The 229,091-nt window shown below is 56.0% G+C and carries 230 protein-coding genes, 2 tRNA genes and 1 riboswitch (2 of these 233 running past the window's edge); of the genes, 102 read left to right on the plus strand and 130 right to left on the minus strand.

Features of this window, described 5'->3' with window-relative positions; translation table 11 throughout:
* The 3 genes from GOX61_RS05780 to GOX61_RS05790 form a co-directional block, all read right to left on the minus strand.
* Positions 1-216, minus strand: partial view of a 4-oxalomesaconate tautomerase gene (locus tag GOX61_RS05780; protein WP_170332004.1) — the 5' end (the start) only. The gene continues 873 nt to the left of window position 1, outside the view; the window shows 216 of its 1,089 coding nt (coding positions 1-216); its start codon is at positions 214-216; the stop codon falls past the left edge of the window.
* A gap of 66 nt (positions 217-282) precedes the next feature.
* Complete coding sequence (locus tag GOX61_RS05785; protein ID WP_170332006.1) at positions 283-2,313, minus strand: tripartite tricarboxylate transporter permease; 2,031 nt, start codon at positions 2,311-2,313, stop codon at positions 283-285.
* Positions 2,314-2,390: 77 nt separating this feature from the next.
* Positions 2,391-3,479 carry a tricarboxylate transporter gene (locus tag GOX61_RS05790; RefSeq protein WP_170332008.1) on the minus strand — a complete coding sequence of 363 codons (1,089 nt, stop codon included), beginning with the start codon at positions 3,477-3,479 and terminating at the stop codon, positions 2,391-2,393.
* A gap of 139 nt (positions 3,480-3,618) precedes the next feature.
* Between GOX61_RS05790 and GOX61_RS05795 the strand changes: the two genes are divergently transcribed.
* Both GOX61_RS05795 and GOX61_RS05800 read left to right on the plus strand, forming a co-directional pair.
* Positions 3,619-4,287, plus strand: coding sequence for a response regulator transcription factor (locus tag GOX61_RS05795; RefSeq protein ID WP_170332010.1), 669 nt, complete (start codon positions 3,619-3,621; stop codon positions 4,285-4,287).
* A gap of 53 nt (positions 4,288-4,340) precedes the next feature.
* Positions 4,341-5,651, plus strand: a complete 1,311-nt coding sequence (locus GOX61_RS05800) for a sensor histidine kinase (RefSeq protein WP_367646949.1) — start codon at positions 4,341-4,343, stop codon at positions 5,649-5,651.
* Between the two features lie 527 nt (positions 5,652-6,178).
* Here the strand turns inward: GOX61_RS05800 and GOX61_RS05805 are convergent.
* From GOX61_RS05805 to GOX61_RS05855, 11 genes are all read right to left on the minus strand, one after another.
* Positions 6,179-7,123 (minus strand): YHYH protein, encoded by a 945-nt coding sequence (locus tag GOX61_RS05805; protein ID WP_170332012.1) that lies wholly within the window; start codon positions 7,121-7,123, stop codon positions 6,179-6,181.
* A gap of 77 nt (positions 7,124-7,200) precedes the next feature.
* A complete protein-coding gene (locus GOX61_RS05810) occupies positions 7,201-8,139 on the minus strand; it encodes a 3-keto-5-aminohexanoate cleavage protein (RefSeq protein WP_170332014.1) in 939 nt (312 codons plus the stop codon).
* Positions 8,140-8,143: 4 nt separating this feature from the next.
* Entirely contained in the window at positions 8,144-9,172 is a 1,029-nt protein-coding gene (locus GOX61_RS05815; RefSeq protein WP_170332016.1) for a branched-chain amino acid ABC transporter permease, read from the minus strand.
* Positions 9,169-10,032: a branched-chain amino acid ABC transporter permease gene (locus GOX61_RS05820; RefSeq protein ID WP_170332018.1), complete on the minus strand. Its 864-nt coding sequence runs from the start codon at positions 10,030-10,032 to the stop codon at positions 9,169-9,171. The genes GOX61_RS05815 and GOX61_RS05820 overlap by 4 nt, the downstream gene beginning before the upstream one ends.
* Before the next feature lies 1 nt (position 10,033).
* Complete coding sequence (locus tag GOX61_RS05825) at positions 10,034-10,741, minus strand: ABC transporter ATP-binding protein (RefSeq protein ID WP_170332020.1); 708 nt, start codon at positions 10,739-10,741, stop codon at positions 10,034-10,036.
* Positions 10,734-11,462 carry an ABC transporter ATP-binding protein gene (locus GOX61_RS05830; protein WP_170332022.1) on the minus strand — a complete coding sequence of 243 codons (729 nt, stop codon included), beginning with the start codon at positions 11,460-11,462 and terminating at the stop codon, positions 10,734-10,736. The genes GOX61_RS05825 and GOX61_RS05830 overlap by 8 nt, the downstream gene beginning before the upstream one ends.
* Before the next feature lie 50 nt (positions 11,463-11,512).
* Positions 11,513-12,793: an ABC transporter substrate-binding protein gene (locus GOX61_RS05835; protein ID WP_170332025.1), complete on the minus strand. Its 1,281-nt coding sequence runs from the start codon at positions 12,791-12,793 to the stop codon at positions 11,513-11,515.
* 43 nt (positions 12,794-12,836) lie between these two features.
* Positions 12,837-13,760, minus strand: a complete 924-nt coding sequence (locus GOX61_RS05840) for a 3-hydroxyacyl-CoA dehydrogenase family protein (protein ID WP_170332027.1) — start codon at positions 13,758-13,760, stop codon at positions 12,837-12,839.
* 3 nt (positions 13,761-13,763) lie between these two features.
* Positions 13,764-14,549, minus strand: coding sequence for an SDR family NAD(P)-dependent oxidoreductase (locus tag GOX61_RS05845; protein WP_170332029.1), 786 nt, complete (start codon positions 14,547-14,549; stop codon positions 13,764-13,766).
* Positions 14,550-14,560: 11 nt separating this feature from the next.
* Positions 14,561-14,905 (minus strand): cupin domain-containing protein, encoded by a 345-nt coding sequence (locus GOX61_RS05850; protein WP_170332031.1) that lies wholly within the window; start codon positions 14,903-14,905, stop codon positions 14,561-14,563.
* 61 nt (positions 14,906-14,966) lie between these two features.
* Positions 14,967-15,803 carry a cyclase family protein gene (locus GOX61_RS05855; RefSeq protein WP_217353780.1) on the minus strand — a complete coding sequence of 279 codons (837 nt, stop codon included), beginning with the start codon at positions 15,801-15,803 and terminating at the stop codon, positions 14,967-14,969.
* Positions 15,804-16,019: 216 nt separating this feature from the next.
* On the opposite strand from GOX61_RS05855, the gene GOX61_RS05860 reads away from it, so the two are divergent.
* Positions 16,020-16,766, plus strand: a complete 747-nt coding sequence (locus GOX61_RS05860; protein WP_170332033.1) for an IclR family transcriptional regulator — start codon at positions 16,020-16,022, stop codon at positions 16,764-16,766.
* A gap of 8 nt (positions 16,767-16,774) precedes the next feature.
* On the opposite strand, the gene GOX61_RS05865 is transcribed toward GOX61_RS05860, so the two are convergent.
* The 10 genes from GOX61_RS05865 to GOX61_RS05910 are packed head-to-tail and all read right to left on the minus strand — an operon-like array spanning position 16,775 to position 24,987.
* The gene (locus GOX61_RS05865; RefSeq protein WP_170332035.1) at positions 16,775-17,899 is read right to left on the minus strand and encodes a cytochrome-c peroxidase; all 1,125 of its coding nucleotides are present in this window, start codon (positions 17,897-17,899) and stop codon (positions 16,775-16,777) included.
* The gene (locus tag GOX61_RS05870; protein WP_170332037.1) at positions 17,896-18,273 is read right to left on the minus strand and encodes a FixH family protein; all 378 of its coding nucleotides are present in this window, start codon (positions 18,271-18,273) and stop codon (positions 17,896-17,898) included. Before GOX61_RS05870 ends, GOX61_RS05865 begins: the two co-directional genes overlap by 4 nt.
* Positions 18,270-19,076 carry an amidohydrolase family protein gene (locus GOX61_RS05875; protein WP_170332038.1) on the minus strand — a complete coding sequence of 269 codons (807 nt, stop codon included), beginning with the start codon at positions 19,074-19,076 and terminating at the stop codon, positions 18,270-18,272. The genes GOX61_RS05870 and GOX61_RS05875 overlap by 4 nt, the downstream gene beginning before the upstream one ends.
* A gap of 21 nt (positions 19,077-19,097) precedes the next feature.
* On the minus strand, positions 19,098-19,964 hold the full coding sequence (locus tag GOX61_RS05880) for a dioxygenase (protein WP_170332041.1): 867 nt from the start codon (positions 19,962-19,964) through the stop codon (positions 19,098-19,100).
* A 10-nt stretch (positions 19,965-19,974) separates the two neighbouring features.
* On the minus strand, positions 19,975-21,279 hold the full coding sequence (locus GOX61_RS05885) for a TRAP transporter large permease (protein WP_010437378.1): 1,305 nt from the start codon (positions 21,277-21,279) through the stop codon (positions 19,975-19,977).
* Positions 21,276-21,827, minus strand: a complete 552-nt coding sequence (locus GOX61_RS05890) for a TRAP transporter small permease subunit (RefSeq protein WP_170332042.1) — start codon at positions 21,825-21,827, stop codon at positions 21,276-21,278. Before GOX61_RS05890 ends, GOX61_RS05885 begins: the two co-directional genes overlap by 4 nt.
* Positions 21,828-21,857: 30 nt before the next feature.
* Positions 21,858-22,931: a C4-dicarboxylate TRAP transporter substrate-binding protein gene (locus GOX61_RS05895; RefSeq protein WP_170332044.1), complete on the minus strand. Its 1,074-nt coding sequence runs from the start codon at positions 22,929-22,931 to the stop codon at positions 21,858-21,860.
* A gap of 35 nt (positions 22,932-22,966) precedes the next feature.
* A complete protein-coding gene (locus GOX61_RS05900; protein WP_170332046.1) occupies positions 22,967-23,422 on the minus strand; it encodes an OsmC family protein in 456 nt (151 codons plus the stop codon).
* A gap of 18 nt (positions 23,423-23,440) precedes the next feature.
* The gene (locus tag GOX61_RS05905; RefSeq protein WP_170332049.1) at positions 23,441-24,106 is read right to left on the minus strand and encodes a malonic semialdehyde reductase; all 666 of its coding nucleotides are present in this window, start codon (positions 24,104-24,106) and stop codon (positions 23,441-23,443) included.
* Entirely contained in the window at positions 24,103-24,987 is an 885-nt protein-coding gene (locus tag GOX61_RS05910) for a fumarylacetoacetate hydrolase family protein (RefSeq protein ID WP_170332050.1), read from the minus strand. The genes GOX61_RS05905 and GOX61_RS05910 overlap by 4 nt, the downstream gene beginning before the upstream one ends.
* Positions 24,988-25,071: 84 nt before the next feature.
* Here GOX61_RS05910 and GOX61_RS05915 point away from each other — a divergent pair, with 84 nt between their 5' ends.
* The 6 genes from GOX61_RS05915 to GOX61_RS22340 all read left to right on the plus strand — a co-directional run bounded on the left by GOX61_RS05915 (position 25,072) and on the right by GOX61_RS22340 (position 30,153).
* Positions 25,072-25,458: a YciI family protein gene (locus tag GOX61_RS05915; protein WP_170332052.1), complete on the plus strand. Its 387-nt coding sequence runs from the start codon at positions 25,072-25,074 to the stop codon at positions 25,456-25,458.
* Between the two features lie 51 nt (positions 25,459-25,509).
* Positions 25,510-26,166: a GntR family transcriptional regulator gene (locus tag GOX61_RS05920; protein ID WP_254436772.1), complete on the plus strand. Its 657-nt coding sequence runs from the start codon at positions 25,510-25,512 to the stop codon at positions 26,164-26,166.
* A 470-nt stretch (positions 26,167-26,636) separates the two neighbouring features.
* Complete coding sequence (locus tag GOX61_RS05925) at positions 26,637-27,812, plus strand: peptidase S41 (protein ID WP_170332056.1); 1,176 nt, start codon at positions 26,637-26,639, stop codon at positions 27,810-27,812.
* 291 nt (positions 27,813-28,103) lie between these two features.
* Positions 28,104-28,433 carry a hypothetical protein gene (locus GOX61_RS05930; RefSeq protein ID WP_170332058.1) on the plus strand — a complete coding sequence of 110 codons (330 nt, stop codon included), beginning with the start codon at positions 28,104-28,106 and terminating at the stop codon, positions 28,431-28,433.
* A 314-nt stretch (positions 28,434-28,747) separates the two neighbouring features.
* Entirely contained in the window at positions 28,748-29,749 is a 1,002-nt protein-coding gene (locus GOX61_RS05935) for an autotransporter domain-containing protein (RefSeq protein ID WP_254436773.1), read from the plus strand.
* A gap of 80 nt (positions 29,750-29,829) precedes the next feature.
* On the plus strand, positions 29,830-30,153 hold the full coding sequence (locus tag GOX61_RS22340; RefSeq protein WP_217353782.1) for a hypothetical protein: 324 nt from the start codon (positions 29,830-29,832) through the stop codon (positions 30,151-30,153).
* A 289-nt stretch (positions 30,154-30,442) separates the two neighbouring features.
* On the opposite strand, the gene GOX61_RS05940 is transcribed toward GOX61_RS22340, so the two are convergent.
* The 20 genes from GOX61_RS05940 to GOX61_RS06035 form a co-directional block, all read right to left on the minus strand.
* Positions 30,443-31,525, minus strand: coding sequence for a hybrid-cluster NAD(P)-dependent oxidoreductase (locus tag GOX61_RS05940; protein WP_170332062.1), 1,083 nt, complete (start codon positions 31,523-31,525; stop codon positions 30,443-30,445).
* A 5-nt stretch (positions 31,526-31,530) separates the two neighbouring features.
* Positions 31,531-32,784, minus strand: a complete 1,254-nt coding sequence (locus GOX61_RS05945) for an aromatic ring-hydroxylating oxygenase subunit alpha (protein ID WP_170332065.1) — start codon at positions 32,782-32,784, stop codon at positions 31,531-31,533.
* An 82-nt stretch (positions 32,785-32,866) separates the two neighbouring features.
* Positions 32,867-33,070, minus strand: a riboswitch (cobalamin riboswitch).
* A gap of 318 nt (positions 33,071-33,388) precedes the next feature.
* A complete protein-coding gene (locus GOX61_RS05950) occupies positions 33,389-34,891 on the minus strand; it encodes an AMP-binding protein (RefSeq protein WP_170332067.1) in 1,503 nt (500 codons plus the stop codon).
* Positions 34,803-35,648, minus strand: coding sequence for a hypothetical protein (locus GOX61_RS05955; protein ID WP_170332069.1), 846 nt, complete (start codon positions 35,646-35,648; stop codon positions 34,803-34,805). Before GOX61_RS05955 ends, GOX61_RS05950 begins: the two co-directional genes overlap by 89 nt.
* On the minus strand, positions 35,645-36,976 hold the full coding sequence (locus tag GOX61_RS05960) for a hypothetical protein (RefSeq protein WP_170332071.1): 1,332 nt from the start codon (positions 36,974-36,976) through the stop codon (positions 35,645-35,647). Before GOX61_RS05960 ends, GOX61_RS05955 begins: the two co-directional genes overlap by 4 nt.
* The gene (locus GOX61_RS05965) at positions 36,973-38,073 is read right to left on the minus strand and encodes a DUF3419 family protein (RefSeq protein ID WP_170332072.1); all 1,101 of its coding nucleotides are present in this window, start codon (positions 38,071-38,073) and stop codon (positions 36,973-36,975) included. Before GOX61_RS05965 ends, GOX61_RS05960 begins: the two co-directional genes overlap by 4 nt.
* Positions 38,063-40,522, minus strand: coding sequence for a PEP/pyruvate-binding domain-containing protein (locus tag GOX61_RS05970; RefSeq protein WP_170332074.1), 2,460 nt, complete (start codon positions 40,520-40,522; stop codon positions 38,063-38,065). Before GOX61_RS05970 ends, GOX61_RS05965 begins: the two co-directional genes overlap by 11 nt.
* A complete protein-coding gene (locus GOX61_RS05975) occupies positions 40,519-41,430 on the minus strand; it encodes a UbiA family prenyltransferase (protein WP_170332076.1) in 912 nt (303 codons plus the stop codon). Before GOX61_RS05975 ends, GOX61_RS05970 begins: the two co-directional genes overlap by 4 nt.
* Complete coding sequence (locus GOX61_RS05980) at positions 41,427-42,665, minus strand: hydroxymethylglutaryl-CoA reductase (protein WP_254436774.1); 1,239 nt, start codon at positions 42,663-42,665, stop codon at positions 41,427-41,429. The genes GOX61_RS05975 and GOX61_RS05980 overlap by 4 nt, the downstream gene beginning before the upstream one ends.
* An 822-nt stretch (positions 42,666-43,487) precedes the next feature.
* Positions 43,488-44,621, minus strand: coding sequence for an alpha-hydroxy acid oxidase (locus tag GOX61_RS05985; RefSeq protein WP_170332080.1), 1,134 nt, complete (start codon positions 44,619-44,621; stop codon positions 43,488-43,490).
* Positions 44,621-45,175 (minus strand): sulfopyruvate decarboxylase subunit beta, encoded by a 555-nt coding sequence (gene comE, locus GOX61_RS05990; RefSeq protein WP_170332082.1) that lies wholly within the window; start codon positions 45,173-45,175, stop codon positions 44,621-44,623. Before comE ends, GOX61_RS05985 begins: the two co-directional genes overlap by 1 nt.
* Positions 45,172-45,678, minus strand: coding sequence for a sulfopyruvate decarboxylase subunit alpha (comD, locus tag GOX61_RS05995; protein ID WP_155150217.1), 507 nt, complete (start codon positions 45,676-45,678; stop codon positions 45,172-45,174). Before comD ends, comE begins: the two co-directional genes overlap by 4 nt.
* Before the next feature lie 38 nt (positions 45,679-45,716).
* The gene (locus tag GOX61_RS06000) at positions 45,717-46,127 is read right to left on the minus strand and encodes a universal stress protein (protein WP_170332085.1); all 411 of its coding nucleotides are present in this window, start codon (positions 46,125-46,127) and stop codon (positions 45,717-45,719) included.
* A 30-nt stretch (positions 46,128-46,157) separates the two neighbouring features.
* Complete coding sequence (locus GOX61_RS06005) at positions 46,158-47,138, minus strand: alcohol dehydrogenase catalytic domain-containing protein (RefSeq protein WP_170332087.1); 981 nt, start codon at positions 47,136-47,138, stop codon at positions 46,158-46,160.
* Positions 47,135-47,896 (minus strand): SDR family NAD(P)-dependent oxidoreductase, encoded by a 762-nt coding sequence (locus tag GOX61_RS06010; RefSeq protein WP_170332090.1) that lies wholly within the window; start codon positions 47,894-47,896, stop codon positions 47,135-47,137. The genes GOX61_RS06005 and GOX61_RS06010 overlap by 4 nt, the downstream gene beginning before the upstream one ends.
* Positions 47,889-49,196 (minus strand): histidinol dehydrogenase, encoded by a 1,308-nt coding sequence (gene hisD / locus GOX61_RS06015; protein ID WP_155150209.1) that lies wholly within the window; start codon positions 49,194-49,196, stop codon positions 47,889-47,891. Before hisD ends, GOX61_RS06010 begins: the two co-directional genes overlap by 8 nt.
* 12 nt (positions 49,197-49,208) lie before the next feature.
* Positions 49,209-50,537 carry a TRAP transporter large permease gene (locus tag GOX61_RS06020; protein ID WP_170332092.1) on the minus strand — a complete coding sequence of 443 codons (1,329 nt, stop codon included), beginning with the start codon at positions 50,535-50,537 and terminating at the stop codon, positions 49,209-49,211.
* 12 nt (positions 50,538-50,549) lie between these two features.
* Positions 50,550-51,062: a TRAP transporter small permease gene (locus tag GOX61_RS06025; protein WP_170332094.1), complete on the minus strand. Its 513-nt coding sequence runs from the start codon at positions 51,060-51,062 to the stop codon at positions 50,550-50,552.
* Between the two features lie 110 nt (positions 51,063-51,172).
* A complete protein-coding gene (locus GOX61_RS06030; protein WP_170332096.1) occupies positions 51,173-52,318 on the minus strand; it encodes a TRAP transporter substrate-binding protein in 1,146 nt (381 codons plus the stop codon).
* 22 nt (positions 52,319-52,340) lie between these two features.
* Positions 52,341-52,526 carry a hypothetical protein gene (locus tag GOX61_RS06035; protein WP_155150201.1) on the minus strand — a complete coding sequence of 62 codons (186 nt, stop codon included), beginning with the start codon at positions 52,524-52,526 and terminating at the stop codon, positions 52,341-52,343.
* Between the two features lie 131 nt (positions 52,527-52,657).
* Between GOX61_RS06035 and GOX61_RS06040 the strand changes: the two genes are divergently transcribed.
* Positions 52,658-53,686 (plus strand): LacI family DNA-binding transcriptional regulator, encoded by a 1,029-nt coding sequence (locus GOX61_RS06040; protein WP_170332098.1) that lies wholly within the window; start codon positions 52,658-52,660, stop codon positions 53,684-53,686.
* A gap of 341 nt (positions 53,687-54,027) precedes the next feature.
* Here GOX61_RS06040 and urtE read toward each other — a convergent pair whose 3' ends face one another.
* The 5 genes from urtE to urtA all read right to left on the minus strand — a co-directional run bounded on the left by urtE (position 54,028) and on the right by urtA (position 59,992).
* A complete protein-coding gene (urtE, locus tag GOX61_RS06045) occupies positions 54,028-54,723 on the minus strand; it encodes an urea ABC transporter ATP-binding subunit UrtE (protein ID WP_170332100.1) in 696 nt (231 codons plus the stop codon).
* Positions 54,724-54,726: 3 nt separating this feature from the next.
* Complete coding sequence (urtD, locus tag GOX61_RS06050) at positions 54,727-55,467, minus strand: urea ABC transporter ATP-binding protein UrtD (RefSeq protein ID WP_170332102.1); 741 nt, start codon at positions 55,465-55,467, stop codon at positions 54,727-54,729.
* The gene (gene urtC, locus GOX61_RS06055) at positions 55,464-56,693 is read right to left on the minus strand and encodes an urea ABC transporter permease subunit UrtC (protein ID WP_170332104.1); all 1,230 of its coding nucleotides are present in this window, start codon (positions 56,691-56,693) and stop codon (positions 55,464-55,466) included. The genes urtD and urtC overlap by 4 nt, the downstream gene beginning before the upstream one ends.
* 3 nt (positions 56,694-56,696) lie before the next feature.
* Positions 56,697-58,649 carry an urea ABC transporter permease subunit UrtB gene (gene urtB / locus GOX61_RS06060; protein WP_170332106.1) on the minus strand — a complete coding sequence of 651 codons (1,953 nt, stop codon included), beginning with the start codon at positions 58,647-58,649 and terminating at the stop codon, positions 56,697-56,699.
* Positions 58,650-58,711: 62 nt separating this feature from the next.
* Positions 58,712-59,992: an urea ABC transporter substrate-binding protein gene (gene urtA / locus GOX61_RS06065; protein ID WP_170332108.1), complete on the minus strand. Its 1,281-nt coding sequence runs from the start codon at positions 59,990-59,992 to the stop codon at positions 58,712-58,714.
* A gap of 443 nt (positions 59,993-60,435) precedes the next feature.
* Between urtA and GOX61_RS06070 the strand changes: the two genes are divergently transcribed.
* The 15 genes from GOX61_RS06070 to GOX61_RS06140 all read left to right on the plus strand — a co-directional run bounded on the left by GOX61_RS06070 (position 60,436) and on the right by GOX61_RS06140 (position 71,914).
* Complete coding sequence (locus GOX61_RS06070) at positions 60,436-61,203, plus strand: urease accessory protein UreD (RefSeq protein WP_254436775.1); 768 nt, start codon at positions 60,436-60,438, stop codon at positions 61,201-61,203.
* Position 61,204: 1 nt separating this feature from the next.
* The gene (locus GOX61_RS06075) at positions 61,205-61,507 is read left to right on the plus strand and encodes an urease subunit gamma (RefSeq protein WP_170332112.1); all 303 of its coding nucleotides are present in this window, start codon (positions 61,205-61,207) and stop codon (positions 61,505-61,507) included.
* Positions 61,508-61,520: 13 nt separating this feature from the next.
* Positions 61,521-61,682, plus strand: a complete 162-nt coding sequence (locus GOX61_RS06080; protein ID WP_170332115.1) for a peptidase M23 — start codon at positions 61,521-61,523, stop codon at positions 61,680-61,682.
* A complete protein-coding gene (locus tag GOX61_RS06085; protein ID WP_170332117.1) occupies positions 61,679-61,984 on the plus strand; it encodes an urease subunit beta in 306 nt (101 codons plus the stop codon). The genes GOX61_RS06080 and GOX61_RS06085 overlap by 4 nt, the downstream gene beginning before the upstream one ends.
* On the plus strand, positions 61,984-63,693 hold the full coding sequence (ureC, locus tag GOX61_RS06090; protein WP_170332119.1) for an urease subunit alpha: 1,710 nt from the start codon (positions 61,984-61,986) through the stop codon (positions 63,691-63,693). The genes GOX61_RS06085 and ureC overlap by 1 nt, the downstream gene beginning before the upstream one ends.
* Positions 63,694-63,814: 121 nt before the next feature.
* Positions 63,815-64,039, plus strand: a complete 225-nt coding sequence (locus GOX61_RS06095; protein ID WP_155150179.1) for a DUF1127 domain-containing protein — start codon at positions 63,815-63,817, stop codon at positions 64,037-64,039.
* Positions 64,040-64,067: 28 nt separating this feature from the next.
* A complete protein-coding gene (ureE, locus tag GOX61_RS06100) occupies positions 64,068-64,520 on the plus strand; it encodes an urease accessory protein UreE (RefSeq protein ID WP_170332121.1) in 453 nt (150 codons plus the stop codon).
* Positions 64,504-65,157, plus strand: coding sequence for an urease accessory protein UreF (locus GOX61_RS06105; protein ID WP_170332124.1), 654 nt, complete (start codon positions 64,504-64,506; stop codon positions 65,155-65,157). Before ureE ends, GOX61_RS06105 begins: the two co-directional genes overlap by 17 nt.
* Entirely contained in the window at positions 65,154-65,783 is a 630-nt protein-coding gene (ureG, locus tag GOX61_RS06110) for an urease accessory protein UreG (RefSeq protein ID WP_170332126.1), read from the plus strand. Before GOX61_RS06105 ends, ureG begins: the two co-directional genes overlap by 4 nt.
* 277 nt (positions 65,784-66,060) lie before the next feature.
* Entirely contained in the window at positions 66,061-67,575 is a 1,515-nt protein-coding gene (locus GOX61_RS06115; protein WP_170332128.1) for an FAD-binding domain-containing protein, read from the plus strand.
* 2 nt (positions 67,576-67,577) lie between these two features.
* Positions 67,578-67,709, plus strand: coding sequence for a DUF2256 domain-containing protein (locus tag GOX61_RS06120; RefSeq protein WP_170332597.1), 132 nt, complete (start codon positions 67,578-67,580; stop codon positions 67,707-67,709).
* On the plus strand, positions 67,706-68,938 hold the full coding sequence (locus GOX61_RS06125) for an FAD-binding domain-containing protein (protein WP_367646942.1): 1,233 nt from the start codon (positions 67,706-67,708) through the stop codon (positions 68,936-68,938). The genes GOX61_RS06120 and GOX61_RS06125 overlap by 4 nt, the downstream gene beginning before the upstream one ends.
* Before the next feature lie 19 nt (positions 68,939-68,957).
* Positions 68,958-70,457, plus strand: a complete 1,500-nt coding sequence (locus tag GOX61_RS06130; protein WP_170332132.1) for a cryptochrome/photolyase family protein — start codon at positions 68,958-68,960, stop codon at positions 70,455-70,457.
* A gap of 372 nt (positions 70,458-70,829) precedes the next feature.
* Complete coding sequence (locus GOX61_RS06135) at positions 70,830-71,330, plus strand: twin-arginine translocation pathway signal (protein ID WP_170332134.1); 501 nt, start codon at positions 70,830-70,832, stop codon at positions 71,328-71,330.
* Entirely contained in the window at positions 71,330-71,914 is a 585-nt protein-coding gene (locus tag GOX61_RS06140) for a ferric reductase-like transmembrane domain-containing protein (protein ID WP_170332136.1), read from the plus strand. Before GOX61_RS06135 ends, GOX61_RS06140 begins: the two co-directional genes overlap by 1 nt.
* Before the next feature lie 635 nt (positions 71,915-72,549).
* Here the strand turns inward: GOX61_RS06140 and xylA are convergent.
* The 4 genes from xylA to xylF form a co-directional block, all read right to left on the minus strand.
* Positions 72,550-73,857 (minus strand): xylose isomerase, encoded by a 1,308-nt coding sequence (gene xylA, locus GOX61_RS06145; protein WP_170332139.1) that lies wholly within the window; start codon positions 73,855-73,857, stop codon positions 72,550-72,552.
* Positions 73,858-73,866: 9 nt separating this feature from the next.
* Positions 73,867-74,670 carry an ATP-binding cassette domain-containing protein gene (locus tag GOX61_RS06150; RefSeq protein WP_155150142.1) on the minus strand — a complete coding sequence of 268 codons (804 nt, stop codon included), beginning with the start codon at positions 74,668-74,670 and terminating at the stop codon, positions 73,867-73,869.
* Entirely contained in the window at positions 74,670-75,968 is a 1,299-nt protein-coding gene (locus GOX61_RS06155; protein WP_170332141.1) for a sugar ABC transporter permease, read from the minus strand. The genes GOX61_RS06150 and GOX61_RS06155 overlap by 1 nt, the downstream gene beginning before the upstream one ends.
* 63 nt (positions 75,969-76,031) lie before the next feature.
* Entirely contained in the window at positions 76,032-77,051 is a 1,020-nt protein-coding gene (gene xylF, locus GOX61_RS06160) for a D-xylose ABC transporter substrate-binding protein (RefSeq protein ID WP_155150139.1), read from the minus strand.
* A gap of 151 nt (positions 77,052-77,202) precedes the next feature.
* Between xylF and GOX61_RS06165 the strand changes: the two genes are divergently transcribed.
* Positions 77,203-78,420: an ROK family transcriptional regulator gene (locus GOX61_RS06165; protein ID WP_170332143.1), complete on the plus strand. Its 1,218-nt coding sequence runs from the start codon at positions 77,203-77,205 to the stop codon at positions 78,418-78,420.
* On the plus strand, positions 78,410-79,921 hold the full coding sequence (locus tag GOX61_RS06170; protein WP_170332146.1) for a CRTAC1 family protein: 1,512 nt from the start codon (positions 78,410-78,412) through the stop codon (positions 79,919-79,921). The genes GOX61_RS06165 and GOX61_RS06170 overlap by 11 nt, the downstream gene beginning before the upstream one ends.
* Here GOX61_RS06170 and GOX61_RS06175 read toward each other — a convergent pair whose 3' ends face one another.
* The 4 genes from GOX61_RS06175 to GOX61_RS06190 form a co-directional block, all read right to left on the minus strand.
* On the minus strand, positions 79,922-81,223 hold the full coding sequence (locus GOX61_RS06175) for a cytochrome-c peroxidase (RefSeq protein ID WP_170332148.1): 1,302 nt from the start codon (positions 81,221-81,223) through the stop codon (positions 79,922-79,924). It lies immediately after the preceding gene.
* Between the two features lies 1 nt (position 81,224).
* On the minus strand, positions 81,225-82,172 hold the full coding sequence (locus tag GOX61_RS06180; RefSeq protein WP_170332150.1) for an aldose epimerase family protein: 948 nt from the start codon (positions 82,170-82,172) through the stop codon (positions 81,225-81,227).
* A complete protein-coding gene (gene xylB, locus GOX61_RS06185) occupies positions 82,169-83,626 on the minus strand; it encodes a xylulokinase (RefSeq protein ID WP_170332152.1) in 1,458 nt (485 codons plus the stop codon). Before xylB ends, GOX61_RS06180 begins: the two co-directional genes overlap by 4 nt.
* A gap of 230 nt (positions 83,627-83,856) precedes the next feature.
* Positions 83,857-84,792, minus strand: a complete 936-nt coding sequence (locus tag GOX61_RS06190) for an MOSC domain-containing protein (RefSeq protein WP_254436776.1) — start codon at positions 84,790-84,792, stop codon at positions 83,857-83,859.
* A 232-nt stretch (positions 84,793-85,024) separates the two neighbouring features.
* On the opposite strand from GOX61_RS06190, the gene GOX61_RS06195 reads away from it, so the two are divergent.
* The 10 genes from GOX61_RS06195 (at position 85,025) to GOX61_RS06240 (ending at position 95,512) form a co-directional block, all read left to right on the plus strand.
* Complete coding sequence (locus GOX61_RS06195) at positions 85,025-86,344, plus strand: ABC transporter substrate-binding protein (protein WP_170332154.1); 1,320 nt, start codon at positions 85,025-85,027, stop codon at positions 86,342-86,344.
* Between the two features lie 78 nt (positions 86,345-86,422).
* Complete coding sequence (locus tag GOX61_RS06200) at positions 86,423-87,370, plus strand: carbohydrate ABC transporter permease (RefSeq protein ID WP_170332156.1); 948 nt, start codon at positions 86,423-86,425, stop codon at positions 87,368-87,370.
* A complete protein-coding gene (locus GOX61_RS06205; RefSeq protein ID WP_010442361.1) occupies positions 87,367-88,305 on the plus strand; it encodes a carbohydrate ABC transporter permease in 939 nt (312 codons plus the stop codon). Before GOX61_RS06200 ends, GOX61_RS06205 begins: the two co-directional genes overlap by 4 nt.
* Positions 88,302-88,490, plus strand: coding sequence for a hypothetical protein (locus GOX61_RS06210; protein ID WP_010442360.1), 189 nt, complete (start codon positions 88,302-88,304; stop codon positions 88,488-88,490). Before GOX61_RS06205 ends, GOX61_RS06210 begins: the two co-directional genes overlap by 4 nt.
* A 2-nt stretch (positions 88,491-88,492) precedes the next feature.
* Positions 88,493-89,590: an ABC transporter ATP-binding protein gene (locus GOX61_RS06215; RefSeq protein ID WP_170332158.1), complete on the plus strand. Its 1,098-nt coding sequence runs from the start codon at positions 88,493-88,495 to the stop codon at positions 89,588-89,590.
* Positions 89,583-90,575, plus strand: coding sequence for an ABC transporter ATP-binding protein (locus GOX61_RS06220; RefSeq protein ID WP_170332160.1), 993 nt, complete (start codon positions 89,583-89,585; stop codon positions 90,573-90,575). Before GOX61_RS06215 ends, GOX61_RS06220 begins: the two co-directional genes overlap by 8 nt.
* 11 nt (positions 90,576-90,586) lie before the next feature.
* Positions 90,587-92,209, plus strand: a complete 1,623-nt coding sequence (locus GOX61_RS06225; protein ID WP_170332162.1) for a dihydroxyacetone kinase subunit DhaK — start codon at positions 90,587-90,589, stop codon at positions 92,207-92,209.
* 7 nt (positions 92,210-92,216) lie between these two features.
* On the plus strand, positions 92,217-93,275 hold the full coding sequence (locus tag GOX61_RS06230; RefSeq protein WP_170332164.1) for a LacI family DNA-binding transcriptional regulator: 1,059 nt from the start codon (positions 92,217-92,219) through the stop codon (positions 93,273-93,275).
* A gap of 27 nt (positions 93,276-93,302) precedes the next feature.
* Positions 93,303-94,358, plus strand: coding sequence for a sugar phosphate isomerase/epimerase family protein (locus GOX61_RS06235; protein WP_170332165.1), 1,056 nt, complete (start codon positions 93,303-93,305; stop codon positions 94,356-94,358).
* Positions 94,358-95,512 carry a Gfo/Idh/MocA family protein gene (locus tag GOX61_RS06240; RefSeq protein WP_217353785.1) on the plus strand — a complete coding sequence of 385 codons (1,155 nt, stop codon included), beginning with the start codon at positions 94,358-94,360 and terminating at the stop codon, positions 95,510-95,512. Before GOX61_RS06235 ends, GOX61_RS06240 begins: the two co-directional genes overlap by 1 nt.
* Positions 95,513-96,145: 633 nt before the next feature.
* Here the strand turns inward: GOX61_RS06240 and GOX61_RS06245 are convergent.
* The 4 genes from GOX61_RS06245 to GOX61_RS06260 all read right to left on the minus strand — a co-directional run bounded on the left by GOX61_RS06245 (position 96,146) and on the right by GOX61_RS06260 (position 99,841).
* Positions 96,146-96,222: transfer RNA gene (locus GOX61_RS06245), tRNA-Arg, on the minus strand.
* A 64-nt stretch (positions 96,223-96,286) separates the two neighbouring features.
* The gene (locus GOX61_RS06250) at positions 96,287-97,669 is read right to left on the minus strand and encodes an ATP-binding protein (protein ID WP_254436777.1); all 1,383 of its coding nucleotides are present in this window, start codon (positions 97,667-97,669) and stop codon (positions 96,287-96,289) included.
* 18 nt (positions 97,670-97,687) lie between these two features.
* Positions 97,688-99,106, minus strand: coding sequence for a dihydrolipoyl dehydrogenase family protein (locus GOX61_RS06255; protein ID WP_170332169.1), 1,419 nt, complete (start codon positions 99,104-99,106; stop codon positions 97,688-97,690).
* Between the two features lie 3 nt (positions 99,107-99,109).
* On the minus strand, positions 99,110-99,841 hold the full coding sequence (locus GOX61_RS06260) for a TVP38/TMEM64 family protein (RefSeq protein ID WP_170332171.1): 732 nt from the start codon (positions 99,839-99,841) through the stop codon (positions 99,110-99,112).
* A gap of 296 nt (positions 99,842-100,137) precedes the next feature.
* Between GOX61_RS06260 and rpmH the strand changes: the two genes are divergently transcribed.
* A complete protein-coding gene (rpmH, locus tag GOX61_RS06265; protein ID WP_005980833.1) occupies positions 100,138-100,272 on the plus strand; it encodes a 50S ribosomal protein L34 in 135 nt (44 codons plus the stop codon).
* A gap of 28 nt (positions 100,273-100,300) precedes the next feature.
* Positions 100,301-100,723: a ribonuclease P protein component gene (rnpA, locus tag GOX61_RS06270; protein ID WP_170332173.1), complete on the plus strand. Its 423-nt coding sequence runs from the start codon at positions 100,301-100,303 to the stop codon at positions 100,721-100,723.
* 2 nt (positions 100,724-100,725) lie between these two features.
* Here rnpA and GOX61_RS06275 read toward each other — a convergent pair whose 3' ends face one another.
* Positions 100,726-101,619 (minus strand): YwqG family protein, encoded by an 894-nt coding sequence (locus GOX61_RS06275; protein WP_170332175.1) that lies wholly within the window; start codon positions 101,617-101,619, stop codon positions 100,726-100,728.
* Between the two features lie 113 nt (positions 101,620-101,732).
* Here GOX61_RS06275 and yidD point away from each other — a divergent pair, with 113 nt between their 5' ends.
* The 13 genes from yidD to GOX61_RS06340 all read left to right on the plus strand — a co-directional run bounded on the left by yidD (position 101,733) and on the right by GOX61_RS06340 (position 114,437).
* Positions 101,733-101,981: a membrane protein insertion efficiency factor YidD gene (yidD, locus tag GOX61_RS06280; protein ID WP_155150084.1), complete on the plus strand. Its 249-nt coding sequence runs from the start codon at positions 101,733-101,735 to the stop codon at positions 101,979-101,981.
* A 77-nt stretch (positions 101,982-102,058) separates the two neighbouring features.
* Entirely contained in the window at positions 102,059-103,681 is a 1,623-nt protein-coding gene (locus GOX61_RS06285) for an acyl-CoA dehydrogenase family protein (protein WP_170332603.1), read from the plus strand.
* Positions 103,682-103,740: 59 nt separating this feature from the next.
* Entirely contained in the window at positions 103,741-104,634 is an 894-nt protein-coding gene (gene ttcA / locus GOX61_RS06290; protein WP_170332177.1) for a tRNA 2-thiocytidine(32) synthetase TtcA, read from the plus strand.
* A gap of 71 nt (positions 104,635-104,705) precedes the next feature.
* On the plus strand, positions 104,706-106,247 hold the full coding sequence (locus tag GOX61_RS06295) for a putative bifunctional diguanylate cyclase/phosphodiesterase (RefSeq protein ID WP_170332179.1): 1,542 nt from the start codon (positions 104,706-104,708) through the stop codon (positions 106,245-106,247).
* A 125-nt stretch (positions 106,248-106,372) separates the two neighbouring features.
* Positions 106,373-108,202 carry a membrane protein insertase YidC gene (gene yidC / locus GOX61_RS06300; protein WP_170332181.1) on the plus strand — a complete coding sequence of 610 codons (1,830 nt, stop codon included), beginning with the start codon at positions 106,373-106,375 and terminating at the stop codon, positions 108,200-108,202.
* Positions 108,199-108,936 carry an MOSC domain-containing protein gene (locus tag GOX61_RS06305; protein ID WP_170332183.1) on the plus strand — a complete coding sequence of 246 codons (738 nt, stop codon included), beginning with the start codon at positions 108,199-108,201 and terminating at the stop codon, positions 108,934-108,936. The genes yidC and GOX61_RS06305 overlap by 4 nt, the downstream gene beginning before the upstream one ends.
* Positions 108,933-109,586, plus strand: a complete 654-nt coding sequence (gene yihA / locus GOX61_RS06310) for a ribosome biogenesis GTP-binding protein YihA/YsxC (protein ID WP_170332185.1) — start codon at positions 108,933-108,935, stop codon at positions 109,584-109,586. Before GOX61_RS06305 ends, yihA begins: the two co-directional genes overlap by 4 nt.
* Positions 109,583-109,951, plus strand: a complete 369-nt coding sequence (locus tag GOX61_RS06315; RefSeq protein ID WP_170332187.1) for a DUF2946 domain-containing protein — start codon at positions 109,583-109,585, stop codon at positions 109,949-109,951. The genes yihA and GOX61_RS06315 overlap by 4 nt, the downstream gene beginning before the upstream one ends.
* Before the next feature lie 69 nt (positions 109,952-110,020).
* A complete protein-coding gene (locus GOX61_RS06320; RefSeq protein WP_155150070.1) occupies positions 110,021-111,424 on the plus strand; it encodes a PepSY-associated TM helix domain-containing protein in 1,404 nt (467 codons plus the stop codon).
* 153 nt (positions 111,425-111,577) lie between these two features.
* The gene (gene argB, locus GOX61_RS06325) at positions 111,578-112,441 is read left to right on the plus strand and encodes an acetylglutamate kinase (RefSeq protein ID WP_170332188.1); all 864 of its coding nucleotides are present in this window, start codon (positions 111,578-111,580) and stop codon (positions 112,439-112,441) included.
* Positions 112,442-112,498: 57 nt separating this feature from the next.
* Positions 112,499-113,293 carry a sterol desaturase family protein gene (locus GOX61_RS06330; RefSeq protein WP_170332190.1) on the plus strand — a complete coding sequence of 265 codons (795 nt, stop codon included), beginning with the start codon at positions 112,499-112,501 and terminating at the stop codon, positions 113,291-113,293.
* Positions 113,230-113,943: a ferredoxin gene (locus GOX61_RS06335; RefSeq protein ID WP_254436778.1), complete on the plus strand. Its 714-nt coding sequence runs from the start codon at positions 113,230-113,232 to the stop codon at positions 113,941-113,943. Before GOX61_RS06330 ends, GOX61_RS06335 begins: the two co-directional genes overlap by 64 nt.
* Positions 113,940-114,437 carry a SixA phosphatase family protein gene (locus GOX61_RS06340; RefSeq protein WP_170332194.1) on the plus strand — a complete coding sequence of 166 codons (498 nt, stop codon included), beginning with the start codon at positions 113,940-113,942 and terminating at the stop codon, positions 114,435-114,437. Before GOX61_RS06335 ends, GOX61_RS06340 begins: the two co-directional genes overlap by 4 nt.
* Positions 114,438-114,489: 52 nt before the next feature.
* Here GOX61_RS06340 and GOX61_RS06345 read toward each other — a convergent pair whose 3' ends face one another.
* The 10 genes from GOX61_RS06345 to GOX61_RS06390 form a co-directional block, all read right to left on the minus strand.
* Complete coding sequence (locus GOX61_RS06345; RefSeq protein ID WP_155150062.1) at positions 114,490-115,281, minus strand: amino acid ABC transporter ATP-binding protein; 792 nt, start codon at positions 115,279-115,281, stop codon at positions 114,490-114,492.
* 10 nt (positions 115,282-115,291) lie between these two features.
* Complete coding sequence (locus GOX61_RS06350; protein ID WP_170332196.1) at positions 115,292-116,599, minus strand: amino acid ABC transporter permease; 1,308 nt, start codon at positions 116,597-116,599, stop codon at positions 115,292-115,294.
* A 1-nt stretch (position 116,600) separates the two neighbouring features.
* Positions 116,601-117,869 carry an amino acid ABC transporter permease gene (locus tag GOX61_RS06355; protein WP_155150058.1) on the minus strand — a complete coding sequence of 423 codons (1,269 nt, stop codon included), beginning with the start codon at positions 117,867-117,869 and terminating at the stop codon, positions 116,601-116,603.
* 131 nt (positions 117,870-118,000) lie between these two features.
* Entirely contained in the window at positions 118,001-119,017 is a 1,017-nt protein-coding gene (locus GOX61_RS06360) for an amino acid ABC transporter substrate-binding protein (protein WP_155150056.1), read from the minus strand.
* A 205-nt stretch (positions 119,018-119,222) separates the two neighbouring features.
* Entirely contained in the window at positions 119,223-119,930 is a 708-nt protein-coding gene (locus GOX61_RS06365; protein ID WP_170332198.1) for an ATP12 family chaperone protein, read from the minus strand.
* A 4-nt stretch (positions 119,931-119,934) separates the two neighbouring features.
* Positions 119,935-120,606, minus strand: a complete 672-nt coding sequence (locus GOX61_RS06370; RefSeq protein ID WP_170332200.1) for an HAD-IA family hydrolase — start codon at positions 120,604-120,606, stop codon at positions 119,935-119,937.
* Complete coding sequence (locus tag GOX61_RS06375) at positions 120,603-121,646, minus strand: RluA family pseudouridine synthase (protein ID WP_170332202.1); 1,044 nt, start codon at positions 121,644-121,646, stop codon at positions 120,603-120,605. The genes GOX61_RS06370 and GOX61_RS06375 overlap by 4 nt, the downstream gene beginning before the upstream one ends.
* A gap of 132 nt (positions 121,647-121,778) precedes the next feature.
* Positions 121,779-122,585: a crotonase/enoyl-CoA hydratase family protein gene (locus GOX61_RS06380; protein ID WP_170332204.1), complete on the minus strand. Its 807-nt coding sequence runs from the start codon at positions 122,583-122,585 to the stop codon at positions 121,779-121,781.
* A 97-nt stretch (positions 122,586-122,682) separates the two neighbouring features.
* A complete protein-coding gene (locus GOX61_RS06385) occupies positions 122,683-123,993 on the minus strand; it encodes a replication-associated recombination protein A (RefSeq protein ID WP_170332206.1) in 1,311 nt (436 codons plus the stop codon).
* Positions 123,994-123,997: 4 nt separating this feature from the next.
* Positions 123,998-125,386, minus strand: coding sequence for a trypsin-like peptidase domain-containing protein (locus GOX61_RS06390; RefSeq protein WP_170332607.1), 1,389 nt, complete (start codon positions 125,384-125,386; stop codon positions 123,998-124,000).
* A gap of 141 nt (positions 125,387-125,527) precedes the next feature.
* On the opposite strand from GOX61_RS06390, the gene budA reads away from it, so the two are divergent.
* Entirely contained in the window at positions 125,528-126,316 is a 789-nt protein-coding gene (gene budA, locus GOX61_RS06395) for an acetolactate decarboxylase (protein ID WP_170332208.1), read from the plus strand.
* Positions 126,317-126,415: 99 nt separating this feature from the next.
* Here budA and rplQ read toward each other — a convergent pair whose 3' ends face one another.
* From rplQ to GOX61_RS06445, 10 genes are all read right to left on the minus strand, one after another.
* Positions 126,416-126,838, minus strand: coding sequence for a 50S ribosomal protein L17 (rplQ, locus tag GOX61_RS06400; protein WP_155150040.1), 423 nt, complete (start codon positions 126,836-126,838; stop codon positions 126,416-126,418).
* A gap of 118 nt (positions 126,839-126,956) precedes the next feature.
* Complete coding sequence (locus tag GOX61_RS06405; RefSeq protein ID WP_058276312.1) at positions 126,957-127,973, minus strand: DNA-directed RNA polymerase subunit alpha; 1,017 nt, start codon at positions 127,971-127,973, stop codon at positions 126,957-126,959.
* Positions 127,974-128,087: 114 nt separating this feature from the next.
* Complete coding sequence (rpsK, locus tag GOX61_RS06410; RefSeq protein WP_170332210.1) at positions 128,088-128,477, minus strand: 30S ribosomal protein S11; 390 nt, start codon at positions 128,475-128,477, stop codon at positions 128,088-128,090.
* 15 nt (positions 128,478-128,492) lie between these two features.
* Complete coding sequence (rpsM, locus tag GOX61_RS06415; protein WP_170332212.1) at positions 128,493-128,861, minus strand: 30S ribosomal protein S13; 369 nt, start codon at positions 128,859-128,861, stop codon at positions 128,493-128,495.
* Positions 128,862-129,062: 201 nt separating this feature from the next.
* Complete coding sequence (locus GOX61_RS06420) at positions 129,063-129,638, minus strand: adenylate kinase (RefSeq protein WP_155150038.1); 576 nt, start codon at positions 129,636-129,638, stop codon at positions 129,063-129,065.
* Positions 129,635-130,999, minus strand: a complete 1,365-nt coding sequence (secY, locus tag GOX61_RS06425; protein ID WP_155150036.1) for a preprotein translocase subunit SecY — start codon at positions 130,997-130,999, stop codon at positions 129,635-129,637. Before secY ends, GOX61_RS06420 begins: the two co-directional genes overlap by 4 nt.
* 109 nt (positions 131,000-131,108) lie before the next feature.
* The gene (rplO, locus tag GOX61_RS06430; protein ID WP_155150034.1) at positions 131,109-131,582 is read right to left on the minus strand and encodes a 50S ribosomal protein L15; all 474 of its coding nucleotides are present in this window, start codon (positions 131,580-131,582) and stop codon (positions 131,109-131,111) included.
* 223 nt (positions 131,583-131,805) lie between these two features.
* Positions 131,806-131,882, minus strand: a tRNA-Arg gene (locus tag GOX61_RS06435).
* 21 nt (positions 131,883-131,903) lie between these two features.
* On the minus strand, positions 131,904-132,398 hold the full coding sequence (locus GOX61_RS06440) for a GNAT family N-acetyltransferase (protein WP_367646943.1): 495 nt from the start codon (positions 132,396-132,398) through the stop codon (positions 131,904-131,906).
* The gene (locus GOX61_RS06445) at positions 132,395-132,706 is read right to left on the minus strand and encodes an ETC complex I subunit (protein ID WP_155150030.1); all 312 of its coding nucleotides are present in this window, start codon (positions 132,704-132,706) and stop codon (positions 132,395-132,397) included. Before GOX61_RS06445 ends, GOX61_RS06440 begins: the two co-directional genes overlap by 4 nt.
* Positions 132,707-132,884: 178 nt before the next feature.
* Between GOX61_RS06445 and GOX61_RS06450 the strand changes: the two genes are divergently transcribed.
* On the plus strand, positions 132,885-133,364 hold the full coding sequence (locus GOX61_RS06450; RefSeq protein WP_170332217.1) for an SRPBCC family protein: 480 nt from the start codon (positions 132,885-132,887) through the stop codon (positions 133,362-133,364).
* A gap of 81 nt (positions 133,365-133,445) precedes the next feature.
* Positions 133,446-135,632: an excinuclease ABC subunit UvrB gene (uvrB, locus tag GOX61_RS06455; protein ID WP_170332219.1), complete on the plus strand. Its 2,187-nt coding sequence runs from the start codon at positions 133,446-133,448 to the stop codon at positions 135,630-135,632.
* A gap of 3 nt (positions 135,633-135,635) precedes the next feature.
* Here uvrB and GOX61_RS06460 read toward each other — a convergent pair whose 3' ends face one another.
* The gene (locus GOX61_RS06460) at positions 135,636-136,433 is read right to left on the minus strand and encodes a DUF3800 domain-containing protein (RefSeq protein WP_170332221.1); all 798 of its coding nucleotides are present in this window, start codon (positions 136,431-136,433) and stop codon (positions 135,636-135,638) included.
* A 194-nt stretch (positions 136,434-136,627) separates the two neighbouring features.
* Here GOX61_RS06460 and GOX61_RS06465 point away from each other — a divergent pair, with 194 nt between their 5' ends.
* Positions 136,628-137,335, plus strand: coding sequence for an ORF6N domain-containing protein (locus GOX61_RS06465; RefSeq protein ID WP_170332223.1), 708 nt, complete (start codon positions 136,628-136,630; stop codon positions 137,333-137,335).
* Here GOX61_RS06465 and GOX61_RS06470 read toward each other — a convergent pair.
* Positions 137,332-137,685, minus strand: a complete 354-nt coding sequence (locus GOX61_RS06470; RefSeq protein WP_170332225.1) for an MmcQ/YjbR family DNA-binding protein — start codon at positions 137,683-137,685, stop codon at positions 137,332-137,334. The two genes, GOX61_RS06465 and GOX61_RS06470, sit on opposite strands and share 4 nt — an antisense overlap.
* A gap of 69 nt (positions 137,686-137,754) precedes the next feature.
* On the opposite strand from GOX61_RS06470, the gene GOX61_RS22345 reads away from it, so the two are divergent.
* The gene (locus GOX61_RS22345; protein ID WP_217353787.1) at positions 137,755-137,958 is read left to right on the plus strand and encodes a hypothetical protein; all 204 of its coding nucleotides are present in this window, start codon (positions 137,755-137,757) and stop codon (positions 137,956-137,958) included.
* A 55-nt stretch (positions 137,959-138,013) separates the two neighbouring features.
* Here the strand turns inward: GOX61_RS22345 and GOX61_RS06475 are convergent, their stop codons facing one another.
* Both GOX61_RS06475 and GOX61_RS06480 read right to left on the minus strand, forming a co-directional pair.
* A complete protein-coding gene (locus tag GOX61_RS06475) occupies positions 138,014-138,349 on the minus strand; it encodes an excalibur calcium-binding domain-containing protein (RefSeq protein WP_254436779.1) in 336 nt (111 codons plus the stop codon).
* A gap of 174 nt (positions 138,350-138,523) precedes the next feature.
* Positions 138,524-139,177 carry an NADPH-dependent FMN reductase gene (locus tag GOX61_RS06480; RefSeq protein WP_217353788.1) on the minus strand — a complete coding sequence of 218 codons (654 nt, stop codon included), beginning with the start codon at positions 139,175-139,177 and terminating at the stop codon, positions 138,524-138,526.
* Positions 139,178-139,266: 89 nt separating this feature from the next.
* On the opposite strand from GOX61_RS06480, the gene GOX61_RS06485 reads away from it, so the two are divergent.
* The gene (locus tag GOX61_RS06485) at positions 139,267-139,746 is read left to right on the plus strand and encodes a HugZ family protein (protein ID WP_367646944.1); all 480 of its coding nucleotides are present in this window, start codon (positions 139,267-139,269) and stop codon (positions 139,744-139,746) included.
* Between the two features lie 2 nt (positions 139,747-139,748).
* Here GOX61_RS06485 and GOX61_RS06490 read toward each other — a convergent pair whose 3' ends face one another.
* Positions 139,749-140,156 (minus strand): universal stress protein, encoded by a 408-nt coding sequence (locus tag GOX61_RS06490; RefSeq protein ID WP_170332231.1) that lies wholly within the window; start codon positions 140,154-140,156, stop codon positions 139,749-139,751.
* A gap of 72 nt (positions 140,157-140,228) precedes the next feature.
* Positions 140,229-140,549, minus strand: a complete 321-nt coding sequence (locus tag GOX61_RS06495; protein ID WP_155150015.1) for an antibiotic biosynthesis monooxygenase family protein — start codon at positions 140,547-140,549, stop codon at positions 140,229-140,231.
* Between the two features lie 148 nt (positions 140,550-140,697).
* Between GOX61_RS06495 and GOX61_RS06500 the strand changes: the two genes are divergently transcribed.
* A complete protein-coding gene (locus GOX61_RS06500; protein ID WP_170332232.1) occupies positions 140,698-141,363 on the plus strand; it encodes a hypothetical protein in 666 nt (221 codons plus the stop codon).
* A gap of 41 nt (positions 141,364-141,404) precedes the next feature.
* Here the strand turns inward: GOX61_RS06500 and GOX61_RS06505 are convergent, their stop codons facing one another.
* The 4 genes from GOX61_RS06505 to GOX61_RS06520 all read right to left on the minus strand — a co-directional run bounded on the left by GOX61_RS06505 (position 141,405) and on the right by GOX61_RS06520 (position 146,851).
* Positions 141,405-143,693, minus strand: a complete 2,289-nt coding sequence (locus GOX61_RS06505; RefSeq protein ID WP_170332235.1) for a glycosyl hydrolase family 28-related protein — start codon at positions 143,691-143,693, stop codon at positions 141,405-141,407.
* A 141-nt stretch (positions 143,694-143,834) separates the two neighbouring features.
* Positions 143,835-144,236 (minus strand): DUF4864 domain-containing protein, encoded by a 402-nt coding sequence (locus GOX61_RS06510; RefSeq protein ID WP_170332236.1) that lies wholly within the window; start codon positions 144,234-144,236, stop codon positions 143,835-143,837.
* 48 nt (positions 144,237-144,284) lie between these two features.
* Positions 144,285-145,859, minus strand: coding sequence for a lysine--tRNA ligase (locus GOX61_RS06515; RefSeq protein WP_170332238.1), 1,575 nt, complete (start codon positions 145,857-145,859; stop codon positions 144,285-144,287).
* Positions 145,860-145,969: 110 nt separating this feature from the next.
* A complete protein-coding gene (locus tag GOX61_RS06520) occupies positions 145,970-146,851 on the minus strand; it encodes a LysR family transcriptional regulator (RefSeq protein WP_155150007.1) in 882 nt (293 codons plus the stop codon).
* Between the two features lie 92 nt (positions 146,852-146,943).
* Between GOX61_RS06520 and GOX61_RS06525 the strand changes: the two genes are divergently transcribed.
* Both GOX61_RS06525 and GOX61_RS06530 read left to right on the plus strand, forming a co-directional pair.
* Positions 146,944-147,402: a cupin domain-containing protein gene (locus tag GOX61_RS06525; RefSeq protein ID WP_155150005.1), complete on the plus strand. Its 459-nt coding sequence runs from the start codon at positions 146,944-146,946 to the stop codon at positions 147,400-147,402.
* Positions 147,403-147,537: 135 nt separating this feature from the next.
* Complete coding sequence (locus GOX61_RS06530; RefSeq protein WP_155150003.1) at positions 147,538-147,960, plus strand: tellurite resistance TerB family protein; 423 nt, start codon at positions 147,538-147,540, stop codon at positions 147,958-147,960.
* A gap of 10 nt (positions 147,961-147,970) precedes the next feature.
* Here GOX61_RS06530 and dacB read toward each other — a convergent pair whose 3' ends face one another.
* The 3 genes from dacB to GOX61_RS06545 are packed head-to-tail and all read right to left on the minus strand — an operon-like array spanning position 147,971 to position 150,636.
* Complete coding sequence (dacB, locus tag GOX61_RS06535) at positions 147,971-149,449, minus strand: D-alanyl-D-alanine carboxypeptidase/D-alanyl-D-alanine endopeptidase (RefSeq protein WP_170332240.1); 1,479 nt, start codon at positions 149,447-149,449, stop codon at positions 147,971-147,973.
* A gap of 36 nt (positions 149,450-149,485) precedes the next feature.
* A complete protein-coding gene (locus GOX61_RS06540; RefSeq protein ID WP_170332242.1) occupies positions 149,486-150,136 on the minus strand; it encodes a nicotinate-nucleotide adenylyltransferase in 651 nt (216 codons plus the stop codon).
* 32 nt (positions 150,137-150,168) lie between these two features.
* Entirely contained in the window at positions 150,169-150,636 is a 468-nt protein-coding gene (locus tag GOX61_RS06545; RefSeq protein ID WP_170332244.1) for an MOSC domain-containing protein, read from the minus strand.
* A 474-nt stretch (positions 150,637-151,110) separates the two neighbouring features.
* Here GOX61_RS06545 and ettA point away from each other — a divergent pair, with 474 nt between their 5' ends.
* Both ettA and GOX61_RS06555 read left to right on the plus strand, forming a co-directional pair.
* Positions 151,111-152,778 (plus strand): energy-dependent translational throttle protein EttA, encoded by a 1,668-nt coding sequence (ettA, locus tag GOX61_RS06550; RefSeq protein WP_170332247.1) that lies wholly within the window; start codon positions 151,111-151,113, stop codon positions 152,776-152,778.
* A 48-nt stretch (positions 152,779-152,826) separates the two neighbouring features.
* On the plus strand, positions 152,827-153,522 hold the full coding sequence (locus tag GOX61_RS06555; protein ID WP_170332249.1) for a hypothetical protein: 696 nt from the start codon (positions 152,827-152,829) through the stop codon (positions 153,520-153,522).
* Between the two features lie 390 nt (positions 153,523-153,912).
* Here GOX61_RS06555 and GOX61_RS06560 read toward each other — a convergent pair whose 3' ends face one another.
* Positions 153,913-154,626: a DUF1353 domain-containing protein gene (locus GOX61_RS06560; protein ID WP_170332251.1), complete on the minus strand. Its 714-nt coding sequence runs from the start codon at positions 154,624-154,626 to the stop codon at positions 153,913-153,915.
* A 286-nt stretch (positions 154,627-154,912) separates the two neighbouring features.
* Here GOX61_RS06560 and GOX61_RS06565 point away from each other — a divergent pair, with 286 nt between their 5' ends.
* Together GOX61_RS06565 and GOX61_RS06570 are read left to right on the plus strand one after the other, a co-directional pair.
* Positions 154,913-155,119 (plus strand): cold-shock protein, encoded by a 207-nt coding sequence (locus GOX61_RS06565; RefSeq protein ID WP_155149991.1) that lies wholly within the window; start codon positions 154,913-154,915, stop codon positions 155,117-155,119.
* Between the two features lie 179 nt (positions 155,120-155,298).
* Positions 155,299-155,856, plus strand: a complete 558-nt coding sequence (locus tag GOX61_RS06570) for a L,D-transpeptidase (protein ID WP_155149989.1) — start codon at positions 155,299-155,301, stop codon at positions 155,854-155,856.
* A 7-nt stretch (positions 155,857-155,863) separates the two neighbouring features.
* Here GOX61_RS06570 and GOX61_RS06575 read toward each other — a convergent pair whose 3' ends face one another.
* Both GOX61_RS06575 and GOX61_RS06580 read right to left on the minus strand, forming a co-directional pair.
* Entirely contained in the window at positions 155,864-156,478 is a 615-nt protein-coding gene (locus GOX61_RS06575) for an SOS response-associated peptidase (protein WP_170332253.1), read from the minus strand.
* A 9-nt stretch (positions 156,479-156,487) separates the two neighbouring features.
* On the minus strand, positions 156,488-157,108 hold the full coding sequence (locus tag GOX61_RS06580; protein ID WP_170332611.1) for an arylesterase: 621 nt from the start codon (positions 157,106-157,108) through the stop codon (positions 156,488-156,490).
* 65 nt (positions 157,109-157,173) lie between these two features.
* Between GOX61_RS06580 and GOX61_RS06585 the strand changes: the two genes are divergently transcribed.
* Both GOX61_RS06585 and GOX61_RS06590 read left to right on the plus strand, forming a co-directional pair.
* On the plus strand, positions 157,174-157,869 hold the full coding sequence (locus GOX61_RS06585; protein ID WP_170332255.1) for an ABC transporter ATP-binding protein: 696 nt from the start codon (positions 157,174-157,176) through the stop codon (positions 157,867-157,869).
* Entirely contained in the window at positions 157,866-160,394 is a 2,529-nt protein-coding gene (locus tag GOX61_RS06590; RefSeq protein WP_170332257.1) for an ABC transporter permease, read from the plus strand. Before GOX61_RS06585 ends, GOX61_RS06590 begins: the two co-directional genes overlap by 4 nt.
* 2 nt (positions 160,395-160,396) lie before the next feature.
* Here GOX61_RS06590 and GOX61_RS06595 read toward each other — a convergent pair whose 3' ends face one another.
* Positions 160,397-160,843 (minus strand): RrF2 family transcriptional regulator, encoded by a 447-nt coding sequence (locus GOX61_RS06595; protein ID WP_155149981.1) that lies wholly within the window; start codon positions 160,841-160,843, stop codon positions 160,397-160,399.
* A 94-nt stretch (positions 160,844-160,937) separates the two neighbouring features.
* On the opposite strand from GOX61_RS06595, the gene GOX61_RS06600 reads away from it, so the two are divergent.
* A complete protein-coding gene (locus GOX61_RS06600) occupies positions 160,938-161,507 on the plus strand; it encodes a gamma-glutamylcyclotransferase family protein (protein WP_170332259.1) in 570 nt (189 codons plus the stop codon).
* A gap of 53 nt (positions 161,508-161,560) precedes the next feature.
* On the opposite strand, the gene gltX is transcribed toward GOX61_RS06600, so the two are convergent.
* Positions 161,561-162,886: a glutamate--tRNA ligase gene (gltX, locus tag GOX61_RS06605; RefSeq protein WP_170332261.1), complete on the minus strand. Its 1,326-nt coding sequence runs from the start codon at positions 162,884-162,886 to the stop codon at positions 161,561-161,563.
* Positions 162,887-162,971: 85 nt separating this feature from the next.
* Entirely contained in the window at positions 162,972-163,406 is a 435-nt protein-coding gene (locus tag GOX61_RS06610) for a DUF1801 domain-containing protein (protein ID WP_170332263.1), read from the minus strand.
* Positions 163,407-163,522: 116 nt separating this feature from the next.
* Between GOX61_RS06610 and GOX61_RS06615 the strand changes: the two genes are divergently transcribed.
* Positions 163,523-164,455 carry an MBL fold metallo-hydrolase gene (locus GOX61_RS06615; protein ID WP_170332265.1) on the plus strand — a complete coding sequence of 311 codons (933 nt, stop codon included), beginning with the start codon at positions 163,523-163,525 and terminating at the stop codon, positions 164,453-164,455.
* A gap of 6 nt (positions 164,456-164,461) precedes the next feature.
* Here the strand turns inward: GOX61_RS06615 and GOX61_RS06620 are convergent, their stop codons facing one another.
* The 3 genes from GOX61_RS06620 to GOX61_RS06630 form a co-directional block, all read right to left on the minus strand.
* Positions 164,462-165,793, minus strand: coding sequence for an NAD(P)/FAD-dependent oxidoreductase (locus GOX61_RS06620; RefSeq protein ID WP_170332267.1), 1,332 nt, complete (start codon positions 165,791-165,793; stop codon positions 164,462-164,464).
* 163 nt (positions 165,794-165,956) lie between these two features.
* Positions 165,957-166,190 (minus strand): hypothetical protein, encoded by a 234-nt coding sequence (locus GOX61_RS06625; RefSeq protein WP_254436780.1) that lies wholly within the window; start codon positions 166,188-166,190, stop codon positions 165,957-165,959.
* A 372-nt stretch (positions 166,191-166,562) separates the two neighbouring features.
* Complete coding sequence (locus GOX61_RS06630; RefSeq protein ID WP_170332271.1) at positions 166,563-168,221, minus strand: NAD+ synthase; 1,659 nt, start codon at positions 168,219-168,221, stop codon at positions 166,563-166,565.
* A gap of 155 nt (positions 168,222-168,376) precedes the next feature.
* Between GOX61_RS06630 and GOX61_RS06635 the strand changes: the two genes are divergently transcribed.
* On the plus strand, positions 168,377-169,870 hold the full coding sequence (locus GOX61_RS06635; RefSeq protein WP_170332613.1) for an MORN repeat-containing protein: 1,494 nt from the start codon (positions 168,377-168,379) through the stop codon (positions 169,868-169,870).
* Between the two features lie 21 nt (positions 169,871-169,891).
* Here GOX61_RS06635 and GOX61_RS06640 read toward each other — a convergent pair whose 3' ends face one another.
* Positions 169,892-170,557, minus strand: a complete 666-nt coding sequence (locus GOX61_RS06640; protein WP_170332273.1) for an SDR family NAD(P)-dependent oxidoreductase — start codon at positions 170,555-170,557, stop codon at positions 169,892-169,894.
* Positions 170,558-170,843: 286 nt separating this feature from the next.
* Between GOX61_RS06640 and GOX61_RS06645 the strand changes: the two genes are divergently transcribed.
* Positions 170,844-172,418 (plus strand): 2-isopropylmalate synthase, encoded by a 1,575-nt coding sequence (locus GOX61_RS06645; protein WP_170332275.1) that lies wholly within the window; start codon positions 170,844-170,846, stop codon positions 172,416-172,418.
* A gap of 58 nt (positions 172,419-172,476) precedes the next feature.
* Here GOX61_RS06645 and GOX61_RS06650 read toward each other — a convergent pair whose 3' ends face one another.
* The 3 genes from GOX61_RS06650 to GOX61_RS06660 form a co-directional block, all read right to left on the minus strand.
* A complete protein-coding gene (locus tag GOX61_RS06650) occupies positions 172,477-172,974 on the minus strand; it encodes a DUF2141 domain-containing protein (RefSeq protein WP_170332277.1) in 498 nt (165 codons plus the stop codon).
* Positions 172,975-172,992: 18 nt separating this feature from the next.
* On the minus strand, positions 172,993-173,886 hold the full coding sequence (locus GOX61_RS06655) for a sterol desaturase family protein (RefSeq protein ID WP_170332279.1): 894 nt from the start codon (positions 173,884-173,886) through the stop codon (positions 172,993-172,995).
* Positions 173,887-174,106: 220 nt separating this feature from the next.
* Positions 174,107-174,898: a 23S rRNA (adenine(2030)-N(6))-methyltransferase RlmJ gene (locus tag GOX61_RS06660; protein ID WP_170332281.1), complete on the minus strand. Its 792-nt coding sequence runs from the start codon at positions 174,896-174,898 to the stop codon at positions 174,107-174,109.
* 157 nt (positions 174,899-175,055) lie between these two features.
* Between GOX61_RS06660 and GOX61_RS06665 the strand changes: the two genes are divergently transcribed.
* From GOX61_RS06665 to GOX61_RS06690, 6 genes are all read left to right on the plus strand, one after another.
* A complete protein-coding gene (locus GOX61_RS06665; protein WP_005978801.1) occupies positions 175,056-176,102 on the plus strand; it encodes a rod shape-determining protein in 1,047 nt (348 codons plus the stop codon).
* A 61-nt stretch (positions 176,103-176,163) separates the two neighbouring features.
* The gene (gene mreC, locus GOX61_RS06670; protein WP_170332283.1) at positions 176,164-177,066 is read left to right on the plus strand and encodes a rod shape-determining protein MreC; all 903 of its coding nucleotides are present in this window, start codon (positions 176,164-176,166) and stop codon (positions 177,064-177,066) included.
* Entirely contained in the window at positions 177,059-177,595 is a 537-nt protein-coding gene (locus GOX61_RS06675) for a rod shape-determining protein MreD (protein WP_170332285.1), read from the plus strand. The genes mreC and GOX61_RS06675 overlap by 8 nt, the downstream gene beginning before the upstream one ends.
* Positions 177,592-179,541, plus strand: a complete 1,950-nt coding sequence (gene mrdA, locus GOX61_RS06680) for a penicillin-binding protein 2 (RefSeq protein ID WP_170332287.1) — start codon at positions 177,592-177,594, stop codon at positions 179,539-179,541. The genes GOX61_RS06675 and mrdA overlap by 4 nt, the downstream gene beginning before the upstream one ends.
* On the plus strand, positions 179,538-180,677 hold the full coding sequence (rodA, locus tag GOX61_RS06685) for a rod shape-determining protein RodA (RefSeq protein WP_170332289.1): 1,140 nt from the start codon (positions 179,538-179,540) through the stop codon (positions 180,675-180,677). The genes mrdA and rodA overlap by 4 nt, the downstream gene beginning before the upstream one ends.
* A gap of 15 nt (positions 180,678-180,692) precedes the next feature.
* The gene (locus GOX61_RS06690) at positions 180,693-181,625 is read left to right on the plus strand and encodes a 2-hydroxyacid dehydrogenase (protein WP_170332292.1); all 933 of its coding nucleotides are present in this window, start codon (positions 180,693-180,695) and stop codon (positions 181,623-181,625) included.
* A gap of 13 nt (positions 181,626-181,638) precedes the next feature.
* Here the strand turns inward: GOX61_RS06690 and GOX61_RS06695 are convergent, their stop codons facing one another.
* Entirely contained in the window at positions 181,639-183,654 is a 2,016-nt protein-coding gene (locus GOX61_RS06695; RefSeq protein ID WP_170332294.1) for a M3 family metallopeptidase, read from the minus strand.
* 142 nt (positions 183,655-183,796) lie between these two features.
* Between GOX61_RS06695 and GOX61_RS06700 the strand changes: the two genes are divergently transcribed.
* Complete coding sequence (locus tag GOX61_RS06700) at positions 183,797-185,008, plus strand: trans-sulfuration enzyme family protein (RefSeq protein WP_170332296.1); 1,212 nt, start codon at positions 183,797-183,799, stop codon at positions 185,006-185,008.
* Between the two features lie 63 nt (positions 185,009-185,071).
* Here GOX61_RS06700 and GOX61_RS06705 read toward each other — a convergent pair whose 3' ends face one another.
* The 5 genes from GOX61_RS06705 to GOX61_RS06725 all read right to left on the minus strand — a co-directional run bounded on the left by GOX61_RS06705 (position 185,072) and on the right by GOX61_RS06725 (position 189,580).
* On the minus strand, positions 185,072-186,121 hold the full coding sequence (locus GOX61_RS06705) for a HesA/MoeB/ThiF family protein (RefSeq protein ID WP_170332298.1): 1,050 nt from the start codon (positions 186,119-186,121) through the stop codon (positions 185,072-185,074).
* Entirely contained in the window at positions 186,121-186,576 is a 456-nt protein-coding gene (gene dut, locus GOX61_RS06710) for a dUTP diphosphatase (protein WP_170332300.1), read from the minus strand. The genes GOX61_RS06705 and dut overlap by 1 nt, the downstream gene beginning before the upstream one ends.
* 30 nt (positions 186,577-186,606) lie before the next feature.
* A complete protein-coding gene (coaBC, locus tag GOX61_RS06715) occupies positions 186,607-187,803 on the minus strand; it encodes a bifunctional phosphopantothenoylcysteine decarboxylase/phosphopantothenate--cysteine ligase CoaBC (RefSeq protein ID WP_170332615.1) in 1,197 nt (398 codons plus the stop codon).
* A 77-nt stretch (positions 187,804-187,880) separates the two neighbouring features.
* Complete coding sequence (locus GOX61_RS06720) at positions 187,881-188,705, minus strand: ChaN family lipoprotein (protein WP_170332302.1); 825 nt, start codon at positions 188,703-188,705, stop codon at positions 187,881-187,883.
* Positions 188,702-189,580: an RNA polymerase factor sigma-32 gene (locus GOX61_RS06725; RefSeq protein WP_155149932.1), complete on the minus strand. Its 879-nt coding sequence runs from the start codon at positions 189,578-189,580 to the stop codon at positions 188,702-188,704. Before GOX61_RS06725 ends, GOX61_RS06720 begins: the two co-directional genes overlap by 4 nt.
* Positions 189,581-189,680: 100 nt before the next feature.
* Between GOX61_RS06725 and cobU the strand changes: the two genes are divergently transcribed.
* The 4 genes from cobU to GOX61_RS06745 all read left to right on the plus strand — a co-directional run bounded on the left by cobU (position 189,681) and on the right by GOX61_RS06745 (position 193,287).
* Positions 189,681-190,202 carry a bifunctional adenosylcobinamide kinase/adenosylcobinamide-phosphate guanylyltransferase gene (gene cobU / locus GOX61_RS06730; RefSeq protein ID WP_170332304.1) on the plus strand — a complete coding sequence of 174 codons (522 nt, stop codon included), beginning with the start codon at positions 189,681-189,683 and terminating at the stop codon, positions 190,200-190,202.
* A complete protein-coding gene (locus GOX61_RS06735) occupies positions 190,199-190,777 on the plus strand; it encodes a histidine phosphatase family protein (RefSeq protein ID WP_170332306.1) in 579 nt (192 codons plus the stop codon). The genes cobU and GOX61_RS06735 overlap by 4 nt, the downstream gene beginning before the upstream one ends.
* A 58-nt stretch (positions 190,778-190,835) precedes the next feature.
* Positions 190,836-191,705 carry a glutathione S-transferase gene (locus tag GOX61_RS06740; protein WP_170332308.1) on the plus strand — a complete coding sequence of 290 codons (870 nt, stop codon included), beginning with the start codon at positions 190,836-190,838 and terminating at the stop codon, positions 191,703-191,705.
* Positions 191,706-191,775: 70 nt separating this feature from the next.
* Positions 191,776-193,287: a YifB family Mg chelatase-like AAA ATPase gene (locus tag GOX61_RS06745; protein ID WP_170332309.1), complete on the plus strand. Its 1,512-nt coding sequence runs from the start codon at positions 191,776-191,778 to the stop codon at positions 193,285-193,287.
* On the opposite strand, the gene gshB is transcribed toward GOX61_RS06745, so the two are convergent.
* From gshB to rsmI, 3 genes are all read right to left on the minus strand, one after another.
* Positions 193,284-194,216 carry a glutathione synthase gene (gene gshB, locus GOX61_RS06750; protein WP_170332311.1) on the minus strand — a complete coding sequence of 311 codons (933 nt, stop codon included), beginning with the start codon at positions 194,214-194,216 and terminating at the stop codon, positions 193,284-193,286. The two genes, GOX61_RS06745 and gshB, sit on opposite strands and share 4 nt — an antisense overlap.
* Positions 194,217-194,277: 61 nt before the next feature.
* Positions 194,278-194,646 carry a YraN family protein gene (locus GOX61_RS06755; protein ID WP_170332313.1) on the minus strand — a complete coding sequence of 123 codons (369 nt, stop codon included), beginning with the start codon at positions 194,644-194,646 and terminating at the stop codon, positions 194,278-194,280.
* Positions 194,647-194,650: 4 nt separating this feature from the next.
* The gene (rsmI, locus tag GOX61_RS06760; protein ID WP_170332315.1) at positions 194,651-195,508 is read right to left on the minus strand and encodes a 16S rRNA (cytidine(1402)-2'-O)-methyltransferase; all 858 of its coding nucleotides are present in this window, start codon (positions 195,506-195,508) and stop codon (positions 194,651-194,653) included.
* Between the two features lie 88 nt (positions 195,509-195,596).
* Here rsmI and GOX61_RS06765 point away from each other — a divergent pair, with 88 nt between their 5' ends.
* The 3 genes from GOX61_RS06765 to murJ are packed head-to-tail and all read left to right on the plus strand — an operon-like array spanning position 195,597 to position 201,086.
* Positions 195,597-196,769, plus strand: coding sequence for a penicillin-binding protein activator (locus GOX61_RS06765; protein ID WP_170332317.1), 1,173 nt, complete (start codon positions 195,597-195,599; stop codon positions 196,767-196,769).
* Positions 196,729-199,548: a [protein-PII] uridylyltransferase gene (locus tag GOX61_RS06770; protein WP_170332319.1), complete on the plus strand. Its 2,820-nt coding sequence runs from the start codon at positions 196,729-196,731 to the stop codon at positions 199,546-199,548. Before GOX61_RS06765 ends, GOX61_RS06770 begins: the two co-directional genes overlap by 41 nt.
* On the plus strand, positions 199,545-201,086 hold the full coding sequence (gene murJ, locus GOX61_RS06775; RefSeq protein WP_170332321.1) for a murein biosynthesis integral membrane protein MurJ: 1,542 nt from the start codon (positions 199,545-199,547) through the stop codon (positions 201,084-201,086). Before GOX61_RS06770 ends, murJ begins: the two co-directional genes overlap by 4 nt.
* A 4-nt stretch (positions 201,087-201,090) precedes the next feature.
* Here murJ and GOX61_RS06780 read toward each other — a convergent pair whose 3' ends face one another.
* Positions 201,091-201,777, minus strand: a complete 687-nt coding sequence (locus GOX61_RS06780) for a rhomboid family intramembrane serine protease (protein ID WP_170332323.1) — start codon at positions 201,775-201,777, stop codon at positions 201,091-201,093.
* Positions 201,778-201,863: 86 nt separating this feature from the next.
* Here GOX61_RS06780 and trpS point away from each other — a divergent pair, with 86 nt between their 5' ends.
* Positions 201,864-202,892, plus strand: a complete 1,029-nt coding sequence (gene trpS, locus GOX61_RS06785) for a tryptophan--tRNA ligase (RefSeq protein WP_170332325.1) — start codon at positions 201,864-201,866, stop codon at positions 202,890-202,892.
* Positions 202,893-202,954: 62 nt separating this feature from the next.
* On the opposite strand, the gene GOX61_RS06790 is transcribed toward trpS, so the two are convergent.
* Positions 202,955-204,004: a Glu/Leu/Phe/Val family dehydrogenase gene (locus GOX61_RS06790; RefSeq protein WP_170332327.1), complete on the minus strand. Its 1,050-nt coding sequence runs from the start codon at positions 204,002-204,004 to the stop codon at positions 202,955-202,957.
* Between the two features lie 129 nt (positions 204,005-204,133).
* Between GOX61_RS06790 and GOX61_RS06795 the strand changes: the two genes are divergently transcribed.
* The 13 genes from GOX61_RS06795 (at position 204,134) to GOX61_RS06855 (ending at position 215,182) form a co-directional block, all read left to right on the plus strand.
* On the plus strand, positions 204,134-204,595 hold the full coding sequence (locus tag GOX61_RS06795; protein WP_170332328.1) for an Lrp/AsnC family transcriptional regulator: 462 nt from the start codon (positions 204,134-204,136) through the stop codon (positions 204,593-204,595).
* Between the two features lie 58 nt (positions 204,596-204,653).
* A complete protein-coding gene (locus GOX61_RS06800) occupies positions 204,654-205,517 on the plus strand; it encodes a branched-chain amino acid aminotransferase (RefSeq protein WP_170332330.1) in 864 nt (287 codons plus the stop codon).
* A gap of 75 nt (positions 205,518-205,592) precedes the next feature.
* Positions 205,593-206,048, plus strand: a complete 456-nt coding sequence (locus GOX61_RS06805) for a universal stress protein (RefSeq protein ID WP_170332332.1) — start codon at positions 205,593-205,595, stop codon at positions 206,046-206,048.
* A gap of 9 nt (positions 206,049-206,057) precedes the next feature.
* Entirely contained in the window at positions 206,058-206,651 is a 594-nt protein-coding gene (locus GOX61_RS06810) for a 2-hydroxychromene-2-carboxylate isomerase (RefSeq protein ID WP_170332334.1), read from the plus strand.
* 69 nt (positions 206,652-206,720) lie between these two features.
* Entirely contained in the window at positions 206,721-207,284 is a 564-nt protein-coding gene (locus GOX61_RS06815; protein ID WP_155149901.1) for a NifU family protein, read from the plus strand.
* Positions 207,274-207,864, plus strand: a complete 591-nt coding sequence (gene tsaB / locus GOX61_RS06820; RefSeq protein ID WP_170332336.1) for a tRNA (adenosine(37)-N6)-threonylcarbamoyltransferase complex dimerization subunit type 1 TsaB — start codon at positions 207,274-207,276, stop codon at positions 207,862-207,864. Before GOX61_RS06815 ends, tsaB begins: the two co-directional genes overlap by 11 nt.
* Positions 207,861-208,274, plus strand: a complete 414-nt coding sequence (locus tag GOX61_RS06825; RefSeq protein WP_170332338.1) for a GNAT family N-acetyltransferase — start codon at positions 207,861-207,863, stop codon at positions 208,272-208,274. The genes tsaB and GOX61_RS06825 overlap by 4 nt, the downstream gene beginning before the upstream one ends.
* 158 nt (positions 208,275-208,432) lie before the next feature.
* Positions 208,433-209,431, plus strand: a complete 999-nt coding sequence (locus GOX61_RS06830) for a BMP family lipoprotein (RefSeq protein WP_170332340.1) — start codon at positions 208,433-208,435, stop codon at positions 209,429-209,431.
* 104 nt (positions 209,432-209,535) lie between these two features.
* Complete coding sequence (locus GOX61_RS06835; RefSeq protein ID WP_170332342.1) at positions 209,536-211,065, plus strand: ABC transporter ATP-binding protein; 1,530 nt, start codon at positions 209,536-209,538, stop codon at positions 211,063-211,065.
* Between the two features lies 1 nt (position 211,066).
* The gene (locus GOX61_RS06840) at positions 211,067-212,161 is read left to right on the plus strand and encodes an ABC transporter permease (protein WP_155149893.1); all 1,095 of its coding nucleotides are present in this window, start codon (positions 211,067-211,069) and stop codon (positions 212,159-212,161) included.
* Complete coding sequence (locus tag GOX61_RS06845; protein WP_155149891.1) at positions 212,161-213,129, plus strand: ABC transporter permease; 969 nt, start codon at positions 212,161-212,163, stop codon at positions 213,127-213,129. Before GOX61_RS06840 ends, GOX61_RS06845 begins: the two co-directional genes overlap by 1 nt.
* A 366-nt stretch (positions 213,130-213,495) precedes the next feature.
* A complete protein-coding gene (locus GOX61_RS06850; protein WP_170332344.1) occupies positions 213,496-214,416 on the plus strand; it encodes a sulfite exporter TauE/SafE family protein in 921 nt (306 codons plus the stop codon).
* Position 214,417: 1 nt separating this feature from the next.
* Positions 214,418-215,182, plus strand: coding sequence for a TIGR02186 family protein (locus tag GOX61_RS06855; protein WP_209016362.1), 765 nt, complete (start codon positions 214,418-214,420; stop codon positions 215,180-215,182).
* 3 nt (positions 215,183-215,185) lie between these two features.
* Here the strand turns inward: GOX61_RS06855 and GOX61_RS06860 are convergent, their stop codons facing one another.
* The 7 genes from GOX61_RS06860 to GOX61_RS06890 form a co-directional block, all read right to left on the minus strand.
* Complete coding sequence (locus GOX61_RS06860) at positions 215,186-215,914, minus strand: SDR family oxidoreductase (protein WP_170332346.1); 729 nt, start codon at positions 215,912-215,914, stop codon at positions 215,186-215,188.
* Entirely contained in the window at positions 215,911-217,443 is a 1,533-nt protein-coding gene (locus GOX61_RS06865) for an ATP-dependent DNA helicase (protein ID WP_170332348.1), read from the minus strand. The genes GOX61_RS06860 and GOX61_RS06865 overlap by 4 nt, the downstream gene beginning before the upstream one ends.
* 60 nt (positions 217,444-217,503) lie before the next feature.
* Positions 217,504-218,142 carry an acyl-homoserine-lactone synthase gene (locus GOX61_RS06870; protein WP_170332350.1) on the minus strand — a complete coding sequence of 213 codons (639 nt, stop codon included), beginning with the start codon at positions 218,140-218,142 and terminating at the stop codon, positions 217,504-217,506.
* Positions 218,143-218,225: 83 nt separating this feature from the next.
* Complete coding sequence (locus GOX61_RS06875) at positions 218,226-218,945, minus strand: helix-turn-helix transcriptional regulator (RefSeq protein WP_170332352.1); 720 nt, start codon at positions 218,943-218,945, stop codon at positions 218,226-218,228.
* A complete protein-coding gene (locus tag GOX61_RS06880; protein ID WP_155149877.1) occupies positions 218,884-219,102 on the minus strand; it encodes a hypothetical protein in 219 nt (72 codons plus the stop codon). Before GOX61_RS06880 ends, GOX61_RS06875 begins: the two co-directional genes overlap by 62 nt.
* 205 nt (positions 219,103-219,307) lie before the next feature.
* Positions 219,308-220,594, minus strand: coding sequence for a crotonyl-CoA carboxylase/reductase (ccrA, locus tag GOX61_RS06885; protein ID WP_155149875.1), 1,287 nt, complete (start codon positions 220,592-220,594; stop codon positions 219,308-219,310).
* A gap of 111 nt (positions 220,595-220,705) precedes the next feature.
* On the minus strand, positions 220,706-222,094 hold the full coding sequence (locus GOX61_RS06890) for a 1-acyl-sn-glycerol-3-phosphate acyltransferase (RefSeq protein ID WP_170332354.1): 1,389 nt from the start codon (positions 222,092-222,094) through the stop codon (positions 220,706-220,708).
* 147 nt (positions 222,095-222,241) lie between these two features.
* Between GOX61_RS06890 and GOX61_RS06895 the strand changes: the two genes are divergently transcribed.
* The 3 genes from GOX61_RS06895 to deoD all read left to right on the plus strand — a co-directional run bounded on the left by GOX61_RS06895 (position 222,242) and on the right by deoD (position 225,386).
* Positions 222,242-224,209, plus strand: a complete 1,968-nt coding sequence (locus tag GOX61_RS06895; RefSeq protein WP_170332356.1) for a protein meaA — start codon at positions 222,242-222,244, stop codon at positions 224,207-224,209.
* Positions 224,210-224,335: 126 nt separating this feature from the next.
* On the plus strand, positions 224,336-224,653 hold the full coding sequence (locus GOX61_RS06900) for an H-NS histone family protein (protein WP_170332358.1): 318 nt from the start codon (positions 224,336-224,338) through the stop codon (positions 224,651-224,653).
* Between the two features lie 19 nt (positions 224,654-224,672).
* Entirely contained in the window at positions 224,673-225,386 is a 714-nt protein-coding gene (gene deoD / locus GOX61_RS06905; RefSeq protein WP_170332360.1) for a purine-nucleoside phosphorylase, read from the plus strand.
* A gap of 54 nt (positions 225,387-225,440) precedes the next feature.
* Here the strand turns inward: deoD and GOX61_RS06910 are convergent, their stop codons facing one another.
* The 4 genes from GOX61_RS06910 to sdhA all read right to left on the minus strand — a co-directional run.
* A complete protein-coding gene (locus GOX61_RS06910) occupies positions 225,441-226,286 on the minus strand; it encodes an urea carboxylase-associated family protein (protein WP_170332363.1) in 846 nt (281 codons plus the stop codon).
* 340 nt (positions 226,287-226,626) lie between these two features.
* Positions 226,627-226,773 (minus strand): hypothetical protein, encoded by a 147-nt coding sequence (locus GOX61_RS06915; RefSeq protein ID WP_170332365.1) that lies wholly within the window; start codon positions 226,771-226,773, stop codon positions 226,627-226,629.
* A 137-nt stretch (positions 226,774-226,910) separates the two neighbouring features.
* A complete protein-coding gene (locus tag GOX61_RS06920; RefSeq protein WP_155149866.1) occupies positions 226,911-227,690 on the minus strand; it encodes a succinate dehydrogenase iron-sulfur subunit in 780 nt (259 codons plus the stop codon).
* A 12-nt stretch (positions 227,691-227,702) separates the two neighbouring features.
* Positions 227,703-229,091: the 3' portion of a succinate dehydrogenase flavoprotein subunit gene (sdhA, locus tag GOX61_RS06925; protein ID WP_155149864.1), read on the minus strand. It continues 417 nt past the right edge of the window; the window shows 1,389 of its 1,806 coding nt (coding positions 418-1,806); its start codon lies beyond the right edge, outside the window; its stop codon occupies positions 227,703-227,705.

Raw genomic sequence — 229,091 nt, forward strand, 5'->3', positions numbered from 1 at the left:
CCAGTCATCCTCGCTGACTGACAGCATCGCAACCTTGGTCGTCACCGCTGTACCGCCTCCGATTCCGTCGATGTTAATCGCTTGCCCGGCCCCAAGGGCGGCGACCAGCACGTCTGCCAACGTCTCTAAATCCTCAGGCAGATCAGAGCGACGAAAGTATGGCCCACGAGAAGTGCCGCCGCGCATGAAAATATACGGGATTGCTGTCTGGGTCATCTCGAACCCTCCTTTACAAACCGTGTCAGATTTTTTGTGAATTCAAGCCGGGCATTGGTGGACCACCTATTTCAGCGGCCATGGCAAGCTGACCATGTCCTGCAACAGACCCGGCGGGAAATCGCGGTTCAGCGCACCGGCCATCAGGCACATGAACCCGATGCCGCAGGCTGTCAGGAGCAGCGTCATCTGCCAGCTTGCCCCGGCCCGGATGCGGAAAAACGCGATCAGGAAACCCAGCAGCGCGAGGATGAACCCCACCACCCAAGTCGCGGCGATCAGACTGGCGAACCACGCGAGTGTGGACCACAGACCATGCGGTGCGCTGGCGTCTTCTCCGGCGATTTCCTTGTCGGCGAAGATCGCATCACCCTCGGGTCGCCGCATCATCTGGATCAACAGGATCACGCAGCAGAACAGCGAGACGCTGCCGATCACCAGAGGGATGATCTTGTCGGTCATATTGTAGTCGGGGATCATATTGGCGTTGACCAAGGCGACGATCAGATAGGCCATGATCACCAGCAGGAAGATCAATGGCGCGCGCTTCGTACCTGCCTTTACGTCACCTTCGGCCATGATCATCCTGGCCTGCCGGATGCCCAGAATGACCGAAACAACGGTGACGACGATCAGCACGATAACGATCGGGCTGAAAACATACTCCATGCCCTCCCCAAAGCTCTTGCGGAACCGGAACGAGGCGATCTGGAACGCCTGGTTGGTGAATTTCTCAACCGGGTTCGATAGAACGAAACCGATCAGGAAGGCCGGGCGCGACCAGTCGAAACGGCGCAAGAAGATGCCGATCAAGCCGATCACGAACAGGGCGAGCAGGTCTTCGAAGTTTTGCCCCGACTGGAAGGCCGCAAAGCTGATCAGCATGAACAGGAACGGTGCCAGATAGGTAAAGCGGATCGTCGTCAGCTTGGCTATACCACCCGAGGCTGCGATGCACAGGATCGTGCCCACCACGTTGGCCAGCGCCAGCAGCCAGACGATGGAATAGGTGATGTCGAGATTGTCCTTGAGCATGCTCGGCCCGACCTCGATATCACCGGATCCCAACAGTGCAACAGCGCCGATGAAGATTGCCATCGAACCTGAGCCGGGGATGCCAAACAGCAGGGTCGGCACCAGCCCACCACCCTCTTTGGCGTTGTTTGAGCTTTCAGGGCCGATAACCCCGCGCACTTCGCCTTTGCCGAAGTTGCTTTTGTCTTTTGTGGATTGAACCGAATGACCATAGGCGATCCAGTCGACAACTGAGCCCCCGAGGCCCGGAATGACGCCGACAACCACGCCAATGATTGAACAACGGACCGAGAGCCAGATGTTGGCGAACCAGTCTTTGACACCGTCAAGCCAACCAGCCCCCAGAGATGCCCCTTTCGCGATCGAACGATCTTGCCGCAGCAGTGAGACGATCTCGGGAACGGCAAAGATACCCAGCCCGACGATGACCAATTTCAGACCATCAGTCAGATAGGGAATGTCATAGGTCGCCATACGAAGTGAGCCGCCTGCGTCGGCCTCACCAATTGTACCGACCATCAAGCCCAGCCCGGCGGCGGCGACCCCTTTCAGAGGGATACGCCCTGCTAAAATAGCGACCATCGAAAGGCCAAGAATTGTGATCATCAGCATCTCGGGCAGGCCGAACGCCAGAACGATGGGACGCGCGACAAGGATGAACATGGTCAGGAAAGTGGCGCCGACCAGCCCACCGAACAGGGATGAGGAGAAGGCCGCCGAAAGCGCCCGCGCAGCCTCGCCCTTTTTGGCCATCGGGAAGCCGTCCAGCACCGTGGCTTGCGAAGCAGAACTGCCGGGGATGCCCATCAAGACGGAAGCGAAGGTGTCCGAGGTCGGCACCACCGCGACCATCCCGATCATCAGCGCCAGACCAAGGATCGGGTCCATGCCGAACATGAAAGGCAGCAGTAGCGACAGGCCAGCGATGCCTCCGAGGCCCGGAAAGACCCCCACAGCCAAGCCCATGACCACGCCAAGCACAAGATAGCCCAGAACGATGGGTTGCAGGATCAAACCCCACGCGTCACCAAGCGCAGGTAAAGCGGTGGCGAAAACCTCCATAGCGGCCGCCTTTCATAAATTGTCTTGTATTTAGTAAAAGCGCGCGCCCTTCATTGGGCGCGCGACGACGTGTGGGCTTAGTTTAGCTCGACGCCATAGGCCTCTTTCAGCCAGTTCAGGACATATTGCTTGGCATTGTCGTCAACGTTGGTCGCTGTTTGCAGCGCAGCTTTCGAGCCATCGCCAACGAACACCGGATATTTGCCCACGCGCTTGGACGAAATGTCCGCAAAGTCACCACGCTCGGTTACAGCTTGGAACGCGGCGGTGTAGGCTTCGACGACCTCTTGTGGCGTGTCGCCGGGCAGGAAGGCCAGTTTCTGAACCGGGAAGCCCGCCACGAAGAAGGCCTTCCATGCGTCCCATGCTTCACCGCTGGTTTCGCAACCATCGGTGGCCTCGCAGACCTCTTTGAAAGTCGGAATGTCCGGGAAAGTCGGGTCGCGCACGATGTTACCGTCCGCGTCCAGCGCGCCCCATGTCATCATCGGCACAGCCTGGCCCGCCTCGACCAGCGGGGCCGACCCGCCCAGATAGCCGGAGGATGTCTGATAGTCGATATTGGCTTCGCCACGTTCGAACATCAGGCGGCCATCACCACGGCCCTTAATCCCAAAGACCGGTTCCACATTCATACCCAGCATCTGCCAGGCCAGCAGCGGCACCAAGTCCAAACGGGTTGCGCCCTGCGATCCGTAGATGAAGTTGGTGTCTTTCAATGCATTGGCAGAGCCATCAAACTTTGCACCGTCTTCAGCGTTCAGATAAGCAACACCGCCGGTGCCCGATGCCATGACCGGAATCCAGTCATTATATTCATAGCGCACGCGGGGGTCGCTCAGCAGATACGGGAACTGAGTGGACCCTGATGTGCCAAACAGCAGGGTGCCATCGTCGTGCTCCTGCTCCTGAAACCAGTTCGCGCCTTTGGTCGAGCCGGCACCGGGCATGAATTTCACGACAACAGTCGGTTGACCCGGCAGTGCTTCGGACAGAAGCGGCGCAAAGAAGTTGGCCCATTTGGCCGACCCGCCAGTTTCCGAGAACGGAATGACCCATTCGACGGTCTTGCCCGAGAAATCGACCTCAGCGGCGGCAGGTGCCGCGATACCGGCGGCGGCGATCAGCCCCACGACAGCGCGACGGGTGAAGTTGGAAATGGCCATTGGTTCCTCCCTGTTGACCAGACAACCACGTCAGCGCCCTCCGCACCACCGTGATTGCAAATAGAACTGCGGGGTTGATTCCCCCTCCCATCTGGCAATCATGGAGCGCCAACCTTGCGCGAAACTTGCAGGAGACCCGATGCGGATCGTCATCGTCGAAGACAACGAGACCCTCGCCAAAGCTATTGCCTATCGCCTACGTGACCGGGGTCATGCACCAGAAGTGCTTGCGGATGGCGATGAGGCTGAATTGTATCTCGCGCAAGAGGGCGCGGACCTAGTTGTGCTGGATATCAATCTGCCGGGACAGTCAGGGCTGGAGATCCTGAAATCTCTTCGCAACCGTGGTGACGGGGTACCAGTGATCCTGCTTACCGCGCGCGCCGAAACAAGCGACCGGGTTTCAGGGTTGGATATGGGTGCCGATGACTATCTGGTTAAGCCATTCGAAATGGACGAATTGGAAGCACGCATCCGGGCGCTTTCTCGACGCAAAGAGCTCGACTACGGAGCAAAAGAGAGCATCGGCAGGTTGGAGTTCGACCGCGCTGCCCGACAGGTTAGTGTGCAGGGCGAGGTTATGGATATTCCACGGCGGGAAATCGCGGTGCTTGAGTGCCTGTTGGAACGCAGGGGCAGAATTGTCCCCAAAAGCCAACTAACGGATTATGTCTACGGCGTCGGTGCCGACGTCGAGACCTCCGCCGTCGAGCCTCATGTGTCGCGGCTGAGAAAACGTCTTCAAGATCTGGGTATTAGAATAAAGACAGCCCGTGGTCTGGGGTATCTGCTTGAGGTGCAGAAGTGATCAATCACGGCTCGCTCAGGTTAAGACTTTTCATTCTTATCCTGACCCCCTTGGTGCTACTTGCCGTTCTGCTTGGGCTTTGGCGCTTTATGATCGCGCAGAAAACAGCCCAGGAGCTTTTTGATGACAGTCTGCTATCTGCTGGTCTCGCGATTTCGCGAGATGTTGCGATCTCGGGCGGTGACGCTCTGTCGCCCACCACACGTAGCTTGATCCGTGACGCGTCCGGCGGAGAGATTTTCTATCATGTAACGGGTCCGGGTGGCATCTACGTGACAGGCTATGCGTACCCTCCTGCGTCCTCGACCCCGTCTATCCAAGACGCGTACGAGCCATTTTTTTTCGAGGCGCTCTACCGTGAGGAACCGGTACGCGTTCTCAAAATGACAGAACGAGTGACTTTAGAGAATCTTATTGGAGATGCGACGGTCACAGTTTGGCAACGAATGGCGGATCGCAACGCATTTGCCAATGAACTGTCAATCCGAGCGGGAATCCTGATGGGTATTCTGCTTGCGACCCTGGCCTTTGTGGTATGGTTCGGTGTCGCCCGCGGCCTGAGGCCTTTGCTGGACTTGCAGGACGCGATTGACCTGCGCTCACCGGATGACCTAAGCGAGATCAAGCGCCCTGTCCCGGTCGAAGTTCAAGGCGTTGTCAAAACACTGAACCGACTCTTTGGTCAGGTAGAGAACAGTATCAACGCCCATCAAGTGTTTATATCCGAAGCAGCACATCAGCTGCGGAATCCGGCGGCCGCCGTGCAGTCGATGGCCGAAGCGCTGCAGGATGCGAAAACAGATGATGATCGAGAAAAACGCATCCTCGAGCTTGTGGCGGCGGCAAAAAACTCAGCAACAGTGGCCGAGCAATTATTGTCGCTTGAAAGGCTCAGGCAGCCGACGCACCAAGATCAAATGGCTGAAATTGATTTTCGCTCGGTTGTGGAAGAGGCCTGCACGGAGATGGGAGTTCACATTCTTGCAAAAGGTATCGAGTTTGATGTCACGATGCCTGAAACGGCGGTCATGGTATCCGGTGATAGGGTGTTTCTAGTTGAGGCTCTCAAGAACCTGTTGGACAACGCAGTCAAACACGGTGGTACTAAGTTGAGCCATATTTCAGTTGTGCTGGGCAGTGACGGCGAATACGTGAATTTAACTGTGGCCGATGACGGAGCTGACCTTTCGCCCGAGCAAAGCGAAGCAGCTTTCAGTCGGTTTTCACAGTTGGAATATTCTGAAGGCAGCGGATTGGGGTTGTCTATCGTCTCAGCAGTGGCACAGCGCCACGGCGGAACAGTCTCAATCAACCGCGTCGAAAGAGGAGCGAGCGTTACGCTTGAGCTTCCGATAGCCCATTAAATCGTCGCTATGACGAAACCGTGTCCTCGGCTGCGCCTGCGGACCACACCACTATTGTCGAATAGCATTGCCTCGTCCACACGGCACAAGACGTGGCATTTATTGCTGCCTCCGATACATTTCAAGCGGCACAGAATCGCGTGTTCAATGAGCGGCGTTGCTATATCGCGATGACGTTTCGGCCGTAGATATCGATGGCGGAAGCGAAGTGGGCTGAGACTCTCTCAAGCTTGTTTGGAAAACTGCCGCGGAAGTGTTTGAAGCTGGGACAGTTGGAATGACTGATCGTGTCATTTTAACATCTGGCAACTTTGCCTACGACGTTGGATTGGAGAAAAGAGCCTTTCTTCCTAGGGCGAAACAGATTGGAGCTGCGCATAATTCTATAAACGGTTTTTTACCGTGCCGGACGTTGTTGGAGGACTGTCCAGCACCACACAGATAAATCAGATGGCGCAATCGCAGTTATTGCGAGCTTGGGTTCTTAGACCCGATATGCTTAAGGCGATTGGGCGAGCCGAGGCAATTCACCGCCTTTTGTCAAATGACCGGTCAGGTTGCCCGACCAAACAGTTCAATATCCACGGGTAGGTCGTGGTGACGTAGTATCCATACTCACCATCCACAGTCATGCCATTGCACTCATCCAGATCGCCAGTACCTGTGAATTCGTAGTCGTCAATATATGTCCCGTCCGGAGTGCCACCCGGACCTGCTGGCGGGGCAGGTCTCGGTGTGGCTTTGAGTTCATAGCCAGAGATCGCAGGTCTAATTCTGCCTTCGTTGTCTTTGAAAATCGTTCCGTAGATCGGAAAGCCGTCAGCTGCGAAACCTATTACCGGTGATGGCTTATCAAGGTCGTGGTCCAAAAACAGAGCATTTGGATTGGAATGGTAGTGATACCTTCCGTCGGGCTGGGCGTGGGCATTGTGAAGATCCACACCAAAATACTGATCGTAGGACGGGGGATCGAGAAGCCATGGATCCGTGTCTCGACACCCCGCCAATACATTGCCGTTTTTGTCCGCGCGCGGCCCGCTTGGGCGATAACACCCGGCCGAGAGCAAATCGACCGGCACACCATTCAGCAGAATTGCGTCATAGCTACGTTGTGACAGTGCTGTTTGGCTTCCGGTTTTCTTCGGGTTCCTAGGAATTCGAAAAGTACCGGGCAGTTCCCGCACATCGTTGGCGAAGTTGGCTGTCGGACCGTTGAAATCATGGTTGGGAATGCCGTTGGTCTTGAGAGTGCAATGCTGGCTATCTGCAGAGATTTCGATTTCGGAGTTAAAACGTTGCTGGCGGGTGACGTCTTCCACTGAAGCGGAATACACGCCCGCATAGTCCGCACAGTCGGCAGACCGGTTACTGAGCAAAAGATCGGTGATGTCCTGAGCTGCGTTTTGCGCAGGAGCCTGAACGGCCGTAAACCCTGTCAGAAGCGCGCTGAATGTCAAAATCTCCAGTCGCATGGCTCAATCTCCTCAGTGTTTCGAAATTTTCAAGCAAACAAGTCGCTCGATATGAGTTGATGCCTGTCACCCTAACCTCAGAATGCGACGCGGTCTCCTCCTTTCAAATCCAGGATCTCTCTCGCTTCATCAGGAGTTGCGACCTGACTGCCCAGGTCTTCTACAATACGTCTAATTTTGGCGACTTGCTGAGCGTTGCTTTCGGCCAGTTTTCCACGAGAGATGAACAGGCTGTCCTCCAAGCCAACACGAAGGTTGCCGCCCATCTGGCTTGCCGTCGTAGCAAGCGACATCTGTGCTCCACCTGCGCCCAAGACCGACCACCGATAGTCGTCACCGAACAGCCTGTCGGCAGTACGTTTCATGAAGATCAGATTGTCGACTTCGGGTCCAATGCCGCCGAGGATGCCAAAGATGAACTGAATGAAAATGGGTGCCTTGAACAACCCGATATCCATGCAGAATTTCAGGTTGTACAAGTGCCCGACATCATAGCATTCGTGTTCGAACTTGATGTCATGAGGCGCAAGCGTTTCCGCCGCCTCGCGAATGTCCCGGAAGGTATTGCGAAAGATGTTCTGATCGGAATTCGCGACATAGTCCTTCTCCCAATCAAATTTCCAGTCGTCGTCGCCATACCGGTTGGCCAATGAGTGAAACGAGAAGTTCATCGAACCCATATTCATCGAGCACATTTCTGGGCTGAAGGTCTTGGCCGGATTGATCCGGTCCTGAATGGATAGTGTCAGCGATCCACCGGTCGATAGATTCACAACCGCGTCGGTGGCCTGTTTGATGCGCGGCAAAAAAGGTGCGAAGTCGTTCGGGTCGACCGATGGAGAACCGTTCTCGGGATTGCGGGCATGCAGGTGCAGGATCGACGCTCCGGCCTCGGCGGCCTCAATCGCCTGCCGCGCGATGTCATCATAGCTGTACGGAAGTGCATCCGACATGGTGGGCGTGTGGATCGCTCCTGTTACAGCACATGTAATGATGGTCTTTTTCTGACGAGCCATGGGTTCAGTTTTCCTTGGATTGTCCGATGTGCTTTACGCGATAGCCCAGCGGAAATAGTTGCAGGTCATAACGGCTGCGGATCACGCCCCAGATACCTTTCGGTGCCTTGAGCATGACGACAATCGCAACCACTCCGAGAACGATCAGGTAAGTTGTTCCGAGGTCGGCCAGCGTTTCGCGCAAAGCGAAGAAGACGAGTGTGCCGATGATTGGTCCTTCGATGGTGCCGATGCCGCCGATTACGACGATGAAGATGACGAAGGCCGTCCAGTCATTAACGCTGAACGCGGCATCCGGCGATATGCGTAGCTTTTGCAAGAAGATCAGAGCGCCGATCATTGCCGTGAATGCCGAGGTGACAACGTACACGATGAACTTCGTGCACCAGATATCGATGCCGAGGCTTCCGGCGGCCAGTTCATTGTCGCGAATTGCCGTCAGCGCCAACCCTTGGCGCGAGCGCAGGAAGAGATAGACGGCTGTCACCACCAGCACAGCGGCACCGAGCGCCAGCCAATAGCTCAGCGCTTCTCGCATCGCACGACTGGACGCCAACGATTTCACGATGGCAACGGGAAGCGAGGATCCTGAGCCTCCGCCGAGCGCGGAGATTTGCGCGAAGCTCAGCCGAAAGACTTCAGCGATGACCCAAGTGCCAATGGCAAAATATGCGCCCCGAAGCCTGAAGATCAGAACAGCCACCGGGATCGAGATCAAAGCCCCCAGCAGGCCTGCGGCTGCGATAGCAACCAATGGGTTCAGCCCGCCCAACATTGTAAGCGCAAAGAGCATATAGCCGCCGAAGCCCACATAGGCCTGCTGACCAACCGATACGAGGCCGGCGTATCCCGCCATGAGGTTCCAAAGGGTGGCGAGGGACAGGTAAAGAAATAGCTCTCCCATCAGGCGCATGTCGGCGCGGCCTGCCCACCAAGGCGCAGCAATCAGAATAAGCAAACCGATTGCGGCCAGGATCGCGGCAACCCGTGCTGCTTTTGACGATCGAGATACGGAATAGTCCTGCAGGTTCATCCGGAAACCCTCGGGAAGAGGCCGTTCGGACGAACGGCAAGAATGACAAGGAAAGCGATATGTCCGGCAAGCACTTGCCAGCCCGGATCAATCTTGGCTCCGATGGTTTGCGCGACGCCGAGGATAACGCCGCCGATCAGGGTGCCCCAAAGGTTGCCAAGCCCACCGATAATGACGGCCTCAAAGCCAAAGATTAGGCGGCCCCCGCCAATGGAAGGATCAAAGCTTGTCCGAATGCCAAGCAGGATACCGGCGATTGCTGTCACTCCCAGAGCCAGCGCCATGGCCAGCCCGAAGATGTGCCGGCGATTGAGGCCCATAAGCTGGGCGATGTCTTGATTGTCGGAAACAGCCCGAAATGCTCGACCAAGTGCGGTGTGGTAAAAGGTCCATTGCAGCCCCCAGATCACAGCGATGGCGATCCCGAAGGTCAGCAGCGGTAAGATCCCAAGGGTCACACCGCCCACTGCAACGCTGGCTGTTTCCAGCGCACCGGCATTCAGTGTTTGGGGGTCGGCCGTGTAGACCTCCAGCAATCCGTTCTGGATAATTACACTCAGCCCGAAGGTCACAAGCAGCGGCGGAAGAATATCGTCGCCCAGAGTTTGGTTCAGTAGGCCGCGTTGAAGGGCATACCCAATCAGCGCCATAGCGGGAACGACGATCACCAACGCGGCCATTGGGTGCATCCCGGTCGCGGTCGTCACGGTCAGTCCGAGATATGCGGCCAACACAATCAGATCGCCATGGGCAATATTGACGAGCCGCATGACCCCAAAAATCAACGACAGACCTGCGGCAAACAGGGCGTAGAGTCCACCAAGCAAAGTTCCCTGCACGATAGCGTTCAGCCATTCCATGTTATTCGATCCCGAAATACGCGCGCGAAATCTCTTCGCGCGAAACGGTGTCAGACGCGCTTTCCAACGAAACGCGCCCCTCCTGCAGGCAATAGACCCGGCTTGAGACCGAAAGTGCCTTGGTGATGTCCTGTTCGACGATGATCGCGCTCATGCCCTCGCCGATGATGCCGGGCAGCGCCTCATAGATGTCTTTGATGATGATCGGTGCCAGCCCCAGGCTAATTTCGTCGAACAGGATCAGATCAGGATTGGCCATCAATGCGCGCCCGATGGCTACCATCTGCTGTTGACCGCCTGAAAGCGATGTTGATGCCTGATCTTTGCGCTCCTCAAGGATCGGAAACAGATCATAAACAGCTTTCAGATCCCAAGGGCCAGAGCGACCAACTTGAGCCCCGATCATCAGGTTTTCCTTGACCGACAAAGATGGGAACAACTGGCGACCTTCTGGAACCATGGCGAGGCCAAGTTCTGCAACTTCGTCTGCGCGAAGCCGGCTGATATCCTGAGCTCGATAGTGAATCTGATCCGCTCCGTTCGTCAGTAACCCGGTGATTGACCGCATCAGGGTCGTCTTGCCTGCGCCGTTTGCACCAATGATGGCCAGAACTTCTCCCTCGCCGACGTCCAATTCGACATCATAGAGCGCTTGGAAATCACCGTAGTAGGAGTTCAAACCGCGTGTCTGAAGAATTGAGTCAGGCATCGGCTTCGATCCCCAGATAGATTTCTTTGACTTCCGCGCTTTCCATGATTGCCTGCGGCTCGCCCTCGGCGATCTTCTTTCCGAAGTCGACGACGATCAGACGATCCACGACGGCCAGCAGGGCGTGCACAACATGTTCGATCCAGATGATGGTGACGCCAGAGGCGTGGATGTCTTTGATGGTCTGGACCAGTGATTTGCACTCGGCTTCGGTCAAACCACCGGCAATCTCATCCAGCAACAGCAGTTTGGGCTTGGCGCAAAGCGCACGTGTTAGTTCCAGGCGTTTGCGCTCCAGCAAAGTCAGGCTACCGGCAAGAACGTTTGCCTTGGGCAGTAATTCTGTTTGGTCCAGAACCTCCAGACAAAAGTTTTCGGCCGGGTGTCCATGCATGCCAGCTGATTGCGTGGCGGCGATCATTGCATTTTCGAAAACAGTCATTCCCGAAAACGGCTGCGGGACCTGAAAAGAACGCGCGATGCCTGCATGGCTCCGCTTTGCGGCGCTCCATTTAGTGACGTTCTGCCCACTGAATTCTATCACCCCGGAATTGGATTTGAGCGTCCCAGTGATCAAGTTGAACATCGAGGTTTTGCCAGCGCCGTTGGGGCCTATTACCCCGAGTGCCTCGCCTTGCTGGACCTCATAGCTCATGGCATCGGCGACAGTGACCGCGCCAAATGCCTTGCTCAGGTCTTGGAGTCTCAAGATTGTCGTCATGTTTCTCTCGGATGGAGGGCTCGGCGCCAAGATTGGCGCCGAAAATCTGGTCAGCCCAGCAGTTTCATGTCTGCCGTTATCGGAACTTCGGGCGCGGTGCTGTTCGCAACAATCTGCAGTTCATAGGCGTCTCCGGACTTCTGCCACTGGCCACCGACCAGCGGAGTTTTGGTGACGTTGTTCATTGGCCCATCACCCCAGTTCACCGGCCCGACAATTGTGTTCAGGTTAGTGGAGGTGATTGCCGAAATGATCGAAGACGGGTCTTCCAGATCATCAGCCCGTTTGATGACATCCGCGACGACTTCGAACAGAGCGTGTTTAAATCCAAGGGGTTGAGTCCAAGGTCGACCCGACTCTGCTGTATAACCTTCGGCAAGGTCTTTTGAGGAAATGCCGGTGAGTGAGGACGAGAATGGGTGATGCGGGGACCACCAGACCTCGGTCGACAACCCGTCACCGCGGTCTCCCAGCGATTCAATGACCGAAGGGAACAGAAGTGCCTTGCCAATGGTCACGACCTTCGGGTTGAACCCTTGCTGGGCGGCCTGGCTCCAGAACGTAGCGAAATCGGGTGGGATCATGTTGCCAGTGACGATTTCGCAGCCAGCGGCCTTGAACGCTGCGATCTGGTTTGAGAAGTCGTCGGAGAGAGGCTGATAGCGACCGGGGTCGGTCAGCGTGTAGCCAGCTGCGGCCAGCGGTTTAGGCAGGCCCAATTCCGCATCACCCCATGCATTTCCGTCGGCATCGTTGGGGAAAAGACCGCCCACAGTCTTTGTCACGCCGGTTTTGTCCCACATATCAAGGAACGCTGCGATCACGTCCTCCAAACCCCAGAAGAAGTGATAGGTCGTTTCAAAACCTTCACCCGGAACACCATTGCGGCCAAAGAAATAGGGTTGCCAAGGACAGTCGGTCGTGATGCAGGGAACTTCGTTGATCTCTGCCTGATCTGCGACAGGGTTCACCGTGTCCGGTGTTGAAGCCGCAACGATGATATCTACCTCATCGCCCAAGATCAGGTCAGCTGCAACCTCTGCTGCTCGGTTCGGGTTGGACTGGCTGTCTTTTGAGATGATCTCGACATTCCAGGTCTTTCCATTGTTGTCCAACCCGGCCGAAAAGACCTGCTGTATGGCTTGAAGCACGTACTCGTCGGCCTCAGCGAAACCAGCAAGCGGTCCGGTGCGAGGGCTAACGTTGCCGACCCGCAGCGTTGGGTTTGCGGCGTAGGCGCGCGTCGCCCGAAGAATGGCCGGCGCGGCGATTGCCGCTGTAGCACCGGCAATAAAACTGCGCCTAGTGGCCGATCTTGAAGTCCTTCTCATTGCGTCCTCCCTTCACCGGCCTCTAGCCAGTGTTTGATTGATCTTACAAAGTCTTCTCGAGATTTTTCAGATGCTTCGCGACACGTTGGCGAACCTGATCCGCCTCGCCCTCAGCCCATTTCCTGAAACCTTCGCCGGATTTCATGCCTAGCTTGCCCGCTTCAACGAGCGACTTCAGATAGGATGAAGGACCCTTTTGCGCCTCAAGATCGTGCAGCACGTTTTCGTGGATATCGAGCGTCAGATCGGTGCCAACCAGATCCGCGTTTTCCAACGGACCGAGGACCGCCAATCGCCGCCCAAAGCTGGACTTGATCACAGTATCAACAGCTTCCGCGTCACATATCCCGTTTTCCACCAGACTGACCGCTTCGCGCCACAACGCGTGTTGGAGTCGATTGCCGATAAAGCCGGGCACGTCTTTCTCGACCATCACCGGAGTTTTCCCGGCATCCTTCAACAAATCGAACATCGTCTGCGCGATCTTGGGGTCGGTCCATTCTGTCTTGATGACTTCGACCAAAGGGATCATGTGCGGTGGGTTCCACCAATGCGTTCCCAACGCACGGCTTTTCAGTCGCAATCCAGACATGATCTGAGTGATGGGCATGACCGACGTATTTGAAGCGAGTATGCAGGTCTCTGGAGCGTGCGCTTCAATCTCAGCAAAAATCGCTTGCTTAAGCTCCAGCTTTTCCGGTGCCGCTTCGAATACAGCGTCAGCATTTCGAACTGCACCTTCCGTTGTCGCAAATATCTCAATCATCTTGAGGGTCTTTGTGATTGTGGCCTCGTCATCTCCCATCGCAGCCATACTAGAGCGAATGCGGTAAGGCACGGTGGCGCGCGCCTCTTCAACGGGGTCTGTGATGGCGACATATTGACCTGCTTTTGCCAAGGTTAGGGCGATACCGTGCCCCATAAGCCCCGCGCCAATTACCGCTATCTGCTGCTTCTCGCGCACCATTCTTTAACCCGCCGTGTATCCGCCATCGGCATGAAGGATATGCCCGGTGTAAAAATCAGATGCCCGCGACGCGAGAAACAGGAGCGGACCGGCAAGGTCTTCTGGCTCACCTAGTCTTCCTTTGGGAACCCGGGTCAGGAAGCCATCGCGCACCGCCTTCGCTTCGTCGGTTTCTTCGAACATCCAAGCGGTCAAAGGCGAACGGAATACCGTCGGCGCGATCGCGTTGACGGTAATCCCTGTTGGACCCAGCTCACATCCCAAGGCTTTAGTAATACCGTTCACGGCCGCCTTTGACGCGCAATATGCTGTGTAGCCGGCAGGGTGCCCCAAGATGCTGCGCGCAGAACTGACGAAAATGATCTTGCCATATTCGCTTTGCTTCATGTGTGCTGCCGCCGCGCGCGCCAACAACCAGCTCTGGTTCACGTTGGCATCCATCACTGCGTCAAAGGTTTCTGGCGCCATTTCGTTGATCGGCGCAACTTTGTTCATACCGGACGCGACAACGAGAATGTCGAGCTTACCAAAGTTGTTGACGGCTTCGTCGACCAATGCCTCACATGACGCTTCATCAGTCGGACGTGTGTTTATTGCAACGACCGTTGCACCAAGTGCCTCGCACTCTTTGGCAATCTCATCGAGCGCATCTTGGTTTCCCGCCGCCAGAACGAGGTCGCAACCAGCTCCGGCCAAGACGCGGGCAGCAACCATTCCAAACGCACCCGAGGCTCCGGTGATCAGCACGACGTTTCCATTAACGTCAAACATCTTGAGTGGATCAGACATTCTTTTCGTCCTTAGCTTTCTGGCGGATACGGAATGACCACCAGCATTTTGCAGGTGAGGTTCGCGCGGTTTTCAATTTTGCGCACTTCGCCCGGTGCGATAGTGCAGCTATCCATCGGCCCAAGAGTGGTTTCGGTGCCATCAACGATGACGGTCATCTCGCCTTCCAAAACCACGTAGACCTTCTCAAACGGAGTAGCGTCAGGCCCTGCCCCGCCCCCGGGCAGGAACTGGCTGAAGCCGATCCACTGATTTGTCGGCCCGCCTTCCTCAAACCCCTGCAAGCGAAGCCCATGACATCCAAAATGGTTCGGGGCTTCGTAGGGTTGAGCGTCTTGAAAGCGCTTCAGATACATGTCCGTCTCCGCTCAAGGTTAAAGGCGGCCGCCGGCGAACCGGCGACCGGTCCGTGAGTGTTCAGAAATCTTCGCCAGCCTCGATGCGGTAGGACTGGTTCTTGTCGATCATCGCCACCAGTCGGATGATGCAGCCGTCGCCACGGTCCCAGTTCCATGGGAAGAACGCGAAGGTGCAACGCTTGCCGGTCACTGCATCCAGATCGCCGCCGACGTTTTCGATGCCGAGAATGCCTTTAGAGAACAGCATGTTGTGCACCGGCTCCCACTCGGGGAAGTCAACCTCCCAGGGGGTGCCGCCTGACCATTCAAGGTACTCTTTCTCAAGGTGCGGCAAAATTGGGCCGTTGCGCTGCGGGCCAATGGCGGTTGCAAGAGGGTGGTCGTTTGCCTGGGTGTCGTGGCCAACGACTTTCACACCTTTTTCGATCATCCACTCGGCAGCGGAAGGAACGAGACCCGGGCAATAAGCAAAGTAGTCGCCATCTTCATACTGCTTGTGCCAGCCGGTGTTGATGATCAGCACATCGCCTTTGCGGATTGCATGACCACAGGCCTTCTCTAGATCATCTCCCGTGATTTGCTCCCACTTCTTCTTGGGAACCGAGACGACCAAACCCGAACCGAAGAAATGCGGCAGCGGCACCTCGTCGATGAATGGCGTTCCCTGAACAACATGCGCTGGAGCATCAATATGCGTTGTCACGTGCATCGTTGTGGTAATCGTCTGCGACAGCACACCGGATTTGGCCATGTAGTGTTTCCGGTCGATCTGAACATCTTTGAAATAGGGCCAATTCGGACACTGAAACCCGTATCTGTGGCTGAGGTTGTAAAACTCGAGCCCCATGTCGTTGTCGGTGTTGCCCTGGAACTCGATGCCGCGGATTTCAATCATTTGGCATATCTCCTCTGTTCGCCGGTGATGCGGCGTTTTTTTCATTTCCAATTGTCTGGGTGGCCTCCCCACCTGTCCCGAATGATGATGCATACGCACCGCATTGCGGTCAACTAAAAACTCACTATACGGTTGACTTGCATCGCATAGTGATACACCCTGCAATGGTGTTTGATACCCGGAACGGCACCGTCAAGAAACGATAGGGAAGCGTAAATGTCTGATAAAAATGACAAAGGTGGCATTCAAGTCATTTCGAGAGCAGCTTCAATTCTGCGTGTTCTGAAGGAAAGCCAATCTGGGATGAGCCTGGGGAAAATTGCCGAACGCGTTGGCCTGCCCCGCTCTACGGTACAAAGAATCACAAGCGCCCTCGCGGAAGAGAAGTTTGTTATTGCCGACGCGAATGGCGGTGGGTTACGGCTTGGCCCTGAATTGAGCGTCCTCGCAGGTGCGGCTCACTACAACATTGTCGAACACTGCCGGCTTCTGTTGACAGAGCTGACGCAAAAGACCGGAGAAACGACAGACCTCGCGGTTATGCGTGGCATCGGTATGGTTTTTCTGGATCAGGTTCCCGGTGTTTATCGTTTAACGACGGTCTCGCAAGTTGGAGAAGTTTTTCCATTGACCACCACGGCGAATGGTAAAGCGTGCCTCGCGCAGCTCGATAAAGAGGATGCGATCAAGCTGGTTCGAAATGAATGGGACCGGAATGGTGTACAGAGGAACTTGGATGAGTTCTTGTCCGAGCTGGACGTGATCCGGGAAAACGGCCTCGCTTATGATTTGGACGAACATTCTGCCGGAGTGTCGGCAATAGGGTTCTCTTTCGTCGATTGGGTCGGGGATCTGCACGCGATCTCGATACCGGTACCAACGACACGGTTCTCAAGGCAAAAAGACACAATCGAACAAGCGCTGCTAGAGACAGCCGCCAATATACATCAAACATTTCAATAAGACTGGTGCTAAGGCGAACTCGACAGTGTTCCAAGAAATGCAACTAAGTCTGCAATCTCCTGCTCAGACAAATTAAGTTCGGCAATTACGGCTTCGCCATCGGCGTGCAACCTTTCCGTATCGATCTCGCTGTAGTGCCTGATGACGGCCTCCAAATCGACCAGACTGCCGTCATGCATGTAAGGAGCAGTTTCGGCCACTCCACGCAGGCTGGGCGTACGAAAGGTTCCAAAATCAGAATGGCTTCTGCGCACGCTGCGAACCGCCCAAGCGCCTTGCTTATCTGGATCATCGTTCCATACGCCGTCCAAGGTGTACGGGCTGGATAGTAATAAATTCAGCCCACGGAACCGCCCTTCGTCGACTTCGGTTTCGTTCAAAAAATAGGGCACGCCGGCGTCGTGGAACTCGTTGTTAGAAAATCTCGGACCGTTGTGGCAAAACACACAATTCCCGCGCCCTAGAAAGAGCTGTAAACCTCGCTGGGCGGCTTCGGGATAGTTCGACGCTGCCGCCAGATTACGTTGTTCCAGGGCATCACGAAAGTCGTCAAACTGTGTCCGGTCGGTAGTTAATGTCTCCAGATAGGCCGATATGGTTTTGGCAGTATTGACCAGCACAAGTTCTGGTTCTTGGTTCTGGATGCCACCGAAAATGGCTTCAAAATCATCAATATAGGCACTCTCAAAAATGGCCGATTTTAAACTCTCTTTACTGTGAGCCATCTCTTGTTCTTCGATGATCGGATGCAAACTGGCTGCCCAAAGGTTGTCGCTCTTGCCGCCCCATCCATACCAGCGGAGACCGGTAAGGTTCCGCAGAGATGGTGAATTCCTATCTAACAGGACACGACCAAGCGCCCGGGCCTCGGACGTGGTAAATGCCTGCCCAGGATCGTGACAGCTCGCGCAGGCAAATGCTCCGTCGACGGACAACACCGGATCATTGAACAATGCCTCTCCGAGCGCGATCGCTCTGACATCGTTTGAAACCCTGTTGCTTGGATCCGAGGAGACGGATGGTGGCCATGGCCCGAAGGACAGCGTTTGTTGAATTTCGTCTTCAGACAACAGGACTTCTGCGCGCACTGAACCTGTCAGGACTATTAGCGCAGCTGTCAGCAACACCTTCATTTCAACTCAACTTCGGACGTGTACGATACCGGTTCCCCACCGAAGCCAACATCAACTTGCAGCTCCCATAAACCTGGCATGTGAAACAACATGTCATCGACACGGAACAACCCGTCGCCTAACTCTGTGACTTTGGGGACGTAGTTCATCCCGTGTTGGTGAGCAGGCATGGTTGCATCGACACGAAGCGTGTCGATGGCAATTTCATCGCAGACTGAAATCAGAATGGAAAATGGTTGGGCCAAAGGGACTTCATCCACGACCATATGCACTTCGGGTGCGTCTAGAACTTTGGAACTCAAACGCTGCCCTGTCGCTTCACAAGCAACAGCCATGCCCGAAGAAATTAGAAACAAGGCAACCCAGCGGATCATTCTGATGCCAGCATACGTTCCGCATTGGCATACGCAATGTTGTCCGCGATCTGGTCCGGCAGCAAATTCAACCATTCGCGCGAAAAATCGGCATGAGGGCCTACGTAATACCAACGTTCCGGCGCGAACGTATCTGTTCCGACCATGAACCGATCGGGATGGGCTTTGAACGCAGCCTTCCAATTCGGGTCGACACTGCCTCGTGAGACCATGTCTGAACGAAACGCAAGATCGGCCCAAAGCCCGGGATAGGTGTCTAGTGCATCGACAACACTGGCTGGGTCGTCAAAGCCAGAATGGGCCCACAATACCCGAGCTTCTGGCCACGTTTCGAAGATCAAGTCGACGGCCTCGCGATCACCGTGGTGGTGCAGTATTAGGTTCCTCTCCTTTGCAAGTACGATCACGCGTTGGATAACCGGTGTTTTGATGTCGTCTCCATAGGCGTGGAATTCACCGATGGCTTGGTATTCGTTCTTGGACAGATTTGCTTCCAAATAGTCGATTACAGTTTCATCGTGCATCCAGGTGTTGATTTCACCGCGGCGACGGTAAGGGCGCAGTGCCGGAACAACGATATCTGGTGCTGCGGCCAACAATAGTTGAGTGCCATTGTCATCCGAGCTGGAGACCAGGGCTTTACGAACTCCCGCGTCCCGAAGGATTTTGGCCACCTGTTCAGGAGGAACCAGTTTGACGGCGTCGTGGCTGTAGTGAATATGCGCGTCAAAGATCGGGCGCTCTTCTGCGATAGCAGTACTGCAAAACAGCACGGCACCTAAAATGAAGATATGTTTCAGCACCTCAAGCCTCCTCAATATCGTTCAACCTCTGGCAAGCCTCACGTCAAAATTCACGTGCAAGAAAGGCTCGGTGATCTTACCGGAAAGTTCCATGCCATCCGGAAATTCTGAAACTGGCTTTTCAACATAGGTCATCACCAGATCGTCCCGAACACCAAACACCGTATCCTGATCCAGATAGGGGTCATCATCCGGGAAAATTTCGGTCACCAGAGATCGGTACCCCGGAGCCTTGACGATAAAATGGAGGTGTGAGGGCCTCCAAGGATGGCGGCCGCATGCGCGCAGTATGTCGCCAACTGGCCCGTCGGACGGCACCGTGTACTCCACCGGCTTCACGGTCGTGAACGCGTAACGCCCGTCGGTGCCAACCGTCATTAAGCCGTGAAAAGAATAGGTATCCTGCTCTTCATCCTGACTTGCATACATTCCATTTGGCGCAGTTTGCCAAATGTCGAGCTCTGCTCCGGCAATGGGATTGCCTTCAACGTCTCGGATTACGCCTTCGGCTAGTAACACCGACCCACCATAATGGCGCTTCATATCCCCACCGAATGGCAGTGCGGGCGCGCCGGATACATGAAAAGGTCCAAGTACAGATGAACTTGTTGCTTCCGGACTGGAATGTAGCATGTCCACCAATGAGGACAGGCCCAACACGTCCGAGGCCAACACGAACTCATGCCTGTCCTCGGATTCCACGGCGGCACATCCCTCCAGAAACGCAATCCCGGAGCGCCACTCGTCATGCGTTAGGTTGGTTTCCCGCGCGAAGTCGTGGAGGTGTTTGACCAGGGAGCCCATGATTTCACGTGTCCGTGGATCGGTGTCTTTGGAAAGATAACCCATGAACACGTCAGTGATATTGTCTTTGGTGACAGAGCGCATCTTGGCCTCCTTAGATCAGGGCAAGGCTGAGGATCGGGAACTCGATCAGAATGAACAGGACGATCAGCATCACAAATGCAAACGGAAGTGCGCCCATGAACACATCCTTGAGCGATATTCGGTCATCGTTGATCGTCGATTTGATGACGAAGCAGGATATACCTAGCGGCGGGGTCAAAAGTCCGATTTCGGCGCCGACCACGGTGATGATTCCGAACCAGATCAGCGACATGTCCAGGGCTTCGGCCATGGGCAAGAACAACGGGACGACGATCAGGATGATCGATGCAGTATCCAGCAAAGTCCCTAGAAAAAGCATCAACAAAACGTAAAGCAACATTATCGACCAGAAGGACGCCGAGTTCCCTGCAAGCAGGTCCTGCAACTGATTGGGCAACCCGGCCAGTCCCAGCATGCGGCTGTAAATCGAAGCTGCAGTAATCAAGAACAAGATCGCCGCAGTAATATGACCGGTTTCCAGCAACGCGTCCCAGAACGCTCGTGGTGTCATGGACTTGCGCACGACTGCGATCACAAGCGCAACCAGTGCCCCGGCGGCACCCGCCTCGACAGCGGTTAGCCATCCTGTGTAAATGCCACCGAGCACTACCGTGATAATGAACAATGTGGGCAGGGTCTTGGATGCGATCTCGCGTCCGGACATCCATTCGGTGTCTTCGACGACCCGGCCGCCCACAAATGCAGGTGTGAAGCGGCCCATCAACCAGATCGCGCCCACATAAGCTATCGCCAGCATGATACCGGGTATTACTCCCGCCAGAAACATGTCCCCTACGGACTGTTCGGCGACAAAGGAATAGATGATCAGCATCGCGGAGGGTGGAATAATCATCCCCAAAACCGACGATCCGGCCACAACCCCAACCGCAAAACGTGGATTATATGCCTGCGCCATCATCTGCGGGACCGAGACCTTGGTGAACACTGATGCGGACGCAATGGACGACCCGGTAACGGCCGCAAACACGGCATTTGCTCCGACGGTCGCCATTCCGATACCGCCTTTGACCTTGCGAAATCGCATGGTCATGACCTCGTAAATATCCCTGCCTAGTCCCGCTTTTGAAACGATGAGCCCCATAAAGGTAAACAGCGGGATTGTCGCGAAACTGTATTCCATCGCGCTGTCGCCCACCGCAACCTTCAGCAGGTTGAGCGCAAGTGTGAAGTTGTCCCGCATCAGCCAGATCGATACGAAGGAGACTACGCCCAAAGCAATCGGAATGTAGACGCCCGCGTAAATCAAAAAGACGATGGCAACGACCGAGATCAGGCCAATCTCAATCGGCGTCATTCTGCGGCCTCGTCATGCTCAGGTGTACGGACAAGCTGCGGGCGGTCCTGCGCCGTGACGACCTTAAGCAGGAAGATCACGCAGGCAAGCGCAGTACCGCACGCGATGACCAGTTTGACCGGCCACCATGGTAATGTGAAAAGACCGGGTACTCCGAAGTAGTCCTGTGTCTCCCACATATGAAGAAATTCTGGGAAGGTTACATACGCAATCAAAGCCATAAAGATTGCCGATATGGCGTTGATGATGCGCCTTAGGCTGGCTGTCACACCCGGGCGGCGATGGTGCAACAGGTTCAGGAACCCGTCCGAGCGCGTCAGCCGATCCACTCTGACGACGTCTGCCAACTGCAAGAAAACGATCATCACGACCGAAAACTGGACCATCTCGTAGGTCCCGCGCAGAGGGGCCGAAAACAGGCCACGCGCAATGACGTCGACATTCAGGATGACCACCAGCGCAAGGACAACGAGCGTACCCAAGGCGTTGGCGGCGATTGCGAGCGAATTGGCGACCCGCGACAGGCCAGCAACTGCGGTCTTCAGCATGAAAGGCCCCTTTCGTGGATCGCCAGGCAGTTATTCAGCCGTCCAATCACGCACGCCGGTGAATCCGGCGTCTTGCAGCTTGCCGAGGTAGGCGGCCAGCATCTCTGTGCCCTGCTCGCCGTTATCGTTCAACGTCGCGGCCCATTCCTGCGCGACATTCGGCATGGCGTTTGCCCAAGCGGCACGGTCTTCGTCCGAAACCTCAACGATTGTTCCACCCGCTTCAACATACGCGTCCCGCGAAGCAGCGGCGCGGTCCATCGCGATGCCGGCGACATGGTCACGGTAGTCGATGGCGACGGCCTTCAACACGTCTTTGACCTCATCCGGCAAGGTTGCCCAGTAGTCGGCATTGACTGTAATGGTTTTGGAATTCACAGCACCCAGATCAGCCTTGAGCATATAAGGCGCCACTTCCGCGATCTTGAACGTCTTCGCGGCTTCGGGCCAAAGCATGCCGCAATCGACGAGGCCGGTTTGAAGCATATTATAAAAATCGGTCAGGCCTCCGCGCACGCCTGCCGCATCCTTTATACCTTCAAGGTAACGCAAGTTAAGACCTGCACCGGCGATCTTACGACCTTCAAGATCGGTAACCGAAGAGACCGGCTCTGTGCAGAAAATCTGATACGTGTCGAGAACAACGCCAGTCGCCAGATAGACTTGGTTCTGAGCCGCAAACTCATTCTGCATCGCAGGATACTCGCGTGCAATTTCATCCACAGCCTTGGCCACAGCGCGGGAATCCGACGCCACGAAGGGTGTCGAACCCGAAATGCCCTGACTGGGCAGTTTCGAGGAATGGAAGATGGTTGTGACGATACCTATGTCACCAAGGCCAAGCTGGATCCCTTCCAGAACGCCTTTCGGCTTTACGATCGAACCGCCGTAGTTCTCTTGCCAGTTCATTTTATAGTTGCCGGAATCGGCCAGCCGCTTGTCCACTTCTGGAATGAAAAAGTTGCTGAATTCCTTCACCCACAACGCCCGGTCTGGGTAACCATCGATCACGACAGCGGAAATGGTCTCTTCCGCCGCCAGAGGCATCGCCATTACGCCTGCCAGAGCAGCTGCCACAAGGCCGCGTTTGGTCCAGTTTTTCATTTCTCTCCTCCCAGAAAGTCGGGTCTTTTTGTCTTTTATTGGTTTGTTTTGACCCAGTTGACGGTCAGGTCCGTGCCTGCCGCTTCGAACAGTTTTGCGATGGCGCAATACTTGGCTGTTTCCTCGCCCACGCGCGTCAGCTCTTCCTGACTGGCGGGTGTCTCACAATTCACGGTGAGTTCGATTTCCGGAAACGGAACATCGATCTCCTCCTCCATCAGCACACCGCGTCGGTCCAACCTACACTTTGCGTCGATCGTCACAGTGCCAAGATCAATTCCCAGGCGATGCGCGTTCTTGTGCCCGATGACATTTGTACAGGCGATCAGTGCAGCCATTGCGGTTTCGGTCGGGGACGGGCCAAGATTTGTTCCACCCCGTTCGACGGGTTCGTCGACGATCACATCCAGATCGCGAATTGGAATCTCAGTCCGTGCATGTGTCGGGCATTGAGCTGTCGTACGGTAAGTGACGACAGGTTTCACTTTCATAGCCACAGCGTCACCTCCTCATGCATAAGAGCAAACCTTTTCGAATGGAAAACGTGGAAGCTTCTGGAACAATCCGGTCTCGTCCGCATAGCCCAGATTGCAAAGAAAATTGGACTTAAGCGTCGTGCCCGCGAAGAATTCCTCATCGACGATCTTGTTCGAAAAACCTGACATGGCGCCGACGTCCAACCCGACCGCCCGGGCCGCAATCATGAAGTAAGCGCCCTGAAGCGTGCCATTTCGAAAGGCCGTGTCTGCCACGTAGTCGGGCTTGTTTTCGAACAATGGCCGACGGTCTTCGTGCGGGAAAAGAAAGGGCAGTTCCTTCCAGAAGTTCATGTCATAGGCAATGATCGCCGTGACCGGAGCATCCATCATCTTTGGCACATTCTTCGGCTTTAAAGACTTTGCAAGCCGCTCTTTCCCTTCGGGACTTTTCACGAACACGAAGCGTGCGGGCAACGTATTCATGCTGGTCGCGCCGTTGATCGTGATGTCGTAGATCTCTTCAAGTATGTCGTCAGAAACAGACTTGTTGGTCCACGCATAGTGCGATCTGGATTCGCGCAGGATCAAGGCGATCGCGTCATCCGACAAGCGTGGAATGCGCTCACGCAGATCGCGATGATCTTGCTGCGCCTTGGCGCGAAGTGCCTCCAGCTCTGCTCCGGTTGGTGCGCTCATGCTGCGGCCACCTTGGACTTGGCGTCTTTTTCGTCAATGATTGGGCTGGCGCAAATTCCGATGCCTTCAATCTCGACCTCAACGGTTTCGCCGGGCTTCAACCATCGGGGATTGGGCTTTTTGGCGTGTCCGACACCGGGTGGCGTACCCAGCGCAATAAGATCCCCCGGCTCCAGAGTAGTATATTCCGAGATCGTCGCGATGACCTGACGAACGCCCCAGATCATATTGGCCGTGTTCGAGCTTTGCAGGATTTCGTCACCCACACGGCTTTCGATCTTCAGACCTGATGCTCCTTCGGGCAGTTCGTCTGGCGTTACAGTGAATGGACCGATCGCACCTGTGTCATCAAAGTTTTTGCCAGGCGTCCATTGAACGGTTTTGCGCTGATAATCTCGCAGTGACCCGTCATTGAACACGGTGTAGCCAAAAACATAGTCCAACGCAGCCTCTTCCGAGATATGGCGGCCGCGTTTTCCGACGATCAGCATAAGTTCGGCTTCGTAGTCGAGCTTCTCGGAACAGGCAGGCCGCACCATAGGTTGCCCTGCCGCCATGATCGAGTTCTTCCCACGCATGAACAGCGTTGGATATTCCGGGATATCGTATCCGCCTTCTTTGATGTGGTCCGTGTAGTTCAACCCCATGCAAATGATCGTTCCAGGAGCGGCAACGGGCAAGGCCGGTGTGATGGAAGACACGGGCACAGTGTCTGCGGCGTCAATTTTGCTGGTAAGTGAGTCGGCCAGTTCGGGCTTGGCTATCAAACCCATCAAATCCGAACCGACATCAGGGTCCAAAGCCGTTAGATTCACTGCGTTTTCGCCGTTTACAGCAAAAACCGCTGTGCCTTCCGAAGTCTCTCCCACCAGGTATTTCATTTTCACCATCCATCTCAGTTCGCTTGATTTTTGCCGACTATTTTGCATTATGTCAAATAATATCGATATTTTTGGAGAGTGCCGATGGTCGCCTGGTCAGACTATAAATCAGAAGCAAAAAACCGTGGCGCACTTGCTTTGGAGCTTTACGTTGCACAGAGCACACCGGCCAAAGCCCCGGAAGATGTAAAAGCTTCGCTTGCAGATCACTTGGCGTATCAGGCGCAGCTTGAGCGTTCGGGGCAACTGGCTTTTGCAGGCCCCATGTCGGATGAAACCGGCGAGCATATGCAGGGGATGGGGCTGATCATCTATCGCGCCGACAGCCTTGAGACCGCCCGGAAGCTGGCCAAAGACGATCCCATGCACAAAAGCGGAGCACGCAACTTTGTACTTCGGCGCTGGATGATCAACGAAGGTTCGCTGAACGTTTCAATTGGCCTATCGACTGGAACGAGTGCCCTCAGTTAAGAGCACCCAAGAGTTTGCGCTGCTTAAAAGGAACGGCCGGATATGGATCCCATGCTTGATACAGAGGGCAAAGAAACATCAGCCACTCATGGTGCGTATCGTAGACTGCGCGAGATGATCCTGACCGGCGAGCTACCTCCTGGACAAAAGCTTAAGATCGAGCAGCTTCGCGGGTTACTGGATACCGGCGCAAGCCCGGTTCGCGAAGCACTTAGCCTTTTGACTTCGGACATGTTGGTCGAGCGGATTGATCAGCGCGGATTTCGGGCAGCGCCAGTCAGCAAGTGTAACTTCGAAGAAATCCTGCTGTTGCGATGCAACCTTGAGGAAACTGCGCTTCGCGCCTCCATCGCCAATGCGGATGCGGCCTGGGAAGATCGGCTTGTCCTGCGTCACCACCATATGAAAAAAGCTGGCCAGAACGAGGCGCACGATTTTGAAGATGCTCACAAGGCCTTTCATATGGCCTTGTTGTCCAATTCAAAACTGCCGCTACTGCTAAGGTATTGTTCGCAGCTTTACGACCTGAACATTCGCTACCGCTATCTGGCGGCCGGCGGTTCGAGCTACAAAAAGCGAGACATCGCCGCCGAACACCAGCAAATCCTGGACGCGGCATTAAATCACGACGCAGATAGCGCAACTCAGCACTTGACCGATCACTATCGTAGAACAGGTGAGTATCTGAGTAGTCAGATGAATTCTTAATGTGCGACGAAGTTGGTTTCTGAGCGATCTGTTGAACCAATTGTTTGACCGCCCTAGCCACAGGCCTGGACTAGACGACAAACGACCAATTGAAGAGCTTTGCGAAGGGCTATGTGCGGCCGAAGGTGAAGTATCGGGCTTCCTGCTCGCTTCCACGGTTCTTGGTGGTTACCAGACCTTGAGCGACCCGGTGAAACTAGATTTTTTAGCTATTTGATTACTCAACGCGCGTAGATGCCTTCATTGGCAGTTTGACGTCCATTGGGTGTATGTCGACGTTGCAACGAACGATAAAAAATCTCTGAAGGGGTGTAATGTGAAGCGCTCTTTGATTGAGTGCAGCCCTAGTCTGCAGATCAAATGAACCATCATTTGACCCCATCAAATAACCGACAACGATCCTGCATGCAGAGAAAGTCGATTTCGATCCCAATATGGACATTGACTAGCGGCTATGCGCACCTTGAAACATGTCGCTCACGGAAGACCTGGACCTAATATTAGAAACTGCCCTGCCAACCGATCCCAGCTTTCGGCAGATCGAAAGGGCCTTAATAGACCGCTGTATTGGGGAAGCCCGGCGATACGCTTCGGAGGGCTCTATCGAAGCCTTTCTGATGTCCGCGATGTGCCTATTGGCACTTCCTCAAAATGGGCACACACGGCTGATCCCGAATGATGCGATCTCGGTGCTACCGCTGCGGTTCGTGAGTGTGGGGCGTTCCGTGCAAGTCATTGGCGCGGCACCAGGGGTGACAGCACCGCGAGGAGAATTGATTGCAGTCAATGGTGCAGGTGTGAGCCAAATCCAAGCTATTGCGGAGAAATTTCTGGCGGGAACGTGCCAAAGGAAACGGGTTATCGGACCGATACTTCTGGCTTGGCCCTACGCTCTGACACGTTTGGGTTTTTCGTCAAACAGCGGCACGACCGAGTATCGTGTGCAGGCCGAGAATGGGCAGATTACCAACCTGAAAGTGGAAAATGGAAATACTGTCCCTGGATCGATGCTCTATCCAAGAAACGAGCACGGCAAGGCTGATCCGGCCTGGGAACCCGAAACCTTTGTAGAGATTAAGGACTGGCAAGATCTCGGGTTATCAATAGCATTGCCAAGTTTCTTTGATCCGAGCGAAACTGCGCTGCCTAAAGCCATCTCAGATGCAGCGGACCGCGTGCGCGTCTGCTCGGACAAAACCCTATTAATTGACGTTCGCGGAAACACCGGGGGCGATTTTCTTCTAACGATGCCCCTAGTCGACGCGATCTCGCAACGCGCAAGCCAGCAGGTTGTTGTGCTTGTCGATAAATTCACGTTTTCCGCAGCGATCGTGTTCGTAGCCATCCTTAAACATCGTTTGGGAAACAGGCTCAAACTCATTGGGGAGGAAATGGGCGACGGGTTGACGTTCTTTGCCGAGGGCGGGTTGCTCGATTTGCCGGTGAGTGGAGCGGTCGTTCGATACTCATCAGCCTTTCACGACTGGAAGAACGGAACGTCTGACGAAACCACACCAGCCGATATCGCGCAACAAATCGTACCCGCAGGAGAACTGAATTTGGACCGGAAATGGGTCGCAAGGCCTGCAGTTGAGGATGCACATGGCGCGTTCTACCAACGAATTCTCAAAGGCATGAATGGTTAGGTGTAGAGAAGATCTACAATAATGTCGGTGTATCGAATGCTGCGCGGGGTACGAACGACAATAGTGCGCATTCTATCGGCTTCCATCAGTTCAGTTTTGCGAGATGCTGTTGCAAATTCAGTGTTGGCTTGACTGAGGTCGAGCCTATTTCAGGAGCCGTCGCAAACCAGCGTTAGCTTGATATCTTTCCACAAAAGCTTGACGTGTCAGCGCAATAAATCTGAACCGCAGATTGCCAGATTGGTCTCACACACAGCGTATTAACCACGCTCAACTGAAGGGGACCAAGAAATGAAGAAGACACTGATTACATCCGTCGTCGCGCTCACCATTGCTCTGAGTGCTGGAATGTCCATGGCCGGTCCGCTGCGTGACCACAGCCAACGCAGTTTTACGGGGGAAGCTCTCAAATCCGCTGCAAAAAGAGACAGCAAATACAAGAAGGCAGATATGTACTATGAAGCCTTTACATCATCCACATCGTCTGGCGCGAGCTGGAGCTCGGAACTGCCTTATGTTGTAGTCATTCCGGTTGAGGACAATGGCAATTACACTTGGATTTTTGGCAAGACGACGGGTTCCGACCTGTCTGATCAGCTGATCTGGATGAACTACCGGTAGCCGAGTGTTGATCCAGGCAAATCTGCCCCAAAAAAAGCGACGTGTCGCTATATAACTCCGGGCCCCGGTCTTTCACTCCGGGGCTCGGCTGCGTTTGTCAACGTCAACCTATTCTGGTTCGAGGGGGGCGTAACCTCATCTACCCGACAGCGAACGTCGCACTGCGAAAAATGCGAGCAGGCGCTAGATTGATGCCTTTTCTCAAAGCCTTGACGTGCCAGCGCAATCAATCTGAGCCGCAGGTTGCCAGATTGATTGCACACACAGTCTACCAAACAGTTTTAGCGTAAAGGCACTAAAAGATGAAAAACGTCATGATCACATCCGCTATGACACTCGCCATTGTCATGAGTGCCGGAATGTCCATGGCCGGTCCGTCACGCGACAGCCTAAGCGGGTTTGCACAGGGTATTCGTCCATCAGAGAATCGCATCAAGCAGTTCCGCACTGCGACGCAAAGCAACGGTTCCAAAGTCCTCACCGCCGGCCAGGCGCTGCCTGAGTTGTCGACAACCCCAGGACCAACGTTCTGGGTTGAGACCAATGGTGAACGTGACAGCTATGATGTCGGTGCAGGAGAGATGACGACGAACAGCGGCAGCCTGCGTTATGGTGCGAATTTGCCTTTAGGTGAGGTCGCAGGCGGACAGGTGTTCGGCGGGTTGGAGTTCGGGATCAGCAGCCTGTCATCGGACGTTGGCACCAACTTTGCCAACGCCGATATCTCGGCCGACGCTTACGATGCAACGCTTAGCGCGCTTTGGGTAGCGGATAGTCAGTTCTATGTCGAAGGGCAGCTTCGCTATGGGTATTTCGACGGCGAGATACGTCCCAACGGCGGGGCAGCCGTGGATGCCGACGGCAGTGGGTATGAGATATCTGTTGAAGTGGGTAAGCCCTTCAAGCTGCAGAGCGAATGGACGCTCATCCCTCAAGTGCAGGTCATGTACAGCGATATCGACATGGACGATGTCCCTGATCGGGTCGAGAGTGGTCGGATCGGATCCCTGGTGGAAGGCGACGCGTTAACAGCCCGGGTTGGACTGCGCGCTGAACGTGCCATTGCAAACAACTCAATGCTCTACGGTCAAATCGATTTCTACCATACGTTCGGCAACACGACTTCGGTGGTATTTGGGCAAAATACAGTATTCACCGAGCGCGGTCAGGACACAGCGGCCCTGACCTTAGGCAGCAATGTTCCTCTGTCGAACCACGCACAGCTCTATGCTGAGATCACCAGTGATAGCGGATTGGGGAGCAGCTCGGATGACTACAGCTTCGGCTGGAACATCGGCTTTGAGGTCCAGTTCTAAAGCGAAATGGTGTTCAGGCGTCAGCTTGATGTCTTTTCTCAAAACCTTGACGTGACAGCGCAATAAATCCGGGCCGCAGATTGCCAGATTGGTTTCACACACAGCGTATCAAGCACGCTCAATCAAAAGGGACCAAGAAAATGAGAAAGACTCTGATTACATCCGTCACCGCATTCGCCATTATTCTGAGTGCTGGAATGTCTATGGCTGGCCCGTTGCGTGACCACAGCCAACGGAGCAATGCACATGATGTTCGCTCAGCAGTTTCACAAACCCGCACGCACGGTGACACAAAACCCAAATATCACCAGACCATCAAAAAACCTGCCCGCGGTTACGGTTCGACCTCAGAAAACTCGATTGATGAAGATTGCGTTGATGCATGCACTGATGCCTTGTCATAAGCACACAGAAGTCTTTCCAGCGGATGCTTGAAGTTGCGCTTCATCGACAAGCATCCGCGCAAAACTCGTATAACTTGGTGATGATGGTAATACCTGAGAACAAATTGGTTCATCTTAGCCAGGATACAGCAATTGTCCGGCTCACAGCTTTGTTGGATTTGTAGATATTGAGATCACCCAAAGCCGTTCGAACACTGCCTGAAGAGTTGCCTGTCCAGACTCGAAGCCAACGCATCGAAACCGCAGCAAGTGTCAGGCTCACCACGGTTTCGATCGTGACACGATCCACTCAAACCTCGACTTCAACCTTGCCTATAGCGTTCGAACAGCAGGCCAGAATGTAACCCGCCTCGATGTCGTCTTCCGAGATTCCGCCATTGTGAACCATGTGAACTTCGCCAGAGGTTTTCTTGATCTTGCAAGTTCCGCACACGCCGAAGGTACATCCCGACGGAATGTTCAGACCAACCGAGCGCGCGGCGGCGAGAATTGTGTCGGTCTCGGCTACTTTGGCAGTCACACCCGAGGTCGCGAACAGGATCTCTGCACTGCTGTCATCGTCGAGTACAACGTCATTCAACTCAGGTAGATCCGCCTCAGTTTCCACCGGCGCGCCAAAGCTCTCCTGATGGTAGTTGTCCATATCAAAGCCAAGACCAGCCAGAGCTTCCCGCACCGCCTGCATGAAGGGCTCAGGGCCACAACAGTAGACCTCGCGCTCAAGGTAATCAGGCGCCATCAGACCCAGCATCAACTGGTTGAATTGACCCTGATACCCCGTCCACGGACGGTAGCGATCCGGCTCTTCAACAACGAATTTCAGATCCAAACCATCAGTACGGCTGGCCATCTGCTCTAACCGCTGCCGAAAGATGATCTCGGACGGTCGTTTGGCGCAATTGATGAAAACGACATCCAGATCACGACCTTCATCCCACATACAGGTGGTCATCGACATCATCGGGGTGATGCCGGAGCCAGCCGAGATAAACAGGTACTTTCCTGCCTGGCTTTGGGCGTTGGTAAACAGCCCCCCAGGCCCAATGGCTTTGAGACACATACCGGGTTGAAGGTTGTCCAGCATCCAGCGCGTGCCGATACTGTCGGCTTGCGCTTTGGCAGTGATGGTTATCGACCGTGGCCGCGACGGCGATGATGAGATCGTATAGGTGCGATGAACGACCCCTCCGGGTTGACCCGGAGCTGGGATTTCGAGCGTCAAGAACTGACCTGGATGATAGGCGAACTGCGCCCCAGACGGGGCACGGAATGAAAAACTGGCGGTGTTCGGCATCTCGGGCACGACAGAGACGCATTCCAGCATTTCGCCATCCTGCCAGATGGCCGAAGAGAGCGTGTTCAGATTTTTCATCAGCCTTACTCCGCCGCCATCGTGTCCGGCGCCAAGCGAGTCGACAGCGTGTTGAAATACCAATCCACGAACTGCAGCACGCCGGATTCCTGAATGGGTGAATACGGACCAGGTACATAGGCCGGACTGTTGATACCCTGCTGGTTGTCCTCAACCACCTGCCGGTCTTCGTCATTCGTGGCGACCCAGACTTCGGTCAGACGTTTCACGTCGTAGTCAACGCCTTCAACCGCGTCCTTGTTGACCAACCATTTGGTAGTGACCTCAGTCTCTGTCGGGCTGATCGGAGTGACTCGGAAAACAAGCGAGTGATCGGCAAGGAAGTGGTTCCACGTGGTCGGATAGTGGAACTTCAAAAGCGATCCCGCATCGGCAAAGGGCGACCGACCCAACCAGCGGCGCACGGCAGACTTTCCGTCCATCGTATAGCTCTCAGCGCCTTCTTTCAGCGGCATACGCGCCAGACGGTATTGACCGTCGTCATTCAGGTAGAACTGCGAAGGCATGCCCGCAGCCTGACACCGGTCGAAATGGGTCTGCATGTAGGCTGGTGTCTCACCACCTTCGATCCCTGTCACGCCCGGATCGTCGGGAAAAGTCCGGCACAGAGCAGGATGGTTGCCGCCGCAGTGATAGCACTCGCGGTTGTTTTCCCAAACCAGCTTCCAGTTGCCGTTCTCGATGATTGAGCTTTCAAAGGCGACCTTGGCATTCCCCAGATCGTGCGGCTCAAGATAGGGGCGCGCGATATTAGCGAACGTATCGAAATCCGGGGCGTCATCCGCCAAACAGATATATACTAACCCGGCGAGCTCGCGGCAGTGAACTGTCTTCAATCCATGCTGTTTGGGATCGAAGTCCGACCCCATGTCACGGGCCCATAGCAATGAGCCGTCAAGTTCGTATGTCCACTGATGATACGGGCAAACCAGCTTCGGCGCATTGCCTTTTGCAGCCTTGCAGATGATCGAACCGCGATGACGGCACGTGTTGTGAAACGCTCGTATCTGGTTATCAGAGCCGCGCACAATAATCACTCGGTAGGCACCTACATTGTACGTAACGTAGTCGCCCGATTTCACCAATTCACACGCCGGGATGGCAAACAGCCAGTCGCGATAATGGATGGTTTCAAGGTCGGTCTGAAAAATCTCGGGATCGGTATAAAACGCCTGTTCCAGAGCGTAGCCCGGGTTTCGACGCGCCAACAGGCTTTGGATATTGTTCACTTCTGGCTCTCCTGCCGCGCCCCGCGGCATTGCTTGGGCAGATGACAAGGAGGAACCGTCCGGAGGCGTGCGAGGATCACGTCCGAAACCCGTGCCCCCACCGCCACCCGCGGTTTGACATATCTGAGAGGCTGGTTTCCGGACTTGAAAGGGACTTGCGCCCGGTTGCGACACCTTCCCGGGATCCTCGTCCCAGTGGTTGATTGTCGAACCTGACCTTCCTTACCGTTGCGGGGGCAGTGCCGGACTTACACCGGCTTCCCAATTCTCCGCTGCCTGAGAATCAAACAGCGGCACCTCACGAATACCAAGTTATTTCAGCCGCTTTTAACCGCTGAAATACTTGCGACATTCGCGGACGCAAAACAGACATCGGATTCCTCGCACGCAAATCAATACGTTCTATTGTTCTCCTACATCCAATCCTCAAATGGTTTGGCCCAGACCGATCAGTTCCGACAAATGCCTCTAATGAGCCCAAGCTGCGCCTTAAATTTTCTCTCAGTGCGGCGGGTAGATCTACTGGCAGTTGGTTATTGCAAGTTGCTGGACTTTTCTGCCGACTAGCCGGCAGGTACAAAACTGTGCTCGACTGCGGTTTCCCGTCGGAACACGGAAGGGAAACTACCGAGGATCAACAACCCAACAAGTGAGCAAGTTTTACTCGGTCAACTTTGGAATTGTGGCGTTTGTCCATTGGTATTTTTCTCACGTGGATCACTTTGGCAATACCCAGCTCCTGCGCCAGACCGCTCCAGTTTGATAGCTGACCCGCGTCACCTTCAATGCATAAAGCGGGGCTTTCTTCGAAGTTCATAAGCGCACTGTTCGTCACGCCCGGCCATTGCCGGGCTGCAATTTCGATTGCGAAAGGAAAGGTGCGACCAGTCGGGGTTCTTACATCGCTCCCCAGTCTACCCAGCAGCCACAAACGCCCCTCATCATCCAGGTGACCCACGTCGCCTGTTCGATGCCATATCGTGGTGCCGTCTTTGATTTTGTTTGCCTTGGAGTGCGTGGGATCAAGATAGCCATCATTTACATGATCGCCCGCGACCTGAACTTCATCGTTTCTAATTCGGAGTTTGATTTGCGAAACCGGAAACCCGACAAGAAGCCCCTTGCCTGCTGCCATTTCACGTTGGTCAACTTCGGAGATGTCACGCACATCAAGATGCGCAATCGGTTCAGCTTCGGTTGACCCATAGACGCAGACCACGTCCAGACCGGTATTGGCGAGCAGCCTCTCAACCAGGTCAGGAAACACCGGGCCGCCGCCGGTGAAAACCGTGTGCAGTTGGCCAGTATCTTTACACTGCGCAAGTTTTTCGCACAAAGACGGTGGGATCAGAAGCCGGGTAACTTGCTGCTTCGATATCCAGCCCGCTAACTGCTCGGGAGATAGTCGATCCAGATTGCTCATTTTCCAATTCGGCAGAACAGTCGTACGCCCGGCCGCAAGGTTTATCAGGGTGAAAACCGGGAACGCAACCAGATCCCGTTCGACTGCATCACTGTGTAGAAGCGGCGCAATGGCATCATGTTGCGCCATCAGAAACGCGTGACTGCGGGGTATGGCCTTGGCTTGACCTGTGGTGCCGGAAGTGAAGGAAATGAGCGCCGTGTCACTGTCATGAACAGCCGCGACTCCGGGGGCACTGCGGGCACTGCCTGGTAGTAAAAGACGCAGCTTAAACAGTTCCGGCACAACGAACTTCAGCAAAGCAAAGTGACCTGATGCGCAAAAGGCCTTGGGTTGGGTCGTTCTCGCTGCGTGACGCAACCCCGCGAGTCCCATCGCCGGTTCAGGCAAAACCACTGTTGCGCCCAATGACCATAAGGCCGCAAGGCTAGCGTAAAGATCAGCGTTGACCGGCATCGCCAGTAGAACGTGATCGCCTTGGCCAACTCCCTTGCGCTTCCACTTACTGGCCAATTGCTGTGCTCGTATCTGCACCGCACTAAAGGTGATCTCGCGACCGTCGCCCTCAACAATCGCCGTCCGGTCCGGGTGTCGATCAACCGCAATGGCAAAATGGTCCAGCAGGTTAGCCATCCAGACGCAGCCCAAACAGGTTGTACCGCCGGAATACCGTTGCCCCTTCGACAACGCTGCGATTGGCGGATTGGTTGTCATCATGGATCAACGCGTGGATGGCGGACTCATAGCCAAGCTTCAGGGCAGACATATGGAATTGACTGGCCAAATGGCGACCTGCGCCACGTTCAAGGCTTGCATAGGTCTTTAAGATTGCCGCTGTCGGGTTTGGGCCTTCTGCATAGTTCGGAATGCCAAACAGAAAGCCCGCCAATGAGCCGTCCGGACGCCGGGCAAAAAAGATAAGCTCGCGCTTCAACATCGGAACGACAGGCATGTACATAGCAAGAAAATCACGCTCAGAGATAGGCTTATAGAAGGCGTTTCGGGAAAAAGCCTCGACAGATAGATGATACACTTGCCGGAATAATTCTTCGGGGTTGGTTCCGTCCCAGGGCTCGACATTAAATGCGTCGGTTGCAGCAGGAGAAGACTTGGCCGTTTTTGCCAATGACACACGTGCCGAGAAATACTTGCTGATGGTGGTAAATCCCGCTGCCAAAAACACGTCGGGCTCATGTGATTTGTTTGTCGGCTCCATCAAAAAGGGTGCTGAACCGTCACTGTACGATACAAACCGATAGCTGTGCCAAGTATCTCCGGACATCGGACCAATGATCCGATCAACCCCGGCATGCCGGACACGTTCAATTGCCATTTGCAGAGCTTCCAAGCCGGCCTCTGGGGTCTCACACGAGAAGTCGCCGATTGTTGCAGCTGGGACGCCAGCCCAATCGGGGCCCTGCAGATAAACGGACAGTTTGGCACCGTCAGTCTGAATGCTCTCTTTCGTCATGATACAACTCCGGTGACAAATCCGTCGCCAATAGACCCTGCTATGAACCAAATGTAGTAGGCAAGCGGGGGTAGAACCGCCAAAAGCGTCAGCCTCGAAACACGGTTCTTTTGGAGTAATTGCGGAAAAAACAGGGGCACAATCGCCATAATTGCGAGTGATACAAGCGAGAGCGCGGTCAGGGGTTCAGCCCAGTTCGATTGATCAGAATTCAGGGAAACCGCCCAGATACGAATTAGAAACAGGACCGCGGCAACCAGCGGTATCGCAATAGGAATAGTGCGCAGCGCCACAGCAGTGAGCCCCATGGCCAACCCCATCGCACTGACTCCAAAAAAGGATATCGCATCCCATCCCGTTGCATTTCCCACTGCAAGCCAACCGAACCCCAAAAGCCCCAAGGCGGCTACGATATCCAGATCGGGATACTTACTGTCACAAGGAGAAGCAGTGCGCGCCCAGCCGTGCGCGGCAAGAACCATGATAGGCAGTACTGTGTTCTGCAATTTTGCGGCTGCTAGCAGCAGAAAAACCGCAACAACATAGACACGGGTCGTATGTTTGGTGAAGCCCAGCTTTGTTCCCACCACACCGAAACTGACCAGAGCAGCAAAGAACAAAATGGTCAGCACGGCCAGCTCTGCCAAGGAGCTATAATAATGGGCTTTCAGAAAAATCATCAAGCCGAGCGGCAAGAACAGATTGTCAAAACCCCGCCAGCTTTGTGCCTCGACCAATGTACCAAAGGCCGCAACCATAAGGGACAGCATCATGATGTTGGACGGCGGGAGTTTCGACAAAAACAAAAAGCAGATGATGGAAACCAACAGCGTTACGACAAAAAATACCACTGACCCTTCCAGGCTCTTGTCGCCATCTTCAACCACGTAGCGCTTGGTTCCATATGTCGTTCCGGCAAGCGCAGCCGCAGCATCCGCCAGTGTCAAAACGGCGATCGGAAGCACGTAATAGAGAGTGTTTTCCCCGGCCAGCAAAAAACAAAGGCCAACGGAAATCGCCAACAGGAAATCACCATATGAGGTGCGTTCAACGCTGTGCAAAGCTGCACCCAGACCGTTTGAGAACCGGGGCAAACGTAAGATCGCCATTACAATCATCGTTACCCCGATCAGCATGTAGACCGGCCAGCGATCCGGGAAAATCCACGGCAGAACCAGCGTGAACAGCCCGGTTCCGACATGCATTAGCTTACGTTGTACTTCTGCGTTCAAGCCAACCTTTTGCGCCAGCCGTCGGACAACTGCCATCAATCCCAACAGGGCCAGAACAGAAGCCAAGGCCAGCAGGATCTGGACCATGACACTCACGCGAGCACCTCTTCCACGACAAAGTCTGAATAGAAAAAGGCCATGTCCCGCGCTTTTAGCCGATCCTCAATCTCGCGTTGTGTTTCAACTTCGCCTCTAAATGAAGGGGGCAAGCGGCGCGGTGCCATCATGTTCCAATAAACAAGACGAGCCTTTGGCGCGGCAGCTGACAGGATTGATCCGTAGACCTGCGCAAACACATCAGGCGACATATATTCGAAAATGTCCGATAGATTGAACCCGCTGGCTTTTTCACCGGTTGAAACGAAGGCCTCTAACGATCCGGGCCTGATATCGAGACGATCGAGGCGAGCGCGGATGGTATCATAATGCTCAGGCCGCCAGGCCATCGGCAGCGCGTCGCCATGCGTACCTTTCAGGATCCAGTGCAAATATGGATTTTGCGACGGATCAGTTTCAACGCCTGCGTGGCGAATGCGACGCGCCACATGCTGGGCAGGGCTGCCTTCAACGTGATCGAAGAACGCCTTGTCGCGCCCCATGCGCCCCATCACAAAGCGAGAAAAGAATACATTCAGTAACAGCCGCCATCTGAAGGTATTAAAGCGCGTATCGAAGAAAACCTCGCGCGCATCCGGCGATCGGGGTGCAAAGACTTCATCAATCGTACGTCTGGAATGTACAAACGGCAAAAGCCGTGTGCGGAAAATACGAAAGTACCGCTCGAACTTGCCGACCCCGCCTATCCCGTAACGCTCCACATCCGGGGCAAGACCGGCCCAGAAGGCGCTTGTCTCAGGATCAGTGGCCTCCAAAGCCCTCGTCAGCAGCTCTGCTCGCCTCTTGCTGGGCCGCGATCCTGTCAGTTCCAGAAATTCGGGGTGTGTCAAAGATCGGAAAGCACCGATCCTTAACTTTAGACAGGCAATCTGCGCCGGTGAAAGATCGACAACCACAACTTTCGCTGGGTCCAGCGTTAGCATAGCCAGCGCGTTATCCCCTGCCGAACAAATGGACACCAGCGTGCCCCCCGCGCAATCGCCGAGCGCGTCGGTCAGAACGTCCGCATCCTCCCACAACTGGGCATATCGGATATGGTCGAAATCTGCCTTGCTCTCGATTTCACTATACCCCATCGCACCGTTCCACCTTGCCACTTGCCCCGTCGATCGACAGGGTTTCACCATTCTTGATCCATTGCGTGGCCCCTTTCAGGCCAACAACACAAGGGATGCCCAATTCGCGCGCCACAATTGCGGAATGCGACAAAAGCGACCCCCGTTCCACAACAATGGCCGAAGCGTTCGAAAACACCGCAATCCAGCCCGGATCGGTGTGACGCGCCACAAGGATGTCGCCGGGTTGCAAGGCCTCAGTTCGCGGGTCACGGATCACACGGGCTTTTGCAGTTGCTTGCCCGGCTGAACAACCGGTGCCAGTTTTCACACGCTCCGGATCGCTGTCGACCTCTTCGGTATCCGCCCAGATCGGGGAAATGGCGGGACCTCGGATTTCGATACGTTCCGGCGGGTCCGGACGCAGGGACGCTGCAGCATCTTCGCGTTGGCGTTGCGCAACTATGGTTTTCAGATCAGGCGAAAGACTGAACCCTTCTACGGCTCCCAAGACCTCATACGTCGTCAGATGAAACACGTCGCGGGGCTCGGCAAGCAAGCCCCTTGCAGAAAACTCTCGACCGATGCCAAGAAAAACACGCCGGGCATGGCCGAATATACGGGTACGTTCAAAGCGCAGGTTCTCTCGGTCGCGAACGCGGGCCTTGGCCCAGCCTATGATCCATTTAGACAGGTAGCGTTTCAGCGGATTGGCAGGAAACAGGGTTTTCCAGTCCGGCTCAGTGCTGGTGTGTCGCTTACCCTCGGGACGGGCTGCACTGGCTGCGATGGCCATCAACAGGCTGGCTGGATCATCGCACAACGGTATGCTCTCGAGCTTCAACTCCTCTGTGCATCGATCCCCGAATTTGTCCAAGTAAGAGCGAACTTCGGCCTCGATCTGTGGAAAGGGGGCAAGGGTCTCAATCCGGCATTCCGCGCTCAGCTGATCAGTAATCCCGGCCTCGCGGACCAAGTGAGCCATGTGGGCAATTCGCTGCGCCGGTTCGGCTGAGATGATATCGCCTTGTCCGATCATGACATCGTTATGCAGCAACAGCCCGTCTTCACCCAACCACTTGTGCAGCAGGTTGCGTGATGCGCCAAAAGCGATCATGCACAGGAAGTCATTTACAAGCGGTGCGTCCCAGCGATCCAGCAGGGTACTTTCGATATGGCGATACTCAGCAGCCAGTTCGGTCGCGTTCGCAGCTTCTATGTCGAGATCACGATCCAGAATATCAATTAGTCTGCCATAGAAGTTGCGCCGGGTACGCGGCAATCGCACGGCCTGCCAGATCAGGCTGCCCGCAACCGCAGCCAGTTTGGCGTATTCCAAAATCTTGCGCGCGCCTTCGGCAGGAGCAGGACCAATCTCGTCCGTGATTTCACGCGGCATGGGCTCGGACACACCCATCATCGTTTCCATGTAATCGCGGTTCAGCGAGAACCCCGGCAGCAGCGCCAGAGCCCGGTACCAATTGACCAGATTGTAATAAACACGCCCATCAATGCGCCCAAGGAAATTGTCGAAGATGGCCGAGTTCTGCGCGACGGTTCTATCCGAAACACCCAAAAGCCGCACGAAGGCGCGATAGACCCGAGAGTAGACATGCACGGCAAAGGAATAGGTCAGTGGACTGACCATGCCCGGATAGCTTTCGACGATATTCGAATTGTCAAAAATGGTAAGCGCATCATCCGGCACCGCAGCTGGTCTCAGCTCGGTCGTAATTGGTCGTGCCTGGAGAATGTGCAGCCCATCCGCATCGAACGCCCATTCGATGTCTTGTGGGATACCAAAAGCCTCTTCCGCTTTGCGCGCCAGCATTGCCACCTGAAGCGCCTGGTCCGGTGTCAAAACTTGAGCCGTGGCTTGGGCGCATTCAGGCTGCCTGTCTTGATCAATAGTCCAATCCTCACCATCAACCTCACCTGCCACCAGGGCGTCGCCTAGACCTTTGACGGCGGACACGACTACCGTGTTTCGTTGTCCGGTCACCGGATCGGCCGAGAAAGCGACACCGGCGGTCGTCGCATCAATCATGCGCTGTACAATGATGGCGGGGGCTTCTGCCTCGCCCCCGGATTTGACCGAGCGATAGGTAGCAATAGAATCCGTAAATCCTGATTGCCAAACCTGTTTCGCCGCCGGCAGCACCTTGCTGCCGGTGACGTTCAAGACTGTATCGAACTGCCCCGCATGGCTGTGTTCGGCACCATCTTCAGCCCGACCGGAGCTGCGCACTGCATAAGGTCCCGGACCCAACGTATTCAATGCCGCGCTGATCGCATCACTCAGTCCGCGAGCTGCAACGGGCCCTGTCTTACCTGCGCGGAAAGCGGCATCGGTTATGACAAAAAACGCAGGTGGATTGAACCCGTGACGGGCGAGGTTTGATAGCGCAGTGGCTTTTCCTCCGACCACCGTCGGATCAGTTGCATCGGATTGATTGACGATAAAGGTCACCTGAAGCCTCCGATCAGAAACGGCAAAAAGCCCGCTGTGGCATAACAATAAAACACCCACAGTCCCGCGATTGTGTCCATCCTGTCCTGTGCCTTAGGCGTTGGTGCCGTCATATAACTGCGTGCAGCAAGACCACAGGGCACCAAAGCAGCGACCCCGACCACGACGGTTATCCATCCAACATCAGTCGCAAACCCTGTGCCCACCAGAAACCCAAAGGACAGCACAACACAGCCCAGCCAAACAATGGCAGCGCGCCGATACCCCCAAAGACCCGAATAGGTGTCTACGCCGTCAATTTCGTTTTCGGGCGACCATAGTTTGCGTCCGATCTCGAGAACGCAGCCATTCACAAAAGACAGCGTTAGAAACAACCAAAGTTTTGATGCAGCCCCTCCGGCCGGAAGCCATTCGATGCTGGTCAGCAGCAAATCGATCAGCGGCATAATCGCCATATGACTAATCAGATACAGAACCGGTCGCGCCTTAAGCCAAGTTGGCGCCCCGAATTCGGCCGTCATTGCCGCCAGCCATACCCAAACCACAAGAAGGCACCATAGAACCGGAGGATACCACAACCATGCAGCGGCGGTAGCCAGCGGTAGGGTCAGCAAGCCAAGCACCAAGACCTCAGCCGGGGATACCAGCCCTCGTGGAATAGGGCGCTCGGGACGATAGCGGCGGTCGTCTTCGGCATCCTTGAATTCGTCGCAAACGCGCATCTGGAAAAACAACGCCATTGCAAGCGCGAAGCCGACCGCAAAGGCGGGCCATTCGGGCAATGGGCGATCAGCAAGCCGGGCTGAGACGCAAATACTTGCTGCTGAAAACACCAACAAAAGCGGAACGGTCTTCTTCAGTGGAAAGCGTTCGGACTGATAGATCCACAATCGAGCCAGCAGAGTCATCTTTGGCGGGCCAGACTTTCATGGGCCCGCGTGAAATGCCCCGCAGCAATTGCAGCAACAATCGATATTTCTCCGCACAGGCAGATAGCGGCGGCCACTTCGGCCAGCGCCGTGCCGTGGCCAGCGCCCTTTAGTCCCAGAATGTTCAGCGCGGCACTCTGGCTGGGCAAGCCGGTACCGCCACCCACGGAACCAACAAGGATATTCGGGAGCGTCACCGAGCAGAAAAGATCCTCCCCTCGGGGCTCCATTCGCGTCACCCCCATCGCGCTTTCGGCGACGCAGGCCGCGTCCTGCCCGGTCGCGATGTAAAAGGCCGCCAGACCATTGGCATAATGGGCCTGAGCCCCAAGCTGACCCGATAGATGTGACCCGAGATTAGCGACCCGGCCATAGGCCATCATGGCATCCACGGTGGTACCAAGCGTCTTTTCCACCACATCCGCAGGCAGGGTCACCGACGCGCTTACCTTCCGGCCTCGACCCGTCACCAATCCAAGCGCCGAGGCTTTCTTGTCGCCCGAAAAATTCCCCTCAATATACCAATTTTCAATTGGCACCGGGCAACTACCGTTAATGGCACGGCACAACGCATCCGTTGCGATGGTAACCATGTTCTGACCCGCCGCATCACCCGTTGTGTAGCGGCAAATCAGAAAGACAATATTCGTGTCTATGAAAGGCTCCAGCGAGACAAGTTTGCCATGCCGGGTTGTGGCCTCAGCCGCCGCCTTGAGATCATCGACATTGCTGACCACCCAATCGACAAACTGACCGGCCTGCAAAAGGCTTTCGAACACAAAGGCAGGCGTGCGCAATACACCTTCATACAAGACAGCCGTGCTGACCCCACCAGACCGGCCCGCGGCAAATGCCCCGCGCGCGTACGAGGCAACAAGCGCGGCCTCAGTCGTCGCCAGAGGCACATAAAAATCCCCGTTGGCGTTCATACCATTCAAGCGCAATGGTCCAACGATGCCCACCGGCACTTTCACGGTTCCAATGAAGTTCTCAATATTGGCGCTGTAGGTTTCAGAAGCTTCGACTGTTGCAGAATCCGCGATCAATGCTTGATCTGCGTCGCTTGTCTTGAGCTTTAGATGATCCCAGAACCGCGCAACCGTCTTACTGTCAGCCTTGCGAGAGGGGCGCAAAGGCGAAAACACTTCGTCGCTTGGCGCCATCTGCTGTGGCGTGCGTTCAGCGTCATATCGCGCTTTTATTCGCCGCAGCATTTCCCGCACATGAAATGGAATAATCAAAAGTCAGCTCCGACAAACGCTGTGTAAAACGACTGCAGACTTAATTCTGCGATGGCTGCACCCTAACAAGAAAGAAAGTAATATCCAGCAAATACATCCAGTTGGCGATTGTGAGCGGTCCTGCCTCTTTAGAGTTCATTCGGCCCTAAAGTCAGGAAACGGGGGACCAAATGAGAGATTCAAGCAAGACAAGCCGGAAGTTTATGTGACGCTACGCAAGGCACTGCATGGCAACACATAGTTTTGCCAATCGGCGACCGGTAAACCCTTGAATTTGTATCATTCGATTATTCATAGGCGCACTGGTTTTGCCTATTGCGACGCAAAGATCTTCCATCACATCAGAGTAACCCAATATTCCTCGCCAAACGGGCCTCCCGCAGTCAGTCAACGTTATCAAGAGCGGTCAGACCGATTTCAAAATGGTTTTGGTGAGGGCTGCACCCAATTTCAGGCAGAGGCGATGTATCTGGATAAGATCAAGATCTCTACTCTGCGGGCGCTTTCGCATTCGACCTCGAATGTAGAGTTCAAATGCCGATGGCAGGAACATTTCAAAATTTTTACACGCGCTTTGAGCCTCATCGAGGTGCTCCATGATCAAGGAGGCAAAGTCGTATGTAGTATGAGAAGGCGGACAGGACGAGAGTGTCGTCAGTGCGCAACTAAACTAATTGCAACTCCAAATCATAAGGGTGACACTCAGAAACCCTGATACAAGACATTTCGGATGTCTCATAAATCAATTTAGACTTGTCAGTTTGTAAGAAGCAAATGACGCCGCACTATAGGGGTTCAATGCCCGACAAAGTCGCGCTTGCGCTGCCAAAGAGAATAGTCACCATTCAGCTTAGTCTGTCCGGTTTGGGCCATGGCAATACTCAACTCTTGGCTAAGAACATCCCACATTTGTTCTAAACCTGCCTCTCCGGCAGCTGCGATCGCAAACTGCAGTATCCGTCCAACAAAGACGAAGTCGGCCCCAAGTGTCAGGGCCTTAAGAACGTCCTCTCCTGACCATATCCCGCTGTCGTAGAAGAGGGGAAAATCCGACCCAAGGTCTGATCGAATATTTGTGAGCATCTCGATCGGCGCGGGGCTTGCCTCCAGCTGCCGTGCGCCATGGCTTGAGACTTGAATAGCATCAACGCCTGCAGACCGCAGTGCGCGGGCGTCCTCGATGTCCAGCACCCCTTTCACCACCAGTTTTCCAGGCCAGAGATCCCGCAGCCGGGCCAGCGTGTCCCATGTGGCCCGGGCTCGGCTCTCGGTGCGGTCGAAGTCATAACCCTTCATCTTGAAATTCGCCATTTCTGGCCTGCCTGCGACAAGCGTCTTAAGCGACCAACCGGGATGCATGGCAAAGTCGAATAACTGTCTGGGGCCGATACGGAAGGGCATTGTGAAGCCGTGGCGCAGCTCACGCGGCCGGCGGCCGACTTCGGGGACATCCACTGTCAACACAAGGGTTTGGTAACCGGCCGCCTTGGCGCGTTCGGCCAGCTTATAAGTGCCGCTACCGTCGCCACTGAAGTAAAGCTGGAACCAAGCATATCCTTGCGCTGCCTCCAGGATGGTTTCAAGCGGGGTGGAGGCAACGGTTGAGACGCCGTGGGGTACACGGTAGCGCGCCGCCAGCCTTGCCAGCATCAGGTCGGCACCTGGAGCGGCCAGATTGCACATACCCATGGGGGCGATGCCAAAGGGGCGGTCTGCGTCGGCGCCGAAAACCTGTGATGCCAGGGACCGTCGGCTGACGTCACACAGGATGCGGGGCCGCAGGGTGATGGCGTCCAGCGCGACACGATTGCGCGCTGCCCCGGTTTCACGCCCCGCGGCACCATCAATGTAGTCAAACACCATCCAAGGGAGCCGCCGCCGGGCAAGGCGGCGGGCGTCCTCGGCCGAATGGATGGCGTTTGCGCCCATCAGTTGGCAACAGCCTTCATGAACCGATCGCGGATTACCACCGGGTCCATAGTGATCACAGGCATCTTGGCGTTGCCGCTGTCGCACTTGACCACCAGCACCGTGGCCTCGCCGCTGGATAGGGCTTCTTCTAACGCTGGTCCGGTGTCCTTATCCTGCACCTCCACCACTTTGGCGCAACCGGCTGCGCGGGCCATCGCGGCCAGATCGGTGCGCTGGCTGGTGTAGGTTGGTTGATCACCGGTAGAGCCATAGGAGCCATTGTCGATGATCATCAGGATGTAGTTGCCGGGTGCGTTGTTACCGATAGTGGGCAGGGTCCCGAGGTTGGTCAGGATCGAGCCGTCACCGTCAATCACGATCACTGGTTTAGGCTGTGCGAGCGCCACCCCAAGCCCGATGGAGGAGGCCAGCCCCATGGTTCCCAACATGTAGAAATTGCTTGGCTGGTCATCGATCGCATGCAGTTCCTGCGACGGGATGCCAATGTTACACACAACCAGTTCGTTACGAAGAATTGGCGCGATCTCTTTAAGGATTTCGGAGCGGATCATTGGTCGCCATAGCCTCCCCAGAAATTGGCGTCAGTCAGGATGGCAACGGGTTTGTTGCACATGAAGGTGTATTTCAGAATGTTGTCCAACTCCTCGACGTCCTTCTGCCAATGAAAGTGGTAGGTCGGTATATTGAGTTGCGCCAAAAGCGCCTTGGTGTGAACCGCCATTTCGACCTGACAAGCCACTGGCTCGCGCAGTTCGCCGCGGTAGGAGATCAGCATCGGCAGCGGCATCCGGTAGTACTGGATCAATGTGGCCAGCGTGTTGATCGTTACGCCGATGGCGGTGTTCTGCATGATGATTGCGGGCCGCTTGCCACCCATCCAGGCCCCGGCACACAGCCCCATACCTTCATCTTCCTTGTTGGACGGGATGTGAAAGATATCGTCACGCTGATCAATCTCTTCGATCACTCCCGCCAGCTGTTTGCAGGGCACCGTTGTGACGAAAGAGACGTCATTGGCCGCCAGATCGTCAGCGATCCTTTTGTCTATGTTCATAGTTGATTGCCTTTGTTGCGGATGTTCTTTGTTCAAAGTCATGTGGTGCGGCAAACATGTACAGCACAAGGTGCATGCCGGACCACTCGTGCGGCAGTCGAGCCCAGGAAAAAGTCGCTGAGACCTGGTTTGTGAGAACCGACGACGATGCAGTCCACACCGTTTTTTGCGGCGTATTCAACGATGCCACGGTATGAACGCCCCTTGACGATCACTGTCGTGACATCGCTGTAGTCTGCAGTTTTTTTGGCAAGCTGCTGGTGGGCCATGTCCAAACCATCGCGCACAGCATCCTCGTCCAAAAAGGTGCTGACGGAACCATGCGGCGCCTCATAGACATGCAACGCGGTGATCCGCCCACCCGGATTGCTCAGGGTGGCAGCAGCTTTCAGCGTGGTTCCGGAAACCCCGTGATCCAGAGCCATGGGAACCAGGATATTGTTATACATGGTAGCTCTCCATTTGATTGGCGCGTGGCTTCAGGCCCAAGGGTCAAGAATGATCTTCGGGGCCGCGACCGCGCCTTGCCGCAAATCGCGGAAGGCCGCAGCCCCGTCTGACAGCGGCCGGTGTTCGGGCCAGTCCAGCGGGCCCAAGCGACCATCAAAGATGGCATGCGCGGTGTCGCGAAAATCCTGTGCGGTGTATGTATAGGTGCCGATGAAAGTGATTTCCTGTAGCGTCATGCGGCGCACATCCAGACCACCTGAGTCTTCTCCCAAACCCACATGAACGATCACTCCGCCAGGTGCGACGGCAGTAGAGGCAGCCGCTCGCGTTGCTCTGTAGCCTACTGCGTCTACGACCAATGGAACCATGCCCTGAAATTCAGCGGCCGTCTGCTGCTTGCAGCGGTCTGCCAGAAAAGCCCTTCGGGCCGCATTGGGCTCTTGGATAGTCACATCCTCGATCCCTATCGCCCGCAATGCTAGCGCTGCGGCCAGCCCGATTGCGCCCCCGCCAATCACCAATGCGCGACGCTCCATCGCGGGATGCAGCGCCTCTAGTGCCAGCCGGGCCGCGTGCCAACTGACGGCAAGCGGTTCCGCCAGAGCGGCTTTTTCCAGCGGCACTTCATCGGGAACTGTAACAAGATTGCGCTCTGGTATCGCGACGAACTGGGCAAAAGCCCCTTCGCGCGGAGGCATTGAGATGATTTGGCGGTCGGCGCAGAGGTTTTCGCGCCCTGAGGTGCAGGCGGCGCAGACACCGCAGGTCACCAGCGGGTTGATCGTGACACGCCGCCCCGCCAGCGGTCCTTCTTCGATCACGCCGGCGGCTTCGTGGCCCAGAATCAAAGGAGCGGGCCTGCGGTTGTCATGACCCAAATAGGCATGCATGTCAGACCCACAGATGCCAGAGGCGGCAATGCGGACAAGATGCTCCCCGGTTTGGGGCGCGGCGATTGGCACATCTCGCACACAGAGCGTCTCTACACCTTCGTAAACCAAGGCCTTCATTTCGCTGTAAACCCCCCGTCAACCATCAGGATTTGGCCGGTCACATAAGCTGACGCCTCCGAACACAAGAACAAGAGCGGCCCATCGATGTCTTCCAACCGACCATTACGGCCGATGCAGGTTTGTGCGGCGTTACGGGCAGCGCGTTCCTCATCGCTAAACACGGTTTCGGTTAGTTCGGTCGGAAAGAACCCAGGCCCGATCGCATTGGCGGTGATGCCAAAGCGTGACCAGGCCTCTGCCATTGCTCGGGTCAATTGGCCTATGCCACCTTTGCTGGCACCATAAGCGATGCCGCCGGGAAAGGCGCGGGTGGTTTGGAGAGATGCGAAATTGACAATCCGACCCCAGCCGCGTTCCCGCATTGCAGGCGTCAATGCTTGACTAAGAAAGAACGGGGCCGAGAGATTCAAATCCAGAGTTTTGTTCCATTCAGCGATCGTTACATCATCAGCAGCCTGCCGTGTGTTGATGCCTGCTGCGTGAACCAAAATATCCGGCGGGCCAAAGGGCGTTGAGATCTGATCTCTCAGCGCCTCGAGTCTGCTGTTATCCGCAACATCAGCCGCCACATGTGCAGCGGATGGTCCGATCTCGGCGCTTAGGTTGGCCAATGCCTCCTCTCTGCGCGCAATTACCACCACTTTTGCCCCGGCGGCTGCGAGGGCAACCGCCGCTCGCCGGCCCAACCCAGAGCTGGCACCAGTGATACAGGCGGTGCGGCCTGTCAGGTCGAACAGGGCGCTCGGGTTAGCCATTTGCGGTCAGGTCAAAGGTTTCGTCCGGGAAGTATTTGGCCAGCCGCACATCGGCAGCGCGGGCGTGGCCCTCCATCCCTTCCAGCCGGGCGATCCGCGCAGTGGCCTCGGCCACTGGTTTCGAACCGTCACGGGATGCGCGCTGCCAGGTGACTATCTTCATGTATTTGTGGACCGAAAGCCCGCCGGTGTAGCTGGCTGCGCGCGAGGTAGGAAGCACGTGATTTGTGCCTGCAGCCTTGTCGCCATAAGACACCGTGGTCTCCTCGCCCAGAAACAGCGAGCCATAGCAAGTGAGTCGATCCAGCCACCATTCCAGATCCTCGGCTTGCACGGTCAGATGCTCAGGCGCGTATTCGTCGGAACAGGCCGCCATATCTTCTCGGTCTGCACACAGGATCACCTCGGCATAGTCGCGCCATGCGGCGGCGGCATTCTCGCGGTTCACTTCTGGCAAGTCGTCAATGTATCCCGGCACCAGCCGCATAACTTCTTCCGCCAGGGCGCGATCATCAGTTACCAGCCAGACCGGAGAGTTGTAGCCATGCTCGGCCTGGCTCACCAGATCGGTAGCGACGATGTGAGCATCTGCGGTGCCGTCAGCCAGGATCAGGCTGTCGGTGGGGCCTGCGATCATATCGATGCCGACGCGGCCAAACAGGATGCGCTTCGCCTCGGCGACAAACTGGTTACCGGGACCCACCAGGATGTTTGCCTTGGGCAGGCCAAAGAGGCCAAAGGTCATCGCCGCAACCCCCTGCACACCGCCCATTGCCATGATCTTGTCGGCACCGCAGATGTGAGCGGCATAGATGATGGCAGGGGCCACGCCCACGCCGGGGCGCGGCGGTGAACAAGCGGTGATATGCTTGCAGCCTGCCACTTTGGCGGTGGTCACAGTCATGATGGCGCTGGCAATATGGCTGTAGCGCCCGCCCGGCACATAGCACCCGGCCGCATCCACCGGGATCGCCTTTTGTCCGGTGATGAAACCGGGCGAGATTTCCATCTCCACGTCATGCACCGTGCCCTTCTGCAACTGTGCAAAGCGGCGGACATTGTCGTGGGAAAACCGAATATCGGCCTTCAGCTTTTCCGGCACCAAGGCGCAGGCTGCCTCGATCTCTTCCGGGGTCAGCAAAACGTTGCCTTCGTATTGGTCGAATTTCGCGGCGTACTCCAAAGCCTTGGCATCGCCTCCAGCCTCAATGTCGTCGAGGATGCCCTGCACGATCTTATGAGTTTCAGACGCGTCCGACTTAGGAGTCAGGGTAGCCTTTTTCAGATATTCACGGGTCATTTCCAAGGGGTCCTACTTGTAGATATCAGGAAGCAGCGTGGTTGAGATCGGCGGGAAATAGGCGATTAACAGCACCACGATTAGCATGGTCAGAACAAAGGGCACAGCGCGGGCAGCTATCTTGAGAATAGACTCGCCTGTTATGCCCGATACGACAAAAAGGTTGAGGCCCAGCGGCGGGGTGATGAACCCCACCCCAAGCGCGGTGATCATCATGATGCAGAACTGGATTTCATTCATGCCGATGTTATCCGCCAAAGGCTTCAGAATAGGCGCTAGGATCACGATATTGGGCGTGGTTTCCATCACGCAGCCCGCAGCGATCAGTATGCAAATCATCAGCAGGATCAACAGGGCGGGATCATCTGTAAGACCGGTGACTGCGGTCACAAAGCCCTGAGGCACACCCATGATTGCCAGCGCCTCGGCCAACGGGGCGGAAAAGGCGATGATCGGCAGGATCACCCCGTTCACCTTGGCGGAGCTAACCAGCATGGCCGGAAAGTCCGCCAGTTTCAGAGTGCCAAGGATGAAACCCATCACGATTGTAACAACAACTGCAGTGGCACCGGCCTCGGTTGGTGTCAGGCGTCCGGAAAAGATCCCATAGAAGATGATCCCCGGAACGATGAAGGCGTACCAGCCGGATTTCAGGGCTTTGCCAAGATTGCCCAGCCATTCGCCAAACCCCATGTTGCCGCCGGTCTCATAGGTATAAAGCCGGTTCATGATGATGTTGGTGATCAATATCGACACCAGGATCGCAAGGCCCGGGATCAGAGCGGCCAGAAACAAGGTTGAGGCAGAGATACCCAAAACCAAGCCAATGATAATGTAGGCAATGGAGGGCGGGATCAGAATGCCGGTACAAGCGCCCGCCGCCACCAAGGCGCAAGCGTAAGGGCGCGGATAGCCGCTTTCGACCAGGCGGTTAATGGTCATTCGTCCCACGGCTGCGGCGCCGGCTGCGTCAGATCCCGAGATCGCCGCAAACATACCGCAAACCAGAACCGTGGCTGATCCGAAACCACCTCGGGTCCAGCAGGTCAACGCCTCGGCCACATCCAGAAATTTTTTACTGAGGCCGGTTCGGACCAGAACGTCTCCGGTCAGAATGAAAAGCGGCACCGCGGTCAGCGCAAAGGCATCGATGCCAGTGAACAGGCTTTCGCCGATAGCGCTCAGCGGCAAGTCTCCGGACATGACCAACATGGTGATGGCCGCGGCTCCAATCGCGGCCCAGACCGGCACCGCGAGCGCGATCAGAGCAACGAACATGATCACCGGAACGTAGAAATCCCAGCCGAGCTCGACTGTTTGATTAAGTGAATTCCACAGCATCGCTCAGGCCTCTCAATCAAACAGCTTGTCGCCCTCGAAGACGGGTGTACCGTCACGAAGGCTGCGCAGATCGCGCCGGAAAGACTGGAGCAATCGCCAGATCATCAAGGTGAATCCCAACGGCACCGCAGCAAGGAACCAGACCATCGAAATCCGCAGGCCATGGCTGACGGAGCCGAACTTGGCTGAGACATGCACCGTTTCGAAGGACCAATAAAGCGCCACCAGCGCGACTACGAACATCACCAGATCACCAAAGATGTAGATCAGCGCCTTGGTCCGCGGGCCGAGGTAATGCAGGATCACGTCGATACGGATATGAGCGCGCTCTTTGACCGCCGCCGCAGCGCCGATCCAAGCCAGATAAATGAAGGAATAGCGGACGATTTCCTCGCCCCAGATCGAGGAATAGGCAAACAGCTCGCGCCGTATCACTTCAATCGCCATCGTGACGACCAGCATTGTGTAGAACACCAGAAGCAGCCAACGTTCTGCGTTCTGGTCAATGGTTCGCAGGATGTTCATTGCCATTCCCGGTGTTCAGGCACACCCTTGCGTCCAGCCTGGCGAGCTGCAGCGAAGGCGGCTGTTGAAGAATAGGGCGGGCGCTTTCCAGCGCCCTGGCCCGGTAATGCTCAGGCGTCGTGCACGTAGTATTTTCCTTGCGTGCCAGCGGCCTCCTCGAGCTTGGCGAAGTTGTCCATGGAGCCTGCAAGTTCAGTCTTGAAGGAATCCCATTCGCTAAGCTGATACCCGCCAGCCTCTTTCCACTCGCCCAGTTGGTCATCGCTAAGGGCATGGAATTCGACACCGGCCTTGGCCAATTCCGCCATTGCATAGGCACGGGCCGAAGGCACTTTGGCCAAGTTCTGATGCGCCGTCAGCTCGGACCCCCACATCACACCTTCCTGAACATCGGCAGGCAGCGAATTGAACCACTCGAGGTTACAGGAATAGACTTGGCTGTCCGGCACTGCCTGAGTGAATGTCACATGGCTCAGGATGTCTTTGAAGCCAAAGACATAGAGTGCCCCGACAGATGGATCGAGCGCATCCGCAACGCCCTGTTTGATTGCCGAAGGTGTCTCACCCCAGGCCACAGGTGTCGGGTTGGCGCCGACCATGCGGTAATACTGCTGCAGCATTTTCGATCCCGGTACTCGGAACTTCACTCCGGCCATGTCACCGGGTGACATCACGGCATTGCCACCTTTGCGCACTGCGACAACGCGGGGATCGATGTTCACATAGAACAGAGCTTTGAACCCGTTGGCTTCAACGTTGGGGTGTACCTCGGACTTCCAGAAGTCTGAATTCACCAGGTTGGTGAACCGCTGGTTGGAGCCGCAAAGATAGGGCATGTTGATCAGGTCAACGGTGGAGGCAAAGGGTGCAAAATTCGACAGGGAGTGCTGCGCCGCCTGAATGGTGCCGCCCTGAACCTTTTGCACCAATGCACCACCGGCACCCAGCTGGCCTCCCGGCGCCAGTTTGACATAGATTTTCCCGTTGGTGGCGTTCTGGATGTTTTCCTTCAGATCCAACTGCATAATCGGATAACTGCGCGACGCCCCTAATACATAGGCAGTGGCAACGGTCATGACATGATCTGCTGCACTCTCGCGCTCTTTCTCTTCCTTGGCGGTTTGAGCAGCGGCTTCTGAGGACCACAGCACACCGCCAGCACCGGCCACCACAGCCGCAGTGAATGAACCGGTTGAGGCCAGTTTCAGAAAATTCCGGCGCTCAGCAGATTTGAGGCCATCCTTGGCATTCGTCATTGTCTTCCTCCCTATTGATCCGTCAGCTGCCGTTTTTGTTCTTTTGGTCAGCTTCGCGTTTGAGAATGGCCGCTACGAACAGGATCGAGGCGGCAAACAGAACCAGCATTTCTCCGACATCTCCTAAGAAAGCACCGCCGCCAAAGGCGCCCAACGCGACATTGGCAAAAAACACCGCAAAGACGGCAGCAGCAGCCCAAAGGAACATCTTAGAACTCCGGAATCGCATCTCGAATCTATTTGTAAGCGCTTACATTGATAATGCAAGCGCTTACATTCGTGGATGGCAGGCGCAGGTTTTTATGTTATGACAAGGCTCAAAGTCACAGCGGGCAACACATGGGAAAAAACCGTTCAGTTCCGACACTTAACGATGTCGCCAAGGCGGCGGGCGTATCAACCGCGACGGTTTCTCGATGCCTGAATTCACCGGATCAGGTCATTGAAGCTACCCGACAGCGTGTCATGCAGGCAGTCGAATCGCTGGGCTACACGCCAAACTTCGCGGCCCGGGTTATGGCGGCGAAGCGCAGCTACACTATCGGCGCCATTATTCCCACTATGGACAACGCTATCTTTGCCCGCGGGTTGCAGGAGTTTCAGGACCAACTTCGCGAGAGCGGCTACACACTTCTGGTGTCCAGTTCAGCGTATGATCCCGAAGTGGAATGGGAACAGATCCGCGCACTGGTTGCGCGCGGCGCAGACGGTCTGCTGCTGATCGGGTATGCACGCGACGCGGAAATCTATTCCTACCTTGAACGCCATCAGGTTCCGTCTCTGGTCGCCTGGTCCTACGATCCAGAAGCGCATCGTCCCTCTGTTGGTTTCGATAATTTAAATGCCATGGGAAAGCTGGCGCAAGCTGTCATTTCAGCGGGCCACCAGCGGATCGCGATGATTTCGGGCCAGACTTTGGGCAACGACCGGGCGCAAAGTCGTGTGGATGGCGTCAGACAGACCATGGCAGAGAGCGGTCTGGACGCAAATTCCCTGACACTGATTGAGACGGACTATGAGATTGAAAAAGGTGCCGAGGCTTTTCAGCAGCTCATGTCGCTTACTCCGAGGCCGACGGTTGTTATGTGCGGGAACGACGTACTGGCAGCGGGAGCCCTGCGTGAGGCGGGAAGGCTGGGGATAAAAGTACCTGAGCAAGTCTCTGTAACGGGCTTTGACGATATTGAGCTTGCTGAGATCGTCAGTCCGGCATTGACCACTGTTCATGTTCCCCACCGGGAAATGGGGCGTAAAGCTGCGCGCGAGTTGACTGCCATGGTCGAAGGTAATTCGGATGGCCGGTCAATCTGTATAAATACAAGGCTTGTGAACCGCTGTTCCTTGGCAAGACCACCACGGCAACCATAGCCAAGGGCAGTTAGGAAAGCTTCAGGCACCTAGGAAACTCGCCTAATCCAGATGATCCTGAGAACAGATCTAACCATTGCAAAATGGATACAACGTTCTGTTTGGTCAGCAGCTGCAACTCGCGGCAGCTCTTTCATGAGGCACTGCCGTGAGTGAATGCTCCGTCAGGTTGCCAATGGCAGCTTTGATGAACGCTGCAATACGGAGGCTGGATGAAGAGAATAAGAAGAAAATACAGTTTCAGTTGAACGTGTTCAGAGGATCAGACTATATCCCGAGCTAAGAATAAGCCAAATTTTGGGTTTCATCCTTCAATTCCGATACCAATTTCAGCATCAGCACTAGACTGTTACGGCCTGCAGTAACTCATCGCGTGTCACGTCTTCCCTGGCGCCGTCGATTAACACTTCTCCACGTCGCAACGCGACAAATCTGTCGGCAAGATCATAGGCAAAGTCAAAATACTGCTCCACCAGGATGATTGCCATTCCGCTCGTAGTTCTGAGGTGCCGGATGACTTCGCCTATCTGTTGGATGATGTTGGGCTGAATACCTTCGGTCGGCTCGTCCAACAGCAGCAGGCGTGGTCGCGTTATCAGTGCTCGCGCTATCGCCAGCTGTTGCTGCTGACCGCCAGACAGGTCACCTCCGCGACGGTTTTGCATCTGCTTGAGAACCGGGAACATGTCAAAAATTTCATTTGGAATGAAATGCTCGCTGGCGGGCAGACAGGCGTACCCCGTTTCAAGGTTTTCGCGAACTGTGAGCAAAGGAAATATTTCACGACCTTGTGGAACATAAGCCACGCCTTTCCACGCCATTTGATGAGCAGGCAGAACGCCCAAAGTTTCCCCGTCCAGTTCCAGGTTACCACCCGAGCGCGGATGCGTACCTGATATTGCTTTCATCAGGCTGGTTTTCCCGACACCATTGGTCCCCATGACGCAAGTCACTTCACCTTGTCTGGCTTCCATGGATATCCCGTTAAGGATTTGCGAATGCCCATAATGTAAATTCAGATCAGTCAGCTTCAGCATTGATTAACGCCCTAGATATACGTCGATGACGTCCTGGTTAGATGTCACGTGATCAAGACTGCCTTCAGCCAAGGCGGACCCTTCGTGTAAAACCGTGACTTTGCAATTCAGGCGTCGGACAAATTCCATATCGTGCTCCACCACGACAACGGCACGGGTTTTGGCGGCATGTACCAGTAAGTCGGTGGTGTGTTCGCGCTCCTGCGGTGTCATGCCAGCGGCAGGTTCGTCCACCAGCAAGAGTCGTGGCTCCTGGGCCAGCAGCATGCCAATTTCCAGCCATTGTTTTTGACCGTGGCTCAGTTCACCAGCCTTGCGGCTTAGGTCATGATGCAGGCCGATTTCGACAGCCAGATCTTCAACTTTCTGCAAATCGTCAGTGGTGGTTCGATAGAAAATCACGTGAAGCCAGCCACGTTTGTTCTGAAGCGCCATCAGCAGATTTTCGTGCACGGTCTGGTCTTCGAAAACCGTTGGTTTCTGAAACTTCCGCCCGATCCCAGCCTGCGCAATTTTTGCTTCGGAGAGTCCCAATAGAGATACGGATTTCTCTCCCCAGATGACACGCCCTTCATCGGGCCGGGTTTTACCTGTTATGATGTCCATGAACGTGGTTTTCCCTGCCCCGTTCGGGCCGATCACTGCACGAAGTTCGACCTCGCCGATCTGGAACGACAAGTTGTTGATAGCTCGGAAACCGTCGAAAGTGACCGAAACACCGCTAACCTCAAGCAACGTGTTCATTCCATGGCCTCCTTCTCTCGCAGGGCGCCGTCATCTGGTCCCAGATTTGCCCCATGCCTGTCCGGGTGGCGGCGGTCGGTCCACAAGTCGAACAATCCTCCGATGCCCTGCGGGGCGAACAGCGTAACCAACACGAAAGTTACGCCCAGTAGCACCTGCCACCAGTCGACCCATTTGATCGTGTAAAACCCAAGCGAAATATCCGGGGCCTGCCCGCCCGTGAACCACGTGCTCAGAAGGCTGACAAATGCTGCGCCAATTACCGCACCGTACAAGCGACCTCGTCCACCGATTGCGACCCAGACGGCCAAATAAATCGAGGCGATGGGGGCCATCTCCTCGGGATTAATGATTCCAGCTTGCGGGTAATAAAGCGCGCCTGCAATGGCCGCGATGCAAGCAGTCAGGGTGAAGACGGCCAGCTTGTAGACCTCGACCGAGTAGCCAAGGAAGCGCACCCGTGCCTCGTTATCGCGAATGCCGCGGATGACCGAGCCGAACTTGCCTGACACGATCCATGCGGCCAGCATGTAGCCCAGACCCAGCGCCAGTGCTGAAGCCCAGAGGAACCAGATCGACACGACGTCCTGTGAGGTGGTGACACCTGGTAGGTTCTGTAAGCCGGACAACCCGTTATTGCCACGCAAGCCACTGTCGTTCTGGAACAGGTACAGGGCCAGCGCCAGAGTCATAGCCTGCGTCAAGATCGACAGATACACACCGGTGACACGGCTCCGGAAAGCCAACCATCCGAAGATCAGCGCCAGTAGACCGGGGACCAGCACGATCAGGATCAGTTGCAGTGTCAGGCTGTGGGAAAACGCCCAGATCAACGGAAATTCCGACGATCCGACAACGCCAAAGACTTGTGTAGCGATGGCGTCCACGACCTCTGCCGAAGTGGGTGGAATTTCGGCCTGTGCCAGCGAGTCTACCACGATCAGGCGTGTACGCTCGTACATCAGCCACATACCGATCATGTAGCCCCCCAGCCCGAAGAAGGCGAAGTGACCCAGCGACAGGATGCCGGTGAAGCCCCAGACCAGATCCATAGCCACTGCGATCAGGCAAAGGCACAGGGTTTTGCCTAACGTTTTGACGAAGCTGGTCGAGATCACACCGACCCCGAAACCCTCGGACAGGATCGTCACGCTCAGGGTGAACAGGGACAGGATGGCAAGAAAGACCAGCACGGATGGGTTCTTGGCGATAAAGCTGCGTTCCATGGCTCAATCCCCCGCCGCGCGGCCCCTGAGGGCGATGATGCCCCTTGGCCGGAACTGGATGAAAATGATGATGAAGATGATCATGTAGGTTTGGGCTGCTAGAGTGTTCGACGGGTTCATCCACTCGATACCTTTCTGCAGAAAGCCGATCATCCCGGCACCCGCCAGCGCGCCCCAGATGTTGCCGACACCGCCGACCACCACGGTCATGAAGCTTTGTACGATGTAATCGTTGCCCAGGTCCGAGGTGACCTTGGCAAAGAGGCCGATGGCGACACCCGCGATCCCGGCGATGCCCGAGCCCAGCCCGAAGGTCAGCATATTCACCCGCCCCGGATTGATCCCCATCGACCCCGCCATGCGCGGGTTCTGCGTCACCGCGCGCATCTCAAGCCCCAGACGAGTGCGCTTCATGATATAAAGGAACAGCCCCAGAAAGATCATCGCCAGCACAAAGATCGCGATGCGGATATAGCTGATCGCGACCACATCGTTCAGCACCCACGCCCCGTCGAGCCAACCCGGAGCGGTCAGCGGGCGGGCCTGTGTACCAAAGATGTTCTTGGCCAGTTGCTGCAGGGCAATTGAGATACCAAACGTCGCAAGCAGCGTCTCAAGTGGCCGGGCATAGAGCCAACGGATCACTAGCCGCTCCATCGCGACGCCCATGGCGAAGGTGACCGCAAAAGCCATCGGGATGGCGACGATGATCGACAGCGTATGGTCGGGGATGAACTGTTGCACCACGTAGCCGGTGTAGGCGCCCATCATGATGAACTCGCCATGGGCCATGTTGATCACGCCCATCACGCCGAAGGTGATGGCCAGACCAATGGCGGCGAGGAAATAAATCGACGCCAGTGAGATCGCGTCCAGCGTCAGGTCGAGTGTTTGGTTCAGGCCTACCTTTAGTTCTATCTGTTCCAGGGTTTTCTCGGCTGCTTCGGTGACCTCAGCAGACGGCTCGCCGTAGGTCTCGAAGAATACATGCGCGTTTACTGCAGCGTCGATGTCTGCGTCCGTGAATAAGGCTGGCACAAGCCCGGCCTCTGCCAGGGCGGCATACGCACGCTCGCGCATTGCATCTGAACTCAGTTGCGCGACGGGAATGTCACCTACACTACCACCGACAATGTTAGTCGATAGTGCCACTCTGATATCTACCGCTGAAACACGCGGTGGGGCGAGGTTTCCCGCAACGAGCAAGTCATATGCTTCGTCAGACGTTAAGGCTTCCGAGCCCGCTTCAAGAATAACTGCGACGTTCAGGTCCGTGGGCAATTCGAGAGCGGCGTGCCGGGAGGTGACGACCAAAGGATTCAGAGCGGCGCGAACATCTACGCCCAGATCGCCGGACACTTCTTCGATCGCGGCCACGCGGGCTGTGGTATCTTCGTCAAATCCAATCGTGAGCAACCGTTCGAGCCGTCGCTTTTGCGCCTTCAATTCTACGTCGGGTTCATCGCCTATCGAAGCGCGTAGTGGCTCTAAAAGTGCACTTTCAGGATCACGCTGAATGGACTGCAGGGCCGCCAGCCGCTTCGCGCGGTTGGGATCGGTCAGTTGGAACTGCACCAACGCTGTCCCAATCATCGCGCGGATACCGCTGTTGGGCTTCAACTGCTTAAGCTCGGATTTCTCAAACGTGCCGACGATCTCACCTGTATCGAAGTCGGTCAGTTCATACGACCGCCCCTCACCTTTCTGGCCAGCGAAGAACAGACCGTCAGACTTGCGCATCCACATGTTCTTGGCGGCCCAGGTCTCAAGCATTACTTGCGCCTGAGGCAAACCGCTCGACGCAATAGCATCAATCGCCGGTTTGATCGTCTTACGCGAGCTTTTGGCGATGATCTCCTGATGCTCTTGCAGGATCGGTTGCAGACCGACCTCTTGAGCGTTGGCAGTCAGGCAGGCGCACAGGATTGCGAGGCCCGCAAGGAAAAGTCGTACCATGTGGTGAAACCCGAATGTCTTTTGTGGCAAGGCGGGCAAACAAACCCGCCTTGCGCGGTCTGTTAGTAGTTCGACAGGGTCTGAACGCAGGTCTTGGTCTCGGTGTTGTACATACCGCAACCCAGCTCTTTCCAATCAGAGACCAGTACAGCCGACTCCGGAAGGAAGTCGGTCCATGCGTCACCCGGAACGACGTCGGTTTCGCTAATGATATCGAACTGGCCGTCTTCCTGAATCTCACCGATTAGAACCGGTTTCGCCAGGTGGTGGTTCGGCAACATCACAGCAGTGCCACCGGTCAGGTTCGGGAACTCCTGCCCGTACATCGCGGTGCGCACGGCATCGACTTCGGTCGAACCGGCCTCGGTCGCGGCGTTCACCCACATGTTGAAGCCGATGTAATGCGCCTCCATCGGGTCATTGGTCACGCGCTCGTCGCCCATGGTGGCTTTCCAGGTGTCCACGAATTCTGCGTTGGCTTCGGTATCCGCCGACTGGAAGTAGTTCCAAGCGGCAAGGTGACCGACGAGGTTGGTGGTATCCAAACCGGACAGTTCTTCCTCGCCGACCGAGAAGGCTACAACTGGAATATCGTCCGCCGAAACGCCAGCGGCTGCCAGTTCCTTGTAGAAACCGATATTGGCGTCACCGTTAATGGTCGAGATCACACCGACTTTCTTGCCATCCGCGCCCAGCGCGACTACGTCAGCCACGATCTTGGACCAGTCGGAATGGCCGAAAGGCGTGTAATTGACGAAGATATCGTCACCCGCGATGCCGTTCTGCTTCAGATAGCTTTCAAGAATATTGTTGGTGGTTCTGGGGTAGACATAGTCCGTGCCGAGCAGAGCAAATTTCTCGACCCCCAGTTCCTCCAGAAAATAGTCTGTCGCAGGGATTGCCTGCTGGTTCGGAGCGGCACCGGTGTAGAACACGTTCTTCGAACTTTCCTCACCCTCATACTGAACCGGGTAGAACAGCAAGCCGTTCAGCTCTTCGATGACCGGCAGCACCGATTTCCGGCTAACCGAGGTCCAGTTGCCAAAGATCACGTCCACCTCATGCACGGTCAGCAGCTCGCGCGCTTTTTCAGCAAATAGCGGCCAGTCGGATGCGGGGTCGACCACAACCGCCTCAAGCTGCTTGCCCAGCAGGCCGCCCTTCGCGTTTTGCTGATCGATCAGCATCAGCATCGTGTCTTTCAGCGTGGTTTCCGAGATCGCCATCGTGCCGGACAGCGAATGCAGCACGCCAACCTTGATCGTGTCTTCAGCCGACAGTGCGGCGGTGGCCATGGCAGCAAATACAAGTGATCCGGCGAGCGTGGATTTGAGCGATTTCATGTAATCCTCCTGGCGGGGCCGGGAGAGAGGGCTTGCGCAAAGGCACACTCTTCTTCTACCTGATCCCCGCAACTGTTGTTGCGTTCCGTGTGGCGGTTGTGTTCGAGGTCCAATTCGCGCAGCCGTCACACACCCCCGGGTCGTTTCCGCGGTGGCACCCATACGGTTTCTGCATCGCAGCAAGCTTGGCAACTTACCATTTACCCAATTCGGGAAATCGGCGAGATGCGCCTATTTTTTCATCCAAGACAGGGGTCGCTGTCTAAAATTTAGACGCGCGATGTCGAAATAAGCAGATTTCGACACTGTAGATTAGTGTTCCGCCCCTTCAACAGAGAAACAGGTGCCACCAAACCAAGCTCTAAAGGTGCCCTATTACCCAAGTTGCAGCCATATTGCCCACGCACAGTGCTGTTCCACCGCGTGCTGCAGGCGCCGTCAGCTTGAGCACCAAGCAATTGGGCGACAGGACGGTGCTGAACAAGTTCCGCCAGTCCGGGTCTTCTAAGTGCCTGTTCTCCAGAACCAATACACCTGATCTTGACGCGGTTCTCCTAAACACGGCCGGCGGTGTAACCGGGGGCGATTCATTTCGATTTTCCGGCAAGGCGGCGAAAGGAACCGCGCTGACTTTGACAACACAAGCCTGCGAGCGCGCCTACAAGGCCAAGCCGCAAGAATGTGGCCAGATTACCAATCATCTGTCTGTTGAGACTGAAGCCCGGCTGAACTGGTTGCCGCAAGAGACCATTCTGTTCAACGGCAGCGCTCTGGACCGACGCCTGAAAATCGAGATCGCGCCGGATGCCGAGATGCTGATGGTAGAACCGCTCGTCTTCGGGCGCATCGCTATGGGAGAGACCCTTACCGATATCCGCCTAAACGATCGGATCGAGATTCAACGCCAAGGAAAGACGGTGTTCCTTGACGCGATCCGGTTCTCTGGTGATTGGCACAAGCATCTGTCCAAGCCGCATATTGCAAACGGCGCAGGAGCGATGGCGCTGATCGTCTTTGCGTCGAAAGCTGCCGAAGCGCGTCTGGATTCTATTCGCAAAATGCTACCCGATACTGCCGGCGCAACAGTGATCCAAGGGGACCTGCTGATCGCCCGCGTTCTGGCAGACAACAGCTTTGCCCTTCGCCGCACACTGATGCCGGTTCTGCACAGACTGAACAAAGACACGTTACCCCGATGCTGGATGCTCTGACATGAATCTGACACCTCGTGAAAAAGACAAACTTCTGGTCGCCATGGCCGCCGAGGTCGCCCGAAAGCGACTGACACGCGGGGTTAAGCTGAACCACCCAGAGGCGATCGCCCTGATCACCGACGCCGTGGTCGAAGGTGCGCGCGATGGACGTTCAGTCGCCGATATGATGCAGGTTGGGGCCGAGGTGATCACCCGCGACCAATGCATGGAGGGTGTGCCTGAAATGATCCACGAGGTTCAGGTCGAAGCTACTTTTCCAGATGGCACCAAGCTGGTGACCGTCCACAATCCCATTCGCTGAAAAGGAAACCAAAATGACCCGCATGCTTTTCCCCGCCCTGATCTTCGCTGGCCCCGCAGCAGCCCACAACGGAACGCATATCCACGCGCACGGCACAGATTACGCCGCGATGGGCGTTGGGCTGGCAGTTGTTGCGCTGGCCGCTGTCGCGCTGATCACAAAGCTGAACAGATGATCCCCGGAGAGCTATTCCCGGCTGATGGTGAAATTACCCTGAACCCCGACACTGATGCGATCACTTTGATGGTCGCCAATACCGGCGACCGCCCGGTTCAGGTCGGCTCACACTACCATTTCGCCGAAACCAACCCCGCGCTCGACTTCGACCGCGCTGCTGCGCATGGCCTGCGTCTGGACATTGCGCCAGGCACCGCTGTGCGGTTCGAACCGGGGCAGGCACGCGAAGTTTCGCTGATCCCGATCAGCGGTGCGCGCAGGGTTTACGGCTTCAATCAAAAGGTCATGGGGTCACTCTGATGCCAGCAACAATCAAGCGCTCAGACTATGCCGCGATGTTCGGCCCTACCACCGGGGACAAGCTGCGGCTGGCCGATACCGATCTTGTGATCGAGGTCGAACGTGATCTGACCAGCTATGGCGAAGAGGTCAAATTTGGCGGCGGCAAGGTAATCCGCGACGGAATGGGACAGTCTCAAGCCACGCGCGTCGAAGGAGCTGTGGATACGGTCATCACCAATGCTCTGATCGTTGATCACTCGGGCATCTACAAGGCTGACGTTGGCCTGAAAGACGGGCGGATCGCAAAGATCGGCAAGGCGGGAAACCCCGATACACAACCCGGTGTCGACATCGTCATAGGACCCGGAACCGAGGCCATTGCTGGCGAGGGTCGTATCCTGACGGCAGGTGGGTTCGACAGTCATATTCACTTCATCTGCCCGCAACAGATCGAAGACGCGCTGCATTCCGGCCTGACCACCATGCTGGGCGGCGGCACCGGGCCTGCGCATGGGACATTGGCCACCACTTGCACCCCCGGTCCGTGGCATATCGGGCGGATGTTGCAGGCGGCGGATGCTTTCCCGATGAATCTGGCCTTTGCGGGTAAAGGCAACGCCTCGCTACCTGCCGCGCTCGAAGAGCAGGTCAAAGCCGGTGCCTGCGCGCTGAAGCTGCACGAGGATTGGGGCACCACCCCCGCTGCCATCGACTGCTGCCTGTCTGTAGCCGACGCAATGGACGTTCAGGTGATGATCCACACGGACACGCTGAACGAATCCGGCTTTGTGGAAAACACTGTGGCGGCCATGAAAGGCCGTACAATCCACGCCTTCCACACCGAGGGTGCAGGTGGTGGCCACGCCCCAGATATCATCAAGATCTGCGGCGAGAACCATGTGTTGCCGTCCTCGACCAATCCGACGCGGCCTTTCACTATGAACACGGTCGAAGAGCACCTGGACATGCTGATGGTCTGTCATCACCTCGACAAGTCCATCCCCGAGGATGTGGCCTTTGCCGAAAGCCGCATCCGGCGCGAGACCATCGCAGCCGAGGACATCCTGCATGACATGGGCGCCTTCAGCATCATCGCGTCTGACAGCCAGGCCATGGGGCGCGTAGGCGAAGTTCTGATCCGCACCTGGCAAACCGCTGACAAAATGAAAAAACAGCGCGGACGTCTACCCGAAGAAACCGGTGAGAACGACAACTTTCGCGTCCGCCGCTACATCGCGAAATACACCATCAACCCAGCCATCGCCCACGGCCTAAGCCATGAGATCGGTAGCATCGAAGAAGGTAAGCGCGCTGACTTAGTCCTGTGGAACCCTGCCTTTTTCGGAGTGAAGCCCGAGATGGTGTTGCTGGGCGGCACGATTGCTTGTGCACAGATGGGTGATCCCAACGCTTCGATCCCTACACCGCAGCCCGTTTATAGTCGCCCCATGTTTGGCGCCTACGGACGGTCGGTGGAAAACTCGGCGATCACATTTGTCTCGCAGGCCGCCTATGCGGATGGGATCGGTGATACACTGGGATTGGCAAAACAGACCGTCGCCGTCCAAAACACGCGAGAGATCGGCAAGCAGGATCTTCTGCTGAACAACGCGACGCCGCAAGTCGAGGTTGACCCGGAAACCTACGAGGTACGGGCAGATGGCGAACTGCTAACCTGCCAACCCGCCGAAACGCTGCCAATGGCGCAACGATACTTTTTGTTCTGATCAAAAAATGTGCTGGGTTGCGGCCCGCGCAAGGCAGAAATGACCAAACACGCTCTTCTAAGTGAGGCCACTATGACAAATATTAAATCCAATGGGAGGACCAACATTTACGAGGGTCCAAATGGCACACTCAACAGCACAAACACACGCACGCTTTTCGTTGCCCGGTTTGATCGCATCCATCGGGTCGTCAGTTTACTCGGCTCTGATCAGCGTGGCCGAAGCTCAATCACGCGTCCGGCAAGTCGAATTCCTGCAATCGCTCAGCGACGAAGAGTTGAAAAAACGGGGCCTTACGCGCGAACGGATCGTGCATCGGGTATTTTCGGACTCAATCTGGCTCTGACCATTCCCGCTGCAGAGGAGGTGACGGTATGACCGCCCTGCTCTGTACTGCACGTAAGTATTCGGATCACACGCACAGCGATCCGGCAGACTGCCTGTCGCTAACCTATGATGACCGTTTTTTGCGGCGCAAGGTTTTGACCTGCGAAAGTGGCGAACAGATTCTCATCGATCTGGCGCAAACGACTTCGTTGAACCACGGTGGCGCGTTGGTTCTGGATGACGGTCGCGAAGTGGAAATACAGGCTGCAACCGAAGCGTTGCTGGAGGTTAAAGCACCGGACCTGACGCGCATTGCATGGCATATTGGCAACCGCCATACGCCTTGTCAGATCGAAAAGGATCGCCTGTTGATCCAGGTCGATCACGTCATCCGAGACATGCTGCTCAAAATTGGTGCCACGGTGCGAGAGGTGCGCGAACCGTTCACCCCAGAGGGCGGAGCCTATGGCCACGGCAGGACCCATGGTCATACCCACTGACACCGATATCCTGACGCTGACCCAATGGTTGTCTCCTGCCTATCCTGTAGGGGGGTTCGCCTATTCTCACGGGTTGGAGGCCGCAATCGACGAGGGAGCTGTCACAAGTTCACAAGACACCGAAGCATGGATTTCGGACGTGCTGGAACACGGATCCGGATGGAATGATGCTGTGTTCGTTGTGGCGGCATACAATGCGCAGAGTAAAGATGAACTGACCAACGTCGATGTTATCGCTCGGGCTTTTTGTGCGTCATCCGAAAGGCTCATGGAAACCAAGTTGCTGGGTCAGGCCTTTGGAACCGTCACGGGAGATGTCTGGGAATTGGATCTGAGCCAATTCTCCTACCCTGTCAGCATAGGCCAAGCAGCCAGCTTGCAGAACCTTCCCATTTTGTTGACGACTAAGATGTTTCTTCAGGCGTTCGCCAGTAATCTTGTTGCCTGCGCAACGCGCCTTGTACCCTTGGGCCAGACTGACGCGCAAAGGCTGATCCGTACTCTAACGCCATTGTGCGAGCGGATTGCCCTGAGTGCTCAAGAGGCTGATTTGGATCAGCTGAGTTCAACCGCGTTTCTGTCGGACATCGCATCGATGAAGCACGAAACACAATATTCAAGGATCTTCCGCACATGACGAATATGAACGGCCCGCTTCGCGTGGGTATCGGAGGCCCTGTAGGAGCTGGAAAAACCACTTTGACAGCCGCTTTGTCCGAAGCGCTGCGCGAAGTCTGCTCAGTGGGTGTTATTACCAATGACATCTATACCCAGGAGGATGCCGAAGCGCTCATGCGCATGCAGATCCTGCCGCGCGACAGGATCATTGGCGTCGAAACCGGTGGCTGCCCGCACACAGCAATTCGCGAAGACGCCTCGATCAATTTAGCCGCCATCGCCGAAATGCAGACACGTCATCCTGACCTCGACGTGGTGTTGATTGAAAGCGGTGGCGACAATCTGTCGGCCACATTCAGCCCGGAATTGGCGGATCTGACCATCTATGTGATTGATGTCGCCGCAGGCGAGGAAATCCCCAGGAAAGGCGGGCCAGCGATTACGAAATCGGACATCCTCGTAATCAACAAAACCGACCTTGCGCCGCATGTTGGCGCTTCGTTGGAGGTTATGGAACGTGATGCGAAAAAAATGCGCAAAGGACGGCCCTTCTTGTTCTCGTCACTTCGTCACAGAAGTGGGGTCGACGCAATTGTGGATCTGCTTGTGAAAGGAGGGGGTTTAAGTACTTCAGCAGCGAATTAGCCCCCGAAACGAGGAGGTCAAAGCCGCGGTCGGCCAAGCTTCCTTTCTGTGCATGCGCAGCGCGGCGCGAACCGCGTATTCCTGACATTCAGGGTTAAGTGACAAATGGCGGGTATTCGCACAGAGTGGGGCGACAATAACTGCCATGAGAGATCGGATACGGTGTCTTTGTTTTCACGCTTCGTATTCCGCCGCTGACGCAGAGCGAAAACAGCCTAGAAAATGATCTGCTCCCGAGCGTTCTCCGTACCACCAGTTCAGGACTGTTGGAGAGATCATGCAGGTTGTCTGGTTCAAACGCGATCTGAGGGTGCAGGACAATTCTGCCTTGGAGCAGGCCTCGCGTGTTGGGCCAGTGTTACCGCTCTACGTTGTTGAAACCGAGCTATGGCAACAGGCTGATGCCTCAGCGCGTCAATGGAACTTTGTAGCGGAAACGCTTGCCGAATTGCGGAAGGACCTTGGGGCACTCGGGCAGCCGCTTGTTGTACGCGTGGGCCAAATTCGATCGGTTTTTTCTGCGCTAAAGGCACAGGGCCTGATTGAGGCACTTTGGTCGCACGAGGAAACCGGCAATCACTGGACCTATCAACGCGATCTTCAAGTTGCTGCGTGGTGCCGGGATCATGGCATTCCGTGGGTCGAGGTGCAAAATCATGGCGTATTTCGTAAGCTCAAATCGCGCGACGGTTGGGCGGCGCGTTGGGACAATTTTATGGACCTGCCCACCACGTCGCCCACCCCGCTGGCCCCGATCGAAGTTGATCTTGGCCCGATTCCAACAAGGCGCGACCTTGGTTTGCAGGATGATATGTGCAACGGACGTCAAATTGGGGGGAGGCGTGCGGGTCTGGAAAGGCTAAACAGCTTTTTGACCCACCGCGGCGAGCAATATCAGCGCGACATGTCGAGCCCCGTCGAGGGGGCCGAAGCGTGTTCGCGGCTATCACCCTATCTTGCCTGGGGCGCGCTTTCGATGCGCGAGGTGGCTCAAACGTCACAACGGCAGAGACGCGCATTGCCACCCAGGGCAAAGGATTGGCACAAATCCTTACGGTCGTTTTCTGGCCGATTGCACTGGCATTGCCACTTCATCCAAAAGCTCGAGGATGAGCCGCGTATCGAATTTGAGAACTTACACCGGCTCTATGACGGACTCCGGCCGCAAACGCCCGATGCCGGTCTCTTGGCTGCATGGTCGAACGGTGAGACGGGTTATCCATTTTTGGATGCCTGCATGCGGTCGCTGCGAGCGACTGGCTGGCTGAATTTTCGGATGCGGGCGATGGTGATGGCCACGGCCAGCTATCACCTTTGGCTGGATTGGCGTGCACCCGGGCTGCATCTGGCGCGGATGTTCACCGACTATGAACCCGGAATCCACTGGACCCAGGTACAGATGCAATCGGGAACCACGGGCATCAATGCCGTTCGCATCTACAACCCGGTAAAACAAGGGTATGATCAGGACCCTACGGGGCAGTTTATTCGGACATGGCTGCCTGAACTGGCCCCGATTGCGGATCGGTATATCCATGAACCCTGGAAGGCAGAAAATGCCAGGCAGATCATTGGGATCGCCTATCCAGAGCGGATATTTGATCACTTGGCAGCGGCCAAAGCCGCGCGCGAACGGGTTTGGGGCATTCGCCAAGGCGATGACTTTCGCAAAGAGGCCCGGGCCATCGCTCGAACACATGCCAGCCGCAGAACCCGGCGGAGTGCCCATAAACCCCTCCGCGCGCCTACCGATCCCGAGCAGCTGAACCTGCCCTTCGGAGATCCAACATGAAGATGCGCAAAAAGGACCATCTGCCCCAGAAAATTTGCCCGGTGTGCCAACGCCCGTTTGAGTGGCGCAAGAAATGGGGAAGAGTCTGGGACGAAGTCAAATACTGCTCAAAAAAATGCAGGTCTGCAGCGTGACCGATACGTTTTCAGACCTTGAGGCCTTGCAAGAAGCCCTTGATTTTCAGCCCACGCGCGCGGCTGGTCTAAGAAGGCTGGAGCAGTTCGTGGCACGCACCGGGCGGCATTATGCGCGCACGCGCAACTACGACTTCGGCGCAGACAGGCGCAACAATGTCTCTGGTTTGTCGCCTTGGCTACGGCATCGTTTGGTGACGGAACAAGAGGTGCTGACGCGGGTGCTGGCTGCGCACGGCCCCAGCGTCTCAGAGAAATTTGTCCAAGAAGTGTTTTGGCGTACCTATTTTAAAGGCTGGTTGGAACAAAGGCCAAGCGTCTGGGCGCACTACCAACACGACCTGATGCGCGCCCTTGAAAACCTTGACAGTGATGCCGCCTTGACGGCCCGTTTCAAGGATGCGGTGTGTGGCAATACCGGCTTTGCGTGTTTTGACCATTGGGCGCGGGAATTGGTCGAAACCGGATATTTGCATAATCACGCGCGCATGTGGTTCGCGTCGATCTGGATATACACACTGCGGCTGCCCTGGCAACTGGGCGCAGACTTCTTTTTGCGGCATCTTCTGGATGGCGATCCGGCCTCCAACACACTGAGCTGGCGTTGGGTTGGGGGATTGCACACGAGAGGAAAGACCTACCTGGCGCGCGCAGAAAACATCACCAAATACACCGAAGGTCGTTTTCAACCCAAAGGCTTGGCCACTCATGCGCAACCGCTTGTCGAAGAGGCAGAACACCCGCGCATTCCGATTGCATTTCCCCAACAACTTGTGGGCAGCCCATATTTGCTGCTTTTGACAGAGGATGATCTTTCGGGCGCTGGCATTATGCCGGTCTCGCCCGTGGCGATGGTCGGCGTCTTAGCCACCCACGGTCGATCCCCAAATCCGATTGGGAAAGTTGCACAAGATTTCGCCCGTGGCGCAATGAAGAGCACGCTGGGGCAACACGCCACTATACTGGAGGCGCGGGACAATTGGTGCGATGCGTTGATTGAAACCGCGCGGGACGCTGAGGTCGCAACCATTGCAACCGCTCACGCGCCGATTGGGCCAGTCAGATCACGGCTGGATCGGGCAGAACCGCAACTCAAGGACGCAGGCATCACTCTCGCTCGTGTCCTGCGCCCCTATGACCGCGAAGCGTGGCCCCACGCAAAGGCAGGGTTCTTTGGTCTAAAGAAAAAGATACCTGCGATCCTGAGCAACTTATCACTCATCCATTAAACAAATCAGAGCTTACCTCTTGTCCTCAACCACCATTCTTCTCCCCAACCAGCTGTTTGCCGATCATCCCGGGCTCGCCAACCAACCGGACCGCGTTGTGCTTTTTGAGGATCCGCTCTTTTTTGGCGACGCCGTCTATCCGGCCAGGATGCACAAACAAAAGCTCTGGCTGCACCGGGCCTCAATGAGACGGTATCGTGATGATCTAGTAACCACGGGGATCAATGCTGAGATCTTTGCCTACGAGCGGCGGGCAGATGCCTGCCTGCGCTTGTTCCAGGGGCTTCGAGATGATGGCACCTGCAGTGTCACGATGACGGACCCGATTGATTTTATTTCCGAAAAGCGCCTGCGCGCGGCGGCACAAGAGACCGGGATCGCACTCAATCTCCTCCCAACGCCCGGTTTTCTGAATACGCGAGCGGACAACCTGTCGTGGTTTGCGGGACGAAAACGGTGGTTCATGGCGGAGTTTTACAAAGGCCAACGTCGCCGTTTGAATGTTCTGATGGAAGGGGATCAACCGACAGGTGGGCGGTGGAGCTTTGACGAGGACAACCGCAAAAAGATCCCAAAGGCGCTTTTGAACAGCCTGCCTTGGATCGATTGGCCCAGCCATGACGCGGTTGACCATGATGCAAAGAAAAGCGTTCTGAACGAATTTCCCGATGCCTTAGGGTCTTTGGACACGCTTTATTATCCGACATCCCACTACGCTGCTTCTGCATGGCTGACGCAGTTTCTGGAGCGGCGCTTTGATCGCTTTGGCGATTACGAAGACGCGATTGTTCAAGGCGAAAACTGGCTCTGGCATGCTATTCTGACGCCCGCCTTGAATATCGGCCTTTTGACACCACAACAGGTCGTTGATGCGACCTTGGCCCACGCTGAGCGCAAGTCCATTCCCCTGAACGCGGTCGAGGGGTTTATCCGCCAAATCATGGGATGGCGCGAGTTCATGCGTGCAACTTATGAGGACCTTGGCGTCAAGATGCGAGGGGCCAATCATTGGGGGCATCATCGTCCCATGCCCCGCGCGTTTTATGATGGGACAACTGGGATTGATCCCCTCGACGATACGATCCGCCGGGTTCTCAAAACCGGATATTGCCACCATATCGAACGCCTCATGGTGCTGGGCGGTTTTATGTTCTTATGTGAGATTGACCCCGATGAGGTTTACCTTTGGTTCATGGAGATGTTCGTGGACAGCTATGATTGGGTGATGGTCCCCAATGTTTATGGGATGAGTCAGCACGCCGATGGCGGCCTCATCACCACGAAGCCGTATTTTTCCGGCTCAAACTACATTCGCAAAATGAGCCATTGGGGCAAGGGCCCATGGGCCGAGATTTGGGACGGCCTCTATTGGCGCTTTATCTTGAAACATTCGGAAAGGCTGGCTGGAAACCCGCGATGGGCGATGATGTGCCGTACAGCGCAGCGTATGTCGCCCGATATCAAAGCCAATCATTTAGCGAGGGCAGATGCCTTTCTGAAGCGGTTCAGTGATGCGTGAATTCAGAGGCTGCAAAAGACTGAAACCGATATCTCTTCACAAATCCGGTTTGTCCGCATTGCGGTCGTCGCCGAACGGAACCTCGAATGTCACATTCCCGCAACCATCGAATGATTGATAGCACCAAAACAAACCGTGAACTCCATTGAGCGGATTTACGTGAAGCGATCTCTGGTTGAGTGAGTTATTCACCTACGGATCCGACGCACCATCACTTATTTCTATATGGTAGCAAACACTGATCCTGTTGGCAGAGAAAGTCCGCAACGAGCCCGGAGCGACGGGTGCTGTGCTTGAATGGCTCCTTCCACCTGTATACATATAACAGATTGCAGAAGTACCTATTGAATACTGCAGTTGGGAGAGATCGACATGACAACCCCAAACCTGACCCGGAGAGCTGTCGTTTCAACCGCGGGGGCCGCGCTTCTCACTAGTGCCTCCGGCCTGACCTTGCCGGCACGCGCGCAAACTGTTGCGGCCACTCCGACGATGCGGGGAGGAGCCAACAATTACCGCCCTGGCGCTCCGATCATGGAAAGGATCGGCAATGGCGGCTTTTGGACCACTGGAACCGTGCGACGCGCGGGCGACGGCGCACCCCTTGCCGGCCGGCGCATTCAGGTGTGGGCCCATACGACCGAAGGCCACGAACGGGACGCGCGGTCTCATGGCGCGACGCTCACCGACGCCGACGGCGTATTCCGCATCGAGATGCCACAGATTGTACCCGCCTTCGGTCAGCCGCATGCGCATCTGGCTTACGATGCAGAATACGATGATGGCGGCTTCGAGACGGTTTTTTTGCGGCCTGTGATGGAGCGGGCATCGGACACGAGCCTGCATGTTGAGTTCGTTCTGCGTCCTGTCTGATGAGTTTGTTGCGCGGCGTGGTCGCATGGGGGGCTCTAGCCTTAGCAATTGCCGTTCCCTTGATCGCCGCAGCGCAAAGCCCGCTTCTGCAATGGCGCGAGCCACTCTATGTCATTGCCGGATTTTCCGGGATCGTCGGATTGGCGCTTTTGCTTGTTCAGCCTCTTCTAATCACCGGCGTGCTTCCGGGGATCCCGGCGCGGCGCATCCATATCTGGACCGGAATGGCACTGGTTTTCGCGGTGGTTGTCCACGTGGCGGGTCTTTGGGTCACGAGCCCGCCGGACGTGGTGGACGTCTTGCTGTTCCGCTCTCCGACTCCGTTTTCCGTCTGGGGTGCGGTGGCAATGTGGACTCTCTTCGCAACCGCCATCCTTGCTGCCGTGAGAAAGCAACTGGGACTGCGCATCTGGCGCCTCGGCCATAGCGTGGCGGCGGTCGTGATCGTCACAGGCACGGTCGTACACGCATGGCTAATCCAGGGTGCGATGGAGAATGTGACGAAAGGGGCACTCTGCGTGATCGTTTTGGGGGCAGGAGCATGGGCCTTGTGTCGCCGCCGCGTATGGCGAATGCTCCGCTAACTGCGGTCATGGATGCGTTGCACCTCGAACGACTGCTGAAAGTCCGCCTTTTGCTAGCCCTATTGTTTAAAACCCCAATCCGATATCCGGTCCTGCAGCGTTTTTTTGGTGTCAAAACCCAATCCAGCCCAAGAGCGACGAACCAACTGTTTGAGGATGCCATGCAGTCCTGAAACTGCATGAAAAGCCACAGACACCCGCGTTCGCCACATTGCATATAAGCAAGAAGAGGCGCCTTCGGCGTCTGATCTGCAAATCAGCCCTGATTTTCCCAAAGGGAAGTCAGGATCAAACAAATCGGTCTGGGTGCTGGATGAAAGAAGTAAGGTGGAAATAGTAAGGTTCTGTCGCTAGTGGCAAAACTATGTGTAGTCTCACAAGGGCACTGTGGAATGTCACTGATAATTGACTCAATCGACGGCCAAAACTTCAATAAGTCGGTCAATGACGTCACTCATTTGCGACCCAAACATGAAGCATTTGTGACCCAATACGAATTGCGGCCATTCGACCATAATAAGGAGGAGTTTTGTCTATATGGACGGGTTATGAACAAAACCTCCATTCGTGCCCTCAGCACCAAAGACGGCTTGGCATGACTTTTGACAGCAGTGGAAAACACCCAAGTTTGGCAGTTAGACAAATCTGTTCACATAATTCTCTAGTATTTCCTGGCGTCCAGATTGCGGCTCTGGGTTTATTCCTTCACTTAAAACGCGAGCGGAAATTTCATCCAGGCTACTGCCTAACATGGACTCCGCTTTGGGAGACTTCCAATCGGAGTAGCGTTGCGAAAGCGCGTTTTCCAAACCTCCATCTTCAATCATTGCAGCCGCTGCTTTCAAACCACGTGCGCATATGTCCATTCCGCCGATATGAGCCGCCGCCAGATCGACAGCATCAATCGATTGCCGGCGAATTTTGGCGTCGAAATTTGTGCCGCCGGTGGTAAAACCACCAGCTTTCAGGATGTAATAGTAAGCTAGGGCAACTTCCGGTGTATTGTTCGGGAACTGGTCTGTATCCCATCCGGATTGGTAGTCGTTGCGGTTCATATCAATCGAACCCAGCATCCCTTCAGCAGCCGCAACCGCAATTTCATGCTCAAAGCTATGCCCGGCAAGGATCGCGTGGCCCTGCTCGAGATTTAGTTTCACTTCGTTCTCCAACCCATACTTCCTGAGAAAACCGATGCAAGTAGCTGCGTCATAGTCGTATTGGTGCTTGGAAGGCTCCTGAGGTTTCGGCTCTACAAGAATGGTGCCTTTGAACCCGATCTTGTGTTTGTACTCTACGACCATGTTCAGAAAACGGCCCATGTGATCCAATTCGGTTTTCAGGTCTGTGTTCAGAAGGGTTTCGTAGCCCTCACGACCACCCCACAGAACATAGTTTTCACCACCTAGTTTGTGAGTTGCATCCATGCAGGATTTCACTGTCGCTGCAGCGAATGCAAAAACGTCGGGATCAGGATTGGTACTGGCGCCAGACATCCAGCGACGATGACTGAACATATTGGCCGTACCCCAAAGCAACTTGGTTCCAGACACCTGCATCTTTTCGCCGATGTAATCAGTGATTTCTTCCAGAGTTCTCAAGTTATCAGCAAAATTGCCCTGTTCGGGCCGGATGTCAGCGTCGTGCCAGCAAAAGAAGGGCTGGCCCAGAATCTCGAATAATTCGAACGCAATATCCGCTTTCAGGCGGGCACGATCCATCTCATCCTGTGGATGCCACGGACGATCAAATGTGGGACCGCCGAACGGATCCCCGCCTTCCCACGCGAAGGAATGCCACCATGCCACCGCAAATCGCAGATGGTCTTCCATACGCTTGCCCATGACGATCTCGTCCGGGTCGTAGTGACGAAAGGCCAACGGGTTCTTGCTGTCCTCGCCTTCAAACTGGATCTTTTCGATCCCTTCAAAAAATCCACTTGGCATTTCTGCCCCCTACTCCGCTTTTTGTGCTGGCTGCTTGCCGAGAATGATCATCGACAAAAGATCGTCATCAGTTACGTCTGCGATATCGACCGTCCCAACCAGTTTTCCGTTCTTCATGACCGAGGCGCGGTCGCACAGCTCCATGACGGCATGCACATCGTGATCGATCAGAAATATCCCGATGCCTTGCGCCTTTAGCTGGTGGATCAGATCCGCCACCATCTGAGTTTCATGCGGCCCGAGCGCTGCTGTCGGCTCATCCATGATCAGAATACGTGCGTTGAAGTAGACAGCCCGAGCGATCGCCACTGATTGTCTTTGCCCACCCGACAAGGCGGAGACCGGATCATTGAACTTCTGAAAGTTCGGGTTGAGCTGCGCCATGATCTTTCGGCACTCGGCCTCCATGGCTGCGTCGTTGACCAAACCAAAAGGCGTCGTCATCTCGCGCCCCAGGAACAGGTTCGATGTCGCGTCCAGATTGTCGGCCAAGGCGAGCGTCTGATAGATGGTCTCGATATTATTCGCCCGGGCATCACGGGGATTGCCAATCTCAACTGGCTTGCCATCAATCAGAATCTCACCGTGATCCATCTGATAGGCGCCGGACAGAACCTTGATCAACGTGGATTTTCCGGCCCCGTTGTGGCCAAGCAGGCCAACGACTTCACCCGGATAGAGATCGACTGACACATGGTCGACGGCCTTGATCCCGCCGAAGGAAATCGAAATGTCGCGCATCTCGACCAATGGCGGCGCGCCTGAACCGCGCCCAGTACCGAGAGGTTTTTTTTGCGTATCCTGAGCTTGCATCACTTTGCCCCCAGTCGCTTGCGGTAGACGATGTCGATATAGACGGCCAACACGAGAACGCTGCCGACGACGATGTTCTGAAACGGTGCGTCCACGCCAACCATTGCCATGCCCGATTGCAGCGCCTGCATGATCAATGCACCAAGGATCGCGCCATAGATGGTACCGATGCCGCCGGACAATGCGGTTCCTCCGATCACTGCAGCGGCTATGACCCGAAGTTCGTCGAGCGTACCAATGTCGTTAGAGTGATTTGCCAAGCGGGCCGAGGCGACGACCGCGGACACGGCGCACAGGAAACCCATTAGTGCAAAAATCTTCACGGTCAGCAGCCGAGTATTGATACCCGAAAGCTCTGCTGCATCCGGGTTGCCGCCGGTGGCAAAGATGTATCGGCCAAACCGTGTTTTTCGCGCCACAATTGTCAGCGTGACAGCCACGATGATCAGGATGAGTACAGAAATAGGTATGCCGTATCCGACGACCAGCCCTTCTGGCATTGTCTCACCGCGCGCTTCGAACATACGTTGCAGCCGGCGCGTCGGAATGGCGTAACTGTTTACGATGTAAACGTACCCAAGGATAGCAATTGCGATTATCCCGGCCAGAGTGGCCTCGGCCCAAACAGGTTTTACCGGGAAACCATGTGACGCTTTTGCGCGGCGACCACTCCACAAAGCCCAGATTGCGATTGCGGTAGCAAACAAGCCGAACAGCCAGCTTGTTGTCGTTCCCAATGTTCCGTTAGTCCCGCCAAACATCAGAAATGTGCTATCCAGAGGACCAATCGTCTGGCCGCTGGTCAAATACCACGCCACGTTTCGCCAAACCAGAAACCCACCAAGCGTAACGATGAACGCTGGTATCGTCAGATAACCAACCATCCAGCCATGAAATGCACCAATCAGTGTGCCGACAAACAGCCCAACAACAATTGTGATCGCCCAGGTTGCCGGATTGTTCAAACCCATCCCAAGTATTTGCGGCAAAAGCTCGGTTTGCGTCATTGCCATCACGGCCGAGGTTGTTGCCAGCAGCGCTCCCACCGACAAGTCGATGTGACGAGTGACGATAATGAACACCATTCCGCACGCCATAATGGCCACTGAAACCGTCTGGATGGAGAGGTTGAACAGGTTCCGAGGCGTCAAGAACCGTCCGTCCGTGAAGATGTTGAACCCGATACACAGGATGACAAACGCGCCGATCATTCCCAAAAGTCGCATGTCCAGTTCCAGTTGCTGGAACAGGCTGGGTTTCGCTTTTTCAGGTATCGGCTGAGACGAAGTTTCGGTCATTTCCGATCTTTCATATTCAGCATTTGCCCCAGGCCCGGACTAAAGGGCCCAGGGCTGAGTGGTTTAGTTACAAGGGGCAGGTCCGTTTTCAACGCCTTGGCAAAGATCTTCCAGCGGGATCCACCCGGCATCAACAACCACGGACAAGTTGTCCTTGGTGATTGGAACGGGCGCAAGGAAGACCGAGTTCATCTCGGTGCCACCCGGTGATGTCCAGCTAACTGCGCCTTCGACATCAGCAGGGCTTGTCCCACCGCTCAACGCAACAGCAATTTCGCCAGCGGCCTTTCCAAGTTCGCGAGCATCCTTCCAAACCGAAACCGTCTGCGTTCCCAGTGCGACACGGTTCAACGCTGCGTGGTCGCCGTCCTGACCGGAAACCGGAATGCCTTCCATGCCCTGTGCGGTCAGCGCGGCAACAACACCGCCTGCAGTACCGTCATTCGACGCAACGACTGCATCCACGTTGTTCTCGTTCGCGGTCAGGATTTGTTCCATGTTCCGCTGCGCGTTTGCGGGCAGCCAGCCATCCGTGTATGCCTCACCAACGATTACAATGTCACCGCTATCGACGGCTGCTCCGATGATCTCTTGCTGACCCCCGCGCAGGAAATCTGCGTTCGGATCAGTAGGAGAGCCTTTGATCATCACGTAGTTGCCCTTGGGCATGGCCTCAAAGACAGCCCGAGCCTGCATTCTGCCGACTTCCACATTGTCGAAGGTCAGATAGAACGCACGGTCATCTTCAATCAGGCGATCATAAGCAATGACCGGAATACCTTCGTCAGCCGCAGCCTGAACAGCCGGTCCGATTGCCTGTGCGTCCTGGGCCAGAATAATAAGTGCGTCCACGCCTTGGGCGATCAGGCTTTCAATGTCCGAAAGCTGCTTTGCGGAAGACGATTGCGCGTCTGCGGAAATATACTCGGCACCGCCAGCTTCAAGTGCCGATTTGATGGCCGCTTCGTCTGTTTTCCAACGCTCTTCCTGAAAGTTCGACCAGCTTACGCCGACCACTGGCTCTGCGAATGCGGTCGAAGCCAACAAAGTGGCCACAGCCGAAAAGCTGAGAATTCTCTTCATGATTTCCTCCCATTTGCCGAGCCATCGCATTTCGATTCGCGGCTCTCACAAATTTGAATACCATATTTATTTCAGTCGGTAAAATATTTACTCTACAAGAGGCACCCAAATTCAAATAGATTGGGCCAACAGCAAGATTCGCGAGGACAAGATGCTGAAAAGCAAAGCCTCTCCGGTTTCTTTGGAACAAAGAAATGCAACCCGTCTGCGGGTATTGGAGCACATAAGAGCCAAGGGGGCCGTCTCGCGGATCGATATTGCATCCGCCTTGCAAACCAGCCCTGCGACTGTCACCGCCGCCACGGCTGATCTCATCTCGGCCGGGCTGGTAAAAGAGACTGAAAGCCAGGCACAGTCAAAGTCGGGGAAGAGAGGCAGACCCAGAGTATTGCTGCAATTGGACGGCCAGATGCACCTTGTGGCCGGTCTAAAAGTGGCTCGGCAAGTAATCTCGGTTATCTTGGTCGACTTTGAAGGTAACGAAGTCGCATCCCATAAATATGCTTTGGATCACGCCAGAATGTCGCCGCAAGAATTTGTATCGGCGATCCGTGAAGCTCTTGAAGAAACCTGCAAACAGATCGATCGTTCTGTCGCTCATTTGGCAGGTGTTTCTATCGGGGTGGCTGGACTGGTCGATGCAAACAAGAATTTTGTCCACTGGTCATCATCGATTACTGAGAGAAATATTGATTTCAGCCACTTGCTTTCAAATGAGCTGCCCTGCCCCGCATTCGTCGACAACGACGCCAATCTTGTCGCCAAGGCCGAACAGCTTTTTGGCTTGGGTAAGGGTTTAAAGAACTTCCTCGTTGTTACGATCGAACATGGTGTTGGCCTTGGCATCGTATTGGACGGCAAACTATACCGTGGAGAACGAGGCTGCGGCGCTGAGTTTGGGCACACCAAAGTTCAACTTGACGGAGCCCTTTGCCAATGCGGTCAACGCGGATGTCTAGAAGCCTATGTGGGCGACTATGCTTTGATCCGCGAGATGACAGTCACCGGTCATACCAACGACATGGAAACCGTTTCCGACATACATGACCGCGCCAACTCAGGTGACGACAGAGCTTCATCTGTGCTTGCCCGCGCAGGTCAGATGTTTGGCCTCGGGATTTCCAACCTGATCAACTTGTATGACCCAGAGTGCATTATCGTCTCGGGGGCACAAATGAGCTTTGAGCATTTGTGTTCCAACGAAGTTATGACCCGCATTCAAAACGGCGTTGTGAATGTCGATGCACCTTTGCCCCAGATCAAAGTTCATCACTGGGGTGACATGATGTGGGCCAAGGGGGCGGCAGCCTATGGAATTGAACAAATCTCAATTCTCAAGGTCAAGGAGCTGACGGCGAATGCGTCTTGAGATTGCGATATTTGCGGCTTTGGGCACAGTTGCGAATGCGGACACTGTTATTCCCCAGTTCACAAATGTCGATGTACCAAAACATGTCTATGCTGGCGGGTGGGAGCATTTTGTCGGCGGCGGTGTGGCCGTATTCGATTGCAATGGGGACTCGCTGCCAGAACTCTTTTTGGCGGGCGGTTCCGACCGGTCTCAACTGTTCATCAATACCTCGAAGGAACAGATAACATTTCAGGCAAAGACGCCTGCAGATCTTTCGCTGACTGGTGTGACCGGCGCATACCCTCTCAACGTTGATAGCGACGGCGTAATGGACCTGGCGATTTTGCGTGTTGGCCCAGACCTGCTTCTTCGGGGCCATCCCGACTGCCAATTCAGCCCTTTCACTTATCTCGGGTTTCAGTCCGAGGATCACTGGACCACAGGGTTCTCGGCAACATGGGAAAGCGGGCAAACTTTACCGACCCTGGCGTTTGGCACCTATGTTGATCGGTTTGATCCCGAAGGTCCCTTTGAATCCTGCGGCCCAACCCTTTTGTACCGTCCAGAAGGCGACTCGTATCGCGAGCCGCTGCATCTTGAGCCCGGCTACTGCTCACTTTCTATTTTGTTTTCGGACTGGGCCCGAACTGGCCGCGCTGATCTTCGCGTCAGCAACGACCGTCACTACTATGTTCGCGGCGGTCATGAGCAGTTATGGGCGATGGAGCCTGAGCCTCGGCAATACTCGGAAGACGAAGGCTGGCTTCCATTTTCGATCTGGGGAATGGGGATCGCCTCTCGCGACCTTACTGGAGATGGATTTCCCGAAGTTTATCTGACCTCGATGGGTGATCAGAAACTCCAAGTATTTGACCCAGCGACAAACGGCCCGACCTGGCGCGATGCAACTTACGAAAAGGGCACGACCGCCCATAGACCGCATATCGGTGGAGACGGAAGGCCATCCACCGGGTGGCACGCACAGTTTGGCGATGTCAACAACGACGGCCGGGACGATATATTCGTGGCCAAGGGAAACGTAGAACAGATGCCCGATGCGGCTCTGAACGACCCCAATAACCTACTACTACAGAACTCCGACGGTCAGTTTATTGAAGCTGCGGCAGATGCCGGTGCTGCCTCGATGGCTAAGTCTCGTGGCGCGGCGCTTGCTGACCTGAACAACGATGGGAAGTTGGATCTGGTGGTCGTCAACCGAGGTTCTGAGCTCGAAGTCAGCCAGAACACTTCTCAGGGTGGCAACTGGCTATTGATTGATGTCACTCAGGATCAATCCAATCACGCAGCAATTGGTGGATTTATTGAAGTCAAAACCTCGCTGGGTGTTCAGACCCGCGAGCTCACTATCGGCGGCGGTCACGCTGGTGGTATCGCTGGGTTTCAGCATTTTGGGCTTGGGAGTCAGGACCAGGTGCAGGTTCGCATGATCTGGCCGGATGGTTCGAAAGGCGAGTGGTTGGACTATCAGCCCAACCAAATCATACGTCTTCACCGCTGATTACTTTTCAACCGGTAACCCGCTTGGAACTTGGTCGGGCACACCTAGCCGCTCTGCCGGGTCTTCAAGGCTTGCCAGAAATCTGAGAAGAGCGTCGATTTCCTGATCCGTCAGACTTACTTTCGACAAGCTGTTGCTTTGGGCAATCGCACCCAAGTGCTGATTATCCGACATTGCCCTTTGGTCGTCAGAGCCGGGGAAGTCCGGCAAGGTGGCCATCTCGATCGAGTAGTTTCGCAAGGACGCCAACGGGTCCAGATGATGGCGCACTATATCCTCAAGTTCAGCATAGGCTCCGTTGTGTCCGTATGGCGCAGTCAAGGTCACGTTGCGCAGTGATGGCGTACGAAAAGCAAACGCGTCTTCGGAGTCGCTGGTCACGCGAAGGCGTCCATCGTCCCTGACATGGTTTTCAAATCGCGCCGCCTTTCCCGGGCCGATCTGCGGCAGTGCAATCGAATGAAACTTGTGATCGGTCTGGAACCAGCCCGAATGGCAGTTGCTGCAGCCAGCTTTTCCGTAGAACAGGCCCATGCCAATTTCGGCCTCTTCTGGCAATTCAGCCTCACCTCGCATCGCGCGATCGAAGAGGCTGTTATCCGCGCGCCACTCGAATGCGATAAAATCCGCGATTACATTGGCAATCGCCGTGAAAGTGATCTCATTATCCGGGGCTAAATCCTCAAACCTCTGCTCGTACTCTTGAATGGCCGCAACACGTTCTGCAATCAGATCCCACGCACCACCTTGCTGTGTCAGAATTCCGAGGCGAACCGCTTTGCTCACGTCATTCTCAGAATAGTGACCCGCCATTTCGTCAGGCGACAAAACCGGGAACATGGCCTGTGCGGCCAGCGCTGAATTGAAACCAGAACGCATATGAGTACCCAACGGGGTTCTGATACCATCAGGTTGCGTTGGGTCTGCCTCTAGTCGCCCATCATGGAAAAACGTCGTGAACTCAGTGGCTCCGAGGTTCCAAAGCCCTGGTGAGTTTCGAGGAATACGTTGCTCCGGGGTATTCTCTGGGCCCAATTTCCGCTCTGGCCCCAACCCAATTCCCCCTTCCCCTATACCAAGGGAAACACCGTCGGACGTGCCTAGCCTGGGATGATGACAAGTCGCGCAGCTGATATTCTTGTTGCCAGACAAGATCGGGTCATAGAACAGTAAACGCCCCAGCTCAGCGCTTGCAAAGTCAGGATCGAGGAACTCCGGCAAAGGACCAAGCGATTGGGCACGCACACCGTCCACCACTGAGATCACCAACCCAAAAGCCAAAAATAGCGAAAATGCTCTCATGTCATTCCTCAGAAACTTCTAGAATAAGTTCCTGCCGATACGGCTTCTCCGGAGTATAGATGATTGAGGGAAATGACGAGATATTCGGTGCGTTTGGATAACCCGATGGCTCAATGCACACACCACGCGAAGCGCGACGCGGTTTCGTCAGCTCATAGCTCGAATAAACCTGTGTTCCGGGCTGATCAGAGTAGACTGTCAACGCAAGGCCAGAGGGTGAAGTGAGTTCCACCACCGGAGCCTTGGGGCGGCGATCATGATCAAAGCAGAAATAGTGATCAATCCCATCCGGCACACTTCCAATCGTATTGGGCGTTGAAAAATCCAACCCGTTTTCGTTGGTCGCAAGCACCCTGCCCGACGGGATACCCAGATCGTCGATTTCCAAATACCGATTTGAAGCGAGCTTCAGCTTGTGCCGGTCTACGCCTTCCGCTGCACCCAAAGTGTAGTAGTTATGTTGCGCAATGCTTATCGGCGTCGGCCGGTCAGGTCGTGCCGCTATTGAATAGACCAAGCGTGAGCCCTGTAAGCAGATTCTGACTTCGAACCTGATATTCCCCGGAAAGCCACTCTCCCCGTCGCGAGAAACATAGCTCAGAAAGACTTCGTTCTCTGCAATTTGTTCGAGTTCCCAAAACTGTTTAGACAGCCCATCGTCGCCGCCATGCAAGGTGTTTTTGCCCTCGTTGGCGTTCAATTCAAAACTGGTGCCATCCAAGTCAAACGTCGCGCCGCTGATCCGGTTGGCAACGCGCCCAACAATTGCGCCTAGGTAACGCGTATCGGTGAGATACTCATTTGGGTCCTCGAACCCAAGGATGAGCGGGACATCCTTGTACCACCAACCCTGCGTTATAGCCCCATAGTTCAGGACCGAAACACGCATATCCCCGTCCGTGATAATAGCAGCTTCAATCCCAGAGGCTTTACCCGTTTCTGGTTTCATCTTACTGCCAGCGGCGCAAGCGCCTGATAGAATTGTTTGTATCTCCGGTATTCGTTTTCGTAGGCGTCAATCAGATCGCCGCGTGGTTCGATGCGTTCCTGAATTTCCGGCGGCGTCATGACTTGCGCCGGTTCAGCGCCGTTGGCAGCACATATCGCGAGGCGCGCAGCGCCCATTGCGGCACCGAATTCGCTGCCTTTTGGCAAATCCAGTGGAACTTGCAAAACAGTAGCCAAGGTTTCCAGCCAGAACCGAGATCGCGCGCCTCCCCCAACTGCCATAAGGCTATTTGGCTGGGTTCCGGTGCTCTTCAGTGCTTCCAGGCAATCTCTCATTCCAAAAGAAACACCCTCCATTACGGACTGGGTCAACTCAGCGGGTTCCGACGAGATGTCCACGCCCAAAAACGCGCCTCGAATATGGCTATTGTTATGTGGCGTCCGTTCTCCTGATAGATATGGCAGGAAGGTGATCGCTGTAGGTCCGTTTAATTTTCCAGGCATAGATGCAGCAAGTTTTTCCACGGGTTCACCCAGATTGCGAGCAAGCCAGTTCATGCTGTTCGTTGCTGAAAGCATGACACCCATTTGTATCCACCGATCAGGAACCGCATGACAAAAACAGTGCACGGCTGTTTCCGGATCAGGAGCATAGGCTTCCCGCGCTACAAGCAACACGCCAGAGGTTCCGAGTGAGACAAAACCGGTGCCGTCGTTGATGCTCCCGATCCCGCAGGCAGCGGCAGCATTGTCGCCAGCACCTCCAGCTACGACAACCGGATTCGAAAGCCCCCAATCCTGTCTCAAACGGGCCTTTAACTCTCCACCCGGATCACTGCCTTCGACCAAGCGCGGCATCTGCTCGACACGCATGTGACCTATGGCCAGCGCCCTTTCCGACCACTGCCGAGTGTCAACATCCAGCCAGGATGTTCCTGCGCTGTCAGACATGTCTGAGACATATTCGCCAGTAAGCCAAAACCGCAAATAATCTTTCGGCAGCAGTACCTTGTCTACCTTTGAAAACACATCCGGCTCATGGCTGCGCAACCACTCGAGTTTCGGCGCAGTGAACCCGGGGAATACGATGTTTCCCGATATTGCGCGCATCTCCGGCGATTGATCCAGTATCCTCGCCTCATCAGCTGACCGTGTATCGTTCCAAAGAATACAGGGCCTCAATATTTCGCCATCAGTATCAAGTAGTGTAGCGCCGTGCATGTGTCCGCTTAGGCCAATACCTCGCAATTTTGAGAATGCTTGCTGGTTGCCGACGCGAAGCTTCCCAACAACCTCTTCGCAAGCGTTGATCCAATCCAAAGGATCCTGCTCAGACCAGCCAGGCTTGGGCGTCGAGGTGGAAATGCTGACTTCGGCATCACCGAAAACGTGTCCTGTGTCATCTACCAGAATCCCGCGGAGACCTGACGTTCCCAAATCTAAGCCCAGATACATTGAGGACCACCTGCATAAATATTTTAATGATTAAAATTATTTGAAACAGGAATCTTGTCAAGGCTCCGTCAAAGGAGTGCCCTTCAATCGTATCTGGATCAGAAAGCACGAACGCGACGTGCTTTGATACCCCGGATAGCCAAAAGAAAGACAGAGTAAGAGTTGAGTATAGTCGACTGACCGAACATCGCTCAAACCTCTTAGAAAAGCCGCTTTGGCGGCGGCAAGGTCTAGGCGAGTATTTCCCCAGTTTGACCGACCGTTAGCGTTCCACCATTAACCACTTCGACATAGACGCCCATATCCATATGGCCCATCAATTTCCGAATAAGGTAGGGTATTTTCAAGTCTCGCTCGGCCGTTTTCGGGTTAACTTCAGTTGCTGCACACCTTTTCGTACGTGAGAGTATCTTCAACTCGACATCGCCAAATCTTAAAACTGATCCAACTGCATCCAGCTCAGCAAACGAAGGTAATCCGTCTATCTCAATATTCGCTCGGAAGCGCGCCGGGTGGACTTCTGCGTTCAGTCGTTCGCCCAACTTTTTCACAGAGGCCAGATTCAAAACGGATATCGCGTTCATCATTTGCGGTGATACGACAGATACATCTGTAAACCTATGAGGAGCAGCAGAGACAAACTTTGGCAGCTCTGGATCTTTTAAATCGATCTCTGAAGAAAGGAACTCTGCCGCCTTCTCCCGATCTTCAGACTCTCGCATATCAAAGCGTCGTGTCTTTCCGTTCGCATTGATCTCAAGTGCCTGGGACTCAATTTCAAAATTGGTCTGAATGCCTGCCAGTGCAGCCTCGTTCAACAAAACGACGAAACGATCTTTCGGCAGTGGCATTGGGTTCTGCATGTCGAAGCCGGAGTTGTAGCGAGCAAATCCGAACAGGCGATCGCCTGGAATGCCCTCTCCTGTTCGCAGCGTCACAGTTCTCATAGGCTCGGAACTCAAGCCTTTTATAGGGTAGCGGTTCAATCGGACGATGGAGAGATTGTTCATACGTTTGCACCCGACTAAAAAAGAACTATGCACGGCCCCGAGTTGTCCGCGCTGTTTGACGCTATCTCGAATTCTCAAAGGTATCGACCAAATAATTTTTGAGCGCTTCACAAGCCGGTTCACTGAACCTGTCGGCCGCATGACGGCTGCGCCCATTTAAGTCGATATGACCATTCAATACCTCGCTGCCGAAAATACATACACATCAGATTCAAAGAACAATTTCTCTAAGAATCAATAACTAAGAGACAAAATTGGCGATCTCTTTCGGACCCTTGAGGTACGAACCTCAAAAATATCTGGACTTGAGGTGCGTACCTCAAATAGCCTTGGATGTATGCCGCGATTCGCACATCCTCGATTGACGGCGCAAAAAAGGGAGGAATGGATGACTTACACAAAACTGGCCTCGGCCAGCGCAATAGTCCTTGCCGCTACTACTCTTTCTACCAAGGCAAATGCTGAAGATCTGACGCTCTGTTGGGCTGCATGGGACCCGGCCAATGCGCTTGTCGAGCTATCAAAGGAATTCGAAGCAGAGTCTGGCCACTCGATGAACTTCGAATTTGTTCCCTGGCCAAATTTTGCGGACCGGATGCTGAATGAACTGAACTCTGGAGGTAAGCTCTGCGACCTGTTGATTGGTGACAGCCAATGGATCGGCGGTGGCGCCGAAAACGGCCACTATGTCCAACTGAACGACTTCTTCGATGCTGAAGGCATCAGCATGGACGATTTCGCGCCGGCCACGGTCTACGCTTATTCGACTTGGCCCAAGGGCACACCAAATTACTACGCGCTGCCTGCGATGGGCGATGCGAATGGCTGGTTCTATCGCAAGGACTGGTTTGAAAACCCCGAAATTCAAGCTGCATACAAAGAGGCGACTGGTCAGGACCTACGTGAACCGCAGTCTCAGAAAGAGTTGTTGCAGATCGCGCAGTTCTTCCAAGGTCGTGAGATCGACGGCAAGACCGTCTATGGGGCAGCAATCTTTACCGAGCGCGGCTCGGAAGGGATCACCATGGGTGTGACCGGAGCACTGTATCCTTGGGGCTTCAAATACGAAAACACCCCGGGCTCATATGACATGGAAGGCGCCGTAAACTCACCGGAAGCGGTTGAGGCTCTGGAGTTCTATAAAGAATTCTACAAAACGGCGACGCCTCCTGGATATACCAATTCCTACATGGGTGAGAGCTTGGATGCCTTTAAATCCGGTCAGGTCGCCATGGCTATGAACTGGTTTGCGTTCTTCCCTGGTCTATATGCCGACCCCAATACTGGCGGCGACAAGATCGACTTCTTCGTGAACCCACCACAAAATCAGCCAGGCTCGACACTCGGCGGACAAGGTATTTCTGTCGTCAGCTACTCTGACAAACAGGACGCCGCACTTGAGTACATTAAGTGGTTTGCACAGCCGGAAGTTCAGGCAAAATGGTGGGAACTTGGAGGTTATTCTGCACATAACTCGGTGCTGGAAGATCCTGGTTTCGTAGACAGCCAACCGTTTGCCGGTGACTTTCTGGAAGCAATGGCTGGAGTACAGGATTTCTGGCAAGAGCCTGCCTATGCGGAACTGCTGCTGGCAATGCAGAAGCGCATCCACGACTACGTGGTTGCCGACCAAGGCACAGCTCAAGAAGCGCTTGATCTTCTGATCGAAGATTGGACGGAAGTCTTCGAAGACGAAGGCAAGCTGTAGTCCGGACACAGGCAGGAGCGGGTGCAATCCCGCTCCACCTTCACCCGTGAGTCCGAAACCAAAAGAACTGGCAAAGAGATGTCTGACAGGACCGTAGATCGCGTTGCGCAGGCAACGCCCGAGCGAGTTGCGCGAAAAATCCGAGGGTTATCCGACCGTGCGATCGCCTGGATATTCATCTCCCCAACGATTTTTCTATTGCTGGCGATCAACATCTTTCCGTTGATCTGGACCATCCAACTGAGCTTTACCAACTACAAGGCCAACCGGATCGGGCGTGAAGTCAAAGATGTCGGGCTCAGGAATTACGAGCGTATCCTGACAGACTCGGACACATGGCTGAACATGCAGGCGACGGCGCATTTCCTGTTCTGGACGATTTTTTTCCAGGTCCTGATCGGGTTCACGCTGGCGTGGCTGATCAACAAGAAATTCAAGGGCAATGACCTGTGGACGACCATCATCGTCTTGCCGATGATGCTATCTCCAGCGGTTGTCGGGAACTTCTGGAAGTTCCTGTATCAACCTCAAATCGGCCTGTTTAACTACATCGTTTCCTGGTTTACCGGCAAGGACCCATCGAGCTTTGAAATGCTGGGCTCAGTCACGTTGGCCCCGTGGGCGATCGTGATTGTCGACACCTGGATGTGGACCCCCTTCGTAATGCTGATCTGTCTGGCCGGTCTGCGCAGCATTCCCGACTACATCTACGAGGCGGCTGAGATCGACCGAGCGAGCAAGCTGAGGCAGTTCTTTACGATCACCATCCCGATGGTGTTGCCGTTCCTGATGCTTGCCGTGCTGTTTAGAGGGATCGAGAACTTTAAGATGTTCGACCTGGTGGTTCAGCTAACCGGTGGAGGGCCCGGTTCTGTTACGGAACTCACTTCAATCAATCTCAAGCGGGAGGCTTTTGAAAAGTGGCGTACGGGCTATGCCTCGGCCTATGCGATCATCCTTTTCGTCACCGTGTTCGGCCTTGCGTCGATCTACGTCAAAGCCCTGAACAAGGTGAAACAGAGATGAGTAGTTTTTCCGTCACTGAACCTTCGAACCGGTCCAAGTGGATCGCAGGCTTCCTCGTTATTACTTACGCGCTGATCACGATGATCCCGCTGGTTTGGATTTTGCTGACCGGCTTCAAATCGCCCGCCGATGCGATCAGCTACCCGCCCAAGGTTGTCTTTGACCCAACGCTTGAAGGCTATGTCAATCTCTTCACCACTCGCACACGGCAGACGCAGGAGTTTTTGGAAGCGAACCCACCGCAGAACTGGGCCGATGAGATCGTGCGTCAATACGACATGGTGATTGTTGGACCATCCAAATTCGGTGAGCGCTTTATGAATTCGGTTATCATCGGGTTCGGCTCGACGTTCTTGAGTATCTTCCTTGGCACGCTGGCCGCCTATGCGTTCAGCCGATTTAAGGTCCCGCTTAAGGACGACCTTCTATTTTTCATCCTCAGTACAAGGATGATGCCCCCGGTCGCCGTCGCCATCCCAATCTTCCTGATGTTCAGAAACCTTGGTCTCAGCGACACGCATCTGGGAATGATCCTGCTGTATACGGGCGTGAATATTTCCCTGGCGGTCTGGTTGCTAAAAGGTTTCATCGACGAAATCCCAAGAGAGTACGAAGAAGCCGCCCTCATTGATGGCTACACGAGGTTTCAGGCCTTCTACAAAGTGGTGCTGCCGCAAGCCGCCACGGGCATAGCCTCAACAGCTATCTTTTGCCTGATCTTCGCCTGGAATGAGTACGCGTTTGCCGTGCTGCTGACATCCGCGAATGCGCAGACTGCACCACCGTTCATCCCGACCATTATTGGTATCGGCGGTCTGGACTGGCCTGCCGTGGCGGCCGGTGCAACGATCTTCCTAATTCCTGTCATGATTTTCACCATCCTGATGCGCAAACATTTGCTGCGCGGGATTACATTCGGAGCCGTGCGCAAATGAGCGACTTTCTAACCGGATTGATGCGGCTCCGCCGCGGCCCATGGGAGATGGTCGCAACCATCCTTATTGCACTGGGTGTCTTCATGCTGATGCAGCCCTTTGTCCTTTGGGCCTTCACCTATTCCTTCATCGTCACGCTGATCGGAACCGTCATGTTCATCATCGTCAGCCATTTCCCGGAGTAGAAATGGCCCAGATCGTAGTCAAAAACGTAAAGAAGATGTTCGGCGATTTCACGGCCGTCCGCGAAAGCTCGTTCACGATCGAGGATGGTGAGTTTTTCATGCTGCTGGGGCCATCTGGCTGCGGAAAGACGACGACGCTGCGGATGATCGCAGGATTGGAACTTCCAACGTCGGGTGAAATCTATCTGGACGGTGAAGAGATCAGCCAGCGACCACCATCCGAACGAGACATCGCCTTCGTGTTCCAAATGTTCGCGCTGTATCCGCATATGAACGTGCGCAAGAACATCAGCTACCCGCTGATATCGCAGGGTATGCCGCGCGCGGCCGTTAAAGCAAAGGTAGAAGAAGTCGCGGGAATTCTGGGGATCAACGACATACTCGATAGCCCTGTAGGCGGGCTTTCAGGCGGCGACAGGCAGCGCGTGGCGCTGGGTCGCGCGATTGTGCGCGAGCCCAAGGCGTTCATGATGGACGAACCCCTTGGTGCGTTGGATGCAGAGTTCCGGGAACACATGGCCGAAGAACTGCGCGCGCTGCATGATCGCATGGGCGCGACAACTGTGTACGTCACACATGATCAGTTGGAGGCCATGCAAATGGGCGACAAGATCGTCGTGATGAACAACGCCGTGATCGAGCAATTCGGCACACCTCAGGAAATCTACGACAAGCCGGCGACGATGTTCGTTGCGGATTTTATCGGGTCTCCTTCGATGAACTTCCTGCCGTTTCAGGGAAAGGTCGAACCCGGTTCGGAAATGGTCCGACTGAACGGCCATGACGAAGCGGTGCCCAAGCTGATGGAAGGGGCCGAAGGTGAATTGGTTTTTGGTGTCCGTCCGGAACATGTCTTTCTGTCGGATGCAAGCGCATACCGGGCCAAGGTTCTGGCAGCGGAATACCTGGGAACCACTCAGATCGTGACGTTGCAAAGCCCGAACGGAGAGCTGAAAGCCCGGATTGATGCCCGCGAAGTCGTCAGTCCCGGTGAGACAGTAGGATTGGAGTTCCGCTCTCCCGCAGTAACCCTATTTGAAAAATCTACCGGGCGCGCTTTGAGGTCCGCTCTGAACGACGAGGTACTAAGCAATGGCTGAAGTCGTTCTGGAGAACATCTCGAAGTCTTTCGGCAACATCACAGCGGTGGATGATATCTCAATGACGATCCCCAACGGTGCCTTTGTGGTGTTGTTGGGTCCGACTGGTGCGGGAAAAACAACCACACTGAGATTGATTTCAGGGCTTGAGAAACTGGATTCAGGAACAGTGCGCATTGCCGGGCGTGACGTTGGAATAGACACTCCCGCTCAGCGCGATGTAGCAATGGTCTTCCAGCAATACTCGCTGTACCCGCATATGACAGTGCGGGAAAACCTGTCTTTCCCTCTGCGGTCGCCGATCCTGAAAACACCAGAGGATGAGATCACAAAGAAGGTAAACGAAGTCGCTGAGATCCTCCAGATCCCGCACAAACTGGACAACAAAGCCACTGAATTGTCTGGCGGCGAAATGCAGCGGGTTTCAATTGGACGAGCGCTGGTGCGTGATCCCCAAATCTTCCTGATGGATGAACCGCTCAGTTCTTTGGACGCCAAGCTTCGGGCGGATTTGCGTGTCGAGTTGAAAAGGATTCAGGCCGATCTGGGATCGACTTTGCTGTACGTGACCCATGATCAGGTCGAAGCCATGACAATGGCGACGCATATCGGGGTTTTGGAAAACGGCCGGTTGGTGCAGTACGGAACACCCCGGGACATTTACGAAAACCCGGGCAGTGTTTACGTTGCCAGCAGGTTGGGTCTGCCCCGGATCAACATCTTGCCGTCCGAGTTGTTCGGAGGCGATCACAAAGGCCCGCAGATTGGCCTGCGCCCGGAAAACATCATTGAAGGCGAAGGCAGTGAGGCGCGGGTGATACGTGCTGAGCATCTGGGGGATCAAACACGGCTGCACCTGGACTTAAACGGTCACCCGGTTGTGACCCTGATCGATGTTCATCAGGACTATCCATCTGGAAAAATTATAAAAATTCGCCCGCATAACCCATTGTATTTTGACGCGTCCGGCGCGCGAGTGAATTAAGGAGCAAAAGCATGGCCCAGTTCCTCAACACAAAAGAAACTCTGGTGACAGAGGCGATAGACGGCCTTCTGGCCTCTTCCGGCGGTCAGCTCACCCGATTGGATGGATACCCGCACATCAAGGTTGTCTACCGGTCGGATTGGGACAAGTCGAAAGTCGCCTTAGTTTCCGGTGGTGGGTCTGGCCACGAACCCGCCCATGCAGGTTTCGTTGGCGCCGGTATGCTGACAGCAGCGGTCTGCGGAGAAGTGTTTGCTTCCCCATCGGTAGAGGCAGTATTGGCGGGCATTCTTGCGGTTACGGGTGAGGCTGGGTGCCTGCTGATCGTCAAGAATTACACAGGTGACCGGCTGAACTTTGGACTAGCAGCTGAACGCGCCCGTGCATTGGGTCGCAAGGTAGAGATGGTCGTCGTCGACGATGACATCGCCCTGCCCGACCTTCCGCAACCACGTGGCGTAGCCGGCACGTTGTTCGTACACAAAATCGCCGGGGCGCTTGCTGAAGGCGGTGCTGACTTGGACACCGTCACCGCCGCAGCAAGACGCACCATAGCCAAGGTCGTCAGCATCGGTATGAGCCTGGACACCTGTACCGTTCCGGGATCTCCAAAAGAGGACCGGATCGCCCCCGGCAAAGCGGAGCTCGGCTTGGGTATTCATGGCGAGCCCGGTGTACAGCAAGTCGAATTCTCAAATGCTGTATCGGCTATGTCCACAGTGGTGGAGAAGCTGAAGCAAAGGGTGGGGTCCGGGGACTGCGTGGCATTGGTCAACAACCTGGGTTCTACAACGCCGCTGGAAATGGCTGTCCTCACGCATGCGTTGTCCGAAACGGGTATTGCCCACCATATCGTTGGTCCAGCACCAATGATGACATCGCTGGATATGCACGGGTTTTCTGTTTCCATTCTGCCGGTAGATCAGGACGATTTATCGGCGCTTAAAGCGCCTGTTGACCTGGCGGCTTGGCCCGGCGTCAATTCCATCGACCCGATAAAAGTCGCACCTCTGCCTGATGGTTTGACTCCTATCGATCCAATTCCTTCGAACAATCCCGCCACAAGGGAAACAATCACCCGGTTGTCTGAACTGCTCATCAACGCAGAGAAGAACCTGAACGAGCTGGACGCGAAATCCGGAGATGGCGATACAGGAAGCACATTGGCGACGGCCGCAAGAGCATTGCAAGGTAGCCTCGACCGAATGCCGCTCGCTGATCTGACACAACTGTTTCCGGCATTAGGGAATGAGTTAAGCCAAACAATGGGGGGTTCTTCTGGCGTGATACTCGCAATTTTCTTCAACGCAGCCGGAGATGCCTGTGCGAGCGGCGCGTCTGTCCCGAAATCCTTGATCGAAGGTCTGAATAGGGTCAGCCAGGTTGGGGGTGCCAAGGTCGGTGACAGGACAATGATTGACGCCCTGGCACCAGCACTTGCCGCACTACCATCTGGTCTGACGCATGCCGCCGAAGCTGCCCGCGAAGGCGCGAACAACACCGCGAATATTCGTCGTGCGAAGGCGGGCCGCGCGGCCTATGTTCCCGAAGAGAACCTAGTTGGACATAACGATCCCGGCGCTGAAGCTGTTGCTTTGTTGTTTGAAGGCTTGGCACGGGAGATTGAGGGCTGAAGAACACGTGGAAGATCAAAAACAAAAACTAGAATTGGTGAAAAAGCCAACCGTCAATGACATCGCTCGCGTGGCGGGTGTCAGCCTGGCGACCGTTGATCGGGTCTTGAACAGACGCCCCGGCGTGCGGGCAGTGACTGTAGAGAAAGTACAAAAGGCGATTGATGAGTTGGGCTATGTGCGCGACACGGCCGCGGCCAACCTGGCGCGAAACCGAGTTTACAACTTCCTCTTTGTTTTACCCGACACAGACAACGAGTTTGTTGAAGCAATCAGCAGTCAGATCGCAGAACAATCTCGTGACCAATTCATCGAGCGGACCCGCATTGCGATTAAGAAAGTCGCTCCATTCGAGCCGCAAGATATCGTCAACATTTTGGATGCCGTCGACAGTTTGGATATTGACGGAGTCGCCGTTTTCGGGCCCGAAACGCCTTCTGTCCGCGACGCTGTAAAAAGGCTCAGGGACAAAGGCGTTCCGGTGGTTGCGTTGGTGTCTGACTTGCCGAGTTCTGAGCGAGACCACTTTGTAGGAATTGATAACGTTTCGGCAGGACGAACCGCCGCTCAGCTGATGGGCCGATTTGTGCATCGCGTCGGGAAGGTCTTGGTACTTACAGGATCCCGTTTGGCACGCGACCACCTGGAGCGTCGCCAAGGCTTTGATCTAGTTGTGGCTGAGGAGTTTCCACACCTCGAAGTCGTAGCGTCTGTCGAGGGCCGGGATGACCCGGATCTGATTTACAAGATGATGCCCGAAATCTTTGAAACCTACCCCGATCTGGTCGGAATATACTCGTCAGCTGCGGGCAATGCAGGCCTGATTCAATTTCTTTCAGAGAACAAGCTCAGCAAAGATCTGGTAATCATAGCTCATGAACTTACACCGCTTAGTCGTGAGGCGCTTACGCTCGGTACATTTGACGCGCTAATCTCGCAAGACACTGGGCACATTGTTCGTTCAGCTGTCCGTCTGCTGCGTGCAACTTCGGACAAAGTGCCATTCAACAAAGCCCAGGAACGTATCCGTATCGACATCTATCTGAAGGAAAATTTACCGCCATAAAGGCTCAGATTTTGGGGAGGAAATTTTATGAAAACAATCAAAGGTCCAGCTTTGTTTCTTGCGCAATTCGCGGGGGACGAAGCGCCGTTCAATTCGTGGGACGCGATCACTAAATGGGCGGCTGACTGTGGATACAAGGGCGTTCAGGTTCCTAGTTGGGATGGCCGGTTGTTCGACCTGGAACAAGCCGCATCCAGCGCCAGTTATTGCGATGACTTCAAAGGCAAAGCCAAGGAAAATGGCGTCGAAGTCACTGAACTTTCAACCCACCTTCAGGGCCAACTTGTGGCCGTTCACCCGGCCTATGACAGCGCGTTTGATGGTTTTGCAGCCGAAAGCGTCAGAGGAAACCCGAAGGCCCGGCAAGAATGGGCAGTAGACCAAGTTAAAAAAGCGCTATCTGCTTCGAAAAACTTGGGTATTACAGCGCATGCGACATTCTCAGGCGCATTGGCATGGCCCTATGTCTATCCTTGGCCGCAGCGCCCTGCTGGCTTGATCGAAACGGCATTCGAGGAGCTTGCTCGTCGTTGGGTGCCAATACTGGATCACGCCGAAGAATGCGGCGTTGACGTCTGTTACGAAATTCACCCAGGTGAGGACCTCCACGACGGCGTGACGTACGAGATGTTTCTTGAACGGATAGGCAATCACCCACGCGCTTGCATGTTGTACGACCCGTCGCACTACGTGCTGCAATGCCTCGACTATCTGGACAATATCGACATCTATAAAGATCGGATCCGGATGTTCCATGTCAAAGATGCCGAGTTTAACCCGACCGGCCGGCAGGGGGTTTATTCCGGGTATCAAAGCTGGGTCGATCGTGCTGGGCGCTTCCGGTCGCTTGGTGATGGCCAGGTGGATTTCGGTGCAGTTTTCTCAAAAATGGCGGCGAATGATTTTGATGGCTGGGCTGTGGTCGAATGGGAATGCTGTCTCAAACACCCCGAGGATGGAGCGCGTGAAGGCGCTCAGTTTGTGTCAGATCACATTATCCGTGTGACTGAAAAAGCCTTTGATGATTTCGCTGACGGTGGCGCAGACGAAGCGGCCAATCGCAAAATGCTGGGGATTGAATGATGGTCACAGGACGCAATGAAGAAACTTCAGGCCGCATTCGACTTGGCATGGTTGGCGGTGGGAACGACGCCTTCATAGGTGGCGTTCATCGAATAGCGGCGCGACTGGACGACAAGTTTGAATTGGTTGCTGGTGCTTTGTCTTCGACGCCAGAGAAATCTCTTGAAAGTGGTCAGGCGTTGGGGCTCGAACGGGTCTATGAAGACTTCAAACAAATGGCGATAAGGGAAGCCCGACTGAAATCTGGGATCGAGGCGGTCTCAATTGTCACGCCAAATCACGTCCACTATGCAGCCGCGCGCGAGTTCCTGAAACGCGGTATTCACGTAATTTGTGACAAACCACTCACCTCGACCCTTGCCGATGCAAAAAAACTGGTCAAAGCAGCAGAAAGCGCGAATGCCCTATTCATTTTGACCCACAATTACACGGGCTATCCAATGGTTCGGCAGGCGCGTGAAATGGTCGCTAACGGAGATATCGGCAAGGTCCGCGTGGTTCAGGTTGAATACCCCCAGGACTGGCTGACCGAGCAGCAGGATTTCAAACAGGCTGAGTGGCGAACCGATCCCGAACGCTCGGGCGCGGGTGGATCAACCGGCGACATCGGGACTCATGCTTACAACCTCGCTTGCTTTGTAACCGGGCTGAAGGCGGAAAGCTTGGCGGCGGACTTGCAGGCCTTTGTACCGGGGCGCAAAGTCGATGACAACGCGCACGTTTTGCTTCGATTCGAAGGTGGAGCGAGCGGTATGCTGTGGTCGTCTCAGGTGGCTCCCGGCAATGAAAACGCACTTCGTTTGCGGGTCTACGGCGAAAAAGGTGGGCTGGAGTGGGCCCAGGAAGATCCCAATTACCTTTGGTTCACGCCATACAACGAACCCAAGCGTCTGATTACCCGAAATGGAGCTGGTGCTGGTGACGCAGCCAATCGGTTGAGTAGAGTTCCTCCGGGACATCCCGAGGGATATCTTGAGGGGTTCGCAAATATCTATGGAGAGGCAGCAGAGGCAATCCTTGCCTTCCGAAGTGGGATTTCACCTGACGGGTCGGTTGTTTATCCAACGGTTCATGACGGACTTAATGGTGTTAAATTTGTGGCGGCATGCGTGCAAAGCTCTTCAAGGAATGCGGCTTGGGTCAGCTTAACTTAAAATCTGGTTGTGGGCATAAGGCAGAATTCTTGAAAGGCAGTACGGGTATCTGCCAAAAACCGAAGCGCCCCCAACCTCTAGATGAACACTCCGGAACAACAAACCGCGAACGTCTCTGAACGGCAGCTATGTGGCCCTATTGCTTTTTGCAGTTTTGCAGAATTGTACAATCGCAAATGGCGGCGGACCTTCTTCCTCTCACTTTCCCTTCGTGGGCCAGCGGGATTTAGACAAGTCAAACGCCCCTGGCCGTCAGGGTGAGGGCGCGACCCTCCCCCTCGGGCAACCCCTTTAGACAGGGCCGTGTCCTCGGCTGCGCCTGCGGCCCGCACCCCCTGACGATTAGCGTTGCCTCGCCCCCTCCCGCGTTCGCCACGTGACAGATCAGCAGAAACAGGCAGCTTCGCTGTCTGATCTGCAAATCAGCCCTGATTTTCCAAAAGGGAAGCCAGATCAAACAAAATTCTCTGCGGGAGTATTAATATGGGAAACTTGAGTCAGTTTAAGACGCGAAGGCCAAAATCAATTGATGTCCAACATCGGGGGGTGCCTTCCGATGTCGAACGTTCACCCCGTTTCTGGTCCAACTGTGACGGTTGGGTCAGGTTCGTGTGACGTTCAACAGGTACCAAATGGCGGACCGAGGAGGATTCGAACCCCCGACCCCTTGATTCGTAGTCAAGTACTCTATCCAGCTGAGCTATCGGTCCGCGTTGGTGAGGCGGTATTTAGACCCAGGTCCGGGGACGTGCAAGGCGATTCTTCAAAAAAAATTCAAAAAGTCCCATCTCCGCGCGGAAGCCTTATTTCAAAGGTGGTTCCGTCAGACCCGGTATCCTTCAACACCAGTTCCCCGCCATGACCGCGCACCAATTCCTGCGAAATTGCCAGACCAAGGCCAGATCCGCCTTTGCGAACACCACCCTGAAAAGGGGTAAAGAGATTCTCGCGCGCCTTTGGTGGCAAGCCGGGGCCTGTGTCCTGAATTTCGACGCACCAGTTCGCATCATTTTCACCGCCTGCAATTGTGATACGTCCAGGTTTTCCCGACGCCACCAAAGCCTGGCGCGCGTTGCGCACGAGATTGAGGATGACGCGAAAAATCTGTTCCGGATCAGCGCGGGCGACCAGATCCTCGGGCACTTCGTTGACGATTTCGACGCAGGCGTCAGCTACTGCCAACTGCTCGCTGGCCGCGACATCGCTCGCAATGTCGCGCAGGTTCACCATAGTCAGTGTTGGCGCTGGCTCCTCGGCGCGACCAAAGGCGAGCGTGCTTTCGCATAACGAGACCGCACGCGTGATCGAATTCACCAGTTTAGGTGCCATGCGCCGGACCAGAGGATCGTCGCTCGCCTCGATCCGGTCAGTGAACAGCTGTGCTGATGTCAGAATGTTGCGCAAGTCATGGCTGACCTTGGCAACGGCCCCTCCAAGCTGCGCAAGGCGTTCCCGCTGCTTGAGCGCCTGTGTCAAATCGGTCTGCAGCATCTGAAGCGCCTCTTCCGCCTCGCGCAGCTCCGTTACCTTGGAGTTTGGCGAGATGATGCCGCGCGCGTCCTCGGGGGCACTGGCGTAACGCTGCATGTATCCCACAACGCCCTTGATGGGGCGCACGAGCACCACGCGTACGGCCAGAAACAGAAAAAAAGCGGTGATGATCGAAATGACAAACGACAGGCCAAGAATACGCAGGCCATAGTCTGTCATCGCCATGCGCAGCGGTGCGCTGTCCATCGTGACTTCGATCAGCAGACCAGCACCTTTGACCGGCTCGCCGATCACCCGAATGACTTCATCATCCACAGTGAAGAACCGGATCATTGCATCCCGGATCAATATCCACGGACCTGCATCGCGCAGATCATAGGTCTTGGTGATTTGCTCGGGGATAGGTGATGACAGCATCAGCTGACGCACTTCGTCCCGGCGCAACACAACGTTGTAGACCCCTGCATTTGCCAGCAACTCGGCTTCAAGATCCTCGGCCAGCATATCATCGGCCAACAGGGCAAGGGACGCGATCTGGGCACGCTCCAGCCGGTTCAGCAGGAAATCCTCACGAAAACGGGCGATCGAAGGAACAAAGATCAGCACTTCGGCCAACATAACGAAGACCGTCGTCAGGATCAGGAAACGGCCCGACAGCGAGTTCAAATGGCGCTCCTTTCCCGGTCAGGGGATCCAGCGCTGGACGAACCTGACCACTCGTTTAACCGTCTGATTCTCAAACAGCCTTGGCGAGAAATAGGCTCCCGCCACACGTTTGTTAAGCTCTCCGATCGTCGGATATGGCGATACCATCGCAGCGATCTGGCCCATCTTAAGGTTATTGGCCAATGCCAGCGACCACAAGTTGATCAGTTCCCCAGCCTGTTGCCCCACGATTGTGACGCCGACGGGACGGCCTTTTACGACCATGGCCTTTATGAAACCTTTGGTTTTTCGTTCTGCCACAGAACGGTCATTGTGGTGATAGTCAAAGCGAGCAATTTCCAGCTTGTCGCCGTGCTGCTCACGCGCCTGCGCTTCGGTCAGACCAACCTGGGCCAACTCAGGGTCGGTATATGTGGCCCACGGGATATGCGAGGTTTTGGCCTTGGATGGAAAACCAAACAACGCCGAGCGGATGATAACCCCTGCCTGATAACCCGCAACATGGGTGAACTGCATTCCACCCGCCACATCGCCAATCGCATAGACCCTGCGATTCGATGTGCGCAATGAGGTATCCGTTTTGATGCCTGTCCGCGTCCGGTCAATCCCAGCCGCTTCGAGGTTCAGGCGTTCGATGTTTGCCTTTCGACCCGCTGCTATCAGCAAATGAGATCCCGCGTAGATATCACCATTTTCAGTGACAACTTCGACCGCTCCGGCATTGCCACGAATTTGCGCAACCATTGCCTGTTCGCGAATTTCAGCCCCTTCAGCGCGCAGAGAATCGATCACGATTGCTGCCGCTTCCGGGTCATCCTTGCCCAGCGCAGTCATACCTTCGATCACAGTTACCTTACATCCGAGCCGGATATGCGCCTGCGCCATCTCCATCCCGATCGGGCCCGCACCTATGATCAGCAGATGCTCAGGCTTGTCCCGCAGATCAAAGATCGTCTCGTTTGTGAAATGCGGCACCTGATCCAGTCCCGGGATCGGAGGCACCAACGGTGAAGACCCGGTCGCAACAACTACGCGCCGCGCGGTGATCACGTTGTTTCCCGCCTGTACCTGCGTCGGCGATATGAAAGTGCCGTATTCCCGGATCACTCGCACGCCGAACCCTTCAAACCGTTCCTGGCTGTCCATCGGTTCAATCTGTGCAATCACGTCCCGCACATGTTCCATAGCAGCGGCATAGTTCACCTGAGGGGTAGCATCAGCGACGCCAAAGGCCGAAGAATGCGCCTGCGCATATGCCGCCTTGCCGCTGGCAATCAAAGCCTTGGAAGGGACGCAGCCGAAATTCAGGCAGTCGCCACCCATTTTGTGCCCTTCCAGAAGGATGACATCAGCCCCCATCTGACTTGCACCTGCGGCAACGGACAAACCACCGGACCCGGCCCCGATCACGAGGATGTCGGTTTTCAGCTCTTGCATCTGTCAGACGTCCTTTCGGCCACGCAGGGATTTGATGATAATGGGCAGCGCCGCGAGAACACATAGGCCAAGGATCGGCCCGATCACAAACGGTTCCCACAGCAGCGATACATCGGGGGTTTCGCCGCGATCAAATACACCACCCAAGCCAACGCCTATCCATGTGTAGACAATGCCTCCGGGGATTATGCCCAGCGCGGTGGTCAGCAGAAAGTTGCGGAACTTCACGCCAACCAATGCCGGAACCAGATTGGCCACAAAGAAAGGCACCACTGGAACAAGGCGCAACAGGAACAGCACTGAAATCTCGTTCTCGCGCAAACCATCCTTAAGCCTTTTGATCGTCCCTTCAGATGATTCCAGTCGCCGGGTCAGCGACTCTCCCAGGCCCCAGCGCGCTGCCAGAAAGATCGCCGAAGCTCCGATCGTCGCCGCGACAACGTTGAAAACCGTCCCGGCGAACAACCCGAACAGAAATCCTCCGGTCATCGAGGCGATGGCCGCGCCAGGCAGCGAAAATGCAACAATCACGATGTAGATCGCAATGAATGCTGCCGCCATGGCCCAGTAGTTCGCATCGCGCCATGCCAGCAGCGCCTCACGATTGTCGCGCAAAGTCTCAAAAGTCAGGTAGTCGCCAAGCGTAAAGAATCCTGCTGCAGCAACGCCAAGGATCACAAGCAATGGTATATGTCGCGCCAGCCCGCCCCGCGGCGCCGGTGTTGTGTCACTCATCTGACTTTCCGGTTTCTTATGAATCATCCTGCCCACAACATGCGCTGCCGGGGCAGTCAGCAACAGGGACCTCACGTGGCCTTGATGTTTGTGGCTGTGAATGTGAGTGTTTTCCGTATCAAATCCGGATTTTGAAACCTTTTGTCAGCCTCGACTAGAGAATTGTTGCAAAAGCAGCGAAAACCCGGCTCTTGGGGTTTGACTTACCCCCCGCTTAGCAGTAGAGGACGGGCTTCGAACACTACGGGCAGGCGAATCCGCGCCGCACCCGACCGATATAGATTGGAGACGGAGCGATGAAACGCACCTATCAGCCTTCGAACCTGGTTCGCAAACGCCGCCACGGTTTCCGCGCGCGCATGGCCACCAAGGCCGGCCGCAAGATCCTGAACGCACGCCGCGCACGCGGCCGCAAGTCGCTGAGCGCATAAGCCGCCCACCGACAAGGTTCTGATGAACATGACGCCGCCGGAGGCCCCTGAGGATGGTAAGAACCACTCCCGGGAAACGCCCCCGGCGGCGTCCGTTTGCGCGCCTGAAACTCTGACTGTGCTAAAAAACCGGTCAGACTTTCTGAAAGCGGCCCGCGCACGCAGACAAGGCACCGCCTCGATGATGGTGCAAGGCCGCAAACGTGCGCCTGATGAGGCCACGGGCATTCGTGTTGGTTTCACCTGCTCCAAAAAGGTTGGAAATGCCGTAGCGCGCAATCGCGCCAAGCGCCGGCTGCGTGAAATTGCACGCGCTGTGATACCCGACCATGGCCGCGATGGGTGGGATTATGTTCTGATCGGTCGGGCCAATGAAACGGCCAATCGCCCCTTCGAGGCCATGATCGAGGATTTGCGTCAGGCGCTCACGCGTTTGCACGCCCGCAAGTAGCGTTACGTGCAGTCCCAGGTGCAATAAGCCTTGGCAAAATCACGCGCCAGCAAGTCCTTATGCGCGATCATGAGGTTCAGCTCTCCGGCATCCCCCATACAGACATGTTTGTCGAAACCCAGATGTAGAATGACACGATCGAGGTCATGCAGTTCCGGATCATGACGAACATCCTCCTGCGTGAAGCTGGGATGCCCGCCCACCCAATGTTCGGATGGCAGATCGGCAAGTTGTTCCATTCGCTCTTCCCAACCCTCCAGCATCTCTGCGGCGGTATCATCCGCCGGATTTCTGTCGACCAATTCCCACTCACGATCTGAATACGGCCAGATATAGGAGTTCGCGGGTGCGCTGGTCACTTCACTTCTGAGTGCTACGCCGCGTTGTCGTGCCTGTTCGGTCCGAAACATTCCACGTTTGGCCATAGCCAGCCGCTCAGGGACTTGCTGAACGACACCCTGTGAAGGTTCCGGAAACCACCTGACTCTAAAACCCTCATGTGGATCCAGCCATTTCAGTTGTCCGTCTTCCCCCACCTGCAGAAATACCTGCAATATCCCCTTATCGGGAAACTCGTTCAGGCCATCGAATTCTGCAAAATTGAGTTGCGCCGCAAGCAACATGGGATTCCCATCTTCATCTGATGGCCATTGCGTTTCTTCCGGAGACCAGAGCGGTCCGCCAATGCGTGACGCCGTCATGGATGGATCGCCATCGACCGGGTGCAACCCAGCCATTGGCAGGCGCGCTGCTTCCAGACTGTCCAGAAACGTGTTCAGCTCTTTTGTTGTAACTGGCGGTTTGGCATCTCGTTCAGCTTTGGCAGCATTGCGATTTCGCCATTCGAGGTACAGATAGGCAGTGACCGCTATAGCCACGACAATCCAAAGATACATGACACTACCCCTTTTTCAATCAATGGTAGAAAGTCGGACTTCACACCACCCGTCTACAAATCTGGTCAATTTGACAGGTTTTCCCTAACTCTTGCTGCAATTAGGTTACAGGCATGACACCTCTTGCCTTCATCGCCGCTCTCCCGGTCCGCGCCTATCGCTTGCTGTTCAGCCCCTGGGTTGGCTTCAATTGCCGATACCAACCGACCTGCTCGGCCTATGCTCTGGAGGCTCTTGAGAAGCATGGGGCCGTAAAGGGAAGCTTACTAGCTGCGCGGCGCATCAGCCGATGCCATCCTTGGGGCGGAGATGGATACGATCCGGTTCCCGATGCGACAGACACCCCGGATGAAAAGTCCTGAGGCCATGTGACGAGCCGTCAGGCTTGACCCGTTCTGCCGCGCGCTCGACACTTGGGACATCAGATCCCGAGGCCCCTATGATATCTGCAGCGCGACATACCCTGCCCACACACGAAGTTCACAACCAACCCCCTGTTCGGGGCGATTGTGATCTCTGGACTTCAGATCCGGTGCTGCAAAACGTGATCGCCCTCGCAGGCGGGCGTACAGAACCGCTGGCCTCGTATGGTAATATTCTGGGGCGCAGGGAAACGCGGGACGCAGGTATGGACGCGAACCGCCATCCGCCTGAGATCAGGCTGTTTGATCAGGGTGGCAGGCGTCTGGACGAAGTCCGTTTCCACCCCGCCTATCACCAAATGATGCAGATCAGTCAATCCGCCGGGTATGCATCAATTGCATGGGACGGGCAGCCGGGTGGTCATGCAACCCATGCTGCCATGATGTACTTGGCAAGCCAGGTTGAGCCGGGGCATTGCTGCCCCATGACTATGACCTATGCGTCAATTCCCGCGCTTGCCGCGAACGAAGCGATCGCTTCGGTCTGGCGCCCCAAGCTCACAGCTCGCAGCTATGATCCATCCACCAAACCCATCGGTGAAAAGGACAGTGCCACACTCGGCATGGCCATGACCGAAAAACAGGGCGGCTCGGATGTGCGTGCGAATACGACAATAGCCACACGCGACGGGGATCATTGGCGGCTGCGCGGGCACAAATGGTTCTGTTCCGCGCCGATGTCGGATGGGTTTCTGACACTGGCACAAGCCCCGGGCGGGTTGACCTGTTTCCTGCTTCCCCGCTGGCTCGAGGGCGAGCGAAACGCCATTCACCTCATGCGCTTAAAGGATAAGCTGGGGAACAAATCCAATGCCTCGTCCGAGGTCGAGTTCAATGATGCGCTGGCTTATCAGCTGGGTGATGAAGGCGCAGGTGTTCGCACGATCATCGAAATGGTCCATCACACCCGCCTGGACACTGCGATGGCCCCTGCCGGTCTGATGCGCGCCGCATTGGCCGAAGCACATCACTGGGTTGCACATCGCAGCACCTTTCAACGCCGCCTGATCGACCAGCCCCTTATGCGTTCCGTTCTGGCCGACCTCGTGCTGGACTGGGAAGGCGCGCTGACGCTGGGCATGCGGGTGGCGCAAGCCTTTGACGGTACAACCCCCGAAGACCGCGCATTCGCCCGCATCGCCGTTGCATTAGCAAAATTCCTTGCCAACAAGCGTTGCCCTGTCGTTACGGTCGAGGCGATGGAGGTGTTGGGGGGCATGGGATACGTCGAAGACACCACCATGCCCCTGATCTACCGAGAGGCACCGTTGAACGGCATCTGGGAAGGTTCGGGCAACGTCATCTGCCTCGATATCCTGCGGAGCCTTGCTCGTGATCCTCTGGCAGCGGAGGTGCTGCAAGCTGAACTGAGTGCCGCCGTCGGAACGGATCGGGGATACGATGCAGCATTGAAAGAGCATCGGGATCGCTGGCCAACCCTGCCTGCCGAAGCCGAAGCCCGCTGGTTTGCTGAACGGACAGCGCTTTTGCTGACAGCATCACTGTTGCTACGTCATGCGCCGGGTGCGGTGGCGGACGGCTACATAGCAACACGCATTCTTGGAAACAGCGGGCACATTCCCGGATCGGTCTCAGGACTGGACACCGAAGCCCTTATCCAGCGTCTCTCAACTCAATAAGCTAAGGCGCATCTGACCACATACTTGCCCGGTCGCCACATCTGATATAGGGGCAGCCCATGTTTGATGAAGCAGACGATATCCACCCGCTATTCGCTGGCGCGCCCTCGACCACCGAGTTTAAGAAGCTGCGCAAACGCATAGTGCGCCAGACCCGTGAAGCGATCGAGCATTACGGGATGGTGAACGAGTCTGCCCATGCCAAGGACGCCAAACCGCCCAAATGGCTGGTTTGCCTGTCTGGCGGTAAGGACAGCTATACATTGCTTGCTGTGCTGTATGAGCTGAAATGGCGAGGCCTGCTGCCTGTGGATTTGCTCGCCTGCAATCTGGATCAGGGGCAGCCCGGCTTTCCCGCCACGGTATTGCCTGAGTTCCTGGAGCGAATGGGCGTTCCTCATCGGATCGAGTATCAAGACACATATTCAATTGTCATGGACAAGGTCCCTCAAGGGCGTACCTATTGCGCACTTTGTTCACGGCTGCGTCGCGGCAATCTCTATCGCATCGCGCGTGAAGAGGGGTGCTCTGCCGTCGTTCTGGGTCATCATCGCGACGATATTCTTGAGACGTTTTTCATGAACCTGTTCCATGGCGGGCGTCTTGCCACGATGCCACCCAAGCTTGTGAACGAAGAAGGCGACCTGTTCGTCTACCGCCCGCTGGCCCATGTGGCCGAGGTCGATTGCGAGAAATTCGCCAATGCGATGAGTTATCCCATCATCCCCTGCGATCTGTGTGGCAGTCAGGACGGACTGCAGCGGCAACAGGTCAAACAGATTCTCGATCAGTGGGAAAAAAACTCACCCGGTCGACGTCAGGTCATGTTCCGGGCTCTGACAAATGCCCGCCCATCCCACCTTCTGGATCCAAAACTGTTCGATTTTAACAATCTTTCTTTGAATCCATCCGACGAAGTTAAAGATCGGGACGAAATTCCTCAGCTGCGTTAACGTCTGACTCAGACTGGTTTCCTACGGTTGGCTTGTGCGTTTCATGCCCAAGCGGAAGGCCGTAAGAACCGATGCGGACAAAATCCATTTTCGAAAAACTGCGCGATCAGTTTGCGGCCATCATCTCTGGCCCACAGGTTCTGGCGTTTCTGCCAGCATTATGTCTGGGCGCATTCTGGCTTGGTGGCGAACGTGCGTTGCTTGCGGTCGCACTGGGCGTGCCTCTTCTGTTCGCCGTGATTGGGAATTTCATTACCTGGCCGTTGCACTTCAAAAGCAGCGCTGGACGTTCCAGGGGTATGATCGAAAATGATCTGTTCCGCGAGACATTGGATGAATTCTCAAAAGCCGCAGGGACAGCCGGCAGTAACTCGGCCTGTATAATCGTGGCGCTTGATGACTACGCAGAAATTCATGACCCGCACGGGCAGGCGACCGCTGAGTACATTTTCAGCCAGTTCAGCGCACGGCTTCTGTCAATGATCCGCAGCGAAGACATCGCAACGCAGATCGAGCAGAACAAGTTCCTTATCGGTCTGACCCCTTCCGGGCATCTTGATCTTGAGGCCTGCATACAGATGTCCGGCCGAATTCAGGGTGCTGTTGAAGAACCCGTCAGCCTGAATGAGGCGAGTATATATATCTCGTGTTCAATCGGTTTCTGCATGCTGTCGAACATACCTGAAACAAATGCCGAAGGTTGGATCGAAGCAACACGGGCAGCTCTGAGCGAGGCTCAAAAAAATGGACCATCCACAATTCGGGCCTACACCGCCGAGACGCATCGCAGATCAGTTGTGCAGACAAATCTGCGCAAGGAAATTGATAATGCACTGGACAATGGTCAGATCTGCCCATGGTTTCAGCCGCAAATTTCGACTGATACCGGACAAATTACCGGCTTTGAGGCGTTGGCCCGATGGGAACATCCCGTAAAGGGCGTTTTGTCACCACATGTATTCCTCCCTTTTGCGGAACAGGCAAAATTGATGGAACGATTTGGGCAGGTCATTCGTCATCACGCCTTCAGTGCCATGCAGGCGTGGGATCGCGCTGCGGCCATCGTGCCGAGGATCGGAATAAACTTTTCATCTGATGAACTAAGGAATCCGGCCCTGCTGGATCGTTTGAAATGGGAGCTGGATCAATTCGACCTGACCCCGGATCGTCTGGCCATCGAAATATTGGAAACTGTTTTTTCCAGACGCCCGGACGACGTGATAACCCGGAATATCACAGGGCTTGCAAAACTGGGCTGTTGTATTGATCTGGATGATTTCGGCACCGGTCATGCGTCTATTGCGTCCATTAAGCGTTTTGAAGTCACTCGAATCAAGATTGACCGATCCTTTGTGACCAAATCTGATCAGGACCCTAGTCAACAACAGATGGTAAGCGCCATTTTGACCATGGCCGAAAGGTTGAATGTGGAAACGTTAGCAGAAGGCGTCGAGACGCCGGGCGAGCACGCGTTGATGGCACAATTGGGCAGCAATCACGTTCAGGGTTTCGGAATTGCCAAGCCGATGCCATTCGAAAAGACGCTGGACTGGATCACCGCACATCGCAGCAAGATGAAGGGTACACCGAAGATCGGGCGCAAAACCGGCTGAAAATCACGAAATCCCGTGATCAACCGCAGTGTCATCGGCAAATCAGGGGCGATTCCGCTTGACCTTTGGGGCTGCACTCTGTTGAACCCTCCGGTGTCTTTCACTGCTCAAGGTGGCTGTCCCCGATGGACGATCAGAACAAGAATCTCATCCTTGCAACCGCGCTCAGCTTTCTCGTGATCCTTGTTTGGTTCGTGCTGTTCCCTCCGCCGGAACAGACACCGACCACGGACCAGACGACTATCAGCGCCACTGACGGTAACGAGGTTCAGACACCCAGTGCATCCGGCACCAGCACCGTTGGTGAAGCGACAGCCGCAACAGACGAGGTGCAGCCTGAAGCCGAAGCCCCTCGTGTTACGATCGACACGCCCCGCCTGACCGGCAGCCTGTCACTATCCGGTGGCCGGATCGATGAGCTGTCCTTGAAAGACTACAAAGTTTCGCTTGCAGCGGATTCCCCTATTGTCGAGCTGCTTTCGCCTGTTGGCACTGAATCCGCCTACTACGCTCTCTACGGCTGGGCACCCGGCGCGGGTCTGGCCGGCGCGGATGTCCCCGGCCCCAACACGCTGTGGACACTGGATCAGGGCGAAACGCTGGGTGTAGATAGCCCGGTTACACTGGCCTGGAATAACGGTAAGGGTCTGATCTTCCGCCGCACGATCTCGGTTGACGAAGACTATATGTTCACAGTGACGCAGTCGGTCGAAAACACCACCGACGGCGAAGTCGGCATGGCGCCCTATGGAATCCTCGCCCGCCACGGCATCGGTGAAGATGGCGATCTGCCGGGTTTGAAAAACTTCTTCATCCTGCATGAGGGTGTGATCGGCATGGCCGATGGCACCTTGGCCGAAGTTGACTATGGCGATGTTCGTGATTTCGACATCGATCCGAATGAACGAGCGCAGGCCGAGGTATATCAGGTCAAAGAAGACGGTTGGATCGGCTTCACCGATCACTACTGGATGACCACACTGATCCCGGAACCCGGTTCGGCATTCAAAGCAGCGGCAAAATACGACGCACGCCGCAAGATCTATCAGACCGAAACGGTTCTGCCGACGCTGACTGTTGCACCCGGCGAGACGGCTGAGGTGACCACACGCCTGTTTGCCGGCGCCAAAGAATGGGAAGCCATCCGAGAGTATCAGTCCCAAGGCGTTCAGAAATTCATCGACAGCATCGACTGGGGCTGGTTCTTCTTCCTGACCAAGCCGATTTTCTGGCTGCTGCACAACATCAATGCTCTGATCGGCAACATGGGCTGGTCCATCATCGGCCTGACGCTGATCATCAAGGCGATCCTGTTCCCGCTGGCCTTCAAATCCTACGTCTCAATGGCGAAGATGAAGGAACTTCAGCCGCAGATGGAGGCCCTGAAAGAGGCTGCTGGCGACGACCGCCAGAAGATGCAGCAGGGCATGATGGAACTGTACAAGAAGGAAAAGGTGAACCCGGCCGCAGGCTGTTTGCCGATCCTGATGCAGATTCCGATCTTCTTCTCGCTCTACAAGGTGATCTTCGTCACGATCGAACTGCGTCAGGCCCCCTGGTTCGGTCCGTTCCGCGACCTCAGCGCACCTGACCCAACCTCGATCATGAACTTCTTCGGCTGGCTGCCTTGGGCAGGACCTCAGCCGGACACGTTCCTGGCCCTGATCTTCATCGGGATTCTGCCCCTGCTTTTGGGTATCTCGATGTGGCTACAGCAGAAACTGAACCCGGCGCCAACCGACCCGACACAGGCGATGATCTTTGCCTGGATGCCATGGGTGTTCATGTTCATGCTGGGCAGCTTTGCAAGTGGTCTGGTGGTTTACTGGATTGCGAACAACACGATCACGTTCACCCAGCAGTACCTGATCATGCGCAGTCAGGGCTACAAGCCGGACGTATTCGGCAATATCAAGTCCGGCTTCAAACGGACGCCAAAGACGGATGACAAATGACCGGAGCTATCACCAGTATCTGGCGGCATCCGATCAAGAGCCACGGCCGTGAAAGTCTTGATGATGTAACCTTGATCCCCGGGCAGACCATGCCCGGGGATCGTGTTTGGGCTGTTGCACACGAAGCCTCGAAAGCCGATAGCTCGGAATGGGTGCCTTGCGCCAACTTCAGTCGCGGGGCCAAGGCACCGCAGCTCATGGCAATCTCAGCGCGGCTGGAAGGCGACACCGTCACGCTCAGCCATCCTAAACAACCTGATCTCAGCTTCGATCCCGAAACGCAGCAGGATATGTTCCTGAGCTGGGTCAAACCGTTGATGCCAGCAGATCGGGCGGCATCAGCACGCATCATCCGTGCCCCCGGCCGCGGCATGACCGATAGCGACTTTCCTTCGATCAGCCTGTGCAACATGGCTTCGCATCGCGCCGTCGAACAAAAGCTGGGCCAAAACCTTTCGATAAACCGTTGGCGCGGAAACATCTGGTTCGACGGTCTACCCCTGTGGGAGGAGTTCGATTGGCGGGGCCGCGATATCCGGATCGGTGAGACCCTACTGCGGGTGCGAGAGCGGATCACGCGCTGCCTTGCGACCACTGCCAACCCCGAAACCGGCGAGCGTGACGCAGATACGCTTGGCGCGCTCAGCGCGTGGGATCATCAGGATTTTGGCGTCTATGCCGAAGTGATCGAAGGTGGCAAGATCGAGATTGGCAACAAGGTCGAAGTGATATGAGCGCGTTACCATTCCCATTGGCCGAAGATCCGGATGCGATTGCTCTGGAAAGCGGACGCAAACTGTTCGCTGGTGAGTCTGAATTCGTCAAAGGCGTTGTAGCCATGGACGGATTGCCCTCGCCCGACCGGTTGGAGGTCTGCTTTGCTGGCCGCTCGAACGTGGGCAAATCCAGTCTGATCAATGCGCTGACCGGCACAAAAGGTCTGGCTCGCGCCTCGAACACACCGGGCCGCACGCAGGAAATCAACTTTTTCACGCAGGGCCCCGATCTCTATCTGGTCGATTTGCCCGGATATGGCTACGCCAACGCTCCGGTCAAAGTTGTCGAGAAATGGCAGAGGTTGCTGAAAAAGTACCTCAGCGGACGTCAAACCTTGCGCCGTGCCTTTGTTCTGATCGACTCGCGCCATGGGGTGAAGCCCGTTGATGATGAGATCATGAAGCTTCTGGATACCAGCGCCGTGACCTTTCAATGCGTCATGACCAAGGCTGATAAAGTCAAAGCCAAGGATCGCGAGAAGGTACTGGAACAGGTGCGCAAGGCCCTGTCCAAACACCCTGCCGCCTTCCCTGAGATTGTACTGACCTCGTCTGAAAAAGGGGACGGAATTCCGACCCTGCGATCCATCATCGCTCATCTGGAATGATTGCGTTTGCCCGCATCCTCGGCGTTCTGACGCTGCTTGCACTGGCAATCACCGGTGCCATCCCGCAGGGCTGGATGCCCGCGCGAGGTCACGATGGCAAAATTCTTCTGGTGCTCTGCACTGGTGAGGGAACGGTCGAGCAATGGGTCGATCTTGATCCAAGCGACCCGATCCATGACGAAACGGATGAGCGTGTCATGTGCCCCTTTGCGGGTCTGACCGCTGATGCCACTGTGCCGGAGCACAAGGTCATCCTTCCTTTTGAGATGCCGATTCAACCCCGCTGGTCGCACGAAGACTTTACGCATCGAAGCGCGGGTTTCTTTGCCCGATATGATGCGAGGGCACCACCCCTACACTCCTGATTTCGCGAAACAAACAGGTAAGTCCGCGCGTCAGCTGCGCGGACCACTTTCTCGAATTTGGAGATTATTATGGCAATGGACAGCCAAAACAGGGCCGCCGATGCGGCCCCGCGCGATGCTGCGCAAAAATTCTACTTCGCCGCCTGGCGGTGGCACTTTTATGCAGGGATATTTGTGATCCCGTTCCTGATCATACTGGCCGTGACGGGGTTGATGATGATGTTCATCACTCAGTTCGACGGTCGAGATGGGGAAAAGATTGCGGTCGAAATTCAAGGGGACCCGTTACCGGTTTCTCGGCAGGCAGAGCTAGCCCTGGCCGAAGTTCCGGGACAGGTTGTGGAATGGATCGGCCCCAAAGCCACTGATCTGGCTACAGTCTTTCGCATCAAAACAGACGCGGGTCAGCTTATGGTCGCCCTAGACCCGTATAGCGGTGATGTGATCGAAACATGGGACCGTCGCGCTGGCTGGTATGACTTCGCCGATAACATCCACTCGACCCTGATGATTGGCGATACGGGTGACCGAATTCTCGAGATCGCAGCCGGACTCAGTCTGGTTCTTGTTTTCACGGGCCTCTATCTCTGGTGGCCGCGCGGGAATTCCATGTCGGTCTTCGTCCCCAACCTGCGTGCTCGTGGGCGGGCGCTCTGGAAATCGCTGCATGCTGTTGTTGGATTCTGGATGTCAGGGCTTCTGGTCGTCTTTCTGATCTCAGGCCTGTCGTGGGCCGGCGTGTGGGGTGGCATGATCGTGCAGCCGTGGAGCAGTTTTCCAGCCGAGAAATGGGACAACGTGCCCCTGTCGGATGACATCCATGCCAGCATGAACCACGGCCACCAGAATGATGTGCCCTGGGCTCTGGAGCAGACGCCAATGCCTGCCTCAGGGTCTGACGCCGGTATCGATGGAATTGCTCAGGGCGTGCCAATCGATATTGATGCGCTGGTACAGCTGGGCACCTCACTTGGAATGCAGGGCCGGTTCCGCGTTGCCTATCCCGGCGGGGAAAACGGGGTCTGGACCCTGAACCGCGACAGCATGAGCAGTGACTCCACGGATCCGATCAACGACCGAACCGTGCATGTTGATCAATACACTGGCAAGATTCTGGCTGATGTCAGATATCAGGATTACTCCGTGATGGGTAAAAGCATGGCCATTGGCATCCCGCTGCATATGGGCCTGATAGGTGTCTGGAACTTTGTTCTGAATCTGGTGTTCTGCTTATCCGTGATTTTTGTCTGCATATCTGGTGTCGTTATGTGGATCAAACGTCGTCCCAAGGGGGAGGCGCGTCTGGCACCGCCCCCCTTGCCAGCGGAAATGCCGATTTGGAAGGGAGCCGTGCTCATCGGCCTGTTCACCGCGATGGCGTTCCCTCTGGTGGGGCTGACGCTGCTTGGCGTTCTGGCGCTTGATCTGCTGATCATCAGCAACATTCCTGCGATGAAGCGCGCGCTGAGCTAACCGGTTGGGGCTGCACCTCCCGGTGCGGCCCCGCTGCGTGGCACGTTTGCGTCCCTTATGGCGTGCCGCGCGGCAAATCAGGTGTTTCGGGTCATCTGGACTTGGCAGCCCTCTCCAAAGCCCCTAACAGGGTTGATCAGAGGGACGACAGCGATGAAGACAAGAGACATGGACCGGGACTGGATCGCCACTGCGGCCACTTTGAACAGTGCGCTGCCTTATCTGCAACGTTACGACGGTGCTATCGTCGTCATCAAACTGGGCGGTCACGCCATGGGCAGTGACGAAGCGATGGAAAGCTTTGCCCGAGACGTCGTTCTGATGCGACAGGTCGGCGTGAACCCGGTGATCGTTCACGGCGGCGGCCCCATGATCAATTCGATGCTGGATCGGCTGGACATTCAGTCCGACTTCGTCAACGGCAAACGCGTCACTGATCAGGCTACGGTCGAAGTGGTCGAGATGGTGCTGTCAGGTGTCGTCAACAAGCGTATTGTTCAGGCGATCAACGCACAGGGTGGCATGGCTGTTGGGCTTTCCGGAAAGGACGCGCATCTGATGATGTGCGAGCAAACAGACGCCTCGCTGGGATACGTGGGGACACCTGCGAAGATGGACCCGAAGATCCTGCATGACCTGTTCTCGCATGACGTTATCCCGGTGATTGCCCCCTTGGGCGCCGGCGCTGACGGGGAGACCTTCAACGTAAACGGTGATACGGCAGCCGGTGCGATTGCCTCGGCTCTGAAAGCGGACCGCCTGTTGCTGTTGACCGATGTTTCCGGCGTCAAAAACGCGGCCGGAGATGTCGTGACCGAACTGAAGGCCGGGCAGATCCGCGAAATGACCCGCGAGGGCACCATTGCAGGTGGTATGATCCCAAAGACCGAGACCGCGCTGGACGCCCTGCACAGCGGTGTGCGTGCCGTTGTCATCCTAGACGGCCGTGCACCAAACGCCGTCCTGCTGGAACTGTTCACCGAGCACGGCGCTGGGTCTCTGATCCGACCAGACTAACACCTAAGTGATCCCAGTGGCCTTGCGTCGGGCACTAACATGCCTGAATGTGAATGTATGGACAATGAAACCATCATTCGACTGGGTGTGTTTGTGGTGCTGTTTGCGATCTTTGCCGGTGCCGAAGCGCTTGCACCACGTCGGCCACGCAACTGCCACAGATCGCGGCGCTGGCTGACCAACCTATCCATCACTGTTTTGAACACGGTGATGCTCCGGGCGCTGGCGATTGGCTTCCCGCTTCTGGCTGTTGGGGCCGCAATTGATGCCAGCCAGAATGGGATGGGTCTGTTCAACAACCTCAACTGGCCCGGTTGGTTTGAGGTCATTCTCTGTGTCCTGATCCTAGACTTCGCGATCTGGCTGCAGCATCTGATAACGCACAAGGTTCCAATCCTCTGGCGGCTGCACCGTGTACACCATGCGGACAGAGATATGGATGTCACAACAGCCATCCGGTTTCACCCAATTGAAATCGCGCTGTCCATGATCCTGAAAATCGGCCTGATCTACGTTCTCGGCCCAAGTGCACTGGCCGTGGTCCTGTTTGAAATTTTGTTGAACGGGACTGCCCTTTTCAATCATTCGAACCTGAAACTCCCTCTTGCTGTGGACGCCGTGTTGCGTAGGGTTCTTGTGACACCCGATATGCATCGGGTGCACCATTCGGTTCTGAGGTCAGAGCACGACAGCAATTATGGCTTTGCGCTGTCAGACTGGGACCGGCTGATGGGAACCTATGTGGCGCAGCCCGGATGTGGGCATGAACAGATGAATGTGGGGCTGGAATGGCAGGACGATCGACCGACCCGACTGGGATGGAGCCTGTCTCTTCCGTTTCAGCGCAGGTGACCTATCAGGAGGTTGAAAGAGCGGCGCAGGAGGTCGGCCTCATCGTGATGGGCACCCAACATCCCCGAGAAAGCGGTGCAAAACAGCTGGATGCGGGCACATTGATCCTGTTGGGTACAGCGGCCGAATTCTGGCCACTTTTCATCGCCTCGCCTGAATGGACTGATGGCCGTTCAGATCCGGTAGATCGTTGGTCGTCGCGTGTGATTGGCAAACTGGCATCCGACATGGGCGCCACACCCTACTTCCCCTTTGGGGGACCGCCCTATACCCCGTTCATCGACTGGGCGTTGAAATCCGCACGCACGTACCAAAGCCCGGTTGGCGCACTGGTGCATGACACGGTCGGTATGCTGATCTCATACCGTGGAGCGCTGCACTTCCCGATGGAGTTTGACTTGCCGCCAGTTCCCGGCAGCTCACCCTGTACTGATTGTCCAGCCCCCTGCACGACGGCCTGCCCCGTCAGCGCGCTGAATGCTGACAGCTTCTATGACGTCGAAGCCTGCCATGGCTACCTTGACACTCAAGCCGGACAAACCTGCATGACAAGTGGCTGCATGGCGCGATTGGCCTGTCCCGTCAGCGAAGGTGCAGGTCGGCAGCCCGATCAAACAGCACATCACATGAAAGCCTTTCATCCTTCATGACATATACCCTGATCCTGACACGCCACGCCAAATCAAGCTGGAATCACCCCGGCCTGACCGACCACGACCGACCCCTGAACAAACGTGGCCGAAAGTCCGCTACAGCGATTGGTGACTGGCTAAAGCGACATAGTTATTTACCGGATGAAGTCCTCTGCTCCAGCTCAACCCGTACCCGCGAAACCTGGGATGGCATGGGGCTGGACGCGTCGAATATCAGATTTACGCAGGATCTGTATCACGCAGGCCCGGCGCAAATGCTGAACGTGCTGGCAACAGCGCAAGGGGCCACAGTTTTGATGCTTGGGCACAATCCCGGGATCGCCGAATTCGCTGAGCGCGTCGTTAAAAAAGCGCCGGATCATCCAAGGTTCTTTGACTACCCCACCTGCGCGACCACCGTGATCCGTTTTAATTTTAAGGGTTGGGAAGACCTGCACTGGCACAGTGGAAAAGTGCAGGATTTCATAATTCCACGCGAATTGCTGGAATAGAAAAGGCGGGGAACACCCCGCCTTTTCATAAGCTTGCTGATCCGGGTTTGTCTTAGTGTCCCAGGATCTGGCTGAGGAACAGCTTGGTCCGTTCGCTCTGCGGATTGTTGAAGAACTCTTCCGGTTCGTTCTGTTCCACGATCTGACCCGCATCCATAAAGATCACGCGGTTCGCCACCTGACGGGCAAAACCCATCTCGTGCGTCACGCAGAGCATTGTCATGCCCTCTTCGGCCAGTTCGATCATGGTGTCGAGCACCTCTTTGATCATCTCCGGGTCCAGCGCCGATGTCGGTTCATCGAACAACATGATCCGCGGGCGCATGCACAGGCTTCGCGCAATCGCCACACGCTGCTGCTGACCACCCGACAACTGGCCAGGATACTTATTGGCCTGCTCGGGGATCTTCACCTTTTCAAGGAAGTGCATCGCCGTTTCCTCGGCCTCTTTCCGGGGTGTCTTGCGAACCCAGATCGGAGCCAGCGTGCAGTTCTCCAGAATGGTCAGGTGTGGGAACAGGTTGAAGTGCTGGAACACCATGCCAACCTCGGACCGGATCTTGTCGATGTTCTTGAGGTCATTCGACAACTCGGTCCCATCCACCACGATCTTGCCCTGCTGGTGTTCCTCCAGCGCGTTCAGGCAGCGGATCAGGGTGGACTTACCCGACCCTGATGGCCCCGCGATCACGATCCGCTCGCCCTGATTGACGGTCAGATTGATGTCGCGCAGCACATGGAAGGATCCGTACCACTTGTTCATGTTGTTGATTTCGATGGCGACCTCGTCGCTCACCTGCATCTTTGAGCGGTCAATTTCGCGTTCTACGGCAAGTTGAGACATTGGGCCCTCCTCAGCGATGGCCAGTGTGGAGCTTGCGCTCCAGATACATGGAATAGCGGGACATGGAGAAACAGAAGATGAAGAACAGCAGGCCAATAAAGCCGTAGATCTCCCATACAATACCGTTCCAATTCGCGTCCGCGCGGATTGCGGTGGCAAGGCCCAAAGGATCCAGAAGCCCGATGATCGAGACCAGAACGGTATCTTTGAAAACACCGATAAAGGTCGAGACGATGCCCGGGATCGAGATTTTAAGCGCCTGAGGCATGATGATCAGTCGCTGTGCCTGCCAGTAATTGAGGCCAAGCGAATCCGCGCCCTCGTACTGGCCACGTGGCAACGCGGCAAGACCACCCCGGATCACTTCAGCCATGTAGGCTGCCGAGAACAGGGTCACCATGATCAGAACCCGCAGGATGATGTCAAAGTTCGTGCCCGGCGGCAGAAACAGGTTCAGCAAGGTCGACGCCACGAACAGCAACGTGATCAGCGGAACGCCCCGGATGAACTCGATGAAGCCTACACTAAGGTATTTGACGATCATCAGGTCCGATTGACGACCCAAAGCCAGCACAATGCCCAGAGGCAGTGAGCAGGCAATGGCCACGACGCCGATGGTAATCGACAGCATGAAGCCACCGAACTTGCGGCTTTCGACAACCTCGATGCCAATCGCCGCAACAGAATCCATTGCACCGACAAAGTAGCTCGAGATAACCAACCACCAGACCAGCGAAGCAAGAACACCGAGGATGATGCCAAGCAAACCGCTCATCGTTTTGCTGATGAGTGTGTAAACTGCCCAGCCCACAACAAAGCCAAGCAATGCCGAGATCGGTCCCCAGATCGTTCCACCCCAAAGAAGCCAGGGGAAGATGAACGGGTACAGGCCTGAGAAAATCAGGAGCTTCGACGGTACCTTGTCAGCGAACAGCACAGGTGCCAATGCGACACCCAGCAGGACAAAGGCTGCAATCGGGCGCCAGTACAGTTCCGGTGGGTAGAACCCGAAGATCAGCTGAATCCAGCGCTCGTGGATCACACCCCAGCACGCGCCGGCATAGTGGCCTTCACGTCCCAGCGCATGCAGGATTTCACGACACTCCGACAACGATCCGGCATCCCACGTGGGAGAAATTATCCACGGGACCACAGCCTCCAAAATCTTGTAGACAAAGTAGATCGACAGCAGCGTCAGTATTGAGTTGATCCAACCCGAGAACAGGTTGTGGCGCATCCAGCCAATGATACCAACCTCTGAGGCTGGTGGCTCCTTCTCAGGGAGCATTTCGGTACGGACATATCCAATGTCAGACATCTTAACGCTCCTTCAGCTTCACGGATTCATTGTACCAGTTCATGACCGCTGAGATCGTCAGCGAGATGGACAGATACACAAGCATCAGCAACAGAACGCATTCCAGCTCGCGTCCGGTCTGGTTCATCGTGATGCCACCCAAAGTACCGGTGATATCCATGTAGCCCACGGCGATCGCCAGCGACGAGTTCTTGGTCAGGTTCAGATAGTTCGAGATCAGCGGCGGAATGATGACGCGCAGCGCTTGTGGCAGGATCACCAGATTCATGATCTTGTTCTGACGCAGACCCAGAGCGGCAGCAGCTTCAGACTGACCTTTTGAAATCGCCATGATACCGGCACGCACGATTTCTGCGATGAATGCCGCGGTATATAACGAAAGGGCAAGCCACAGCGCGATCAACGAGTTCCGCATATGGGTCCCGCCCTTGAAGTTGAACCCTTTCAGTTCGGGGTAACCAAGGTGAAAGCCCAGAGCATACATCAGAAGACCAATAGGCACGACGAAGACAGCAAGGCGCTGCCACCATGTGACAGGCCGGTCACCGGTCTGTTCCTGAATCCCGTCTGCGCGACGTTTGATCCACCGCGAGGTCCAGATAGCGCCCCCGAGTACGATCAGAAAGGCAACCAGGTCCAGGCTGACATCGAAACGCAGGCTGGAGGCACCAAACAGGTGAATATCGCCCAAACTGTTCGAAAACAAAACCTCGGGCACATAGACACCGCGGTTTGTCACCGCAACACTATCGGCAAGCATCATACTTGCTTCCGGGTTCTCTCCCCGGAATGCGCGCGGTGCGGGTAGAGATTCGATCAGGACCGCCATGATGAAAACGATCCAAAGAAGGACAGGCACGTTGCGGAACATCTCGACATAAACGGTCATCAACCGCGCGATGATCCAGTTGTGCGACAGACGCAGAACACCAATTACCACGCCCAAGATAGTGGCCGTGATACATCCCAGAACCGCAACAACCAACGTGTTGAGCAAGCCGACGAAAGCTGCCCTCAGGTGCGTGTCGCGTGAGGAATACTCCAACAGTCTCTGGTTGATGTCATAGCTGGCGGGTTCACCAAAGAAACCGAATTCAACCGGTTTTCCCAGTGCTGCCAGGTTGTTGATAGTGTTGGATACAATCCAGGCTGCCAGTAGCATGAAACCGATCAATGCGATGACCTGAATGGTCGCAGATCGATACCGCGTATCATAAAGGAGCATGGACAGCCGGAACTGCTCCTTCGGCGGGTCAGTGAGAGTCGTCATGACCTATGTATATCCCCGTGACATCCCGGTTATTTTTGTCGGCAGAGTTTCTCTCTGCTCAATCTATCCGGGCATGTTTTTCTATGATGCAAAAAGGGCGCAGGTTGCCCTGCGCCCTTTTCGCGGTTTTCTTAGCGGAACGGCGGCGAGTACAGCAGACCACCTTCGGTCCATTGTGCGTTCAGGCCACGTGCCAGACCGATCGGAGTTTCTTCACCGATGTTCTTGGCAAACACTTCACCGTAGTTGCCACCCGCTTTAACAGCGCGCTTGGCCCATTCGGCGTCCAGACCCAGCATCTCACCCAGAGTGCCTTCGCTGCCCAGCAGACGGTTCACTTCGGGGTTGTCGGTGCCAGCTGCCATCTCGTCGATGTTGGCCGAGGTGATGCCCAGCTCTTCAGCCGAGACCAGCGCGTTCAGAGTCCAGCGGACAACGTCACCCCACTCGTGATCGCCGTGACGGACCAGCGGGCCCAGAGGCTCTTTCGAGATGATTTCGGGCAGCAGGACGTGGTCACCGGGGTTTTCGAACGTGGCGCGAGTAGCAGCCAGGCCCGATGCGTCGGTGGTGTAAACGTCACATGCGCCAGCCAGATACTGCTGCTGTGCTTCGGCGTTGGTTTCGATCGGAACCGGCTCGTAGCTGATGTTATTCGAGCGGAAGAAGTCCGCCAGGTTCAGCTCGGTTGTGGTACCGGTCTGGATGCAGACGGTCGCACCGTCCAGCTCTTTCGCCGAGGACACGCCCAGCGACTTGGGAACCATGAAGCCCTGACCGTCGTAGTAGTTGACGCCAGTGAATTCAAACTTCAGGTCCACGTCGCGGCTGAAGGTCCAGGTGGTGTTACGGGCCAGCATGTCAACTTCGCCCGATGCCAGCGCGGTAAAGCGTGTCTTACCGGTGGTCGGAACGAACTCAACAGCGTTTGCGTCGCCCAGAACAGCTGCAGCTACGGCGCGGCAAACAGCCACGTCAAAACCTTGCCATTCGCCATTTGCGTCGGGCGCAGCAAAGCCGACCAGACCGGTGGTAACACCGCAGTTCAGCTTACCGCGCGCCTTGACGTCGTCTACGGTTCCCGCCGCAGCTGCGCCAGCGGCCAGACCGGCAATCGTAGCCGCGCCCAAGATTACGGATTTTTTCATTTTTACCTCTTCCTGATTTCCCATCCCCAGAGGGAACGGTTTTGTCCGACAATAGATGCCGGTAAGGTTACCCCAAAGGTGTCTCCCCTTTAGTGGGCATGAGTTTGGTCGCATTCATAAACAAACGTCAAGGGTTCGATCAGGGAATTCGATGAGTTGACCGGTCTTGAATGCGCCAGATTACTGAAAATCAAGAAAATAAGGCTCAAACCGATAGATCGTAGAACCGTTTGGCGTGCAAAAAGGCCTCTCGTTTGGTCTTCTCGACCTCCTGAGCCTCTTCATCCTCGCCCCATTGCTCGGTCTGCCAAATTTCGTCCAGCCTAGAAATGCGCCATATCTCGTCCGGATTGCGCCAATTCTGCGCTGCGGCGAAACCAAGAATCAGGGAACCGGACAGACTGACAAGGTCGTGAAAGGCGGCGAGTCGGTACTCATCCAGCTGATGGACCTGCTGCCGAAGGGTGTCCAATGCGGCCGACGATTGAGGCTGATGCAAAACACCCGATACCGGAACCAGACGGGCGTTCAAAACGTTCGCCGCCCAGTCCAGCGCGGGATCCCATGCCTCGGCTTGTCGCTGTTCCAACGCTTCGGGATGCGTGGCGCGATAGCACAGCAAATCCGTGTCGCCGTAGTCGGCGAGCATGTCGGCAACTTCAGCCCTTTGATGGCGCACCTTATCGATTGCGGCATTGGCGGACCGGGTGAATGGCATCGTGGTCGGATCGACCTCTTTCTCCTGCGCGTCCCATTCATCTGAGACCGCTTGCGCCATTGCGGCCGTAGGCAGGATCAGAGCCGCTTTTGCCGGAGTTTTCACACTGCGACCATCCAGCTCGACAGAATAGCCCCCGTCAGCCTCGACCACAGCGCTTGATGTCCAGAAGCGTTTTGGTTTCCATTCGCTCATGTTCTTAGTCCCATATCCCGGCCAAGGCCGCTGGTAGCTGATCAAAGGCATCGATCACACAGGATGCGTCACGCAGGGCAGATCGATGGTGATATCCCCAGGACACACCAACGCCCGCGACACTGGCTGCGCGTGCCATTTCCATGTCAAAACTTGTATCGCCGATCATGACCGCATCTGCAGCAGAAACACCTGTATCTGAAAGTGCAGTTTCAATCATTGAAGGATGCGGTTTCGACGGATGGTGATCCGCCACCTGCCTTGTGACGAAGTGGCTTTCCAGCCCATGCACCTCCAGCAAGGCATCAAGACCACGCTGTGATTTGCCTGTTGCAACACCCAGCAACACTTCCGGTACCGCGTGCAGGGTTTCGATGATGTCCCTGGCACCTGGAAACAGGGGTGAGCTTGCAGCACCCTGATCCAGACGATGCGCGTGATAGGCCTGCTTATAGCCTTCGACCAGGCGATCCTGCACCGCTGGTGCCTCGGTTGGGGCCAGCCGGGCAATTGCGACCGGCAGCGACAATCCAACAATCGAAAGGATCGCACTTCTGTCGGGTACGGGCAGCGAAAGGGCCTCGAAACTTGAAGTCATGGCCAGAACGATGCTGCCCTGGCTGTCGACCAGCGTTCCATCTACGTCGAACAGAACCAGACGCAATGGTGCGCTCATTGCAGTTCCTCGAACGGATCATCGGCCGCCAGATCTTCGGTCCAGCCGAACGTATCCCAACTGTCTTTCATGTGATCCGGCAGAGGTGCCTTGATTGTCACCTGCTTGCGGGTAACCGGGTGTTCAAAGGAAATCTGCCGTGCGTGCAGGTGCAGTTTCTTACTGATGATCCCACCAAGTTGCGCACCCCAGCCATCGCCGAGGTTTTCCTGACCCGAACCGCCGTATTTGCCGTCTCCGATAATCGGGTGACCAATCGCGGCCATGTGCGCGCGCAGCTGATGTGTACGGCCCGTGATCGGCTCCATCGCCACCCACGAGGCGCGGCCGGCAACCCGATACAGCGTGGCATAAAGCGTATGCGCGCGCTTGGCGCCCGGCGTGCTGTCCACTTCGTTCAGATGTACGGCGATCATCTTTTCGCCCTCGCCGTGTTTGCCGTGCCCCGGGGCCTTGACCAGCCCGGTCTTAATCTCGCCCAGATATGGCGTAGGCACACCGGCAACCAGCGCCCAATAGATTTTGCGCGTATTGCGATGACGGAAGGCCGCCGTCAACCCTTTGGCAGCCTCTCGTGTGCGTGCCAGCAGCAAGACGCCCGAAGTATCCTTGTCAAGCCGGTGCACAAGCCTCGGGTTTTCATCAAAGCCAAAGCGCAATGCTTCGGACAGGCTGTCTACATGGCGGTTCTGGCCACTGCCGCCCTGAACCGGCAATCCGCTGGGCTTGTTGAGGGCCAAAACATGATCGTCACGATAAATCACACAGGACTGGATCATCTCGGCGTCGCTGTCTGAGACACGATGCTTGACCTCGGCAGGTTTGTGATCGGCATCCGGCAGCGGTGGCACACGAACGGTTTGTCCGACTTCCAAACGGGTCGAGGCCTTCACCCGCCCGCCTTCAACACGCAATTCACCCTTGCGGCACATCTTTTCGATACGCCCTTGGCTGACATGCGGGAACAGGCGCCGCAACCAACGGTCCAGACGCTGGTCGCCATCACCTTCGGCTACCGTGATCATTTGTACGCCACTCATGCCAATGCCCCTTGCCCCGTGCGGCGATCCCGCCCGGATTGCGTGTTCGTCAGTGCCTTAGAAAACATGCGCGTCTGTCGCGCGCTATACCAAAAGAGTCAAGGCAGGAAGGAGTATGCAAGCAGCACCGGATTAGATTTTTGAGAAATCTCCGTGACGTCCCGCACCATCCCGGAAACGTCCGGCACCGGCAGTGCCTTCCCTTCGGATCGCTTCGGTCCCATTGGCCCATTCTACCTTCAGAGCTTCACGAACGGGCATGCCACGGGTCTCGATGATTGAACGGCGGTCCGCCAACACGGCCTCCTGAGGGAAGCGGGCGATTTCATGGGCCATCGCTTCGGCGACCGCACGTGCTTTGCCATCCGGCGCGATCTTTTCCGCCAGACCGATACGATAGCATTCCTCGGCTTCAACCTTTCGCCCCGTCAGTGCGATCTCCAGCGCCTTGCCCTGTCCCACAAGCCTCGGCAACCGCACCGTTCCGCCATCCATCAAAGTTATGCCCCAGCGCCGGCAATACACGCCCATATAAGCTGTTTCGGCCATCACCCGGATATCGCACCACAGTGCCAGCTCCATCCCTCCCGCGACAGCTGCCCCTTCAATCGCGCCGATAACCGGCTTGGACAACTCCAGACGGGACGGCCCCATAGGACCCAGTGTTGAGGGTGCTGAACCCAACGGAAAGGCGTGCTTGTCCATGTAGCGCTGAAGCAGGTCGGGATCGGATAGCGTCGCGGCCATCTTCAGATCCCACCCCGCGCAGAAGTTGCCACCTTTGCCCCAGAAAACTGCGGCTTTGGCCGGGCTTTCATCGAATTCCAGAAATGCCTCCATCAGGGCCTTGGCGTGGTCTGCATCCACTGAATTCCGTGCTGCTGGCCTATCATGTACGATGGTCCATACGTCTTCGTTTTTTTCGATTGAGACGGTCACAAGCTTCCCTCCCTTGAAACTGCTGCCCCAAGGGAAACCGTTATGCCGTGTCTGTCGCATGTAACGCCACGGCACGCGCCGAACTGACCCTGCGTAATTAGCTGTTTCGCTGTGTGCGCAGTTTGGCGAAGTAGTCCAACCGCTTTTTCAGCTCTCTCTCGAACCCGCGTTCGACGGGCTGATAAAGAACCGGGCGTTTCATCGTTTCCGGAAAATAGTTCTGCCCCGAAAACCCATCCTCGGCATCGTGGTCGTAAGCGTAGCCCGCGCCGTACCCCTGATCTTTCATCAATGAGGTTGGCGCATTCAGGATATGCTTGGGTGGTGGTTCACTGCCGGATTGCTTGGCCAGCCTCATGGCAGCTTTGTAGCCAACATAAGCACCGTTCGATTTCGGCGCGAGCGCGAGATAGACAACGGCCTGCGCCAGGGCAAGCTCACCTTCGGGGGAACCCAGCCGCTCATAGGTCTCCCAGGATTGCAGACAAACTGCCTGCGCCTGAGGGTCGGCCAGCCCGATATCCTCGACCGCCATGCGGGTAATGCGGCGCGCCAGAAACCGGGGATCCTCGCCTCCGGTCAACATCCGGGCAAACCAGTAAAGGGCCGCATCGGGATCTGACCCTCGGACCGACTTATGCAGGGCTGAAATCAGGTTGTAATGCTCGTCACCTGATTTGTCGTACTTTGCCGCGCGTTTCATCAGACGGGTGGACAAAGCATCCGGGTCCAGTGACTTCTCGACTTTCCAGGCAGATACCTGCTCTATCAGGTTGAGCAGCGTGCGACCATCGCCGTCCGCCATCTCGTGCAGCGCGTCGCGCGCGGCGGGCGTCAGTGGCAGGGCTCGACCAAGTTCCTTTTCAGCCCTTTGGGTCAGTCGTTCAAGATCGCTCAAACTCAGCCGTTCGAGCACCAAAACCTGTGAACGGCTCAGAACCGCCGCGTTCAGCTCGAACGAGGGGTTCTCGGTCGTCGCCCCGACCAGAAGAATGGTGCCGTCTTCCATATGTGGCAGGAATCCATCCTGCTGCGCCTTGTTGAACCGATGAATCTCATCAACGAACAGCAGAGTTCCCTTGCCGTTCTGCCGGCGCAGTTTGGCTGCCTCGAATACCTTTTTGAGGTCAGGGACACCCGTGAAAATCGCGCTGATCTGCACGAAATGCAGGTCGGTCTCGCTGGCCAGCAGACGTGCGATGGTCGTTTTACCAACCCCTGGCGGCCCCCAGAAAATCAGACTGGAAAGGCTGCCTGATGCAAGCATCACGCCCAATGGCGCGTCCGGCCCAAGAACCTGTTCCTGCCCGATCACCTCTGCCAAGATTTGCGGCCGCAACCTGTCGGCCAATGGCCGATGGGGTTCAGCCGCAGGCTCAGCCGTACCGGTGTCGAACAGATCGCTCACAGGGTCACAGCCGGAACCGCAGGGACACGATCTGACCGCCACGCAGTACGTCCATCTGCAACCGGCGCCCCGGCTCGGTCAGCACGGAAACCACATCTCCGGAGCGTTCCATCTCTTCACCATTGATGGCCTTCAGCACATCCCCGACCCTCAGACCAGAACGCCCCCCATAAGGACCGGGATCAACAACGACCACGCCGGTCTGAGACAGCAACAAACCCATCCGCGCGATCAGCGCCGGGTTGACCCGTGCCACCGTGAGGCCGGGCATGACCGTGTCCTCATCCAGCGTCGTTTCTTCGGCGGGTGGCGTTTCCGGGGCCTCGATAAGTGCCACGTCGATCTCTGGCTGTTCCTCACCACGCAGCAGCGTCAGGCGCGATGTACCCCCAACACCGGCAATGGACATGCGGAATTTCATCTCGGCCGGAGAGTTCACCTCATCTCCATCCACATGGGTAATGATATCCCCGACCTTCAGCCCAGCCTCGGCAAGTGGGCTGAGATCGTGCAAGTCCGAAACCACTACCCCCAAAGGCAAAGCCAGACCCAGCGACTCCGCAATATCAGCACTCATATGTTGTCCCGCCATGCCGGCCCACGGGGTGACAAAGCTGTCATTGCCCGCTTGCGCCTGGCGCAGGAACTCCGCCACCAAATTGGCCGGTATCGCAAACCCGATGCCATTCGAACCACCGGATCGAGACAAGATCGACGTGTTGATGCCTATTAAATCTCCGTTCACGTCGATCAGCGCGCCACCAGAGTTACCCGGATTGATCGGTGCATCGGTCTGAATGAAGTACCCACGTGCATTCCCGGTCGCCGTACCAGTACGCGCCAGTCCAGAGATGATCCCTGACGACACTGTCTGCCCCACCCCGAACGGGTTGCCGATGGCCAGTGCAAGCTCGCCTACTTCAACATGATCAGAGTCGCGCATGTTCAGCGACGGCAGGCCTTCTGCTGCGTTCAGACGCAGGATCGCGATGTCACTCTCCTGATCCCCCAATACAACTTCGGCCGAAAATTCACGGCGATCCGTTGTCACCACCCGGATTTCGGTCGCTGTTCCCACGACGTGATAGTTTGAGACCACATATCCATCGTGAGTCAGAATGACCCCCGACCCCAACGAGTTCTGCACGCGGGGTTGTGGTGCACCGAAACCACCACCAAAGAAGTCCTGAAAAAACGGGTCCGAGAAGAACGGGTTCGCCCGACCCTGCCTGACGATCTTGGCATAGATATTCACCACCGCCGGTGAAGCCTGCTTGACGACGGGCGCAAACCCCAGACTGATCTCGGACTGGCTTTGCGGAACCCGGGTTTCGGCGGCGGCGGAAAACGCCCCCAACAGCAAAACAAGCGAACACGCGATTTTCCGCATCATCAGTCCTCCGGCACCTTTGCTCATCGGATATGCGGGGCTGACGGCGGGAATGCAAGCGGCTTGGGCTAAACACTTATTGGAAAGCAACTTCCCAAGTTTGAGGTATAGTGAGAGAGCAGTCATTTTTTGAAAGAGAATTACATGCACCAGGATCGTGAACTGACATTCGTATCAGCCGTTACAAGCCATCATCAAAAGCGGCATTTCACCCCGGATGAGCACGCGCATGAATACTATCAGACTTCATTGCTCAGCGCCGTGATGCAGGGTGTCTATGATGGCACTGTGTCCATTGATGAACTTCTGAAACATGGCGATTTCGGTCTGGGCACCTTCAATGCGCTGGATGGAGAGATGATCGTTCTCGACGGCATCGCTTATCGTCTGGATGGAGACGGCAAGGCGACAATTGCGCAAGGCAACGAGCTGACACCATATGCAGCGGTCATAAACTTCGAACCTACAGTGTCACTCGCACTGGAAACGCCTGTCGAAAAACAGGCCTTCGAAAACGGGCTGGATTCCATCGCCGAGGCCAGAAACCTGTTCTATGCGGTGCGCTTTACCGGGCTGATCAAACACATCAAGTATCGGAACGTTTTGCGGCAGGAACGCCCCTACAAACCACTGCTGGAAGTCGTGAAAACTCAGGCCGAGTTCGAATTGAGTGAAACCGAAGGTACGATACTGGGGTTCAGATGCCCTGACTACGCCGTGGGCATAGGCGTGCCCGGCTATCATCTGCATTTCATCTCCAGCGACCGCTCAACCGGCGGTCATGTCCTGGACTACACTCTGACCAGCGGCCAGATCGAGATCGACCACACATCGTCGCTGCATCTGGAACTTCCGGAAACCCGAGATTTTTCAGACGCCAACCTGTCAGCCGGAGCTTCGGCCGATGGTATACTGAAAGCGGAAGGCGACTAGATTCCACAAGTTCGCGAAGCGCGACTTATTACCTTGTCAGTGCAACAAAAAACCCCCGCGCCTTGGGCACGGGGGTTAGAAATCAGATCTGGATCGATCTTATTCTTCGTCTGCTGCCTCTGCGGCGGCAACGCGGGCTTTGTCAGCCGCGCCTTTGGCGTCAACGTCACGATCAACGAATTCGATGATCGCCATCGGAGCCATGTCGCCATAGCGGAAGCCAGCTTTCAGGATGCGGACATAACCGCCCTGACGCTCGGCATAGCGGGGGCCAAGAACTTCGAACAGCTTTGCGACGTCTTTGTCTTCTTTCAGCTGTGCTGCGGCCTGACGACGGGCGTGCAGGTCGCCGCGCTTGCCCAGGGTGACCAGCTTTTCGATGATCGGGCGCAGTTCTTTTGCCTTCGGCAGAGTTGTTTTGATTTGCTCATGCTCGATGAGCGAGCCAGCCATGTTCGCAAACAGCGCCTTGCGGTGCTCATGAGTACGGTTCAGGCGGCGGTAACCACGTGCGTGACGCATTTTCTAGTTCCTTCTTTCGCGTTTTGCTTTGTCTGGCCGGCGATGCGTGTCACCGGCTCTCCTTGGGGCGGAAGTGCCCATATGGTCCCCGGCAGCCCGGGCATTGGGGAAGACGCGCTTAGAACGCGTCTTCGAATTTCTTCGCCAGATCTTCGATGTTGTCGGGCGGCCAATCCTCGACATCCATGCCGAGGTGCAGACCCATGCCTGACAGCACTTCCTTGATCTCGTTCAGCGACTTGCGGCCGAAGTTCGGGGTGCGCAGCATCTCAGCTTCGGTCTTCTGGATCAGGTCGCCGATGTAAACGATGTTGTCGTTCTTCAGGCAGTTTGCCGAACGGACCGACAGTTCCAGCTCGTCTACTTTCTTCAGCAGCAGCGGGTTGAATTCCAGACCATCGTCTTCGTCCTGGCGGCCAGCCGATTCCGGCTCGTCGAAGTTGACGAAGATCGACAGCTGGTCCTGCAGGATACGTGCGGCAAAGGCCAGCGCGTCTTCCGGAGTGATCGAACCGTCGGTTTCGATCTTCAGGGTCAGCTTGTCATAGTCCAGAACCTGACCTTCACGGGTCGGCTGAACGTCATAGGCAACCTTTTTGACCGGCGAATAGATCGCATCGATCGGGATCAGGCCGATGGGCGCATCTTCGGGTTTGTTCTTCTCAGCCGAGACATAGCCCTTGCCGGTGTTGACGGTCAGTTCCATGAACAGGTCGGCGCCATCGTCCAGGTGGCAGATGACGTGATCGCGGTTCAGAACCTCGATGCCGGCGCTTTCGCTGATGTCGCCTGCGGTGACAACTGCGGGGCCTTTAGCATTGATCGACAGGCGCTTGGGGCCTTCGACTTCCATGCGCAGGGCAACCTGCTTGAGGTTCAGGATGATGTCGGTGACGTCTTCACGAACGCCTGCGACGCTCGAGAACTCGTGCAATACGTTGTCGATCTGAACGCTGGTGATGGCCGCGCCTTGCAGCGAGCTCATCAGAACGCGGCGCAGCGCGTTGCCCAGAGTCAGACCAAAGCCGCGCTCCAGCGGCTCGGCAACCAGAGTCGCCTGACGCGCGGGATCGTTGCCCGGCTTGCCTTCCAACTGGGTCGGCTTGATCAATTCTGCCCAATTCTTATGGATCATGTAATCCCTCCATTCCTGTCCGCGCCCCATGACCAACAAGGTGCAGACGCCCGAGGTTTAAAATGACGTGCTGGGGCCGTGTAAAAACACAGCCCCAGCTCAATTCAAAATCGCTTAGACGCGGCGGCGCTTCGGCGGGCGGCAACCGTTGTGAGCAATCGGTGTCACGTCACGGATCGACGTGATGTTGAAGCCCACTGCAGCCAGCGCGCGCAGAGCCGATTCACGACCCGAACCGGGGCCCTGAACTTCGACTTCCAGCGTCTTGACGCCATGTTCCTGCGCCTTTTTGCCTGCATCTTCTGCAGCCATCTGAGCGGCGTAGGGGGTCGATTTCCGCGATCCTTTGAAGCCCATGGTACCGGCAGACGACCACGAGATGGCGTTGCCCTGTACGTCCGAGATCAGGATCTTGGTGTTGTTGAAGGTCGAGTTCACATGGGCAACGCCCGATGCGATGTTCTTACGCTCTTTGCGCTTAACGCGAGCCTTATCACGTGCCATCAGTCAGACCCTCCCTTATTTCTTCTTACCAGCAATGGCCTTTGCGGGGCCTTTGCGGGTACGAGCATTGGTGTGGGTACGCTGACCACGAACCGGCAGGTTGCGGCGGTGACGCAGACCGCGGTAGCAGCCCAGGTCCATCAGGCGCTTGACGTTCATCTGAACTTCACGACGCAGATCACCTTCAACGGTGAAGTTTTCGTCGATGTACTCGCGGATTTTCAGAACTTCGGCGTCGGACAGTTCGTTGACGCGACGGGTCGCTTCAATGCCCACGGCTTCGCAGATCGCTTTGGCCGAGGTGTTGCCGATACCGGTGATATATGTGAGGGCGATAGGTACCCGCTTTGCAGTCGGGATGTTTACGCCGGCAATACGTGCCACGTGTCACTTTCCTTTTTGTTGCGGTTCCGTAGCTCCGGAACCTTTTTTCACAACACTTGATCTTGGCAGTGACGCCAGAGGATCCAGCATTTGTACGAGGTAGTTGCGACAATCAGGACGAATCCCGAATGCACAGTTGATTCCCAAAAGGGATGGGGGTCGATATGGGCTTTTGGCGGTGCCGTCAAGCCCATTTCAGATTTAGCCGAGAACAGCCTCGATCGAAGCGGTCACTTCGTCAATGCTGGCCAGACCATTGACCGGGCGCAAATCGCCCTTGGCGTAGTAGTAGCCGATCAACGGAGCAGTTTTCTTGTAGTACTCCATCAGGCGGATGCGAACGCTCTCTTCATTGTCGTCTGCCCGAACAGGTTCACCAGCAGCGCGTGCCTCTTCGGCCCGGTTGACGATGCGCTTGACCAGCGTTTCGTCATCAACACGCATTTCGATCACGGTGTGCAGCGACTGACCCAGCTTGGCAAGCAGAGCCGCCAGCGCGTCGGCTTGCGCCAGCGTGCGTGGGAAGCCGTCAAAGATAAAACCAGCGCCTTTTTCGGTCATCAGCTTTTCTTCGATCAGGCCGATCACGATCTCATCGGTGACCAGCTTGCCCGCATCCATGATAGCCGCAACCTTCTTGCCCATATCGGTGCCCGAGGTCTTGGCTTCGCGCAACATGTCGCCGGTGCTCAGCTGGACCATGCCGCGTGTCTTGACCAGGTGTTGCGCTTGCGTCCCTTTACCTGCCCCCGGGGGGCCCAACAAAATGATGTTCATCGACGAGCGGGTCCCTTCCTGCCGCGTTTCTTGCTTTTACCGCGCAGCTGGGACTTTTCGATAAGCCCTTCGTATTGATGCGCCAGCAAATGGCTCTGGACCTGTTGGATCGTGTCCATGGTCACAGAGACGATGATCAGAACCGACGTGCCGCCGAAATAGAACGGGATGGCAAACTGGTTCCGCAGAATTTCCGGCAACAGACAGACCAGCGCCAGATAGGCCGAGCCCAGAACCAGCACACGATTGACCACGTATTCCAGATACTCTGAAGTTTTCTTGCCGGGACGGATGCCAGGCACAAAACCGTTCTGCTTTTTCAGGTTGTCTGCAACATCGTCCGGCTTAAACGACACGTTGAACGTGTAGAAGTAGGCAAAGAAAACGATCATGGCAGCGAAGAACAGCAGATAAAGTGGCTGCCCGGGGCCAAAGTTGGCCAGCAACCAAGACATGACCGGTCCATTCGTTGCGCCCGACGAGAAGGTCGAGATCGTCACCGGCAACAGCAGCAGTGAGCTGGCGAAGATGGCAGGGATAACACCTGCGGGGTTCACCTTGACCGGCAGGTGGCTGGAACCACCCTCATAAACCTTCATGCCGACGTTACGGCGCGGATACTGAATATGGATCTTGCGCAGTGCCCGCTCCATGAACACCACGAAGGTGATGACTGCAATCACCATGACGATGACGCCAACGATGACAGCTGGGCTGATCGCGCCCGAACGGCCAGAAGCAAAGAACTGTGCCAGTGCTGCAGGAACCTCGGCGATGATGCCGACGAAGATAATCAGCGAGATACCATTACCGATGCCACGCGCGGTGATCTGTTCACCCAGCCACATCAGGAACATTGTGCCCCCGACCAGCGTGATCATGGTCGACATACGGAAATAGAGACCGGGATCAGTCGCAAGGTCACCCGATTCCAGCGAAACAGCCAGGCCATAGGCCTGAACAGTGGCCAGAGCCACGGTGCCAAAGCGTGTATACTGGTTGATTTTCTTGCGCCCTTGCTCGCCCTCTTTCTTGAGTTGCTCAAGCGCAGGAACCATCGCAGTCAGCAGCTGCACGATGATCGAAGCCGAAATATAAGGCATGATGCCGAGGGCAAAGATGCCCATCCGCCCCAGTGCCCCGCCGGTGAACATCGAAACCATGCCGCCGATGCCTTGCCCCGCCTGCTCCATGAACTCGCGCAGCGCTTGTCCGTCAATCCCCGGCACCGGAATAAAGGTGCCCAGACGATAGACGATCAGCAATGCAAGCGTGAACAGGATGCGGTTGCGCAGATCGGTGGCTTTGCCAAGGGCAGCCCAGCTTGTGTTGGCCGCCATTTGTTCTGCTGCTGATACCATAAATCGGTCTCTCTTGTGAAAACGCCGCCCGGAACCGTTTTCCGGCTCGGACGGCGTCTTGGAAAACTCTGAAGTCTATGTAAGCGGGTCTTCGCCCGCTCACAAGCGCTTACTCTGCCGCAGCAGCTTTTGTGACTTTCAGTGAACCGCCCGCTTTTTCAACTGCCTCTACGGCAGCTTTCGAAGCACCGGTGACTTCCAGGTTCACTTTGGCGCTGATTTCGCCTTTGGCCAGAACGCGAACACCGTCCAGTTTGCGACGAACCAGACCGGATGCAACCAGTGCGTCCTCGGTGATCGCAGCTTTGGCGTCCAGCTTGCCGGCGTCGACGAATTTCTGGATCAGGCCCAGGTTGATAACAGCGAATTCCTTGCGGTTCGGCTTGTTGAAGCCACGCTTGGGCAGGCGCTGGTACAATGGCATTTGGCCGCCTTCGTAGCCATTGATGGCCACACCCGAACGGGATTTCTGGCCTTTGATACCACGGCCACCCATTTTACCTTTGCCGGAACCGGGACCACGACCAACGCGGGTGCGTTTCGGTGCGGCGCCAGGATTGTCGCTCAATTCGTGCAGTTTCATATCGCTTCTCCTAAGCCGGATGTGACCCCCGAAGCGTGATGGGCCAAACACGGCATTTCTTGGTTTTGATTCTCGCAGCCCATACGGCCACCGAGCGCGTATAGACGGATGACATCTGTGATTCAAGAGGGTTGCAAACCTTGCACCATGGGTCACGTGCCCTTGAATGCCCGGCACTTGTTCCGATTGCCGGATCAGTGTCGACAACAACACTTTGTGCGAATGGCGATCCCGGAAGGACTCGAACCCTCAACCTGCTGATTAGAAGTCAGCTGCTCTATCCAGTTGAGCTACGGGACCGCTGGGCCCTTCTTGATGGTTTTAGCGACCGGGTTCAAGAGCCAAGCGCATGAATGCGCTGTTCGGGTCGTTGGTATAGCCGAAGATTGGTTCACAATAGGAATAACCAAGCGCTTCATAGAGTTTGCGCGCGGCATCATATTCGGTCAGGTGCGCTGCGCCAGTCTCAAGCACCAGTGCCGAAACCCCCTCGGCTCGCGCCAGTTCAGCAAGGTGATTCATCATCACCCGGGCCAATCCACGACCACGCGCTTGCGATATTATGTGAACCGATTTCACCTCGGCCGTTCCATCCGGCAGTGTCTTGAGCGCGCCACAGCCGAGCGGCTGGTCGGACTCATACAGTGCCCAGAACCGAGTGCCCGGCCCCGCCAGCGAGTCGGCATCCATAGTGTGATTGCTTTCTGCAGGCCCCGCCGTCTCACTATGAGCAAAATGCGCCTGCACCACCGGACGCAGATCGTCCGAAGTAGGATCGGCCTCGCGGATATCGATCATGCGATGTGTCTCGCTCAATGTGTCCAGGGACTGCGGCGGTCTGTGGCGAAGTTTTCGCCATAGCCCCGTGCGCGCAGGTTCGGTTTGCGCTTATGAGGCTCGCTGACCTGCACCTCGATGCCATTATCCTTGGCATAGTCCAGCGCTTCTTCCTTGGTGTCGAACTTCAGGCGCACCTGAGTCTGCGTGTCGTCGGACGATGTCCAGCCCATCAGCGGATCAACCTCACGCGCTGACGCGGGTGCATATTCCAGAACCCACTTGTGGGTCTTGGCCATGCCCGAAGTCATCGCATTCCTTGCAGGCTGGTAAATCCGTGCGCGCATGTCGCCTCTCCGTACTCACTTGGCTGACGTTGTTTATGCGTCAGAGCGTGCGCTGGGACAAGACAACAATTGTCACAGCAAGCTTTCGTGCCTCGCCCTCTCGCACAAGACCACTGATGTCAGAAACTGTCATCAGTCTACGCTATCTTTCTGATCAATCCAAAACGAGGACACCACGATGATCCATCATGAACGAAGACTGGAGATCGACACCAACCCCGAAGCAATCTGGATGGTTCTGAGCCGCTTCATGCATATCGACGAATTCGCGCCACAGGTCACAACCGTAGATGCATTGACGAACGGCAAGGATGGCGTCGGATCAAAGCGGCGCTGTCACTTTGAGAACGGAACTTCACTGGTCGAAGAGGTCACAGACTGGCGACCCAATCAGGGCTACGGCGTCCGCTTGTCCGAGATGCCGGCGATGCCCTTGACTGAGGCACATGCAGCGATTGCCATCGAGCCACTCGCAGATAGTCGTTCGCGGGTGGTCTGGAGCATGGATTACCAGATGAAGTACGGCCCATTGGGCTGGCTGTTGGGGCAAACGCTATTGAAAGTAATGATGGGTCGGGTGCTGGACAGCAATCTGAAAGCACTGGCTGAAAAACTGCGCACAGACCGGGTCGCGGACGCCCAGTTTGCCTTTTACTGAAACTTTGGTTTCTAGACCGGATCAGCCCTTGCAGTTGGACAAAATAAGAACAAATGTAGGGGCCTGACCCGGAGCCTGCTTATGCCATATGCCCATTCCGACAAGACGCAACTGACCGCCGAAGACGTCCGCGCGCGCTTGAAACTTGAGGGCGGCAAGCAGTTTGTCATGCACACTGAATTTGCACCCGCTGGTGATCAGCCCACGGCGATCAAAGAACTGGCCGGAGGTGTTCTGGATGGTGAGCGTGATCAGGTTCTGCTGGGTGCGACCGGCACCGGTAAGACGTTCACCATGGCCAAGGTGATCGAGGAAACGCAGCGCCCCGCGATCATCCTCGCGCCCAACAAGACATTGGCAGCGCAGCTATATGGTGAGTTTAAGGGCTTCTTTCCAGAAAACTCGGTGGAGTACTTCGTGTCCTACTACGACTACTACCAGCCCGAGGCCTATGTGCCGCGCAGCGACACTTACATAGAAAAAGAATCGCAGATCAACGAACAGATCGACCGGATGCGCCACTCGGCCACCCGAGCGCTGTTGGAGCGAGACGATGTGATCATCGTCGCGTCGGTCTCGTGCATCTACGGTATCGGCTCGGTCGAAACCTATGGGGCGATGACACAGGACCTGAAGGTCGGCAACGAATACGATCAGCGGCAGGTGATGGCCGATCTGGTCGCCCAGCAATACCGCCGCAACGATCAGGCGTTTCAGCGCGGCTCGTTCCGCGTGCGGGGCGATTCACTCGAGATCTGGCCCGCCCACCTAGAGGACCGCGCCTGGAAACTGTCGTTCTTCGGCGAGGAGTTGGAACAGATCACCGAATTCGACCCGCTGACCGGCGAGCGCGCCGCGTCGATGGAGCAGGTGCGCGTCTATGCGAACTCGCACTATGTAACGCCGAAACCGACGATGCAGCAGGCAATCATCGGCATCAAAAAGGAACTCCGCATCCGGCTGGACCAACTGGTCGGCGAAGGCAAGCTGCTGGAGGCCCAACGGCTGGAGCAGCGTACCAACTTCGATCTTGAAATGCTTGAGGCCACGGGAGTCTGCAACGGGATCGAGAACTATTCGCGCTATCTGACGGGCCGCGCACCGGGTGAGCCGCCCCCGACCCTGTTCGAGTTCATCCCCGACAATGCCATCGTCTTTGCCGACGAATCCCATGTCAGTGTTCCGCAGATCGGTGGCATGTATCGGGGCGACTATCGGCGCAAGTTCACGCTGGCCGAGCACGGGTTCCGCCTGCCGTCCTGCATGGACAACCGCCCGCTGAAGTTCGAGGAATGGGACGCCATGCGCCCGCAATCCGTCTTTGTCTCGGCCACCCCGGCCAAGTGGGAGATCGAACAGACCGGCGGCGTCTTCACCGAACAGGTGATCCGCCCCACCGGCCTGCTGGACCCCGAGGTCGAAATCCGTCCCGTCTCCATGCAGGTGGACGATCTGCTGGACGAGGTGCGCAAAGTGGCCGCTGATGGCTATCGCACGCTGGTCACCACGCTCACCAAGCGCATGGCCGAGGACCTGACCGAATACCTGCACGAACAGGGAATAAAAGTCCGATACATGCACTCGGACATCGACACGTTGGAACGCATCGAAATCCTGCGCGATCTGCGTCTGGGGGCCTTCGATGTACTGGTCGGCATCAACCTGCTGCGCGAGGGGCTCGACATCCCCGAATGCGGGCTGGTCGCCATTCTGGACGCGGATAAAGAGGGCTTCCTGCGCTCGGAAACATCCCTGATTCAGACCATCGGCCGTGCTGCGCGGAACGCGGATGGCCGGGTGATCATGTATGCCGACAAGATCACCGGCTCGATGGAACGCGCGCTGAACGAAACCAACCGTCGCCGCTCCAGACAGATCGCCTATAACGAGGAACACGGGATTACCCCCGAGACGGTGAAAAAGAATGTCGAGGACGTTCTGGCCGGTCTCTACGAAGGCGACGTCGACATGAACCGTGTCACCGCCACCATCGACAAACCGATGCACGGCGCCAACCTCGAGGCCCATCTGGACGGGCTGCGCGACCAGATGCGCAAAGCCGCCGAGAACCTGGAATTCGAAGAGGCCGCCAACATCCGCGATGAGATCAAACGTCTGGAAGCGGTCGACCTCGCCGTCGCCGACGACCCGATGGCGCGCCAATGGGCGGTCGAGAAAGCCTCGGAAGACGCAGTGAAATCGCGTGGCCGGTCAACTGCTGGCAGGCCGGGGCAGCGGGGTGGGAATGTGAAGCGGAAGAGACGTTAAGTCTTACTTGCGCATCGGCGCTGCTTTGATCGAACGAAAAAGACCCTCTATGTCTGAGTCGAGGTTTAACTGCTCAAGCGTATGTATTGTCTTTACGCCGTTCCCCAGAATTTTCCCCGCCTCATCAGCACCAAACCTCTTGCTGAGTTCAACAAAGTATCTTGGTTCAGGAATGCTAAAGTTCTTGGGTGTCTTGTTTGCACATTGATAAACCGCGTAGGAGGCCAAGTCAGCATACTTCAGGAGAGGTTCTTCCTCTTTTGATCTCGTTGTTATTGCAAAGGGATTAAACACTCGAAGATACTTAGCATCCGAGTGCATTGGGTTGTCTTTTATCTTGCCAATGTAGCGTCTCATTGCGTCGTAGTCGTGGTTTCGAGTCTCGAAAATCACTGTTGGTGGCTCGTTGGCAAAACCGCGATTGAGAAGGTATTTCCCAACTCGCTCCAATAAGTAGACGGCACACTTGTTGTAGAACTTTTGCGGGTCTTTTTGAATTCGGTCGGAATACGCACCCAGCGTTGCTTTGTTAGAAACCACCGCAAAATACCGTAAGTTAACTTCGACGCTTTTGCGCGACCAATAAACCGTTTGGCTATGCGAGAGATCAGTTGCGTGTCGCCATTTCTTTCCTAGGTCAGAATTCACCGAATCCAGTACACGCTTTGCGTTAATTGCAACCGCTCTGGGCATGACAGCAGCAGCAAGCACAAAGTATGGGGAAGATCCGCCCTGCTTTCCATCACGAACTTTGGCTATTCCGGACTCGCCGCTTTCATCGATGTAAATAAAGCAACTCAATGAGATAACTCTGAAAAAAGAAAGTTTGACTATTCAATAGTAAACCTAATGAGCCATTCGAAAGTCGACAAGTATGTATCAACGGGTAAGTCGGCAATCGAACTAAGCCTGCCACCACCCCACACTTCAAACTTGCACCCCGCTCCACCCTCCTCCACGTTTGAAATCACAAATTGTGATTCCAAACGGTTGCCATGATAAACCCTAAAAACCTGCCCAGCACGTATGAGGTCCAAAGCGCCATTCACCGGGTGCGCGGCACCCGCGTGGTGCTGGCCGAGGATTTGGCGCAGTTCTACGGAAAATCCGTCAGCGCGTTCAATCAGGCCGTGTCGCGCAACAAGGACCTGTTCGAGGGTTACCGCTTTCAGCTGACCGACGCCGAGGTCGCCGATTTGCAATCACAGAATGTGATTTCAAAACCCAAGGGCCGCGGTGGGCGGCGGGTCAATCCGTGGGTTTATACCGATTACGGCGTGGCCATCGCCTCGGCCCTGTTCAAGGACCCGCGCGCGATCAAGATCACCCGCATGATCACCGAAGCCTTCGTCGACGGCGCAAACGCATTGGCCGAAACCCCGCGCAGCATGCCGGAAATCCTGCCACCCGAGGATGCTCCCGCCCCGCTGCTGCCCAATGGCGAGCAACTGCGCGATCTGGCCGAAAACATCCTCGATTCCGGGCAGCAGAGCCTTGTCGATTACATCGCCAACCCGACCACCAAGCGGCAACAGGCGGTAGCCGTAATCATGAAAACTCTGGCTGAGACGGCCGGAGAAGAGGTGCGCACCCAACAGGAACGCCTGCGCCTGCGCATCGCCGAACGTCTGGCCACCGGGGACTACACCGATGACGATGACCGCAAGCGGCTGATTGAATTGCTGCACGCGATGAAGGGCTAAACCCCCAATTCTGCACGCATTTTCTTGGTCAGCTTGGCCACAACCAGATCATAAGACGTCACAATATGCTCGCGTAGGGATGTGTCACTCATCCCACGTTCCTCATAGACCTGCAGCCACTTCATCCCGCGTGAGGCGAGATAAGGCGCTGGGCGTATGCCGGGTTCGTCGCTGAGAACTTCGAAGGCCAAATCAGTGGCCTTGAAGGTGAACGCATCGGCACCATCGTTCCAGCCACAGATCGCAAACACCTTTCCGCCTACTTTCCATACATCCGCATTGCCCCACTGCACCACATGGCTGGTGGCTTTGAGACTGGCGCAAAAAGTGTTGAATTCATCGCGGGTCATGACGTCATTCATGGCCGCCATGTGGGGTGAAGACAAGCCTGTCCGGCAGATTGCCCGCGCCATTTCGCAATGTTCGGATCAGACGGCAGACCTTCATCGCTGCGTGGGATAACCTGCGTTGCTGTGGAAGATCTGGTGCTCAGGGAACACTATTTGCCAGATCAGGATCATCTGGGTTCCTTGCCGTGGCTGGCGATGGCTGGCTGCAGCTGGGTACCTGTAATCCTGTTACGTCCTACAGATAGTCATACTGATTATGATGTCAACAAATAATCCAATAAAATCATATAGTTGACAGTTTTTGTCGGTTATAGATTACATTCGTCGTTCAGGGTTTCACAAACTTTGCATTCCCTACCCTGCGCTGTGCTGGGGCCTCTGCCTGTGCGGGTGCAGGTGCAGAAGACGGCACCGGAGCAGGGATGACCGCCGTCGGATTTTCCACGACAAACGTTCCGCATGCGACTCCATCTCCATCAGGATCGTTGCGCTTGTGATACCCGGGCTGCCCTTCGCGCACGGCCCCCATGCCCAAGGCATGCGCTGCATCACATCCCGCCAGTGCGACCAGATGAATGACCGCCTCCGCGTGTTCGTAATCGGTCGTTCGCAGATAAACCCCAAGGGCGATCGTCCCGGTGGTAATTGGCAACGCCAGTACCATCATAAATATGCGGAGTGGCGAGAGAGCCTTACGGCGCACGGCCTCAGCCCGCCGCTGCCTTCTGGATGGCCTCGGTTTGCTTTCTTCGTATGAAGGATTCTCAGACGTCATAATTTGAATGCTACCGAAACTATGTGGCAAAGCCGAGGCGGTCTGGAGAGTTACTCAATTTGCCTATGAAGGCGCATTGCGCTGCGACGGATCCCGCGCAAAGGCCTCAGGATGGGACAATGACTCGCGCTGATGCGCAGCGGCACCAGCCCACCAGGACAGCTGTTCAAATGCCCGCCCCATATAACCGTGCCACCGATCGGCTTCGACATCAGGAGCAAACGCACCATCCACCTCAAACACCTCATGAGCTTTGGGGACGTGGATCATCGCAGAAACTGGCAAGCAACCCAGCTCACTCAGATACGTACGCATATTGACAGCGGCCCGTGCCCCACCCCACTGGCCCGCGGAATAGGTCGCAATGACGCTGGGTTTGTATGAGAACAGGGAACTTCCGAAGTGGTTCAGCAGATCCGCCAGAGCAGGCGACATCGAGTGGTTGTACTCAGGGCTGACCATGACATAACCATCCGCCCGTTCAATCTTCTCAGCCAGCACATTCAATGCACCTGGCGCACGGCCTTGAGCATATGCGAAATGCGGCTTGAACGGGTGCGAGGGCTGCAGCTCCAGAGGGTCGATCAGTTCGACATCAGCACTCATTTCGGACAGCTGTTTATGGCAGGCCCGGGCCACACGTTCACCCAAGCGGGCCGGGCGCGGAGGTGTGCTTTGCCGGACCGAGCCCAGAAAGACAAGAAAATTCAACGGCACTTTTGCCTCCTTTGACGGTCACTTCCGCTCTCGTACTTTCGCAGAATAAGTGCTTATGTCACCCGACATTATCTGGTGAAGAAGATATGATGCGATCCGATCCATTCCAACCGCTTGACGACACCGCCCGTGCTCTCGCGCACGAACTGCTGGCTGGTGCGGAATATGCGGCCCTTGCGGTGCTGCAACCCGGAACCTCACTGCCTTCGGCCACCCGGATCGCCCTGGCGACCGACACCGATAACCAGCCCATCACTCTAATCTCGACCCTCGCCGAACACACACGCGCCCTGCAGGCGAACCCAGCTTGTGCGTTATTGATTGGCGAACCCGGAGAGAAAGGTGACCCGCTGACCCACCCGCGTCTGACACTGCATTGCACCGCTAATCTGATCGCCCGCGACAGTGCCGAACACACCACCCTGCGCACGCGATATCTTTCGCTGCGCCCCAAGGCCAAGCTTTATATAGATTTTGCCGACTTCGGATTTGTTCGGTTCATTACGACCGATGGGCTGCTGAATGGCGGCTTTGGCAAAGCCTGGCGCCTTTCAGCAGCTGATCTCTGACCCTATCGGACAACATGCACCGCACATCCTGCGTGTCGCACGACATGAGTGGCAGTTGATCCCAGCAACAAGTCCTGCATCCCGGGGCGATGCGAAGCCATGACAATCAGATCAGGCTTGTTGGTTTCCGCCCAATCCAGAATCGTCCGACCCGAATGCCCTTCGATCACTACACCGGTGGCGTTTGGCAGTTTTTCCGCAAGCATGTCGAGCTCGGTCTGGATCGCCTTGCGCGCCTCGGTCAGATACTCCACCGGCATGTAAGAAATTGCATAGTCCGGAATATGCTCGACCACATGCAGCAACGTGACCTGGGCATCCGGAGTGGCAAGTATCTGCGCCAGCTTCAGCGGCCCCGAAGTGTCACGTTCGGCATCAAAGGAAATCGGAACAAGAATATTGTGATACATGGCGCGTGCCTCCGTAATTTGCACACCCAGATTGAACCGGGTCGTCCTATTCAGCTTTGATTCAGGTCAGGATCAGCCAAAGGTTTCTGCCACGTCATACATGACCGGCTCAAAACTCTTGCACAGCTCATTGATTTTGCGATTGCGATCCCGCATCTCCGGAGTGCGCAACATAGCCAGAAAGTCCTCACGGCGCTGCCATTGCGAATAGTTGGCGATCCGGGTCTGGGCATCATTCACGTGCAGACCCGCTGATACGAATCCGGGCTGTTTCGAAATGAAATCCGCATACGCATCGGTCAGTGCTTCCAACAGATCCTGACAGGTTCCCGGGGTCATCTCGAATGTGGTGATAACGGTTTGAACGCTCGCGGTTTTCGAAATTTCTGGCATCTGGAATCTCCTTTGGCTGATCCAAGCCTAGCACAGCTTTCTGAAACGTCTCCTGTTTCCTGTATGCACTGAACGGACGCAGGCTGATTTTTTCGAAAAAGCAAAATTGGATAACCCTCCGTTAACCAAGCTTAAGGATGCTGCCCGCATGGGTCGCATCATCACCATCCTTCTATACGTGTTCGTATCTGCAGGGCCTGTCTGGGCCGGGGCTTGGCTAAGGGAAAAGGGGCATGGCTTCACCGCTGTGGCTGTCTCCGGCTTCTCGGAAAATGACGGAACCCGCAAGTACAAGTCATCCCTTTATGCGGAGTGGGGTCTGCGCCCCAAACTGACCATCGGCCTCGATGCCGAGGAACATCAGGACCAATATGGCCACGCTGTGGTTTTTGCCCGCTTCCCGCTTGCAGATCTGGGGGATCCCGGTCGCTTCGCAGCCGAACTTGGTCTGGGCGCGCATCATCGGGGACTTCAGTCCTGGGCGATGTACAAGGCCACACTGTCTTATGGCAAAGGGCTGCAGACCGGCTTGGGCAACGGCTGGCTCGCTGTCGATACTGCCCTTGAATACCGGACGCATGCGGATCTGATCAAAAAGCTCGATGTGACGGTCGGACTTTCAACGGATCGCCTGCTGGATCCACTGCTACAGATCGAAACCTATTATGCGCCCGGATACCCGTTTTATTGGAGCGCGCGCCCTTCATTGATGATCCGCCCAAGAAAGGGAAAATTCACCTGGATTGTTGGGGTGGAAAAAACCTCTGCACAGGATGCCATCGGGGCCCGACTTGCACTCTGGCGCGACTTCTGAAGACAGGCCGGCCACCCGGTTAGGGGTGACCGGCGCGATGTCTAGTGTTCAACACTCATCGTGACAGATGCCTCACCGCGCAAGGCTTCAGGCCAGCGCAGGGTAACCGACCGGTTATTGATACCCTGCTGCAGGTCAACATACGGTGCTACATGGCTTACCCCGTTGAACACGTTTCTGAGCGGCCCGAGCGCAACCACACTTTCACAACTGCGCGCCTTGCCTCCAAATGGCAGCCGGTCCAGTGAATCCACTGTCCATGCATGGGAATGAGAGTGTTGGGTATGACGCATCCGCAACGGATTGGCAGTCTTGAAACTTATACCGTGGAAGGTGTTATCTTCGAACTTGACGTTCGAATAGCGATCGCGATCGAGATTGGCAAAAGTGGTGTCGACCCGCTCGACCCGGTCGATTGATCCGCTGCTCGTTCGGAACAGATTTCCGGTCACGTTCATGCCGTAGATGGTGTGGCCTGCGCCATACGGGCGAATAACGATAAAGCTGAACCAGTTCGCCGGTTTACTTGCGTAAAAGATGTTGTCGGTAATGCTCATGGCACTGAACGAATAGCCAGCTGTATAGCTTGGCGTGGTATCGCGTTCATTTGTCCACTGAATGAAGCAGTTATCGACATAGTTTTCAGAGATTTTCGAACTGTTATAGGCACCGATCATCACCAATCCCGGATGGCGCACGCCATTCGGAATGCTGTCCCCCTGGTGGAAATGGTTGCCCAGAACCAAATTGTTGTCCCCGCCCAGAACCGCAAAATGCTTGAACCGGTTCGCAAGATTATGGCGCAGCTTGATGTCATTCGCATTCGCGTTCACCGCAATGGATGTGCGCTGCGGTACGTCAAAGGACTCCTCGCTCGACAAGAACTGGCAATTGTCGATCAACATACCCTGACATCCTGTCGCGATCGAGGTAATCCCCCGATCTTTGGGGCGGCTCACAAAGCAATTCGCCAACGAAAAGGTACTGCCTGACGGCGCAAGGCGGATGGCGCTGCAGCGGCCGTTACACTGGAACTCGATCTGCTCCATGCCAAGTTTCCGCAATTTGGCGAAACCACTGAAATCCAGCAAATACTTGAAGGCGGTGAAGCCGAAATTCTGCGTACCGCTACCACTGTAGAGCCTTGCGCTCAGCGTGAGTTCTCCGGCACCCACATTCTTTGCGCTCACATAGACCTCGCGCCCGACGCCGCTGCCGGTAACCAGCGACCCAACGGGGATGTTGGCGACATTTGCGACGTTGGTCAGGTTGTGAGGCCGGGACGGATCGTATGTTGCGACCGATGCGAAAACCTCGGTATCCCAGGCCGAACTGCTTCTGACGTCGAACTGCCCGTTGCGGATGATACGGCGGGTTGAGAACCCTCCCTGCCGGTTGGGCACAGCCGCGGCCATGTCGATCGGTTCGGTAACCGATATTTTGCGACCACCCAGATCAAGCGACTCATGATCGGTATTGTTCAGCAAGGCCTGAAACGCCTTCTTGAACGCCAACGTCTCATCCTCGAATGCTGAGATATAGGTGGGCAGGTCAAAGTTCTTGGTCAGCAGCAACATCTTGTCATCGGGCATGGTGACCGTGCCCTCAAACTCGATCTCCGACGACATGCTGGTGTTCTGCGCCAACAGGTACGTGCCCTTGGGAACCAGAATACGACCCCCGCCCGCGGCCTGATCCGCTGCCTCGAACGCTGCCGAATCATCGGCGACACCGTCACCAATCGCCCCGTAATCGCGGACATCGACAAACCCGATCATGTCGCGCAGGAATACGTTGGTCACATCAGTGATCTCGATGTCATCAATCCGTACCAAAGCCCCGTTTGTGCCGTCGATATCCACGCCAAAATGGCCGTACAGGGCGGAAACACCCCAAGGCATATCCACGCCCGGGCGTTTGCCGGTGCCAACGATGGCAGTGATCTCGTGCACGGTACCATAGCCCGACAGTTGCGTCGCAGGCCCCTGCTCGACCAGACCTGTTACGTGCGTATCTCCCGCACCACCGGCCCAACCGGCGATACGTACCTGAGGCAATGGGCCTGATATCGCCTTGACCCGGGCCTTTATCTGCAAATAGCAACCCGGCAACAAAGGTGTCTGCCCCATGTGGCGCACCTTCTGCGTCGCGCTGGTCTTCAGAACTTCCAGGCATCCGGCAAAATCCGCATCAGCAGGAACGAAAGCCCCTGTTCCCGATCCTGCATATGTCGGTGAACCGGGAGTGCCGTCACCGCTCGACCAGACATCCAGTCCATTGGCGAATGCAGGTGGTGTGAAGACTATACCGTCGGTGATCGCCTTGTTCATTGAAATCCCTTTCCCAATCATGCCACAGCCTGTCGCGCGGCACACGTCTAACACTCAGTTCGGGACCGGCCCCAAACGCGAAAGCCTGAGTATCGGAAAGGAATTAACCGGTGGTCATATCACCGTGACGATGGTGTTGCCTCAGGCAGCAGGATCCGAATTGCCAAGCAACTGAACACCGTTGATCTTCCAGCCACTTTCCTGCTGCACCATCTGATAATCAAGAATGTGTACGCGCCCGTCACTATCCGTGATCATGACCTTTTGCCATAACGCTCCTGCAACCTCGCGCAGTTCCAGAAACCGTACATCTGCAGGACGCCAGACCATGGGATATCCACGCCGAACCATGACCCCGAAATTCTCGGGCGTACCAAACAGGCGCTGGATATTGGGGCTGGCAAAGGTGAAGGCGGTGCTAAAATCATCCGCCTTGAATGCCTGTATCTGTGCTGTGATGTTCGCTTCGATCTCGGCATTCTGTGCAAATGCACCCGACGCCAGACCGGCACTCAGGGATACAGCAAGCAATAAACGACGCATGGGGCCACCTCCTGACGAAAGGGTAGCCCCATGCGGTATCAGGTCAAATCAGGCCAGTTCTCCGGCCAGTGCCTTGTCGATCAGGGCAATCGTCTCGGGCACACCGTACAGAGCGATAAACCCGCCAAATCGCGGCCCCTGCGACGCGCCCAGCAGCACTTCGTAAAGCGCCGTAAACCATCCGCGCATCGGATCGAACCGCTCGCGACCAATGGAATAGACCACCGATTGCAGCGCCTCGTCTTCGATTGGTCCGTCATAAGCCTCAAGCTCAGCTTTCAGCGCTTCCAATGCCTCACGCTCTTGCTCCGTCGGCGTGCGATGCTTACGGGTCGGCTTGACGAAGTCGTTGAAGTAACGCACCGCAAAGCCTGCCGCCTGATCGAGGTCGGGATGGCTTTCGGCGGTGGCTTTGGGCGCATAACGACGGATGAAGCCCCACAACGCCTCTTTGTCCTCGGCCCCGGAAACAGACGCAAGGTTCAGCAACATCGCAAAAGGCACAAGCAACGTCGAAGCCGGAACATCGCCGCCATGAATGTGCCAGACCGGGTTGTTCAACTGCGCTTTCAGATCCTGACCCGGATAGGCCCGCAGCTGCTGATGGTATTCATCATAGGCTTTCGGGATGACGTCGAAATGCATCCGCTTGGCCGTTTTGGGCTTTTGGTACATGAAGTAGGCCAGCGACTCGGTCGGCGCATAGGTCAGCCATTCGTCAATCGACACGCCATTGCCAGACGATTTGGAAATCTTCTGACCGTTTTCGTCCAGGAACAGCTCATAAGAGAAATGTTCCGGCGCACGACCGCCCAGCGCACGACAGATCGCGTCATAGATCTTTTCGTTGGTAGCGTGTTCCTTGCCGTACATCTCAAAATCAACGCCAAGCGCAGCCCAGCGCGCGCCAAAATCAGGCTTCCACTGCAGCTTTACGTTGCCGCCGGTGACAGGCAGCGTCCATTCCTTGCCGTCTTCATCATCGAAAGTAACCGTGTAAGTTTCTGCGCAGACCTTCTTCATCGGGACATACAGAACCCGGCCGGTCTCGGGATGGATCGGCAGGAAGATCGAGTAAGTCTGCTGACGTTCTTCACGCAGGCTTTTCAGCATGATCGCCATGATGTCATCATAACGTTCAACCGCACGCTTCAGGATCTCGTCGAACTGACCCGACCGATAAAAGTCGCGGGCCGAATAGAATTCGTACTCGAACCCGAAGGTATCGAGGAACCGCCGCAACATTGCATTGTTATGCTCGCCAAAGCTGGGATACTCGCCAAACGGATCGGGAACCGAGGTCAGCGGGCATTGAAGATATTCCTGCAGTTTTTCGGGGTTCGGCACGTTGCTGGGCACCTTGCGCATGCCGTCCAGATCGTCAGAGAAACAGATCAGCTTGGTCGGTATATCCGACAATGCCTCAAAGGCGCGCTTGACCATTGTGGTCCGCGCCACCTCACCGAAGGTGCCGATATGCGGCAGACCCGAGGGGCCATATCCGGTCTCGAACAATACGTATCCCTTTTCCGGAGCACCCTTCTGATAGCGTTTGAGCAACCGGCGCGCTTCTTCAAAAGGCCAGGCCTTGGACGCAAGAGCGGTTTCACGCAATTCAGACATTTGATTTGGTCTCCATCGGGGGAACAGCGCCGGTTACCCCATGCAACCGGACCGACCCCTCCTATTGTGCGGATGCAGCATGAGTCAATAAACACTCGGAGAAACAGAGACTATTTCTGACCGGTTTCCGCAATCCAGGTCAGAATATCACGAACATGAGGCTCTGCCGCCAGCCCATCCCGCGCCGAAAGGAAGTACCCTCGCGCCGAAACGGCTGTTGATCCCTCCAGACGGGTCATCGCACCTGTGTCCAGAAAGCTGTCCAGAACACCATCCCAGCACAAGCATACACCCTGCCCTGCCAGGGCTGCATTCACCAGCATCGCATAAGAGTTGAAATCGAGTACCCGCGCACCTTTTGGCATTTGCAGACCAGCCGACTGAAACCAGCTTGGCCAGTCATGCCACTGGCTGCGCGCCGTCTCCATGGTCAGCAGGGTCATCCGGGAAAAATCATAATCCTGACCGTTCATCCCTCGGTTCGCCAGATACAAGGGGCTCGCGGTTGGGAAAACCGCATCCCCAAGCAACCGTGTTTCTTCCTCGGCCTCCCTGTGACCAAAACGAATGACAATATCACCGGGCCGCACCGCCTCACCATACTCTTGGCTTATGATCCGAATCGTAGTTTCAGGAAAGTCCGCCTCCAGTTCCCCCAACCGCGGGATCAGCCAAAATGCAACAAAACCCGAAGGTGCCGTAACGCTGACAACTTTACCCTGTGACGCCTGTCTGATCTGGCCGACCGCGCTTTCGATTTGACCAAACCCGCCATGTAGTGCCTTGAGTAAACTTCGCCCATGTTGTGTCATTTTAACGGGTTTTCGACTTCGATCGAACAAATGGCATCCGAGGTCTGCCTCGAGATCAGCAATTCTACGTGACACCGCAGGCTGCGATACATTTAGTTCGCGCGCCGCTGCAGTCAGCGTTCCAAGCCGTGCGGCCGCATAAAAGGCCGTAAGCCCTGCGAAGCTTGGCAACCTGTCCATCTATCATAACCTCAGCGTATGACCTGTTTCACCTTTCCCTTATTGCCCCGACAGCAGAACGGCGTCAAATGACGATCAGAGGAGGACCCGCCATGACGCAGCAACTGGACACTTTGGCCACCGATTACAGCGACACTGTGATGCTGAATCAGGCAAGCAATCTGACACATCCCCCGCTTGCAGTGGATGCCGCACAGGTGCCTCTGGCTGGCGGCACCGATCCGACATATGGCGAGGTCCGCTGGCGCACTTTGATCAACGGCACACAGGACAGCCCCCGCGACATGGTTCTAGGCGTTGCCGAGTTTGGCCCCGGCGATCGCCTGCTGCCTCACCGGCATGACCCGGCCGAGTTCTATTTTGGTCTGGATGGCAACGGCACAGTCACCATCGATGGAGTGCCGCATGAAATGCGCCCCGGCGTAGCACTCTACGTACCTGGTGGTGCCGAACATGGCGTGGTCGCCGGTGAAGGTGGTCTTCGCTTTGCCTATGGTTTTGCCAGCCAGAGCTTTGAGGAAATCGAGTACAAATTCTCTGCAACAGCCTGAAATCGTGATGCACGGGCGGGTTAATCCTGCCCGGCACAAAACCGTCACACCCCCTGCGTGACAAAACAAGGTGTTGAACCTGCTTCCGCCCGCTCATATCGTGCGCGATCAGAGATACCCAAGCAGGACGATCCAATGACCGAGCAAGTTACCCACCCAATGTCCCCGCAGGATTGCCTCGTGGCGATCATGGTTGCGGTCTCGGCATCGGACGAAACCATCCGCACAGCCGAGCTGGTCAAGATCGAAACTGCCGTGAACATGCTGCCGGTTTTTGCCGACTATGACATCGACCGGACACGCCGAGTATCTCAGATCGTGTTTGACCTTTTCGAACAGGAAGATGGGCTGGACGCATTGTTTGGCCTGATCCGCGACAACCTGCCAGAGCGTTTGAACGAAACAGCTTATGCGCTGGCCTGCGATGTCGCTGCCGCTGACGGCTCTCTGGCTGAGACCGAGCTGCGCCTGCTGGAAGAAATCCGGTATGAACTGAACATTGACCGGCTTCACGCGGCGGCAATTGAACGCGGCGCACGGGCGCGCCACACCGTCTGATCCGGCACCGTCAGCTTCCGTATAAAGCACCCCAGCGCTCGATCAGCGTTTGCTGCAGCTTTCTGGACCTGCGGTTCCAGCTGCGTGCACCATCAGGTCGCTCCCGATTTTCGCGGCTAATCGTGGCGCGATGCGGGACATCTGCGGTGAAGATGGCAAAGGCCAGCTCCGCCCCCGCTGCGGTTGTGACATAGCCCCCAAGCCCCGACACAAAATTCAGGGTTCCGGTCTTGGCATCAACGGTGATCGGGTGACCCTTAATGGCGCGCCCGTTGCTGTCCTTCAGTGTAAAGGGCTTCAGCAAATGCCGCAGCGCCTTCGATTCGCGTGCTGCAACCAGTGCTGTCACCAGATCTGCCGGGTCCATGCGTGATGCATCCCCCAAACCCGAATGATCCACCATACGGATGTTGCTGGTCCCGTAAGTCTCGGCAGCCCATCGGTTCATCTCTGCGGCAGAGTCCGCAAGGGTCTGCGGCTCAACGCCTCGCGCCTTTGTTGCTGCCAGCCCGACCATCTCGGCGGTCAGGTTGGTCGAGTACTTGAGCATACCCTTCAGAATGCTCTCCAAAGGATCACTCAGGTGGACAACCAGAACCTCACCCTTCGGGGCCTGGCTGGTGACCTGAACCCGACCCAGTACGATCCCATTGGCCCGGGCCAGAGTTCTGAAAACATCCCCGGCATAAAGCGCGGGTTTGCGCACCGGCAACCACCGTGCGCCGCCATTACCCAACGCACCTTTGGCGACGGTCCACCGGTCCTGTCTTGCACTGGATTGATAGGTGTATATCGGCAGACTGCGGTTCTCGACCCGCATCGCAGCCATATCCACGGCCGGGGTATAGCGCGCGCTGCGGGCATCCATGGTTACGTCATAACCACCAGTCCCGCGTTTCCATTCGAAATGCACACGGTTAAAGTTCAGCGATATTCCACTGATTGACGGACTGTAACCCACATGATCCGGTTGCCCCGGATCGATACTGAACACATAGGGCAGCGCACCATCATAGACTTTGAATGAACCCTGCACCTCGGTAATGCCCGCCTCGCGCAGATTGGCGGCCATCGTGGCCAGCGCATCGGTATCCAGCAAGGGGTCGCCCCCACCAACCAGGATCAGATCGCCTTTGAGTATGCCGTTCACAATCGGGCCATCGGCCACCAGTTGGGTCTCGAATCTGTAATCCGGCCCCAGCACATCCAACGCATAAAGCGCGGTCAACGCCTTGGCGACACTGGCGGGCGGCAAACCTTCCTTGCCTCCAAATGCCTCAAGCTGCGTTCCAGTTTTGACGTCAGCGACGGCGAACACAACCTCGCCTTTCAGCCCTGCAGCCTGAATGACCCGCTCGACACCGCTCAGCTCGGTACCACGCAGTTGTGGACGCAAAGATCTTGCCGGGGCCTCAGCCAATCCGGCAACCGGGATCACAAGTGACCCCAATCCCCCCAGAAATAAACGGCGCGAAATACGATCAACCATGGGTCAATTTAAATCCCAGAGATCACGGGCAAACAATCATTCAAATGAATTATGCTCCCATGGTCGCTCTTCAGGCAACACCCGATTGTTCCACTCACCGCGCAAACGGATATCGGTCGAGCTGACATCAACCATCGGCACATTCACAAAACACCACGCAGGTGCCCTACTCCGACCCAGCAGATGCCGAGCCTGACCATCAATTCTGTACTTCGCATAAATCCGCGCAGCCGGGGACATCCGGGCCGAAATACGATCTCCCGGTCGTGCCAGGACACCCACCGGAACACTGTCCATGATCAGCCGCCAATCCTTCCATTTGTGGAACTGCGCCAGATTGTCTGCCCCCATCAGCCAGACAAAACGTACTCCGGGATACAGCCGCCTTAGTTCGATCAGCGTATCCGCCGTTGCCCGCGTCCCGGTCAGCGCCTCGATATCCGTCACCTCGACCCGAGGGTGTTGCATCAGCGACCCCGCCGCCGCCATCCGTTGCGCCAGCGGCGCTGGCCCACGTTGCTTGAGCGGGTTTCCGGGGGACACCAGCCACCACACCCGGTCCAGCCCAAAGGCTTTCATCGCCTCAAGAGTCACATGCACATGGCCCTGATGCGGCGGATCAAAGGACCCGCCAAACAACCCAATGACCTGCCCGGGCCGCGCATATGGAATAGAGCTTCGCAACATCCCTTGCTGATGTTCAGAACTGCGAGGCGTTGTCAATCAACAGGTTGCACCGCATCGCCCAGCCGAACCCGCCCGGACTGCACCACCTCGGCACACCATCCCCCATGCCCGCGCACGGCCGAATAGCCGCCCTTGCCCAGCGCCTCCTCCATCCGGCTGCACGGCGCACAGATCACCGTAATGCGCAGGATCGCCTCCCCCACCTGCACCTCACGCCCCTTGAGCGCGGCCAGATTGATCCCCGAAACCAGCAGATTACGCCGTAGGGTTTCCGGCGCGACTGGCCCTTGCCCCAGATAGCTGCCGATCGCCGCCAGATGTTCCTGCTGGATCAATGACACCGCCCGTTTGCCCGCCCGGCTGCGGTCGCCCTCCAGACCATCGCCAGAGATCATTGCAGACTCGACAGCCTGCAACTTTGCGCGCCGGTCAGGCCGCAGGCCGATCCACTTGACACGCCCGGGCCGCGCCCATCCGGCTATGAGGTTTTTCAGAGACATGAAAAGCACCAATAAGAATGCGAGAAAAAGATAGCCCAAGCGATTGCAACATTCACCGCTGTTCTCTTGCTAGCCCTCCAAACGTAAGCCCGAAGGGCAATAACGTCCTCGGGCCGTACATACGACTTAGGTGCGGGCAACATTTGACCTTTTGTCCGAATAGGCTCGTTGAAGACACTTAAGCGGGCACGCATGATATCGGTCCGGAGTATCGACATACACCAAATCGAAAACGCAAACCAAGCAAGCGCAAGTGAGGCACTGACGACCTCCAGAGCTCTTTCAAGTTCCATCAGTTCCAATAAGTTGTTCCCCGAGGCTGTTAGATTCTTCGATATATGCCCGCATGTCGGCAGCAAACTGATCTTGCAATACTATTCTTCCAATACACCCATGAATCCTATCCATTGCCCCCACCCAACGCATCCGTTATCACACCGCCCAACCTGATTTCCCCGACCCAGAGGACGCGACATGGCCGCCTATCAATATGTCTACCACATGCAGGGTGTCTCCAAGACCTATCCCGGTGGCAAGAAGTGCTTTGAAAACATCCACCTGAGCTTTCTACCCGGCGTGAAAATCGGTGTCGTCGGCGTCAACGGCGCGGGTAAATCGACGCTGATGAAGATCATGGCCGGCCTCGACACCGACTTCACGGGTGAGGCTTGGGCGGCTGAGGGCGCCAAGGTCGGCTATCTGCCGCAGGAACCGCAGCTCGACGAAAGCCTCACCGTACGCGAAAACGTCATGCTGGGCGTGGCCGCGAAAAAGGCCAAGGTCGACAGGTTCAACGAAATCGCCATGGAGATCGCCGAGAACTACACGGACGAGCTGATGGAGGAAATGACCACCCTGCAGGACGCGATTGACGCCGAGAACCTGTGGGACCTCGACAGCCAGATCGACGTCTCGATGGAAGCGCTGCGCTGCCCGCCGGATGATGCCAACATCGCCAATCTCTCGGGTGGTGAGAAACGCCGGGTGGCGCTCTGCAAGTTGCTGCTCGAAGCACCCGACATGCTGCTGCTCGACGAACCGACCAACCACCTGGACGCCGAGACTATCGCATGGCTGCAACAGCACCTGATCGACTACAAGGGCACCATCCTCATCGTCACCCACGACCGCTATTTCCTGGATGACATCACCGGCTGGATACTCGAACTCGACCGTGGCCGCGGCATTCCGTACGAGGGCAACTATTCGGCATGGCTGGAACAAAAGGCCAAACGGCTGGAACAGGAAGCACGCGAGGACAAGTCCAAGCAGAAGACCCTACAGCGCGAGCTGGAATGGATGCGTCAGGGCCAGAAGGCTCGTCAGGCCAAATCAAAAGCCCGGATCAACGCCTATAACGAGTTGGCCGAACAGTCCGAACGCGAGAAGCTGACCCGCGCCCAGATCGTCATACCCAACGGCCAGCGCCTTGGCGGCAAGGTGATCGAGGTCGAAGGCCTATCCAAGCACTTGGGCGACAAGCAGCTGATCGAAGGGCTGGACTTTGCCCTACCGCCCGGCGGCATCGTTGGCGTCATCGGCCCCAACGGCGCCGGTAAATCGACCCTGTTCAGGATGCTCACCGGGCAGGAACAGCCCGACAGCGGCACCATCACGTTGGGCGACACGGTCGAGCTGTCTTATGTCGACCAGTCCCGCGACGACCTGAAAGACAACGACACCGTGTGGGAGGCGATCACCGGCGGCGCCGAAATCATCCAGTTGGGCGACGCGCAGGTCAATTCCCGCGCCTATTGCTCGTCGTTTAATTTCAAAGGTGGCGACCAGCAGAAAAAGGTCTCTCTGCTATCCGGCGGTGAGCGCAACCGCGTCCACATGGCCCGCCTGCTGAAAGAGGGCGGCAACGTCCTGCTGCTCGACGAACCGACCAACGACCTCGACGTCGAAACCCTCCGCGCGCTGGAAGACGCACTAGTCGACTTCGCCGGCTGCGCCGTGGTTATCTCACACGACCGCTTCTTCCTCGACCGGATTTGCACGCATATTCTGGCGTTCGAGGGCGATGCTCATGTGGAATGGTTCGAGGGCAACTTCGAGGATTACGAAGAGGACAAAAAACGCCGCCTGGGACCAGACGCGCTGGAGCCCAAACGGTTGAAGCACAAGAAGTTTGCTCGGTAGAAAACTCTTAGCCTTGCAGCTTTTTGAATTGCATGTCCTGGTTGTTTAATGCAGAAATCACCACATCTTAAAGTGGTGATTTCTATGGATTTAATTGTTAAACTTCCAGATCGAGACGTCGGTGATGACGAGCTAAGATCCCCCAAGCATCAAAAGAAATTCCTTCGAAATACACGGTCAATCTGTGTTCACACTTGTGGCACACCGTTCACTTCAAAGCAGATGTATTATGTAAAATTTATTGTTGGAGGTGTTTGTGTTCACGAGGGTATTTATTGCATCGACAGATTAGGGTCCCAAAAAGGTTATGTCATCGTCGGAGATGACAGAATTCTGGATGCTTGCGATTCACAACCGGTCCAATTAGCCATTCAAGAAGCCGACGCAGATTCAATCACAGAATGGCTCAAATCAAACGTCGACCCAGAGCGCAGAGCTTTAGGCACGATTCTGAGCGAAGACCTCAAAAAATCCGAGAAACTCCACCATGAGCTTTCAGATCTTGCAATTGAAGCACGAAAAAACTTTGAGAGTGCCCATCTCGAACGCGAAAAGCTAAAAGCTTCGCGACGCTGGGTCTGGGGAATGTCAGCTGCAGCATTCGTTGGAGGTTCTTTGCTAGACCTTGGATTGCTCGAAGACAAATTTAATTTCACAATCGATCCACTTGCTCTTTTTGCAAGCGCGGTTTGCGTTTTGATTGTTCTTGTCCTGTCGTGGCTGAAGCTCAGAACAAAACAGTAAACGCGGTTTTCGCGATGGATCGACAAACGCAGCCGATCATTCGGATGCTCTACCAAATCGTACTTGACCGAGGCTCCACCCGTCCGCACCTCGAAGCGTCCACTGAACGTTTCGCCATCTGCGCTAGACCGGCACTCACCCCCACACCAGTACGCCATGTGACTGCGGCAGTCCCTTTCATTATGAATGGTATGTTTCCAAAACCTACGCCACCAAACAGCCGCTTCCACTGGGTAATCGCAAAAGCCGAGCGAAATACGCCATCTCGCGCGTCAACAGGTTTAACGATCGGCCCACCGGAGGCAATGTGAAAAAACTTGCCCCCCGCTTTCCGGACACGGCAGTAATAGCCTGTGTCCCGACACAATTACGTCCATGTTTAAAATTCACTTAAAACCCGATCACCTGCACAACCCGCGCAGGGGTCACATCCTCACCTGCCACCCGAACTGATTTCTGCGGCCCGTCCCGACCGATCCTCAGCCGGGCCTCGATCTGCTTCATGTGCTCCGGGTCGATGCGCGGGGTGGGACAAGTATCATCCTCCCAAAGACCTTTTGAGATTCCACCCGAAACCGCCCAGGTGATCGCGCTTGGCTGCAGATCACTTTCGGCAACCGCCGTTTGCCGCTCCAGCGTTTTCAGCATCTCGGCCATGATCTCAAAGCTTTCGCGAAAGGTAACATCGTTCACCTTCGCCTCATCTGCATCTGCATCCCCGGCATTCAGACATTTGCGCGCGGCGAACAGCCAGTCATGCACCATATAGGCGGGCGCATAACCCCATGGGTTCAGCCCCTTCACCGGCTGCACCAGTCGTGGAATGCTGCCCCCGTCGGTATACATCAGCCGCGGTTCGACCTCGGTGATATGCACCGCGCGCCCGTCCGTCTGCACGCCGCGCCGGAACATCAGCGCACGCCCCTGCCGATCCAGATCGGGGACATAGACAAACCGACCATCTCCGGTAGAGTCACTACCGCCATCCACCCACATCACCAGCAGCGATCCGGTGAACTCACCAGGTTGAGACTCGTCGTATATCCGGCTGCCGCATGCGGTCAGAACGGCCAGTGAAATCAGGGCAAGACTGCGGAAAATCATCGCGCGCTCCAATAAATTCAATCAATTGATCAAGCCTAGGACGATAATCGAAGCAGCGTCAAAACTTTCGGCGGATTTTTGTACAAAACGGAAAATTGGCCCTTTTTGCGCTGCACAAGCCGAACAATCTCCCTTGTCACACCCCCTTAGCGATGCCATATCCAAAGGGCTTACGTTTTTCTATTTCGACCTACTGTCTCCTTCTACGGCGTTCAGTCTATCGATACAGACAACGACGCCGGGCTGCCGCAACACCGTGGGCAGCACTAAACAGGAGACAACGGATATGCCCGCAGGCACCGTAAAATGGTTCAACACCACCAAAGGCTATGGCTTTATCGCACCCGAAGATGGCGGCAAAGACGTGTTTGTACACATCTCGTCCGTCGAGCGCTCGGGCCTGACCGGTCTGGCCGACAACCAAAAAGTCACTTACGAGCTGCGCTCGGGTCGTGACGGCCGCGAAAGCGCGGACAACATCGAGCTTGCATAAGCTCTTGAAAGGGTGAGGTGATTTCCTCACCCTTTTCATTTATGCACTGTTATTCCGCAATCCTACTGTGGCATGCGGAATACATCACATTTCAGTTATCCTTGCCCGACGATTGACCAAATCGGCTATCATTTTGAAAGTATAGTCATGATTTCTTTGGTCATTTGAAGGAACCCACCATGGTCACACGCCGCGTCTTTATGGCAGGTACCGCTGTCAGTCTGCTGCCGGGAATCGCCAGTGCCAAGAAGAAGGCGGTCGAGTATGATCCGACGCCACAATACGTGCGGATCAAGAAACAGTTCCTACCCGGACAGCTGCTCGTCGCCCCTAGATCTTTCTACCTGTACTACGTGACCGAACCCCGAAAAGCGATCCGCTATGGATGTGGTGTCGGCAAGGCCGGGCTGGAATTCACGGGCACAGCGACTATCGACGTCAAAAAAGAGTGGCCAACTTGGCGACCAACCGAAGAGATGATCGAACGGGATCCGGTCGCTTACGCCAAATTCAAGGACAACGACTATGTCCAACCCGGCGGTGGTGACAATCCGCTGGGTGCGCGAGCGTTGTATTTGTTTCAGAACGGCGTTGATACCTATTTCCGCATCCACGGGACAACACAGCCACAAACCATTGGCCGCGCCGTATCAAACGGGTGTATCAGGATGCTGAACGAGCATGTGATTGACCTCTATAACCGGGTTCCCGTCGGCACTGTCGTGACTGTTGTCTGACGCCATCTCAGGGCGCAGTCCAATCCACATCGTTTGCCTCTTCGATCTGCAAACGACCATTCGACCATGAGCGGGTAAGAGATTTCGCCCGCTCTTCTGATCCGTTCAGCCAGTCTTCGACATCTGATCGCTCAAGCAGAACACCCATGCGATGATGGATAGGTTTGACGTCAGCGTTGGGCTCACATGTCACCGCCGCGATCTGATCGATGGTCAGACCTCCGGGGGCCTGCCATCTGTCTGTGATCGCAGCAAAAAGCAATGGTGCACCATCTGCCGAGGAAATACGCCAAGCCGTTTTACGGCGCTTTTCCCCGGTCCATTCATACCAACCATCCACGGGGATAATCGCCCTGCCAACTCCTTCGAAAGCAGTTTTGTCGAATACAGTTTCAGATCTCGCGTTGATGATAGTCTCCATAACCGGGCGTCCCCGTGCATTCACGCGACCGACGGGGATCATACCCCAGCGCATCGAAACCAGCCCGTCACGAGTCAGCGCTAGCACATCTTGTCCGGGTTGTATGTTCTTGCGAGCAGGCTGAGCATCCGGGGTTTCTGAAACTCCGAGAAACTGTGCAATGTCAGAAATCGGCCTTGTCAGAAAGAACCGCCCCGGCATACCTGCCTCCTATTTGCTCGCATCTGTCACAAGTTCCAGCACCGTTGGCCCCAGATTTTCAACGATCAGCGCAACTCCTTGCGCATTTGGATGAATACCATCGGACTGCATGTATTGCGAAACTGCACCCGGATTGCCTTCTGCCTCAAGTCCAACAAAAAAGCTGTCGACAAAGAGTGTGTCGTACTTCTGTGCCAATTCGGGGTACATGCTATCGAATGCTTGTTTGTAATCCGGGCCATAGTTGCCCGGCGCTTCCATCCCAACCAGCAAAACCTCGACCTCTGCCTTGTCCGCTGCATTCAGGATTTTATCCAAATTGGCGCGGGAAACTTCGGGGGCGATACCCCGCAGCAGATCATTCCCCCCCAGCGCAACGATCATGCCATCGACCTCAGGCGTCAGTGTCCATTCGACACGTGATGCACCGCCAGCCGTGGTGTCACCTGAAACGCCTGCGTTGATCAGCCGTACATCTGCACCCTGGGCATCCAGCCAGCGGTCAAGCTGTGGAACCAATCCGTCGTCCTCGATCAGGCCGTATCCTTGTGTGAGTGAATCGCCCAGTGCTGCGATCACCACCGGTTCTGCTGTGGCAGCAAAGCCGCAACATGCAAACAGGCACGACATCAAAGTCTTGCGCAATTTTTTTACCGCTCCATATCCCAATTGACTGCTCTCCTTCGGAAAGACCGATGACAACATCTGTTCTGGAACTCCAAAATGCCGCTTTGTCACTGGATGGCAATGCCGGTCGTGTTAAAATTCTGCACGACATCAACCTGACCGTGGCGCAAGGTGAAACACTTGGCTTGGTTGGTCCGTCCGGATCAGGAAAATCCTCATTGCTTATGCTGATGGGCGGTCTCGAACAGGCGACTGGCGGCAAAGTAGCTGCCCTTGGACACGATCTGACCAGCATGGGTGAAGATGAACTTGCCCGGTTCCGGCGCGATACGATGGGCGTGGTGTTTCAGAATTTCCACCTGATCCCCACTATGACCGCGCTGGAAAATGTGGCAACCCCGCTGGAACTGGCCGGTCACAAGGACGCGTTTCAGCGTGCCGAAGCTGAACTGGAGGCCGTAGGCCTGTCCCACCGCCGAGACCACTACCCGGCACAATTGTCGGGTGGCGAACAACAGCGCGTGGCTCTGGCCCGCGCGTCAGCTCCACGCCCCCAGATCCTTCTGGCAGATGAACCGACCGGCAATCTGGACGAGACAAACGGAGAGGCCATCGTCGAGCTTCTGTTTGGCCTTCGCGACAAACATGGCGCTACACTGGTTCTGGTGACTCACAGTCATTCACTGGCAAGAAAATGTGATCGCGTCGTCCGATTGCGCGATGGTCGAATCGCCGATGAAGCCCAGCGCGAGGCAGCAGAATGAGCCTGAGACTGGCCGGAAGGCTGGCTCGGCGCGAGCTTCGGGGCGGTCTACGCGGTTTTCGCGTGTTTCTGGCCTGTCTTGCCCTTGGTGTGGCCGCAATCGCGGCTGTTGGTTCAGTACGCTACGCAATCCAGACCGGCTTGACGCAAGAGGGTGCGTCGCTGCTGGGTGGTGATGCCGAACTGGAATTTACCTATCGCTTTGCAAACGACGAAGAACGCGCCTGGATGGACAACACAGCGCTGGATGTGTCCGAAGTAGTCGATTTCCGATCTATGGCGGTTGTGCGCCAAGGAGAAGATACGGAAAGGGCGCTGACCCAGGTCAAATCCATCGACGACGCTTATCCATTGCTAGGGACAGTTACGCTGAACCCCGAAATGTCGCTGGCGGACGCGCTGAACGGATCGCAAGACCTACCGGGTGCGGTGATGGATCTGGCGTTGATAGATCGCCTTGGCCTTTCAGTAGGTGATCGTTTTGCCCTTGGCACACAGGATTTCGTTTTATCAGCAGCGCTGATGAACGAACCCGACGGTGCATCGGATGGGTTTGGTTTGGGCCCGCGCACACTGGTTCGTACACGCGATCTACAGGCGTCCGGCCTGCTGGCTCCGGGTACCTTGTTCTCGACCAAATACCGTCTGGATTTGCCCCAAAATACCGATCTGGCCGTTTTGTCGTCCGAGGCTGATCGCGCATTCGACGGCACGGGTATGCGGTGGACCGACGCCCGCAATGGCGCACCCGGAATTGCCGAGTTCGTTGCGCGCCTCAGCGCCTTTCTTGTCCTGGTTGGCCTTTCGGGTCTGGCCGTTGGTGGCATCGGTGTGTCGGCTGCTGTACGGGCTTATCTTTCACAGAAGACCGAAACCATTGCGACCCTGCGAACTCTTGGGGCTGACCGGACAACTATCTTTCAGACCTATGTGATCCAAATTGGAGTTTTGTCTGCAATCGGAATAACCATTGGCGTGGCACTGGGTGGTCTGGCACCGCTTATGCTGGCCCCGCTGATTGAAAGCCAGCTGCCTGTGCCCGCTGTGTTTTCAATCTATCCGCAACCACTAGCCGAAGCCGCTCTCTATGGTCTGCTGACCGCCTTCCTGTTTACGCTCTGGCCACTGGCGAGAACCGAGGAGGTGCGCGCCGCAACTTTGTTCCGCGACGCTCTGACTTCCGCCCGCAGCATTCCGCGTCCGGTTTATGTGATCGCAACGGGTTTTGGGTTGGCACTCCTGATCGCCTCAGCGTCCTGGTTCAGTGGTTCAACCTGGCTGACCCTGTGGACAAGCGGCGGTCTGGCAGGCGCGCTGCTGCTGTTGTCACTGTCCGCGATTGGTATCCGCTGGCTAGCCCGTCGCGGTGCCCCATCCGCACGCGGGCGTCCTGCCCTGCGTTGGGCCCTGTCGGCTATTTCAGACCCGCGTGAAGGCGCTGCCTCGGTTGTTCTCTCGCTGGGGCTTGGCCTGTCGGTTCTGGCAGCCGTTGGACAAATCGACGGTACCCTGCGCAACGCGATTTCGGGAAACTTGCCGGATGTCGCGCCATCCTACTTCTTCGTCGATATCCAAAAGGATCAGATGCCCGGATTTTCCGAGCGGCTTGAGAACGATCCGGCTGTCAGCAGGATTGAAAGCGCACCGATGTTGCGTGGCATCATTTCACAGATAAACGGGCAACTTGCCCGAGAGGTCGCGGGCGATCACTGGGTCCTGGAGGGTGACAGAGGTGTAACCTACTCTGTACTGCCGCCAGAGAATGCGCGCATCACCGGCGGCGCATGGTGGCCCGAAGACTATGATGGTCCGCCCCAAGTCAGCTTTGCCGCGGAAGAAGCGCTGGAAATGGGGCTGAAGCTTGGTGATGAATTGACGGTGAACATCCTGGGCCGGGATATCACCGCTGAACTGACGTCGTTTCGCGAAGTTGATTTTTCAACCGCAGGCATGGGCTTCATCATGTCGATGAACCCATCTGCGCTCGCAGGTGCTCCGCACAGTTTCATTGCGACTGTGTACGCTGAAGAACAGGCCGAAACAGCAATCCTGCGCGATCTGGCCGGGCAATTTCCAAACATCACGGCCATTCGGGTCAGAGATGCGATCGACCGGGTTTCAGGCCTGTTGGCAGGGCTTGCCGCTGCAACGTCTTATGGCGCAGGTGTCTCGCTGCTAACCGGTTTCCTTGTCCTGATCGGAGCGGCCGCAGCCGGTGAACCTGCCCGGCGTTACGAAGCAGCCGTCCTGAAAACCCTTGGAGCGGACCGACGGCGTATCCTGATCAGCTTCGCCCTGCGCGCTATCCTGTTGGGCGCGGCAGCAGGGTTCGTCGCCCTGTTCACGGGCATTCTGGGGGGCTGGGCTGTAGCCACCTACATCTTCGACACCGATTTTGCAGTGATTTGGCCGTCAGCACTGGGGATCGTGATCGCAGGTGTCGCGGTCACGCTGGGTGCCGGTTTGATCTTTGCACTGCGCCCATTGTCAGTCAGACCGGCCCGTATTCTTCGGGCCAGCGACTAAAGTCAGCGCACACAGGCGACCGGCTGAAGGATCTTGATCAACTGATCGTTGTCACAAACAAGCGCGTCCAGAGTGATCTCGTCCAGCGAGGCATAAAACACCTCGGCCGCGTCCCTCAGGGCCAGGCGCAATCGACAAGCATCTGTCAACGGGCAGGTGTTGTCGGCGTCTGCAAAGCACTCTGCAATCGGCAGGTTGCCTTCGACATGCCGAAAGACCGAACCGATACGAATCTGATCCGCCGGACGGGCCAGTGACATACCGCCATTGCGGCCTCGTTGCGTGCTCAGGTAGTTAAGCTGGCTCAATTGGTTGATGACCTGCGCCAGATGGTTCTCCGAGATGTTGCACACTTCGGCAATCTCGGATTTCGTCACCAGCCGGTCCTGGTGCGCCGCACAATACATCAGCAGGCGCACGGCAATGTTCGTCCGTTTGGTAATCCGCATAAGGGCCTCCCTGAAATCAAGATGAAGCCTTATTGCATGTCTCGCAAAAAAGCGGTTTGACATACATCAATCGTCAGAAAGGACGCCGCTGGATATGGCAGACCCCTATTTCTTTGGCTACGGCAGCCTCGTGAATCTCTCCACGCATGATTTTCCAGACCCGCGACCTGCGCGTCTTAAGGGTTGGCGGCGGGCATGGCGGCATACAGACCTGCGCCCGGTCGCGTTTCTGACTGCGATCCCCGACCCCGAATGCGAGATTGACGGCATGATCGCCCATGTCCCCCGGAATGACTGGGCAGCCTTGGATGAGAGAGAATGGGCGTATGATCGCATCCCCGCGACGCAGTCGATCTCACATCCGTTGCAGCACGAAGTTGAGATCGCCGTTTATGCAGTACCGGCAGAGCGACAGAATGCACCTGATGGACCCCATCCGATTTTGCTGAGCTATATCGACGTTGTGGTTCAGGGATACCTGCGAGCCTTCGGGACCGAAGGTGCTGATCGTTTTTTTGCAACCACAGACGGGTGGGACGCGCCTATCTTAAACGACCGACCTGCGCCCCGTTATCCGCGTCACCAGCAACTAAAGCCATCTGAGACGGAGTTCGTGGATGATCGCCTCAAGCAGGTTTCTGCCAGGATTTCGGAGATAGCATAAGAAAGGCGGGGTAAAATACCCCGCCTTTTATGTCTCGAATTGTCCGTATGCAGTTATCCGCGCGCGCGGATCACCTGCAGCAATGGAAGCAAGCTCGCCATTTCCGGCCCCCGCTCCATCCCGGTCAGTGCTTTGCGCAGTGGCATGAACAAGCCTTTGCCTTTGCGGCCTGTTGCCTCTTTTACGGCCTTGGTCCACTCACCCCAGGTTTCGCCGTTGAACGGTCCTTCGGGCAGCAGGGCCACTGCAGCAGCGATGAATTCGCGATCTTCTTCATCGATCAGCGGCTCGGCGCCATCACGGCACAGTTCCCACCAGCCTTTGAGATCGGACAGAGTGGTGATGTTCTCGCGTGCCATCGCCCAGAACGGTTCAGCAAGCTCTGCCGGAACCCCTGCATCAGCGACCGCGTCGGCAACATCAGCCAGAGGCAGCGATTGCAGATGTCTGGCGGTCAGCGGGAACAGATCCTGCACGTCGAACTTGGTTGGCGCCGCACCGAACCGGTGGATGTCAAAACCTTCGATCAGTTCAGCCATGTCCGAACGCAATTCAACCGGATCGGAAGAGCCAAGACGCGCCATCAAGCTCAGCAAAGCCATCGGCTGCACGCCCTGTTCGCGCAGGTCACGCAGGGCCAGAGTGCCCAGGCGCTTCGACAGCGCCTCACCCTGTGGCCCGGTCAGCAGCGAATGGTGTGCGAAACGCGGGCATGTGCCGCCCAGTGCTTCAATGATCTGAATCTGCGTTGCAGTGTTGGTCACGTGGTCCGAGCCGCGGACAACATCGGTTACACCCATCTCGGTATCATCAACCACTGACGCAATCGTATAGAGCACCTGACCGTCGCCGCGGATCAAAACCGGATCAGAGACCGAGGACGCATCGATCGAGATGTCGCCCAGAATGCCGTCAGTCCACTCAATCCGCTCATGATCCAGCTTAAAGCGCCAGACGCCATTACCGCGTTCGGAGCGCAGTGCTTCTTTTTCAGCATCAGACAGGTTCAGCGCGGCGCGGTCATAGACCGGTGGCTTGCCCATATTCAGCTGCTTCTTGCGCTTGAGATCCAACTCGGTCGGTGTCTCGAACGCCTCATAAAACCGGCCCATCTCGCGCAATTTATCGGCGGCCTCGGCATAACGGTCCAACCGCTCTGACTGACGCTCGACCTTGTCCCAATGCAGGCCCAGCCACTCCATATCCTGTTTGATGGCATCGACATATTCTTCTTTCGACCGTTCTGGGTCGGTGTCATCGATGCGCAGGATGAACGTGCCGCCAGCCTTGCGGGCGATCAGATAGTTCATCAGGGCGGTGCGCAGGTTGCCCACATGGATGTAACCGGTGGGCGACGGGGCAAAACGGGTGGTGGTCATAGGTGTCTCCTGTTGGCGCGGCTCATCTCATATGAGCGCGATTTTGTCCAGCAGCGCCTGCGGAGACGTCTTGTTTTACATCAGTTCAAATGGGTTCGACCGGCCAATGGCTCCCAAGATCTTCCAGCCCGGCCAAGATAAGTTCAGAAAGAACATCAAGGTCTATGTCCGACAGCTTGTTCACATACAGACATGACTTGCCCAGTTTGTATTTTCCCAAACGGGACAGGATGCCCCCGAAATCCGCGTAGCCGGGCATGATATAAATGGAATGCGCAGCCTTGCGGGGTGAAAATCCGGTAGCCAGAAAATCCCCCTCACGCCCCGACGCATAACGATAATGGTATCTGCCATAGCCGATGATCGAAGGGCCCCACATTACCGGTTCAAGCCCGGTCACCTTTCTAAACAGCGCGTCCAGCACCCGTGCCTCGCCCGCTTTTTTGGAAGGCGATACACCCGACAAAAAGCTGTCGACGCTTTGCGTTGTTTGAACGGTTTTGTTCTGGGATCGCGGCATTAACAAAATTTAACACGTAATGTTCAACCACGCAGCCCATTTCAATGGCGTATAAAGTGGCAAGACTCACGCGCCGACCTAATTCTCACAATCATGTTCTGACAGGGAGAACGAATATGACCATCAAATTGACACGCCGGGCCGCACTCGGGGCCGCCGCTGCATTGCCGTTTGCATCAGCCGCTGCGCCCGTTCTGGCCGCGGGTAAGGAAACCAAGGCCAATTCGACAGTAGCAAAATCGTTTCAGCTGGGTGATTTCACCGTGACCACGTTGCTGGATGGCAGCCTTCCGCGCGACGGGGCGCAGGAAATTTTTGGCGGCGGCGCATCTGACGAGGACTTTGCCCGTGTATCAGCCGACAACTTCATTTCTCCGGACATAGCGCAGTTTTTCTTTACGCCAACGCTGGTCAACACAGGGTCCGAACTAATCCTGTTTGACACTGGCCTTGGACAGGGTGGAATTCAGGCTGCTTTGGCAGATGCCGGTGTCGCACCGGAAGACATCAATGTTGTCGTCCTGACCCATATGCACCCCGACCACATCGGCGGCATGACGACTAATGACGCCCCAACCTTTGCGAATGCACGCTATGTCACGGCAGCGCCGGAATATGACTTTTGGGCTGCACAGGACGCAGGCAATCGGGTTGGCGATCTGGTTGCTGCCAAAGTCACACCCCTGGCTGAGAAAATGACCTTTATCGAAGACGGTGGTGATGTGGCTTCGGGCGTGACAGCAATGGCAGCCTTTGGTCACACTCCGGGACACATGGTTTATCATTTGGAAAGCAACGGTCAGCGTCTGATCCTGACTGCGGATCTGGCCAACCACTATGTCTGGTCCTTTGCGCATCCGGAATGGGAAGTCCGCTTTGACATGGACAAGGCCGCAGCGACTGCGTCACGCCGCAATGTGCTGGGCCTGTTGGCCGCCGATAAGGTGCCGATGATCGGCTACCACATGCCCTTCCCCGCTGCCGGTTATGTTGAAACCCGCAATGACGGGTTCCGTTTCGTGCCGGTTAGCTATCAGATGATGGGCTGAGATTGATCAGTAACCCGGATCCGGCCGTATCTTTGAGCCGTCTGTGAAACGGGACAGCCTGAAAGCTGTCGGATCAACGCAAGGTGTGGTCTGCGTCGCCAGATCGGCGACCAGCCTGCCTGCGCCCGGCCCGATACCAAATCCGTGGCCCGAAAAACCGGTCGCGATGATCATCCCAGGTATGTCATCTACATGCGAGATGACCGGGATTGCATCGGGCGTTACATCGATCATTCCTGCCCAGCTTTGAACGATCTCAGCCTGTTCGAGAACCGGAAAGGCCTTTCTCGCGCTCGCCCAAGCCTGTCGTAGCGCCTTTTGCGAAGGTTCCGGGTCCAGCACACGGCAATGTTCGAACGGTGTTACATCGGTAGGCAGCCATGACCTGTCCTGCCCAGCTTCGGTTAGCCAGCGACGGGACAGGCGAAACCTCAGGGATCGCCATTCCTGCCTGAAGGCCGGCAGAAACCTTAGCGCTAGCCGGAAACTGTCGGGTACGATGTCGACGGTGTTTTCGTGCCCCGACGCAATCGTATACCCCCCATCTGCGCGCCTTCGAACCGCAAAATCATCGGACCAGAGCGCGGCCTGCGGCCCCGGCTCCACCGGAGAGGTGCGCAGAACCGTATTCAGAACTTTCAGCTGCGGTAGTTCAATCCCCGCGTTTCCCGCAAACAGGCGCGACCAGGCACCACCAGCAAGCACGACCTGTTCACACGCCACTCGCCCACGTTCGGTAAATACACCTGCAATGCGACCCGCCTGAACATCGATACTGCGAACCGCGCAGCTGGTCATGATTGCAGCACCTTTGTCGCGCGCACCCTCCGCAATTGCCGGAGCCGCCCATTGCGGTTCGGCGCGGCCGTCCTGCGGAGTGTATAGCGCCTCGGTCAATCCCATCGTATTGTCCGGCAAGAGATCGTCCAACTCAGAACCCGAAACCATTTTGGCTCCGGTCTGATACCCTTCAAGGTTTTCCAGCCATCGGTGCAAATTCCCTGCCGAACGCTCTCCTGATGCACCAAACAATATACCCGACTGGACATAACCCGTCTTGCGACCGATCCGTTCGTCAAGACCTTGCCAGATGCGAATGGCCTCTTGCATCAAGGGGATTTCTCTTGGATCTCGCACACCAAGACGCACCCATCCCCAGTTGCGAGAGCTCTGCTCTCCTGCAATTTGCCCCTTCTCACAGAGCAGAACTGAATACCCGCGTTCGGATAACTCAAATGCTGTCGATGTTCCGATGATTCCACCGCCGATAACGACGACATCCACAGCTTTGGGCAAGCAAAGATCTGGTTCTACTGGGTTGGGTTTTGGGCCGGGCATCTACCGCTCATTTTCAATCGCTCGGACCGCCAAGGATGCTCAAGATGAGAATTCAGGCAATGGCGAAAGGAAGCTGGCAGAGGAAATCTTCGCACGTGTGGCGAATGCGCCGATAGCAGGCGCGGCAAGCGCTTTGGCTTTGCTCAGATCAGATTCGCGAAGGTCAGGCAGCGCCCGAAAACTCAGCCCATTTCTGACGAATGATTGCCGCAACACCAGAATTCTGATCCGGCGTCGGAGCGGCCAATGTTTCCTGAGCACTCAGTTCCGGAAATTCAGAACGATCATCATGCTCGGCGGATGTGTCTTTCAGTGCTGCTGAAACTCCGTCACCCAGAATGTCAGCAATAGCTGCGTCCACACGCGCTTCATCAAGATCGCGCGCAGGGGACTCCATCGTTTTCCATCTCAATGGAGCGTGCAGGGGCTTGTCATAATTATCAACCATTTGATCACCAAAACATTTAACCGGCATCGAAATTCAGATGCACCACCAGAAACTGTATTCCCAGCGCAGTACGAAATGGTTCAACCCACCCAATCGCAATGCGTCAATATCGCCCTACATCGGGCGGCATTGGAACTAAATTATGGCGAGAAAATGGCACTCAGGCAAGGCGCTTCGCGCTCATTCATGACGCGCAAAGCCCTTATATAGAAACAATACAATTCTGAACTAAACAATGAAGCCAATACGAGAACAATTCAGACGAAACCCAACCCCTTACCAAGTTAGTTTCCCCATATCCAACCGGATAGAATCTGAGATCTAGTTAGGGTCGCGCCACCGATTCACAATCGGATACCGTCGATCCAGCCAGAACGCACGTTTCGTCAAACGGGTACCCGGAGCAGACTGAAAACGCTTGTACTCACTGATGTAGATAAGGTGCTCAACACGACGGGCATCAGCTTCGTCAAATCCGGAGGCCACGCAATCTGCAATCGACCCGTCCTGATCGACGAGAATTTCAAGGATGGCATCCAGAACCGGATAGTCCGGCAGACTGTCGCTGTCTTTCTGATCGGCACGCAGCTCAGCGCTGGGGGGTTTGTCGATGACCGAAGGCTGGATGACCTCGATTGCAGGCCCCTTCATCCAATCGCGGTGGTTGGCGTTGCGCCAGCGGCAGGTTTCAAACACCCGGGTCTTGTAGAGATCCTTGATGGGATTGTAGCCGCCATTCATATCGCCATAGATCGTGGCATAGCCCACAGCGACCTCGGATTTGTTGCCGGTGGTCAATAGCATCTCACCAAACTTGTTCGAGATTGCCATCAGCAAGAGACCACGCAGACGGGATTGAACGTTTTCTTCGGTCAGATCTTCCTCACGTCCAGCAAACAGCGGAGCCAGCGTGTTTGTCACGGCTGCGCGGCTTTCGGAGATCGGTACGTAGTCGTAGTGAACGCCCAGCGCCTTGGCCACTGTTTCGGCATCCTCCAATGATGCGTCGCTGGTGTACTCAGACGGCAGCATCACGCAGCGTACATTCTCGGCTCCGATAGCATCCACGGCAATCGTCGCAACCAACGCGGAATCGACGCCACCTGACAGGCCCAATACAACCTTACCGAACCCGGTCTTGGCCATATAGTCGCGCAAGGACTGTACCATTGCGCGATAGTCCTGCTCCCACTCGTCCGGTTGCGGTGCCACTTCGGCAGCTACAATCCGCCAGCCTTCGTCTCCCTGCTCCAACTCAATCTGCGTGACAGCTTCATCAAAAACCGGCATCCGGAACGCGAGCTCTCCACCCGGGTTTAGGCCAAAGGTGCCACCATCAAACACCTGATCGTCCTGGCCACCCACCATGTTGAGATAGATCACCGGCAATCCGGTTTCGACAACCCGCGCCACCATGTGGTTCAGTCGGATATCATATTTGTTCCGGAAATACGGAGAGCCGTTCGGGATGAGCAGGAATTCCGCCCCTGTCTCCTCAAGCGTCTCGGCTACGTCCTCATGCCAACCGTCTTCACAGATCGGGCTGCCGATCCGGGTGTTGCCTACGGCATATGGCCCACCCATCGGACCGGCATCATACAACCGGACCTCATCAAACACTGTTTCGTTCGGCAAGTGATGCTTCAGAACCTTGCTGGCGACTTTTCCGCCTTTGAGGATCAGATAGGCATTAAACAGCTTATCGTCTTCGACCCATGGTCCGCCAATCGCAAGCGCCGGACCGTCAGCACATTTAACGGCTAATTCCTCAACCGCTTTCATCGCTGCAAAATGAAACGAGGGCTTAACGATAAGGTCCTGCGTGTTGTAGCCGGTGATGAACATCTCAGGCAGTGCAACAAGATCCGCGTCAGCCATCCGGCCCTGTTCCCACGCGGACAGTGCTTTGGCAGCGTTCCCCTCAATATCCCCCACAGTGGGGTTGAGTTGCGCCAGCGAGATACGGAAACGATTGGCCATTTTGCCCTCTTGCCCACGTCAGTCCACAAGGGATTTAGCAGATCATGCAGCGAGTAAAAGGCAAATGCGGCAAAACACGTTGCTCTGCCCCTGCCTGTGTCTTAGTTTTGCGCCAACGCAAACAACCGATGATGACCGGGCAGGCAGGAACGACCATGAATGTAATTCGCAATTCGATTGCTGTTTTCGCATTTGGCTTGACGGCACAGGCTGCTGTTGCCCAACAGGAGCAGGTTATTGTTGCGGATGACGACGTCGGCGGCGTCTACGAGGGTACATTCGAGAACGGCTTGCGCCACGGGACCGGGACTTACCGCCTGCCTGACGGCTTTGAGTATACCGGTGAATGGGTCGAAGGTGAGATTCAGGGCAAAGGCACAGCCCGCTACGCCAACGGCTCGATCTACGAAGGCATGTTTTCCAAGGGTCAACCTCAAGGGAAAGGCAAGATCACCTTTGCTGGTGGCGGGACCTATGAAGGGGATTGGTCCAATGGCGCAATCAATGGCCAGGGCGTAGCGCAATATGAAAACGGTATGCGTTATGAGGGCGGTTTCAGAAATGCGCGTCACCACGGTAAGGGCGTGATGACCGATGCCGATGGCTATATCTACGACGGCGATTGGGAAGACGGTGTTCGGCAAGGCAAAGCCAAAATCACTTACGCGAGCGGCGGTGTCTATGAAGGAGATATCCTGTCCGGACAGCGACACGGCAAAGGTGATCTTACGCTGCCAGATGGCATGACCTATTCCGGCGACTGGTCCGAAGACCGGATCACCGGGGCCGGTCGGCTGACGCAGGCCAATGGCGATGTTTACGAAGGTAGCCTGATCGAAGGGCGTCGTCAGGGCAAAGGCAAAGCGGTTTACGCAAATGGTGACGTCTATGAGGGCGATTTCGTAGATGATCAGCGACACGGTCAGGGAACGTTCACCGGAACCGACGGCTATATCTATACCGGTCAGTGGACCAACGGGCAGATCGAAGGATTGGGTGAACTGACCTATCCTGATGGCTCGGTTTATACAGGTGATTTCAGCGCTGATCTGGCCGATGGCAAGGGGCTTATCACCTATCCCGATGGCTCTACCTATGATGGCGACTGGATCGCCGGGGTGATCGATGGCCGGGGCGTCGCAACCTATGCGAACGGTACCATCTACAAGGGTCAGTTCAAGAACGCCAAAACCCATGGCAAAGGGGTTCTGACCCGTGCAGATGGCACGGTCTACGATGGTGATTGGGTCGAGGGTGCGCGGCAAGGCAAGGGCAAGACCACCTATGCCGATGGCACCGTTTATACAGGCGACTTTGCCCAGGGGCAGCGCCACGGTCAGGGCGAGATCGTGATGGCAAATGGCTTCAAATACACCGGTGAATGGAAAGAAGGAAAAATCACCGGTGTCGGTGTCGCGACATATTCGAATGGTGACATCTACGAAGGCAGCTTTGTAGACGCGAAACGCCAGGGCAACGGCACCATGCGCTATGTGAATGGCGAGGAAGAAACCGGCATCTGGGAAAACGGTGCGCTTTCTGAAGAAGCCGCAAGCGAACCAAATGCTGCCACCACCGAGCCGGAAGCAACCGAGCAAGCGCCCGCTCAGACAGAGCAGCCTACGGAACCCACCAATTCTGACAGCTAGTATCGGCAGGTTTCAACCGGATCACCATGGGACCGGTTTGCCCGCCCAGTCAAAGAACTGACCCGATTCTGATGGGCTCAGGTTATCTATCACGCGCAGAAGGTTCCCGGCAGCCTCATCCGGTTCGACCGCCGGGTGCCGCCCCAGATACTTTTCAGTAAAGGCTGTTTTGACGGTTCCGGGATGTAAGGACACGCAAATGGCTTCCTTGTGCGTTCGGGCCAACTCAATCGCAGATGTATGCACAATCTGGTTCACAGCTGCTTTGGCAGCGCGGTAGCTGACCCAACCGCCGAGCCGGTTATCACCGATCGACCCCACCCTTGCCGAGAGCACGGCAATCACAGATCGACCGCTTCTGGGAAGCAGTCGGCTCGCATGTTTCAGCACCATTGCAGGTCCAACTGCATTCAGAGCGAACTGATCCATCATTGCTTGGGCCGACAGTGCGCGCAGCGTCTTTTCCGGCGCAGCGCCATTGATTTCCAGCGCGCCACTGGCCACAAACACCAGATCAAACGGGCCTTCGACAACACTTAAGACTTGCTCGGCCTTGTCCGGGATCATCAGATCAAACCCGTCGCCTGTCCGCGACAGGGTCGTTACCGTGACGTCCTGCTGCGCAAGCCGGCTACACATAGCCTTACCGATTCCGCCCGTCGCCCCAATGATCAGTGCTGTTTTCATGAACTGCTACCTAGGCGCACACCCAATCAGATCAATGAGCGTTGAAAAGAATAGTTCAGCTAAAGAATAGGGCATTTTGGTCCTTTTCATTCCCTGCGGGCTCTGTATAAATTCCGCCTCATGATCAACCGCGCAGATATCCCTTTTGCCGACACCGCGTTTCGTGGTGCCGATCTGCGTGGCCTACTGATCCTAATCCGCCTCTGAGCGTGCCATCCGGCGCGCCCGCTCAGAGGAGGACGCCAGCGCGCCAAGAGGCATTAGGACAGAGAAGAAAGAGATTCCCATGACCAACGTGACCGACCAAGACCGCGTCTTGATCTTTGACACCACTTTGCGCGACGGCGAGCAGAGCCCTGGCGCGACCATGACCCATGACGAAAAGCTCGAGATTGCCGAGCTGCTGGACGAAATGGGCGTCGACATTATCGAGGCAGGTTTCCCCATTGCCTCCGAAGGCGACTTCAAGGCGGTATCCGAAATCGCGCAGCGTTCTAAGAACAGCCGCATCTGCGGTCTGGCGCGCGCCAACTTTGCGGATATTGACCGCTGCTGGGAAGCGGTGAAACACGCCGGCAAAAGCCGCATTCACACTTTCATCGGCACCTCGCCGCTGCACCGCGCCATTCCGAACCTGACTCAGGACGAAATGGCCGAGAAGATCCATGAAACCGTAAGCCACGCGCGCAACCTGTGTGAAAACGTGCAGTGGTCGCCAATGGACGCGACGCGAACCGAATGGGACTATCTGTGCCGCGTGATCGAGATTGCGATCAAGGCAGGCGCAACGACGATCAACATCCCCGATACAGTGGGTTACACTGCTCCGGTGGAATCCGCTGACCTGATCAAACGCCTGATCGAAACGGTCCCGGGCGCGGATGAGGTCGTCTTTGCGACCCACTGCCACAACGACCTTGGCATGGCGACCGCGAACTCACTGGCTGCAGTTGCAGGTGGCGCCCGTCAGATCGAGTGCACTATCAACGGTCTGGGCGAACGCGCTGGCAACACTGCTCTGGAAGAGGTCGTGATGGCGCTGCGCACCCGCAACGACATCATGCCCTGGCACACCGGTATCGACACGACCAAGATCATGCATATCTCGCGACGGGTCGCGACTGTGTCGGGCTTCAACGTCCAGTTCAACAAGGCCATCGTTGGCAAGAATGCCTTCGCGCATGAAAGCGGCATCCATCAGGACGGCATGCTGAAGAACCGCGAGAATTTTGAGATCATGCGCCCCGAGGATATCGGTCTGTCCGGCACATCCCTGCCCTTGGGCAAGCATTCGGGCCGGGCCGCGTTGCGCGATAAGCTGAACACGATGGGTTACGAAGTCGGTGACAACCAGCTCAAGGATATCTTCATTCGGTTTAAGGAACTGGCCGACCGCAAGAAAGAGGTCTTTGACGACGACATCATAGCCCTGATGACGCTGGACGATGACGACGGCAACGATCATCTGCAGTTGGTTTCACTGAAAGTTACGTGTGGAACGGTCGGCAAGGCCGAAGCAACCATCGAGATGGAAGTGGACGGCAAAGAGATCATCGCAACCGAAACCGGCGATGGGCCCGTCGATGCGGCGTTCCGCGCTATTCGGGTGGTTCACCCAAATACGGCGCATCTCCAGCTTTATCAGGTACATGCTGTGACTGCGGGAACCGATGCGCAAGCCACGGTTTCAGTCCGGTTGGAAGAAGACGGCATGATCGCTACCGGGCAGTCGGCCAACACCGACACGGTTGTTGCATCTGCCAAGGCTTACATCCATGCGCTGAACCGCCTGATCGTCCGACGCGAAAAGGCCGGTCCCGGTGCGGATGCACGAGAAATCTCGTACAAGGATCTTTCCTGAGAATGGAAAAAAGGGGCGGCCTATCATGGACCGCCCCTTTGCATTTCTTTTGATCTGGCTACGGCCAGTAGAACAGTGTCAGATCGACCGGTTTCCCCGGTTCAACCAGCGAGTAATAGAAGACCGGATTGTCATGCAGGTCATTCATGCCTGACACCGCATACCCCTCGGTCGGGGTGTATTCCGCATCATAGTTGAGATCGTAGTCACCGTTCGCGTCATGAAACGCGATTACGGAATAGTAGTTGTTGTTGAGGTCCGGAAAGTCGAACCGTTGCGGGTGCCCCGTCGCAGGGGCCTCGAGATATCCAGCCGCGTTGTTGTAATCCATGTTGTCAAACGCTGACTGTTGATCAAACGCCATGACGATGATGTTGCCCTTGTCGCTGCGTGCCCCGTGCAGGTTCACGATCAAACCCTGGTGATCCTGCACGCCGGTTGAAGAAGCGGATGCCTCGGCGATATCCGTGCGAAAGCCGGAGGCAAACCAGGCTCCGCCAATGAACAGCCCGGCTGTTGCGATGGCGGCGACGATGCGTTGCGTATTGTTTGGCATCTCATCCAGTCCTTCGTGTTATTCCGCTGGCTTTCGCTGGTTCTTTTTGGGCTGCCAGCCAGGAGGTCCGAAGAGGACGCCCAACTTGTTTCGGAAGCCTGGCATGTTCCACACATCTCTGAACAGGCGGGTAAAACCATGCAGGAAGGCGACAAAGGGATTTACCGAGTCGATCGGCGTGACCAGACCGTAAACGACATCTTCTTTTTCTTCCTCAAAGGTGCCGAACATACGGTCCCAGATGATGAAGATACCGGCATAGTTTTTATCCAGATACTTACGGTTCGATCCGTGGTGCACCCGGTGATGCGACGGCGTGTTGAAGAGATATTCGATCGGGCGCCACAACTTTCCGATAACCTCTGTGTGCAGGGCGGTCTGATACAGCTGCACCAGCAGCTCTACGATCAGAACCATGAACGGATTGAACCCCAGCAGCACCAGCGGCAGATGGAAAAACAGTGGCCAGAAACCATCCAACGGGCCATGACGATATGCAACCGAAATGTTGAAGAACGGCGAACTGTGATGCACTGAATGCGTCGCCCAAAGAAAGTTGATGCGGTGCAGGATACGGTGTTCCCAGTAGTAGGCCAGATCCGCAAGTATCAGCACGATGATGAATGACGCCCATGTCGTTGGGATGTCGAACACGGCAAACTGATAGGCCCAGACATAGGCACCAATGTAGAAGCCCGCCAGTAAAACGAAGCTGATCCCGATAAAGAACGCGAGCGTGATGAAATTGGTGACCGTATCGCCCACCATTTCCCAGCTCAGCTTTTTGACGATGGCATAGCGCAGCAACTCGAATGCCAAAAACGCCAATGCAAAGACAAAGAACCAGTTATTGATAAAAGTTTCCCAGTAACTCAGATGAAAGTCACTGATGTGGCGGCTTAGGAAGTCCATGGATATGTCCCAATTCCTGTTTATTGTCAGGTGTGACAATTTACTTACTGAACTAGCCTGGGAAATCAAGTGGACCACCTGATCTTTCAGAGAGGTCGCGACTACATCCTGACGTAGATACGCGACAAGGCAGCCAGTAAAATGCAACGAAAACAGAGGCATCGACCTACAAAAGCGGACCGTGCGCAAATGTCAGAAAATGTGGAGTTACCTAAGGGAACTAAGCTTGAACACGAGCGAAAAGCGCGTCGAGTCGCCCGGCTGCTTCTTCTAATCCATAGGTGGCATTCACGATAAACATACCCGAGCCGACCATGCCATGACCCTCACGCGCGGCAGGAAACCGAACTTGGTGATGCAGCACCTTTGGCAGATCCCGTTTCCGCAAGGCATCACACATGGCTTCATGGCGTCCGTTTGTCAGGATCGGATACCAAAGGGCAATTATCCCGACATTCCATTTGCGGTTCAGCGTTGTGATGATGTTTGGCAACCGATCGTAATCGGCCTTAACCTCGTAGCTAGGATCGATCAGCAGCATCCCCCGACGCGGCGTCGGCGGTAGCAACGATTGCGCCAGTTCAAATCCATCCTGCAGATAAGTCCTGGCCCCATAAGGCGCGACTGCCTTTTTAAGAGCCCGGTATTCCTGCGGATGCAGCTCAGCCAGGTGTAAACTATCCTGTGGCCGCAACAGGCTGGCCGCAATCAGGGGAGAACCCGGATAAGCAGATCGGCCATGTTGATCTTTCACACCGAAGATTGCGCGGTTCAGAGGGTGACCCTCTTCGAACCAGCCCTCAAGCAAGGCACGCTCGATACCGGCCGAGGCTTCGCCGGTCCGAACGGCTTCGTCCGAATCCAGCTGATACAACCCTCGCCCAGAATGGGTTTCGGCATAGGTCAGCGGCTTATCTTTCTGGGTCAGATAAGCGAGTATTTCCGCCAAAAGGGCATGCTTATGCACATCAGCCAGATTTCCCGCGTGGTAAATATGTTGATATGAGAGCATTTTGCCTTCTAAAGTCCCTGTTAATGAGGCGGAAAGGTGCTGATTACCGCGGAATCAGGCCTTTTACCGGGCGTCGTGGCACCCTATAAGTCATCCATCCCGGAACCGTCGAGTCGCGGGCAGTAGAAAAAATCTGACATACAGGATCAGGGGACATATGGGGATCTTTGACAATCTGGGCGGCCTGTTCACAGCGGATATGGCCATTGACCTTGGGACTGCTAACACGCTGGTCTATGTCAAGGGTCGCGGCGTTATCCTGTCCGAACCTTCCGTTGTGGCCTATCACGTCAAGGACGGTGTCAAGAAAGTTCTGGCCGTCGGTGAAGACGCCAAACTCATGCTGGGTCGTACCCCCGGTTCGATCGAAGCCATTCGCCCGATGCGCGAAGGTGTGATCGCCGACTTCGATACAGCCGAGGAAATGATCAAGCACTTCATTCGCAAAGTGCACAAGCGGTCGACCTTTTCGAAACCGAAAATCATCGTCTGCGTCCCACATGGCGCGACACCTGTTGAAAAACGCGCGATCCGTCAGTCGGTTCTGTCTGCCGGTGCACGCCGCGCTGGCCTGATCGCCGAACCCATTGCAGCTGCAATCGGGGCCGGAATGCCAATTACCGACCCAACGGGCAACATGGTCGTCGATATCGGCGGTGGTACAACCGAAGTTGCGGTCTTGTCGCTGGGCGACATCGTGTACGCCCGTTCGGTGCGTGTTGGTGGGGATCGCATGGACGAAGCCATCATCTCGTACCTGCGCCGTCAGCAAAACTTGTTGGTCGGTGAATCGACCGCTGAGAGAATTAAAACCACTATCGGCACAGCGCGTATGCCTGACGATGGCCGTGGACAGTCGATGCACATCCGTGGCCGCGATCTGCTGAACGGTGTGCCAAAAGAAATCGAAATCAGCCAGGCGCAGGTCGCCGAGGCCTTGTCCGAGCCCGTCCAGCAGATTTGCGAGGCGGTGATGACCGCCTTGGAAACCACTCCGCCCGACCTTGCGGCGGATATTGTGGATCGCGGCGTGATGCTGACTGGTGGCGGTGCGCTGTTGGGTGATCTGGACTTGGCGCTGCGCGAACAGACCGGCCTGGCGGTGTCGATTGCCGATGAAAGCCTGAATTGTGTGGCTTTGGGCACCGGCAAGGCGCTGGAATACGAAAAACAACTGCGCCACGCGATTGACTACGAAAGCTAAGGCGCGCACCCTTAGAACTGAGGGTGTATAATCGGGCGCGAGCAGCACGGGAAGGAGTCCTGTGGCAAAGGACCGATCACAGCGCGACGACTACGCAACCCCCTTGCGCCGCTTGTTCCTGGGGATTGTTGTGTTGTGCCTGCTGGGCATCTTTCTGGTGTGGCGTATCGACAGCCCCCGCGTTGAACGGTTTCGCGCTCAGGTCGTTGATGCGGTCGTTCCCTCGATGGAATGGGCCATGGTTCCGGTTACTGCGGTGGTCAACCTGGTCCGGGACTTCCAAAGCTATCAGCGCCTCAGCGAGCAAAATCAGGAACTGCGCAGCGAATTGCGCCTGATGCGCGCATGGAAAGAGGCTGCACTACAGCTCGAGCAGGAAAATGCACGGTTGCTTGACCTGAACAATGTCCGCCTTGATCCGCGTTTGACCTACATCACAGGTGTGGTTATGGCCGATAGCGGATCCCCTTTCCGTCAGTCGGTGCTCCTGAATGTCGGGGAGCGCGACGGGATCGTGGATGGCTGGGCCACGATGGACGGTATCGGGCTGGTTGGACGCATCTCTGGTGTTGGCTCTGATACAGCCCGTGTCATCCTGATGACCGATGCCTCGAGCGCGATTCCGGCAACCATACAGCCCTCGGGCCAGACAGCATTGATCGCGGGTGATAACACCGCAGCACCTGTCGTGGAGTTTCTGGAAAATCGAGAGTTGGTCCGGCCCGGCGATCGGGTGATCACCTCAGGCGATGGCGGTGTGTTTCCAGCTGGTCTCCTGATTGGCCAGATCACAGTTGATCCGGGCGGCAGACTACGCGTTCGGCTTTCGGCGGATTTCGAACGTTTGGAATTCCTGCGTGTTCTTCGTTATCAATCTGCGCCCCCAATTCGTACCCCTGGCAGCATCGTTGGGCCACAACGCCCTGAGGCCGCACTGACACCCGAAGAGGCCGGCGATGGATAAAGCCACCTCACATCTCTGGCTCATGCGTGGCATGTATTTCGCGCTCGCCATACTGGTGGTGTTTCTGCATTTGTTGCCTCTGGACACCAAACCAGATCGCTGGCCTTTCCCAGACATTTTGATCGCACTGACATTTGTCTGGGTGTTGCGTCGTCCCGAGTATGTGCCCACGCTCAGCATCGCCATCGTTATGCTAATGGCTGATCTTCTGTTTCAGCGCCCTCCCGGGCTGCTGGCTGCTTTGGTTGTCCTTGGGGCAGCATATCTGCGCTCGGCGGCACCGGGCATGCGGGATGCTGGTTTTGTCAGCGAATGGACAACGATCGGAGTTGTGACGGCAATGGTCTTCCTGGCAGATCGCGTCATCCTTTCCATATTGTCCGTTCAGCAAGTCGCTTTGGGCCCTGCTATGATCCAGCTAATCCTAACCATCCTGGCCTATCCTTTGATCGTATTGATCAGTCAGAGTGTGTTTGGAGTGCGTCGCATCTCAGCCGCGGATGCAGGTGCTACGGGAGCACGGGTATGAAACAGCGAAAACCGAAATCAGAGGGTCTTGCATACAAGCGCTTGCCACGCCGTGCTATCGTATTGGGCGGCCTTCAGGCAGCCTTTATTGGCGGGCTAGCAGCCCGTATGCGTTTCATGCAGGTCGATCAGGCCGATCAATATCGCCTACTGGCAGAAGAAAATCGCATCAACATCCGCCTGATACCACCAACCCGCGGTCGTATCTATGACCGGAACGGTCAGGTCATCGGACAAAACACACCTTCGTATCGCATAGTAGTCGTTCGCGAAGATGCGGGTGACGTCGACAAGGTCATTGCCAAGCTGTCGGAACTGATCCCGCTGAACGAGGATGAGATTGAGCGCGCACGCACAGAAATGCGCCGTTCAGCGCCGTTTCTTCCTGTCACTCTGGCGGATCAGGTGACATGGGAAGATATCTCCAAAGTCGCGGTTAACGCACCTGCGCTACCGGGTGTCACCCCAGAGGTCGGCTCGACGCGTCAGTACCCCCGGTATGAGGACTTTGCGCATGTAGTGGGCTATGTCGGCCCGGTCAGTGATTATGACCTGAGCCAGATACAGGATCCTGAACCGGTACTGCGCATTCCGCGATTTCAGATTGGCAAGGTTGGGCTTGAGGCCAAGCAGGAAAGCTCGCTGCGCGGTAAAGCTGGTGCCAAACGTGTCGAAGTCAATGCCACTGGCCGCGTCATGCGCGAGCTGGACCGTCAGGAAGGACAGGCAGGCGCGGACCTGCAGCTATCGGTCGACGCCAATCTGCAGCAATATGCTCAGGCCCGTCTGGCCGGAGAAAGCGCGGCTGCCGTCGTCATTGACTGCGAAACCGGCGATATCCGGGCGATCAGTTCAGCGCCCAGCTTCGATCCGAACCTGTTTGTCCGCGGTATCTCTGTCGCGGACTATCGGACCCTGACACAGGACAAATACCGCCCACTGGCCAACAAAACCGTTCAGGGCACCTATCCGCCGGGATCGACGTTCAAGATGATCACCGCTCTGGCTGCGCTTGAGGCGGGTGTAATCGGCCCCGCCAATACGGTTTACTGTCCCGGACACCTCAAGGTCGGCAGCCGCCGGTTCCACTGCTGGAAACGTGGTGGGCATGGCACGGTTGACCTCGAGACCTCTCTGAAGCGCAGTTGCGATGTGTACTACTACGATGTTGCCCTGCGAGTAGGGATCGACAAGATTTCCGACATGGCTCGCACCTTCGGTCTGGGTATCCGGCATGACATCCCTATGTCCGCGGTCGCCGCAGGTTTGGCCCCGAACCAGGAATGGAAACAGCGGGTACACGGTCAGGACTGGCTGGTGGGTGATACGGCCAACGCATCCATCGGGCAGGGCTTCATGCTCGCCTCTCCCTTGCAGCTTGCGGTCATGACAGCACGGCTTGCCACAGGGCGAGCTGTCTCCCCACGTCTGGTTCGATCGGTCGATGGGGTCGAGCAACCGTCAGGAGCGGGTGAGCCCCTTGACGTCAATCCCTACAATCTGGAACAGGTGCGTAAGGCGATGTTCTCGGTTTCGAATGACCGGCGCGGCACTGCTTATCGCAGCCGTATCATCGCCGATGATTTCCGCATGGCCGGGAAAACCGGAACCAGCCAGGTGCGCAACATCACCAAGGCCGAACGCGCTGCGGGTGTGATCCGCAACGAAGACCTGCCTTGGGAACGCCGCGACCACGCGCTGTTCGTAAGCTTCGCCCCCTACGACAACCCCAAATACGCAATCGCCGTGGTCGTTGAACATGGCGGCGGCGGTTCGAAAGCGGCAGCTCCTGTTGCAAGGGATATCATGCTGCAGGCTCTCTATGACGGTACTCCGCCGCTTGAGGCATATCCGGTAGCAGATCGCGAACGTATCAAGGAGCAGCAAAAACGGCTGGAGGGCGATCGTCGCCCCAAAGCGCGTCCGGATGAAAAGGACCGCGCATGAGCTATCTTGAATACGCCGTCAAATCCACGCCATCGGGGTTCCGCAAATTCCTGTACATGAACTGGCCCCTTACCCTGCTGTTGATCAGTACGGCCAGCGCAGGTTTCCTGATGCTGTACTCGGTGGCAGGAGGTTCATGGCTGCCCTGGGCCGAGCCACAGATGGAACGGTTCGGGCTTGGTCTGACGGTGATGTTCATCATCGCTCTGGTCCCGATCTGGTTCTGGCGGAACATGTCTGTACTGGCCTATCTTGGATCGATTGCCCTGCTGGTGTTCGTGGAACTCTTCGGCACAATCGGTATGGGCGCACAACGCTGGATCGACCTTGGGTTCATGCGGCTTCAACCGTCCGAAGTCATGAAGGTTGCCTTGGTCATGGTTCTGGCCGCCTATTACGATTGGCTGCCGTCTCACAAAACCTCTCGGCCGCTATGGGTTCTGATCCCGGTACTGCTGATCCTGATCCCGACTTTCATGGTTCTGAAGCAGCCCGATCTGGGGACGTCGATCCTGTTGCTCGCGGCCGGAGGCGGCCTGATGTTTCTGGCGGGCGTGCACTGGGCTTACTTCGCAGCAGTGATCGCCGCAGGCGTCGGGCTGGTTGCGACGGTCTTCAACAGTCGCGGGACGGAATGGCAATTGCTCAAAGATTACCAGTTCCGCCGCATCGATACGTTTCTTGACCCTTCAACCGATCCGCTTGGGGCCGGCTATCACATCACCCAGTCAAAAATTGCGCTGGGTTCAGGTGGCTGGAACGGGCGTGGCTTCATGCAGGGAACTCAGTCGCGCCTCAACTTTTTGCCCGAGAAGCATACAGACTTCATCTTTACCACTCTGGCAGAAGAATTTGGGTTTGTTGGCGGGATCACTCTGTTGATCCTATACGGTCTGATCCTGATATTCTGCATGGTAACGGCCCTGTCGACACGCGACCGCTTTTCTTCGCTCGTTACGCTCGGAATTTCGCTTAACTTCTTCCTGTTCTTTGCCGTGAACATGTCAATGGTTATGGGGCTGGCACCTGTTGTGGGCGTCCCGCTGCCCATGGTCAGCTATGGTGGTTCTGCCATGCTGGTTCTGATGGCCGCATTTGGCATCGTGCAAAGCGCCCATATTCATCGTCCCCGTTAAACTGAGAGACTGCCCATGCCCGTAAACGTCCTGTTTTCCGCGCGCCCTGCCCTGTGGCCCGTGTATGAGCCACTGTTGACCAATGGGCTGAGCGAAGCTGGTCTGGATTTTCGACTGGGAACCGAATTCGAACCGGATGAGGTAGATTACGTGGTCTATGCACCGAACGGGGGCTTGTTGGATTTCACACCTTATACACGGCTCAAAGCGGTGCTGAGCCTTTGGGCCGGGGTTGAAAGCATTGCGGGCAATGAGACCCTGACCGTTCCACTGGCGCGGATGGTGGATCATGGGCTGACCCAAGGCATGATTGAATGGGTGGTCGGGCACACATTGCGGTACCATCTTGGCATGGACAAACACATCACGGTTCAGGACGGCATCTGGACTCCGGATGCGCCCCCGCTTGCACAAGAACGGCAGCTCTGTGTTTTAGGGCTGGGCTCACTGGGCCAGGCCGTGGCTCAGGCGCTTGCGGCACTGAACTTTCACGTTACCGGCTGGAGCAGAACACCCAAAGAAATCGGCGGAGTTACCTGCCTGCACGGCGCAGATGGATTGCGTGAGGCTCTGAGCCGCGCAGAGATTGTTGTCCTTCTGCTACCTGACACCCCAGCGACCGAGAACACAATGAATGCCGAAACGCTTGCCCTGTTGCCGAAGGGCGCACGGATCATCAACCCGGGACGTGGGCCATTGATTGATGACGATGCCTTGCTGGAAGCACTGGGTTCGGGTCAGGTCGGTCATGCCACGCTGGATGTGTTCCGGACTGAGCCTCTGCCGCCCGAGGATCCGTATTGGGCCCATCCAAATGTAACGGTCACCCCCCATATCGCGTCGGAGACACGCCCCGTTACAGCGGCACAAGTCATCTGCGAAAACATCCGTCGTGGCGAGGCGGGTGAGACGTTTTTGCATCTGGTGGACCGTCAGCTCGGATACTGACGGTCCAACTGGTTCAGGCCGCGATCAGGCCACGCCCTTTCAGCAGGGCTTCAACACCCGGCAAACGCCCGCGGAACGCCAGATACAGGTCTTCCGCTTCCTTTGATCCACCGGTCGAGAGGATATGCTCTTCCAGAGCCTTAGCACGCTCTGGATCAAAGGCACCACCAGCTTCTTCAAAGGCCGCAAAGGCGTCCGCATCCATGACCTCGGACCACATGTAGCTGTAATAGCCCGAGCTATAGCCATCCCCGGCGAATACATGGGCAAAATGTGGCGTTGCGTGGCGCATCCCAATAGCCTGCGGCATCCCGATGCTCGCCAGAACCTCAGCCTGTTTCGCCATCGGATCAGCCGGAGCGGCACCGTCGTGGAACGCCAGATCGACGAGGGCCGAGGCAACATATTCTACGGTCTGGAAACCCTGATCAAAATTGGCGGCCTTCAACACTTTCTCGAGCATATCCTGCGGCATCGGCTCACCGGTTTCCGCATGCGTAGCGAATTCTGCCAGAACTTCGGGCACCTCCAGCCAGTGTTCGTATAGCTGGCTGGGAAGCTCCACAAAATCGCGCGCAACGCTGGTGCCCGAGATGCTTTCATAGGTCACGTTGGACAACATCTGGTGCAGGGCATGGCCAAACTCATGGAACAGCGTACGCGCATCGTCGTAGGAAAGCAGCGCCGGATCACCCTTTGCGAAATTGCAGACATTGATGACGACAGGTGCTTGATCCGCAGGGAATTTCGCCTGAGCCCGCATCGCGCTACACCAAGCACCTGACCGCTTGGAGCCGCGCGCGAAATAGTCGCCAATGAACACCGCGATGTGCTGACCTTTACGGGTCACCTCCCATGCACGGCAATCCGGATGATAGAGCGGCACATCAAGTGGTGCGAACTCCAACCCGAACAAACGATTGGCGCAGGCAAACGCCGCTTCGATCATGCGATCCAGCTGCAGGTATGGCTTTAGCGCAGCCTCATCCAGGTCATGTTCAGCTTTGCGGCGCTTCTCGGCGTAGTAGCGCCAGTCCCAGGCCTCGAACGGCCCGTTGACACCGTCCTCCTGCATCATTTCTGTCAGGATGTCAGCATCCACATCAGCACGGGTTTTGGCTGCATCCCAAACCTCCATCAGCAAATCACGTACACGGTCTGGCGTTTGCGCCATCTCGGTTTCCAGCTTGAAATCAGCAAAGCTGTCATAGCCCAGCAGCTTTGCCCGTTCCTCGCGCAGTTTTAGAATTTCGGATGCAATTTCGCGATTGTCGGTTTTTCCACCATTGGCCCCTCGCGCAGTCCAGGCCCGGTAAGCCGTTTCGCGCAAATCCCGACGCGGGGAAAACTGAAGAAACGGAACGATCAATGAGCGTGAAAGAGTGACAACCGGCCCGTTGGTTCCCTTTTCCTGCCCCGCCGCGCGGGCCGCATCCACAACAAAACCCGGCAGGCCTTGAAGGTCGTCCTCGCTCAATTCCATGAACCAATCCCGCTCATCGGCCAGAAGGTTTTGAGTGAATGAGGTCCCCAGCGAGGCGAGCCGCGATTTGATCTCCTGCATCCGGGCATCTTCGTCACCCTGCAGCGCAGCTCCTGCACGCACGAATCCCCGATGGGTCAGCATCAGAACACGCTCCTGTTCTTCGCTCAGCCCCAGTTCTTCGCGACGATTCCAGAGGTCGGCGACCCGATGAAACAGCGCCTTGTTCGAGGATATGCCCGAGAAATGCGCCGAAAGTTTGGGCGAAAAGTCCCGTTGCAGTTCTTCCCGCTTAGGATTGCTGTCTGCTCCGGCAACCGTGAAGAAAACCGACAGCACCTTGTCCAGTTCTTCACCGGCCGCTTCCAGCGCTTCGATCGTGTTGGCGAATGTGGCGGCGTCCTCATTGGACGCGATGGCTTCGATCTGAGCGTTATGGGCCTGCATTGCCTGATCCAGCGCAGGGGCAAAATCGTCATCCGATATCTCGGCAAACGGGGCGATTTCAAAGGGTGTGTTCCAGTCAGACAGGATCGGGTTGGTCATGCAGATCTCCTTTGATCGTCAAGCTAGGTAGGCCGGGCACAATGGTCCAGAGGCAGACCGGCTGATACGGCAAATTCTGTCGCAATAACGCTTGCGCCATATGAACCCAGCAATCAGGGTCCGTTGGAAAGGGAGATAGGACATGACCAAAACGAACCGCACTGCTGGCATCATGACAACGGCCATTCATGCGGGTGATCCACCGGACGCCTCAACCAATGCATCGGCACCACCGATCCACATGAGTTCGACCTATCTGACCGAAGATGTCGCCGGGTTCTCCGCCCATGACCTGACACCTGACAGCCCCTATGTCTATTCTCGGTGGGCCAACCCGACTGTTGCCGGGCTCGAGGCCAAAATCGCGGCTCTGCAAGGCACCGAAGCTTGCCTTGCCACAGCTTCCGGAATGGCAGCGGCGTCTGCGATCTTTTTCACCTTTCTCTCAGCCGGTGATCACCTGATCGTATCGGACGTGTCTTACGCAGGCGTGGCGGAACTGGCACGTGAAACTCTGCCTCGGATGGGGATCGAAGTTTCTGCCGTCAATATGTCCGATCCCGCATCCGTTGCGGGCGCGATCCGCCCAAACACAAAGTTGATCCATACAGAAACCCCTGTAAATCCAATCGGTCGCCTGACGGATCTGGCGGCGATCTCAAAACTGGCCCGAGAAGCCGGAGCGTTGTTGAGTTGTGACGCAACTTTTGCCTCACCACTGGGAATGGATGCGGCCGCGCTCGGGGTCGATCTGACGATGCACTCGATTACGAAATACATCGGCGGACACGGCGATGCAGTGGGTGGGGCTGTTGCAGGTTCTGCCGAATTGATCGCGAAGATGCGGGCTGAAGCAGGCATTCATCATGGCGGTGTACTGTCCCCATTCAATGCTTGGCTGATTGCGCGTGGGGCATCGACCCTGCCATTGCGCATGAGGGCGCATCAGAAGGGAGCTACCGCCGTTGCAAAGTGGCTGGAAGCAGACCCGAGGGTTACAAAGGTCATCTATCCCGGTCTGGCATCGCATCCTCAGGCCGAACTGGCGGCACGACAGATGTCAAACATGTCCGGGATGATATCATTTCAGGTTGGCGATGCAGCCACGGGCGAACGTATCGCACAGCAGATGATCGAGCGGCTGCAGGTGATCCACTATGCGGTCTCTCTTGGGCATCATCGCAGTCTGATCTTCTGGATGGGAACTGACGGCCTGATGGAGACCTCGTTCAAATTGCAGGACGCCCAGTTGGAGGACTATCGCGCCTATGCCGGAGATGGGATTTTCCGCCTGTCCGTCGGGCTGGAGGATGCCGATGACCTGATTGCCGATCTGGATCGCGCGCTGGGTTAAAAACAGGCTCCCGCCCCTGTTGGGCGCATCACAGATGCGCCACGCAGGATTGGGTGGCTCGGATCATGTGGTTACAGCCGCGCAAATCGGGCAATCTGCACGTTTGGACAAGGCGATCTTCCGGCTTTCACCATAAAGCGCGTCGTAGATCAGCATCTCTCCGACCAGAGGCTGGCCAGCCCCAGTAATAACCTTGATCGCCTCGACAGCCATCATCGATCCAACAACACCGGGCAAGGGGCCGATGACCCCGGCTTCGGCACAGGAAGGCGCAAGACCGGCGGCAGGCGCTTCGGGGAAGATGCACTGATAGCAAGGTCCGCTTTCAGCAGGGTTGAATACGCTTAGCTGCCCCTCCCACTGGGACAACGCGCCCGAGATCAGGGGCTTGCCGCGCGCGACGGCTGTGCGGTTCGCCAGATAGCGCGTCTCAAAGTTATCCGTTCCATCCAGAATCAGATCATACTCATCAAAAAGATCAGAGGCGATCTCTTCAGTCAGACGGCGGTGATAAGGGCGGACCACAACATTCGGGTTCTGCGATTCCATTGCCTGTTGCGCAGAAAAGACCTTGGGTATGCCGATATCAGTATCACGGTGGATCACCTGCCGCTGCAGATTGGCATTCTCAACCACATCATCATCGATCACACCAATTGTCCCGACACCCGCTGCCGCTAAATACTGCAGCGCCGGCGCGCCCAGGCCACCTGCTCCGATCACCAGCACCCGAGCTTTTTTAAGTCGCTTCTGCCCTGGACCGCCAAGTTCCCGAAGAACGATATGTCGGGCATATCGTTCCAGTTCTGTTTCGCTGAATTGATCGGAGGCCATCGTCTGCTCCTTGTCCTGCGTGAGCACAGCGCGTGCACGCAGAAGCTTTAGCATCCGACTGTAGAGAAGAACCAGCACTGCAAACCCACCAAGGATGAGCCAAATCGCGGCCGATCCTCCGGTGGCTTCTCGCAACGGATGGCCATACGGCAAAATCAGCTGAGCTGTTAACACACCCAGCAGCAACACCGCGACTGACGCCGAACGGGCTGTACGGGAAACACCTGCCATCCAGCCGATACCCCAAAGGGCCGCGGCCAGGAAGAACACCAACAGCATCAGCTGCGACCGGTGGAGCCGAAACCGCCAGCGCCGCGTTCAGTGACGTTCAGTTCCTCGACAGCTTCAAAACTTGCCTGAACCACCGGAGCGACAACGAGTTGCGCGATCCGTTCGCCGTGGCTGATTTCGAACCGCTCCTGCCCGGCATTCAGCAAGATCACTCCCAAAGGACCGCGATAGTCGCTGTCGATGGTCCCGGGCGTGTTGGGCAGCGTGATGCCATGTTTCAGGGCCAGACCCGAGCGCGGACGAATCTGAACTTCGTACCCATTGGGGATTTCGATCCTCAGGCCAGTTGGCACGAGGGTGCGTTCTCCGGGTTCGAGAATGATCGCCTTGCCATCGGGTAAGTTTGCGCGCACATCCGCACCCGCTGCTCCTGTGGTTTCGTACGAAGGCAACGCCACCGCCGGATCAGCGCTGTCCTCGCGGATCACACGAATTGCAACCATGTTGGCACCCTTTTTCTGTTTCTGCGCTGATCACGCGTTGAGAGCTTCTGCAATCTTCTCTGCCAGACGCCTGGCGACGGCATCCTTGCCCATACGGGGCCATTCGTCAGCGCCATCATCCGAAATCAATATGACCGCGTTCTCGGACCCGCCCATGATCCCGGTCGCCGGGCTCACGTCATTTGCGACGATCCAATCGCATCCTTTGCGCTTACGTTTGGACGTTGCGTGTTCGATTACGTTATCGGTTTCGGCGGCAAAGCCAACTACCAGCCCCGGGCGATTGGTTTCCATATTCGCGACACGTTTCAAAATGTCCGGGTTTTCGGCAAACTCCAAAGCCGGAACACCGTCGCGGCTTTTCTTCAGCTTGCGATCCGAAGCCCCCGCAATACGCCAATCTGCAACCGCCGCCGCGAACACGCCCGCATCGACGGGCAAGGCCTCGTCCACCGCATCCGACATTTGCTGGGCTGTCTCAACCTGAACAACCTGCACGCCCTCAGGTGGGGGCACATCTGCAGGGCCGGTCACAAAAACAACTTCGGCACCCATTGCGGCAATAGCCCGGGCAACCGCTGTTCCCTGTGCCCCCGATGATCGGTTTGCAATATAGCGAACCGGGTCAATGGGTTCATGCGTAGGACCAGATGTCACCAGAATGCGCTTGCCAGCCAAGGGGCCCGCTTCAAACGCATTTTCGATTGCAGCCACGATCTCCAGCGGTTCAGACATGCGGCCTGGTCCGTATTCTCCGCACGCCATATCGCCCTCGTTAGGGCCAACGAAGCTGACGCCATCAGCCAATAGCTGTTCGTGATTGCGCCGCGTTGCTGGATGATCCCACATGCGCACATTCATTGCAGGGGCACACAACACAGGTGTGTCTGTCGCCATCAGCAAAGTAGAGGCGAGATCATTTGCCAGACCACCTGCCATCTTGCCCATAAGATCGGCCGTGGCCGGAGCAACAACAATCAAATCGGCAGAGCGTGAGAGCTGGATATGCCCCATCTCGGCCTCATCCGTCAGATCAAAAAGATCGCGATACACCTTTTCCCCGGCAAGTGCAGACACCGAAAGCGGCGTAACAAATTCTTCGGCAGCGCGGGTCAGAACAGGCGTTACCGCCGCGCCGCGTTCTTTCAGTCTCCGGATCAGATCCAACGACTTGTAAGCCGCAATTCCCCCGCCGATGATCAGAAGAATACGTTTGGATGCCAGCATGTTCAGCCCTTCCACGTCCCGGTCGGCGCTGACATTAGGCAACGCCACCGATGAGTTCCAGCGGATATTGTTGCAGCTCAGTCCTGATTTTCAAAGGCTTTGCACGGATCTTCGCGTTCGACCGCAGGGCTGTCGATAACCACATCAAACTCGCCTTCGATGACGCCATCTTCGGATTGTCCCAGCACAAAAACCTTCAGACCCGGGCGCATACGAGACAGAAAGGTGGGAATGCCGCGATCTTTGCGTGCATGCCCATTGCCGGTGATCACGGCAACCGGCCCTTCGGTGTCGTCAATCGCAGTCAGGATAGCGCGTGTCAGGACCGCATCCCGTAGCCGCTGAATCGCAACCATCTGAGGCAGCGCCTCTTCGGGGATTGCATTGCAATGAGCCGCCAGTTGATCCGCTTCGCGTGCGGCCTGATCTTCGGCGGCCAGTGGCACCGTCAATCCGTAGCGCGCTGCATCCGCCCCCAGAGCAGTGGCTGCACCACGTTCCATCGCCGCCCGTGCAGCCTTGCGCGGAACCATTGCGCCGTACACTGGTGCTTCGCTTGCCTGAAACACCGGGTAATACATGCTGAGCGGTGGCCAGCCGGATTCAACCCAGCGCAGGATTCGCGAAAGCTCTTCGGGATCGGAAACCGCTTTTTGAGCAAGGCGCTGCGCACCTTCCTCTGTCACCATTTCCCAGACCACAGCCGAAGGATCAATCACTTCGATCGCTTCGGCCTGGATATAATGGTGCTGTGGATTGTCGTGAATTTCACCCAGAATAATGACATCTGCTGACCGCATCCGCTCGCGCACGTTGTCGGGCAGGTATTCGTCAGCAAGGACCTGAGAAGCAAAATTAAAATTCAGAATTGCGGCGGTGGCAAGAATCGCAAGATGTCTCATGCGAAGAAGTGTTGCACCTCACGGGATTGCGCTTCAAGGTTCTTGCGCATTTTGATGAAGGCTGCCGCCTCAAGCTGTCGTACGCGCTCTTTGGACAGACCAAGTTCCTGCCCCAAACTCTCCAGCGTGCGCGCCGGTTCACGCAGTTTGCGTTCCCGAACAATGAACCGCTCGCGATCGTTCAAAGCCTGCATCGCTGTCACCAACCATTCACGCAACTGTTGGGTATCATGGCTATGTTCAACAGCTTCGGCTGCCTGCTCCCGATCATCTTCAAGCGCATCAATCCATTCGCGCCCGTCCTCATCGGTCGATTGCACCGCGTTGAGAGAGAAATCAGAGCCAGAAAGGCGCCCTTCCATCATCTCGACATCCCGCAGTGGGACCCCAATCTCGGCCGCGATCATCTGGTGCAACTGGTGGCGATCCAACTCAAGACCATCTGTTGCGGCTTCCCGCTCCAGCCGCGCCTGGACGCGCCGCATATTGAAAAACAGGGATTTCTGGGAAGAGGTCGAACCAGTCCGCACCATCGACCAGTTCCGCATAACATAGTCCTGGATGCTCGCCTTGATCCACCAGACGGCATAGGTCGAAAACCGAACCCCGCGATCCGGGTCGAACTTATCGGCGGCCTTCATCAATCCCAAACCAGCTTCCTGAATGAGATCATTCATCGGCGCTCCGTAGCGTTTGAACTTCGCCGCCATCGAGATCGCCAGCCGCATATAGGCAGTGATCAAACGATGAAGCGCCTGTTCGTCGCGATCATCTCTCCACGCGTAGGCGAGTCGCAATTCTGTTTCTGCGTCCAGCAATTCGGCCTTCATGGCCCTACGGGACATCGAAAAGTCACTTGGGTTATCCAGTGCCATGCATCTCTCCCTTGTTTGCTGGCGCGGGCCGGTCTTGCTTTGACGTTTTGGTGTCGATACGCAGGGCAAAACCGGGTGGATCACCAGAAAGGTAATAAAAGTGCATCCCAATTTAACCTTTGTTCTGGGCGGCGCAGCATCGGGAAAATCCGCTTTTGCCGAACAACTGGTTGTTTCAACGGATAAAAACCGGGTTTACGTAGCGACATCACAAGTGTTTGATGATGAGATGCGCCAAAAAATTAGGCAGCATATTGCACAACGCGGCACGGGGTGGACGACAATTGAGGCCCCGTTTGACCTGAAGCCTGTGCTTGCGGGCCTGAGTCGGGATCAGATTTGCCTTATCGATTGTGCCACCATGTGGCTGAGCAATCACTTGCTCGCTGAGAATGACATCGCTCAGGCCCAGGCTGAATTTCTTGATGATCTGCGCACCTGCCCGGCGCAAATCGTCATCGTTTCGAATGAGGTAGGTCACGGGGTCGTCCCGGATAACGCACTGGCCCGCAGGTTTCGCGAGGCGCAGGGGCGTTTGAATATCGCACTGGCTGCGCAGGCTGACCTGGTCGTACAGGTCACCGCCGGATTACCACTGGTTTTGAAAGGTCAGCTTCCGTGACACGTCTGCACCTCGTCCGACACGGCCCGACGCATGCCAAAACAATGGTAGGCTGGTCGGATATTCCTGCCGATCTGAGCGATCATGCCGCTATTGCAAGGCTTCAGGCCCATCTGCCATCCGGAGGCATTGTTGTGTCCTCAGATCTTTCCCGCGCCGCTGACACTGCCAGCGCAATAGAAGGGACACGCCGCCGTTTGCCGCATCATCCGGACCTGAGAGAGATTAACTTTGGAACCTGGGAACTGCGGCCTTTTGCGGATATCGAGGCCGAGAATCCTGAACTGGCTTTTGCCTATTGGGATAATCCGGGCGAGGTGCGCCCACCCGAAGGTGAAAGCTGGAATCAGGTCTGCGCAAGGGTGGATGCGGTGATCGACGGGCTGATTGCCGAACATACCGGATCTGACCTGATCGTGGTTGCACATTTCGGCGTCATACTCACGCAGGTACAACGTGCGTTGGCAGTTGATGCCCAACAGGCGTTCTCACATCGTATCGACAATTTGTCTGTCACCGAAATCACGGATCATGGCGATAGGTGGTCTGTGGAACGGATCAATCACATTCCGTGATAAAACTCCGCACAAATAACCGATTTACGAATGATATATGATCCGACATCGTCGGGGCATGACTTATGATCTATTTATCGGGGACAGGCTGTTTTCAAGCTGGTCCATGCGCGGATGGCTGATGCTGGAGAAGTTTGGCCTTCCCTATAAAACCCATATGATTGGCCTCTATTCCGGGACTATGGCCGAGGATATGAAACCCCTCGCCCCAGCCCGTCTGGTACCGGCATTGCGCTTGCCGGACGGAACAGTTGTTGGCGAAAGCCTAGCCATGGCCGAAACTCTGGCTGAACGTCATCCAGATGCAGGGCTTTGGCCCAAGGATGCCGCCGCACGCGCAACTGCAAGATGGTTATGTTCAGAAATGGTTTCCGGCTTCACTTCCCTGCGAAGCGAATGCCCGATGCAACTTTTGCATTGCTGGGAAGACTTTGTCCCATCAGCGGGTACATTGGCAGATCTCGAAAGAATCGAAACGCTGTGGGATCACGCTCGCAAGGTTTCCGGCGCATCATCCGGGCCGCTGTTTGGCGAATATTCTCTGGCCGATGTGTTTTATACCCCTGTTGCCGCCCGGATCATCGGATATGGGCTACCGGTATCTGACAAGAACCGCGACTATTGTCTGGGGCTGCTCTCGGATACACCGGTCAGGCAATGGAGAGCGATGGGTTTGACCGTGCAGTATGATCCGTTTCCCTACGCCCAGAAGCTGCGCTCCAAGCCATGGCCGGTTGGCGGTGCCTCCAAGGCAAAACCTCTGGAGGCTGGCCCCTCGATCAATGCGAATTGTCCGTATTCGGGCAAACCCGTCTCCGACTACCTGGAACTCGATGGAAATCGTTGGGGGTTTTGTAATCCGTTCTGCAGGGACAAAACAGTGGCCGACCCGGAAGCCTGGCCAAAATTCATGGCACTGATCAATTAATCCGCGTCGTTAACACTTCCTAAACCGCGGCCATGGCAGCAACGACCTGTTAACCAAGAACAGGACAGCCATGGTCGCCCGAGCTCATACTGTTGCCTTTCAGGGTGTCGATGCCCGGCCGGTCGAGGTCCAATGCGCCGTTTCGCCCGGTCTTCCTGCGTTTTCAATTGTCGGCCTGCCGGACAAAGCTGTGTCCGAGGCCCGTGACCGAGTGCGCAGTGCGCTCAGTTCGATGGCGATCGCACTCCCTTCAAAACGGATAACGATCAACCTGTCCCCTGCCGATCTGCCAAAAGAGGGCAGCCATTTCGACCTGCCGATTGCTGTCGCCTTGCTTTCGGCACTGGAAATCATTCCAGCCGATGCTGCCGAAGGTGCCGTAGCGCTGGGAGAGCTGTCGCTGGATGGTTCTTTGGTTCCCGTGGTTGGCGCCTTGCCAGCAGCCATGACCGCCGCTGCTGAAGATCGAACGCTTCTATGTCCCCGCGCCTCAAGCGCCGAGGCGGCGTGGGTTGATGCGACGCAGGTAATTGGAGCCGGTTCCCTTGGGGATGTGGTCCGGCATTTCTCTGGCCAGTCACCTTTACCTATCGCCCAGCCCGGCGAGGTAAACCTGACGCCCAGCGCCCGCGATCTGCGCGACGTCAAGGGTCAGGAGCGAGCCAAACGAGCGATGGAGATTGCCGCAGCCGGGCGCCATCATCTCATCATGATCGGCACGCCCGGATCAGGCAAATCCATGCTGGCAGCCCGATTGCCGGGAATATTGCCTCCGCTTACGCCTGTTGAGGCGCTTGAAACCTCGATGATTCAGTCCCTGTGCGGATTACTGGATGAAGGCGGCATCAGCCGTTCACGTCCATTTCGAGAGCCGCACCATACAGCTTCGATGGCAGCAATTGTGGGCGGTGGGAAGGGTGCGAAACCCGGTGAGATTTCCCTTGCCCACAATGGCGTGCTGTTCATGGATGAATTTCCGGAATTCCCGCGAACCGTTTTGGAAACTCTGCGCCAGCCCATCGAGACCGGTGAGGTCATGGTGGCGCGCGCCAATGCTCATGTAAAATACCCCTGCCGGTTTATGCTGGTTGCGGCCGCAAACCCATGCAAATGCGGATATCTGACCGATCCGTCTCGCGCCTGCTCGCGCGCACCCGGCTGCGGGGAAGACTATCTTGGACGCATCTCGGGGCCGCTCATGGATCGCTTTGACTTGCGGCTCGAGGTGCCACCTGTCGGTTTCACAGACCTTGACCTGCCCCCATCCGGCGACAGCTCCGAAATCGTTGCCGCCCGGGTTGAAAAAGCCCGGTTGGTACAAGCTGATCGCTATCAGGGAACTGCCACGCGTCAGAATGCAGATGTGGAAGGAAATCTTTTGGAAGAGATCGCCGCGCCGGATGCAGAAGGTAAAGATCTGCTGCTGAAAGCGGCCGAGCGGTTCGGTCTTTCAGCCCGCGCCTTTCACCGCATTCTTCGGGTCGCCCGGACAATTGCTGATCTCGAAGGCGCGCCAGATGTCAGACGCCCGCATGTGGCCGAGGCGCTGAGCTTTCGCATCAGCGCCAAGGTCGCTGCTTAAATCTTAGCCTCAATCGCTTCCCAGATCTTCTGAGCAACGTTGACGCCGTTAAAGCGTTCAAGCTCCTGAATACCAGTTGGGGAGGTCACGTTGATTTCAGTCAGGTAATCGCCAATCACATCGATCCCGACAAACACCTGCCCCTTTTCTTTCAGCAAAGGCCCGATGGCGGCGCAGATCTCCAAATCACGCTCTGTCAGGCCGATTTTTTCGGGTCGACCGCCGACATGCATATTCGAACGTGTCTCCCCCTCGGCAGGGACGCGGTTGATGGCACCGACCGGCTCGCCATCCACCAAAATCACGCGCTTGTCGCCGTTACTGACGTCCGGCAGGAACTTCTGGACGATCAGAGGCTCTCGTGAAAACCCGGTGAACAATTCATGCAGCGAGGTCAGGTTGCGGTCATTTGCATCCAACCGGAATACACCCGCACCACCATTGCCATAAAGCGGCTTCAGGATGACACCGCCATGTTTTTCTTTGAAAGCTTTGATGGTCTGCAGATCCCGCGCGATGGTCGTTGGCGGCGTCAGGTCGGGAAAATCCAACACCAGCAGTTTCTCCGGGTAGTTACGGACCCAGAACGGATCATTCACCACCAACGCCTGCCCTTTCAGTCGATCCAGCAAGTGGGTCGATGTGATGTAGTGCATATCGAACGGCGGATCCTGACGCAGCCAAACCACATCGAAATCCGCAAGATCAACCTCGCGTTCCGAACCCAACACAGCCGGTTCACCAGCGACACGCTGCACCGTCATGTCCTGACCACGAGCGGTAATGCGCCCTTCCTGATAAGCCAGTTGATCCGGGCTGTAAAAGAACAGCTCATGCCCGCGTGCCTGTGCCTCTTCGGCCAGACGGAACGAACTGTCGGCGTTGATATCCACGGCCCCGATCGGGTCCATCTGAAAGGCGATCTTCATGGCTTATCCCTCAATTCCACGCTCGATACATGGCGCAGAGGAACGAAGGGTTCAATGGTGATCAGGCCTGACCAAACGCGTTTTCGATAATTTGAAGCTCACCTAAGGCATTCACTAACGCCGCATCAAAACGTGCATTGGCCAAATGTCCCCGAGGCTGCTGATCAAGATATTGCGCGGCCGAGGCGCAAATGCGGTCCATCTGACGACGGCTGATCCGGGCAGCGGCTGCATCAAAACTTGAGCTTTTCTTTACTTCGACAAAAACAAATCCATCCGCATTTCGTACGATCAGATCAATCTCGCCACCGGCGCCACGCCAGCGGCGCTCTGCAATGTGATAACCACGGCGCTCATAGTCTGATGCAACAAAATATTCGGCTGATTGCCCTGCGTGATATGAAACAGAGCTACGAACCGATCGTTGCATGAACTCATCCTTTTCCCAGCTTCAGCGCCTTTTGATAGATCGGTCTGCGCGGGAGGTTGTACATCTCTGAAATAAGATCGGCAGCGTCCCGAACCGAATGTGTCTCCAAGGCTTTGATCAAAGCCTCTTCTACGTCGGATTCCTTAACAGATTGCGAATGAGAGCGATCAACAAGCAGGACTATTTCACCTTTGACGGTTTTGGACTGATACTCCTCAGCCAATTCCCCAAGTGTCCCACGGCGCACTTCCTCGAATTTCTTGGTCAGCTCGCGGCACAAAGCAGCCTGACGATCTGATCCCAACACGTCGGCAAGATCCGCCAGGCTGCTGGAGATGCGTTTTGGAGATTCGTAGAACACCAGCGTTCCCGGAATGTCGCGTAGCATTTCGATTCTCGTCCGCCGCGCACCTGACGCATTGGGCAGGAACCCAGCAAAAAAGAACGCGTCTGTAGGCAACCCTGCCAGTGTCAGCGCAGCCAGAGCGGCAGAGGGCCCGGGCGCACATGTCACCGCATGACCCGCTTCGGCGGCCTGGCGGCCAAGATCATAGCCTGGATCGGCAATAAGTGGCATGCCCGCCTCGGAGGCGTAGGCAACTGATTTTCCCTGCTCAAGCGCTTCGAGGATTTTGCCACGCGCACCCGCTCCGCTGTGATCGTGATAGGCAAGAATACGACGCCCATCCAGCGGAACACCGTGTATTTCCATCAACCTGCGCAAGCTGCGTGTATCCTCGGCCGCAATGACATCAGCCGACGCCAGTACATCCAATGCCCTGAGCGTGATGTCACGCGCCGTTCCGATCGGAGTGGCAACAAAGTACAGGCCAGCAGCCAATCTGATCTTTTGGAAATTCAAAGCTGGACCCTCGCAGCATGACGTTTATTATCGCGGCTCAACAGAATAGCAGCATTCTAAGCCGCTGGATCAGGGAGTTTTCATTTAGATGTTTACCGTTTGCAAGCCCGTACGCAAGCTGGCGAAATCCGCCGCTGTATTCGCTACCGCGGCGTTTCTGGCCGCATGTGAGCCGGGGGCAATCGGCGGCGGCCCGTCGATCAATACCTCCAAACCTGTTCCGGTCGCATTGCTGGTACCGAAAGGGTCGGCGCAGTCGGGTGATGCAGCGCTGGCACAAAGCCTTGAAAACGCAGCCCGGCTAGCGATGGCAGATCTGAAGAACGTACAGATCGACCTGCGGGTCTATGACACTGCTGGCAATGCGAGTACCGCATCGGCAGTTGCACAGCAGGCGGTATCCGACGGGGCCAAGATCATCATCGGGCCGGTATATGCACAGGCTGCAAACGCCGCCGGACTTGCCGTTCTGAACAACAAAGTCAACGTTCTGTCCTTTTCGAACAATACCAGCATTGCAGGCGGCAATGTCTTTGTCCTTGGGCCCACATTCGATAACACCGCCAGCCGTCTGGTGAACTTTGCCGGCAGCCGAGGCAAGACCGGAATGGTCATCGTCCACAGCAACGACGCTGCCGGTCAGTTGGGACAGTCGGCCATTTCAACTGCCTTGAGCAGCAGCCGCGTCAACAATGCAGGTACCGTCGGATATGATCGTTCACAGCAAGGCGTCATCAACTCGGTGCCCACCATCAAGGCAACGGTTGATTCTTCGGGCGCGGATTCGATTTTCCTGACGGCGACGACTGCTGGTGCTCTGCCTCTGTTTACCCAATTGCTTCCAGAATCCGGTGTATCGCCCGCGACAACACAATTCATCGGCCTGACCCGCTGGGATATCCCGCCCCAAACGCTGGAACTGCCCGGAGTTCAGGGTGGCTGGTTTGCCCTGCCCGACCCGGCAAAGGCACAAGCTTACAGGCAGCGCTATAACGCCACCTACGGTACTGCGCCGCATCCAATCAGCGGCCTTGCCTATGACGGAATTGCTGCAATCGGCGCATTGGTCAGCCAGGGCAAATCTGACGCTTTGACAGCCTCGGCCTTGACACAGAATGCTGGTTTCCAAGGCGTCGGCGGCATCTTCCGCCTGCGTCCGAACGGTACGAATGAACGCGGTCTGGCAGTGGCCACGATCCAGAACAAACAGGTGGTTGTGATTGACCCTGCCCCACAAAGCTTCACTGGCGCCGGCTTCTGATCGACCGGCGCAGGTACGATTGCCAACCGGCGAACTGATCTGCCCGGCGAACGATATATTCGACAGTGACAGGGTAAGCGCCCTGTTGTCGGAAGCGTTCGAGAAAGACCTCGACACTGCATCGATGCGCAATGAAACAGTGCGCATCCTGCGTGACGTGCAAAAGACCGGGCGCAAGGCGATTGCCGAGGCATTTGCCAAGCGTCCGTTTGAGGCGCGCGCGCTTACTCGCTCGTATACCTATCTGACAGACGGGCTGGTCTGTACGGCAATGAAAATTGCCAGCGAGTATCTGCATCCTCTGGCGACTCCGACACGTGGCGAAAAGATCGCCGTGCTGGCGGTTGGAGGGTACGGGCGCGGAGAGATGGCGCCATCCTCGGATGTCGATCTGTTGTTCCTGACCCCGTACAAAATCACGGCCTGGGCCGAGAGCGTGATTGAATCCATGCTCTACATGCTCTGGGATTTGCGACTTAAGGTCGGCCATTCATCGCGCACGATCAAAGACTGCCTTCGGTTGGGAACGGATGACTTCACCATCCGGACAGCGATGCTGGAACAGCGTTATCTGGCCGGAGATGAGGATCTGGCAAAGGAGCTTGATCGTCAGCTCAAATCCGATCTTTTCAAGGGCTCCGAGCAGGAGTTCATCGAAGCAAAGCTACAGGAACGAGATGAGCGTCACCTCAAACAGGGTGAACGTTATATGGTCGAGCCCAATGTGAAAGAGGGCAAGGGCGGCCTGCGCGACCTCCAGTCGCTCTATTGGATCGCCAAATATATCTATGGCGTTCAGGATGTCGCGGAATTGGTGCCGCTGGGTCTGTTTACCCCGGAAGAGTTCAATACCTTTGTTCAGGCAGAAGAGTTTCTGTGGGCCGTACGCTCGCACCTGCATCTGGTCACAGGACGTGCCACAGAACAGCTGACATTCGATCTGCAGGTCGAGGTCGCAGACCGCATGGGTTACGAGGACCGCGCCGGTCGCCGGGCTGTCGAAGTGTTCATGCAGCGCTATTTCCGCGAAGCGACCCGCGTGGGTGAACTGACCCGGATCTTTCTGACAAAGCTGGAAGCTTCACATATGAAAAGCCCGGCACTGTTGGAGCGTATCTTTCGCAGACGCCCACGGGTTAAGCCCGGTTACAGGATCGTGCACGGTCGGTTGGATGTCGCTGATCCGGACAAATTTCTATCCGACAAGATGAACCTTCTTCGCCTGTTCGAAGAAGGTTTGCGAACCGGGATGCTGATCCATCCGGATGCAATGCGGCTGGTTACGGCCAATCTGAATCTGATCGATGACGAAATGCGCAATGACAAAGAGGCTCAGCGCATCTTCCTCGATCTGATGTTGAAGCACGGCAACCCGGAACGTGCCTTGCGGCGGATGAATGAACTGGGCGTGCTGTCAGCGTTTCTCCCGGAATTCGAACACATTGTCGCGATGATGCAGTTCAACATGTATCACAGCTACACCGTCGACGAGCATACGATCCAATGCATCATCAACCTGGCACAAATCGAACGCGGCGAACTAATTGAGGAACTTCCGCTCGCATCATCAATCCTTGAAGGTGAAGTCAGCCGGCGCGTTCTGTATGTGGCCTTGCTTTTGCACGACATCGCCAAAGGGCGGCCAGAAGACCATTCGATTCTCGGAGCCAAAATCGCCCGCAAGGTTGCGCCGCGACTAGGCCTGAACAAATCCGAAGCCGAGACTGTCGAGTGGCTGGTACGCTACCATCTGCTGATGTCAGACATGGCGCAGAAACGGGATATCTCGGATCCAAGAACAGTGCGCGATTTTGCCAAGGCCGTGAAAACGGTCAAACGGCTGGATTTGCTGACCGTGCTGACTGTCTGCGACATCCGGGGTGTGGGACCGAACACTTGGAACAACTGGAAGGCCACACTGCTTAGGGCACTCCATGCCGAAACCAAGCGCGCGCTGGAAACGGGAATGGAAGACCTCAACCGGGCCAATCGCGGCGCAGAAGCCAAGAAAGCACTGCGCGCCGAGCTTGAGGACTGGTCCAAAACTGATCTCAAGGCTGAAACCTCGCGTCACTATGACCCCTACTGGCAGGGCCTGAATCTAGCGACACATGTCGAGTTCGCTGAGATGTTGCGCGTTCTGGAACATAGCGGTGACCCGGGTTCGATGGAAATCCGCCTGCATCCTGATGAAGATCGCGACGCCACCCGTGCTTGTTTCGCGATGGGCGATCATCCTGGTATCTTTGCGCGGATTTCCGGTGCGCTGGCATTGGTCGGGGCAAATGTCGTTGATGCGCGCAGCTACACAACCAAAGACGGATATGTAACCGACGCGTTCTGGATTCAGGATGCAGAAGGTCATCCGTTCGAGGCGGATCGCCTGCCACGCCTGACCCAGATGATCCACAAAACTCTCAAGGGTGAGGTCGTGGCCCGCGACGCCTTGAAATCCCGCGACAAGATCAAGAAGCGTGAAAAAGCATTCAACGTGCCGACCCACATCACTTTTGATAACGACGGCTCTGAAATCTACACGATCATCGAAGTTGATACCCGTGACAGGCCCGGTCTTCTGTATGATCTGACGCGGACACTCGCTGCTGCGAATGTTTATATCGCCAATGCCGTGATCGCCACCTATGGCGAGCAAGTTGTCGACACTTTCTACGTCAAGGATATGTTCGGTCTGAAATACCATTCCGAAAGCAAACAGCGTGGTCTTGAGGCCAAGCTGCGCAAGGCGATCACCGAAGGCGCGGAGCGCGCTGCCTCATGAAGCAGATCCGGTTGTTTTCGGGCCTCTTCACGGTCGGCTTCTGGACCCTGACCAGCCGTATTCTGGGCTTTCTCAGGGAAATCCTGCTGAATGCCTATATCGGACCGGGACCGGTGATGGATGCATTTGTCGCCGCGTTTCGTCTACCAAACATGTTCCGCCGCTTCTTTGCCGAAGGTGCATTCAACGCAGCCTTCGTACCAATGTTCTCGAAACGGCTGGAGGGAGGGGCAGATGCGCAGGGCTTTGCGCAAGACGCCTTTAACCTTCTGTCAGCCGCTGTCCTGGCTCTGGTCGGGTTGGCAATGATCTTCATGCCCGGGCTGGTATGGCTCGTGGCTGACGGGTTTTCGGATGATGGGCGCTTCGATCTTGCGGTCGACTATGGGTACATTGTGTTTCCGTACATTCTGTTCATGTCCCTGGCGGCTTTGTTTTCCGGTGTCCTCAATGCGACCGGCCGCTTTGCCGCAGCCGCCGCAGCGCCGGTTCTGCTCAACATATTTGCATGCGCGGCCATGATCACAGGAGCGGTTTTGGGAGGCGAGATCATTCGATGGCTGCTTGTCGTTATTCCAATCGCAGGCGTTGCACAGCTAAGCTTGGTTTGGTTCGCAACTGAACGCGCTGGCTTTCGCATCCGCCCTGGCCTGCCCAAGTTGAGCCCCGATATGCGTCACATGGTTCGCGTGGCGGTTCCGGCAGCTCTGGCCATGGGGGTGACGCAGGTCAATCTGGTGGTCGGGCAACGCGTCGCGTCGCAGACTGACAAAGCTATAAGCTGGTTGTTCAGTGCCGACCGGCTGTACCAGCTACCGCTCGGTGTGGTTGGCATTGCTGTCGGCATCGTTCTGCTGCCCGATTTATCGCGCCGGTTGCGTGCCGATGACAAAGAAGGGGCGCGAAACGCGTTTTCTCGGGCCGGTGAGTTCACACTGTTGTTGACCATTCCTTCAACGGTAGCGTTTGTGATCATTCCAAACCCGCTGGTTTCGGTCCTGTTTGAACGCGGTCAGTTCAGCGCGGAAGACACTGCCTCCACCGCGCTGGCCGTGGCTATCTATGGCATCGGCCTGCCCGCATTCATGCTGCAAAAACTACTGCAGCCTTTGTTCTTTGCTCGGGAGGATACGAAATCTCCGTTTCACTACGCCCTGGTTGCCATGGTCGTGAACGCAGCGCTTGCCTTTGGTCTCTATCCGCTAATCGGCTGGATCGCTCCGGCCATCGCTGCGTCGGTCGCTGGGTGGGCCATGGTTGCCTTGTTGGCTATCGGCGCGAGAAAAATGGGGGAAGAAGCCCGTTTTGACGACCGGTTCAAACGACGGGCATGGCGGATCGTAGCAGCCTCATTTGGAATGGGAGCCGTTCTTTATGCAGCGATCCATTTCTTTGGTTGGACGCTGGAACTATCGGGCTGGCGTTACCTTGCACTGATCTTGCTGATCAAGATCGCGGCGGCCTCTTATTTCTTCCTTGGCCACCTGCTGGGCGCTTTCGAAATCTCTGAGTTCAAGCGCGCCCTACGCCGGTCATAAGCTATCAGTCCCGACGGATTCGGCTGACAATACGCGCCCAGCCCCCCGGGGCCAGAAAGAAAGACAGGCCAAAACCGGTGGCAAATCCACCCAGGTCGGCCACCCAATCCGATGTGCCGCCAAAGATCAGTCCAAACAGCAACTGAATGCCCATCAAAACTGCTATCAACTGGAAGGCACGCGACTGGTTTTCTCCGACCAGAGACAGTTTGCGCCACAAGAGCCAGGTAAATGCTCCGATCAGACCATAGACCGGTGGGAAGCCACCGATCAGCGGGTGGCTTGGGTTAAGAAGCAGCGCATAAACCAGCGCGCCTCCGGCACCGGACAGAGCAAAGATCAACAGCATAGCAATGCTGCCAAACACTTCGGCCACCATCTTGCCCATCGCCAGAATAAAGACGCAGACAAAAATTGCCTGGGTAAAGGTTCCTGAAACAAAAGGATACGTTACCAAACGCTTGAGGCTATCTATGCGCCAGTCGCCGGTTTCCAGCATTCGATCAAACTGACCTGCAAAGAACGAGTAGCTGTCTATTGCGTGTAGTCGCCACCCGACGGCATCTGGTCCGCCGACCAATCCACGGCTGCCCAGCGTGAACGCCAATTCAATTCCCATGACAAACAGCACCAGTGCCATCACGACGGGGGGCAGAGGATTAACTGCAGGTGTATAATGCTCACTGCTCATTGGGCTTTACCTTTGCGGCTGTTGACGTCCCTTGGCCTCATGGGTAAGCGACGGGGACTGATTTTTCCAGACGGGAGTTCCCTTCGATGACCGAGACCCAATTCACGCCGCGCGTGTTTTCCGGCATCCAGCCTTCGGGAAACCTGCACCTTGGCAACTACCTTGGTGCGCTCAAGCGTTTTGTGGATATGCAGGGCCCAGAGATGGAGACTGTGTATTGCATGGTCGACCTGCACGCGATCACCGTCTGGCAAGACCCCAAGGAACTGGCCCACTCGACCCGAGAGTTGTGCGCCGGTTTTATTGCGGCCGGGATCGACCCTGAGCAATCTATCCTGTTCAACCAAAGTCAGGTGCCCGAACACGCGCAGCTGGCCTGGGTGTTCAACTGCGTCGCGCGTATGGGCTGGATGCAGCGCATGACCCAATGGAAGGATAAAGCAGGCAAGAACCAGCAGAACGCTTCGCTGGGCCTGTTCGCCTACCCGTCCCTCATGGCTGCGGACATCCTGACCTATCACGCGACTCACGTGCCAGTCGGCGATGACCAGAAACAGCATCTCGAGCTGACCCGTGACATTGCGATCAAGTTCAACAATGACTTTGGCGTCGATTTCTTTCCGATCACCGAACCGGTGATCGAAGGAGCCGCGACGCGGGTCATGAGCCTGCGCGACGGTTCGAAAAAGATGTCGAAATCCGACCCGTCCGACATGAGCCGGATCAATATGACGGATGATGCCGAAGCGATCGCCAAGAAAATCCGCAAGGCCAAGACAGATCCTGATGCTCTGCCCTCGGAAATCGACGGATTGGAAGAGCGTCCCGAGGCTCGCAATCTGGTTAACATCTATGCCGCGCTCAGCGATCAATCGGTGGAGCAGGTTCTGGCTCAGGTTGGTGGCAAGCAGTTTGGAGAGTTCAAGCCAATGCTTGCTGATCTGGCAGTTGAAAAGCTGTCTCCGATCTCGACCGAAATGGCACGTCTTATGGGCGATCAGGCAGAGATCGACCGCATTCTGGCACGTGGCGCGGAACGCGCGCGAGAGATCGCAGCCCCGATCCTGCGCGACACCTACGAGATCATCGGGATGGTGGGCGCAGGTAAATCCTGAGATCGCGCAATAAAACAACATAGAACGCCGCCCCAAACCGGGCGGCGTTTCTCTTTGGAATCTTACGCTGCCTGAGGGCGCAGTACTTCCTGTACAATCGATTCCGCCACCTCGTGCGGACTGACCGATTCAGCCTGCGCACGGGTCAGAATTCGATCCATCGTACGTTCCAAAGCCTGTAATCTGAGATCGACAAAGGCCTGACGTTCCGCAACCTGCAGGATCTCGGTCGCGACGTTTACGATGCCGCCACCGTTCGCAACAAAGTCCGGAGCATAGAGGATACCGCAGACATGCAGTCGCTGCGCATCAGCATCCGTGGCCAATTGATTGTTCGCCCCGCCGGCAATGGCAGAAACCTTGAGCAACGGGATGCTGGTCTCGTTCAGAATGCCTCCAATCGCGCAGGGGGCAAATATGTCAGCCTCTGCTGAGTAGATTGTATCGGCCTCGACCACCGTCGCCGAAAACTGATCTGCTGCCCGTGCGCATTGCTGCCGGTCAATATCGGTCACAACCAACTCGGCACCGTCTTCGTGAAGCAGGTGGCACAAATGCCAGCCGACATTGCCCAAACCCTGAACCGAGACGGTTTTGTCTTTCAGCCCAGCCGTTCCAAATCGATGGCGTGCGACAACGCGGATCGCATTGAAAACGCCCCTAGCGGTGATCGGGGAAGGATCCCCGCTGGCAAAATCACCCTCTGCCAGACCAGCGACGTACCGGGTTTCAGACCCGATATGCGCCATGTCGGCAGGCGTCATGCCCATATCCTCGGCAGTCCAGTATTGACCATCCAGATGCTGAACGACGCGGCCAAAGGCTTTCATCAATTCAGGGGACTTTTCTGCCGAAGGATCACCTATGATAACTGCCTTACCACCCCCAAGGGGAAGGTCAGCGGCAGCGTTCTTGAATGTCATGCCGCGTGAAAGTCTCAGCGCGTCATTCAATGCCTCAGTCGGATGCCCATAGGGTCGCATCCGTACGCCACCAGCAGCTGGCCCCAATTGCGTTGAGTGGATCGCAACATAGCCCAGCAATCCGTGTGCCGTATCTTTGAATTCAACCACGCGCTCGTGCCCTGGCGCGTCAATTGGGTGGATTTCCATTATCTACCTCCGGAATGACAAAGCGATTCTGGCACGTATTGCCTAGAGATTTTCGCCAATGGACACTGCTGGCTTGCGAGGTTTTAGTGCTTTACTCTATAAGATAGCCCTTAGATGGAGTATTTCACCATGGATCAGATAGATAGAAAGATCATTCGCGCGCTGCAAAAGGATGGGCGAATGACTGTCATCGATCTGGCCGAGCATGTCGGACTGTCTGCAACACCTTGTGCGCGGCGCCTCGAAAGGCTTCAGCGAGACGGCGTGATCACGGGATATGCCGCGCAGGTAAACGCAGAACTGCTTGGATTCGGCGTCACAATTTTCGTTTCGGTCGAACTGGAAAAGCAGGACCGGAACGCCATTGATGCATTCGAGAAAGCCATTCGCCGCTGTGATGAAGTCATGGAGTGTTATCTTATGACCGGATCCCGCGACATATTGCTGCGAGTTGTTGTTCAGGACCTGAATGCATTCGATGCATTCCTTGAAAACAGGCTGATGAAAATTCCGGGAATTCGAAATCTGCGGTCCAATTTCGCTCTGCGCACAATGGTCAAACGGGATGTGTTGCCCTTGTCGATTGGATAATCCTCTGGACCTCGGTGCCGTGCCCTCCTAGGTTTCGCCAGAATGAACGGAGGGGATCATGGCAGTCGGTACGAACATCCGAACCTATTTCGAAGGTCAGTGGCATGATGGGGACGCCCCGATCATGCGTGCAGCGGATCACGGTTCCTGGCTTGGATCGTCAGTGTTCGACGGCGCACGTTATTTTGAGGGGATGGCCCCTGACCTTGCAGCCCATTGCGAACGGGTCAATCGCTCGGCCGAGGCGCTGATGCTTACGCCGAATGCCACCACCGAACAGATGGTAGAGATCGTAAAGGAAGGGCTGGAAAGCTACGCTTCGGATGCCGCCGTTTATATCCGCCCGATGTACTGGGGGATCGACGGGGATGCGACTGCGATCGTCCCTCAGGAGGACAGCACGGGTTTTGCGATCTGCCTCGAAGAAATTCCGATGGCAGCGGAAACGGCCTCAGCCACGCTGACTTCGACCCGATTTCGACGTCCGGTTTTGGAATCCGCAGTCGTTAATGCCAAGGCCGGATGCCTTTATCCCAACAATGCGCGGATGCTGAAAGAAGCCCGGTCTAAAGGGTTTTCAAACGCACTGGTGACTGACGCAATGGGCCATGTCGCTGAAACCGCCACCGCGAATATCTTCATGGTACGTGATGGCGAGGTTTTCACGCCGACACCCAACGGCACTTTCCTCGCTGGAATCACACGTGCGCGCCACATCGACAACCTGCGCCACGACGGCGTAACCGTGCACGAAACCATTCTGAGTTTCGAAGATTTTCATGACGCGGATGAGGTGTTCATGTCAGGTAATATGAACAAGGTTACACCTGTGACTGCACTGGACGATACGCAGTACCAGATTGGCCCTATCGCCCGCCGCGCGCGTGCGCTTTATTGGGACTGGGCCGCAAGCAACCGCTAGCGCGTTGCCTCTGTTTGTTCGAGTTGCCAGCAGGCAAATGCTCGGGCATGATCCCTGAAAACAAAGAGGATATTCATGCGCAAGTTCCTGGTCGTACTTGATGACAGTCGCGAGTGTCTGAACGCGATGCGTTTTGCAGCGATGCGTGCAGCGCATACTGGCGGTGGCGTCACTGTCCTGTCCGTTATTCCACCAGATGAGTTCAATCACTGGATCGGTGTCGCTGAAGTTATGCGTGAAGAAGCGCGCGAACGTATTCACGCACATTTCGAGGTATTCGCGAAATGGATGCGCGACAAACAGGGTGTAGAACCCGAACTCGCCATTCGCGAAGGCGAACCGGTGCCACAAATCATCGAACATGTTCGTGACGATTCGGAAATTGGTGTGCTTGTTCTGGGTGCTGGTACAGACAAAAAGGGCCCCGGCCCGCTTGTTACCCAGCTGTCACGCAACGCAGGCAGCCTGCCAATTCCGATCACGATCGTCCCCGGTGATCTGAGCAAAGAGAAGCTGGAAGAAATTACCTGAGGCAGGCTGATGGGCGGGCAGATTCAGTTCTGGTTCGAATTTGCCTCGACCTATTCCTATCTCAGTGCAGTGCGGATCGAACAAGTCGCGGCCGCAAAGGGTGTGGTTGTCGAATGGCAGCCATTTCTGCTGGGTCCGATCTTCGCAGAACAAGGCTGGGACAACTCTCCGTTCAACATCTATCCCGCCAAGGGCCGCTATATGTGGCGCGATATGGAACGGCTTTGTACTGAGCGCGGGTTACCCTTCGCGCGGCCTGCCAGGTTCCCTCAGAACGGCCTGAAAGCTGCGCGTTTGGTACTGGCTATCCAATCACCCGATCAAAAAGCCGCGTTTGTTCGCGCCGTTTATTCTGCAGAGTTTGGTTCGGGGCGCGACATTTCAGATGAATCTGTGCTGGCAAAGTGCCTGCAATCAGCGAATTTACCCATCGAAATGCTTGATAAGACCAACGACCCCAACATCAAGTCAGCCCTGATTGAACAGGTGGCAATGGCAAAGTCGCACGACATCTTCGGGGCACCCAGTTTTCTGGTTGGAGAAGAGTTGTTCTGGGGTGATGACAGATTGGATGCAGCTGTTTCTTACGCCGCCCAAATTTAGAACGGTTCCAAATCTTGACTTCCCGGGCCCCTGCCCGCATATCTGGAGCAACTGAAACGGAGCTCCGCCATGTTCATCCAGACCGAATCCACACCGAACCCGGCAACATTGAAATTCCTGCCCGGCCAGGCTGTTCTGGACGCTGGAACAGCAGATTTTCCCAACGCCGAAGCTGCTGAGAAGTCGCCGCTGGCCAAACGCATCTTTGCCGTAAGCGGTGTAACCGGTGTGTTCTTTGGCAATGATTTCGTGACCGTGACCAAGTCGGATGACGTCCAGTGGGATCACATCAAACCGGCTGTTCTTGGCGCTGTTATGGAACACTATCAGTCTGGCCAGCCTGTCATGGGCGCCGAAGCCGTCACCGAATCCGGCCACGCTGAGCACTTTGGTGAAGATGCAGAAATCGTGAACCAGATCAAAGATCTGCTGGACAGTCGTGTGCGCCCGGCCGTTGCTCAGGACGGCGGCGATATCACGTTCCATGGGTTCGATCGGGGCGTTGTTTATCTGCACATGCAAGGGGCCTGCGCAGGTTGCCCGTCTTCGACTCTGACCCTGAAAATGGGCATCGAGAACCTGCTGCGCCACTACATCCCCGAAGTGACCGAGGTTCGCCCTGTTGCCGTCTGAACCAACAATACTGGCATTTGATACATCGGCCGCGCATTGCGCGGCCGCTTTGCTGCGCGGGGGTGAAATCGCGGTATCAAAGGCCGAATCCATGACCCGCGGACAAGCCGAGCGGCTGATGCCTCTGCTTGAAGAGGTTCTGGCAGAAGCGGATTGCGCCTGGCAGGATCTGGATGCGATCGGGGTTGGCGTAGGCCCCGGCAATTTTACTGGCATACGAATTTCGGTCTCAGCCGCCCGAGGCCTCGCACTAGGTCTTGCGATACCTGCAGTTGGCGTTTCGGGGTTTGAAGCTTTGGCAGATCTTGCACCCGATGGCGAGATTCCCGTCATCGTTGCTCCGCGAGATCAGGTGTACGTGCAACTTCCAGGGTCTTCACCGCAACTGAAGTCTCGGGATGAGGCAGAATCACTTGGGCCTCTTTTTAATTGTTCTGAGCCCGCATCTCAGGCATCGGCTATCGCCCGCATTGCCGCGCAACGTTGGGCAACAGTTCAAGAACCACCCGCCCCGCTCTACATACGGCCAGCTGACGCCGCTCCGTCCAGAGATGTGCCACCCGTACTGTTAGACGGATGACACCTCAGGACTTGGCATCGACTCACGCCGCGGCATTCACCCAATCCCGCCCATGGACAGAGGATGAGTTTTCCGACCTTCTGACCAATCGTTTCACCCATGTTGTTGGAAACGAACAGTCTTTTGCTTTGTTTCAGGTCATCGCCGGAGAAGCTGAGTTGCTGACACTTGCGACTCACCCGGCGTATCAACGGCAAGGGCTGGGCCGGCGCTGCATGGAGAACTGGCACAACAAAGCCATCGAACTGGGTGCCACCCGCGCGTTTCTGGACGTAGCGGAAGACAATCATCCCGCCTTTGAGTTGTACCAAAGTTGCAATTATCGTCCCTGTGGACGTCGCAAAGGCTACTATTTGCGGAAAAACGATAAAAATGCGGACGCAATCGTAATGGAACGCAGCTTGCCCTAGCGGTAGATGCAATTTTTTCGACCATATGGTCAAAATTCAGTTGACCCCGCCTGTTGCAAACGGCCTTAATTCCCGCCATCACAACGGTTATGCTCGCTCTGAGTGGGTAAACGGGGCTATCTTGGCACCGAACCGACAAAAACCAACGGGAGTAACATATGACCCTGATGAAATCTTTGATGGGCGCAGCCGCTGCGGTTGCACTGACAGCTGGCGCAGCTCTGGCCGAGCCCGCGCTGATCTTTGACCTGGGCGGTAAATTCGACAAGTCGTTCAACGAAGCGGCACATAATGGCGCGCAGCGTTGGGCCGACGAAACCGGCGGCACCTACCGCGAGATCGAGCTTCAGTCCGAAGCTCAGCGCGAACAGGCTCTGCGCCGTTTTGCCGAAGCGGGCGCAAACCCGATCATCACCATGGGTTTCGCGATGGCAGATCCGCTGTCCGCAGTAGCCGGCGACTATCCCGACACCAAGTTCGTCGCGGTTGACGTAACTTGGCTGGACGCGCCGAACATCCGTCAGATCGGCTTTGCCGAGCATGAAGGCTCCTATCTGGTCGGCATGATGGCCGCGATGGCATCCCAATCCGGCACCGTAGGTTTCATCGGTGGCATGGACATTCCGCTGATCCGTCACTTTGGTTGCGGTTATGCGCAGGGTGCCAAGGCTGTGAACCCCGATATCAACGTTGTCGCCAACATGACCGGCACAACTCCTGCGGCTTGGAACGATCCGGTTAAAGGCTCGGAACTGACCAAAGCCCAGATCAGCCAGGGTGCAGACGTGATCTATGCCGCTGCGGGTGGCACAGGCGTTGGTGTTCTGCAGACTGCAGCTGACGAAGGCATCCTGTCGATCGGCGTGGACAGCAACCAGAACCACCTGCACCCGGGCAAGGTTCTGACCTCGATGCTGAAACGCGTCGACGTTGCTGTTTATGACGCAATGAGCGGCGGCGAAGACCTTGAAACCGGCGTATTTGCCATGGGTCTGGCCGAAGAAGGTGTTGGTGTCGCAATGGACGACAACAACGCAGCACTGGTCAACGACGACATGAAAGCCGCAGTTGACAAGGCACGTCAGGACATCATCGACGGCAACGTCGCGGTTGTCAGCTACTACGAGAACGACAGCTGCCCCGCACTGCAGTTCTGATATCGCGTGGGACGGGGGTACCCCCGTCCCGCATCCACTCTGCCGCTGTTCGCGCACTGCAGTTATGGTGTCACAGCGGCCCTTTCGGCAATTGAGGACAAGACATGACCGTCCCCGCCATTGAGCTCAAAGGGATATCCAAAGCCTTTGGGCCGGTTCAGGCCAACAAAGACATTTCCATCAGCGTCGCCCCCGGTACGATCCATGGGATCATCGGTGAAAACGGTGCGGGCAAATCCACGCTGATGAGCATTCTCTACGGCTTTTACAAAGCCGACAAAGGTGAAATCTGGATCAATGGTCAAAAGACCGACATCCCCGACAGCCAGGCTGCAATCGCCGCAGGTATCGGCATGGTGTTCCAGCACTTTAAGCTGGTTGAGAATTTCACCGTTCTGGAAAACATCGTTCTGGGTGCCGAAGACGGCGGCCTGTTGGGGCCGTCTCTGACCAAAGCGCGCAAAGAACTGAAAGAGCTTGAGGAAGAGTACGAACTCTTCGTTGATCCGGACAAACGCATCGATGAAATCGGCGTGGGCGCACAGCAGCGGGTCGAAATCCTCAAGGCGCTTTACCGCCGGGCCGAGATTCTGATTCTTGATGAACCAACCGGTGTGCTGACGCCGGCCGAGGCGGATCAGCTGTTCCGCATCCTCGATCGCCTGCGGCAAGAGGGTAAAACTATCATCCTGATCACGCACAAACTGCGCGAGATCATGGAAGCCACAGATACCGTATCGGTCATGCGGCGCGGACAAATGACAGCGACGGTCAAAACCTCGGAAACCAATCCCGAGGAACTGGCCGAGCTGATGGTGGGCCGTAAGGTACTGTTGCAGGTGGATAAGGTCCCTGCACAGCCTGGCAAACCGATACTGGAAATCGAAAACCTGCGTGTCAGCGACGAGGCCGGTGTCGAACGCGTCAAAGGCATCAATCTGAACGTTCGCGCGGGTGAGATCGTCGGCATCGCTGGTGTGGCCGGCAATGGTCAATCCGAACTTCTGGAAGTTCTGGGCGGAATGCGCCCTGGTCACGGGACCATCAAGCTGAACGGCACACCGCTTGCACTGAGCGGGCCGGGATCTGATGGTCAAGCCCGCCGCGCGCAGCATATCGCGCACGTTCCCGAAGACCGTCAGCGCGAAGGTCTGATCATGGATTTCCACGCCTGGGAGAACGTGGCCTTCGGCTATCACCGTGACCCGGCCTATAAGCGCGGGATTTTCATGGATAACGCTGCACTGCGTGCCGATACCGAACGCAAGATTGAGAAGTTTGACGTGCGCCCGCCAAATGGATGGCTGGCGGCCAAAAACTTCTCGGGTGGTAACCAGCAAAAAATCGTGGTTGCCCGGGAAATCGAGCGTAATCCTGACCTGCTGCTGGTGGGACAACCAACGCGTGGCGTAGATATCGGCGCGATCGAGTTCATTCACAAGCAAATCGTTGCCCTGCGTGATCAGGGAAAAGCGATCCTGTTGGTGTCGGTCGAATTGGAAGAGATATTCTCACTTTCCGACCGGATCGCAGTGATGTTTGACGGACATATCATGGGCGAACGCCTGCCTCATGAAACAGATGAAAAAGAACTGGGCCTGTTGATGGCCGGTGTTGCGGGGGAGGCCGCGTAACATGGATAAAATGCCCAAATGGGCTGATGTCGTTCTGATCCCGTTGATCAGTCTGATATTGGCAGCAATCCTGTCGGCGCTGGTCATCCTCGCCATCGGAGAAAACCCGGTCGAGGCGGTGAACCTGATGGTCACCGGTGCACTGGGGTCGACCTATGGTTGGGGTTATACCCTCTACTACGCCACCAACTTCATGTTCACGGGTTTGGCGGTGGCCGTCGCGTTTCACGCACGCCTGTTCAACATCGGTGGTGAAGGTCAGGCAATGTTGGGTGGTCTCGGCGTTGCCATGGTCTGCCTGTATATTCCATGGCCTCACTGGAGCATCGCGTTGCTTGCCGCTTGCGCCGGCTCAATGCTCTTTGGTGCCGCCTGGGCTGCGATCCCTGCCTATTTGCAGGCCAAACGCGGCAGCCACATCGTGATCACCACGATCATGTTCAACTTCATCGCAGCAGCCTTCCTGAACTATATGCTGGTCAATGTGATGCGCCCGCAAGGTTCGATGGACCCGGCAACGGCACGCTTCCCCGAAGCTGTCCATCTGCCAACCTTCCAGTCCATGTTCTCGACCGCTGAGAATGTGGTCTTCCGGGGTGCTCCTGCCAACATCTCGTTCTTTGTGGCAATTCTTGCCTGCGTCGTTGTCTGGGCGCTGATTTGGCGTACGCGATTGGGTTATGAAATTCGTGCCTATGGCCATTCAGAAACCGGTGCGGTTTATGCGGGTATTTCACCCGTACGGATTACCATAATCGCGATGCTGATCTCCGGCGCGCTTGCAGGAATGATGGCAATCAACAACGTCATGGGTGAAGCGGAACGGCTGGTTCTGAATTCCACTGAAGGAGCTGGATTTATCGGTATCGCTGTGGCGCTGATGGGCCGTTCGCATCCCTTTGGCGTGTTCCTGGCCGCGATCCTGTTCGGGTTCCTCTATCAGGGTGGGGCTGAGCTTGCTCTCTGGACATCGATTCCGCGCGAGTTGATCGTTGTGATCCAGGCGCTTGTAATCCTGTTCACCGGAGCGCTGGACAACATGGTACGCATGCCGCTTGAAAAGCTGTTCCTAAGTCTGCGGAAGGGGGCCGAGTGATGGAGTTCTTCATTACACTCATCCAGGTTCTGGATTCCACAATACGTCTGGCCACTCCGCTGTTGCTAGCCTGCCTGGCAGGCCTCTATTCCGAGCGCGCGGGCATTTTTGACATCGGCCTTGAGGGCAAGATGCTGATGGCTGCGTTCTTCTCAGCTGCAATCGCGGCTGTAACAGGATCGGTCTGGCTGGGTTTGCTGGCCGGGATTGCTTCGTCTCTAGTTTTGTCGGGGCTGCACGGTTTGGCGTCGATCACCTTCCGGGGAAATCAGCTCATCTCAGGGGTTGCGATCAATTTCCTTGCGGCTGGCATGACAGTCCTAGTGGCGCAAAGCTGGTTCCAACAAGGCGGGCGCACGCCATCATTGTTTGACGGCGGTCGCTTTTCACCGATCGAGTTTCCTTTTGCCGACGCGTTGAGCGGTGTCCCGATCATCGGCCCGATCTATTCCGAGCTGCTGTCAGGCCATTCGATTCTGGTCTATGTCGCGTTTCTGATGGTTCCGGCCACATGGTGGGTGCTTTTCCGTACCCGCTTTGGCCTGCGCCTGCGTGCGGTAGGCGAAAACCCGGCCGCTGTTGATACGGCAGGCGTATCGGTCGTTGGGCTGCGCTATGCCGCCGTTGCGATCTGCGGCGTGCTTTGTGGTATCGCCGGAGCTTACCTTGCCACCGCGTTGCAAGCGGGCTTCGTGAAGGACATGACGGCAGGCCGTGGCTTTATCGCACTTGCCGCATTGATCTTTGCGAAATGGCGGCCTTGGCACGCGATGTGGGCCTGTTTGCTGTTCGGATTGCTTCAGGCCATCGCCCTGCGGTTCCAGAACATTGATCTGGGTGGCATCGTCATACCGGTTCAAGTCATGGATGCCCTGCCATACATCCTGACGGTTGTGATCCTGGCAGGTTTTGTCGGCAAGGCAGTTCCGCCCCGTGCAGGTGGCGAACCATACGTCAAGGAACGCTGATAAGGCCAGTTCAGAACAGAACTTCAGTCCTGTTCGCTGCAAAGCGGCATGCAGAGTTGATTTTGCATGCCGCAACCGCTCTAAAGGGATATGCATGTGTCCCGCCCTATAGCGGAGGTTTCCACGGCCCTTGAACTTTTGACGAGGGTCTCTGCCGCAACCCGTATTGGGCCCGATCACGTTCACAGACCAATTTCGTTAACCGAACCGGGGGCCAGTCATTATGCGCGTCGTTCAGGGCACATCCGGTTTCTATCTTGGACTGACAAGCAAACTGCGAGCGTTTTGCCACATGTCACCTGATCTTTACGATACAGGTGTTTGTGTCGCGTTGCGCCGCTCAGCCAGGCTCGTCTAGAAAACAACATGCAAATATATCTCCCGATAGCCGAAGTCTCCGTAAACGCCTTTCTGTTGTTTGGCCTTGGCGGAATGGTGGGAATTCTGTCCGGTATGTTCGGCGTGGGTGGCGGGTTTCTGATGACCCCCCTGCTGTTCTTTATCGGCATCCCACCTGCCGTCGCTGTTGCGACCGAAGCCAACCAGATTGTCGCCTCGTCCTTTTCAGGTGTGCTCGCACATTTTCGACGAAAGACGGTCGATCTCAGGATGGGTACAGTCCTGTTGATCGGGGGATTGACGGGCGCCGCGCTTGGTGTCGTGGTGTTCAACTATCTCAAAAGCCTTGGACAGGTCGATCTGCTGGTCAAGCTTTGTTATGTGGTGTTCTTGGGCATCATCGGTAGCCTGATGTTCATCGAAAGTCTGAACGCCCTGCGCAAATCCCGCAGAGCGGACGCCTCGCCACCTAAAAGACGACAGCGGGGCTGGATTCATGCGATGCCGTTCAAGATGCGCTTCCGCACTTCGGGCCTGTATATCTCGGTCATTCCACCGCTGGTCGTCGGCCTGTTTGTCGGTGTTCTGTCTGCCATCATGGGTGTTGGCGGCGGCTTCATCATGGTGCCCGCAATGATTTATCTGTTGGGGATGCCGACCAAAGTGGTTGTCGGAACGTCGCTGTTTCAGATCATCTTTGTGACCGCATTCACCACCATGCTTCATGCCACAACGAACTATACGGTTGATGTCGTGCTTGCAGTCCTGCTGCTGGTTGGTGGCGTCGTTGGAGCACAAATCGGCACCGTCATCGGCGCGCGTATGCCTGCGGAACAGTTGCGAGTCCTTCTGGCCGCACTGGTACTGGTGGTTTGCAGCAAGCTGGCATTGGATCTATTGCTGCAACCGTCCGAGCTGTTTTCGCTCGGCGATGGCGGAGGGCACTGACATGTATCGCCTGATTGCCGCCTTTTGCCTGATCTGCCTTCCCGCCTTTGCCTCGGAAGAACAAGTTGTACTGGGTCTTAGCCAGGATCGCGTCGCTATCACAGCCAACTTTGATGGGTCGGAAATCCTGATATTCGGCGCCGTCAAACGCGAAGCCCCGATTCCAGCGGGACCGCCACTGGAAGTTATCGTCTCGGTCGTAGGTCCATCAAAACCCGTCACGGTCAGACGCAAAGAAAAGAAATTCGGGATTTGGGTGAATGTTGACAGCGTACTGGTCGATTCCGCACCCAGTTTCTACGCGGTTGCGACCAGTGCTCCGTTCGATGACATCATTACCGACACCGAAGACCTTCGGTATCGGATTTCAATCGAACGTGCGATCCGGTCGGTCGGAGCAGCGATGCATATCCGAGGTGCACAGGAATTTGCAGACGCCGTAATTCGGATCCGCGAAGCAGAGGATCTGTATTCGATCCGTGAGAACACGGTTGCCGTCGATCAACAGACCCTGTTTCGTACATCAATCGAAATGCCTGCAGACCTGACCGAAGGGGACTATGTCGCACGTATCTTTCTGACGCGTGGCGGTGAGGTCGTATCGCAGCTCGAAACAACCATCGATGTGCGCAAGGTGGGTCTGGAACGGTTCCTCTACAACATGTCCCGTGAGCAGCCCATTTGGTACGGGCTGATGTCACTGGTCATTGCGATTGCCGCAGGTTGGGGCGCATCGACGGCATTCCGGATGCTGCGGGAAAACTGACGGTCATCCCCTGCCAATGTAAGGCATGGTCGTTGCCATAACGGTCATGAACTGCACATTTGCTTCGGCTGGCAGGTTTGCCATGTGCAGAACCGATTTGGCGGCATCTGCGACGGCCATGGTCGGATCGGGTTCATTCCCCTCCGCGATGGCTGCATCGACCAGCCCCTGCACCATCGGTGTGCGGGCGTTGCCGATATCGATCTGACCACATGCAATCCCCAGCTCGCGACCATCCAATGACAGGCTGCGGGTCAATCCTGTTATCGCGTGTTTGGTCGCCGTGTAATGTACCGAGTTCGGGCGCGGCACATGCGCGGCGATTGAACCGTTGTTGATGATCCGCCCGCCCTGCAGCGACTGGTTGCGCATCGTTTTGAAGGCTTCGCGAGCGCACAGGAACATGCCGTTCAGGTTCACGTTTACGGTCTGATACCAGGCATCCAGGGCGATCTCATCTATCTTACCGCCCGGTGCAAATACACCTGCATTGTTGAAAAGCACATCCAGACGATCTGTGTGTTCCGCAAATGTCTGAAATGCCCCGGTGACCGCATCCGGGTCCGTCACATCCGCGACCAATGGAATCGCATTCGAATGTGCCTTGGCCATCGCATTCAGCGTATCCGCACCGCGGGCGAGGATGCCGACTGTCCACCCCTGTTCCAGAAACAGCTCTGCCGTCGCGCGACCAATACCAGAGCTGGCGCCGGTTACGATGATCGATTTCATGTTTCTTCAGCCTCCAATGTCAAAGACGCCGCAGGGATTGCACGAAGATCATCCACACGCAGCGGATGCGTTGGCTTTGACAATCGGTTGCGAACCACCCAGATCAACCGTTCTTGCGCGCGTGTAATCGCAACATAGGCAAGGCGCTTCCACAGGGGCTGGCCAGCCTCGGTCCGGCCCATACGGGCAGCGGCGTAGATGTCCGGGGCAAAAACCTGAACAGTATCCCACTGTGAACCCTGTGCCTTGTGGATAGTGACCGCAGCGCCGTGCAGAAAGGTTGCACCCATGCGGGCAGCATATGGAATGAAAGGCTCTTCCTCGTCCGGTTTTTCAATTTGAACGATGGAAGCGGCACTGACCTGAGGATCCTCAGCCCCCATCACGTGCAGACGTGAAAAACCCGGTTTGCGTCCGGGACCGAGATATATGACCTGAGCGCCCTTGATCAGCCCGCGCGCTTCTAGATCCAGCCGTTTTTTTCGGTGTTTCAGAGGCAGCTCGATGCCATCGCAAATCAGGGGCTCACCTTCCAATAACTCGGTTTCCGGCGCATGGTGAACTTGTCGGAAGGCCTGTATCAACCGAATACGCGTTGCATTGCGCCATACGAGTACCGGGCTGCGCGCCATCAAATCCACCTCAACCCGCTGTCCCCAGACAACGCGGTCGTCTTTGCGCGCAGTTTCTTCAATCAGACGCTCAAAATCCTCGAACCCCATCGCAGGATCTGCCAACGCGTGCGCCAGATCCAGAATGGGGTTGTCAGCATCTTGCCGATGTACCCGATGCAAAGTCAGCTTTCGTGGTTCGGGCAAGCCCTCGAACACCATTGAACCTGACTGATTCACCGGTGCCAACTGGGCCGGGTCGCCAAACAGCAACAGGGTAGGAAAGATCTCCTGAAGATCCTCGAACTGACGGTCATCCAGCATCGACGCTTCGTCGACAAACCCGATGTCCAACGGCTCATCCCGGCGCTTCCAGCCGGTGATGAAATCGGACCCGCGCAGGCCTGCTGCCGCTAGGGCACCCGGAATCGATTTGTTGTTTTGATAAAACGCTGCAGCACGGTCGAGAGCTTCATCTGTCAGCCCCTCAATCTCGGGCCTTTCATCGTTGCCCGCCAGCCATTCAGCGATGCGTTCGTATTCCGGATCATAAACCGGTGTGTAGAGGATACGGTGAATTGTCGTCGCTGGTACGCCGCGCAATCGCAGAACACTCGCCGCCTTGTTGGTAGGGGCCAGGATGGCAAGGCTGCGTTTATCACGTGACTTACGGCTTTCGAAATCTCCAGAAACCAGATTAACACCCGTCTCGGCCAAGGCTTTGTAGAGTTCGGCCAGCAAAAGCGTTTTGCCCGATCCAGCCTTGCCGATCACCGCCATGACACCCGATTTACCGGTGCCGGGCAGCTTGAGCAGCGCATCATCTTCAAGGTCGATACCTGCTGTTCGCAGCATCTCAGCGATACTGTCAAATGCGGCGGCCTGATCTTCGGAAAAGGTAACTTGGGGCAAGGACATGGCGCGACCCTACAGGGCCACGCCACCCTCCACCAGATGTGGATTTTGTTTTCTCAGAAATCAGGCAGACAGCGCGAAACGATGCTGCGTTGCACTGCCAAATGCTGTCTTGAACCACAGCCGGGACAGCTCACGCGGAATGCCCGCCCGCTCTGCCACGCGATTGCAATCGTCGACAGAGTAAGGCCACAAGCCAACCGATATCTGATCCCGTCCCTTTCCTTCGGAACCCAATACCGTTGGGGACGACCCTATAAGCCGGTAAATCCGGATCATACGAGCGTCGAACACACCTGCGATATGGGTCAACCCAAAGCCTTCCATCACCTCGCCACCACTCAGCATAATCGCGCCAGCGGTGTGCGGGCTGGCTGTACGAGACAGGCAAAACCGCGTTACTTCCCAGATAAGCGGGCTTCGTATCGGGCTGCCGCCAGTCAGGTGTCCGAAAACCTCGTTGATCATAACGGGTCCGGTGGTCGGCAGAATGCGCATCGACCCACCATGACTGCCATCAGGCTCTTCCCAGATGACATAAATCGGGTTCAGGTCATCATACTGATCCCGCTCTTCCCCCTTTTCGTTAATTTTGACGTCCCAACCCAATCGGGTTTTGAACTGATCGGCGCGATCCCGAAACATTCCCTCGGCCAGTTTTGGATATTTGTGCAGCTCATCGGCATACAGATAGCGCAGCATGACTTGTTCCCCTTGTCGTCCAGTGCTGGAACGAAGGGGGTACAAACTCGTGGTTAATATTCGGTTCGACGACCGGCCGTTGCTTAAACGACTATTAATCCTCGACTTAGCGCCGTTGCGATTGCGTGCGTGGTATTCAAAGCACCCAGCTTTGACCGGGCGCTCTCGATGTAAACACGCAATGTATGCTCTGAGATTGAGAGCGAATGCGCGACTTGAGCCCGGCTGTAGCCCAGCGCCAGAAGCGTCATCGCATCAACCTCGCGCGGGGAAAGACCACGTGCCGCATCGGGTTGCCGGTCACGCTCAAACTCCAGTGCCTTTCGATTGAAATAGTGGGCAATAAGGATCAGTTCGCGCCCATAAGTGGTAACGAATTCCTCCCACTGGACGTCATTGCAGGTGTGATTGACCGTAAACAGCGCGAATTGGCCGTTCGGACCTCGCAAGGGGATCGAATATCCCTGATTTCCGACACCGTGGTCCAGAGCATCCTGTAGAAAGGCTTTGGCAACCTTGCTGGACCAATCGAGCTTTTTCCAGTCAACGGGATGAAAACGCTGAAAGCAGCCTAAGATGACCGGGTCGATTCTGTGGTAGTTTTTTTCGCGATAGCGTTCGGCCCATGCGTCGGGATAGGTTGTGTACCCGTATTGGTCGCCTGCGCCGTCAACCCAGTGATAGATGATATGCTCGATTTCGAGCCGGTCTCGCAGTCGAATGGCGACCTGACTTAACTCATCAAGCGTGCTGGTGTTTTCCAAATCTTCGGGGATCTGGCTCAAATCGAATTTTGTTCCCATTCGCGGGCGCTGATGCCTCATCGTTCAGGGACGCGATCTCGGCCGCCGCAATCAACCGTGTATCATCAAGCTGCTCGGCAAGTGCGCTCAACCCGTTGGCAACAGCGAAAGCGTTGAGGTCCGACAGGACGTCCAATATCCACTCATTTTGCGCCATCAGGGTCTCCCCGAAATAGTTAACGAAGGGTTAACACAACCATAGCATGTAGAAGTTTTTTTTGCCTATTCACTGCTTTCTACTCCCCAAAAATAGTGAGGGCTAACCAGTTAAGTCATTGTAAAATAATATCATATTTCAAAAACAGAAACACCTGCGAGCCGCAAAAGCGATTCGCAGGTGTCTATACTTAAGATTGTACTTATTAGCCGCGTGCTTCCAGAACTTCTTCCAGAGTACGCATACCTGTACGCGGAGCCTGAACCAGTACCGACATGTTGCCCGGCTTGTGTTCGTTACGCATCATCTTCATGTGCGCTTCGGGCAGGTCCTGCCAGGTGAACACTTCGGACATGCAAGGGTCCAGACGGCGCTCAACCATCAGCTGGTTTGCGGCCGAAGCTTGCTTGAGATGCGCAAAGTGCGAACCCTGCAGGCGCTTCTGGTGCATCCACATGTAGCGCACATCAAAGGTCAGGTTATAGCCGGTGGTACCTGCACAGATCACGACCATGCCGCCTTTTTTGACGACAAAGGTAGATACCGGGAAGGTGCTTTCGCCCGGGTGTTCGAACACCATGTCGACGTTTACGCCCTTACCGGTGATGTCCCAGATGGCCTTGCCGAACTTACGCGCTTCTTTGAACCACTCGGCATATTCCGGCGTATTCACCGTGGGCAATTGACCCCAGCAGTTGAAGTCCTTGCGATTAAGAACGCCCTTGGCACCCAGACCCATGACAAAGTCACGCTTGCTTTCGTCCGAGATCACACCGATCGCGTTTGCACCCGCGGTGTTGATCAGCTGGATGGCATAAGAACCCAGACCACCTGATGCGCCCCATACCAGAACGTTCTGGCCCGGCTTCAGATCGTGAGGCTCGTGGCCAAACAGCATACGGTATGCGGTTGCCAGCGTCAGCGTGTAGCAGGCGCTTTCTTCCCAGGTCAGATGCTTGGGACGCGGCATCAGCTGCTGAGCCTGAACGTTGGTGAACTGCGCGAACGAGCCATCGGGGGTCTCATAGCCCCAAATACGCTGCGAATCCGAGTACATCGGGTCGCCGCCGTTGCAGGCTTCGTCGTCACCATCATCCTGGTTGCAGTGGATTACGACCTCGTCGCCGACTTTCCAGCGCTTGACCTTGTCACCAACGGCCCAGACGATGCCCGAAGCATCCGAACCTGCGATGTGGAAAGGCTGACCATGGCCGTCAAACGGGCTGATCGGCTTACCCAGCGATGCCCATACGCCGTTGTAGTTCACACCGGCCGCCATAACGAGAACCAGAACTTCATGGCTGTCCAGCTTAGGCACGTCTACGACTTCGAGCTGCATGGCCGTATCCGGCTCACCATGACGCTCTTTCCGAATGGCCCAAGCGTACATTTGTTTCGGGACATATCCCATCGGGGGGATTTCACCCATCTCATAGAGGTCTTTTTCCGGTGCCTCGTACGACGCGATGCCGCTGTCGGTGTCCAGAGCCATGTTGGCCTCCTTTAATCATTTCTTTTGCCGCGACGCAGAATCGCGGCCTCAGAAGATGGAATATTGGCCGTAAAGCAATAATGCAATAGTTTTTGGATCAAATTTGTAATTTTATGACCCTGCAGTTGCAGAATTTTCTTTCGCTATCGCAGCATACGCCTCATTCTTTTCCAAAGCAGCCGACGCAGCATAGTAGTTCATGAGATTCAATCGCTCGACAGAGGGTTTCAAATTCCCGCTTTCGCGACAAAGGATTCTGCGTTCAACCAGTTGATCGATCGCCTCCGTAATCGCGACAGAATCGGTTTCACGCATTCGACCCTCACTTCGCATGAGATCACTGATCCGGGCCTTCACCTGATCTTCTGGCATGGGCCCTTCCTCGCGAACAATCCAGCAGGCCGCAGGTGCGGGCACGATGGGGATCGCATGTCCAATGCGCTTCATCAGTTCCCGCGCCAGATCGGTCATCAAGTCGCGGCTTTCGCATTCACGAAAATCGTGGAGTGAAATTGGCATGCCGTAACGAACCGAAGCGATCCCAAAGCGTTTGTAGCGGCCGATCAGACGGCGCCAGATCTGCTTCAGGCTCCAACGTGTGATCACTCCGATTCTGGCACGGAACCGTCGTTCGGAATTCTCAGCAGCGGCTGTCAGAATGGTGTCTTCCAGAACCCGGTCATAATTGAGCGCAACAGGAACGAAAACCACGTCACGACCTTCGGGCGTTGTACCGTCGATGATATACTTCAGTAGTCCCAGCTTTGGTCGGCCTGGCGCGCCCGTCAAACTCAGACCACCTTCGGGGAACATCGCCTGAGTCACACCTGCTTCCGTGGCAAGGCGAACATAGCTGGCCAGAACCTGACGATAGAGGTCGCTGCCGGATTTGCGCCGAATAAAGTAAGCGCCCATAGCCCGGATCAGGCGGCTGAGCGGCCAGACCCTCGCCCATTCGCCAACGGCATACGACAATGCAGATTGCTGCGCCGCCAGATAGGTCACCAGCACATAATCCATATTGCTGCGGTGGTTCATGACAAAGACCACCGTCGCTTGGGGATCGATTTCCTTCAGCGCATTTTCATCTTCATAGCTAAGTCGAACGTTATAAAAGGCATTGCTCAGCAATCGCGCAACGCGAATGGCAAAGCTGAAGTAGGTAAACGCCGAGAACGAAGGGACGATCTCTCGCGCGTATCTACGGGCCTGTTCGTATGCGACCCCTTCGGGAATGTCCGTTTCATGCGCGTGGACCTGCGCTGCTTTAGCGACCTGCGGATCATAGATCAGACGCTGAATCATGTCATGCCGCCGCGCAAGTTTGAACGGCTGAATTGGCCGCTGCAGGCGTTCATTCAGCCGGGCCACAGCCCTTTCAAGCCGACGACGAAAAAACCAGCGCACCGATGGAAACAAGAAATGCGAGGCAAAAGTGACCGCAGCAAAAACCACGATCAGCACAAACAGCCAAAGCGGAAGTTCCACGGTCTGAGTCATGAGGGGCACACTGCCATCAAACGCGATTGCTCACAATCTCAAGAAACTCGCACATGCCGCAACGCAGCGAATTGACATATCCCAAAAATTGCGATTTAGAACCTGTGTACGTAATTTTGTTACCCACCCAGATGCGAGGCTCAAATTATGACTCAGATGCAGAAAGATCGCCCCTGGCTCATCCGAACATATGCTGGTCACTCTACCGCCAAAGCCTCGAACCAGTTGTATCGTGCCAATCTGGCCAAAGGACAGACCGGCCTTTCGGTGGCGTTCGATCTGCCCACACAGACCGGCTATGACAGCGATCATACGCTCGCACGCGGTGAAGTGGGTAAAGTTGGTGTGCCGGTCTGCCATCTGGGAGACATGCGGGTTCTGTTCGATCAGATTCCGCTTGAGCAAATGAATACCTCGATGACGATCAACGCCACAGCCCCTTGGTTACTGGCACTTTATATCGCTGTGGCCGAAGAGCAGGGGGCTGATGTCGCCAAACTGCAGGGCACGGTGCAGAATGATCTGATCAAGGAATATCTCAGCCGCGGCACATATGTCTGCCCGCCAAAACCATCGCTGAAGATGATCGCTGATGTGGCTGAGTACTGCTACACGAATGTACCTAAATGGAACCCGATGAACGTGTGTTCCTATCACCTGCAAGAGGCGGGCGCGACGCCCGAGCAGGAACTGGCATATGCGCTGGCCACCGCGATTGCAGTTCTGGATGAATTGCGACCAAGGGTTCCAGCTGAAGATTTCCCTGCTCTATGCGGCCGCATTTCGTTTTTTGTGAATGCCGGCATCCGTTTTGTTACTGAGATGTGCAAAATGCGGGCATTCGTCGATCTTTGGGATGAGATTCTGCAACAGCGATATGGTGTCGAAGACCCCAAGTTCCGCCGATTCCGTTACGGTGTTCAGGTCAACTCGCTGGGCCTGACCGAACAGCAGCCGGAAAACAACGTCTATCGCATCCTGATCGAGATGCTGGCCGTAACACTATCCAAGAAAGCACGCGCCCGCGCAGTGCAGTTGCCAGCGTGGAACGAAGCCCTTGGCCTGCCCCGCCCATGGGATCAGCAATGGTCAATGCGCATGCAACAGATCTTGGCCTATGAAACAGATCTTCTTGAATATGGTGATCTGTTCGACGGCAATCCGGTGGTTGACGCGAAAGTCGAGGAGTTGAAGGACGGCGCCCGTGCTGAGCTGGCCAATCTGGACTCGATGGGCGGTGCTGTTGCTTCGATCGAATACATGAAGTCGCGTTTGGTCGATTCCAATGCCGAACGCCTTAATCGCATTGAGCGCAACGAAACCGTCGTGGTCGGCGTGAACAAGTGGACCGAAGGTGAGCCATCACCACTACAAACCGAAGACGGCGGCATCATGGTGGTTGACCCCGCGGTTGAACAGGAACAGATTGCCCGTCTGAACGAATGGCGGTCAGAGCGTGACGATGCCGCTGTCGCAGCGGCCCTGAACGCGCTGCGCGAAGCCGCGCAATCCGGCGCAAATGTCATGGGGCCTTCGATCGCTGCAGCCAAGGCTGGTGTAACCACCGGCGAATGGGCCGAGGAAATGCGTAAAGTCTACGGCACCTATCGCGGCCCGACTGGCGTATCAGGATCTGTCTCGAACAAGACCGAAGGTCTGGATGACCTGCGCGCGGCCGTTGATGCGGTCAGCGACAAACTTGGACGCAGGCTGAAATTCCTCGTGGGTAAACCCGGTCTGGACGGACACTCAAACGGGGCCGAGCAAATCGCATTCCGCGCACGCGATTGTGGAATGGACATCAGCTATGAGGGTATCCGGCTGACCCCGGAAGAGATCGTGACCGCGGCAGTTGAAGACGACGCGCATGTCATCGGTCTTTCGATCCTGTCCGGCAGCCATCTGCCGCTGGTTGAAGATGTCATGAAACGTCTGCGTGAAGCAGGGTTAGATAATATCCCGGTTGTCGTTGGTGGCATTATTCCTGACGAGGATGCTGAAAAATTGAAGTCGATGGGTGTATCCAAAATCTACACGCCCAAGAACTTTGAATTAAACGCAATCATGGGCGATATTGTTACTTTGGTAGATCCGCAATCGCTCGCCGCTGAATAGAGGCGACGAATACCGTCAAATTCCCCGTATCTATTCCATATCTGAAAAGGAATAGATAAAGACGATGAATGGAATTAACGTGGGCGACTGTGTCCACGAATAACAAATGTCGTACGGAGAAGAATGATGGGGACCAATCTTGAAAAGATGTCACGCAAAGAATTGCTGGAATTGCGTGACCAAGTCGAAAAAGCACTAAAAGGTGCTGAAATTCGCGAACGTCAGGAAGCTTTAAAAGCAGCTGAAAAGGCAGCTGCGGAATTCGGCTTCTCGCTTTCCGAGCTTTCGGCCGACGCTCTGCGGTCGTCAAAAGGTACGAAAGCCAAGCCGAAATACAGAAATCCTGCTGATCCGGCACAAACCTGGACCGGTCGCGGCCGCAAACCGCAATGGGTTCACGACGCACTGAAAGCGGGTGCTGATATTTCCGATCTGGAAATCTGAACGGAGCTTTGGCCTCGAAATGACAATTCATATTGGCGCAGAAAAAGGTGATATTGCAGAAACCGTTCTTTTGCCCGGCGATCCATATCGTGCGAAGTGGGCGGCTGAAACGTTTCTGAGCGAAGTGCGACAGGTTAATGACGTACGCGGGATGCTTGGGTTTACAGGAACCTGGAACGGCAATCCCGTCACCATCCAAGGAAGCGGCATGGGGATGCCGTCTCTATCGATATACGTCAACGAACTGATCCGCGACTATAGCGCTAAAACTTTGATCCGGATTGGGTCTTGCGGTGGAATGCAGGACAGCGTGAACGTACGCGATGTGATTTTGGCGATGACCTCGACAACGCTCAGCACACCTTCGCGTGGCATCATGAAAGAACTAAATTTCGCACCCTGCGCCGACTGGGGACTGCTGCAGGCAGCAGCCAAGGCGGCTGAAGCAAAGGGAACACCCACTCATGTAGGTGGCATCTATTCTTCGGACGTCTTCTATGACGAACGACCAGATCTGAACGAACAGATGGTTCGCCATGGCATTCTTGGTGTCGAAATGGAAGCTGCAGAGCTCTATATTCTGGCTGCACGCCATAAGTGTCGTGCGCTGGCGGTTCTGACCGTGTCAGATCATTTGCTGACCGGCGAGGCGCTGCCTTCGTCTGAACGCGAACGCAGCTTTGGCGACATGGTGGAAATCGCCCTCCAGGCTGCGTTTCCCGGAACTGCATAAAACGTGATGAAGAAGGGCACGGTTCGTAGACTGCGCCCTTGCTTCAATCGTAGATCACCGTCCGTGGGACCGGTCATACCCATTTCTGGCAGGGCTTTCCCAGCCCGCCAGTGCGTCCTCGTCAGGCGCAAAAACTTCGACCAGTAATGGATAACAGGCGGCAACGTCCGACGAATGCTCGGATGAACAATCCCCGCCAGGGCAAGCGCTGAGATTACCCAACAGATCAATTTCGGCAAAAAACTCCAGATAGTCCCCGGGTCGGACCGGCGAGGCCTTCATGAAATACTGGCCCGTATCCCGTGTGAAACCTGTACACATAAAAACGTTGAGCACGTCATGCACTGCAGGCTCTGCCTCGGCCAATGAAATGCCCATATGATCCGCCAGAGCCCGCGTCAGGTTAGAATGGCAGCAATGATGGTACTGTGAGCCAGATAGCAGATTCCCGGTGTAGGGATCACAGCGTGTACCAATGACATCGTGAACCGAGCCGCCATATTCATCGATTCCATACCAGCCAAGCGTATCGTCTATGATCGTCGCCATCGGGCGCATATGTGGAAAGCTTGACCACATCCGCTCGCCGGTCGTCAGATGCGTTCCATGAAGCGCCCGGGTCTTACCAGAATAGAACCGTTCGGACAGGTCCTCGCGGTTCCAGAGGTTCAGATCGCCAACCTGGGGACCTTCGACAGATGTTATCCGGAAGAAATGTCCGGCGGTCACTTCAAAACACTTCGCGTCTCTCGCCGGCACAAGCACCTCGTCGGTCTTTTGCGCATTCATTCTGGCACGGCGATACAAGTCCAGATCCGGTTTAGGCAAACCTTCATTTGGATAGCAAATAACCGGGGCGTTAGCGCGACGGGCGTCCGCATCTGAGGGGGGCAAAGCCATTCTCTCACCTTCCTGCAATTTCGCGCAGATTGGCGTAGTTTCTGACTTCTGGAAACCCCGTTACGGATTGAAGTGTCAGGTATTTACTGCTGACCCTTTAGACAGCTGGTCGGTTCGATGTCCGAATGGGAAACGGCACCGCAATAGGCACACATCCATGAACCTTCTTTTCTGTGCTGCCGCCATCGGCAGTCGCGCGTCAAAGAAGACGTGCGGGACCGCCAGAAAAAATAAGCAAAAACGCCAGCAGCGAGCAAAAGCAGAAGTAATGGCATCCCTCTGCTTTGCTGATTACTGCCCGGATTTCAAGCTCGGTGTTAAGTAGTTCAGCAAATCTGCTTTAGGCAGCGTTTGCGTATTCGAACAACTCGGGTTCCTGCTCAGCAACCGGAGCTACCGGCTCCGGCGTATAATAAGCCCATGCCTGTTCCAGCAATTCCAGAGCTTCTTCAGCGTCGAATTTGGGTTTTTTGTTTTGAATGCTCATCGGAGTGATCCTGTCTCGATCTCGTCACTCCTCCCTAACGCAAACATATGTCGTCTCGGGGAAAGTCGCAGCATACAAGTTTGCAACTGCGTGTTGCACCTGCCGCAATGCGGCAAGTGCATATCCTAAAAGAAACGTCAGACGGTACGTTCCACCATCATCTTTTTGATCTCAGCGATCGCCTTAGCCGGGTTCAACCCTTTCGGGCAGGTCTTGGCGCAGTTCATGATGGTATGGCAGCGGTAGAGCTTGAACGGATCTTCCAACTCATCCAAACGCTCACCCGTTGCTTCATCGCGCGAGTCGATGATCCAGCGATAGGCATGGAGCAATGCTGCCGGGCCAAGATACCGGTCGCCGTTCCACCAATAGCTCGGGCACGAAGTCGAGCAGCTGGCGCACATCACACATTCATAGAGACCATCCAGCTTCTTGCGGTCCTCGATAGACTGCTTCCACTCTTTCGCGGGGCGATTGGTCTTGGTTTCCAGCCACGGCATGATCGAAGCGTGCTGGGCATAGAAATGGTTCAGATCAGGGATCAGGTCCTTGACCACCGGCATATGCGGCAGCGGGTAAATCTTTACGTCGCCCTTGATCTCATCCATGCCATAGATACAGGCCAGCGTGTTGATCCCGTCGATATTCATCGCACAGGATCCGCAAATGCCTTCGCGGCAGGACCGGCGGAATGTCAGCGTTGGGTCGATCTCATTCTTGATCTTGATCAGCGCATCCAGAACCATCGGGCCGCATTCGTCCATGTCGACAAAATAGGTGTCGACGCGCGGGTTCTGTCCGTCATCCGGGTTCCAGCGGTAAATCTGGAACTTGCGGACATTGGTCGCACCTTCCGGCTTGGGCCAGGTTTTGCCCGTTGTGATGCGCGAATTCTTCGGGAGGGTCAGTTGTACCATGGGTTCCTCTCCTTAGAAGGTCCGCGCCTTGGGCGCGATTTTCTTGAGGCTGATGCCGCCTTCGTCCTCGGTGGTCAGCGGGTCGACGATGACCGGACGATAACTCAGCTCAACGTTATTGCCGTCAACATGGCTGATCGTGTGCACACGCCAGTTTTCGTCATCACGCTCGGTGAAATCCTCATGCGCATGTGCACCCCGCGATTCCTTGCGGGCCTCAGCACCGACAATCGTGGCCAGGGCGTTGGGCATCAGGTTGGTCAGTTCCAGCGTTTCCATCAGATCGCTGTTCCAGATCAGGCTGCGGTCCGAAACCTTGAGGTCGTCCATCTTGGCCGCAATCGCGGTCATCTTCTTGACGCCATCAGCCATGGTTTCGGCAGTCCGGAAGACCGCAGCGTCAGCCTGCATGGTCTTCTGCATCTCGAGACGCAGCTCGGCAGTTGGGATAGATCCGCTTGCATTTCTGATCGCGTCAAAGCGGTCAAAAGCGTGATCAACCGACGCTTGGTTCAGAACCGGATTTGCTGCTTCGGCATCCACGACTTTGCCGGCGCGAATGGCTGCAGCGCGTCCAAAAACCACCAGGTCGATCAGAGAGTTCGAACCCAAGCGGTTCGCACCATGAACCGAGGCACAACCAGCCTCGCCCACGGCCATCAATCCGGGCACGATGGCGGTTGGATCATCGGCTGTTGGGTTCAGCACTTCGCCCCAGTAGTTCGTGGGAATACCGCCCATGTTATAGTGCACGGTCGGCAATACCGGGATCGGTTCCTTGGTTACGTCCACCCCCGCAAAAATCTTGGCCGACTCTGAGATGCCGGGCAAACGCTCATGCAGCGCCTCGGCGGGAAGGTGGCTCAGGTTCAGGTGGATGTGATCGCCATCCTTACCAACGCCCCTGCCCTCACGGATCTCCATGGTCATCGAGCGCGAGACATAATCGCGTGGTGCAAGGTCTTTGTACTGAGGCGCATAGCGCTCCATGAACCGTTCGCCTTCCGAGTTGGTCAGGTATCCGCCCTCGCCACGTGCACCTTCGGTGATCAGGCAGCCAGAGCCATAGATGCCGGTCGGGTGGAACTGAACGAATTCCATATCCTGCAGGGCCAGCCCGGCACGAGCGACCATACCGCCACCGTCACCGGTGCAGGTGTGGGCCGATGTCGCGCTGAAATAGGCGCGGCCGTAACCGCCGGTCGCCAGTACAACCATCTTGGCGTTGAAGACATGCATCGTGCCGTCGTCCAGCTTCCAGCAGACAACACCCTGACACTGCCCGTCTTCAGACATGATCAGGTCGATGGCAAAGTATTCGATGTAGAACTCGGCATTGTTCTTCAGCGACTGGCCATACAGTGTATGCAGGATCGCGTGACCGGTCCGGTCAGCGGCAGC

This window comes from Ruegeria arenilitoris, assembly GCF_013030265.1.
GTDB lineage: Bacteria > Pseudomonadota > Alphaproteobacteria > Rhodobacterales > Rhodobacteraceae > Ruegeria > Ruegeria arenilitoris_E.

Bases quoted from the DNA above. Each gene is read 5' to 3' on its own strand.
- GOX61_RS06330 (WP_170332190.1), top strand. From the start codon at position 112,499: ATGGACAATGAAACCATCATTCGACTGGGTGTGTTTGTGGTGCTGTTT.
- GOX61_RS06000 (WP_170332085.1), bottom strand. From the start codon at position 46,127: ATGTATAACAATATCCTGGTTCCCATGGCTCTGGATCACGGGGTTTCC.
- GOX61_RS05930 (WP_170332058.1), top strand. From the start codon at position 28,104: ATGAAGAAGACACTGATTACATCCGTCGTCGCGCTCACCATTGCTCTG.
- GOX61_RS06920 (WP_155149866.1), bottom strand. From the start codon at position 227,690: ATGGTACAACTGACCCTCCCGAAGAATTCGCGCATCACAACGGGCAAA.
- GOX61_RS06475 (WP_254436779.1), bottom strand. From the start codon at position 138,349: ATGGTACTGGCGTTGCCAATTACCACCGGGACGATCGCCCTTGGGGTT.
- GOX61_RS06465 (WP_170332223.1), top strand. From the start codon at position 136,628: ATGATAAACCCTAAAAACCTGCCCAGCACGTATGAGGTCCAAAGCGCC.
- GOX61_RS05855 (WP_217353780.1), bottom strand. From the start codon at position 15,803: ATGATTGAAATCCGCGGCATCGAGTTCCAGGGCAACACCGACAACGAC.
- GOX61_RS06490 (WP_170332231.1), bottom strand. From the start codon at position 140,156: ATGTATCACAATATTCTTGTTCCGATTTCCTTTGATGCCGAACGTGAC.
- GOX61_RS06610 (WP_170332263.1), bottom strand. From the start codon at position 163,406: ATGCCGCGATCCCAGAACAAAACCGTTCAAACAACGCAAAGCGTCGAC.
- GOX61_RS06370 (WP_170332200.1), bottom strand. From the start codon at position 120,606: ATGAGCGCACCATTGCGTCTGGTTCTGTTCGACGTAGATGGAACGCTG.
- GOX61_RS05980 (WP_254436774.1), bottom strand. From the start codon at position 42,665: ATGCTGCGGCGAATAAAAGCGCGATATGACGCTGAACGCACGCCACAG.
- GOX61_RS05950 (WP_170332067.1), bottom strand. From the start codon at position 34,891: ATGACAACCAATCCGCCAATCGCAGCGTTGTCGAAGGGGCAACGGTAT.
- rodA (WP_170332289.1), top strand. From the start codon at position 179,538: ATGAGCTATCTTGAATACGCCGTCAAATCCACGCCATCGGGGTTCCGC.
- GOX61_RS06240 (WP_217353785.1), top strand. From the start codon at position 94,358: ATGGTCACAGGACGCAATGAAGAAACTTCAGGCCGCATTCGACTTGGC.
- GOX61_RS06275 (WP_170332175.1), bottom strand. From the start codon at position 101,619: ATGTATCTTTGGATTGTCGTGGCTATAGCGGTCACTGCCTATCTGTAC.
- GOX61_RS06840 (WP_155149893.1), top strand. From the start codon at position 211,067: ATGGATAAAATGCCCAAATGGGCTGATGTCGTTCTGATCCCGTTGATC.
- GOX61_RS06765 (WP_170332317.1), top strand. From the start codon at position 195,597: ATGTTTACCGTTTGCAAGCCCGTACGCAAGCTGGCGAAATCCGCCGCT.
- GOX61_RS05925 (WP_170332056.1), top strand. From the start codon at position 26,637: ATGTCGCTCACGGAAGACCTGGACCTAATATTAGAAACTGCCCTGCCA.
- rplQ (WP_155150040.1), bottom strand. From the start codon at position 126,838: ATGCGTCACGCACGTGGTTACCGCCGCCTGAACCGTACTCATGAGCAC.
- GOX61_RS05785 (WP_170332006.1), bottom strand. From the start codon at position 2,313: ATGGAGGTTTTCGCCACCGCTTTACCTGCGCTTGGTGACGCGTGGGGT.
- GOX61_RS05895 (WP_170332044.1), bottom strand. From the start codon at position 22,931: ATGAAAAACTGGACCAAACGCGGCCTTGTGGCAGCTGCTCTGGCAGGC.
- ettA (WP_170332247.1), top strand. From the start codon at position 151,111: ATGGCCGCCTATCAATATGTCTACCACATGCAGGGTGTCTCCAAGACC.
- GOX61_RS06555 (WP_170332249.1), top strand. From the start codon at position 152,827: ATGCAGAAATCACCACATCTTAAAGTGGTGATTTCTATGGATTTAATT.
- comD (WP_155150217.1), bottom strand. From the start codon at position 45,678: ATGAACATAGACAAAAGGATCGCTGACGATCTGGCGGCCAATGACGTC.
- GOX61_RS06170 (WP_170332146.1), top strand. From the start codon at position 78,410: ATGCGTCTTGAGATTGCGATATTTGCGGCTTTGGGCACAGTTGCGAAT.
- GOX61_RS05880 (WP_170332041.1), bottom strand. From the start codon at position 19,964: ATGCGCTCTGTCACCAAAGACAATATCACTGACGTGTTCATGGGTTAT.
- GOX61_RS06585 (WP_170332255.1), top strand. From the start codon at position 157,174: ATGACAACATCTGTTCTGGAACTCCAAAATGCCGCTTTGTCACTGGAT.
- GOX61_RS06485 (WP_367646944.1), top strand. From the start codon at position 139,267: ATGCGATCCGATCCATTCCAACCGCTTGACGACACCGCCCGTGCTCTC.
- GOX61_RS06590 (WP_170332257.1), top strand. From the start codon at position 157,866: ATGAGCCTGAGACTGGCCGGAAGGCTGGCTCGGCGCGAGCTTCGGGGC.
- uvrB (WP_170332219.1), top strand. From the start codon at position 133,446: ATGCCATATGCCCATTCCGACAAGACGCAACTGACCGCCGAAGACGTC.
- xylF (WP_155150139.1), bottom strand. From the start codon at position 77,051: ATGAAGAGAATTCTCAGCTTTTCGGCTGTGGCCACTTTGTTGGCTTCG.
- GOX61_RS05935 (WP_254436773.1), top strand. From the start codon at position 28,748: ATGATCACATCCGCTATGACACTCGCCATTGTCATGAGTGCCGGAATG.
- GOX61_RS06520 (WP_155150007.1), bottom strand. From the start codon at position 146,851: ATGGACAGGTTGCCAAGCTTCGCAGGGCTTACGGCCTTTTATGCGGCC.
- GOX61_RS06900 (WP_170332358.1), top strand. From the start codon at position 224,336: ATGGGGACCAATCTTGAAAAGATGTCACGCAAAGAATTGCTGGAATTG.
- GOX61_RS06075 (WP_170332112.1), top strand. From the start codon at position 61,205: ATGAATCTGACACCTCGTGAAAAAGACAAACTTCTGGTCGCCATGGCC.
- GOX61_RS06340 (WP_170332194.1), top strand. From the start codon at position 113,940: ATGACATATACCCTGATCCTGACACGCCACGCCAAATCAAGCTGGAAT.
- GOX61_RS06150 (WP_155150142.1), bottom strand. From the start codon at position 74,670: ATGCAAGCTCAGGATACGCAAAAAAAACCTCTCGGTACTGGGCGCGGT.
- ureC (WP_170332119.1), top strand. From the start codon at position 61,984: ATGCCAGCAACAATCAAGCGCTCAGACTATGCCGCGATGTTCGGCCCT.
- GOX61_RS06510 (WP_170332236.1), bottom strand. From the start codon at position 144,236: ATGCGTCGTTTATTGCTTGCTGTATCCCTGAGTGCCGGTCTGGCGTCG.
- GOX61_RS06515 (WP_170332238.1), bottom strand. From the start codon at position 145,859: ATGTCTGAATTGCGTGAAACCGCTCTTGCGTCCAAGGCCTGGCCTTTT.
- GOX61_RS06650 (WP_170332277.1), bottom strand. From the start codon at position 172,974: ATGCCAAACAATACGCAACGCATCGTCGCCGCCATCGCAACAGCCGGG.
- xylB (WP_170332152.1), bottom strand. From the start codon at position 83,626: ATGTATCTGGGCTTAGATTTGGGAACGTCAGGTCTCCGCGGGATTCTG.
- GOX61_RS06255 (WP_170332169.1), bottom strand. From the start codon at position 99,106: ATGCAAGAGCTGAAAACCGACATCCTCGTGATCGGGGCCGGGTCCGGT.
- GOX61_RS06880 (WP_155149877.1), bottom strand. From the start codon at position 219,102: ATGGCGCAAAATGAGTGGATATTGGACGTCCTGTCGGACCTCAACGCT.
- ttcA (WP_170332177.1), top strand. From the start codon at position 103,741: ATGTTTGATGAAGCAGACGATATCCACCCGCTATTCGCTGGCGCGCCC.
- GOX61_RS06600 (WP_170332259.1), top strand. From the start codon at position 160,938: ATGGCAGACCCCTATTTCTTTGGCTACGGCAGCCTCGTGAATCTCTCC.
- GOX61_RS05835 (WP_170332025.1), bottom strand. From the start codon at position 12,793: ATGAGAAGGACTTCAAGATCGGCCACTAGGCGCAGTTTTATTGCCGGT.
- xylA (WP_170332139.1), bottom strand. From the start codon at position 73,857: ATGCCAAGTGGATTTTTTGAAGGGATCGAAAAGATCCAGTTTGAAGGC.
- GOX61_RS05845 (WP_170332029.1), bottom strand. From the start codon at position 14,549: ATGTCTGATCCACTCAAGATGTTTGACGTTAATGGAAACGTCGTGCTG.
- GOX61_RS06210 (WP_010442360.1), top strand. From the start codon at position 88,302: ATGAGCGACTTTCTAACCGGATTGATGCGGCTCCGCCGCGGCCCATGG.
- GOX61_RS06565 (WP_155149991.1), top strand. From the start codon at position 154,913: ATGCCCGCAGGCACCGTAAAATGGTTCAACACCACCAAAGGCTATGGC.
- GOX61_RS06620 (WP_170332267.1), bottom strand. From the start codon at position 165,793: ATGCCCGGCCCAAAACCCAACCCAGTAGAACCAGATCTTTGCTTGCCC.
- deoD (WP_170332360.1), top strand. From the start codon at position 224,673: ATGACAATTCATATTGGCGCAGAAAAAGGTGATATTGCAGAAACCGTT.
- GOX61_RS06500 (WP_170332232.1), top strand. From the start codon at position 140,698: ATGGGTCGCATCATCACCATCCTTCTATACGTGTTCGTATCTGCAGGG.
- GOX61_RS06665 (WP_005978801.1), top strand. From the start codon at position 175,056: ATGGGGATCTTTGACAATCTGGGCGGCCTGTTCACAGCGGATATGGCC.
- GOX61_RS06155 (WP_170332141.1), bottom strand. From the start codon at position 75,968: ATGACCGAAACTTCGTCTCAGCCGATACCTGAAAAAGCGAAACCCAGC.
- GOX61_RS06345 (WP_155150062.1), bottom strand. From the start codon at position 115,281: ATGTCTCAACTTGCCGTAGAACGCGAAATTGACCGCTCAAAGATGCAG.
- GOX61_RS05965 (WP_170332072.1), bottom strand. From the start codon at position 38,073: ATGGGGTATAGTGAAATCGAGAGCAAGGCAGATTTCGACCATATCCGA.
- GOX61_RS05825 (WP_170332020.1), bottom strand. From the start codon at position 10,741: ATGCCTGACTCAATTCTTCAGACACGCGGTTTGAACTCCTACTACGGT.
- GOX61_RS05820 (WP_170332018.1), bottom strand. From the start codon at position 10,032: ATGGAATGGCTGAACGCTATCGTGCAGGGAACTTTGCTTGGTGGACTC.
- urtA (WP_170332108.1), bottom strand. From the start codon at position 59,992: ATGAAATCGCTCAAATCCACGCTCGCCGGATCACTTGTATTTGCTGCC.
- GOX61_RS06035 (WP_155150201.1), bottom strand. From the start codon at position 52,526: ATGTTCCTTTGGGCTGCTGCTGCCGTCTTTGCGGTGTTTTTTGCCAAT.
- GOX61_RS06175 (WP_170332148.1), bottom strand. From the start codon at position 81,223: ATGAGAGCATTTTCGCTATTTTTGGCTTTTGGGTTGGTGATCTCAGTG.
- GOX61_RS06575 (WP_170332253.1), bottom strand. From the start codon at position 156,478: ATGCCGGGGCGGTTCTTTCTGACAAGGCCGATTTCTGACATTGCACAG.
- GOX61_RS06830 (WP_170332340.1), top strand. From the start codon at position 208,433: ATGACCCTGATGAAATCTTTGATGGGCGCAGCCGCTGCGGTTGCACTG.
- GOX61_RS06815 (WP_155149901.1), top strand. From the start codon at position 206,721: ATGTTCATCCAGACCGAATCCACACCGAACCCGGCAACATTGAAATTC.
- GOX61_RS06080 (WP_170332115.1), top strand. From the start codon at position 61,521: ATGACCCGCATGCTTTTCCCCGCCCTGATCTTCGCTGGCCCCGCAGCA.
- GOX61_RS06085 (WP_170332117.1), top strand. From the start codon at position 61,679: ATGATCCCCGGAGAGCTATTCCCGGCTGATGGTGAAATTACCCTGAAC.
- GOX61_RS06235 (WP_170332165.1), top strand. From the start codon at position 93,303: ATGAAAACAATCAAAGGTCCAGCTTTGTTTCTTGCGCAATTCGCGGGG.
- GOX61_RS06615 (WP_170332265.1), top strand. From the start codon at position 163,523: ATGACCATCAAATTGACACGCCGGGCCGCACTCGGGGCCGCCGCTGCA.
- GOX61_RS05885 (WP_010437378.1), bottom strand. From the start codon at position 21,279: ATGACGCCGATTGAGATTGGCCTGATCTCGGTCGTTGCCATCGTCTTT.
- GOX61_RS06195 (WP_170332154.1), top strand. From the start codon at position 85,025: ATGACTTACACAAAACTGGCCTCGGCCAGCGCAATAGTCCTTGCCGCT.
- GOX61_RS06180 (WP_170332150.1), bottom strand. From the start codon at position 82,172: ATGAAACCAGAAACGGGTAAAGCCTCTGGGATTGAAGCTGCTATTATC.
- GOX61_RS06295 (WP_170332179.1), top strand. From the start codon at position 104,706: ATGCGGACAAAATCCATTTTCGAAAAACTGCGCGATCAGTTTGCGGCC.
- GOX61_RS06320 (WP_155150070.1), top strand. From the start codon at position 110,021: ATGGCAATGGACAGCCAAAACAGGGCCGCCGATGCGGCCCCGCGCGAT.
- GOX61_RS06660 (WP_170332281.1), bottom strand. From the start codon at position 174,898: ATGCTCTCATATCAACATATTTACCACGCGGGAAATCTGGCTGATGTG.
- GOX61_RS06135 (WP_170332134.1), top strand. From the start codon at position 70,830: ATGACAACCCCAAACCTGACCCGGAGAGCTGTCGTTTCAACCGCGGGG.
- GOX61_RS06450 (WP_170332217.1), top strand. From the start codon at position 132,885: ATGATCCATCATGAACGAAGACTGGAGATCGACACCAACCCCGAAGCA.
- GOX61_RS05890 (WP_170332042.1), bottom strand. From the start codon at position 21,827: ATGCTGAAGACCGCAGTTGCTGGCCTGTCGCGGGTCGCCAATTCGCTC.
- GOX61_RS06505 (WP_170332235.1), bottom strand. From the start codon at position 143,693: ATGAACAAGGCGATCACCGACGGTATAGTCTTCACACCACCTGCATTC.
- GOX61_RS06630 (WP_170332271.1), bottom strand. From the start codon at position 168,221: ATGGCCAATCGTTTCCGTATCTCGCTGGCGCAACTCAACCCCACTGTG.
- urtC (WP_170332104.1), bottom strand. From the start codon at position 56,693: ATGGAACGCAGCTTTATCGCCAAGAACCCATCCGTGCTGGTCTTTCTT.
- GOX61_RS06690 (WP_170332292.1), top strand. From the start codon at position 180,693: ATGCCCGTAAACGTCCTGTTTTCCGCGCGCCCTGCCCTGTGGCCCGTG.
- GOX61_RS06030 (WP_170332096.1), bottom strand. From the start codon at position 52,318: ATGACGAATGCCAAGGATGGCCTCAAATCTGCTGAGCGCCGGAATTTT.
- GOX61_RS06545 (WP_170332244.1), bottom strand. From the start codon at position 150,636: ATGTCTCTGAAAAACCTCATAGCCGGATGGGCGCGGCCCGGGCGTGTC.
- GOX61_RS06420 (WP_155150038.1), bottom strand. From the start codon at position 129,638: ATGAACATCATTTTGTTGGGCCCCCCGGGGGCAGGTAAAGGGACGCAA.
- GOX61_RS06625 (WP_254436780.1), bottom strand. From the start codon at position 166,190: ATGGAGTCCCCTGCGCGCGATCTTGATGAAGCGCGTGTGGACGCAGCT.
- GOX61_RS06645 (WP_170332275.1), top strand. From the start codon at position 170,844: ATGACCAACGTGACCGACCAAGACCGCGTCTTGATCTTTGACACCACT.
- GOX61_RS06720 (WP_170332302.1), bottom strand. From the start codon at position 188,705: ATGAGACATCTTGCGATTCTTGCCACCGCCGCAATTCTGAATTTTAAT.
- GOX61_RS06855 (WP_209016362.1), top strand. From the start codon at position 214,418: ATGTATCGCCTGATTGCCGCCTTTTGCCTGATCTGCCTTCCCGCCTTT.
- yidD (WP_155150084.1), top strand. From the start codon at position 101,733: ATGACACCTCTTGCCTTCATCGCCGCTCTCCCGGTCCGCGCCTATCGC.
- GOX61_RS06360 (WP_155150056.1), bottom strand. From the start codon at position 119,017: ATGAAAAAATCCGTAATCTTGGGCGCGGCTACGATTGCCGGTCTGGCC.
- hisD (WP_155150209.1), bottom strand. From the start codon at position 49,196: ATGACCCGTGAATATCTGAAAAAGGCTACCCTGACTCCTAAGTCGGAC.
- GOX61_RS06795 (WP_170332328.1), top strand. From the start codon at position 204,134: ATGGATCAGATAGATAGAAAGATCATTCGCGCGCTGCAAAAGGATGGG.
- GOX61_RS06010 (WP_170332090.1), bottom strand. From the start codon at position 47,896: ATGGCTAACCCGAGCGCCCTGTTCGACCTGACAGGCCGCACCGCCTGT.
- GOX61_RS05830 (WP_170332022.1), bottom strand. From the start codon at position 11,462: ATGACGACAATCTTGAGACTCCAAGACCTGAGCAAGGCATTTGGCGCG.
- GOX61_RS05940 (WP_170332062.1), bottom strand. From the start codon at position 31,525: ATGAAAAATCTGAACACGCTCTCTTCGGCCATCTGGCAGGATGGCGAA.
- GOX61_RS06220 (WP_170332160.1), top strand. From the start codon at position 89,583: ATGGCTGAAGTCGTTCTGGAGAACATCTCGAAGTCTTTCGGCAACATC.
- GOX61_RS06120 (WP_170332597.1), top strand. From the start codon at position 67,578: ATGCGCAAAAAGGACCATCTGCCCCAGAAAATTTGCCCGGTGTGCCAA.
- GOX61_RS05870 (WP_170332037.1), bottom strand. From the start codon at position 18,273: ATGATCCGCTGGGTTGCCTTGTTTCTAATTTCTTCGGGCATGGCTGTT.
- GOX61_RS06225 (WP_170332162.1), top strand. From the start codon at position 90,587: ATGGCCCAGTTCCTCAACACAAAAGAAACTCTGGTGACAGAGGCGATA.
- GOX61_RS06850 (WP_170332344.1), top strand. From the start codon at position 213,496: ATGCAAATATATCTCCCGATAGCCGAAGTCTCCGTAAACGCCTTTCTG.
- GOX61_RS06040 (WP_170332098.1), top strand. From the start codon at position 52,658: ATGGGAAAAAACCGTTCAGTTCCGACACTTAACGATGTCGCCAAGGCG.
- GOX61_RS06755 (WP_170332313.1), bottom strand. From the start codon at position 194,646: ATGCAACGATCGGTTCGTAGCTCTGTTTCATATCACGCAGGGCAATCA.
- GOX61_RS06580 (WP_170332611.1), bottom strand. From the start codon at position 157,108: ATGTCGTGCCTGTTTGCATGTTGCGGCTTTGCTGCCACAGCAGAACCG.
- GOX61_RS05910 (WP_170332050.1), bottom strand. From the start codon at position 24,987: ATGAAATACCTGGTGGGAGAGACTTCGGAAGGCACAGCGGTTTTTGCT.
- GOX61_RS05920 (WP_254436772.1), top strand. From the start codon at position 25,510: ATGCTTGATACAGAGGGCAAAGAAACATCAGCCACTCATGGTGCGTAT.
- GOX61_RS06355 (WP_155150058.1), bottom strand. From the start codon at position 117,869: ATGACGACTCTCACTGACCCGCCGAAGGAGCAGTTCCGGCTGTCCATG.
- GOX61_RS06525 (WP_155150005.1), top strand. From the start codon at position 146,944: ATGACGCAGCAACTGGACACTTTGGCCACCGATTACAGCGACACTGTG.
- GOX61_RS05975 (WP_170332076.1), bottom strand. From the start codon at position 41,430: ATGACTCTGCTGGCTCGATTGTGGATCTATCAGTCCGAACGCTTTCCA.
- GOX61_RS06915 (WP_170332365.1), bottom strand. From the start codon at position 226,773: ATGAGCATTCAAAACAAAAAACCCAAATTCGACGCTGAAGAAGCTCTG.
- murJ (WP_170332321.1), top strand. From the start codon at position 199,545: ATGAAGCAGATCCGGTTGTTTTCGGGCCTCTTCACGGTCGGCTTCTGG.
- rpsK (WP_170332210.1), bottom strand. From the start codon at position 128,477: ATGGCACGTGATAAGGCTCGCGTTAAGCGCAAAGAGCGTAAGAACATC.
- GOX61_RS06025 (WP_170332094.1), bottom strand. From the start codon at position 51,062: ATGAACATCCTGCGAACCATTGACCAGAACGCAGAACGTTGGCTGCTT.
- GOX61_RS05945 (WP_170332065.1), bottom strand. From the start codon at position 32,784: ATGCCGCGGGGCGCGGCAGGAGAGCCAGAAGTGAACAATATCCAAAGC.
- GOX61_RS06825 (WP_170332338.1), top strand. From the start codon at position 207,861: ATGACACCTCAGGACTTGGCATCGACTCACGCCGCGGCATTCACCCAA.
- gltX (WP_170332261.1), bottom strand. From the start codon at position 162,886: ATGACCACCACCCGTTTTGCCCCGTCGCCCACCGGTTACATCCATGTG.
- dacB (WP_170332240.1), bottom strand. From the start codon at position 149,449: ATGGTTGATCGTATTTCGCGCCGTTTATTTCTGGGGGGATTGGGGTCA.
- GOX61_RS06865 (WP_170332348.1), bottom strand. From the start codon at position 217,443: ATGTCCTTGCCCCAAGTTACCTTTTCCGAAGATCAGGCCGCCGCATTT.
- GOX61_RS06495 (WP_155150015.1), bottom strand. From the start codon at position 140,549: ATGCCAGAAATTTCGAAAACCGCGAGCGTTCAAACCGTTATCACCACA.
- GOX61_RS06780 (WP_170332323.1), bottom strand. From the start codon at position 201,777: ATGAGCAGTGAGCATTATACACCTGCAGTTAATCCTCTGCCCCCCGTC.
- GOX61_RS06695 (WP_170332294.1), bottom strand. From the start codon at position 183,654: ATGACCAACCCGATCCTGTCTGACTGGAACACACCCTTTGAAATCGCC.
- trpS (WP_170332325.1), top strand. From the start codon at position 201,864: ATGACCGAGACCCAATTCACGCCGCGCGTGTTTTCCGGCATCCAGCCT.
- GOX61_RS05865 (WP_170332035.1), bottom strand. From the start codon at position 17,899: ATGAAGGTGTTGCTGACAGCTGCGCTAATAGTCCTGACAGGTTCAGTG.
- GOX61_RS06560 (WP_170332251.1), bottom strand. From the start codon at position 154,626: ATGATTTTCCGCAGTCTTGCCCTGATTTCACTGGCCGTTCTGACCGCA.
- GOX61_RS06675 (WP_170332285.1), top strand. From the start codon at position 177,059: ATGGATAAAGCCACCTCACATCTCTGGCTCATGCGTGGCATGTATTTC.
- GOX61_RS06315 (WP_170332187.1), top strand. From the start codon at position 109,583: ATGATTGCGTTTGCCCGCATCCTCGGCGTTCTGACGCTGCTTGCACTG.
- GOX61_RS06640 (WP_170332273.1), bottom strand. From the start codon at position 170,557: ATGAAAACAGCACTGATCATTGGGGCGACGGGCGGAATCGGTAAGGCT.
- urtB (WP_170332106.1), bottom strand. From the start codon at position 58,649: ATGGTACGACTTTTCCTTGCGGGCCTCGCAATCCTGTGCGCCTGCCTG.
- GOX61_RS05840 (WP_170332027.1), bottom strand. From the start codon at position 13,760: ATGGTGCGCGAGAAGCAGCAGATAGCGGTAATTGGCGCGGGGCTTATG.
- GOX61_RS05810 (WP_170332014.1), bottom strand. From the start codon at position 8,139: ATGGCTCGTCAGAAAAAGACCATCATTACATGTGCTGTAACAGGAGCG.
- dut (WP_170332300.1), bottom strand. From the start codon at position 186,576: ATGGTTGCAATTCGTGTGATCCGCGAGGACAGCGCTGATCCGGCGGTG.
- rpmH (WP_005980833.1), top strand. From the start codon at position 100,138: ATGAAACGCACCTATCAGCCTTCGAACCTGGTTCGCAAACGCCGCCAC.
- GOX61_RS06910 (WP_170332363.1), bottom strand. From the start codon at position 226,286: ATGGCTTTGCCCCCCTCAGATGCGGACGCCCGTCGCGCTAACGCCCCG.
- GOX61_RS06875 (WP_170332352.1), bottom strand. From the start codon at position 218,945: ATGGGAACAAAATTCGATTTGAGCCAGATCCCCGAAGATTTGGAAAAC.
- urtE (WP_170332100.1), bottom strand. From the start codon at position 54,723: ATGCTGAAGCTGACTGATCTGAATTTACATTATGGGCATTCGCAAATC.
- GOX61_RS06305 (WP_170332183.1), top strand. From the start codon at position 108,199: ATGACCGGAGCTATCACCAGTATCTGGCGGCATCCGATCAAGAGCCAC.
- GOX61_RS06095 (WP_155150179.1), top strand. From the start codon at position 63,815: ATGGCACACTCAACAGCACAAACACACGCACGCTTTTCGTTGCCCGGT.
- GOX61_RS06540 (WP_170332242.1), bottom strand. From the start codon at position 150,136: ATGTTGCGAAGCTCTATTCCATATGCGCGGCCCGGGCAGGTCATTGGG.
- GOX61_RS06810 (WP_170332334.1), top strand. From the start codon at position 206,058: ATGGGCGGGCAGATTCAGTTCTGGTTCGAATTTGCCTCGACCTATTCC.
- GOX61_RS06835 (WP_170332342.1), top strand. From the start codon at position 209,536: ATGACCGTCCCCGCCATTGAGCTCAAAGGGATATCCAAAGCCTTTGGG.
- GOX61_RS06895 (WP_170332356.1), top strand. From the start codon at position 222,242: ATGACTCAGATGCAGAAAGATCGCCCCTGGCTCATCCGAACATATGCT.
- GOX61_RS06105 (WP_170332124.1), top strand. From the start codon at position 64,504: ATGGTCATACCCACTGACACCGATATCCTGACGCTGACCCAATGGTTG.
- urtD (WP_170332102.1), bottom strand. From the start codon at position 55,467: ATGAACACGTTGCTTGAGGTTAGCGGTGTTTCGGTCACTTTCGACGGT.
- comE (WP_170332082.1), bottom strand. From the start codon at position 45,175: ATGATCCGCTCCGAAATCCTTAAAGAGATCGCGCCAATTCTTCGTAAC.
- GOX61_RS06530 (WP_155150003.1), top strand. From the start codon at position 147,538: ATGACCGAGCAAGTTACCCACCCAATGTCCCCGCAGGATTGCCTCGTG.
- GOX61_RS06190 (WP_254436776.1), bottom strand. From the start codon at position 84,792: ATGGGCGCAGCCGTCATGCGGCCGACAGGTTCAGTGAACCGGCTTGTG.
- GOX61_RS05955 (WP_170332069.1), bottom strand. From the start codon at position 35,648: ATGACGAAAGAGAGCATTCAGACTGACGGTGCCAAACTGTCCGTTTAT.
- GOX61_RS06350 (WP_170332196.1), bottom strand. From the start codon at position 116,599: ATGTCTGACATTGGATATGTCCGTACCGAAATGCTCCCTGAGAAGGAG.
- GOX61_RS06890 (WP_170332354.1), bottom strand. From the start codon at position 222,094: ATGACTCAGACCGTGGAACTTCCGCTTTGGCTGTTTGTGCTGATCGTG.
- GOX61_RS05815 (WP_170332016.1), bottom strand. From the start codon at position 9,172: ATGAACCTGCAGGACTATTCCGTATCTCGATCGTCAAAAGCAGCACGG.
- GOX61_RS06790 (WP_170332327.1), bottom strand. From the start codon at position 204,004: ATGGAAATCCACCCAATTGACGCGCCAGGGCACGAGCGCGTGGTTGAA.
- mrdA (WP_170332287.1), top strand. From the start codon at position 177,592: ATGAAACAGCGAAAACCGAAATCAGAGGGTCTTGCATACAAGCGCTTG.
- GOX61_RS05850 (WP_170332031.1), bottom strand. From the start codon at position 14,905: ATGTATCTGAAGCGCTTTCAAGACGCTCAACCCTACGAAGCCCCGAAC.
- GOX61_RS06165 (WP_170332143.1), top strand. From the start codon at position 77,203: ATGCTGAAAAGCAAAGCCTCTCCGGTTTCTTTGGAACAAAGAAATGCA.
- GOX61_RS06740 (WP_170332308.1), top strand. From the start codon at position 190,836: ATGACTTATGATCTATTTATCGGGGACAGGCTGTTTTCAAGCTGGTCC.
- GOX61_RS06725 (WP_155149932.1), bottom strand. From the start codon at position 189,580: ATGGCACTGGATAACCCAAGTGACTTTTCGATGTCCCGTAGGGCCATG.
- GOX61_RS06745 (WP_170332309.1), top strand. From the start codon at position 191,776: ATGGTCGCCCGAGCTCATACTGTTGCCTTTCAGGGTGTCGATGCCCGG.
- yidC (WP_170332181.1), top strand. From the start codon at position 106,373: ATGGACGATCAGAACAAGAATCTCATCCTTGCAACCGCGCTCAGCTTT.
- rnpA (WP_170332173.1), top strand. From the start codon at position 100,301: ATGACGCCGCCGGAGGCCCCTGAGGATGGTAAGAACCACTCCCGGGAA.
- GOX61_RS05900 (WP_170332046.1), bottom strand. From the start codon at position 23,422: ATGAAAGTGAAACCTGTCGTCACTTACCGTACGACAGCTCAATGCCCG.
- GOX61_RS06335 (WP_254436778.1), top strand. From the start codon at position 113,230: ATGGCAGGACGATCGACCGACCCGACTGGGATGGAGCCTGTCTCTTCC.
- budA (WP_170332208.1), top strand. From the start codon at position 125,528: ATGCACCAGGATCGTGAACTGACATTCGTATCAGCCGTTACAAGCCAT.
- rplO (WP_155150034.1), bottom strand. From the start codon at position 131,582: ATGAAACTGCACGAATTGAGCGACAATCCTGGCGCCGCACCGAAACGC.
- GOX61_RS06140 (WP_170332136.1), top strand. From the start codon at position 71,330: ATGAGTTTGTTGCGCGGCGTGGTCGCATGGGGGGCTCTAGCCTTAGCA.
- GOX61_RS05860 (WP_170332033.1), top strand. From the start codon at position 16,020: ATGTCTGATAAAAATGACAAAGGTGGCATTCAAGTCATTTCGAGAGCA.
- GOX61_RS05795 (WP_170332010.1), top strand. From the start codon at position 3,619: ATGCGGATCGTCATCGTCGAAGACAACGAGACCCTCGCCAAAGCTATT.
- GOX61_RS06260 (WP_170332171.1), bottom strand. From the start codon at position 99,841: ATGAGTGACACAACACCGGCGCCGCGGGGCGGGCTGGCGCGACATATA.
- GOX61_RS06200 (WP_170332156.1), top strand. From the start codon at position 86,423: ATGTCTGACAGGACCGTAGATCGCGTTGCGCAGGCAACGCCCGAGCGA.
- GOX61_RS06705 (WP_170332298.1), bottom strand. From the start codon at position 186,121: ATGCTGTTGGTGTTCTTCCTGGCCGCGGCCCTTTGGGGTATCGGCTGG.
- yihA (WP_170332185.1), top strand. From the start codon at position 108,933: ATGAGCGCGTTACCATTCCCATTGGCCGAAGATCCGGATGCGATTGCT.
- GOX61_RS05790 (WP_170332008.1), bottom strand. From the start codon at position 3,479: ATGGCCATTTCCAACTTCACCCGTCGCGCTGTCGTGGGGCTGATCGCC.
- GOX61_RS05985 (WP_170332080.1), bottom strand. From the start codon at position 44,621: ATGGGCGCAAACGCCATCCATTCGGCCGAGGACGCCCGCCGCCTTGCC.
- GOX61_RS06390 (WP_170332607.1), bottom strand. From the start codon at position 125,386: ATGATGCGGAAAATCGCGTGTTCGCTTGTTTTGCTGTTGGGGGCGTTT.
- GOX61_RS05805 (WP_170332012.1), bottom strand. From the start codon at position 7,123: ATGCGACTGGAGATTTTGACATTCAGCGCGCTTCTGACAGGGTTTACG.
- coaBC (WP_170332615.1), bottom strand. From the start codon at position 187,803: ATGCTGGCATCCAAACGTATTCTTCTGATCATCGGCGGGGGAATTGCG.
- ccrA (WP_155149875.1), bottom strand. From the start codon at position 220,594: ATGGCTCTGGACACCGACAGCGGCATCGCGTCGTACGAGGCACCGGAA.
- GOX61_RS06635 (WP_170332613.1), top strand. From the start codon at position 168,377: ATGAATGTAATTCGCAATTCGATTGCTGTTTTCGCATTTGGCTTGACG.
- GOX61_RS05905 (WP_170332049.1), bottom strand. From the start codon at position 24,106: ATGAGCGCACCAACCGGAGCAGAGCTGGAGGCACTTCGCGCCAAGGCG.
- GOX61_RS06405 (WP_058276312.1), bottom strand. From the start codon at position 127,973: ATGATCCATAAGAATTGGGCAGAATTGATCAAGCCGACCCAGTTGGAA.
- GOX61_RS06215 (WP_170332158.1), top strand. From the start codon at position 88,493: ATGGCCCAGATCGTAGTCAAAAACGTAAAGAAGATGTTCGGCGATTTC.
- GOX61_RS06020 (WP_170332092.1), bottom strand. From the start codon at position 50,537: ATGCTGTGGAATTCACTTAATCAAACAGTCGAGCTCGGCTGGGATTTC.
- ureG (WP_170332126.1), top strand. From the start codon at position 65,154: ATGACGAATATGAACGGCCCGCTTCGCGTGGGTATCGGAGGCCCTGTA.
- GOX61_RS06445 (WP_155150030.1), bottom strand. From the start codon at position 132,706: ATGCGCGCACGGATTTACCAGCCTGCAAGGAATGCGATGACTTCGGGC.
- GOX61_RS06870 (WP_170332350.1), bottom strand. From the start codon at position 218,142: ATGCTGCGCTATCTGTATGCCGATGAGCTGCACAAATATCCAAAACTG.
- GOX61_RS06570 (WP_155149989.1), top strand. From the start codon at position 155,299: ATGGTCACACGCCGCGTCTTTATGGCAGGTACCGCTGTCAGTCTGCTG.
- GOX61_RS06655 (WP_170332279.1), bottom strand. From the start codon at position 173,886: ATGGACTTCCTAAGCCGCCACATCAGTGACTTTCATCTGAGTTACTGG.
- gshB (WP_170332311.1), bottom strand. From the start codon at position 194,216: ATGAAGATCGCCTTTCAGATGGACCCGATCGGGGCCGTGGATATCAAC.
- GOX61_RS05915 (WP_170332052.1), top strand. From the start codon at position 25,072: ATGGTCGCCTGGTCAGACTATAAATCAGAAGCAAAAAACCGTGGCGCA.
- GOX61_RS06845 (WP_155149891.1), top strand. From the start codon at position 212,161: ATGGAGTTCTTCATTACACTCATCCAGGTTCTGGATTCCACAATACGT.
- GOX61_RS06005 (WP_170332087.1), bottom strand. From the start codon at position 47,138: ATGAAGGCCTTGGTTTACGAAGGTGTAGAGACGCTCTGTGTGCGAGAT.
- GOX61_RS06470 (WP_170332225.1), bottom strand. From the start codon at position 137,685: ATGACCCGCGATGAATTCAACACTTTTTGCGCCAGTCTCAAAGCCACC.
- GOX61_RS06595 (WP_155149981.1), bottom strand. From the start codon at position 160,843: ATGCGGATTACCAAACGGACGAACATTGCCGTGCGCCTGCTGATGTAT.
- ureE (WP_170332121.1), top strand. From the start codon at position 64,068: ATGACCGCCCTGCTCTGTACTGCACGTAAGTATTCGGATCACACGCAC.
- GOX61_RS06860 (WP_170332346.1), bottom strand. From the start codon at position 215,914: ATGAAATCGATCATCGTAACCGGCGCCAGCTCTGGTATTGGTCGCGCG.
- GOX61_RS06700 (WP_170332296.1), top strand. From the start codon at position 183,797: ATGACCAAAACGAACCGCACTGCTGGCATCATGACAACGGCCATTCAT.
- secY (WP_155150036.1), bottom strand. From the start codon at position 130,999: ATGGTATCAGCAGCAGAACAAATGGCGGCCAACACAAGCTGGGCTGCC.
- argB (WP_170332188.1), top strand. From the start codon at position 111,578: ATGAAGACAAGAGACATGGACCGGGACTGGATCGCCACTGCGGCCACT.
- GOX61_RS06805 (WP_170332332.1), top strand. From the start codon at position 205,593: ATGCGCAAGTTCCTGGTCGTACTTGATGACAGTCGCGAGTGTCTGAAC.
- GOX61_RS06365 (WP_170332198.1), bottom strand. From the start codon at position 119,930: ATGAGCGAATGGAAACCAAAACGCTTCTGGACATCAAGCGCTGTGGTC.
- GOX61_RS06115 (WP_170332128.1), top strand. From the start codon at position 66,061: ATGCAGGTTGTCTGGTTCAAACGCGATCTGAGGGTGCAGGACAATTCT.
- GOX61_RS06800 (WP_170332330.1), top strand. From the start codon at position 204,654: ATGGCAGTCGGTACGAACATCCGAACCTATTTCGAAGGTCAGTGGCAT.
- GOX61_RS06375 (WP_170332202.1), bottom strand. From the start codon at position 121,646: ATGAGTGGCGTACAAATGATCACGGTAGCCGAAGGTGATGGCGACCAG.
- GOX61_RS06205 (WP_010442361.1), top strand. From the start codon at position 87,367: ATGAGTAGTTTTTCCGTCACTGAACCTTCGAACCGGTCCAAGTGGATC.
- GOX61_RS22345 (WP_217353787.1), top strand. From the start codon at position 137,755: ATGTTCGGATCAGACGGCAGACCTTCATCGCTGCGTGGGATAACCTGC.
- GOX61_RS06285 (WP_170332603.1), top strand. From the start codon at position 102,059: ATGATATCTGCAGCGCGACATACCCTGCCCACACACGAAGTTCACAAC.